This window comes from Bifidobacterium moraviense (genome assembly GCF_012932365.1).
Classification (GTDB): domain Bacteria; phylum Actinomycetota; class Actinomycetes; order Actinomycetales; family Bifidobacteriaceae; genus Bifidobacterium; species Bifidobacterium moraviense.
Genome location: NZ_JAAIIH010000001.1, coordinates 1 through 230,686, shown reverse-complemented (window position 1 = coordinate 230,686; position 230,686 = coordinate 1). Strand labels below are relative to the sequence as shown.

199 protein-coding genes, 7 tRNA genes, 2 pseudogenes and 1 riboswitch are annotated in these 230,686 nt (G+C 67.5%); of the genes and pseudogenes, 67 read left to right on the top strand and 141 right to left on the bottom strand.

Annotated elements, in window-relative coordinates; genetic code table 11:
• Positions 1-81: 81 nt before the first annotated feature.
• Positions 82-876, bottom strand: coding sequence for a 16S rRNA (uracil(1498)-N(3))-methyltransferase (locus tag G1C96_RS01035; RefSeq protein ID WP_169274789.1), 795 nt, complete (start codon positions 874-876; stop codon positions 82-84).
• Between the two features lie 113 nt (positions 877-989).
• Here G1C96_RS01035 and G1C96_RS01030 point away from each other — a divergent pair.
• From G1C96_RS01030 to glgC, 3 genes are all read left to right on the top strand, one after another.
• Positions 990-1,077: transfer RNA gene (locus G1C96_RS01030), tRNA-Leu, on the top strand.
• A 101-nt stretch (positions 1,078-1,178) separates the two neighbouring features.
• Positions 1,179-2,048 carry a TrmH family RNA methyltransferase gene (locus tag G1C96_RS01025; RefSeq protein WP_169274788.1) on the top strand — a complete coding sequence of 290 codons (870 nt, stop codon included), beginning with the start codon at positions 1,179-1,181 and terminating at the stop codon, positions 2,046-2,048.
• 213 nt (positions 2,049-2,261) lie between these two features.
• Positions 2,262-3,506 carry a glucose-1-phosphate adenylyltransferase gene (gene glgC / locus G1C96_RS01020; protein WP_169274787.1) on the top strand — a complete coding sequence of 415 codons (1,245 nt, stop codon included), beginning with the start codon at positions 2,262-2,264 and terminating at the stop codon, positions 3,504-3,506.
• Between the two features lie 137 nt (positions 3,507-3,643).
• On the opposite strand, the gene G1C96_RS01015 is transcribed toward glgC, so the two are convergent.
• The 7 genes from G1C96_RS01015 to G1C96_RS00985 form a co-directional block, all read right to left on the bottom strand.
• On the bottom strand, positions 3,644-4,249 hold the full coding sequence (locus tag G1C96_RS01015; RefSeq protein WP_169274786.1) for a metal-sulfur cluster assembly factor: 606 nt from the start codon (positions 4,247-4,249) through the stop codon (positions 3,644-3,646).
• Between the two features lie 84 nt (positions 4,250-4,333).
• Positions 4,334-4,888, bottom strand: coding sequence for a Fe-S cluster assembly sulfur transfer protein SufU (sufU, locus tag G1C96_RS01010; RefSeq protein ID WP_169274785.1), 555 nt, complete (start codon positions 4,886-4,888; stop codon positions 4,334-4,336).
• Between the two features lie 174 nt (positions 4,889-5,062).
• Positions 5,063-6,334 carry a SufS family cysteine desulfurase gene (locus tag G1C96_RS01005; RefSeq protein ID WP_169274784.1) on the bottom strand — a complete coding sequence of 424 codons (1,272 nt, stop codon included), beginning with the start codon at positions 6,332-6,334 and terminating at the stop codon, positions 5,063-5,065.
• Positions 6,335-6,509: 175 nt separating this feature from the next.
• Positions 6,510-7,289, bottom strand: coding sequence for a Fe-S cluster assembly ATPase SufC (gene sufC / locus G1C96_RS01000; protein WP_169274783.1), 780 nt, complete (start codon positions 7,287-7,289; stop codon positions 6,510-6,512).
• Positions 7,290-7,316: 27 nt separating this feature from the next.
• Complete coding sequence (sufD, locus tag G1C96_RS00995; protein WP_169274782.1) at positions 7,317-8,540, bottom strand: Fe-S cluster assembly protein SufD; 1,224 nt, start codon at positions 8,538-8,540, stop codon at positions 7,317-7,319.
• A 5-nt stretch (positions 8,541-8,545) separates the two neighbouring features.
• A complete protein-coding gene (gene sufB, locus G1C96_RS00990; protein ID WP_169275210.1) occupies positions 8,546-10,000 on the bottom strand; it encodes a Fe-S cluster assembly protein SufB in 1,455 nt (484 codons plus the stop codon).
• A 276-nt stretch (positions 10,001-10,276) separates the two neighbouring features.
• Positions 10,277-11,935, bottom strand: a complete 1,659-nt coding sequence (locus G1C96_RS00985; RefSeq protein ID WP_169274781.1) for a CTP synthase — start codon at positions 11,933-11,935, stop codon at positions 10,277-10,279.
• A gap of 164 nt (positions 11,936-12,099) precedes the next feature.
• Here G1C96_RS00985 and G1C96_RS00980 point away from each other — a divergent pair, with 164 nt between their 5' ends.
• Positions 12,100-13,104, top strand: coding sequence for a hypothetical protein (locus G1C96_RS00980; protein ID WP_169274780.1), 1,005 nt, complete (start codon positions 12,100-12,102; stop codon positions 13,102-13,104).
• A 181-nt stretch (positions 13,105-13,285) separates the two neighbouring features.
• Here G1C96_RS00980 and aroQ read toward each other — a convergent pair whose 3' ends face one another.
• Genes aroQ through aroC form a run of 3 tightly spaced genes read right to left on the bottom strand, consistent with a single transcriptional unit; the run spans position 13,286 to position 16,638 of the window.
• A complete protein-coding gene (gene aroQ, locus G1C96_RS00975; protein WP_169274779.1) occupies positions 13,286-13,732 on the bottom strand; it encodes a type II 3-dehydroquinate dehydratase in 447 nt (148 codons plus the stop codon).
• 57 nt (positions 13,733-13,789) lie between these two features.
• The gene (locus tag G1C96_RS00970) at positions 13,790-15,445 is read right to left on the bottom strand and encodes a bifunctional shikimate kinase/3-dehydroquinate synthase (protein ID WP_169274778.1); all 1,656 of its coding nucleotides are present in this window, start codon (positions 15,443-15,445) and stop codon (positions 13,790-13,792) included.
• 5 nt (positions 15,446-15,450) lie between these two features.
• Positions 15,451-16,638 carry a chorismate synthase gene (gene aroC / locus G1C96_RS00965; protein ID WP_169274777.1) on the bottom strand — a complete coding sequence of 396 codons (1,188 nt, stop codon included), beginning with the start codon at positions 16,636-16,638 and terminating at the stop codon, positions 15,451-15,453.
• A 48-nt stretch (positions 16,639-16,686) separates the two neighbouring features.
• Between aroC and G1C96_RS00960 the strand changes: the two genes are divergently transcribed.
• On the top strand, positions 16,687-17,136 hold the full coding sequence (locus tag G1C96_RS00960; RefSeq protein ID WP_169274776.1) for a peptidase A24: 450 nt from the start codon (positions 16,687-16,689) through the stop codon (positions 17,134-17,136).
• A 150-nt stretch (positions 17,137-17,286) separates the two neighbouring features.
• Here the strand turns inward: G1C96_RS00960 and mltG are convergent, their stop codons facing one another.
• The 6 genes from mltG to G1C96_RS00930 form a co-directional block, all read right to left on the bottom strand.
• A complete protein-coding gene (mltG, locus tag G1C96_RS00955; RefSeq protein WP_169274775.1) occupies positions 17,287-18,486 on the bottom strand; it encodes an endolytic transglycosylase MltG in 1,200 nt (399 codons plus the stop codon).
• Positions 18,479-18,979: a Holliday junction resolvase RuvX gene (gene ruvX / locus G1C96_RS00950; RefSeq protein ID WP_169274774.1), complete on the bottom strand. Its 501-nt coding sequence runs from the start codon at positions 18,977-18,979 to the stop codon at positions 18,479-18,481. The genes mltG and ruvX overlap by 8 nt, the downstream gene beginning before the upstream one ends.
• A gap of 7 nt (positions 18,980-18,986) precedes the next feature.
• Entirely contained in the window at positions 18,987-21,668 is a 2,682-nt protein-coding gene (gene alaS, locus G1C96_RS00945) for an alanine--tRNA ligase (protein ID WP_169274773.1), read from the bottom strand.
• A gap of 106 nt (positions 21,669-21,774) precedes the next feature.
• On the bottom strand, positions 21,775-22,011 hold the full coding sequence (locus G1C96_RS00940) for a hypothetical protein (protein WP_169274772.1): 237 nt from the start codon (positions 22,009-22,011) through the stop codon (positions 21,775-21,777).
• Positions 22,011-22,424: a DUF948 domain-containing protein gene (locus G1C96_RS00935; RefSeq protein ID WP_169274771.1), complete on the bottom strand. Its 414-nt coding sequence runs from the start codon at positions 22,422-22,424 to the stop codon at positions 22,011-22,013. Before G1C96_RS00935 ends, G1C96_RS00940 begins: the two co-directional genes overlap by 1 nt.
• 91 nt (positions 22,425-22,515) lie before the next feature.
• The gene (locus G1C96_RS00930) at positions 22,516-23,190 is read right to left on the bottom strand and encodes a histidine phosphatase family protein (RefSeq protein ID WP_169274770.1); all 675 of its coding nucleotides are present in this window, start codon (positions 23,188-23,190) and stop codon (positions 22,516-22,518) included.
• 80 nt (positions 23,191-23,270) lie between these two features.
• Here G1C96_RS00930 and G1C96_RS00925 point away from each other — a divergent pair, with 80 nt between their 5' ends.
• Entirely contained in the window at positions 23,271-23,636 is a 366-nt protein-coding gene (locus G1C96_RS00925) for a phage holin family protein (RefSeq protein ID WP_169274769.1), read from the top strand.
• 105 nt (positions 23,637-23,741) lie between these two features.
• On the opposite strand, the gene rpsD is transcribed toward G1C96_RS00925, so the two are convergent.
• From rpsD to G1C96_RS00905, 4 genes are all read right to left on the bottom strand, one after another.
• Complete coding sequence (gene rpsD, locus G1C96_RS00920; RefSeq protein ID WP_169274768.1) at positions 23,742-24,368, bottom strand: 30S ribosomal protein S4; 627 nt, start codon at positions 24,366-24,368, stop codon at positions 23,742-23,744.
• 269 nt (positions 24,369-24,637) lie between these two features.
• Positions 24,638-25,450: an ABC transporter ATP-binding protein gene (locus G1C96_RS00915; protein WP_169274767.1), complete on the bottom strand. Its 813-nt coding sequence runs from the start codon at positions 25,448-25,450 to the stop codon at positions 24,638-24,640.
• The gene (locus G1C96_RS00910; protein ID WP_169274766.1) at positions 25,450-26,664 is read right to left on the bottom strand and encodes an ABC transporter permease; all 1,215 of its coding nucleotides are present in this window, start codon (positions 26,662-26,664) and stop codon (positions 25,450-25,452) included. Before G1C96_RS00910 ends, G1C96_RS00915 begins: the two co-directional genes overlap by 1 nt.
• Position 26,665: 1 nt before the next feature.
• The gene (locus G1C96_RS00905; RefSeq protein ID WP_169274765.1) at positions 26,666-27,103 is read right to left on the bottom strand and encodes a DUF4418 family protein; all 438 of its coding nucleotides are present in this window, start codon (positions 27,101-27,103) and stop codon (positions 26,666-26,668) included.
• A gap of 210 nt (positions 27,104-27,313) precedes the next feature.
• Here G1C96_RS00905 and G1C96_RS00900 point away from each other — a divergent pair, with 210 nt between their 5' ends.
• A complete protein-coding gene (locus G1C96_RS00900; RefSeq protein ID WP_169274764.1) occupies positions 27,314-27,784 on the top strand; it encodes a (deoxy)nucleoside triphosphate pyrophosphohydrolase in 471 nt (156 codons plus the stop codon).
• Positions 27,781-31,053, top strand: coding sequence for a DUF3427 domain-containing protein (locus tag G1C96_RS00895; protein WP_169274763.1), 3,273 nt, complete (start codon positions 27,781-27,783; stop codon positions 31,051-31,053). Before G1C96_RS00900 ends, G1C96_RS00895 begins: the two co-directional genes overlap by 4 nt.
• A gap of 85 nt (positions 31,054-31,138) precedes the next feature.
• Here the strand turns inward: G1C96_RS00895 and G1C96_RS00890 are convergent, their stop codons facing one another.
• Positions 31,139-33,724, bottom strand: a complete 2,586-nt coding sequence (locus G1C96_RS00890) for a UvrD-helicase domain-containing protein (protein ID WP_169275209.1) — start codon at positions 33,722-33,724, stop codon at positions 31,139-31,141.
• 29 nt (positions 33,725-33,753) lie between these two features.
• Complete coding sequence (locus G1C96_RS00885) at positions 33,754-34,251, bottom strand: hypothetical protein (protein ID WP_169274762.1); 498 nt, start codon at positions 34,249-34,251, stop codon at positions 33,754-33,756.
• 152 nt (positions 34,252-34,403) lie between these two features.
• Here G1C96_RS00885 and G1C96_RS00880 point away from each other — a divergent pair, with 152 nt between their 5' ends.
• A complete protein-coding gene (locus G1C96_RS00880; RefSeq protein WP_169274761.1) occupies positions 34,404-34,985 on the top strand; it encodes a xanthine phosphoribosyltransferase in 582 nt (193 codons plus the stop codon).
• Between the two features lie 53 nt (positions 34,986-35,038).
• Complete coding sequence (locus G1C96_RS00875) at positions 35,039-36,427, top strand: nucleobase:cation symporter-2 family protein (protein WP_169274760.1); 1,389 nt, start codon at positions 35,039-35,041, stop codon at positions 36,425-36,427.
• Between the two features lie 102 nt (positions 36,428-36,529).
• On the opposite strand, the gene G1C96_RS00870 is transcribed toward G1C96_RS00875, so the two are convergent.
• From G1C96_RS00870 to guaA, 3 genes are all read right to left on the bottom strand, one after another.
• Complete coding sequence (locus G1C96_RS00870; protein ID WP_205831983.1) at positions 36,530-39,427, bottom strand: cation-translocating P-type ATPase; 2,898 nt, start codon at positions 39,425-39,427, stop codon at positions 36,530-36,532.
• Between the two features lie 175 nt (positions 39,428-39,602).
• A complete protein-coding gene (locus tag G1C96_RS00865) occupies positions 39,603-41,084 on the bottom strand; it encodes a DUF1846 domain-containing protein (protein WP_169274759.1) in 1,482 nt (493 codons plus the stop codon).
• 438 nt (positions 41,085-41,522) lie between these two features.
• Complete coding sequence (gene guaA, locus G1C96_RS00860; protein WP_169274758.1) at positions 41,523-43,085, bottom strand: glutamine-hydrolyzing GMP synthase; 1,563 nt, start codon at positions 43,083-43,085, stop codon at positions 41,523-41,525.
• A gap of 446 nt (positions 43,086-43,531) precedes the next feature.
• On the opposite strand from guaA, the gene G1C96_RS00855 reads away from it, so the two are divergent.
• The 3 genes from G1C96_RS00855 (at position 43,532) to G1C96_RS00845 (ending at position 49,433) form a co-directional block, all read left to right on the top strand.
• Positions 43,532-46,003: a phosphoketolase gene (locus tag G1C96_RS00855; RefSeq protein ID WP_169274757.1), complete on the top strand. Its 2,472-nt coding sequence runs from the start codon at positions 43,532-43,534 to the stop codon at positions 46,001-46,003.
• A 250-nt stretch (positions 46,004-46,253) separates the two neighbouring features.
• Complete coding sequence (gene pta / locus G1C96_RS00850) at positions 46,254-47,924, top strand: phosphate acetyltransferase (RefSeq protein WP_169274756.1); 1,671 nt, start codon at positions 46,254-46,256, stop codon at positions 47,922-47,924.
• Between the two features lie 267 nt (positions 47,925-48,191).
• Complete coding sequence (locus G1C96_RS00845) at positions 48,192-49,433, top strand: acetate/propionate family kinase (protein ID WP_169274755.1); 1,242 nt, start codon at positions 48,192-48,194, stop codon at positions 49,431-49,433.
• A gap of 120 nt (positions 49,434-49,553) precedes the next feature.
• On the opposite strand, the gene hisN is transcribed toward G1C96_RS00845, so the two are convergent.
• Both hisN and aroA read right to left on the bottom strand, forming a co-directional pair.
• Positions 49,554-50,381, bottom strand: coding sequence for a histidinol-phosphatase (gene hisN, locus G1C96_RS00840; RefSeq protein ID WP_169274754.1), 828 nt, complete (start codon positions 50,379-50,381; stop codon positions 49,554-49,556).
• 101 nt (positions 50,382-50,482) lie between these two features.
• Positions 50,483-51,832, bottom strand: coding sequence for a 3-phosphoshikimate 1-carboxyvinyltransferase (gene aroA / locus G1C96_RS00835; protein WP_169274753.1), 1,350 nt, complete (start codon positions 51,830-51,832; stop codon positions 50,483-50,485).
• A gap of 63 nt (positions 51,833-51,895) precedes the next feature.
• On the opposite strand from aroA, the gene G1C96_RS00830 reads away from it, so the two are divergent.
• Positions 51,896-52,705: a TSUP family transporter gene (locus tag G1C96_RS00830; protein ID WP_205831982.1), complete on the top strand. Its 810-nt coding sequence runs from the start codon at positions 51,896-51,898 to the stop codon at positions 52,703-52,705.
• Between the two features lie 58 nt (positions 52,706-52,763).
• On the opposite strand, the gene G1C96_RS10180 is transcribed toward G1C96_RS00830, so the two are convergent.
• From G1C96_RS10180 to G1C96_RS00815, 3 genes are all read right to left on the bottom strand, one after another.
• Positions 52,764-54,041, bottom strand: coding sequence for an ABC transporter permease (locus tag G1C96_RS10180; RefSeq protein ID WP_240945036.1), 1,278 nt, complete (start codon positions 54,039-54,041; stop codon positions 52,764-52,766).
• Positions 54,042-54,174: 133 nt separating this feature from the next.
• Positions 54,175-55,140 carry an L-lactate dehydrogenase gene (locus G1C96_RS00820; protein WP_169274752.1) on the bottom strand — a complete coding sequence of 322 codons (966 nt, stop codon included), beginning with the start codon at positions 55,138-55,140 and terminating at the stop codon, positions 54,175-54,177.
• 126 nt (positions 55,141-55,266) lie between these two features.
• Positions 55,267-55,581 carry a DMT family transporter gene (locus G1C96_RS00815; RefSeq protein ID WP_169274751.1) on the bottom strand — a complete coding sequence of 105 codons (315 nt, stop codon included), beginning with the start codon at positions 55,579-55,581 and terminating at the stop codon, positions 55,267-55,269.
• Between the two features lie 19 nt (positions 55,582-55,600).
• Positions 55,601-55,663: riboswitch (guanidine-III (ykkC-III) riboswitch) on the bottom strand.
• 154 nt (positions 55,664-55,817) lie between these two features.
• Here G1C96_RS00815 and G1C96_RS00810 point away from each other — a divergent pair.
• Positions 55,818-55,908: transfer RNA gene (locus G1C96_RS00810), tRNA-Leu, on the top strand.
• A 264-nt stretch (positions 55,909-56,172) separates the two neighbouring features.
• Here G1C96_RS00810 and G1C96_RS00805 read toward each other — a convergent pair.
• Complete coding sequence (locus G1C96_RS00805; RefSeq protein WP_169274750.1) at positions 56,173-56,394, bottom strand: hypothetical protein; 222 nt, start codon at positions 56,392-56,394, stop codon at positions 56,173-56,175.
• Positions 56,395-56,549: 155 nt separating this feature from the next.
• On the opposite strand from G1C96_RS00805, the gene G1C96_RS00800 reads away from it, so the two are divergent.
• From G1C96_RS00800 to G1C96_RS00790, 3 genes are all read left to right on the top strand, one after another.
• Entirely contained in the window at positions 56,550-56,939 is a 390-nt protein-coding gene (locus G1C96_RS00800) for a DUF1304 domain-containing protein (RefSeq protein WP_169274749.1), read from the top strand.
• Between the two features lie 98 nt (positions 56,940-57,037).
• A tRNA-Pro gene (locus G1C96_RS00795) sits at positions 57,038-57,111 on the top strand.
• A gap of 82 nt (positions 57,112-57,193) precedes the next feature.
• Positions 57,194-57,499, top strand: a complete 306-nt coding sequence (locus tag G1C96_RS00790) for a hypothetical protein (RefSeq protein ID WP_169274748.1) — start codon at positions 57,194-57,196, stop codon at positions 57,497-57,499.
• A gap of 185 nt (positions 57,500-57,684) precedes the next feature.
• On the opposite strand, the gene G1C96_RS00785 is transcribed toward G1C96_RS00790, so the two are convergent.
• Positions 57,685-58,704, bottom strand: a complete 1,020-nt coding sequence (locus tag G1C96_RS00785; protein ID WP_169274747.1) for a lipocalin family protein — start codon at positions 58,702-58,704, stop codon at positions 57,685-57,687.
• Between the two features lie 51 nt (positions 58,705-58,755).
• Positions 58,756-60,168 (bottom strand): DHA2 family efflux MFS transporter permease subunit, encoded by a 1,413-nt coding sequence (locus G1C96_RS00780; protein WP_169274746.1) that lies wholly within the window; start codon positions 60,166-60,168, stop codon positions 58,756-58,758.
• Between the two features lie 191 nt (positions 60,169-60,359).
• Here G1C96_RS00780 and G1C96_RS00775 point away from each other — a divergent pair, with 191 nt between their 5' ends.
• From G1C96_RS00775 to G1C96_RS00745, 8 genes and pseudogenes are all read left to right on the top strand, one after another.
• Positions 60,360-60,905: a TetR/AcrR family transcriptional regulator gene (locus G1C96_RS00775; protein ID WP_169274745.1), complete on the top strand. Its 546-nt coding sequence runs from the start codon at positions 60,360-60,362 to the stop codon at positions 60,903-60,905.
• Positions 60,906-61,025: 120 nt separating this feature from the next.
• Positions 61,026-61,298, top strand: a complete 273-nt coding sequence (locus tag G1C96_RS00770; protein WP_169274744.1) for an MFS transporter — start codon at positions 61,026-61,028, stop codon at positions 61,296-61,298.
• Between the two features lie 3 nt (positions 61,299-61,301).
• Positions 61,302-61,601 (top strand): annotated as a pseudogene (locus G1C96_RS10430) (hypothetical protein); the annotation flags it as partial.
• Between the two features lie 79 nt (positions 61,602-61,680).
• A complete protein-coding gene (locus tag G1C96_RS00765; RefSeq protein WP_169274743.1) occupies positions 61,681-62,007 on the top strand; it encodes an MFS transporter in 327 nt (108 codons plus the stop codon).
• Positions 62,004-62,891 carry an ABC transporter ATP-binding protein gene (locus G1C96_RS00760; RefSeq protein WP_169274742.1) on the top strand — a complete coding sequence of 296 codons (888 nt, stop codon included), beginning with the start codon at positions 62,004-62,006 and terminating at the stop codon, positions 62,889-62,891. The genes G1C96_RS00765 and G1C96_RS00760 overlap by 4 nt, the downstream gene beginning before the upstream one ends.
• An 884-nt stretch (positions 62,892-63,775) precedes the next feature.
• Positions 63,776-64,042, top strand: a complete 267-nt coding sequence (locus tag G1C96_RS00755) for a hypothetical protein (RefSeq protein ID WP_169274741.1) — start codon at positions 63,776-63,778, stop codon at positions 64,040-64,042.
• Positions 64,032-64,613: a hypothetical protein gene (locus G1C96_RS00750; protein ID WP_169274740.1), complete on the top strand. Its 582-nt coding sequence runs from the start codon at positions 64,032-64,034 to the stop codon at positions 64,611-64,613. Before G1C96_RS00755 ends, G1C96_RS00750 begins: the two co-directional genes overlap by 11 nt.
• Before the next feature lie 35 nt (positions 64,614-64,648).
• Complete coding sequence (locus G1C96_RS00745; RefSeq protein ID WP_169274739.1) at positions 64,649-64,939, top strand: hypothetical protein; 291 nt, start codon at positions 64,649-64,651, stop codon at positions 64,937-64,939.
• 152 nt (positions 64,940-65,091) lie between these two features.
• Here the strand turns inward: G1C96_RS00745 and G1C96_RS00740 are convergent, their stop codons facing one another.
• Together G1C96_RS00740 and G1C96_RS00735 are read right to left on the bottom strand one after the other, a co-directional pair.
• Positions 65,092-65,502, bottom strand: coding sequence for a hypothetical protein (locus tag G1C96_RS00740; protein WP_335341899.1), 411 nt, complete (start codon positions 65,500-65,502; stop codon positions 65,092-65,094).
• Positions 65,503-65,708: 206 nt separating this feature from the next.
• On the bottom strand, positions 65,709-65,936 hold the full coding sequence (locus G1C96_RS00735; protein ID WP_169274738.1) for a hypothetical protein: 228 nt from the start codon (positions 65,934-65,936) through the stop codon (positions 65,709-65,711).
• A gap of 156 nt (positions 65,937-66,092) precedes the next feature.
• Here G1C96_RS00735 and G1C96_RS00730 point away from each other — a divergent pair, with 156 nt between their 5' ends.
• A complete protein-coding gene (locus G1C96_RS00730; protein ID WP_240945035.1) occupies positions 66,093-66,566 on the top strand; it encodes an ASCH domain-containing protein in 474 nt (157 codons plus the stop codon).
• Positions 66,567-66,581: 15 nt separating this feature from the next.
• Here G1C96_RS00730 and G1C96_RS00725 read toward each other — a convergent pair whose 3' ends face one another.
• Positions 66,582-67,055, bottom strand: a complete 474-nt coding sequence (locus G1C96_RS00725; RefSeq protein WP_169274737.1) for a GNAT family N-acetyltransferase — start codon at positions 67,053-67,055, stop codon at positions 66,582-66,584.
• Between the two features lie 113 nt (positions 67,056-67,168).
• Between G1C96_RS00725 and G1C96_RS00720 the strand changes: the two genes are divergently transcribed.
• Together G1C96_RS00720 and G1C96_RS00715 are read left to right on the top strand one after the other, a co-directional pair.
• On the top strand, positions 67,169-67,984 hold the full coding sequence (locus tag G1C96_RS00720; RefSeq protein WP_169274736.1) for a hypothetical protein: 816 nt from the start codon (positions 67,169-67,171) through the stop codon (positions 67,982-67,984).
• 284 nt (positions 67,985-68,268) lie between these two features.
• Positions 68,269-68,817: a type 1 glutamine amidotransferase domain-containing protein gene (locus G1C96_RS00715; protein WP_169274735.1), complete on the top strand. Its 549-nt coding sequence runs from the start codon at positions 68,269-68,271 to the stop codon at positions 68,815-68,817.
• A gap of 117 nt (positions 68,818-68,934) precedes the next feature.
• Here the strand turns inward: G1C96_RS00715 and glgX are convergent, their stop codons facing one another.
• From glgX to G1C96_RS00685, 6 genes are all read right to left on the bottom strand, one after another.
• Positions 68,935-71,055, bottom strand: coding sequence for a glycogen debranching protein GlgX (gene glgX, locus G1C96_RS00710; protein ID WP_169275204.1), 2,121 nt, complete (start codon positions 71,053-71,055; stop codon positions 68,935-68,937).
• A gap of 91 nt (positions 71,056-71,146) precedes the next feature.
• Positions 71,147-71,803, bottom strand: a complete 657-nt coding sequence (locus tag G1C96_RS00705) for an NUDIX hydrolase (RefSeq protein WP_240945034.1) — start codon at positions 71,801-71,803, stop codon at positions 71,147-71,149.
• Positions 71,796-72,686, bottom strand: coding sequence for a Nif3-like dinuclear metal center hexameric protein (locus G1C96_RS00700; RefSeq protein ID WP_169274734.1), 891 nt, complete (start codon positions 72,684-72,686; stop codon positions 71,796-71,798). The genes G1C96_RS00705 and G1C96_RS00700 overlap by 8 nt, the downstream gene beginning before the upstream one ends.
• A 75-nt stretch (positions 72,687-72,761) precedes the next feature.
• Entirely contained in the window at positions 72,762-75,650 is a 2,889-nt protein-coding gene (gene polA, locus G1C96_RS00695; protein WP_169274733.1) for a DNA polymerase I, read from the bottom strand.
• Between the two features lie 3 nt (positions 75,651-75,653).
• Complete coding sequence (locus G1C96_RS00690) at positions 75,654-76,259, bottom strand: ANTAR domain-containing response regulator (protein WP_169274732.1); 606 nt, start codon at positions 76,257-76,259, stop codon at positions 75,654-75,656.
• Positions 76,260-76,324: 65 nt separating this feature from the next.
• Positions 76,325-76,398, bottom strand: a tRNA-Leu gene (locus tag G1C96_RS00685).
• Between the two features lie 114 nt (positions 76,399-76,512).
• Here G1C96_RS00685 and G1C96_RS00680 point away from each other — a divergent pair.
• Positions 76,513-77,109, top strand: coding sequence for an NUDIX domain-containing protein (locus tag G1C96_RS00680; protein ID WP_169274731.1), 597 nt, complete (start codon positions 76,513-76,515; stop codon positions 77,107-77,109).
• A 134-nt stretch (positions 77,110-77,243) separates the two neighbouring features.
• On the opposite strand, the gene pyk is transcribed toward G1C96_RS00680, so the two are convergent.
• The 6 genes from pyk to G1C96_RS00650 all read right to left on the bottom strand — a co-directional run bounded on the left by pyk (position 77,244) and on the right by G1C96_RS00650 (position 85,645).
• Entirely contained in the window at positions 77,244-78,686 is a 1,443-nt protein-coding gene (gene pyk, locus G1C96_RS00675; protein WP_169274730.1) for a pyruvate kinase, read from the bottom strand.
• Positions 78,687-78,930: 244 nt separating this feature from the next.
• Positions 78,931-79,935, bottom strand: a complete 1,005-nt coding sequence (locus G1C96_RS00670; RefSeq protein WP_169274729.1) for a TerC family protein — start codon at positions 79,933-79,935, stop codon at positions 78,931-78,933.
• 34 nt (positions 79,936-79,969) lie between these two features.
• On the bottom strand, positions 79,970-82,081 hold the full coding sequence (uvrB, locus tag G1C96_RS00665; RefSeq protein WP_169274728.1) for an excinuclease ABC subunit UvrB: 2,112 nt from the start codon (positions 82,079-82,081) through the stop codon (positions 79,970-79,972).
• Positions 82,082-82,099: 18 nt separating this feature from the next.
• A complete protein-coding gene (coaE, locus tag G1C96_RS00660; RefSeq protein WP_205832006.1) occupies positions 82,100-82,765 on the bottom strand; it encodes a dephospho-CoA kinase in 666 nt (221 codons plus the stop codon).
• A 368-nt stretch (positions 82,766-83,133) separates the two neighbouring features.
• Positions 83,134-84,612: a 30S ribosomal protein S1 gene (rpsA, locus tag G1C96_RS00655; protein WP_169274726.1), complete on the bottom strand. Its 1,479-nt coding sequence runs from the start codon at positions 84,610-84,612 to the stop codon at positions 83,134-83,136.
• 142 nt (positions 84,613-84,754) lie between these two features.
• Positions 84,755-85,645, bottom strand: a complete 891-nt coding sequence (locus G1C96_RS00650) for a bifunctional methylenetetrahydrofolate dehydrogenase/methenyltetrahydrofolate cyclohydrolase (protein WP_169274725.1) — start codon at positions 85,643-85,645, stop codon at positions 84,755-84,757.
• Positions 85,646-85,764: 119 nt separating this feature from the next.
• Between G1C96_RS00650 and G1C96_RS00645 the strand changes: the two genes are divergently transcribed.
• From G1C96_RS00645 to G1C96_RS00635, 3 genes are all read left to right on the top strand, one after another.
• Positions 85,765-86,793: a metal ABC transporter solute-binding protein, Zn/Mn family gene (locus tag G1C96_RS00645; RefSeq protein ID WP_169274724.1), complete on the top strand. Its 1,029-nt coding sequence runs from the start codon at positions 85,765-85,767 to the stop codon at positions 86,791-86,793.
• A gap of 143 nt (positions 86,794-86,936) precedes the next feature.
• Positions 86,937-87,812, top strand: a complete 876-nt coding sequence (locus G1C96_RS00640; RefSeq protein ID WP_169274723.1) for an ABC transporter ATP-binding protein — start codon at positions 86,937-86,939, stop codon at positions 87,810-87,812.
• Positions 87,809-88,636 (top strand): metal ABC transporter permease, encoded by an 828-nt coding sequence (locus G1C96_RS00635; protein WP_169274722.1) that lies wholly within the window; start codon positions 87,809-87,811, stop codon positions 88,634-88,636. Before G1C96_RS00640 ends, G1C96_RS00635 begins: the two co-directional genes overlap by 4 nt.
• A gap of 17 nt (positions 88,637-88,653) precedes the next feature.
• Here G1C96_RS00635 and ispF read toward each other — a convergent pair whose 3' ends face one another.
• Positions 88,654-89,169, bottom strand: coding sequence for a 2-C-methyl-D-erythritol 2,4-cyclodiphosphate synthase (gene ispF, locus G1C96_RS00630; RefSeq protein ID WP_169274721.1), 516 nt, complete (start codon positions 89,167-89,169; stop codon positions 88,654-88,656).
• Positions 89,170-89,180: 11 nt separating this feature from the next.
• The gene (locus tag G1C96_RS00625) at positions 89,181-89,768 is read right to left on the bottom strand and encodes a CarD family transcriptional regulator (protein ID WP_169274720.1); all 588 of its coding nucleotides are present in this window, start codon (positions 89,766-89,768) and stop codon (positions 89,181-89,183) included.
• Positions 89,769-89,938: 170 nt separating this feature from the next.
• Here G1C96_RS00625 and glgB point away from each other — a divergent pair, with 170 nt between their 5' ends.
• From glgB to G1C96_RS00610, 3 genes are read left to right on the top strand one after another with little or no spacing between them, the layout of a single operon-like run.
• Positions 89,939-92,158, top strand: coding sequence for a 1,4-alpha-glucan branching protein GlgB (glgB, locus tag G1C96_RS00620; protein ID WP_417852161.1), 2,220 nt, complete (start codon positions 89,939-89,941; stop codon positions 92,156-92,158).
• Positions 92,159-92,216: 58 nt separating this feature from the next.
• Positions 92,217-92,951: a response regulator transcription factor gene (locus G1C96_RS00615; RefSeq protein ID WP_169274718.1), complete on the top strand. Its 735-nt coding sequence runs from the start codon at positions 92,217-92,219 to the stop codon at positions 92,949-92,951.
• Entirely contained in the window at positions 92,948-94,003 is a 1,056-nt protein-coding gene (locus tag G1C96_RS00610) for a sensor histidine kinase (RefSeq protein ID WP_169274717.1), read from the top strand. Before G1C96_RS00615 ends, G1C96_RS00610 begins: the two co-directional genes overlap by 4 nt.
• Here G1C96_RS00610 and G1C96_RS00605 read toward each other — a convergent pair.
• From G1C96_RS00605 to G1C96_RS00580, 6 genes are all read right to left on the bottom strand, one after another.
• Positions 93,975-94,748 (bottom strand): ComF family protein, encoded by a 774-nt coding sequence (locus tag G1C96_RS00605; RefSeq protein ID WP_169274716.1) that lies wholly within the window; start codon positions 94,746-94,748, stop codon positions 93,975-93,977. The genes G1C96_RS00610 and G1C96_RS00605 overlap by 29 nt on opposite strands.
• A 14-nt stretch (positions 94,749-94,762) precedes the next feature.
• On the bottom strand, positions 94,763-95,578 hold the full coding sequence (locus G1C96_RS00600) for an HAD-IIB family hydrolase (protein WP_169274715.1): 816 nt from the start codon (positions 95,576-95,578) through the stop codon (positions 94,763-94,765).
• Between the two features lie 108 nt (positions 95,579-95,686).
• On the bottom strand, positions 95,687-96,124 hold the full coding sequence (locus G1C96_RS00595; protein WP_169274714.1) for a metallopeptidase family protein: 438 nt from the start codon (positions 96,122-96,124) through the stop codon (positions 95,687-95,689).
• 30 nt (positions 96,125-96,154) lie between these two features.
• Positions 96,155-97,696 carry a DUF5719 family protein gene (locus G1C96_RS00590; protein ID WP_169274713.1) on the bottom strand — a complete coding sequence of 514 codons (1,542 nt, stop codon included), beginning with the start codon at positions 97,694-97,696 and terminating at the stop codon, positions 96,155-96,157.
• Positions 97,693-100,803 carry a glycosyltransferase family 2 protein gene (locus G1C96_RS00585; protein WP_240945033.1) on the bottom strand — a complete coding sequence of 1,037 codons (3,111 nt, stop codon included), beginning with the start codon at positions 100,801-100,803 and terminating at the stop codon, positions 97,693-97,695. Before G1C96_RS00585 ends, G1C96_RS00590 begins: the two co-directional genes overlap by 4 nt.
• 52 nt (positions 100,804-100,855) lie before the next feature.
• Positions 100,856-101,185 (bottom strand): WhiB family transcriptional regulator, encoded by a 330-nt coding sequence (locus tag G1C96_RS00580; protein WP_169274712.1) that lies wholly within the window; start codon positions 101,183-101,185, stop codon positions 100,856-100,858.
• A gap of 230 nt (positions 101,186-101,415) precedes the next feature.
• Here G1C96_RS00580 and G1C96_RS00575 point away from each other — a divergent pair, with 230 nt between their 5' ends.
• From G1C96_RS00575 to G1C96_RS00565, 3 genes are all read left to right on the top strand, one after another.
• The gene (locus G1C96_RS00575) at positions 101,416-102,690 is read left to right on the top strand and encodes an LCP family protein (protein ID WP_169274711.1); all 1,275 of its coding nucleotides are present in this window, start codon (positions 101,416-101,418) and stop codon (positions 102,688-102,690) included.
• Between the two features lie 123 nt (positions 102,691-102,813).
• Complete coding sequence (locus G1C96_RS00570; protein ID WP_169274710.1) at positions 102,814-104,616, top strand: FtsK/SpoIIIE domain-containing protein; 1,803 nt, start codon at positions 102,814-102,816, stop codon at positions 104,614-104,616.
• A gap of 128 nt (positions 104,617-104,744) precedes the next feature.
• Entirely contained in the window at positions 104,745-105,023 is a 279-nt protein-coding gene (locus G1C96_RS00565) for a WhiB family transcriptional regulator (protein ID WP_169274709.1), read from the top strand.
• A 113-nt stretch (positions 105,024-105,136) separates the two neighbouring features.
• Here G1C96_RS00565 and G1C96_RS00560 read toward each other — a convergent pair whose 3' ends face one another.
• The gene (locus G1C96_RS00560) at positions 105,137-106,624 is read right to left on the bottom strand and encodes a sensor histidine kinase (RefSeq protein ID WP_169274708.1); all 1,488 of its coding nucleotides are present in this window, start codon (positions 106,622-106,624) and stop codon (positions 105,137-105,139) included.
• Positions 106,625-106,753: 129 nt separating this feature from the next.
• Between G1C96_RS00560 and trhA the strand changes: the two genes are divergently transcribed.
• Positions 106,754-107,638 (top strand): PAQR family membrane homeostasis protein TrhA, encoded by an 885-nt coding sequence (gene trhA / locus G1C96_RS00555; RefSeq protein WP_169274707.1) that lies wholly within the window; start codon positions 106,754-106,756, stop codon positions 107,636-107,638.
• 127 nt (positions 107,639-107,765) lie between these two features.
• On the opposite strand, the gene G1C96_RS00550 is transcribed toward trhA, so the two are convergent.
• From G1C96_RS00550 to G1C96_RS00475, 16 genes are all read right to left on the bottom strand, one after another.
• Positions 107,766-108,248, bottom strand: coding sequence for a GreA/GreB family elongation factor (locus G1C96_RS00550; protein ID WP_169274706.1), 483 nt, complete (start codon positions 108,246-108,248; stop codon positions 107,766-107,768).
• 131 nt (positions 108,249-108,379) lie between these two features.
• Positions 108,380-108,790 (bottom strand): FKBP-type peptidyl-prolyl cis-trans isomerase, encoded by a 411-nt coding sequence (locus G1C96_RS00545; protein ID WP_169274705.1) that lies wholly within the window; start codon positions 108,788-108,790, stop codon positions 108,380-108,382.
• Between the two features lie 82 nt (positions 108,791-108,872).
• A complete protein-coding gene (locus tag G1C96_RS00540; protein ID WP_169274704.1) occupies positions 108,873-109,469 on the bottom strand; it encodes a hypothetical protein in 597 nt (198 codons plus the stop codon).
• Positions 109,470-109,589: 120 nt separating this feature from the next.
• Positions 109,590-109,668: transfer RNA gene (locus tag G1C96_RS00535), tRNA-Leu, on the bottom strand.
• 93 nt (positions 109,669-109,761) lie between these two features.
• Entirely contained in the window at positions 109,762-110,781 is a 1,020-nt protein-coding gene (locus G1C96_RS00530; RefSeq protein ID WP_169274703.1) for a Ppx/GppA phosphatase family protein, read from the bottom strand.
• Positions 110,778-111,389 carry a DUF501 domain-containing protein gene (locus G1C96_RS00525; protein ID WP_169274702.1) on the bottom strand — a complete coding sequence of 204 codons (612 nt, stop codon included), beginning with the start codon at positions 111,387-111,389 and terminating at the stop codon, positions 110,778-110,780. The genes G1C96_RS00530 and G1C96_RS00525 overlap by 4 nt, the downstream gene beginning before the upstream one ends.
• Entirely contained in the window at positions 111,386-111,925 is a 540-nt protein-coding gene (locus tag G1C96_RS00520; RefSeq protein WP_240945032.1) for an FtsB family cell division protein, read from the bottom strand. Before G1C96_RS00520 ends, G1C96_RS00525 begins: the two co-directional genes overlap by 4 nt.
• An 84-nt stretch (positions 111,926-112,009) precedes the next feature.
• A complete protein-coding gene (gene eno, locus G1C96_RS00515; RefSeq protein ID WP_169274701.1) occupies positions 112,010-113,308 on the bottom strand; it encodes a phosphopyruvate hydratase in 1,299 nt (432 codons plus the stop codon).
• Between the two features lie 134 nt (positions 113,309-113,442).
• Positions 113,443-113,940, bottom strand: a complete 498-nt coding sequence (locus G1C96_RS00510; protein ID WP_240945031.1) for a GNAT family N-acetyltransferase — start codon at positions 113,938-113,940, stop codon at positions 113,443-113,445.
• 37 nt (positions 113,941-113,977) lie between these two features.
• Positions 113,978-114,955, bottom strand: a complete 978-nt coding sequence (locus tag G1C96_RS00505) for an AEC family transporter (protein ID WP_169274700.1) — start codon at positions 114,953-114,955, stop codon at positions 113,978-113,980.
• A 491-nt stretch (positions 114,956-115,446) separates the two neighbouring features.
• Positions 115,447-118,992 (bottom strand): transcription-repair coupling factor, encoded by a 3,546-nt coding sequence (gene mfd, locus G1C96_RS00500; protein WP_169274699.1) that lies wholly within the window; start codon positions 118,990-118,992, stop codon positions 115,447-115,449.
• Positions 118,982-119,581: an aminoacyl-tRNA hydrolase gene (gene pth / locus G1C96_RS00495; RefSeq protein ID WP_169274698.1), complete on the bottom strand. Its 600-nt coding sequence runs from the start codon at positions 119,579-119,581 to the stop codon at positions 118,982-118,984. Before pth ends, mfd begins: the two co-directional genes overlap by 11 nt.
• A 127-nt stretch (positions 119,582-119,708) precedes the next feature.
• A complete protein-coding gene (locus G1C96_RS00490; protein ID WP_169274697.1) occupies positions 119,709-120,680 on the bottom strand; it encodes a hypothetical protein in 972 nt (323 codons plus the stop codon).
• Positions 120,681-120,822: 142 nt separating this feature from the next.
• Positions 120,823-121,344 carry a GNAT family N-acetyltransferase gene (locus tag G1C96_RS00485; protein WP_169274696.1) on the bottom strand — a complete coding sequence of 174 codons (522 nt, stop codon included), beginning with the start codon at positions 121,342-121,344 and terminating at the stop codon, positions 120,823-120,825.
• Between the two features lie 229 nt (positions 121,345-121,573).
• The gene (locus tag G1C96_RS00480) at positions 121,574-124,870 is read right to left on the bottom strand and encodes a UPF0182 family membrane protein (protein ID WP_169274695.1); all 3,297 of its coding nucleotides are present in this window, start codon (positions 124,868-124,870) and stop codon (positions 121,574-121,576) included.
• 111 nt (positions 124,871-124,981) lie between these two features.
• Positions 124,982-125,824 (bottom strand): alpha/beta hydrolase, encoded by an 843-nt coding sequence (locus tag G1C96_RS00475; RefSeq protein WP_169274694.1) that lies wholly within the window; start codon positions 125,822-125,824, stop codon positions 124,982-124,984.
• Between the two features lie 208 nt (positions 125,825-126,032).
• On the opposite strand from G1C96_RS00475, the gene G1C96_RS00470 reads away from it, so the two are divergent.
• Positions 126,033-127,529 carry an L-serine ammonia-lyase gene (locus tag G1C96_RS00470; protein ID WP_169274693.1) on the top strand — a complete coding sequence of 499 codons (1,497 nt, stop codon included), beginning with the start codon at positions 126,033-126,035 and terminating at the stop codon, positions 127,527-127,529.
• Between the two features lie 47 nt (positions 127,530-127,576).
• Here G1C96_RS00470 and G1C96_RS00465 read toward each other — a convergent pair whose 3' ends face one another.
• On the bottom strand, positions 127,577-128,182 hold the full coding sequence (locus G1C96_RS00465) for a hypothetical protein (protein ID WP_169274692.1): 606 nt from the start codon (positions 128,180-128,182) through the stop codon (positions 127,577-127,579).
• A gap of 126 nt (positions 128,183-128,308) precedes the next feature.
• Here G1C96_RS00465 and G1C96_RS00460 point away from each other — a divergent pair, with 126 nt between their 5' ends.
• Positions 128,309-130,009, top strand: coding sequence for an acetolactate synthase large subunit (locus G1C96_RS00460; RefSeq protein ID WP_335341898.1), 1,701 nt, complete (start codon positions 128,309-128,311; stop codon positions 130,007-130,009).
• Between the two features lie 352 nt (positions 130,010-130,361).
• On the opposite strand, the gene G1C96_RS00455 is transcribed toward G1C96_RS00460, so the two are convergent.
• Both G1C96_RS00455 and G1C96_RS00450 read right to left on the bottom strand, forming a co-directional pair.
• Positions 130,362-130,559 carry a CstA-like transporter-associated (seleno)protein gene (locus G1C96_RS00455; protein WP_169275199.1) on the bottom strand — a complete coding sequence of 66 codons (198 nt, stop codon included), beginning with the start codon at positions 130,557-130,559 and terminating at the stop codon, positions 130,362-130,364.
• Between the two features lie 128 nt (positions 130,560-130,687).
• Positions 130,688-133,090 carry a carbon starvation CstA family protein gene (locus G1C96_RS00450; protein ID WP_169274690.1) on the bottom strand — a complete coding sequence of 801 codons (2,403 nt, stop codon included), beginning with the start codon at positions 133,088-133,090 and terminating at the stop codon, positions 130,688-130,690.
• A 381-nt stretch (positions 133,091-133,471) separates the two neighbouring features.
• Here G1C96_RS00450 and G1C96_RS00445 point away from each other — a divergent pair, with 381 nt between their 5' ends.
• The gene (locus G1C96_RS00445) at positions 133,472-134,722 is read left to right on the top strand and encodes an alpha-amylase family protein (RefSeq protein WP_169275198.1); all 1,251 of its coding nucleotides are present in this window, start codon (positions 133,472-133,474) and stop codon (positions 134,720-134,722) included.
• A 116-nt stretch (positions 134,723-134,838) separates the two neighbouring features.
• Positions 134,839-135,486, top strand: a complete 648-nt coding sequence (locus G1C96_RS00440; protein WP_169274689.1) for an SGNH/GDSL hydrolase family protein — start codon at positions 134,839-134,841, stop codon at positions 135,484-135,486.
• A gap of 3 nt (positions 135,487-135,489) precedes the next feature.
• Here the strand turns inward: G1C96_RS00440 and G1C96_RS00435 are convergent, their stop codons facing one another.
• Positions 135,490-135,915 carry a nucleoside 2-deoxyribosyltransferase gene (locus G1C96_RS00435; protein ID WP_169274688.1) on the bottom strand — a complete coding sequence of 142 codons (426 nt, stop codon included), beginning with the start codon at positions 135,913-135,915 and terminating at the stop codon, positions 135,490-135,492.
• A gap of 28 nt (positions 135,916-135,943) precedes the next feature.
• Positions 135,944-136,873, bottom strand: a complete 930-nt coding sequence (locus G1C96_RS00430; protein ID WP_169274687.1) for a DMT family transporter — start codon at positions 136,871-136,873, stop codon at positions 135,944-135,946.
• A 150-nt stretch (positions 136,874-137,023) separates the two neighbouring features.
• On the opposite strand from G1C96_RS00430, the gene G1C96_RS00425 reads away from it, so the two are divergent.
• Positions 137,024-137,839, top strand: coding sequence for an SDR family NAD(P)-dependent oxidoreductase (locus tag G1C96_RS00425; RefSeq protein WP_169275197.1), 816 nt, complete (start codon positions 137,024-137,026; stop codon positions 137,837-137,839).
• Positions 137,840-137,919: 80 nt separating this feature from the next.
• Here the strand turns inward: G1C96_RS00425 and G1C96_RS00420 are convergent, their stop codons facing one another.
• From G1C96_RS00420 to G1C96_RS00410, 3 genes are all read right to left on the bottom strand, one after another.
• Positions 137,920-139,803 carry a DEAD/DEAH box helicase gene (locus G1C96_RS00420; RefSeq protein WP_169275196.1) on the bottom strand — a complete coding sequence of 628 codons (1,884 nt, stop codon included), beginning with the start codon at positions 139,801-139,803 and terminating at the stop codon, positions 137,920-137,922.
• Positions 139,804-140,323: 520 nt separating this feature from the next.
• Entirely contained in the window at positions 140,324-141,037 is a 714-nt protein-coding gene (locus G1C96_RS00415) for an SDR family NAD(P)-dependent oxidoreductase (RefSeq protein WP_169274686.1), read from the bottom strand.
• 56 nt (positions 141,038-141,093) lie between these two features.
• Positions 141,094-141,246 (bottom strand): hypothetical protein, encoded by a 153-nt coding sequence (locus G1C96_RS00410; RefSeq protein WP_169274685.1) that lies wholly within the window; start codon positions 141,244-141,246, stop codon positions 141,094-141,096.
• 194 nt (positions 141,247-141,440) lie between these two features.
• Here G1C96_RS00410 and G1C96_RS00405 point away from each other — a divergent pair, with 194 nt between their 5' ends.
• Positions 141,441-142,445 carry an AraC family transcriptional regulator gene (locus G1C96_RS00405; protein WP_169274684.1) on the top strand — a complete coding sequence of 335 codons (1,005 nt, stop codon included), beginning with the start codon at positions 141,441-141,443 and terminating at the stop codon, positions 142,443-142,445.
• Between the two features lie 88 nt (positions 142,446-142,533).
• Here G1C96_RS00405 and G1C96_RS00400 read toward each other — a convergent pair whose 3' ends face one another.
• The 4 genes from G1C96_RS00400 to G1C96_RS00385 all read right to left on the bottom strand — a co-directional run bounded on the left by G1C96_RS00400 (position 142,534) and on the right by G1C96_RS00385 (position 146,506).
• Positions 142,534-143,823, bottom strand: coding sequence for a uracil-xanthine permease family protein (locus G1C96_RS00400; RefSeq protein WP_169274683.1), 1,290 nt, complete (start codon positions 143,821-143,823; stop codon positions 142,534-142,536).
• A gap of 148 nt (positions 143,824-143,971) precedes the next feature.
• Positions 143,972-144,799, bottom strand: coding sequence for a histidine phosphatase family protein (locus G1C96_RS00395; RefSeq protein ID WP_169274682.1), 828 nt, complete (start codon positions 144,797-144,799; stop codon positions 143,972-143,974).
• 200 nt (positions 144,800-144,999) lie between these two features.
• Entirely contained in the window at positions 145,000-145,755 is a 756-nt protein-coding gene (locus G1C96_RS00390) for a helix-turn-helix domain-containing protein (RefSeq protein WP_335341897.1), read from the bottom strand.
• A gap of 52 nt (positions 145,756-145,807) precedes the next feature.
• Positions 145,808-146,506 (bottom strand): L,D-transpeptidase, encoded by a 699-nt coding sequence (locus tag G1C96_RS00385; protein ID WP_240945030.1) that lies wholly within the window; start codon positions 146,504-146,506, stop codon positions 145,808-145,810.
• Positions 146,507-146,754: 248 nt separating this feature from the next.
• On the opposite strand from G1C96_RS00385, the gene G1C96_RS00380 reads away from it, so the two are divergent.
• Complete coding sequence (locus tag G1C96_RS00380; protein ID WP_169274681.1) at positions 146,755-147,600, top strand: sulfite exporter TauE/SafE family protein; 846 nt, start codon at positions 146,755-146,757, stop codon at positions 147,598-147,600.
• Positions 147,601-147,615: 15 nt separating this feature from the next.
• Here G1C96_RS00380 and G1C96_RS00375 read toward each other — a convergent pair whose 3' ends face one another.
• From G1C96_RS00375 to G1C96_RS00365, 3 genes are read right to left on the bottom strand one after another with little or no spacing between them, the layout of a single operon-like run.
• Positions 147,616-148,032, bottom strand: a complete 417-nt coding sequence (locus G1C96_RS00375; protein WP_169274680.1) for a peptide deformylase — start codon at positions 148,030-148,032, stop codon at positions 147,616-147,618.
• The gene (locus tag G1C96_RS00370; RefSeq protein WP_240945029.1) at positions 148,014-148,550 is read right to left on the bottom strand and encodes a GNAT family N-acetyltransferase; all 537 of its coding nucleotides are present in this window, start codon (positions 148,548-148,550) and stop codon (positions 148,014-148,016) included. The genes G1C96_RS00375 and G1C96_RS00370 overlap by 19 nt, the downstream gene beginning before the upstream one ends.
• Positions 148,551-148,555: 5 nt before the next feature.
• Positions 148,556-148,861, bottom strand: coding sequence for a hypothetical protein (locus G1C96_RS00365; RefSeq protein ID WP_169274679.1), 306 nt, complete (start codon positions 148,859-148,861; stop codon positions 148,556-148,558).
• 150 nt (positions 148,862-149,011) lie between these two features.
• Between G1C96_RS00365 and G1C96_RS00360 the strand changes: the two genes are divergently transcribed.
• Positions 149,012-149,758: a hypothetical protein gene (locus tag G1C96_RS00360; RefSeq protein ID WP_169274678.1), complete on the top strand. Its 747-nt coding sequence runs from the start codon at positions 149,012-149,014 to the stop codon at positions 149,756-149,758.
• Here G1C96_RS00360 and G1C96_RS00355 read toward each other — a convergent pair.
• The gene (locus G1C96_RS00355) at positions 149,745-150,410 is read right to left on the bottom strand and encodes a GNAT family N-acetyltransferase (RefSeq protein ID WP_169274677.1); all 666 of its coding nucleotides are present in this window, start codon (positions 150,408-150,410) and stop codon (positions 149,745-149,747) included. The two genes, G1C96_RS00360 and G1C96_RS00355, sit on opposite strands and share 14 nt — an antisense overlap.
• A 171-nt stretch (positions 150,411-150,581) precedes the next feature.
• Here G1C96_RS00355 and G1C96_RS00350 point away from each other — a divergent pair, with 171 nt between their 5' ends.
• Both G1C96_RS00350 and G1C96_RS00345 read left to right on the top strand, forming a co-directional pair.
• Positions 150,582-151,856, top strand: coding sequence for a Fic family protein (locus G1C96_RS00350; protein ID WP_205831981.1), 1,275 nt, complete (start codon positions 150,582-150,584; stop codon positions 151,854-151,856).
• A gap of 165 nt (positions 151,857-152,021) precedes the next feature.
• The gene (locus tag G1C96_RS00345; RefSeq protein WP_169274676.1) at positions 152,022-152,900 is read left to right on the top strand and encodes an Abi family protein; all 879 of its coding nucleotides are present in this window, start codon (positions 152,022-152,024) and stop codon (positions 152,898-152,900) included.
• 62 nt (positions 152,901-152,962) lie between these two features.
• Here the strand turns inward: G1C96_RS00345 and G1C96_RS00340 are convergent, their stop codons facing one another.
• The 8 genes from G1C96_RS00340 to G1C96_RS00305 form a co-directional block, all read right to left on the bottom strand.
• Positions 152,963-153,490 carry a Na+:H+ dicarboxylate symporter gene (locus G1C96_RS00340; protein ID WP_169274675.1) on the bottom strand — a complete coding sequence of 176 codons (528 nt, stop codon included), beginning with the start codon at positions 153,488-153,490 and terminating at the stop codon, positions 152,963-152,965.
• Positions 153,483-154,316, bottom strand: a complete 834-nt coding sequence (locus G1C96_RS00335) for an ImpB/MucB/SamB family protein (protein WP_335341896.1) — start codon at positions 154,314-154,316, stop codon at positions 153,483-153,485. Before G1C96_RS00335 ends, G1C96_RS00340 begins: the two co-directional genes overlap by 8 nt.
• A gap of 264 nt (positions 154,317-154,580) precedes the next feature.
• A complete protein-coding gene (locus G1C96_RS00330; RefSeq protein ID WP_169274673.1) occupies positions 154,581-155,840 on the bottom strand; it encodes a HipA family kinase in 1,260 nt (419 codons plus the stop codon).
• A 177-nt stretch (positions 155,841-156,017) separates the two neighbouring features.
• On the bottom strand, positions 156,018-156,329 hold the full coding sequence (locus G1C96_RS00325; RefSeq protein WP_169274672.1) for a DUF2442 domain-containing protein: 312 nt from the start codon (positions 156,327-156,329) through the stop codon (positions 156,018-156,020).
• 15 nt (positions 156,330-156,344) lie between these two features.
• Positions 156,345-156,611, bottom strand: coding sequence for a DUF4160 domain-containing protein (locus tag G1C96_RS00320; RefSeq protein ID WP_094668249.1), 267 nt, complete (start codon positions 156,609-156,611; stop codon positions 156,345-156,347).
• Between the two features lie 245 nt (positions 156,612-156,856).
• Positions 156,857-157,951 (bottom strand): redox-regulated ATPase YchF, encoded by a 1,095-nt coding sequence (gene ychF / locus G1C96_RS00315; RefSeq protein ID WP_169274671.1) that lies wholly within the window; start codon positions 157,949-157,951, stop codon positions 156,857-156,859.
• Positions 157,952-158,045: 94 nt separating this feature from the next.
• A complete protein-coding gene (gene proC / locus G1C96_RS00310) occupies positions 158,046-158,855 on the bottom strand; it encodes a pyrroline-5-carboxylate reductase (RefSeq protein ID WP_169274670.1) in 810 nt (269 codons plus the stop codon).
• A gap of 59 nt (positions 158,856-158,914) precedes the next feature.
• A complete protein-coding gene (locus G1C96_RS00305) occupies positions 158,915-160,255 on the bottom strand; it encodes an alpha/beta fold hydrolase (RefSeq protein ID WP_169274669.1) in 1,341 nt (446 codons plus the stop codon).
• Between the two features lie 251 nt (positions 160,256-160,506).
• On the opposite strand from G1C96_RS00305, the gene G1C96_RS00300 reads away from it, so the two are divergent.
• From G1C96_RS00300 to G1C96_RS00290, 3 genes are all read left to right on the top strand, one after another.
• Complete coding sequence (locus G1C96_RS00300) at positions 160,507-163,152, top strand: sensor histidine kinase (RefSeq protein WP_169274668.1); 2,646 nt, start codon at positions 160,507-160,509, stop codon at positions 163,150-163,152.
• 34 nt (positions 163,153-163,186) lie between these two features.
• Positions 163,187-163,939, top strand: a complete 753-nt coding sequence (locus G1C96_RS00295) for a response regulator (protein ID WP_169274667.1) — start codon at positions 163,187-163,189, stop codon at positions 163,937-163,939.
• Positions 163,940-164,282: 343 nt separating this feature from the next.
• On the top strand, positions 164,283-165,317 hold the full coding sequence (locus tag G1C96_RS00290) for a bile acid:sodium symporter family protein (protein WP_169274666.1): 1,035 nt from the start codon (positions 164,283-164,285) through the stop codon (positions 165,315-165,317).
• A gap of 244 nt (positions 165,318-165,561) precedes the next feature.
• Here G1C96_RS00290 and G1C96_RS00285 read toward each other — a convergent pair whose 3' ends face one another.
• From G1C96_RS00285 to pdxS, 9 genes are all read right to left on the bottom strand, one after another.
• Entirely contained in the window at positions 165,562-168,267 is a 2,706-nt protein-coding gene (locus G1C96_RS00285; RefSeq protein ID WP_169274665.1) for an ABC transporter permease, read from the bottom strand.
• Positions 168,268-168,303: 36 nt separating this feature from the next.
• Positions 168,304-169,182, bottom strand: a complete 879-nt coding sequence (locus tag G1C96_RS00280) for an ABC transporter ATP-binding protein (RefSeq protein WP_169274664.1) — start codon at positions 169,180-169,182, stop codon at positions 168,304-168,306.
• Positions 169,183-169,344: 162 nt separating this feature from the next.
• Positions 169,345-170,319 (bottom strand): Lrp/AsnC family transcriptional regulator, encoded by a 975-nt coding sequence (locus tag G1C96_RS00275; protein ID WP_169274663.1) that lies wholly within the window; start codon positions 170,317-170,319, stop codon positions 169,345-169,347.
• Positions 170,316-171,101, bottom strand: coding sequence for an energy-coupling factor transporter transmembrane component T family protein (locus G1C96_RS00270; protein ID WP_169274662.1), 786 nt, complete (start codon positions 171,099-171,101; stop codon positions 170,316-170,318). Before G1C96_RS00270 ends, G1C96_RS00275 begins: the two co-directional genes overlap by 4 nt.
• Positions 171,091-172,635 (bottom strand): ABC transporter ATP-binding protein, encoded by a 1,545-nt coding sequence (locus tag G1C96_RS00265; RefSeq protein WP_169274661.1) that lies wholly within the window; start codon positions 172,633-172,635, stop codon positions 171,091-171,093. The genes G1C96_RS00270 and G1C96_RS00265 overlap by 11 nt, the downstream gene beginning before the upstream one ends.
• A gap of 49 nt (positions 172,636-172,684) precedes the next feature.
• Positions 172,685-173,224, bottom strand: a complete 540-nt coding sequence (locus tag G1C96_RS00260) for an ECF transporter S component (RefSeq protein ID WP_169274660.1) — start codon at positions 173,222-173,224, stop codon at positions 172,685-172,687.
• Positions 173,225-173,413: 189 nt separating this feature from the next.
• Positions 173,414-174,730 carry an O-acetylhomoserine aminocarboxypropyltransferase/cysteine synthase family protein gene (locus tag G1C96_RS00255; RefSeq protein ID WP_169274659.1) on the bottom strand — a complete coding sequence of 439 codons (1,317 nt, stop codon included), beginning with the start codon at positions 174,728-174,730 and terminating at the stop codon, positions 173,414-173,416.
• A 410-nt stretch (positions 174,731-175,140) separates the two neighbouring features.
• Positions 175,141-175,761 (bottom strand): pyridoxal 5'-phosphate synthase glutaminase subunit PdxT, encoded by a 621-nt coding sequence (gene pdxT, locus G1C96_RS00250; protein WP_169274658.1) that lies wholly within the window; start codon positions 175,759-175,761, stop codon positions 175,141-175,143.
• 3 nt (positions 175,762-175,764) lie between these two features.
• A complete protein-coding gene (pdxS, locus tag G1C96_RS00245) occupies positions 175,765-176,640 on the bottom strand; it encodes a pyridoxal 5'-phosphate synthase lyase subunit PdxS (protein WP_169274657.1) in 876 nt (291 codons plus the stop codon).
• 312 nt (positions 176,641-176,952) lie between these two features.
• On the opposite strand from pdxS, the gene G1C96_RS00240 reads away from it, so the two are divergent.
• The 4 genes from G1C96_RS00240 to G1C96_RS00225 all read left to right on the top strand — a co-directional run bounded on the left by G1C96_RS00240 (position 176,953) and on the right by G1C96_RS00225 (position 181,421).
• The gene (locus G1C96_RS00240) at positions 176,953-177,837 is read left to right on the top strand and encodes a PfkB family carbohydrate kinase (protein WP_169274656.1); all 885 of its coding nucleotides are present in this window, start codon (positions 176,953-176,955) and stop codon (positions 177,835-177,837) included.
• Positions 177,838-177,973: 136 nt separating this feature from the next.
• Positions 177,974-178,417 carry a YraN family protein gene (locus tag G1C96_RS00235; RefSeq protein WP_169274655.1) on the top strand — a complete coding sequence of 148 codons (444 nt, stop codon included), beginning with the start codon at positions 177,974-177,976 and terminating at the stop codon, positions 178,415-178,417.
• Positions 178,417-179,961 (top strand): YifB family Mg chelatase-like AAA ATPase, encoded by a 1,545-nt coding sequence (locus G1C96_RS00230; protein ID WP_169274654.1) that lies wholly within the window; start codon positions 178,417-178,419, stop codon positions 179,959-179,961. The genes G1C96_RS00235 and G1C96_RS00230 overlap by 1 nt, the downstream gene beginning before the upstream one ends.
• Entirely contained in the window at positions 179,958-181,421 is a 1,464-nt protein-coding gene (locus G1C96_RS00225) for a DNA-processing protein DprA (protein WP_240945028.1), read from the top strand. Before G1C96_RS00230 ends, G1C96_RS00225 begins: the two co-directional genes overlap by 4 nt.
• On the opposite strand, the gene G1C96_RS00220 is transcribed toward G1C96_RS00225, so the two are convergent.
• A complete protein-coding gene (locus tag G1C96_RS00220; RefSeq protein ID WP_169274653.1) occupies positions 181,396-181,752 on the bottom strand; it encodes an MGMT family protein in 357 nt (118 codons plus the stop codon). The two genes, G1C96_RS00225 and G1C96_RS00220, sit on opposite strands and share 26 nt — an antisense overlap.
• A 54-nt stretch (positions 181,753-181,806) precedes the next feature.
• On the opposite strand from G1C96_RS00220, the gene G1C96_RS00215 reads away from it, so the two are divergent.
• From G1C96_RS00215 to G1C96_RS00205, 3 genes are all read left to right on the top strand, one after another.
• The gene (locus G1C96_RS00215) at positions 181,807-183,768 is read left to right on the top strand and encodes an FAD-binding protein (RefSeq protein WP_169274652.1); all 1,962 of its coding nucleotides are present in this window, start codon (positions 181,807-181,809) and stop codon (positions 183,766-183,768) included.
• A gap of 126 nt (positions 183,769-183,894) precedes the next feature.
• The gene (locus tag G1C96_RS00210) at positions 183,895-184,809 is read left to right on the top strand and encodes a succinate dehydrogenase/fumarate reductase iron-sulfur subunit (RefSeq protein ID WP_169274651.1); all 915 of its coding nucleotides are present in this window, start codon (positions 183,895-183,897) and stop codon (positions 184,807-184,809) included.
• A gap of 36 nt (positions 184,810-184,845) precedes the next feature.
• Positions 184,846-185,517, top strand: a complete 672-nt coding sequence (locus G1C96_RS00205; protein ID WP_169274650.1) for an O-methyltransferase — start codon at positions 184,846-184,848, stop codon at positions 185,515-185,517.
• Between the two features lie 31 nt (positions 185,518-185,548).
• Here the strand turns inward: G1C96_RS00205 and G1C96_RS00200 are convergent, their stop codons facing one another.
• The 18 genes and pseudogenes from G1C96_RS00200 to G1C96_RS00115 all read right to left on the bottom strand — a co-directional run bounded on the left by G1C96_RS00200 (position 185,549) and on the right by G1C96_RS00115 (position 205,150).
• Positions 185,549-186,466 carry an LOG family protein gene (locus tag G1C96_RS00200; RefSeq protein WP_169274649.1) on the bottom strand — a complete coding sequence of 306 codons (918 nt, stop codon included), beginning with the start codon at positions 186,464-186,466 and terminating at the stop codon, positions 185,549-185,551.
• 298 nt (positions 186,467-186,764) lie between these two features.
• A pseudogene (locus G1C96_RS00195) lies at positions 186,765-188,004 on the bottom strand (Na+/H+ antiporter NhaA); the annotation flags it as partial.
• 164 nt (positions 188,005-188,168) lie between these two features.
• Positions 188,169-188,242: transfer RNA gene (locus tag G1C96_RS00190), tRNA-Arg, on the bottom strand.
• Positions 188,243-188,313: 71 nt separating this feature from the next.
• Positions 188,314-188,387 (bottom strand) — tRNA-Arg (locus tag G1C96_RS00185).
• Positions 188,388-188,536: 149 nt separating this feature from the next.
• Complete coding sequence (gene clpX, locus G1C96_RS00180) at positions 188,537-189,877, bottom strand: ATP-dependent Clp protease ATP-binding subunit ClpX (RefSeq protein WP_169274647.1); 1,341 nt, start codon at positions 189,875-189,877, stop codon at positions 188,537-188,539.
• 129 nt (positions 189,878-190,006) lie between these two features.
• Positions 190,007-190,654, bottom strand: a complete 648-nt coding sequence (locus tag G1C96_RS00175) for an ATP-dependent Clp protease proteolytic subunit (RefSeq protein WP_169274646.1) — start codon at positions 190,652-190,654, stop codon at positions 190,007-190,009.
• A 20-nt stretch (positions 190,655-190,674) separates the two neighbouring features.
• Entirely contained in the window at positions 190,675-191,277 is a 603-nt protein-coding gene (locus tag G1C96_RS00170) for an ATP-dependent Clp protease proteolytic subunit (RefSeq protein WP_169275190.1), read from the bottom strand.
• Between the two features lie 282 nt (positions 191,278-191,559).
• Positions 191,560-192,942: a trigger factor gene (gene tig / locus G1C96_RS00165; RefSeq protein ID WP_169274645.1), complete on the bottom strand. Its 1,383-nt coding sequence runs from the start codon at positions 192,940-192,942 to the stop codon at positions 191,560-191,562.
• Positions 192,943-192,993: 51 nt separating this feature from the next.
• Positions 192,994-194,286, bottom strand: coding sequence for an HRDC domain-containing protein (locus G1C96_RS00160; RefSeq protein ID WP_335341895.1), 1,293 nt, complete (start codon positions 194,284-194,286; stop codon positions 192,994-192,996).
• A 101-nt stretch (positions 194,287-194,387) separates the two neighbouring features.
• Entirely contained in the window at positions 194,388-195,068 is a 681-nt protein-coding gene (locus tag G1C96_RS00155) for a DUF3000 family protein (protein WP_169274644.1), read from the bottom strand.
• A 152-nt stretch (positions 195,069-195,220) separates the two neighbouring features.
• Positions 195,221-196,102: a pyruvate formate-lyase-activating protein gene (gene pflA, locus G1C96_RS00150; protein WP_169274643.1), complete on the bottom strand. Its 882-nt coding sequence runs from the start codon at positions 196,100-196,102 to the stop codon at positions 195,221-195,223.
• A gap of 113 nt (positions 196,103-196,215) precedes the next feature.
• Positions 196,216-198,603: a formate C-acetyltransferase gene (gene pflB, locus G1C96_RS00145; protein ID WP_169274642.1), complete on the bottom strand. Its 2,388-nt coding sequence runs from the start codon at positions 198,601-198,603 to the stop codon at positions 196,216-196,218.
• Between the two features lie 203 nt (positions 198,604-198,806).
• The gene (locus G1C96_RS00140) at positions 198,807-199,058 is read right to left on the bottom strand and encodes a hypothetical protein (RefSeq protein WP_169274615.1); all 252 of its coding nucleotides are present in this window, start codon (positions 199,056-199,058) and stop codon (positions 198,807-198,809) included.
• Between the two features lie 88 nt (positions 199,059-199,146).
• Positions 199,147-200,784, bottom strand: coding sequence for an NAD+ synthase (locus G1C96_RS00135; protein ID WP_169274641.1), 1,638 nt, complete (start codon positions 200,782-200,784; stop codon positions 199,147-199,149).
• 132 nt (positions 200,785-200,916) lie between these two features.
• Positions 200,917-202,092 carry a M20 metallopeptidase family protein gene (locus G1C96_RS00130; protein ID WP_169274640.1) on the bottom strand — a complete coding sequence of 392 codons (1,176 nt, stop codon included), beginning with the start codon at positions 202,090-202,092 and terminating at the stop codon, positions 200,917-200,919.
• A 141-nt stretch (positions 202,093-202,233) separates the two neighbouring features.
• Entirely contained in the window at positions 202,234-202,920 is a 687-nt protein-coding gene (locus tag G1C96_RS00125; protein WP_169274639.1) for a methionine ABC transporter permease, read from the bottom strand.
• Entirely contained in the window at positions 202,917-204,053 is a 1,137-nt protein-coding gene (locus tag G1C96_RS00120; protein WP_169274638.1) for a methionine ABC transporter ATP-binding protein, read from the bottom strand. Before G1C96_RS00120 ends, G1C96_RS00125 begins: the two co-directional genes overlap by 4 nt.
• Positions 204,054-204,184: 131 nt before the next feature.
• Positions 204,185-205,150 (bottom strand): MetQ/NlpA family ABC transporter substrate-binding protein, encoded by a 966-nt coding sequence (locus G1C96_RS00115; RefSeq protein ID WP_169274637.1) that lies wholly within the window; start codon positions 205,148-205,150, stop codon positions 204,185-204,187.
• 279 nt (positions 205,151-205,429) lie between these two features.
• Between G1C96_RS00115 and G1C96_RS00110 the strand changes: the two genes are divergently transcribed.
• The 4 genes from G1C96_RS00110 to G1C96_RS00095 all read left to right on the top strand — a co-directional run bounded on the left by G1C96_RS00110 (position 205,430) and on the right by G1C96_RS00095 (position 209,592).
• Positions 205,430-206,980: an MFS transporter gene (locus G1C96_RS00110; RefSeq protein ID WP_169274636.1), complete on the top strand. Its 1,551-nt coding sequence runs from the start codon at positions 205,430-205,432 to the stop codon at positions 206,978-206,980.
• Between the two features lie 59 nt (positions 206,981-207,039).
• Positions 207,040-207,882, top strand: a complete 843-nt coding sequence (locus G1C96_RS00105) for a Cof-type HAD-IIB family hydrolase (RefSeq protein ID WP_417852154.1) — start codon at positions 207,040-207,042, stop codon at positions 207,880-207,882.
• 44 nt (positions 207,883-207,926) lie between these two features.
• Positions 207,927-208,469, top strand: a complete 543-nt coding sequence (locus G1C96_RS00100) for a peptidylprolyl isomerase (RefSeq protein WP_169274634.1) — start codon at positions 207,927-207,929, stop codon at positions 208,467-208,469.
• A 115-nt stretch (positions 208,470-208,584) separates the two neighbouring features.
• Positions 208,585-209,592 (top strand): Gfo/Idh/MocA family protein, encoded by a 1,008-nt coding sequence (locus tag G1C96_RS00095; RefSeq protein WP_169274633.1) that lies wholly within the window; start codon positions 208,585-208,587, stop codon positions 209,590-209,592.
• A 29-nt stretch (positions 209,593-209,621) separates the two neighbouring features.
• On the opposite strand, the gene G1C96_RS00090 is transcribed toward G1C96_RS00095, so the two are convergent.
• From G1C96_RS00090 to G1C96_RS00060, 7 genes are all read right to left on the bottom strand, one after another.
• Positions 209,622-210,596, bottom strand: a complete 975-nt coding sequence (locus G1C96_RS00090; RefSeq protein WP_169274632.1) for a D-2-hydroxyacid dehydrogenase — start codon at positions 210,594-210,596, stop codon at positions 209,622-209,624.
• 67 nt (positions 210,597-210,663) lie between these two features.
• Positions 210,664-211,833, bottom strand: coding sequence for an aminotransferase class I/II-fold pyridoxal phosphate-dependent enzyme (locus tag G1C96_RS00085; protein WP_417852160.1), 1,170 nt, complete (start codon positions 211,831-211,833; stop codon positions 210,664-210,666).
• Between the two features lie 85 nt (positions 211,834-211,918).
• On the bottom strand, positions 211,919-212,497 hold the full coding sequence (locus G1C96_RS00080; RefSeq protein WP_169274630.1) for a haloacid dehalogenase-like hydrolase: 579 nt from the start codon (positions 212,495-212,497) through the stop codon (positions 211,919-211,921).
• A 119-nt stretch (positions 212,498-212,616) separates the two neighbouring features.
• Entirely contained in the window at positions 212,617-213,735 is a 1,119-nt protein-coding gene (locus G1C96_RS00075; RefSeq protein ID WP_169274629.1) for a hypothetical protein, read from the bottom strand.
• A 166-nt stretch (positions 213,736-213,901) separates the two neighbouring features.
• Positions 213,902-214,429, bottom strand: a complete 528-nt coding sequence (locus tag G1C96_RS00070; protein ID WP_169274628.1) for a hypothetical protein — start codon at positions 214,427-214,429, stop codon at positions 213,902-213,904.
• A gap of 119 nt (positions 214,430-214,548) precedes the next feature.
• Positions 214,549-216,063, bottom strand: coding sequence for an MFS transporter (locus G1C96_RS00065; protein ID WP_169274627.1), 1,515 nt, complete (start codon positions 216,061-216,063; stop codon positions 214,549-214,551).
• Between the two features lie 120 nt (positions 216,064-216,183).
• Positions 216,184-217,713 carry a replication-associated recombination protein A gene (locus G1C96_RS00060; RefSeq protein ID WP_169274626.1) on the bottom strand — a complete coding sequence of 510 codons (1,530 nt, stop codon included), beginning with the start codon at positions 217,711-217,713 and terminating at the stop codon, positions 216,184-216,186.
• 85 nt (positions 217,714-217,798) lie between these two features.
• Between G1C96_RS00060 and G1C96_RS00055 the strand changes: the two genes are divergently transcribed.
• Both G1C96_RS00055 and G1C96_RS00050 read left to right on the top strand, forming a co-directional pair.
• Entirely contained in the window at positions 217,799-220,402 is a 2,604-nt protein-coding gene (locus G1C96_RS00055) for a DEAD/DEAH box helicase (RefSeq protein ID WP_169274625.1), read from the top strand.
• Between the two features lie 103 nt (positions 220,403-220,505).
• The gene (locus G1C96_RS00050) at positions 220,506-221,057 is read left to right on the top strand and encodes a YbaK/EbsC family protein (protein ID WP_205831979.1); all 552 of its coding nucleotides are present in this window, start codon (positions 220,506-220,508) and stop codon (positions 221,055-221,057) included.
• An 85-nt stretch (positions 221,058-221,142) separates the two neighbouring features.
• On the opposite strand, the gene G1C96_RS00045 is transcribed toward G1C96_RS00050, so the two are convergent.
• The 8 genes from G1C96_RS00045 to G1C96_RS00010 all read right to left on the bottom strand — a co-directional run bounded on the left by G1C96_RS00045 (position 221,143) and on the right by G1C96_RS00010 (position 228,732).
• Positions 221,143-222,090 (bottom strand): ROK family glucokinase, encoded by a 948-nt coding sequence (locus G1C96_RS00045; protein WP_169274624.1) that lies wholly within the window; start codon positions 222,088-222,090, stop codon positions 221,143-221,145.
• A gap of 53 nt (positions 222,091-222,143) precedes the next feature.
• Positions 222,144-223,766, bottom strand: coding sequence for a phosphoenolpyruvate--protein phosphotransferase (ptsP, locus tag G1C96_RS00040; RefSeq protein WP_169274623.1), 1,623 nt, complete (start codon positions 223,764-223,766; stop codon positions 222,144-222,146).
• A complete protein-coding gene (locus tag G1C96_RS00035; protein WP_169274622.1) occupies positions 223,766-224,026 on the bottom strand; it encodes an HPr family phosphocarrier protein in 261 nt (86 codons plus the stop codon). The genes ptsP and G1C96_RS00035 overlap by 1 nt, the downstream gene beginning before the upstream one ends.
• Positions 224,027-224,064: 38 nt before the next feature.
• Complete coding sequence (locus tag G1C96_RS00030) at positions 224,065-225,495, bottom strand: 6-phospho-beta-glucosidase (protein ID WP_169274621.1); 1,431 nt, start codon at positions 225,493-225,495, stop codon at positions 224,065-224,067.
• Positions 225,496-225,509: 14 nt separating this feature from the next.
• Positions 225,510-225,854 carry a PTS sugar transporter subunit IIA gene (locus G1C96_RS00025; protein ID WP_169274620.1) on the bottom strand — a complete coding sequence of 115 codons (345 nt, stop codon included), beginning with the start codon at positions 225,852-225,854 and terminating at the stop codon, positions 225,510-225,512.
• 17 nt (positions 225,855-225,871) lie between these two features.
• Positions 225,872-226,171 (bottom strand): PTS sugar transporter subunit IIB, encoded by a 300-nt coding sequence (locus G1C96_RS00020; protein WP_169274619.1) that lies wholly within the window; start codon positions 226,169-226,171, stop codon positions 225,872-225,874.
• Positions 226,172-226,377: 206 nt separating this feature from the next.
• Entirely contained in the window at positions 226,378-227,754 is a 1,377-nt protein-coding gene (locus G1C96_RS00015; protein ID WP_169274618.1) for a PTS sugar transporter subunit IIC, read from the bottom strand.
• A gap of 270 nt (positions 227,755-228,024) precedes the next feature.
• The gene (locus tag G1C96_RS00010) at positions 228,025-228,732 is read right to left on the bottom strand and encodes a GntR family transcriptional regulator (RefSeq protein ID WP_169274617.1); all 708 of its coding nucleotides are present in this window, start codon (positions 228,730-228,732) and stop codon (positions 228,025-228,027) included.
• Positions 228,733-229,017: 285 nt separating this feature from the next.
• Between G1C96_RS00010 and G1C96_RS00005 the strand changes: the two genes are divergently transcribed.
• Positions 229,018-230,517: an aldehyde dehydrogenase family protein gene (locus tag G1C96_RS00005; RefSeq protein ID WP_169274616.1), complete on the top strand. Its 1,500-nt coding sequence runs from the start codon at positions 229,018-229,020 to the stop codon at positions 230,515-230,517.
• The last annotated feature ends 169 nt before the right edge of the window (positions 230,518-230,686 follow it).

The following is a 230,686-nucleotide window of genomic DNA, read 5'->3' as shown; positions in this document are numbered from 1 at the left end:
GCATCGTCCGCTCCGCGTCGGGTTACGTTCAGGCGAATTTCCGGTGTCGGGCTCCCGTCCCTCCTCCGTGCGGGGCCGCGCTCACCACCGTCCGATCGCGCGGGAGAGCAGCGTGAGGGCCACCGGCCCCGCGGTGGCCGCGCGCAGGATGTTGCGTCCCAGCACGCACACGTGCGCGCCGGCGTCCTTGAACGCCTGCACCTCGCTCTCGGCGATGCCGCCCTCGGGGCCGACGACCACGTGGATGGTGCGTGCGCGTCCGTCCTGCAGGCACCGGTCGGCGAGCTCCGCCACCGCGCGCTCCACGCCGTCCCAGGTGTCGTTGGCGTCCTGATGCAGCACGACGACCATGTCTCCGTGCACGCAGGCGCGCCGGCAGATCGCCACGACGCCCTTGCTGGACACGTGCTCCGACAGCGCGGGCCGCCAGCTGCGCCGGGACTGCTCGGTGGCGGCGTCCAGCACCGCGCCCCACTTGCGGTCGGTCTTGCCATCCTTCCATTTGACGATGGAGCGGTCCGCCTGCCAGGGGATCACCTCGTCCACGCCGATCTGCGTGGCCGCGTCCACGGCCTCCTCGTCGCGCCCCTGCTTGGCGAGCGCCTGGACGAGGGCGAGGCGGATCACGGGTTCGGGTTCGCGCCCCACGGCCTGCACGTGCACCACGCCGGCGTCGGCGTCGTCCACCACGGCGCGGATGCGCAGCCCCCTGCCGTCGGACAGCTGCAGCGTCTCCCCCACGCCGATGCGCATGGACTGCAGCGCGTGGCGTCGCACCGCCGCGGGGAGGGTGAGCGTCCAGCCGGTGTTGAGCTCGTCAGCGCTCACCGGCACGCCGTCGGCCTCGGGATCGAAGAGAAACAGGGCATCAGTCATACCGGACACTCTAATGGAAGGGCGGAATTCCGCGGGATTCCCCAGCGACACGCCGAAAATTGCACGCCTGTGGTTTGTTGCTATAGTTACATCTCGTTGTCCACACGACACCTGCCCGGGTGGCGGAATGGTAGACGCGCTAGCTTGAGGTGCTAGTGGTTATTTTATACGACCGTACGGGTTCAAGTCCCGTCTCGGGCACAGCGAGACCCTTGGGAAACCAAGGGTCTTTTTGTATGTTCGTCTGCACGCGGCGGCACGGCCGCGACACGCCGGCGAAACGTCCCTGCGAAAGGCCGGCCATGCAGTTCATCACCATCGATTCCCTCGACGATCCGCGCGTCGGCGCCTACGTCAACCTCACCGAGATCCAGCTGCGCAACCGTCTGGAGCCCAGCAAGGGGCTGTTCATCGCCGAGTCCCCCAAGGTCATCGACCGCGCGCTGGCCGCCGGCCGCGAACCGCTGTCCCTGCTCGTGGAGGAGCCGTGGATCGAGGGCATGGCCGACGAGTTCGCGTTCATCGACGCGCACTGGGGTCACGACGTGCCGGTGTACGTGGCGAGCCCCGAGCTGCTCAGGTCGATCACCGGCTACCGGCTGCACCGCGGCGCGCTGAGCGCGATGCGCCGCTGGCCGCTGCCGAGCGTGGAGGAGGTGTGCCGGGGCGCAAGCCGCGTGGCCGTCATGGAGAACATCGTGGACCACACCAACGTGGGCGCGCTCATGCGTTCCGCCGCCGCGCTGGACGTGGACGCGGTGCTGGTCACGCCCTCGTGCGGCGACCCGCTGTACCGCCGCGCGGCGCGCGTGTCCATGGGAACGGTGTTCCAGGTGCCGTGGACCCGCATCGGCGGCGACGACCCGCACTACTGGCCGGCCGGCGGATTGGCCGAACTGAAGTCGCTCGGCTTCACGACCGTGGCCATGGCGCTCACCGACGACTCGATCTCCATGGACGAGCTGACGCGGCGACTGCGTTCGGACGCGGCGGATCCGGACCACATCGAACGGCTCGCGCTGATCTTCGGCACCGAGGGCGACGGCCTGACGCGACGGACCATCGCGGACGCGGACCTAACGGTCAAGATCCCCATGAGCCACGACGTCGACAGCCTCAACGTCGCCGCCTCCAGCGCGGTCGCCTTCTGGGCCACGCGCCGCGTCTCCTGACGTTCGCCGACGGGACGCCCTCCCCCGGGCGCGGGATCGCGACACGCCGACGCCGCGACACGTCGAACCGGTACGACACACAATGCTTCATTCGGTCAGCAATCCATGCAATGATGGGAACCGTCAGCATCGAGGTGCAAGGACGCGCGGAGATGATGATCGTGACCATACGTCGCACACGCGATGCACAACTGAAGTGAAGGAAGGTAACTGATGGCGAAGAATCCGAAAATTCTGTCCATCGTTCTGGCAGGTGGAGAAGGCACTCGCCTGATGCCGCTGACGCGCGACCGCGCCAAGCCGGCGGTGCCGTTCGGCGGCGTGTTCCGTCTGGTCGATTTTCCGCTGAGCAATCTCGTGAACTCCGGGTACCAGCACATCATCGTGCTCACCCAGTACAAGTCCCATTCCCTCGACCGTCACATCTCGCAGGTGTGGCGCTTCTCGCCGCTGCTGGGCAACTACGTGTCGCCTGTGCCGGCGCAGCAGCGTCTGGGCAAGCACTGGTACCTCGGTTCGGCCGACGCCATCTACCAGACCATCAACATCATCGAGGACGTGCAGCCGGACATCGTGGTCATCGTCGGCGCCGACCACGTCTACCGCATGGACTTCCAGCAGATGGTGCAGGCGCACATCGACTCCGGCGCCGAGTTCACCGTGGCGGGCATCCGCCAGCCGATCGCCGCCTCCAAGTCGTTCGGCGTGATCGAGGTGGATCCGCAGCATCCGAACATGATCAAGGACTTCCACGAGAAGCCCGAGCACACCACCGGTCTGCCGGACGATCCGAACTCGATCCTCGCCTCGATGGGCAACTACGTGGCCAACACGGACGCGCTGTTCGACGCGCTCGCCAAGGACGAGAAGGCGCAGGACACGAAGCACGACATGGGCGGCGACATCGCCCCGTACTTCGCGGCCCGCAACGCCGCCGGCGTCTACGACTTCACCACGAACGAGATCCCGGGCGCCACCGACAAGGACCACGCCTACTGGCGCGACGTCGGTACGATCAAGCAGTTCTACGACGCGCACATGGACCTCATCGCCTACGTGCCCGAGTTCAACCTGTACAACTCCGACTGGCCCATCTACACGATGTCCGGCAACCTGCCGCCCGCCAAGTTCGTGCACGCCGGCCGCGACCGTCTGGGCCACGCCACCGATTCGATCGTCTCCCCCGGCGTCATCGTGTCCGGCGGCGAGGTGCACCATTCGGTGCTCTCCCCGAACGTGCGCATCCACTCGTGGTCGCAGATCGTCGACTCGATCCTGTTCGATAACGTGACGATCAACCGTCGCGCCCGCGTCTACAAGGCGATTCTGGACAAGAACGTCGTGCTGACTGAGAATTCGACGGTCGGCATCGACACCGAGCACGACATCGAGCGCGGCTTCACGGTCACGCCTGACGGCATCACCGTGGTGCCGAAGGGCACGATCGTCGACGACTGACGTCCGAGGGCATGAAGAAAGCCGCTCCCCATTCGGAGGAGCGGCTTTCTTCATGCCCTGGATATCGTCGGCATCATCATGCGCCGTCCGGACGGGTGCCGGCGGCACACGTCCGCCGGACTAGCTCGCCCGTCGGCTCACTGCTGGTAGGGCATCGCGTCGAAGTTGAAGCCGAGCGCGGCGAGCTGCTCGCGGCCTTCGGGCGTGATCTTCGCCATGGTCCAGCGCGGCGTCCACGTCCAGTCGATGCGGAACTCCTCCACCAGACCGGCCAGCACGCTGGCGCACTCGTCCTCGATGAGGTCGGTGAGCGGGCAGGCGGGCGTGGTGAGCGTCATCGTGATGATGGCGCGGCCCAGATCGTCGATCTCGATGCCGTACACCAGACCCAGATCGATGACGTCGATGCCGAGCTCCGGGTCGATGACCTGATGCAGCGCCTCCTTGACGTCCTGCGCGGTGGCGCGGCCGATGTCATCGACGGCCTTGAGCGGGATGTCGGGATCCGATTCCTCGCCCTGGCAGCCGCAGGCGCCGGCCCCGTGTCCGCCGCAGCCGCAGTCGTCGGCGCCGTGCCCGGATTCGTTCTTGTGCTCGGTCTCGGGGGCGGGACGTCCTCCGGGGAATCCTGCCGCGAGGGCCGGGTTGGCCATCACGCGGCGCGAGGCCTCCTCATCCTTGAGTACGCCGTTGACGGCGTCGAACACGGACGGCGTCGGCTCTGGTACGAGATTGTCATTCATGGTCAGCTCCACTTGCTTGCGATTGCGCTTGGTTCGAGGATACAACGGGCGGGGCGTCTCGCCACGCGTGCTTCGCCGCGGGCGTCACGCTCCCTGCTTGGCGGCCAGCGCCTTGGCCACGGAGTCGCGCATGCCCTCCCAGCCGAGCAGCGCGCACTTGATGCGCATCGGGTACTTGGAGACGCCCTGGAACACCACGGCGTCGCCGAGACGTTCCTCCTTGGCCTCGTCGCCCAGTCCGTTGCCGCGGGACTCCATGAGCTCGTGGAAGTCGCGGAACAGCTCCATGGCCTCGTCCACGGTCCGACCGTCCACCAGGTCCACCATCACGGACAGGCTGGCCTGCGAGATGGAGCAGCCGTGGCCGTCCCACACGAGACGCCTGATGACGTGCGGCTCGTCGTCGGAGACCTCCACGTGCACGGTCGCCTCGTCGCCGCACGTGGGGTTGAACTGGTGCGATTCGCCGGGAGTGCAGTACTCATGCGTGGCGCGGACCGCCGTCTCCCCCGCCGCGGATCCCTCCACGGCGGCGTCGGGCGCGAAATGCTCCCTGCCGTGTGGGTCGCGGGCGGCCTCCAGGATGACCTCCTGGTACATCTGCTCGAGGTCGTCGCCGCTCATGCCGAAATCGCTCATCGTTCTCCTCAATGCTGTGCGAATGCCGCCTATGCGAATGCCGGTGCAGACCGGCGCGTGTGCGCAACCATCATGCCGCATCCCCGTGACGCGGGGACGAACGCCCTCGTGTCACGGGGATGCGATGCGCGGATGTGCGCGCTATTCATGCGCTGTGCTGCGTGTGCCGAGCGTCTACAGCCCGAAGAACGGACGCACGCCTCTGGCCGCCTCAAGCAGCGCCTGCGCGTCCTCGACGGTGTTATACACGCCGGTGGAGGCGCGGTTGGACGCGTACAGGCCGAAGTGGCGGTGCACCGGCTGCGCGCAGTGGTGTCCGACGCGGATGGCGATGCCCTGCGCGTCGATGTACTGGCCCACGTCGTGCGGGTGCACGCCGTCGACGTCGAACGCGACGGTGCCGATGCGGTCCACGTTCTCGCGGGGGCCCAGAATGCGGAATCCGTCGATGTCGCCGAGCTTGAGCAGTTCGGCGGCGATGGTGCGCTCATGCGCTTCGACGTTCTCCATGCCGATGCCGCGCAGCCAGTCCGCGGCGACGCCGGCGGCCACGACCTGCGCGACCGGCTGCGTGCCCGCTTCGAAGCGCTCGGGCGGAGCCATGTACTGGGCGGGCTGGTCCATCCACGCCAGCTCCACCATGGAGCCGCCGAAGCTTGCCGGAGGCAGCGCCTCCAGCAGCTCGCGCCTGCCGTACAGGAAGCCCACGCCGGTGGGGCCGTACATCTTGTGCGCGCTCCATGCGGCGAAGTCCACGTCGAGCGCGTGGAAGTCGATCTTGAGGTGCGGCACGGACTGGCAGGCGTCGAGCACGAACACGGCGCCGACCTCGTGGGTGCGGCGGATGATGGGCGCGATGTCGGTGATGGCGCCGGTGACGTTCGCCACGTGGCACACGGCCACGACCTTGGTGCGCTCGGTGATGACCTCGCCGGCGTCCTCGGCGCGCACGCGGCCGTCGGGCGTCAGGTCGAACCACTTGAGCGTGGCGCCCGTGCGGGCGGCAAGCTCCTGGAACGGCAGCAGCACGGAATGGTGCTCGGCCTTGGACACGACGATCTCGTCGCCCGGCTTGAGCGCGAAGCGCTGCGCCGCCGCTCCCCCGCGTCCGAGCGACGCGTTGCCGAACGCGGTGGCGAGGAGGTTGAGGCCTGCGGTGGCGCCGCCGGTGACGACAATCTCCTCCTGGCCTTCCTGCCAGTCGGCGCCCACGAGCCTGGCGACCTTGGCGCGCGCCTGCTCGAACGCCTCCGTGGCGCGCGCGGCGAGCTCGTGCGCGCCGCGGTGCACGCCGGCGTTGATGGTGCGGTAGTACTCGGATTCCGCATCGATCACGCACTGCGGCTTCTGCGACGTGGCCGCGGAGTCGAGGTACACCAGCGGATGCCCGTGCACCTGCTGGTCCAGAATCGGGAACTGCGCCCGAATCGCATCAAAATCCACCATTGCTATCCCCTTACCTAGTGTGGCCCTCCATTTGGCGCTTCACCCGACCCTCGGAGCGCGCCATCGACATGTCATGGAGCCGTGGATCGGCGCATTCGATGCGCGACCGTAGGCTTGGCCGAGCGGCCTTGAGCGTGTCGCGCATCGAATGCGCCGATCCACGGCGGAAATCACATCATGCCAGCGCAGACTCCGAGTCGGACCCTTCCGGCAGGTACTGGTCGTACCCGTTCTCCTCCAGCTCGTCCGCCAGCTCCGGGCCGCCGGTCTTGACGAAGTGGCCGTCGGCGAACACGTGCACGATGTCGGGCTTGATGTACTTGAGGATGCGCGTGTAGTGCGTGACCATGAGGATGCCGAAGTCGTTGGCTTCCTTGGCGCGGTTGACGCCTTCGGACACGATGCGCAGCGCGTCGACGTCAAGGCCGGAGTCGGTTTCGTCGAGGATCGCGAACTTGGGCTTGAGCAGCTCCAGCTGGAGCACTTCGGCGCGCTTCTTCTCGCCGCCGGAGAAGCCTTCGTTGACGGAACGGGTGGCGAACTTCGGGTCCATCTTGAGGCGCTTCATCGCCTCGGTGAGCTCCTTGGTCCAGGTGCGGATGGACGGCGCCTTGCCGTCGACCTCGGTCTTGGCGGTCCTGAGGAAGTTCGTCATGGACACGCCGGGCACTTCCACCGGGTACTGCATGGCGAGGAACAGGCCTTCCTTGGCGCGCTCGTCGGGCGTCTGGTTGAGGATGTTCACGCCGTCGAGCAGCACTTCGCCGCCGTCGACCACGTATTTGGGGTGTCCGGCCAGCGTGTAGGCCAGCGTGGACTTGCCGGAGCCGTTGGGCCCCATGATCGCGTGGGTTTCGCCGGAGTGGACCGTGAGGTTCACGCCCTTGAGGATCTCCTTGATGCCGTCCTTCGTTTCGACGTGGGCGCGCAGATCCTTGATTTCGAGAGTTGCCATTGTTGTTTGCTCCTACCGCTTTTCCGTTTACTTGTCTTCGAGGACCTGTGCCATGGCGTCGCTTTCTCCGCGGGCCAGACGACGGTCGATGACGGTCATGAGGTGCTCCGAGATGGCCGGGATGCCGATCTCCTCGACGAGCTCGCCGAAGAATCCGCGCACCACGAGCTTGCGGGCCTCGGTTTCGGGGATGCCGCGCGATTCGAGGTAGAACAGCTCCTCGTCGTCGAAGCGGCCGACCGACGACGCGTGGCCGGCGCCGATGATGTTGCCGTTCTCGATCTCGAGGTTCGGCTCGGAGTCGGCGATCGCACCGGGCGTGAGCACCAGATTGCGGTTGAGCTCGTAGGAATCGGTACCGGGGGCCGTCGGCTCGATGAGCGCGTTGCCCACCCACGTGGAGTGCGCGCCCTTGCCGTCGAGCGCGCCCTTGTAGACGACGCGGGACTTGCAGTCGGGGTGGTTGTGCACCACCATCGTACGATGCTCGATGTGCTCGCCGGGATCGACGAAGTAGATGCCGAGCATGTTGAGGTCGCCCTGCTCGCCGCCGAAGTCCTGATCCATGCGCAGGCGCACGACGTCGCCGCCGAGCGTCACCACGGAGTGGCGCAGGGACGCGCCCTCTCCCACGTGGATGCGCTGGCCGCCCACATGCTTGGCGTCCTTGTTCCATTCCTGGATGAACGTGGCGGACAGGTGCGCGTCCCTGCCGGTCGTGATCTCGACGCCTTCGGCGAGGCGCGCGGAGCCGTCATGCTCCACGACCACGTCGGCGTGCGTCTTGTCGGCGGCGGCGATGACCAGATGCAGCGAGTCGAGGTCGAGCCCGTTGCCATGCACCCTGACGAGCACCGGCTGGGCGATCTCGCCGTCCAGTTCGATGACGGTCGCCTCGTCGCCGGAGTTCCATTCGACGGCGGAGATGCGGTCGCTGGGCTTGGAGACGGTGCCGGACGGCGCCTCGCCCTTGCGCACGCGCCTGACCGTGACGCCTTCCGCGGGCGCGGAGCCGTCGATCATGGTGACGCTCACCTGCGTCTCGCCGCTCGGCGCGAACGGCTCGAGGAATTCCTCGATGCGCTCCAGCGGCGTGTAGCGCCAGTCGTCCTGCCGGCGCGTCGGCTGCGGGAACGCGTCCACGTCGAACGAGCGCGGCGCGCGGTCGGCCGACGACGGCATGGCCGCCGGGACGGCGTACGGGTCGTTCGGATCCGCGACGGGAATGTTGAGTTCTGCTGCTTGCACCATGGGAATCAGCCCACCGATCCTTCCATCTGCAGTTCGACCAAACGGTTCAGCTCGAGCGCGTATTCCATCGGTAGCTCGCGCGAAATCGGCTCCACGAAGCCGCGCACGATCATGCCCATGGCCTCCTCCTCGGTCAGCCCTCGGCTCATGAGGTAGAACAGCTGGTCCTCGCTCACCTTCGACACCGTGGCCTCGTGCGCCATCGAGACGTCGTCCTCGCGCACGTCCACATGGGGGTACGTGTCGGAACGGGAGTAGTCGTCCACGAGCAGCGCGTCGCACACCGTGGAGTTGGACGAGCCGTAGGCGCCCTTGACGATCTTGACCAGTCCGCGGTAGGCGGAGCGGCCGCCGCCGCGGGAGATCGACTTGGCGACGATCGTGGAGCTGGTGTGCGGGGCGAGATGGATCATCTTGGCGCCGGTGTCCTGGTACTGGCCCTTGCCGGCGAAGCCGAGCGACATGGTGCTGGCCTTCGCGTACGGCTCGGCGAGGATGCAGGCCGGGTACTTCATCGTGGCCTTGGAGCCGATGTTGCCGTCGACCCATTCCATCGTGCCGCCCTCGCGCACGTAGGCGCGCTGGGTGACGAGGTTGTACACGTTGTTCGACCAGTTCTGCACGGTCGTGTAGCGCACGCGGGCGTGCTTCTCGACGATGATCTCGACGATGGCCGCGTGCAGCGAGTCGGTCGAGTAGATCGGGGCGGTGCAGCCCTCCACGTAGTGCACGTAGGAGCCTTCGTCGGCGATGATGAGCGTGCGCTCGAACTGGCCCATGTTCGGCGTGTTGATGCGGAAGTAGGCCTGCAGCGGGATGTCCACGTGCACACCCTTCGGCACGTAGACGAACGAGCCGCCGGACCATGCGGCGGTGTTGAGCGCGCCGAACTTGTTGTCCTCGGGGCTCACCACGGTGCCGAAGTACTTGCGCACCAGATCGGGGTATTCGCGCACCGCGGTGTCGGTGTCCACGAAGATCACGCCCTGCTTGGCGAGGTCCTCCTGGATGGAGTTGTAGATGACCTCGGACTCGTACTGCGCGGCGACGCCGGAGACGAGGCGCTTCTTCTCCGCTTCGGGGATGCCCAGCTTGTCGTACGTCTTGCGGATGTCGTCGGGCAGCTCGTCCCAGCTCTTGGCCTGCTTGTCCACCGGCTTGACGTAGTACTTGAAGTCGTCGGCGTTGAATCCGGTGAGGTCCACGCCCCACTCCGGCATCGGCTTGTCCAGGAAGGCCCTGTAGCCGCGCAGACGCATGTCGAGCATCCACTGCGGCTCGCCCTTGTCGGCGCTGATGGCACGCACGACGTTCTCGTCGATGCCCTTCTTCGCGGCCTCGCCGGCGGCGTCGGAATCATGCCAGCCGTAGTTGTAGTCGCCGAACTGCTGGATGATCTCGTCATCCTTCTTGATCTTGTCCTCGTTGACGCGGGAACGGTCAGCCACATACTGACTCATCTCCACGTCGGACGCGGCGACGGCGTTCGTTTCGTCACTCACCTACGCTTGCCTCCTAAATCCTCTTGGGGAAGTCCTACGCAAACCTAACAGAACCCACGGCCCGACTCCAGCCGTCATACCACGAATCGCCGGGGGCGTAGCGCCGGGTGTGGGAAAGATTACAAAAGCCCCCTCCGCGCCGGTGGGGGCGGCGGAAGGGGCTTCGCTGCGTTCACGCTGCGTTCACACCGCGGTCATGCCGCGGGTCTCACGCTGCCGACCGACCGGACGGCCTCAGCGGGCGGCCTGATGGTCCAGCGCGGCCTTGACCAGTCCGGCGAACAGCGGATGCGGCTTGGTCGGGCGGGACTTGAACTCCGGGTGCGCCTGCGTGCCCACGTAGAACGGGTGCACGTCCTGCGGCAGCTCGACGAACTCGGTGAGCTCGCCGTCCGGGCTCTGGCCGGAGATGCGCAGTCCGGCCTCGCGCAGACGGTCCTTGTAGGCCACGTTGACCTCGTAGCGGTGGCGGTGGCGCTCGGTGACGTGCGTGGTGCCGTACAGCTCGGCGACCAGCGAGCCCTCCTCCAGCTCGGCCGGGTAGGAGCCGAGGCGCATGGTGTGGCCCATGTCGCCCTTGCCGGCGACGATGTCCTTCTGCTCCTCCATGGTGGCGATGACCGGGTTGGCGCAGTCCGGTTCGAACTCGGAGGAGTTCGCGTCCTCGAGGCCCAGCACGTGGCGCGAGTACTCGATGACCATGGACTGCAGGCCCAGGCACAGACCCAGCGCCGGCAGCTTGTTCTCGCGGGCGAACTTGAGCGCGCCGATCTTGCCGTCGATGCCGCGGATGCCGAAGCCGCCGGGGATCACGATGCCGTCGACGTTGTCGAGCGCCGCGGCCGCGCCTTCGGTGGTCTCGCACTTGTCGGCCGCGACCCACTTGACGTTGACCTTCGCCCAGTTGGCGAAGCCGCCGGCCTTGATGGCCTCGGTGACGGACAGGTACGCGTCCGGCAGGTCGATGTACTTGCCGACGATGGCGATGTTGACCTCATGCTTGGGGTGGTGGACGCGCTCGAGCAGGTCCGCCCACTCGTCCCAGTCGACGTCGTGGAACGGCAGGCCCAGCTCGCGCACCACGTAGGCGTCGAGACCCTCGTTGAACAGGATCTTCGGCACGTCGTAGATGCTCGGGGCGTCCACGCAGTTGACCACGCCTTCCTCGTCCACGTCGCACATCAGGGAGATCTTGTCCTTGATGGCCTTGTTGAGCGGACGGTCGGAGCGCAGCACCAGCGCGTCCGGCGTGATGCCCAGCTGGCGCAGCATCATCACGGAGTGCTGGGTGGGCTTGGTCTTGAGCTCGTGCGCGGCGGAGATGTACGGCACCAGCGAGACGTGCACGAACATGCAGTTCTCGCTGCCCAGGTCGCGGCGCACCTCGCGCGCGGCCTCCAGGAACGGCTGGGATTCGATGTCGCCCACCGTACCGCCGATCTCGGTGATGATCACGTCCACGTCGTCGGACGCCTGGGCGCGCATGCGGGACTTGATCTCGTTGGTGATGTGCGGGATGACCTGCACGCACTGGCCGAGGTACTCGCCGGCGCGCTCCTTGCGCAGCACGGACTGGTAGATCTGGCCGGTGGTGACGTTCGCCTTCTGGGACAGGAAGACGTCGAGGAATCGCTCGTAGTGGCCGATGTCCAGATCGGTCTCGGCGCCGTCCTCGGTCACGTAGACCTCGCCGTGCTGGAACGGGTTCATGGTGCCCGGGTCGACGTTGATGTAGGGATCCAGCTTCTGCTGGAGGACGTGGATGCCGCGGCTGCGCAGCAGGCGTCCGAGAGAGGAGGCCGTCAGTCCCTTGCCCAGGGAGGACACGACGCCGCCGGTGACGAAAATGTGCTTGGTGACGTGCTCTTGCGAATTGCCATGTTGTCTTGCCATGGAACTTCAGCCTATCATCCGCGCATGACGTGGCGTGTTCCGCCGGGCGCCGTCCTCCGCGGCGGGGACGGGGGCGCCATGGGTTCGTCCGGGACGGCCGGGGTTATTCACATTCCGCGGCGCGACTCGCCCGAAGACCGCTCCATGCGGCCACATTCGACCACATGACCGCCGCGGACTGGCGGCTCGCGGGGCGCGACGGCTATCGTGCGGCCATGAGACGGAATCGACGCATCGAGGAACTGCTGGACGCCGCGCAGCGCGAGCGACGCTGCGCGTTCGCACGGTCTTCGGCGGATCAGAGCGCATTGTCGCTGCGCGTGTCGAAGGATGTGCTGATCCGTCCGTTCCGCGGCCTGTACTCCCGCAGAGAATACTGGAGCGGGCTCACGCCGGCCGACAGAACGCTGCACATGGCGAGATCCCTGTCCCTGGTCCATCCCGATTGGACGTTCGCCGGCATAACCGCGGCAGCGATTCATGGCTTCGAGCATTCCTTCCGTCTGCACGACGGGACCGTCTGCATCGCAAGTCCCCGCGGCGGCCAACGGAGCGATCATGCACGTCTGCGGCGCATCTACATGTCGCGCGTGTCCCCGATGACGGTCGAGGGGGTGCGCGTCACCGATCCCCTGCGCACGCTCGTCGACTGCGCCAACGCATACCCGTTCGGAGACGTCCTCGCGATGTTCGATTCGGCGATGAGACGCGGCATCCCCGTTGGAGACGTACTGCCGTTGTGTCGGGAGCTGCGCATGGACACCGGCAACGTCGCCCCTCTATGCGCACATGCCGATGGACTCGCCGAGAACGGCGGGGAATCGGCGGTTCGCGCGCTGATGATCGTGAACGGCTTCGTCACGCCGCAATTGCAGCGCCGGTTCGGCAACCCGCTGAATCCGGAATGTCCGTATCGCGTCGACTTCGCCTGGACGAGGACGGACGGCACCATCGCCGTGGCCGAATTCGACGGCATGGACAAATACGTGACGCCTCAGGGAAGATCCCGGGGAAACATACGCGCCGCCGTATTCGCGGAACGGCGTCGGGAGGACCATCTGCGGGAACAGGGCGTGACGGTCATCGTACGTCTGGAATTCGAGGACATTCTGTATCCGGAGAGGCTGGTGCGCAAGCTCATGGATGCCGGGGTACCGAGGATCCGATGAGCGCGTACGGTTTCACCGGCCAAGAGACGTCTCGACGGTGAAACCGTATGAACTCATACGGTTTCACCGGTCAACCGGCGCCACGGCGGTGAAACCGTATGGGCACGTACGAAAACACCGGCTGGGAAGGCCCAAGCCGGTGAGATCGTACGAGGACGGGGCGGCCTGACCGTCCGCGCGGCTACTCGGCGACGATGTGCGCCACGGCCTCCAACGCGAGCTTGTAGCCGTAGAAGCCCATGCCCGTGATGGTACCGGTGGCGACGGGGCTGATGACCGACCGCTTGCGGAACTCGTCGCGCGCGGACGGATTGGAGATGTGCACCTCGATGAGCGGCAGCCCGGCGTCTCCCACCATGTGCGCGGCGTCGGCCAGCGCATACGAATAGTGGGTGAACGCGGCGGGGTTCATGACGACCGGCGTCTTCTCGTCAGCGGCCCGGTGCATCCAGCGCACCATCTCGGCCTCGTCGTCGGTCTGGCGCACCTCGACGTCCAGACCGAGCGCCGCGCCCCATTCGGCGCACAGCGTGCGCAGCGTCTCCAGGTCCTGACGCCCGTAGACGTCGGGCTGGCGCACGCCGAGCCGTCCCAGGTTCGGTCCGTTGACCACGATGACCTTGGTCATATGCGAAAACTCCTTGCTCCCTGCGCTCCCTGCGCTTGGCTGTTCTCCTGTTACTTGCTACTTGCCGTCCGGACGCTGAATGCGACGGAACGCCTCCTCGACGGCATCCGCCGGCGGGTCGTCCAGATGGACGGGGTGCCCGATGCCGTCGAGCACGACGAAGCGCAGCGTGTTGCCGCGCGCCTTCTTGTCGCGGTGCATGAGCGCGAGCACGTCCTCGAACGAACCGCCGTTCCACGAGATCGGCAGGCCGAGGGACGACAGCAGCGAACGGTGGTAGTCCACCAGTTCCCGGTCGATGTGTCCCGTCAGCTGCGCCAGCTCGGCGGCGTACACCATGCCGACCGCCACCGCGTTGCCGTGCCGCCAGCGGAAGTGCTCGAGCTTCTCGATCGCGTGGCCGAGCGTGTGTCCGTAGTTGAGGAACTCCCGCAGGCCCGACTCCTTGAGGTCGGCGGACACGTGGTACGCCTTGACGCTCACCGTGCGTTCGATGAGCTGCGCGACGATGTCCTCCAGATCCCCGCCGTCCCCGGAGGCGAAGGAGTCGCCGTCGAACGACTTGAGCTCGGCGGCGTGCGCCTCGAGGATGCTCAGGATGGCCTGGTCCCTGATGAAGCCGGACTTGGCCACCTCGCCCAGCCCTTCGACGAAGATGTCGTTGGGCAGCGTGCCGAGGGTCTTGAGGTCGGCGAGCACGCCCGCAGGCGTGTAGAACGAACCAACGAGGTTCTTGCCCTGCGGCGTGTTGATGCCGGTCTTGCCGCCGGTGGAGGCGTCCACCATGGCGAGCAGCGAGGTGGGGCAGTTGACGTAGCGGATGCCGCGCATCCACGTGGCCGCCACGAATCCCGCGAGATCGGTGGCCGCTCCCCCGCCCAGGCCGACCACGGCGTCGGAGCGCGTGAACCCCTCGTCGCCCAGCCGCTGCCAGATCCCGTTGGCGACCTCGATGGTCTTGCCGCGTTCGGCGTCCGGGATGACGATGTCGGACACGGCGTACCCGGCCTGGCGCAGCAGCGTGCGCGCGCGGTCGGAGTGGCGCTGCACCGTCGTGGTGTGGATGAGCGCCACGCGCACCGGCTTGCTTCCCAGCACCTCGCCGAGATGGTTCATGGCGCCCTCGCCGATGACGACGTCGTACGGGTCGGCGCCGCCCACGTGGACGCGGTGTTCGTTGATCATATCCACCAGCTTTCGTGCGGCCCCCGTAGGAGTGAAGCCATGCGTGGCGACGCGGTCGGTGGCCAGCGCGGCGAAGACCGGGTCGCGCTTGACGAACAGGGACCTCCAGCGCTCGTCGGAGTCCCCGGCGAGCATCGGACGTCCGCCGGCGCGGCGCGCGCGCTCCATGGCCTCGTCCGGGTCGGCCTCGAGGTAGATGACCTTGCCGCCCTGTTCGATGTAGCGTTCGAGCGCGGCGTGCGTGGCCTCGAACATGGGGGCTCCACCACCCAGCGCCAGCACGCCGGTGAAGGCGCCCAGCAGGTCGTCGATGACGCGGTGCTCGACGTCGCGGAACGCGGCCTCGCCGTGCTGCTCGAAGTACTGCGGGATGCGCATGCCGACCTGATGCTCGATCTCGATGTCGGAATCGGCGAACGGCAGGTCGAGCATCGTGGCCGCCTCCTTGCCCACGCGCGTCTTGCCGGCGCCGGGCATGCCGATGATGACGGCGACCGGACGGATGCCGAGGTTGCGGACGTCTCCCATCGCGCTCACCTCAGGTGCTCGGGCCACGACGCGACGTAGCTCTCGGCGTTGCGCTTCGTCTCGGTCACGGAGTCGCCGCCGAACTTCTCCAGCGCGAACTGCGCGAGCGTCAGACGCATCATCGCCTCGCCCACCACGGCGGCGGCGGGCACGGCGGTCGCGTCGGAGCGCTGGTTGATGGCCGTGGAGGCCTCGCCGGTGAGCACGTCGACGGTCCTCAGGGCGCGCGGCAGCGAGGAGATGGGCTTCATGGCGGCACGCACGCGGATCGGCTGGCCGTTGGACATGGAGCCTTCGAGGCCGCCCGCGCGGTTCGACAGGCGCGAGATGCGGCCGTCGGCGTTGACCACGATCTCGTCGTGGGCCTGGGAGCCGGGACGTGAGGCCTCCAGGAAGCCGTCGCCGATCTCCACGCCCTTGATGGCCTGGATGCTCATGAACGCCGCGGCCAGCGCCGCGTCGAGGCGACGGTCGGACTCGACGTAGGTGCCGAGGCCCGCCGGCACGCCGTATGCGATGACCTCGATGACGCCGCCGAGCGTGTCGCCCGCGGCCTTGGCCTCGTCGATGCGCTCCATCATGCGCGCCTCCGCGGTCTTGTCCAGCGTGCGCACCGGAGAGGCGTCCAGCGCCTCCAGATCGTCCGGGGTGGGCAGCGGCGCGTCCTCGTCCACGCCCACGCCGCCGATGGAGATGACGTGCGCGACCGTGCGCACGCCGAGCGTCTGCTCGAGGAAGTTCTTGGCGACGGCGCCGAGGGCCACGCGCGACGCGGTCTCTCGCGCGCTCGAACGTTCGAGGATCGGGCGCGCGTCGGTGAAGCCGTACTTGCGCATGCCGGTCAGGTCGGCGTGGCCCGGGCGCGGACGGCTCAGCGGCGCGTTGCGGCCTTCGGCGGGCAGCTCGTGGTCGAGCGGATCGGCGCTCATGACCTCGGTCCACTTGGGCCATTCGGTGTTGGCGATCTCGATGGCGATCGGCGAGCCGAGCGTCACGCCGTGGCGCACGCCGGTGAGCATGCGCACCTTGTCCTGCTCGAACTTCATGCGTGCGCCACGGCCGTATCCGAGTCGGCGGCGGGCCAGCGCGTCGACGATCTCCTGCGTGGTGATGTGCAGGCCGGCCGGCACTCCCTCGATCATGGCCACCAACGCTTCTCCGTGGGATTCCCCGGCGGTCTGCCAGCGCAACATCCGAACTCCTCTCATCGTTTCTGGACAACTTCGGTCTATCCTAGCGTCATGTTCTACGTTGCGCTGCTGCCCGGTCTGCTATGTGGAGCGGCCGTTTCGGTCGTCGACGTGCGCGAACGCCGCGTGCCGCGCGCATGGGTCGCGGCCGGGTACGTCGCCCAGCTCGTCGCGCTCCTCGTCTGGTGCGTGGCGGCGAACCAGCTGTTCACGGCGCTGACCGCCGTGGTGATCTCGCTGGGCGCCGCGGTGCTGCAGCTGCTGCTGGGGCTGATCCGCCCTGGCTCGCTCGGGTTCGGCGACGTGACGATCACGCTGGTGGTCGGGCTGGCCGTAGGCGCGGCCGGATGGTTCGCCGTGCTCTACTGGTGGCTGGCGATGGGGGCGCTGGGGCTGGCGGCGATCGGCGTCGGCGCAAGGACGGGGCACGACGACGTGCCGTTCGCCCCCGTGATCACCGCGGCGGGCGTGCTGGGCGTGGCGCTGGCCGCGCTGATGTGACACAAGCCGCGCTCCGGGACGACCGGGACGACCGGGACGGACACCGCAGACGCCAAGGACACAGACGGAGAATATGGATATGGCAGGGCCCGCGGTCACGAGGATCGCGGGCCCTGCGGGTCCGACTGACGGCGGCCGGATCCGCCTCCGTCAGTTGGCGGACGGGTTCGACGTCTTGTATTCCTGCACGTACTGCTGGAACTGCGCGGTCTGCTCGGCGAGGGTTCCCGTGGTGAACTTGGTCTCGCCGGTGGAGAGGTTCGTGGTCACGAAGAACAGCCAGTCGCCCGCCTCCGGATTCATGGCGGCCTGGATGGCGTTGTCGCCGGGGTTGCTGATGGGCGTGGGCGGCAGGCCCCTGTTGATGCGCGTGTTGTAGGCGTTGGAGGCGTCGGAGAGCTGCGCGTTGGTGAGCTGGTCGGCCTTGATGCCCAGTCCGTACGCCACCGTGGTGTCCATGCCGAGCGGCATGTTCTGCGCCAGACGGTTCTCGATGACGCGGGAGACCTTGCCGTAGTACTCGGCCTTGTTGACCTCCGCCTCGGCGATCGACGCGATGATCACGGTGCGCTGGCGGTCGGCTCCGGCTGGCACGCCGAGGCTGTCGAGCTTGGCGATGCGCTTGTCGACCATCGCCTTGACGATGTCCTGCGCGGACTTGTTCCTGACGGCGTAGCGGCCGGGCTCGAACCAGCCCTCGAAGTGGCCGCCGGCCTCGTCGGGAAGGATGCCCGCGCCTCCCGAATTGATGACGGCGTCGAAATCGGACTGCGCGAGTCCGGAGAGCTGCACGGCGCTGGCGATGACCTCGGACACGCGTTCGCCGGACCGCACCTCGAGGTATCCGCCCACCTTGGACGGGTCCGAGAGCACGGTGACCACGTCCGACGCCTTCATCCTGAGCTGCAGCTCGAAGGTGCCCGGGTACAGCACCGGATTGCCGGCGTTGGCCACGGCCTGGGTGAACGCGCCGGCGGTCTTGACGATGCCGGCGTCGGCCAGACCCTGGGCGATCTTGGCGCTGCCCTGCCCCTCCTCGACGGTGAACGTGACGCTGCCCTCGCCGGGGCCCGCGTAGTCCGAGGACACCGACGAACCGTTCTGCCCGAACAGGCCGGAGAGTCCCTTCGCCTTGTCGTAGACGAACCATCCGCACGTCGCCGCCATGGCCAGGACGACGAGGACGACGACGAGCCTGACGAGGCCGCGACGGCGGGCGATCGTGCGGCGGCGGCGCATCTCCTTGCGCGACTTCGGGGGCGCGGGAGGCATGGCGGTCGCATGGGTTTCCCCGCCCTGTCCCTCCCAATGGGAGTGTTCGGCGAAGAAATCCTGAAGATCGTCAGCCAAGCTCTGCTCCTTCGTTCGATGCGTATCGGGCGTCCGCCGCACGGCGATCCAGTGCCGCCTGGAGGATGTTGACGGCGGACTGCTGGTCCACCTTCGGACGATGACCCCGACTGGAGATGCGTGCATCGGACAACTGGCGATGCGCGCTGACCGTCGTCAGACGTTCGTCGATCAACGACACTTCGGGGATCGACGTATCAACGAATCTAGCCGCTGCGTCGTCCGATTGCAAACGTTTGACGAGATTCGCCGCCCAGCGGCGGGCCTTCTTGGCGCTTTTGCCTTCGGTCCCGTCCATGAGCAGCGGAAGCCCCACGAACACGCGGGCGACCCGCTCCTCCTCGATGACGTCGATGACGTCGTCGAGGGCATGGAACGAGTCGCCGTATACCTGCACGTTGCCGATGGGGTGGGCGAAGGTGAGCTCGGGGTCGGACAGCGCGAGTCCGACCCTGGCATCACCGAGATCGACGCCGAGCCATACAGCCGCCACGAGGCGATCAGCCCTTCTGCGCCTCGTTGGCGAGGGCCGCCAGCGCCTCGTCGATCTTCGAGGCGTCCTGGCCGCCGCCCTGGGCGAAGTCCGGCTTGCCGCCGCCACCGCCGCCGAGGATCTTGGAGGCGCCGCGCACGAGGTCGCCGGCCTTGATGCCGGCCTTGCGCGCGGCCTCGTTGGTGGCCACCACGACGAGCGGCTTGTTCTCCTCGGTCACGCCGGCCAGCGCCACCACCACGGGGGCGTCCTCGCCGAGCTGGGCGCGCGTGTCGGTCACGGCCTTCTTGAGCGCGTCGAAGGAACCGAAGTTGCCCACGTTGCGCGCGGCCACCTTGACGGCCGCGGCGGAGGCCTTGGCGCCCTCCACGATCTGCGGCACCACGGCGGCGAGCTGGCCGGCGTAGAGCGCGTTGAGCTTCTGGTCGGACTCCTTGAGCTTGGCGAGCAGCGTGGTGATGCGGTCGGCCAGCTCGTCGGGGCGGGCGTTGACCATGTCGGACAGCTGCGAGACGAGCGCGTGCTCGCGGGCGTTGAACTCGTAGGCGCCCTGGCCCACCACGGCGTCGACGCGGCGCACGCCGGAGCCGATGGAGGCCTCGGACATGATGTTGATCGCGCCGATCTTGCCGACGTGGTCGACGTGCGTGCCGCCGCACAGCTCGCGGCTCCAGCCGTCCTCGCCGATGGAGACGACGCGCACGACGTCGCCGTACTTCTCGCCGAACAGGTGCATGGCGCCGAGGGCGATGGCGTCGTCGAACTTCATCTCCTTGGTGGTGACGACGAGGTTGTCGCGCAGACGGTCGTTGACGCGCGCCTCGACGGCGTTCATCGCGGCCTGGCTGGGGGCGCTGGACCACTGGAAGTCGAAGCGCAGACGATTCGGGGCGTCCTCGGAGCCGCGCTGGGTGGCCTGCGGGCCCAGCTCCTCGCGCAGCGCCTTGTGCACCATGTGCGTGGCGGTGTGCGACCGGGCGATGGCGCCGCGACGGGCGAGATCGATGCTGGCGTTGACCTCCGCGCCCACGACGAGCGTGCCCTCGGTCAGACGGCACTGGTGGACGATGAGGCCCTTGATGGGCTTCTGCACGTCGTCGACCTCGAGCACCGCGCCGTCGTCGGACAGGATCTCGCCCTGATCGGCGAGCTGGCCGCCGGCCTCGGCGTAGAACGGGGTGCGGTCGAGGATGACCTCGATGCTGGCGGGGCCGGTCACGGCGGAGACGGAGCCCTTGCCCTCCTGCATGATGCCGATCACGCGGGCGCGGGCGGACATGTCGGTGTAGCCCAGGAAGTCGATCGGTGCGGCGAGCGTCTTCTTGAAGTCGTCGTAGACGGACAGGTCCACGTTGTGGCGCTTCTTGAGCGCATCCTGACGGGCGCGGCTCTTCTGCTCGTTCATGAGCTCGCGGAACTTGGCCTCGTCCACCTTGACGCCCTGCTCCTCGGCCATCTCGAGCGTCAGCTCGATCGGGAAGCCGTAGGTGTCGTGCAGCTTGAAGGCGTCGTCGCCGGAGACGACCGCGTCGGAGCCGGACTCCTTGGCCTTCCTCACGGCCACGTCGAGGATGTCGATGCCGGCGCTCAGGGTGCGGCGGAACGCGTCCTCCTCGCCGTAGGCGGACTCGGAGACCTCATGGAACGTGTCGTTGAGCTCCGGGTAGCTGGCGACCATGGCCTCCTTGGAGGTCGGGAAGAGGGTGGGCAGCACGGCGTCCTCGACGCCGAGCACGCGCATGGCCTCGATGGTGCGGCGCAGCAGGCGGCGCAGCACGTAGCCGCGGCCGTTGTTGGACGGGCGCACGCCGTCGGACATGATCATCAGGGCGGAGCGCACGTGGTCGGCGACCACGCGGAACTTGACGTCCATGGCCTCGTCCTCGCCGTACTTGCGGCCGGACAGGCGCTCGGCGGCCTCGATGACCGGGTAGACCTCGTCGGTCTCGTAGATGTTGCCCTTGCCCTGCATGAGGTAGGCGAGGCGCTCCAGGCCGGCGCCGGTGTCGATGTTCTTGTGCTCGAGCTCGCCGACGATGTGCAGGTCGGTCTTGGACTTGACGTTGTCGACCTCGTAGTTCTCGAACACGAGGTCCCAGATCTCGATGTAGCGGTTCTCGTCGGCGATCGGGCCGCCCTCGCGGCCGAACGCGGGGCCGCGGTCCACGTAGATCTCGGAGCAGGGGCCGCCGGGGCCAGGACCGCCGGTGGTCCAGAAGTTGTCCTCCATGCCCATGATCTGGATGTGCTCGGGGTCGACGCCCTCGTTCTTCCACATCGAACGGGCTTCCTCGTCGTCGGTGAACGTGGTCATCCACAGCTTCTCCGGATCGAAGCCGTAGCCGCCCTGGTCCTGCGGGGTGGTGAGCAGCTCGTAGGCGAAGTGGATGGCCTCCTCCTTGAAGTAGTCGCCGAAGGAGAAGTTGCCGAGCATCTGGAAGAAGGTGCCGTGGCGGGTGGTCTTGCCCACCTCGTCGATGTCCAGGGTGCGCACGCACTTCTGGTTGGACGCCATGCGGTGCTTCGGCGGGGTCTGCTCGCCCATGAGGTACGGGATGAACGGCACCATGCCGGCGATGGTGAACAGCGTGGTCGGGTTCGGCGAGATCAGCGACGCGGAGGGCACGACGAGATGGTCGTGCTTCGCGAAGTAGTCGAGGTATCGCCTGGCGATTTCGGACGTACGCAAGGTAGTTGGGCTCCTTGATTGGTTGTTGGTTTCTTCACTTGAAGTCTGCTGCGTGCACGGCTTGCCGCGGGGCGCACGCGGACCCCTGTCCCGTGCGGCGCGGGGCTCAGCGCGGCGTGGTGACGTAGCGTTCGGACAGTTCGCGCTCGCGCCGTTCGCGGGCGTCGTTGAAGTCCTCCCACAGCGCCGCGAGCGTACGCACGGTGACGTTGTCCTGATCGGCGCCGAGGACGAACTGGCGCGCGCCGTCGGGGGTGTGCGCCCTCACGTAGGACTGCGCCTTGGCCACGATGACGACGCCGGCGGCCATGCCCACGCCGAGCCAGAAAAGTCGCTTGAGCATCACGCCTCCCCGCCGTCGTCGGAACCGGCGTCCGCGGTCTCGCCGCGCGTCGCCTTGGCGCGTCCGTCGAGGAACGACTTCACCGTGGTCCTGGCCGCGTAGATGGCGGCCTGCGCCTTGATGACCGGCTTGCCGAGGAACGAGCCGTACAGGTCGGTCAGGGCGCCCACGTTGTTGGCGGTGGTCGAGGCCGCCGCCGAAATCTTGTTGACGTCGTCGAGCGACTTGTTGACCTGACGGACGGTGGTGACCGACTCGTCGAGCGCGGGCAGCGCATGGTCGCCGGTCTGCTTGACGGTCTCGGCGATCTGGTCGAACAGCTTGCCCAGCCGGATCAGCGGGTAGATCATGAACCCCGCCAGCACGACGAATGCGATGGCCGCGATGAGGCCGGCGATCTGCCCTACATCCATTCTTCCTCCCTGGTCGCACAATTACTGCACAAGGCTACCACCGCCCCGCCACTTTGCGCGCACGCGGCACGGGCGCCGGAACGCGGGAACGTCAGGAGTTGTACGAGACGATGGACACGGCCTGAGCGAACGGCTTGTCCGTGTCGAAGTCGAGCACCGTCACCGAGCCGTTGGCGGGGCGCTCGCTCAGGTCCAGATCGGGGCCGCCGAAGCGGTGCGCCAGGCTCAGCAGCGTGTTGCCGTGGGAGATCTGCAGCACGTCGTCGCCGTCCTGCAGGTCCGGGTTGGCGGCGATCAGCGCGAACGCTCCTTCGACGCGGGCCCAGTACTCGTCGTCGGATTCGGCGTCGTGGAACGGATCCGCCTCCTTGAGGAAGTCGCGCGACGCGGCGAGACCGAACTTCTCGACGATCTCGTTGTACGTCTTCGCGCCGTGGGGGGCGCCGGCCGCGTACCACGCCATCGACATGTCGAGCCCCTCGAAGTAGCCGTAGCACTGCTCGCGGAAGTGCATGTCCGCCACGAGGCGCGGACGCTCGTGTCCGGCGTTCTGGTTGATGTCCAGGATGCGTTCGGCGGTCTGCTGCGCGCGCGTGGTGTCGGAGCAGTAGGCGGCGGCGAACCGGAGCCCCTTGAGCTTCTCCCCCGCCTTGCCGGCGTCGGCGAGGCCGGATTCGGTCAGCGGCGAGTTGGACCAGCCCTGCAGGCGGTTGTAGCGGTTGAAGTACGTCTGTCCGTGGCGGACGAGGTGCAGATGAAGGATCATGCCTCGATTATGGCACCGCCGCGGGCCCGTGCCACGTTTTGCCCGTGGCCGACCCAAGCCGCCTGTGCGACAATGGCGGCATGAAGGATTTCCTCTCCCGCTGGATCGCGCTGGCCGTGGCTGCCGGCGTCATGGTGTGGCTGCTGCCCGGCATGCGTCCGGTCGGCAAGCCCGCGGCGCTCGGCGTCGTCGCGTTCGCCCTGTTCATGGCACTGCTGGACGCGTCGATCAAACCGACCGTGCAGCTGCTGTCTCTGCCGCTGACCTTCCTCACGTTCGGCGTGTTCGCGCTCGTGCTCAACTGGCTGTTCATGCGGCTGGCCTCGTGGCTGGCGGTGAGCGCGTTCGGCGTGGGCGTGTTCATCGACGGCTTCTGGTGGTCGGTGCTCGGGTCGATCATCATGGCGGTCGTCTCCGGCATCGTCTCGTCGATCATCAGCGACTGACGGCCAGTGAATCGTCTTTTTCCCCGCCACCCCGTCTACGACGAAGGAACCCCGCGGCCTTGCGACCGCGGGGTTCCTTCGGTATGTCCTAAATGATGATCCAGATCAGCGAGCGTAGAACTCGACGACGTACTGGATGTTGACCTGCACCGGAATCTGCTCGACCTCCGGCTTGCGGGTGAGGGTGGCCTTCAGGGAGGCCAGGTTCACGTCAAGGTAGCCGGGGACCGCGGGCAGCACGTCACGGTGGACGCCTTCGGCGGCGATCTGGAACGGCACCATGGTCTGGCTCTTGGCCTTCACCTGGATGGTCTGGCCGGGCTTGACGCGGTAGGACGGACGATCCACGATGTTGCCGTCCACCAGGATGTGACGGTGCACCACGAACTGACGGGCCTGGGCGGTGGTGCGGGCGAAGCCGGCGCGCAGCACCAGGTTGTCGAGACGGGTCTCGAGATCGACGAGCATCGCGTTGCCGGTCTGGCCGGCCTCGCGGGTGGCCTGCTCGTAGGCGCGGCGGAGCTGCTTCTCGGAGACGCCGTACTGGGCGCGCAGACGCTGCTTCTCGCGCAGACGCACCGCGTAGTCGGACTCGGTGCGGCGACGGTCGCGGCCGTGCTCGCCGGGGGCGTACGGGCGCTTCTCGAAGATGCGCTGGGCCTTCGGGGTCAGAGCGATGCCGAGGGCGCGGGAAAGACGCACCTGACGGCGGGAACGCTGAACATTGGTCATGTTCTTTGAACCTTTTCTTTTCTGTCGTTATCTGAACGGAACGCCGCGGATCCTGCGATCCCCGACGCTGAGTCGGCCTCTCCAACGCTTCATCGTGCACGCACGAGCGGCCGTATCCCGTGGCGATTCCCGCGGGGCGCGGCCTCCGACCCGTTGATGGGCTAAGACTCCAGATAGGGCTGCCGGTTGGCAGACACCAATCGTCAATAATACACACAACCCGTGGACCGACGCGCGAGCCAGCCGCATATCCCCGGGGCGCGCCGCGTTCACGGGCGGTCGGCCGTCCTCTCCGGCGCGCGCCCGCGCTCGCTCAGCACGCCGCGGTCCATGGCGTACACGACGTCCGCCCAGGCAAGCGCGTCGGGATCGTGCGTGACCATGAGCACCGCGGTGCCGTGGTCCGCCTCCTCGCGCAGCAGCCTCATGACCGTCTCGGTGCTCTGCGCGTCCAGATCGCCGGTCGGCTCGTCGGCGATGAGCAGCCTGGGGCGGTTCATGAGCGCTCGGGCGATGGACACGCGGCGCATCTCCCCGCCGGACAGCTCGCGGGGACGGCATCCGGCCAGATCGGCTACGCCGAGCCTTCCCAGCAGGCCGAGCGCGCGGGTCTCCAGCGCATCGGGGCCGGCCGGCGCGGCGATCGGGGCGATGGTGTCCGGCAGACCGGCGTCCGCGGGCGGCGGCGCCGTCTCGGGCCGCGCCACCGCTTCGGACCGCTCTGCGGAGGTCTCGTTCGCGGCGTGCATCGTCGCCGGCAGGATGACGTTGTCGAGCACGGTGAGGTTGCCCAGCAGCGTCTGCGACTGCGTGACGAAGCCGATGGTCCGGTTGCGCAGCGCGGAGATGCCACGGTCGTCGAGCCCGGCCACGTCGGTCCCGTCGATCGTGACCGTGCCGGACGTGGGGGCGAGCAGGCCGGTGACGAGGTTGAGCAGCGTGGACTTGCCGTTGCCGGAACGGCCCACGATGGCGACGAACTCGCCCGAGTCGATCGTCAGCGAGACGTGGTCCACGGCCGCGAACGGACGGCCGCGACGCACGAAGGTGCGCGTCAGGTCGCGGATCTCCAGCAGCGCCATCACTCCCCCTCCCTCAGCGTCAGATACGCCTCCGGCCGCGCCAGACGGACCGCGGCGAGCACCGAGGCGAGCGCGCCGGTCACGGTGGCGAAAACGAGCGCGACGGCGACGAGGAGCGCGACGGTGCCGAATCCGGTCTGCAGGTACGGCAGCTGCAGTTCGCGTCCGATGAGCGCGCTGAACGGCAGGATCGCCAGCGAGGACAGGCCCACGCCGATCACGCCGCCGATCACGCCCACGAGCGTGGACTCCCCCACGACGAGACGCGCCAGCTGGCCCCGCGTGGCGCCCATGATGCGCAGGCTCGCGAACTCGCGCTTGCGCTCGTTGGCGGTGGCGGAGAACACGGCGAGCAGCACGACGACGCCCATGGCCCAGAAGATCGCCACGAACACGGCCACGTAGCGCATGACCGCGCCGAGGCTGCTCTTCGTGGAGGCGGTCACGCCGCCGGGATACACGTAGCCCAGATCGTCGATGCCGGTGGCCCGCGCGATGTTCGAGGCGACGGTCCTTGCCTCGTAGCCGGGCGCCACCTTGATGAGCACCGCGGAGGTGACCTTGTCCTCGTAGCCTTCGGGGATGGCGGGATGTCCCGTCTCGGCGGAGTAGCGCACCACCTGGGGCACGGTGGCCCGGTTGACGAACACGGAGTTGTCGAGCGATGTGCCGGTGGCGCCCAGCTGGGCGACGACCGGGAACCGGTGCCCGTACAGCCTGATCGTGCCGTCGGCGGACACGTTGATGTTCGCCCCGGCCACGGCCTGTCCGTCGGCCAGCGTGCCGTCGTACTGCGAGGTGATCCACGGCTCGATCACGAAGTCGGTGGACGGGTCGAATCCGATGATCTGCACCTTCTCGTCGCAGCAGTCGGCCACGAGCGACGAGATGTAGGTCTGCGCGCTCTCCTGCGCCACGCCGTCCGCACCGGCGACCGCGGACTCGATGTCGTTGGTGAAGTAGAACGTGTTCGAGTCGCCGTTGGTGAGCAGCGCCTCGGCCTTGGCGCCGGTGTTCTGCGGCACCACCATGAGGTCGGCGCCCATGCGCTCCTCCATGCTGGTCAGGCCGGCGTCGAGGTTGAGCGAGAGCATCGACCCGGCGTAGAAGGCGACGGTGAGCATGGTGACCACCACGAGCAGCGCGGCGGTGCGGAACGGCTTGCGCCTGAGGTTCTCCAGCGGCAGCGCGCCCAGACTGATGTGCGCGGCCATGTCAGCGAGCGGTCCCGGTCTCGGCGGAGACGGATTCGGCCTTGGCGGTCTGTGTGGCCTTCGCGTCGAGGCGGATGGCGATGAGCGCGAAGACGATGGTCAGCACGGAGAGCACGACGAGGGTGGGCAGCATGACCATGCGGCAGTGCATCATGGCGCCCCTGCACACGCCGATGAGCACGGTCGGGACGGCGAGGACCAGCAGCGCGTCGGCGATGACCGCGACGTTGAGGCCGATGCGCACCCTCGCATCCGCGAACAGCGCCGCGACGCCGAGCACGAGGATCACCACGCCCACGCCGGTGGCCGCGAGCGCCGAGTAGTGGCATGCGCCCGGCGTGTCGTGCCTCAGGCAGGCGTGCGCGAAGGTCTGCGGCCCCACGGCGATGAGCGCGCCGAACACGATGGACGGGACCGAGGCGAACAGCTTGTTCTTCATGTGATTCTCTCCTGACTTCTCTCCGGCTCCGCCGGCAAGCAAACGTCCGCCATTATCCCGTGGCGCGGAGGCAAACACAACCCTTGACTTTGCGCGGCGGTGACCGTATACTGCCCCGCTCCCCGGGACGGTCCGGGCACGGTATCCTGGTCGCATGGTCGCATGACCGTGAACGGGAATCACGGGTGCGAACGGATCATGAGGGAGGCGATGGAGACGGATCGCAACGAGACCGGGGCGCATCCCGGACGCAGGATCATCGACGTGGTCGGAGCGGCGATCGTCCGCAACGGGACGGTGCTGTGCGCGCGACGGGGACCGGGAAAGTCGCTGGAAGGATTCTGGGAGTTCCCGGGCGGCAAGATCGAACCGCACGAGACGCCGCGGCAGGCGCTGCACCGCGAGATCGAGGAGGAGCTGCTGTGCGAGGTCGACGTCGCCGAGGAGGTGTGCACGAGCGCGTACGACTATGACTTCGGCACCGTGCGGCTGACCACGTTCGTCTGCCATCTGCTCAGGGGCATGCCGCGGCTGACCGAGCACGCGGACATCCGATGGCTGTCGCCGTCCGAAATGCCGCGATTGGACTGGGCGCCGGTGGACCGTCAGGCGGTCGGCATCATCGCCGGCCGCACGTTCGCCGCGAACGTCCCCGCACGGCCGGGAGACGATGAGGCATGACGACCGCAAAGCCCGGGTACGATCGACATGTTCCCCCGACCGCGCCGACGGCCGATGACGAGGCACGGCGGTCGGTGCTCGACGGAGCCTTCTCCGCCTTCGTGGAACGGCGAATCGAGGCCTCCGACACCTACATGCCGACGCTGATCTCCAACCGCGGCGAGCTCACCATGCACGATCAGCTCAGCGACGAGCTCGCGAACAGCGACGCCTTCGACATCTCGGTCGCGTTCGTCTCCGCCGGTGCGATCCAAAGCCTGTTGGAGGACTTCCGCGCCCATCACGCCAACGCCATGGCCGCTGGCACAGGGTTCGACGGACGGGAGAGAGCCGTCAGCCGTCTGATCACCTCCACGAAGGGCCACTTCAACGATCCCCGTGCCTTCTGGGAGCTGCTGCACCTGCAGCGCACCGCCGACGTCGACGTGCGCATCTGGGAGGGCTCGGAAGACGACCGGCGCACGGCACAGGGACAACCGTTCCACCCGAAAGGCTACGTCTTCGCCCGCCGCATGCGCAACGGCGCCCGCTACTATGATCTGCTCATCGGCAGCTCGAATCTGACGGACGCGGCGCTGAGCACCCAGCGCGAGTGGAATCTGAAGGTCTCCTCCCTCGGCACGGGCGAACTGGTGAGGCAGGTGCGCGAGGAGATCGCATCGCAGGTGGCTGATTCGGTGCCGCTCACCGAAGAGTGGATCAGGCGGTACGAGGAGGACTTCAGGAGGTACGCGCCGCCGCGCAAGGACATCCTGGCGTCCCTTGAGAGCCGCGACATCCGTCCCAACGCCATGCAGGAGGAAGCGCTGGCGAATCTCGGAAGACTCCGGGAACAGGGCGAGCACCGCGCGATCATCGTGTCGGCCACGGGCACGGGCAAGACCTATCTATCCGCGTTCGACGTGCGCGCATGCCGTCCAGGACGCATGCTGTACATCGCCCAGCAGCAGATGATCCTCAAGGCGGCGATGCAGTCGTACCGGAAGGTGCTCGGCTGCGACGAGTCCGATCTGGGACTCTATTCCGGCGGCAGCAAGCAGTCGGACCGCAGATACGTGTTCGCCACCGTGCAGACGATGAGCAGGACGCTGGACCGGTTCTCCTCCGACGAGTTCGACTACGTGCTGATCGACGAGGTTCACCACGCCGGCGCCGAAAGCTATCGGAAAGTCATCGACCATTTCGGGGACGCGGACTTCATGCTCGGCATGACCGCCACTCCGGAACGCACCGACGGCATCAACATCTTCGAACTGTTCGGCAACAACGTCGCCTATGAGATCCAGCTGCAGAAGGCGCTGGACGAGAACATGCTCTGCCCGTTCCACTACTACGGCGTCGCCGAATACCTCGGCACGCACGACGCCGAGTACCAGGACGATCGGGGGCGCACGCACACCGTTCGGCATCGGATCGGCGTCGGCACCGGCGAAGGCCTCACCGCCGACGAGTCGGGACAGCTCCGATACGAGATCGGTCAGCTCGCCACTCGGGAGCGCGTGCGCTACATCATCGGCAAGCTGCGGGAGTATGGCCAGTTCAACGTCCCCGTCACCGGGCTGGTGTTCTGCAGCAGGCAGGAGGAGGCACGCGAGCTGTCGCGGCTGTTCAACCAGGAGTGGAACCAGCAGGCGGAGCGTCCCTACCGCACGGCCGCCGTGACCAGCAAGGACGGCGAGGACCGCCAGGTTTCGCAGCAGCGGCGCGCCGAGTACGTGCGCAGGCTCACCGAGGGAGAACTCGACTACCTGTTCACCGTCGACCTGTTCAACGAGGGAGTCGACATCCCCGCGGTCAACCAGATCGTCATGCTGCGCAGCACCCAGTCGAGCATCGTCTTCACCCAGCAGCTGGGACGCGGCCTGCGCAAGTTCCCGCACAAGGACAGCGTGGTCGTCATCGACTTCATCGGCAACTACGCCAACAACTACCTGATCCCGGTCGCCCTGTACGGCAACACCGGCGACCGCGACCGCGCGCGCAGGAACCTGCAGCGCAAATCCATCGGATTGTCGTCGATCAGCTTCGACCCGATCGCCCGGGAACGCATCCTCAGATCGCTGGACACGGCCGACTGGTCGGACATGAGACGCCTGACCGAACAGTATCGGCAGACGCGCTACGAGCTGGGACGCATCCCCATGCTGACCGACATCTACGCCCATGATCCGTCGCTGCCGTACACGCTGGCATCGAAGCGGGGCAACTACCTCGACTTCGTGATCTCCCGCGAGCAGAGCCTCGGCAGGGGCTCGGAGACAACGGGGATCGTGCCGCCGGATCCGGTCGGAGATACCGAGAACGCGATCCTCAAGATGGCCACCGAACTGCTGCTGCCCGGATTGCGTCCGCACGAGCTGGTGATCCTCGAGCATCTGTGCGGATTCGCCGACGAGCGATCGGCAGCGGAGGACCGCGCCGGCTGGAACGAGCCGGGCCCGATGAGCCGGACCGCGCTGGAGGCGGCGATTCTGCGGGAGTTCCCCCGGGCCGACCGATCGGACGTCCAGTTCGACTCGGCGATCGGCGTGCTGGACTTCTCCTACTTCCGGGAGGGCAACAGGACTCGCTTCGGAGGCGTTCCGCTGATCGCCGCGGAGCAGCCGGACGCGGAGGACGACATCCGCTACCGGCTGAGCGCCCGGTTCGCCTCCATGCTGTCCGGGAGCCGGACGTTCCGCGTCTTTCTCGCCGATACGCTGCGGGTGGGTCTGGCCAACTGCCGAGACATGTTCCGCGACGCGAAGGCGGGGCCGCGCCCATTCGACGGCGCGTTCCTGTACGAACGCAAGTACTCGCTGGACGACGTGATGCGTCTGTGCGGGTGGAAGAACGAGAACACGCCGCAGAACGTCGGCGGCTACTATCTGGACCGGGAGAGCGGCACGATGCCGATTTTCGTCAAATACGCCACCAGCCAGTACGCCGACGAGTTCCTGAACCCGCAGGAGATGCGGTACTTCAGCAAGAACGGGCGAACCCCGGACTCCCCCGAGTTCCGCTGGCTGCGCGAAAACGCCGGAGCGGACTGGGGACGGACGCACTTCGTGCCGCTGTTCGTCATGCGCAAGGCCGAGTCGGAGACCCCGGACGGCAGGAAGATCAAGGGCGGCAGGTACTACTACGTCGGTCACGTCACGGCCTTCGAGCATCCCGAGCTGACCACGAAGCCGAACGCCGACGGTACCGGCGAGGTCAGGGTGACGCTGTCCACGCTGCGACTGGCCCGGCCGATCGAACCGGAGCTCTACCGGCATCTCATCGGCTAACCGACGCGCCGTCCGCGATCCGTCGCATGCGCGCTGCGCCATGCCGGACCGCGGACGGCTCCGATCGAGGAGACCGCGCGGCCTCCTACAGCTTCTCGATCGGGGCGACGCGCAGCATGAGGCGCTTGACGCCCTTGGAGCCGAAGTCGACGGTGATGACGGAGTTGCGGCCCTTGTCCTGCGTGTCCTGCACGGTGCCCAGGCCGTACTGGTCGTGGATCACCTTGTCTCCCACGGCGAAGTCCGCGATGTTGAGCTGGTTGTCCTTGGCGAGCGAGGACGCCGGCTGGGCCGCCGCCTTGGGCGCGGCGTGGCGCGTGGTCACCTTGCCGCCGCGCGTACGACCGTACGCATCGGAGCCGCCACGCGATGAGGAACCATGGGACGCGGACGATCCGTACGTACGTCCGTACGCGCCGCCGCGGGAGGACGATCCTCCGGAGCGCGAGCCGTACGAACCGTACGAGGAACGGGACGAGCCGGATCCGCGGGACGAGGAACCGCCGTACGACGACGAACTGCCGTACGACGACGAACCGTAGGACCGCGATCCTCCGAACGAGAACCCTCCGAAGTCGTCGTCCCCGGACTCGAACCCGCCGAACTCATCGTCGGCGTCGCTCCCCCAGCCGCCGCGCATGCGTTCCACGGATGCCTCGCGGCGCTTCCAGTCGATCAGTTCGTCCGGGATCTCGTCGAGGAACTGGCTGGGCGGCATCTCGGCGGCCTGCCCCCACTGGGCGCGCACGGCCGCGCGCGTCACGTACAGCCTGCGCTTGGCGCGCGTGATGCCCACGTAGGCGAGGCGCCGCTCCTCCGCCAGCTCGGAGGCGTCCTCCAGCGAGCGCGAGTGCGGGAACGTGCCCTGTTCCATGCCGGTGAGGAACACCACCGGGAACTCCAGTCCCTTGGCGGTGTGCAGCGTCATGAGCGTCACCTTGCCGGTGTCCTCGCCCTCGCCCGGCAGCTGGTCGGAGTCGGCCACCAGCGCCGTGGTCTCCAGGAACCCGGCCAGCGTGGCGTCCGGCGTGTTCTGCTCGAACTCCGCGGCCACGGACTGCAGCTGCGAGAGGTTCTCCACGCGCGAGGCGTCCTGCGGGTCCTCGCTGCGCTGCAGCTCCTCCAGCAGGCCGGACTTCGAGAGCACCTCCGCCACCACCTCGCTGGGCTTGCCCGCATGCTCCGCGGCGAACGCGGACAGCGACGTCATCAGCTCGCGGAACGCGCCCAGCTGGTTGGCGGTGCGCGTGGGCATGCCTTCGATGCGCTCCAGGTTCGCGACGCCGTCCCAGAAGCTCACGCCGTTGGCGTCCGCGTATCCGGAGACGAGCGCCTCGGCGCGCGCGCCCAGGCCGCGCTTGGGCACGTTGAGGATGCGCCTCACGTTCACGCTGTCCACGGGGTTGACGATCGCCTGCAGGTACGCCATCGCGTCCTTGACCTCGCGGCGCTCGTAGAACTTCGTGCCGCCCACCAGCTGGTACGGCAGTCCCGCGTTGATGAGCGCCTCCTCCAGCGAGCGCGACTGCGCGTTGGCGCGGTACATCACGGCCATGTCCGAGTAGGCGATGCCCTCCTCGGCGGCGAGGCGCGCAATCTCCGTGGCGATCCACTGCGCCTCCTGCTGCGCGTTGTCCGCCGCGTAGCCCACGATCGGCTCGCCCTTGCCCAGCGCGGTCCACAGCTTCTTGGGCTTGCGCCCCTCGTTGCGCGAGATCACCGCGTTGGCGGCGTCCAGGATGGTCTGCGTCGAACGGTAGTTCTGTTCGAGCATGATCGTGCGCGCGTGCGGGAAGTCCTTCTCGAAGTCCTGGATGTTGCGGATGTCCGCGCCGCGGAACGCGTAGATGGACTGGTCGGAGTCGCCCACCACGGTCACCCATGCGGGGCGCTCCACCGCGTCCACTCCGGCGAGCTCGCGCACGAGCACGTACTGCGCGTGGTTGGTGTCCTGGTACTCGTCCACGAGGATGTAGTGGAACTTGTGCCGGTAGTAGTCGGCCACGGCCGGCTGGGTGCGCAGCAGCTCCACGGTGCGCATGATCAGGTCGTCGAAGTCCACGGCGTTGGCGAGCGCGAGGCGGTGCTGGTATTCCGCGTACATCACGGCGTACAGCTCCTCCACGTTGCCGACGCGGCCCATCTGGTAGCCACGCTGGCCGGGACGGTAGTCGGGCGCGTAGGCGGCGAGCTGGGTGCGCCAGTCAGTGAGGTTGTTCTTGAAGTCGGAGATGCGCCCCAGGATGACGCGCGGCGTGTAGCGCTTGAGGTCCACGTTGAGGTCGGCGCCGATGAGCTTGATCAGGCGCTCGCAGTCGGCGGTGTCGTAGATGGAGAACCCGGACTTCAGTCCGATGGCCTTGCCGTCGCGTCTGAGGATGCGCACGCACGCCGAGTGGAACGTGGAGACCCACATGCGTTCGGCCACGGGGCCGATGAGCGTGGCGAGGCGTTCGCGCATCTCGGCGGCGGCCTTGTTGGTGAACGTGATGGCGATGATCTGGCTGGGCCATGCGCCGAACTGGCTGAGGATCCACGCGATGCGGCGGGTGAGCACGCGCGTCTTGCCGGAGCCGGCGCCGGCGCCGATGAGCAGCGCGGGGCCCTGGTAGCGCACGGCCTCGGCCTGCTGGGGGTTGAGGTCGCCGATCAGCTCGTCGGCGCCGCGCATGGTGACTTCGGGCTGCGCGTCGTATCCGCTCACTTGGACCTCCCCTGACGGCCGTTCCGGCCGCCGTTCGGCTGGTGGCCCTTGTAGCGCTTGCCCTCGGCGATGCGGATCTCGCGCTTGACGCGCTGCGCCAGGTCGGCGCCCACACCGAACAGCGCCGCGGTGGCGATGAGCAGCAGCAGGTTGTCGGTGCGCACCGCCAGCACGTTGAACAGCACCACCAGCAGCACGAGGACCATCGTCACCCACGTGATCGCCTGGAACACGGTGAGCAGCACCTTGTTCTCGCCCGTGGAGGCGAGCAGGCCGAGCACGCCGGAGACCGCGAGGATGAGCGCAGCGGCCACGAACGCGGCGCCGAACGGCACGATCGCGTCCTCGCCGGTGATCAGGGCGTTCGGGGTGTTGAACATCAGTTTGTCGACGTCGAACACCGAGGAGCGGGCGAACAGCAGGCCCGCCGCGACGGCGTAGGCGACGGCCGCCGCGATCATGACGACGGATGTGATTCTCAGGCCTCGGCGCATGGTGCCGCCTTTCTGATGGTGGGATTCGGATGCAGAGCGCCTTACAGCGTAGCGCAAGGCCTGCCTTTGCGCGGGCGCCCTGCACCGGCCCGGCGGTATCAGCCCGGTGGTATCCTCGCTGCATTCCGTATCCGACCGACCAAGGGAGCATCATGCAGGAACTGGAAGACCGCATCGCCAAGGATGGCACGGTCAAGCCCGGCAACGTCCTCAAGGTGGACGCCTTCCTCAACCACCAGTGCGACGTGGCGCTGTTCGACCACATGGGCGCCGCGTGGGCCGAGCACTTCGCCGGCAAGCCGATCGACAAGATCCTCACCATCGAGGCCTCGGGCATCGGCATCGCGTGCATGGCGGCCCGCCACTTCGGCGACGTGCCGGTGGTGTTCGCCAAGAAGGCGCAGTCCATCAATCTGGACGGCGACCAGTACTCCACCACCGTGTACTCCTTCACCAAGCAGAAGGAGTTCCCGGTGATCGTGTCCAGGAAGTACCTCAACGCCGGCGACCACGTGCTGCTCATCGACGACTTCCTGGCCAACGGCAAGGCCATGCAGGGCCTCATCGAACTGTGCCGCAAGGCCGGCGCGGTGATCGAGGGCATCGGCATCGCCGTGGAGAAGGGATTCCAGGACGGCGGCCGTCTGCTGCGCGAGCAGGGCTACGACGTGGATTCGCTGGCGATCGTGGACGCCATGGACCCCGAGACCGGCGAGATCGACTTCCGTCACTGACGTGGCGTACCGCAAAGAGAGACAAGAGAGAAGAGACACCAAGGAGCACCCGCATGAGCGCTGAAGAGAAGAAGAAACCGAAGACGGGCGACGCCGTGTCGTTCAAGGCGCTGAGCAGCCTCGACGCGCCGGTCTCGTTCTGGCGCGGCATCCCGTTCGGCCTGCAGCACGTCATGGCCATGTTCGTCGCCAATCTGGCGCCGATCTTTCTGGTGGCGGCCGCGGCGAACATGAGCCCGGCGGAGTCCGCCACCATCATCCAGTCCGGTCTGCTGGTGGCGGGCCTGGGCACCTGCCTGCAGCTGTACGGCATCTGGCGCATCGGCTCGCGCCTGCCCATGGTGACGGGCATCTCGTTCACCTACGTGGCGGCAGCGATCGCCATCGTATCCGACAAGGGCTACGGCGCCGTGGTGGGCGCGGTGCTCGTGGGCGGCCTGCTGGAGGTGGCGCTGGGCCTGACGGCGCAGTGGTGGCGTCGCTTCGTGCCGCCGATCGTCTCGGCGATCGTCGTCACGTCCATCGGATTCTCGCTGCTGAGCGTGGGCGCGAACAGCTTCGGCGGCGGCCAGGGAGCCGCGGACTTCGGCAGCTGGCAGAACCTCACGCTCGGCCTGATCTCGCTGGTGGCGTGCCTCGCGTTCCAGCTGCTCATGAAGGGCACCGCCAAGCAGCTGTCGGTGCTGTTCGGCCTCGTGGTCGGCTACGTCGTGGCGATCTGCATGGGCAAGGTCGACTTCTCCGGCTTCCAGGACCTGCAGATCGTCTCCCTGCCGCACGTCATGCCGTTCAGGCCCGTGTTCGACTGGGGCGCGATCATCTCGTTCGCGCTGCTGTACGTGGTCTCCTCGGTCGAGGTGCTCGGCGACACGGCCGCGCTGACCAAGGTGGGCCTCAACCGCCAGCCCACCGAGAGGGAGACCGCGGGCGCCATCGCCGGCGACGGCCTGATCTCGTCGGTGTCCGGCCTGTTCGGCTGCCTGCCGCTGACCAGCTTCGCCCAGAACATCGGACTCGTGGCCATGACGAAGGTCGTCAACCGCAAGGTCATCCTCTCCGGCGGCCTGATCCTCGTGCTGGCGAGCTTCGTGCCGGCCGTGGCCGAGGTGTTCAACTCGCTGCCGCAGGCGGTGCTGGGCGGCTGCACGATCATGATGTTCGGCAACATCATCCTCTCCGGCTTCCAGATGATCTCCGAGGCCGGCTACACGCAGCGCAACATCACGATCGCCGCGCTAAGCCTGACGATCGGCATCGGCTTCACCGAGGTGGGCACGATCTTCGCGAACTTCCCCGCCCTGTTCCAGTCGATCTTCGCATCCAACTGCATCGCCGTGGCGTTCGTGGTGGCCGTGATCCTCAACGCCGTGCTGCCGGGCGAAGAGCACTTCCTTGCCGCCGCTCCCGGCGACGGCACGAAGGACGACGCGCCGGCGAAGTAGCATCAGACGCTTTGCGACTCGTCGCCGCGCGGCCGATGCGCGAAGGCCCCGAATCCGTTCGAGATCGGATTCGGGGCCTTTCCATGACCGGCGGCGGCAGCGTCATCGCGCCGCGCGGCGGGCATGAACGCGGCAGACGAGCTTGCGCAGCTCCTCGATGCCGAGCACCGCGAACGGAATGCACGCCAGATAGCAGTAGTCGGCGAATTCGAGCGGCGCCGTGTGGAACACGCCCTGCAGCGCCGGCACCTCGGTGATGAGCACGAGCAGCGCGATCTCGGCGACGATGCCGACGGTGATGGTCCGGTTGGAGAACAGTCCCGCGCGGAGCGCGGACGAGCGGGACGTGCGGCAGTTCCACACCGCGCCGATCTGCGCGAACACGATGGACGCCAGCGTCATGGTGGTGGCGGCCACGTACACCGGGTCGGCGTCGTCCGTCATTCCCGCCAGCGGGACGTGCGGCCAGCCGTGCAGCACGTTCACCAGGAAGTATCCGGCGAGCGAGGCGACGGTGCCGAGCAGACCGTACCACAGGAACGCCTTGACGAGCGTGGGACGGTCGAGCAGGCGTTCGCGCGGATCGCGCGGCGGCTGGTCCATCACGCCGTCCTCCGGCGGCTCGGTGCCGAGTCCCAGCGCGGGCAGCATGTCGGTGCCCAGATCGATCGTCAGGATCTGCATGGTGGTCAGCGGCAGCGGCACCATGCCGCCGGAAAACAGATAGACGGCGCTGGGCACGGCCTCCGGCACGTTCGAGTTGAGGATGTACAGCAGGAACCGGCGGATGTTGGCGTAGACGGCGCGTCCCTCCTCGATGGCGGCGACGATGGACGCGAAGTTGTCGTCGGCGAGGATGATGTCCGCGGCCTCCTTGGCCACGTCGGTGCCCGCCATGCCCATGGCCACGCCCACGTCGGCCTTCTTGAGCGCGGGCGCGTCGTTGACCCCGTCGCCGGTGGTAGCGACGATCTGCCCCATGCGCTGCAGACAGGTCACGACGCGCAGCTTCTGCTCGGGCGCCATGCGCGCGAAGACCACGTCTCCGCGCAGCGCCTCGGTCAGCTCGGCGTCACCCATCGTCGACAGCTCCGGACCGGAGACGACGCGCACGTCGCCCGCGCCCACGATGCCGATGCGCCGCGCGATCGCCACGGCGGTGCGGCCGTAGTCGCCGGTGATCATGATGATGCGGATGCCCGCCGTATGGCACTGCTCCACGGCACGGGCCACTTCGGGCCGGGGCGGATCCACCATCGCCTCCAGCCCCAGCAGCGTGAGACCGCGCTCCATCCGTTCGGCGGAGAGCGGCGCGGACGCGTCCCCCGCGTCCGGGACGCCGGAGCTCACGGCACGGGCCTCGTCGGCGTCCAGCGTGCGCCGCGCGACGGCCAGCACGCGCAGCCCCCGATCGGCGTACGCGTCGTTGGCGGCCATGATCCGTTCCCGAAGCGCCGCGGTCATGGGCACGTCCCCGGCATCGGTGGCCACGTGCGTGGCAAGCGCGACGACCTCGTTGGGCGCGCCCTTGACGTTGAGGCGCAGCGTGCCGTCGGGCATGGCGTTGACGACGCTCATGCGCTTGCGCCGCGAATCGAACGGTAGCTCGAACATGCGGGGCATGACGTCGGCGAGCGCATCCGGGTCGAGACCGGCCTTGCCGCATGCCACGAGCAGACATGCCTCGGTGGGATCGCCGTACACCTGCCAGCGGCCGTCGGCGGAGGCGTCGTGGTGTTCGCGCACGGCCGCGGATCCGTCCCGCTCCTCGCCGGACGGGGCATGCAGGTGCGCGTTCGTGCACAGCGCCGCCGCGCCCACGAGATCGCGCAGCACGGCGTCGTCCCGTGCCGTCCAGACTCGTCCCTCGGCCTCCACGGCTCCCCGCGGCGCGTAGCCGAGCCCGGTGACGCGGTATTCGCGCCGCGCCGTCCACAGTGCTTCGACGGTCATCTCGTTGCGGGTGAGCGTGCCGGTCTTGTCGGTGCAGATCACGGACGTGCAGCCGAGCGACTCGACGCTGGACAGCCGCTTGACCAGCGCGTTGCGCTTCGCCATGCGCTGCACGGCCATGGCCAGGGACAGCGTGACCGTGGGCAGCAGGCCCTCGGGGATGAACGCGACCATCATGCCGAGCGCGAACAGGAACGCCTGGGCGAGCGGATTGTGCACGAAGAGGATGTCGAGCAGGAGGAACGCGGTGCCGATGCACGCCGCGAAGACGGTGATCTGCCGGGTGAGATGGTTGAGCTCGACCTGCAGCGGACTGGGCTTGTCCTCCACGCTCTGGGTGAGCCGGGCGATCCGGCCGAACCTGGTGGTCATGCCGGTGCATACCGCCACGGCGCGACCGTGGCCCTGCGCCACCGACGTTCCGGCGTAGACGAGGTCGGGGATCTCCGCCGCGGTGAGCCCGCCGACGTCCACGGCGTCGGCGCGCTTGCGCGCGGGCGTGGATTCGCCGTTGAGCGTGGACTGGTTGACCTGCAGATCGCTGGCGGCGACGAGCCTGGCGTCGGCGCAGATGCTGTCGCCCTCCTCCAGGATGAGCACGTCGCCGGGAACCACGTCCTGCGCGAGGATTCTGACGCGTTCGCCGTCGCGCATCACGTTCACGTGCTGCGGCAGCATGTCCTTGAGCGCCTCCGCAGCCTTGCCGGCGCGGTATTCCTGCCAGAAGCTGAACACGCCGTTGATGACGTTGACGAGCCAGACGGCGACGCCCAGTTCGGTGAGTCCGGCCACGAACGCGACGGCTCCGGCGGCCCACAGGAGCAGCGCCATGAGATGCGTGAATCCCTTGAGCAGGAGGAGCGCCGCGGGCGTGCGGCGCCGCTCTTCGATGACGTTGCGTCCGTATGCGCCGAGCCGTATGCGTGCCTCGGTCGCGGACAGTCCGCCCTCGGTGGTCTGCAGCGCCTCGTAGACCTGACCGGTCGTCATGACGCTGACCTCGTCCATGGAGTACGAGGATGCCCGTGTGCCGTTGGAGACGATCATCGCCGATCACCCGACCTCGCTGCCGTGGTTCCCGGGCGCCGTCACCAGCGCGCCCCGTAGCCCCGATTGTAGTGCCGCGGCGCAGCGATCGGAAGGCCCGGGAGCCGAGGACGAGGCCGCTCCGCCCGTTCGTGGTACGTGGCACGGGCGAGGAGGACACGGAGATTCGCTCCGGCTACCGGTGGTACAGCGATGCGCGCTCGTACTTCGGCTCGCAGCACACGTTGATGCCGAGCCTGCGGTAGAGGGCCTCGTCGGCGGCGGAGATGATGACCGAGAAGAACGCGTCGCAGCCCTTGAGCGCGTCGAGCCCGTCGATCACCCGGCGTGCGACGGGGTCGACGGCGCTGGTGATGGACAGGGCGATGAGCGTCTCGTCGGAGTGCAGACGCGGGTTGGCGCTCTTCAGATGCTCGGTCTTGAGCCGGCAGATCGGCTCGATCGCGTCGTCGTGGATGACCGTGAGCGCATCGTCCACGCCGGCGACGGCCTTGAGCGCGTTCATGAGCAGCGCGCTGGCCGCTCCGAGCAGGTCGCCGGTCTTGCCGGTGACGACGCGCCCGTCGGCGAGCACCATCGCGCCGGCCGGCGCTCCCGTGGCCTGTTCCTTGTCGAGCGTGGCCTTGCGCGCCGGCGAGAGGTTCTCGTCCACGCCGGCCTTCTGCATGATCGAACGCAGTCGGTCGAGCTGGTCGAGCCCGGCGCCGGTGCGCCTGAACGCCACGGCCGCGGTGAAGTAGCGGCGCACGATCTCCATGCGCGCGGCCTCGCGGCACGCCTCGTCGTCCGTGATCGCGTAGCCCGCCATGTTCACGCCCATGTCGGTGGGGCTGGCGTAGGGGCTCTCCCCCATGATCCGCTCCATCATGGCCCTGAGCACGGGGAACGCCTCCACGTCGCGGTTGTAGTTGACGGTGGTTTCGCCGTGCGCCTCCAGATGGAACGGGTCGATGATGTTCGCGTCGTCGAGGTCCGCGGTGGCGGCCTCGTAGGCGATGTTGACCGGATGGTTGAGCGGCAGGTTCCACACGGGGAACGTCTCGTACTTGGCGTACCCGGCCTTCACGCCGCGCTGGTGCTCGTGGTAGAGCTGCGACAGGCAGGTGGCGAGCTTGCCGGAGCCGGGGCCGGGCGCGGTGACCACCACGAGCGGACGCGTGGTTTCGACGTATTCGTTGCGCCCGTAGCCGTCGTCGGAGACGATGCGCGCGATGTCGTGCGGGTATCCGGGGATCGGATAGTGCAGGCGGCAGGTCACGCCGAGCTGCGCGAGACGCCGGCGGTACGCGTCGGCGGCGGGCTGGCCGGCGTACTGGGTGAGCACGACCGCGCCGACGAGGAACCCGTGGGAGCGGAACACGTCGATGAGGCGCAGCACGTCCTCGTCGTACGTGATGCCGAGGTCGCCGCGCACCTTGGCCTGCTCGATGTGGTTGGCGTTGACGGCGATGACGATCTCCACGTCGTCGGCGAGGCTGCTGAGCATGCGGAACTTGGCGTCCGGCTCGAATCCGGGCAGCACGCGCGAGGCGTGGTGGTCGTCGAACAGCTTGCCGCCGAACTCCAAATACAGCTTGCCGCCGAACTGCGCGATGCGCTCGCGGATCCTGGCGGCCTGCAGCTCGATGTACTTCTCGTTGTCGAATCCCTGTCGCATTGCGGCGTCTCCTTACTCTGGCACGGCGTCGTAAAACGACACGATTATACGCGAATGGGCCCGGAACCACGCGGTTCCGGGCCCGTTACCCACTGCCGTAAGTCAACGACGTCACGTCTCGCATAATGCAGAGGACATTCCATCAACACTTCCCGCGGAGGGATCGAATAACGTGTGTGTCCTCAAGGCGCACCGAGGGAAGACGTACAAAGGTACGTCGACCGAGGAGAGGACACTCCGTTATTCGATCACGGAGTGAAATTCGCCGATGCGTGCGACTTCAAGGCGCACCAAAGGAAGCGGTACGAGGGTACCGCGACTGAGGAGCTGCACTCCGTGCAGCCTTCGCGGCCTTGGCGGCCGCTCACCTCGCCTACGGGGAGCCCACCGGGCTCCCCGCTTCACGGCTCAGCGCAGAAGGCGCTCCATCGGCGGATTTCACTCCCATTCGATGGTTGCCGGAGGCTTGGAAGTGCAGTCCAGCACCACGCGGTTGATCTGGCGGCATTCGTTGGTGATGCGGGTGGAGATGGCGGCGAGAACGTCGTAGGGGACGCGGGACCAGTCGGCGGTCATGGCGTCTTCGGAGGAGACGGGGCGCAGAACGATGGGCGAGCCGTAGGTGCGCTCGTCGCCCTGGACGCCGACGGAGTGGACGTCGGCGAGGAGCACGACGGGGCACTGCCAGATGTCGCGGTCGAGGCCGGCCTTGGTGAGTTCTTCGCGGGCGATGGCGTCGGCTTCGCGGAGGACGTCGAGGCGTTCCTTGGTGATCTCGCCGACGATGCGGATGCCGAGGCCGGGGCCGGGGAACGGCTGGCGCCAGACGATCTCGTCGGGAAGGCCGAGCTCGATGCCGATGGCGCGGACCTCGTCCTTGAAGAGGGTGCGCAGGGGCTCGATGAGCTGGAACTTGATGTCCTTGGGCAGGCCGCCGACGTTGTGGTGGCTCTTGATGTTGGCCGCGCCGTCGCCGCCGCCGGATTCGACGACGTCCGGGTAGAGGGTGCCCTGCACGAGGAACTTGACTTCCTTGCCGCGGGCGCCGGCCTCCTCGAGAACCTGACGCTGGGCCTTTTCGAAGGTGCGGATGAACTTCTCGCCGATGATCTTGCGCTTGCGTTCGGGCTCGGAGACGCCCTTGAGGGCGTCGAGGAAGTCGTCGGCGGCGTCGACGGTGATGAGGCGGATGCCGGTGGCCTGAACGAAGTCGTGCTTGACCTGCTCGACCTCGCCCTTCCTGAGGAGACCGTGGTCGACGAAGACGCAGGTGAGCTGGTCGCCGATGGCCTTGTGGACGAGGGCGGCCGCGACGGCGGAGTCGACGCCGCCGGACAGGCCGCAGATGACCTCGGCGTCGCCGACCTGTTCGCGGATCTTGGCGACCTGGTCCTCGATGATGCCCGCGGAGTCCCAGTCGTTGGGCAGGCCTGCGCACTGGTGGAGGAAGTTCTCGATGAGGTTCTGGCCGAGCGGGGTGTGCTTGACCTCGGGGTGCCACTGGACGCCGTACAGCTTGCGCGATTCGTCCTGCATGGCGGCGACGGGGGCGCCTTCGGTGTGGGCGAGGATCTCGAAGCCGGCGGGGGCGGTCTTGACGGCGACGCCGTGGCTCATCCACGTGTTCTGTTCGGCCGGAGAGCCTTCGAGGATGCCTTCGGCGTGGTCGATGGCGGTCTCGGTCTTGCCGTATTCGCCGAGGGCGGCCTTGTCGACGTCGGCGCCGAGGGCGTAGGCCATGGCCTGGAAGCCGTAGCAGATGCCGAGCACGGGGACGCCGGCTTCGAAGAGCCTGGGGTCGACGCGCGGGGCGCCGGGTTCGAAGACGGAGGCGGGGCCGCCGGAGAGGATGATCGCCTTGGGGTCCTTGGCGAGGATCTGGTCGACCGGCATGGAGTGCGGCACGAGTTCGGAATAGACGTGGGCCTCGCGCACCCTGCGGGCGATGAGCTGCGCGTACTGCGCACCGAAATCGACGACGAGAACGGGTCCTGTTGCCATGATCTCCCTTACGTTGCTTTGGCTGGCGGCGGGCGGGCCGATCCGTCCGCCCGAATAGGTCGATTATGACCGTGCAATCAGACAAGTGCCGGCGTCCCGCGTGAAAACGCACAACACGCCGAAGATCAGATGTTTCACCATCGAACCGTTTCGACAACGTAGCTGGGAGCGCTAACAGTCCAAAACCGGCCATTTTCCAACGTTTTCAAGTTCCCCTACCACTCGGAGAAGGTAAATGCAAGGCAAACGGTGGCAAACTTTACCTCCGATGAAAACGAACAAAACGTAACATCCTGCAACAATACCGGCCAACAAGTCGCGCGTTTCCCCTACCATGAATCCTGACTGGACGTGGGAAGACCGCGGATTCAACAGAGCCTGCGGCGCTTCCATGGCCACATGGAAATAATCAATCGCACGTAACGTGCAGGAGTACAGGAGTACACATGACGAATCCTGTTATTGGCACCCCTTGGAAGAAGCTGAACGCTCCGGTTTCCGAGGAAGCTCTCGAAGGCGTCGACAAGTACTGGCGCGCCGCGAACTACCTGTCGATCGGCCAGATCTACCTCCGCAGCAACCCGCTGATGAAGGAGCCCTTCACCCGTGAGGACGTCAAGCACCGTCTCGTCGGTCACTGGGGCACCACCCCGGGCCTGAACTTCCTCATCGGCCACATCAACCGTCTCATCGCCGACCACGGCCAGAACACCGTGTTCATCATGGGCCCGGGCCACGGCGGCCCCGCCGGCACCTCCCAGTCCTACCTGGACGGCACCTACACCGAGTACTTCCCGAACATCACCAAGGACGAGGCTGGCCTGCAGAAGTTCTTCCGCCAGTTCTCCTACCCGGGCGGCATCCCGTCCCACTACGCCCCGGAGACCCCGGGCTCCATCCACGAGGGCGGCGAGCTGGGCTACGCCCTGTCCCACGCCTACGGCGCCGTGATGAACAACCCGAGCCTGTTCGTGCCCTGCATCGTCGGCGACGGCGAGGCCGAGACCGGCCCGCTGGCCACCGGCTGGCAGTCCAACAAGCTCGTGAACCCGCGCACCGACGGCATCGTGCTGCCGATCCTGCACCTCAACGGCTACAAGATCGCCAACCCGACCATCCTGTCCCGCATCTCCGACGAGGAGCTCCACGAGTTCTTCCACGGCATGGGCTACGAGCCGTACGAGTTCGTCGCCGGCTTCGACGATGAGGACCACATGTCCATCCACCGTCGCTTCGCCGACCTGTTCGAGACCGTCTTCGACGAGATCTGCGACATCAAGGCCACCGCGCAGACCGACGACGTGCACCGTCCGTTCTACCCGATGATCATCTTCCGCACCCCGAAGGGCTGGACCTGCCCGAAGTACATCGACGGCAAGAAGACCGAGGGCTCCTGGCGTTCCCACCAGGTGCCGCTGGCCTCCGCCCGCGACACCGAGGCCCACTTCGAGGTCCTCAAGGGCTGGCTGGAGTCCTACAAGCCGGAGGAGCTGTTCGACGAGAACGGCGCCGTGAAGCCGGAAGTCACCGCCTTCATGCCGAAGGGCGAGCTGCGCATCGGCGAGAACCCGAACGCCAACGGCGGTCGCCTGCTCAAGGAGCTCGACCTCCCGGACATCCGCGACTACGAGGTGGACATCAAGGGCCACGGCCACGGCTGGGGCGCCACCGAGGCCACCCGCGTGCTCGGTTACTACACCCGTGACATCATCCGCAAGAACCCGACCGACTTCCGCATCTTCGGACCGGACGAGACCGCTTCCAACCGTCTTGCCGCCGCCTACGAGGTGACCAACAAGCAGTGGGACGCCGGCTACCTGTCCGAGCTCACCGATGAGCACATGGCCGTCACCGGCCAGGTCGTCGAGCAGCTTTCCGAGCACCAGATGGAAGGCTTCCTCGAGGGCTACCTGCTCACCGGCCGCCACGGCATCTGGAGCACCTACGAGTCCTTCGCCCACGTGATCGACTCCATGATCAACCAGCACGCCAAGTGGCTCGAGGCCACCGTCCGCGAGATCCCGTGGCGCAAGCCGATCGCCGGCCTGAACGTCCTGATCTCCTCCCACGTGTGGCGCCAGGACCACAACGGCTTCTCGCACCAGGACCCGGGCTTCGTTGACATCCTGCTCAACAAGAACTTCAACAACGACCACGTCGTGAACATCTACTTCCCGGCCGACGCCAACTCCCTGCTGACCGTCGCCGAGCGTTGCTACAAGTCCAAGAACTGCATCAACGCCATCTTCTCCGGCAAGCAGCCGGCCGCCACGTACCAGACCCTGGACGAGGCCGCCGCCGAGCTCGAGAAGGGCGCCGCCCGCTGGGATTGGGCCTCCAACGCGAAGAACGCCGAGGACGCCGACATCGTCATCGCCTCCTGCGGTGACGTTCCGACCATGGAGGCTCTGGCCGCCAACGACAAGCTGCAGAAGATGGGCCTCAAGGTCCAGTTCGTCAACGTCGTTGACCTGCTGAAGATCCAGGACGCCGAGGAGAACGACCAGGCCCTGTCCGACGAGGAGTTCACCGAGCTCTTCTCCGCCGACAAGCCGGTCCTGTTCGCCTTCCACGCGTACCCGGGCTCCATCTACCGCCTGATCCACGGCCGTCCGAACCACGACAACTTCCGCGTCCACGGCTACAAGGAGCAGGGCTCCACGACCACGCCGTTCGACATGGTCCGCGTCAACGACATGGATCGCTACTGCCTGACCGCCTCCGCGCTTGAGATCATCGACGCCGCCAAGTACGCCGACGAGATCAAGAAGCTGAACGACTTCCGTCTGGAAGCCTTCCAGTTCGCGGTCGACAACGGCTACGATCACCCGGACTACACCGACTGGGTGTGGCCGGAGGTCAAGGGCGAGGACGTCGCCATCGACGCCACCGCCGCCACCGGCGGCGACAACGAGTGAGCTCGCTGATCGCCTGATCGTCTGACCGATCGACACGAGGCCCCGGATCCGTCCGGGGCCTCGTCGTATCTCCGTCGCGTTTCCGGGCGGCCCCCCCTCGGGCCCCGCGGCGAACTGTGCGCTACATCACAGTTACGGTTGCGGCAACATATTGCAAAACCGGACGCTCCCCCGCATTCCATCGTTACAATGTGCAATAGATGTGAACAAGGCAGTCACGTCATTGAACAGATAGGAACAGGAGAGACCCGTGAGTCTTACCAGTGTCACCATCATCAGCCCCGAAGCCGCCAACGGCCGCAACGTCGTCGCCCTTGGCGTCGTCAACGCGCTCGCCACCGCGAAGAAGACCGGCGTGTTCCGTCCGGCCGTGTGCAAGAAGGACACCTTCACCGACGTGCTCGTGGATGCGGCCAACGCCGGTCTGACCCGTGAGCAGTCCGTGGGCGTGTGTCCCAAGCGCGCCCGTGAGGACAAGGCCGGCGCCCGCGCCGACATCGTCGCCGCCTACCACGAGGCCGTCGCCGCCTCCGGCGCCGAGGCCATGGTCATCGTCGGCACCGACAAGTCCGCCGTGAACGACCCGGCCGCCTTCGCCTTCAACGCCGACGTGGCCGCCGATCTGGCCTCCCCCGTGTTCCTGGCCGTGTGCACCATCGACCGCACCCCCGAGCAGCTGGCCGCCACCGTCAAGGCCGCCACCGCCTCCGTGGAGGCCGCCGGCACCAAGGTCCTCGGCGTGTTCGTGACCGGCGCCGAGGACGAGCAGGTCGCCCCCGACAAGGAGGCCCTGTCCGAGGCCGGCGTCCCGGTGTGGGTGCTGCCGAAGGTCGACGTGACCGCCGAGGGCGGTGCCGAGGCCGCCGCCGAGGCATTCGTGGAGAACGTGCCGGCCGAGGAGGTGCTCAACGCCCTCGACGCCGACTTCGTCGCCCCCGTCACCCCCTACGCGTTCCAGTACAGCCTGCTGGGCAAGGCCAAGGCCGACAAGAAGACCATCGTCCTGCCCGAAGGCGAGGAGGACCGCATCATCAAGGCGGCCGACTACCTGCTGGCCCGCGACATCGTGAACCTGATCATCGTCGGCAAGAAGGACGAGATCCTGGCCCGCGGCAAGGAGCTCGGTCTCGAGAACCTCGACAAGGCCACCTTCCAGGCCAAGGACGACGAGGAGGTCCTCGCCCCGATGGTCGCCAAGCTGTGCGAGCTGCGCGCCAAGAAGGGCATGACCGAGGAGCAGGCCCGCAAGCAGCTGACCGACTCCTCCTACTTCGGCACCATGCTCGTGGTGCTCGGCAAGGCCGACGGTCTGGTCTCCGGCTCCATCAACTCCACCGCCAACACCGTGCGCCCGGCCCTGCAGGTCATCAAGACCAAGCCCGGCCAGAAGCTCGTGTCCGGCGCGTTCCTGATGTGCTTCAAGGACCACGTGGCCGTGTTCGCCGACTGCGCCATCAACCTCAACCCGAACGCCGAGCAGCTCGCCGAGATCGCCATCCAGTCCGCCGAGACCGCCAAGGCCTTCGGCATCGACCCGAAGGTCGGCATGCTCTCCTACTCCACCCTCGGCTCCGGCAAGGGCCCGGATGTGGATCTGGTCGAGGAGGCCACCTCCATCGTCAAGGAGAAGGACCCCGAGCTGGCCGTCGTCGGCTCCATCCAGTTCGACGCCGCCTGGTCCCCCACCGTCGCCGCCACCAAGGCCAAGGGCAACGACGTGGCCGGCCACGTCAACGTGTTCGTGTTCCCGGACCTGTGCGCCGGCAACATCGGCTACAAGGCCGTGCAGCGCTCCTCCGGCGCCGTGGCCGTGGGCCCGGTGCTCCAGGGCCTCAACAAGCCGGTGAACGATCTGTCCCGCGGCGCCCTCGTCCAGGACATCATCAACACCGTCGCGCTGACCGCCATCGAAGCCCAGTGATTCGGCTCCGATAACCACCTTCCGCGATGGGAGGACGGACGCTGCGCCAGACACGCTCAAGGCCGCTCGGCCAAGCCTACGGTCTGGCGCAGCGTCCGTCCTCCCATCGCTCCTTGACAGCGAGAAATCGCGAACCGTCGCGCCCGTCCGCGGACAGTCAGCGCGGCGGTGGACTCCTGAGCGCAAAATATCAAAGCGCAAGAGTACGTTAGAGATTGACATGATGCCGTGTCACGCGGCGCCACACAACACATGGAGGAAGCCCAAATGGCGAAAACCGTCCTTGTCATCAATTCCGGCTCCAGCTCGATCAAGTACCAGCTGGTGGACCTCGAGTCCGGCGAAGGCCTGGCCTCCGGCCTCGTCGAGAAGATCGGCGAGCCGATCGACGGTCACTACAAGCACGAGTACAACGGCGAGAAGCACGAGCTGACCGAGCCGATCCACGACCACGAGCAGGGCCTCAAGCGCGTCCTCGGCTTCTTCAAGGAGTTCGGCCCGAACCTGGACGAGGCCGGCATCGTGGCCGTCGGCCACCGCGTGGTGCAGGGCGGCTCCATCTTCCCGCAGCCGGCGCTGGTCAACGCCAAGACCATCGGCCAGGTCAAGGACCTCGCCGTGCTCGCCCCGCTGCACAACGGTCCGGAGGCCAAGGGCGCCGAGGTCATGACCGCCCTGCTGCCCGACGTGCCGCAGATCTTCGTCTTCGACTCCTCCTTCTTCTTCCAGCTGCCGAAGGAGGCCAGCACCTACGCGCTGAACAAGCAGATCGCCGACCAGTACCACATCCGCCGCTACGGCGCCCACGGCACCTCCCACGAGTTCGTCGGCTCCGTCGTCCCGGAGCTCATCGGCAAGCCGGCCGAGGGCCTCAAGCAGATCGTCCTGCACATCGGCAACGGCGCCTCCGCCTCCGCCCAGATCTCCGGCAAGCCCGTCGACACTTCCATGGGCCTCACCCCGCTCGAGGGTCTGGTCATGGGCGGCCGCACCGGCGACATCGACCCGGCCGTCGTGTTCCACCTGATCCGCAACGCCCACATGAACGTGGACGAGCTGGACACCCTGTTCAACAAGAAGTCCGGCCTCGCCGGCATGACCGGCTACGGCGACATGCGCGAGGTCCACCGTCTGGTGGCCGAGGGCAACGAGGACGCCAAGCTGGCTCTGCAGGTGTACGTCCACCGCATCGTCGGCTACATCGGCAACTACACCGCCCAGATGGGCGGCGTGGACGTGATCACGTTCACCGCCGGCGTCGGCGAGAACGACGACATCGTGCGCAAGATGGTGTGCGACAAGCTCGCCCCGTTCGGCGTCAAGATCGACGAGGAGAAGAATGCCACCCGCTCCAAGGAGCCGCGCATCATCTCCACCCCGGATTCCTCCGTGATCATCGCGATCTACCCGACCAACGAGGAGCTGGCCATCGCCCGCAAGTCCGCCGCCATCGCCGTGGCCGGCAAGGACTCCTACGGCAACGTGGTCGAGCCCGTCGACGAGGCCTGATCCCCGCGCATACCGCACGCGGATAGCCCGTAACGGATAGCGAAATCCCCGGTTCGTTCATCGCGGACCGGGGATTTTCGCATCGTGCGGCGGTGCAGTATCGTGCAGTGCCGTGCGGCTCTACAGCGCCTTGAGGATCGCCTCGTGCAGCAGGCCGTTGCTGGCCAGCGCGCAGCCGCCCCACGGACCGGGGTTGCCGTCCAGATCGGTGAAGCGGCCGCCCGCCTCGGTGACGATCGGCACCAGCGCCGCCATGTCGTACAGATCGAGCTCCGGCTCGGCCGCCGCGTCGACGGCTCCCTGCGCCACCAGCATGTAGCTCCAGAAGTCGCCGAACCCGCGCAGACGCCACATGGAGTCCGTCAGCGCGATCAGCTCGTCGCGGTCGCCGCGGTCTCGCCATCCGGTGAGCGACGACATGCTCATCGAGGCGTCCTCCACCTTGGCGACGTGCGAGACGTGGATGCGCGTCGCCTCCTCGGGACCGCGGCCCATGTAGGCGCCGCCGTCCTTCAGTGCGAACCAGCGCGTGTGCAGCCACGGCGCGGACACCACGCCCACCACCAGATCGTCGCCCTCCTGCAGACCGATCAGCGTGGCCCACACCGGCACGCCGCGCACGTAGTTCTTGGTGCCGTCGATCGGGTCGATGATCCAGCGGCGGCCGGTGGATTCGGCGCGGCCCAGCTCCTCGCCGTAGATCGCGTCGTCCGGGCGCTCCTCGGCGAGGATGTCGCGGATGGCGCGTTCGGTGGCGCGATCGGCGTCGCTCACCGGCGTGTTGTCCGGCTTGGTTTCGACGTGCAGGTCCAGCGCGCCGAATCGGGCGGTGGTGACGGCGTCGGCCGCGTCGGCGAGCCGCAGCGTCAGCAGCAGGTCGTCCAGATGGGGGTTTCCGGCCAGCTCCTGCGCATAGGAGCGGGTCTCGTACAGGGTGTGTGCGCTCATGGCAGATCCTTCTTCCGATGTTGTGTGTGATGTGGCGCCCGATGGCGCGTTCGATTGGCTTTCGCCCGTCCTGCGACGTGGGTTCGCGGCGTGACCGGCGTTCAGCGAGCCAGCAGCGTCGACCACATGCCGGTGAAATCGGGCAGCGTCTTGCGCGTGGTGGCGACGTTCCGCACGCGTACGCCGGAGATGCGCAGACCCAGCATGGCGGCGAACGTGGCCATGCGGTGATCGGCGTAGGTCTCCATGTCGGCGCCGTGCAGACGTTCCGCGGGCACCGGTTCGATGCGCAGACCGTCCGGCAGTTCGTCGGCCACGCCGCCCACGCGGCGGATCTCGGTGACGAGTGCCCGCAGACGGTCGGTCTCGTGTCCGCGCAGATGCCCGATGCCGGTCATGGAGGTCGGCGCGTCGGCGAACACCAGCACCGCGGCCAGGGACGGGGCGATCTCGCCGGCCGCGGTCAGATCGAAGTCTCCCAGCCCGCGCACGGAACCGTCGGACGTCACCGTGCAGTAGCGCACGCCGTCCTCCTCGTCGAACGTCACCGTCGCCCCCATGCGCTCGAGGTATCCGGGCAGCAGTCCGCCGGGCTGCGTGGTCTCCACCGGCCAATGCGGCACGCGCACCGTGCCCCCGGCGATCAGCGCCGCGCCCAGGAACGGCGCCGCGTTCGACAGGTCGGGCTCCACCACCACGCGCGACGGCAGCTGCACGTCGCCGTGCGGCACGTGCCAGCGGCGCGCGGCCTCGTCGGCCTCGGCGTGCACGCCGGACGCGACGAGATCGGCCACGGTCATGCGGATGTGCGGCAGACTCGGGGTCTTCTCCCCCGTATGGCGCAGGTCGAGGCCGTGCGGCAGACGCGCACCCGCCAACAGCAGCCCGGAGATGAACTGCGAGGACGCGGAGGAGTCGATGGACACCTGAGGTCCCGCGGCTTCGAGGTCCTCGGGCGGCGTGATCGTGAACGGCAGGTGACCCTCCTGCCCGTGGTACTCCACGCGGGCGCCGAGCTGCTCGAGACCGTCGAGCACCGGCTTCATCGGACGGGCGTAGGCCTGCTCGTCGCCGTTGAAGCGCACGGGACCGTCCGCGAACAGCGCGAGGCCCGGCACGAACCGCATCACCGTTCCGGCCAGGCCGCAGTAGACGTCCACGTCGCCGCGGAAGCGTCCGGAGGCCGGAGGCGTCACCGTCACCGTGGTGGGCGTGTCCGGGTCGGCGTCGCACCGCACGCCGAGCGCGGCAAGCGCGCCCATCATGAGGTCGGTGTCGCGCGAGCGCAGCAGACCCACCAGCGTGACGGGGGTCTTGCCGAGCGCGGCAAGCAGCAGATAGCGGTTCGACAGGGACTTGCTGCCGGGAATGGTCACCGTGGCGTTCAGTGGACCGCCGGCGAGCGGGGCGTCCCACAGGTCCTCGGCGGTGGCGTTGCTCGTAATGGTCATACCTGCATCGTAGCGTCGCGCCGTGTCCGGGCGGCGCGGCGTTCTCCATGCCGGACGCGTAACATGCCGGCCGTACCCTGGTTCGGCATGGATTGGAGCACACTTCCCTCGCTGTGGTCGACGCTGGCCGTCGTCTGTCCGCTCGTGTTGGTCGGCGGCATGGTGGATGCCGTGGCGGGAGGCGGCGGACTGATCACGCTGCCTTCGTATCTGATCGCGGGGGTGCCCGCGCATCTGGCGATCGCCACCAACCAGCTGTCCGCGGCGATCGGATCCACCGCCTCCACGGTGAGGCTGTGGCGCAACGGGTTCGCGAACGCGAGGCTGGCCGTGCCCGCCGCGCTGTTCGGCTTCCTGGGGAGCGTGGGCGGTGCGCGCATCGCGCTGCTGGTGCCGGACGCGATCTTCCGCGACGTGCTGATCGTGCTGCTGCCGATCGTCGCCGCGGTGGTGCTGCGCCGCAAGTCGCTCGCCGCGAAGGAGCGCCCAATGCCCAGGGGACGCCGGTGGGCGCTCGTGGCCGCGTGCTCGCTGGCGTGCGGCCTGTACAACGGCTTCTACGGTCCCGGCTCAGGCACATTCACGCTGCTGGCGTTCACCGCCGTGGCGGGCATGGCGCTGGGCGACGCGTCGGGCGACATGAAGATCTGGAACCTGAGCGCCAACGTCGCCTCGGTCGTCACGTTCGCGCTGCACGGGCAGATGTGGTGGCTCGTCGGCGCGGTCGCCGGCGCGTTCGGCATGGTGGGGCACTACATCGGCGCGGGCATGGTGATCCGGGACGGCACGAGGATCGTGCGACCGGTGATCGTGGGCGTGCTGGCGATGCTGTTCGTGCGTACGGGACTGGAGCTGGCGGGAGTGATCGCCTGATCGTCCACGTCGTGGCCGCGGACGCCCGCGCCTGCGACGACGACAATGGCCACGACGGCTACCGGTCGGACGCGAGACGGGACTCCAGGGACGTGACCTTGCCCGCCGTCGCGGCCTCGCGCACGGATCCGGCGTGCAGCTGCGCGTAGACGAGCTGCGCGGCGACTCGGTCCGCCTCGATGGCGGCGATCTGCCGTGCGAACACGATGAACCAGCCGAGGAATATCAGCCCGGACAGCGCCTCGACGTTGGTGAGCGTGCTGCCGCCCCGCATCCAGACCAGGCTGGCCACGGAGCACAGCGCCACCCCCAGATCGCCAATCAGGAAAGTGGCCCTGCTCAGCTGCGGCGCCAGCCACGGCAGGATGGCGAGCAGCACCGTCATGATGACCGGCAGTCCGCGCGCGAAGAAGTCGTGCAGCTGCGGATGCGGCGTGTAGCGGAACGAGCCGATGCCGATGAAGAACACGCCCGCGAGCGTGAGCAGCCCCATGAGCACACCCGTGCGCAGGGCGAAGTGACTCAGCTCCCCCGTCGCCCGGTCGCTTCTCGAAAGTCGCCCGGCGGCGGGCGCATCCGCGACGGCGCTCCCCCGCTTCGTTCCCCGCCCCGTTGCCGAGACGCCGTCTTCCCCGGCGTCGCCGAGCTCCGCCGCGTCCACGTGCTCGCGCTGCCAACGCACGCGCAGCCGCTGCGTGGTGATGAGCTCGGACACGGCGAAGTAGCTCACGATGATGACGCAGACGCCGGCGAGGATCAGCGTCGAGTTGAACATGCGGGCGGCGAACGTGGTGCGGTCGCCCAGCTGGGAGAAGTTGTTGTTGTACCAGTACGGGTCGTCGGTGGTGAGACCCGCGGTGGTGACGCCGGAGAGCACGAAGAACGGCAGCAGCGACGCGATGGTCTTGGCGTTCATGAGATCGGCCTGAACGAACGTGAAATAGCCCACCACGCCGGCGAATCCCGCGGTGATCCACGGCAGATAGAAGATGAACGATCCCATCATGGAGCTGATGACGCCCATGATCGCGAAGTCGCACAGGAAGATCGTCGACGCGTACACCACGGACAGCGCGAGGATCTCGATCGCGCGCCGCACCGGCACCAGCCAGCCGTGGTCCAAATTCCACGAACGCGAATGCCTCGCGTAGCCGATGGCGAACGACACCACGCCGCACGCCGTGACCATGCCGGCGGACACGGTGAACAGTCGCCGGGACACCTGCCAGATCGCGGGTGCGTACTCCACGTACAGCTTCATCGCGATGGCGCACACCACCGAGCAGATCAGGAAGGAGATGAGACCGGAGGTCTCCGCCCGTTGATGCCGTCCCATGATGCCTTCCCTTCCTCGCCGTCCGGACGCCGGTCCGCCGCATGCGACGCATGTCGAACCGGTTCGCACCCCGATTCTATATCCCCGACCCTGAACTCCTCCCCGCTTCCCGTCACCGGGGCCGGATCCGTCCCTACAGACGGTCCGCGATCATCGCGCAGTGCTCGCGCACCACGCGCGCCGACGCATGGAACCGGGCAAGCTCCTCGTCCGTCAGATGCAGGTCCACGAAGTCGCCCACGCCGCTCGCATCCAGCGCGACGGGCAGGCTGAGAAACACGTCATGCTCGTCGTACTCGTATTCGCCGTCGATGAGCGTGGAGACCGGCAGTACGCGGCGCTCGTTCCACAGGATCGTGCGCGTGATCCCCGCCACGGTGGCGGCGATGCCCTGGCTGGTGCCGCCGCGCAGCCGCTTGATCGTCATGCCGCGCTCCCGCGTGCGCTCCTCGATGCCTTCCAGCGTGACGCCCTCGTAGCGGTCGCGGTTGTCCTCAAGGTACTGCGTGAAGCTCTTGCCGATGAACGAGACCGTGGACCACGGCACGAACTGCGACTCGCCGTGCTCGCCGATCACGTAGCCGGACACCATGCGCGGGTCGAGCCGCGTGATCTCGCCGATGATCGCCTTCAGCCGGGCCGTGTCGAGCGCCGCGCCGGAGCCGATCACCTGAGCGCGCGGCAGGCCGGTGCGCTTCCACGCGAACCAGCTGAGCACATCGACAGGATTGGACACCATGATGAGGATGCCATCGAACCCGGAATCCCTGATCTCGGCGAGGATCGGATCGACGATGTCGATGGCGGCGCCGAGCTCCTGGAACCGCGTCTCGCCGGGCTTGGGCTTGGGCCCGGCGGTGACGATGACCACGTCCGCGTCGCGACAGTCGGACCAGTCGCCGCGGCGAACGGAGACGAAGCGGCCGATGAACTCGGTGCCGTCCATGAGATCCATCGCAAGGCCGGTCGCCTTGTCGGGATGATGGTTGATGAGCACCAGCTCGTCGCACAGCCCCTGCAGCACGATCGCATCGGCGACCGCAGCCCCCACGCTGCCCGTGCCGACGACGACCACGCGACTCCTGTTCGAAGTGACCATGGCGTTCCTTCCCTCCACTCCGCTGCGCGACGCGCGTCCCGCGTGCGCGACTCCGCCGCACACCATACACGCGTTTCCCCCGTCACTCCCGGAATAGTCCGAACCGAATCGATGAGGCGCAAGGATTCAGCGGACAAACCTGAGACCGATGACACAGGCCACCAATCCCGCAACGAGCAGCACGCGCGCGCATGAGATGGGCTCCTCGCCGCTCGCCATGCCGTATGCCGCGGTGATGGCCGCACCGATGCCCACCCAGACCGCATAGGACGTGCCGACGGGGAGATGCCGCATCGCATAGCCGAGCCCGCCCATGCTGGCCACCAGTCCAAGAACGAACACCACCGTGGGCACAAGACGGGAGAACCCTGCCGAACGGTCGAGCGCAATGGCCCAGACGGACTCGCAAATGCCGGAAACAATCAGAACGAACCATGCCATGACCCGCTGCTCCTCGTTGTACGGCAAGTCTTGTCGAGCCGGGTACTTGTCCATCGTCCGGGAGCCGACGACGTGGCTCTGCCATCAGGGTAGCACGGAGCGACACATGGGAACAGCATCGTCGGACCATCCTCAAACCGCGTCGCGGACCGCTTCGGAGCGCCACGGAGTGTCGCGATTTGACGGGCCTGCGCATGATCGATAAAGTACCTACCCGTTGCCCAGCAACGGCACCTGTCCGGGTGGCGGAATGGTAGACGCGCTAGCTTGAGGTGCTAGTGCCTATTTTATACAGGCGTGTGAGTTCAAGTCTCATCCCGGACACCACGAAGGCCCTGTGCGGATCGGATCGACGATCGGTGCAGGGCCTTTCACGTCTCGTTCGGCTCCTGAGCCAGCCTAGGGCGGCGAATTTCGGCGGCAGACGGCAGGTCACGCCGGAACCGGCGACCGCCGCGCGGATATTGTCGATTCGTGTGGTGGTTTCAGGCATCCTGCCGCGATAGCACTGGCGTCATTCCGGCCGTATTGCAAGGCTGCTATCAGGCTGGTCGCCGTCTGACCACCACACGAATCGACAATACCGACCGGTCAGTCGGTTTCGATTCCTTCTTCGGCCCCTTCCTCGGGACCGACCTCAAGCTCATCCTCGCCCTCCTCGGCGTCCTCCCGCTCCCAATGCAGGTAGATGGCCGCGACGACGGCCCAGCTGGCGGCCGTCAGCACGCTCGAAAGCACGACGACCTTGTTCTTGCGCTGTGCGACATTGACGGCGGCATTGATCGCGTTAATTGCCGCCGTGATCATGGCCATGGTGGAAATCTTCGGCATTGTCATGGCACCCAGTATAGATGCCGTCCGTTGTGCCTTCGGCGGACATGCGTCGTGTTCCGATCATCCATGCCCTATCGTGAGCGTGCCGGGCACGGAGTCCGTGCCCATGGCCTCGAACAGGAAAGGAAATCCCCATGCTCATTGCCGCCTGCACGTTCGCCATCCTCGCCGGCCTGCTGCACGTGCTGATCTTCGTGCTCGAATCGTTCCGTTGGACGGACCCCAAGACGATGCACATCTTCTCCATCCCGTCCGCGCAGGAAGCCGAGGCGACCAAGGAAATGGCCTACAACCAGGGGTTCTACAACCTGTTCCTCGGTCTCATGGCTCTAACGGGTGCCGTGCTGGCTCCGCTTGGGCATACGGTCGTCGGCGTGACGCTAATGACGGCCGGCACCGGTTCGATGACCGCCGCCGCCCTGGTGCTGTTCGCCGGCAGTCCCGACAAGCGCACCGCCGCCGCCAAGCAGTTCGTCTTCCCCGCACTGACGCTGTTGGCTCTGTTTGCGTCTGCACTGATCTGAACCATGAGCCAACCTGTCCGTTCTGCCTCGTCCGAGCCGGTCATGCGTTATACTGGCTGATTGTGCCTCCGACACGCGATTGCGCAGCACGAGGCGCACGGGCCATAGCGCAGCTTGGTAGCGCGCCTGCTTTGGGAGCAGGATGTCGCGGGTTCGAATCCCGCTGGCCCGACCCGAAATCCCTGCTCTGACTGGGATGCAAGCTTCATCTTTTTCGGTTGCGGCTCCAGTAACAAAACTCCAGTGTTACTGGGATGGCCGAATCCCCTAGCATTTGGATATTCCCCGCAGCGACCACCCTCGCCGCCGGCATCGTCGCCCTTGTCGCGCCCGCGCTTGTGCAGGCGTTCAAGAAGTACATCCCCGCCGACTACGTGGGCCTGACCAGTCTCGGCGTGAGCATCCTGCTCGACGTCATCGCCATCGCCGCAACCAACGGCTTCCACGGCTACGGATGGGGCATCGTCCTCACCGGCGTCATCGGCGTCGCACAAGCCGTCTACACCTTGGTAAACCAGGCGTTCGGCGGCAAGCTCAGCAAAGACAGTGAAACTAAATAAAAACAAGGAGTCAAGCCCGTCTCGTGTTGTGCGCGAGACGGGCTTAACTTGTGCGAGAGCCCCCGAAAGGCTATTCCGTGCCCATTCCGAATCCCTTGTTCACCGGCCCGTTGGGCTGTGGCTTTCTTCGGCGGGTTGGCGGAATCGGCCCGACGCCGGTGATTTCGGAGGATGGGCCGGTGTTGTCAGTTCCATCCTCCGACGAGTTCGAGACAGCAGTGGCCCGTCACCGAGTGTCCTCGGTAGGTGCCGACCACTTGGCTTGCGCCTTCGTATTTGCGCCCTGAGGGGTTCGGCGAAGCGATTTCCTGTTCGTCCATGATGGATGTGACGGTGAGTTTCGCTTCCCATTCGGGGATGGAGATGGTCCATCCGGTCGGGTATTTCATGCCGGTCACAGGACTTTCCCACACATTGAAGGAGTCGTCGACCATCGGATCCACGCCGGCGGAAGATTGGGTGCCGTCCTCGTGCAGGACGCTGGCCCAGCAATGTTCGCTGCCGGTGGCCAGTTCGGTTACACCCCATAGGCTGATCACGTCGGGATCGTTGTCGAAGCAGAGGTTCATCCACAGCCATTTGCAGTTGTAGCCGTCCTTGAGGCTTCTGCCTTTGGGCATGCCGGCGAACTGACGGTCCATCCATACCATTCCCTCCACCTCGTGGCGCTGGCCGTCGAGAGTGATGACGCCTTTGGCGGCCATGTGCGGGAACGAGTATTGGTAGTTGGCCACTCCGGCGATCTGGAAGTAGCCGGTACCGAGACTGTAGAGTGGGTATCCGGTGCCGTGCAGGTCGAGGTAGATGGATCCGTCCGGCATGGCCGATGCGATGCGCATGTTGTCGAGGTCGCCTTCGATGACGTCCTTGTCGGTGTGGATGTGCAGTCCCTGGCCTGCGACCTGTCCTCGTCTGACCTTGTAAAAGCGGTCTTCGTGACGGTAGATGCGTCCGGTCTCATCGGTGATGGACAGTACGCTGTTGATCATGCGCACCGGCAGGTATTTGGAGAGCTGCAGGACGCTGACGTGGTACATGAAGTCAAGGGTGTGGCCGCCCGTCTCGAAATGACCGACCCAGAACCATGAGTTGCCGGCTTTGTCGGTGCGTATGAATGTGTCTTGGATGGGATCCACCAGCGGTTCGGTGCCGTGGTGGAAGGTGCGGATGTTGTGGGTCAGCGAGTTGTTCGTGGTGTTCATCATGTCTCGTTTCGTTTTGGTTCCGTGTTGTCTGTTGATGCGTTGTCGTTTCGGTCACTGTCCGACGAGAGTCCGTTTCGTCGTGCCTCGGTGCGTTCGAGTCGCCAGAAGTGCCGTGATGAGGGCGGCCGCGAGGATGACCGCGATGGCGGCGAATGCCAGCGTCGAGCCGAGTATGGATTGCGCGTGTCCGGTGGCGGTGGGCGCGAGGGTGGTGGACAGCGCGGAGATGGATACGATGAGGGCTGTGCCCATCGAGGAGGCGATCTGTCCGACGGTGTTGGTCACGCTTTGCGCGTGTCCGATGTTTTCGTTGTCGAGCGCGTTGATGCCCCAGGTGTTCACCGGGGTCATGGCGAACATGAGTCCCGTGTAGAGCACGGTGTAGGCGCATGCCGTGAGGATGACCGAGGCGTCCGCGCCGAGCAGAGCCATGAGCACGCCGCCGATGGTCATGACCGTCAGACCGGGCAGGGCGACCTTGCGGATGCCGTATTTGTCGAACATGCGGCCCGAGACGATGCCGCAGCATGCGCCGATGAGGGCGCCGGGAAGCATGGCGAGCCCGCTGGCGGTGGCGGATGCGCCGAGCACGGTCTGGATGAACATCGGCACCATGACGTTGCATCCCATGAGGGCCGCCTGCATGCATGCCACGATGATCACCGAATGCGCGTAGGTGCGGTTGTCGAGGATGCCGACGCGCAGCATCGGTTCCTTCGCCTTGAGCTGTCGGCGTACGAACACGGCGACGAGCAACACGCCGACGACGATCAGCGAGACGGTGAGCATCATGTTGCCGGTGGACGTGAACGTGGACAGTCCGTACAGCAGGCATGCCAGGCCGACCGAGGAGAGCAGCACGGAGACGGGGTCGAACGCGCCCGGCTGGAATCCGTCGAAGTTGCGCAGGTAGACGGCGGCCAATGCGATGACGATCAGCGAGACTGCCGCCATGATGACGAACAGCGTGCGCCAGCCGAACGAGTCGATGATCACGCCGGAGATGGACGGGCCGAGCGCCGGGGCGAAGCCGACGACCAGTCCGGTGATGCCCATCGCCGTTCCTCGGCTTTCCTTGGGGAACACGAGCAGGATCACCGCGGTGACCATCGGCATGATGGCGCCGGTGCACAGGGCCTGCAACACACGGCCGACCATGAGCAGGGGGAAGGTCGGTGCGAACGCGGCGACGAGACTGCCGGCCGCGAACAATGAGATGCAGCCGATGAACAGCCTGCGGGTGGAGAAGCGTCCCATGAGGAACGCGGCGAGCGGGATGACCATCGCCTCGACCAGCGAATAGCCACTGGACAGCCACTGCACGGTGGTGGAGTCCACCCCGAGGTCCTTCATGATGGACGGCAACGCCGGCGTGACCACCGACATGTTGAGCACGGCCAGCAACGTGCCCATGAGCAGCACGATGACCATGATCCATTGTTTCCTGTTGATGCCAAGTTTCACAATAACACTCCGATAAACAATAGTTGTTGATTATTCAACGAGCATCAATTATCATCGAAACGCAACGGACGGCAACCACCGATATGCGACATTCCTCGCTTATGCGACGATTTGCCCGAATCGTCGCATAACACTCGGCTTATGGTCGGCGAGGGAATGACGCCACCGGCAAATGAACAGACGAAAGGGGCATGATGACCGATCTACGCATCGTCAAGACCCGCAAGGCGATCCGCGAGGCGTTCCTGCGCCTACGGGCATCGGGAGTTCCGGTATCGAAGGTCAAGGTCAAGGACATCTGCGACCTTGCGCTTGTCAACCCGAGCACGTTCTACAAGCATTACCTCGACGTCTACGACCTGAACGACAAACTCGAGGACGAAACCATCGACGCGATGCTGGAGCATTACCCCGCCAAGGACAAGATCCTGTCCGATCCGCTCGCGTTCCTCAACGGCTGGAGACCGGCCGTCGACAGCCAGATCGACGATTTGCGCATCCTGTTCGGCGACCGCCCCGAAGTCATGTTCCGCAAGATCGAGTCGATGCTCGTCGAACGGTATTCCGCCCATGCGGCGAACGAGCACGAGCGCATCGCCGCCGTCTTCTCCATCGCCGGGACGCTCCACTCGCTCGGACTGCTCAAGCTGGAGGGCGGACAAAGCGACGACGAGATCATCGCGGCGGTCGCCGAAAACCTCAACGCCATCGCCGCTCGGATCCCCGACGGACGATAACGAACACCCCCTATACGAATCAACGGCATCATCACACGGATACTCTTTAATCATCTAGTCGATCATCATGGAACAGATAACAGAACGTCATCCCATCCCCTCGTCGGCATCGAACGCACCGTGCTGGCCGCGATGGTGTTCCTGACGCTCGGCATTGTGATCCGTTCGGCATGCGGCACCATCGGACTGTGGGCCGGCACGTTCGTCATCGGTTGCTCGATCGCGGTGGGCAACGTTCTGGTGCCGGCCATAGTCAAACGCGATTACCCCGGTCACACATCACTTGCCACCGGCATGTACTCCGCATGCATGACCGGCATGGCCGCGTTCGCCTCGGCCGTGACATTGCCCCTGTCCGATGCAATCGGGTGGCGGGGCACGCTCGGCATCTGAGCCATTCCCGCCGGAATCGTCACGCTGCTGTGGCTGTGGCGTTCACGGGCGAATGCGCGAAGGACGACCCCGGCTGCGAAGACCACCACCGATGCGCAGCCCCGCAGCCGACGGAGTACGGCATCGGAGACCCGGCTCCGCGTCTCCATGTGGAAAAGGCCGGAGGCATGGGCCGTCACCCTGTTCATGGGGCTGCAATCCGTGAACTATTACGTGTGCGTCACCTGGCTGCCCACCATCGAGGTCTCCTTCGGCGTGCCCGCCGACCGGACCGGCTGGCATCTGGCGGTCTTCCAGCTCGTCGGCATCGTCATGGGACTGCTCATCCCCGTGCTGCTGAAGGGCGAGCCAGGTCGCCGCCGTTGTCGTCGCCAGCGTGCCATTGGCCATCGGTGCGCTCGGACTGGCATTCGCGCCGCGGCTCGATCTGCTGTGGATCATCGTCGCCAGCATCGGCTCGGAATGCTCTCTGGTCGTGGCGCTCTCATTGATCGGATTGAAGACCTCGACCACCGAGGAGACGACGCAACTGTCGGACATGGCTCAATGCGTCGGATACCTGCTCGCCGCGGTCGGTCCCACGTTGGCCGGAACGATCTACGACATCACCTCGGGATGGCGGACGGTGCTCATCATGCTGGCCGTACTGGCCGTCGCACAGACCGCCATCGGCATCATCATCGGACGGAATACGGAAGCGGGGCGATGACCATGCTCGGCGAAACAACCCACGACGCAATGGTACTAGCCCGGTCGGTGGGCTACTATCGCAATCGGCGGCCGATCCTTGCCGACGTGAACCTCACCATTGCCACCGGCGGACGATGGGTGCTGCTCGGACCGAACGGAGTGGGAAAATCCACACTGCTGGAAATGATCGCGATGCGCACCTACCCCAACGTCGGCGAACTGCGCGTCTTCGGGGACCGAACAGTCGCGGGCTCGGACCCAGAGCGTCGTCGCACCCGCGTGGCCATCGTCTCGGCGGCGTTCGGGCACAACATCGGGTCGGGAATGAACCCGCTCACGGTCGTCGTCTCGGGGATTCCACGAGGAACGAAGGATTCGGCCGACGAGGCATACGAGAAGGTGTACGCGATGATGCGCCGGCTCGGCATCGCATATCTGGCCAGCAAACAGTGGCGCAACCTGTCCGAAGGCGAACGCACGAGGGTGATGATCTCACGCGCGCTCGTCTCGCCGGCGGATCTCCTGATCTTCGATGAACCGACCACCGGCCTTGATCTGGGTGGCCGTGAAACGGTGTTGCGAGAACTGTCGGCGCTGGCCTCGCGAGGGGACGAGCGCACGATGCTGCTCGTCACGCATCAGGTGGAGGACATCCCCGCCGGATTCGACCATATCGCGATGATGGGCCGAATGATGGAACACGAGTGCATGACATACCTCGACACGCATCCGCGCATCTACGCCACACTTGACGGCAACACGACACCGGGAACCATCACATTCACCGGACCACTTGACGAAGGACTTACCGACGAACGTCTCGAATCGATGTTCGGCGTCCCGCTACACGTAGGGCGAACCGGGCAGCGATGGAGAGCCTCGCACCGGCTGCGTTTCGCATGAGCGGTCCGAATGAACGCCTCGTCGCCGGCTCCAGTGCTCCTCAGTCATTATGTCGCATTCGACTGGGGAGCACTGGAACCGATGCAGACACAACCGGGACACAGCGACCGCGGAAAACAACGAAATCAGCAGCGATCAGCGAAATCTCACGAAAGTCGTCCAAACGGCGTCATTGCAACGAAAACGCACCTAATGAAGTCCTCGAAAACCAGCGAATCAACCCTTCAAAATAACAAGGGGTTGCTCATTCGTCATCAGATGAATAGGGAGTACATGTCGCTCTCTTCGACATCGCAACCAGCGAAGCAAGCGAAAGCAGACCGCAAGAGTGCTAACACAGCTTCAGAACGGCATTCGCGACACGCCGCATGATTCCGCCATTTCCAAGCTCCAAGACGCTAACATTTTGCTAACAATGACCGTCACGATTTGCCAATCGCAGCGGCCTGAACAAAGAAACTCGAAACTCAAAAATGGCTTAATTCCAAGGTTTCTGAGGTCAACCAAGACGGCTGCCCCGAGCCAAGAACCCTCGAATCCTAACAGGATGTCGCGGGTTCGAATCCCGCTGGCCCGACCGCAAGAGCCCTACTCCCACTTGGGAGATAGAGTTCTTCTTTTTCTCCGATGCCAAAGGGCGGAGAACCCATGCTCCTGCGCATGGACGATATGCAGCCCACCGACTCGCTACTCGAAGGCGGTCGGCCGAGCTTCAAAGACGCGCCCGCCTACGCGAAGCCGTGGATCGCCGATCCCGGCACCGTGCGAAGCTGGAGCGAGTGGAAACTCCAACGGACCCACTGCGACGGCACCGCATGGCGGCAGCACTCCAGCGCGTACGACAACTGGGCCGAATCCACGCCACCGAGTCAAGGAGGACAAACATGGCTGATAAAGTCGCCAGCTACCATCAGGCGCGTCTCATCGTCGAAAAACTCGAACACGGCATGCCCACCAGTCCCGAAGGCGGCGAGGATGACGAATACTATGCCGTTCCCATGGCCTCTGGTTTCGTTCAGTACGACGATTGTGCATGGTTCGTGAACAAGAAGACAGGCAAGGCCGAACGCCTCTTCAGCGCACCGTTCGCACCCGCCGGACCCGGCAGCATGTACTATCGCGATATGAAGAGTGTCAGCGATGATGAATGAGGCTATTCGAGTGATTGATTTTCATACCGCGCGGCTATTGACATCGTGGTTCATCAATGTGCCTTTATCGGATATAGCGGAAACCGGTCTGGCAGGTGCCGACGGCTTCATAGCCACATGCACATCGACGAACCGGCCAAGCAGCCTTCGTGACTATTACGTTGATGGCAAGGAAGCGAAGGTCTATTACTTTTCCTCCGATGCGCCGGAACTGGTCGGATTGGACAGTCATTTCCTTTCCTCCATGATATCCGTCCGCGACGAGGGCGGCTCCGAAGAAGGTTTCCGCGTGTTCCGTGGCATCCTCTCGAAGAAGAGATTAAGAGACTTGATGGATCTTTATGCTGACACTCTGAGGAGAGGTGTGTTCAATATCGAGGGCGGGAATCCCGATCTCACCGACAGGGAACTGAGAAAATGCCTGATCTGGTGCATCTATCATGTGAAGACTCTTTGGGACTACGAACCCTCGCGCTTCTACCGGATCCGCAGGAAGATCTTCTGGACAAGGGTGGGAATCACGCATAGGATCCTTGACCTCCTGCTGAAACCGATATGTAGATTCCTTTAGATCCTTCATTCATCTTCAATACATAGCCATCACGGATGTTCCGTGGTGGCTTTTCTTATGCCCGGATTCGGGCGGAAGGAGGCCGCATAGCCGAAGACAGCAGCGCACCGAACGCCGAAGACGAGCAGTCGGGCTCGCCGCCGGAGAGCATCGACTGGAAGGCACGCTACGAGGCGGAGATCGAACGGTCGAAGTCGTGGCGCGGCAAGGCCGAGGCGAACAAGTCGGCCGCGGACGAGCTGGCCGCGCCGAGAGGGAGCTCAATGTCTGAAGATCACCCGGTGACGGCACGGCAAAACGACGAGATCCGAAACTGGCCGGCATGAGCAAACAGCAATTGCCTTGCTGTCTCAAACGGCCACGCGCGTCATCGTCGAGGCAGCTGGGCCATGCGCCGCACATCCGAGAGGAACGATCTCAGTCGCTTCTCCCGTTTGCGGTTGTCACAGAACCGACATTCCCAGTACGACAACACGGTCTATCCTTCATCTGCAAGCTCTTGGCGCTTCCGCAGCGTCTCCTCCCACTGAGCGGCATGCTCGTCCCGCCATACGCGCAGCGTCTCAGGAGGAAGCGCCTTCCTCTTGCACTCTGACCGATCGTGCCACAGGCACGGGTCCACGAATACCATGAGCCGGTATTTCGGCAGCACAATGTCCGGCGGTCCTGGATAGCGGCCATCGTACTTGCGGAATCGAAACCCATCGCGGAACAGGCGCGATCTCAGCTGGGACAGCAACGGCTCCATATATGAGGATTTCTCAGCCGTTGTCTCATTCTGGGAGCCGGCGACCTGTAACGCATAGAGCATGCCCAGATCCTGCTCATCCGAGCTGTATTTGAAGGATATCCTGACATCCGGGAACACGATCCTCACGATCGCGCGCACGGTTTCCTTCGCTTCCTCTTGCGATTGCGATGTGCCGCGGACGTCCATTTCGGGAATCGTATACGCCCATTCACCACGGATGTTCTCGATGAATGCAGTGACTCCCTTGAGTTCTTTGCGCTCGGCGGGCTCGGCTGGTTTGGACGCAGATGCCGTCGCATGCTGTCGCGCTTGGATCTTCCGACCGCTGAAACGACTTTGTGACGTCAGATGGTATCCATGGCATTGAGGACACAGGTAATAGCGACGTTCCTCCTTGGCAGCGGCAGCGCCACGGCGCCACGGCGTGTTGATGCCAGCGCGATTTTGGCGTCCAGCTCGGTGCCGTATCGGATCTTGCCGCACGATCTCGTCGTCTGCTGGCGATCACGCTTCCACTGCTGCTGGCGCATCTGAAATACGCGGGCTTTCTGCTTCGGCGTCTTCAGCCCCATGGCACCTCCCGGCAGCAGCGAATATGGTCAATATCTCATTGTCCCACAGTCGAGACCGGCCTTCAGACGAATCCCGCGGTGTCTCATGGCGTCTCGCACAAGCGGCATTGGGGACGTTCGCCACGCCGGGCGCTGCGCTCGCTAGCATGATGTCCCATGAGCGATGACATGCAATTCACGTCCGCAGATCCATGCGGCCGCACCGATCGTGAAAGCCTTGAGGACCTGCCGAAGGCCGAGTTCATGATGCCGGGGCCGGAGCGCGATCGGCTGGTCGGGCTGATCCTCAATGGCACGAAGACCGCCACCGCGGCGATGCTGCTTGACTACGAGGACTGCGGCGAGCCGCTGCCTCAGGTCGGGGACCGGTCCGTGCTGGTGGATTCCGACGACCATGGCGTCGCGGTGCTGACCACCACCGACGTGACCGTCGTACGGCTGGCCGACGTCACCGACCAACACGCGATCGACGAGGGCGAAGGCGACACGACCGCGGCGCAATGGCGTCGCACGCATGAGGCGTTCTGGGACTCCCCCGACTACCGCGCCGAGTTCAGCGATCCGCATTTTCCGCTCGACGACGACACCCTCGTAGTGTTGGAGCGCTTCGCGGTCACGGAACGACTGTGACGCCGCAGCCGGCGGTCACGGTCTGATCATCAGATAGTTGACGAACGACATGCCTTCGATCATGGGATGCCGGACCTGCACGACACGGAAGCCCCGGCGCTCGAAGAATGGCCGCGCGGTGATGCTCGTATGCACGCTCAGCTCCCCTGCGCCCTGTTCGGCCGCGCGACGGGCGACCCGGGCCAGCAGTGCCGACGCCGCGCCGCACCGCGCATAGTCGGGGTCGACGAACAGCATGTCGATGTATCCGTTGCCGTCAACGTCGATGAAGCCCGCGAGCGCGTTCGCATTCCCCTCTGGAACGGCCACCCATGTGTCCGCGGAGGACCGTCTCTCGTCCCATTGCCGCAGGTCGCCCGCCTGTCCGGCCCATGTGCGGATCTGCTCCGGATCGTAGTCGTGCGAGGCCAGGCCGACGACCGACCGGCGGAACGCGGCGAGCGTCGCCGCCGCGTCGTCGGAACGGTACTTGCGGATGAGGAATCGCATGCCGCCACTGTACGGCAATCCGAAGGAGAATGCCGGAATATCGCGGGGACACGGATAGCATGGCATCAGCCAGTCGGGGCAGGACGAATCAGGCGAACCGGGGAGGCGGGATCATGCGGATCATCGAGCGGCGTTGCCGGGGCAAGCGCGCGGATCGGTCGCTCAACGAGGACGGACTGCTCGTCACGGACGGGTTCGCCGTGGTGGCGGACGGCGTGACGAGCAAGAGCGAACGCCGACCGTGGAGACCGTCCGGCGGCGTGGTGGCGAAGGACCTGCTGCTGAGCACCATCGAGCGACTGCCGCCGGACTCGACCATGCGCGATGTGCAGCGTGCGGTGGACGCACGGTTCCGCGCCGAATACGAGGCCCATGCGCTCGGCGCCGACTTCTTCGCGCGCGAACCGGTGGAGCGGCTCCAGGTCAACGCCGTGGTGCTCAGCGCCGCGCATCGCGAGGCGTGGCTGTTCGGCGACTGCCAGATCATGGTGAACGGCGTGCGGACGCCCACGGAGAAGCGCGTGGACGAGCTGCTGGGACGGCTGCGGTCGTTCGCGGCGCATGCGCTGATGCTGCAGTGCGACGGGAACGCTGTGCGGGAGGACGCCGCACGCGAGATGATCATGCCGTTCCTGCGCCTGCAGTCGCGGTTCGCCAACCGCCGCGGCGAGTACGGCTACTTCGTGTTCGACGGGTTCACCGATCCCACGTATCCGATCCGCACGGTGCCGGTCTCCCCCGGCGACGAGGTGGTGCTCGCCTCGGACGGCTATCCCCTGCTGCGTCCCACGCTCGCCGAATCGGAGCGCGAGCTGGAGCGCCTCAGGCGCGAGGATCCGATGCTGATCGACGAGTACCGGACCACCAAGGGCTTCGAACCCGGACTGGACTCGTTCGACGACCGCACCTATCTGCGTCTCGTCGTCTGAGGTCACCTGAGGTCATAGAATTGGAACGACGGCAGGAGCGGCCGCGATCCCGTCTCCGCTCCGAGTCATGCCCCGGTCGGCGGCAATCAGGCCGATCGACGATACGGCGGAACGTCCGGCGTGGCCGCCAGCCCGTCGTTGCGGAGACGCGGATCGCGTCATCCATGCGCCGTGCGCCGGACGCCGCTCATACGCGGGCCCGCGCATAATGGAGACGGTCGGCGCGCGGGAGGAACGCCGCCGACCGCCGATTCGTCGATTCGCCGATCCAAGGAGGAGGAACCATGGCCGTCGAGAACGCCAGGGTGCTGATCATCGTGAACAACTGGGGCATCGAGGAGACGGAGCTGACGCGTCCGCTGCGCGATCTCAAGGCCGCGGGCGCGCAGGTGACGCTCGCCGCCACCACGCTCGACCCGTGCGAGACCGTGCGGCACGACCGCTACGAGGGCGAGACGCTCACGCCGGACGCGCTACTCAGGGACGTGGACGCGGCCGACTACGACCTGCTCGTGGTGCCCGGCGGCACCTGCAACGTGGACCGCATCCGCGTGAACGAGGATGCGATCGCTCTGGCGCAGGCGTTCGCGAAGGCTGGCAAGCCGATCGCCGCGATCTGCCACGGCGCGTGGCTGCTGGTCAACGCCGGCCTGATCGCCGGCAAGACCGCCTCGCCGTGCCGCTACATCGCCGCGGACATCGAGAACGCGGGCGGCACGTACGTCGACAGCCCGCTCACGGTGGACGACGCGAACGGCTGGACGCTCATCACGTCCCGCAAGCCCGACGATCTCGACTACTTCGTGGATGCGATCAAGAAGGCGCTGGCCTGATACCCGCCTCGCATCCGCCGATGCGGACATGCGACGATGCCGGATGACTCCTTCGCGGGACCATCCGGCATCGTTCGTTCGGCGCCGAAGCGACCGGCGCGTCCCGGCCGCCGGTCGTCAGAAGTCGGTGGGGCGCTCGGGCTTGGCCGCGCTCATGAGCAGCAGCAGGCTGCGCGGCTGCGCCGTGATGGCGAACCCGGCCTCGTAGCGCAGTTCGGGGCCGTGCGGGTTGTACGTGTCCACCACCAGCTGCCACTTCTTGCCGTAGCGCTCGTCCGGCAGGGTGAACACGATCGGCTCGTAGTAGGCGTTGAAGATGAGGATGAAGTCGTTGTCCACCATCGACGTGCCGAACCAGTCCTTTTCCGGGATGTCCTTGCCGTTGAGGTAGACCATCACCGTGAAGGCGTGCGTGTTGGCCCAGTCGGTGCGGTCCATGATCGAACCGGTGTGGTCGAACCACTCCACCTGCGGGATCATGTCGGACGTGTCGCCGGCCTCGCGCCCCGTGAAGAAGCGGCGGCGGTGCAGCACCGGGTGGTTGAGGCGCAGGTGGATGAGCTTGCGCGTAAATTGCCACATCTCCGACTGTTCGGGCCCCATGTCCCAGTTCATCCACGAGATCTCGTTGTCCTGGCAGTAGGCGTTGTTGTTGCCCTGCTGGGTGCGTCGGATCTCGTCGCCGGCGCAGATCATCGGGATGCCCTGGCTGAGCAGCAGCGTGGCCATGAAGTTGCGGCACTGACGCGAACGCAGCTGGTTGACGTCCGGGATGGTGGTGGGGCCCTCCACGCCGCAGTTCCACGAGCGGTTGTGGCTCTCGCCGTCGCGGTTGCCCTCGCCGTTGGCCTCGTTGTGCTTGTCGTTGTAGCTCACCAGATCGTTGAGCGTGAAGCCGTCGTGCGCGGTGATGAAGTTCACCGAGGCGACCGGGCGGCGTCCGTTGACCTGGTACAGGTCGGAGCTGCCGAGCAGACGGCTGGCGAACTCCGGCAGCGTGGACGGCTGCGAGCGCCAGAAGTCGCGCACGCAGTCGCGGTAGCGGCCGTTCCATTCGGACCAGCTGGACGGGAAGCCGCCCACCTGGTAGCCGCCGGAGCCGAGGTCCCACGGTTCGGCGATGAGCTTGACGCGGCTGATGACCGGGTCCTGCTCCACGATGTCGAAGAACGCGGAGAGCTTGTCCACCTCCTGGAACTGGCGGGCGAGCGTGGCGGCCAGATCGAAGCGGAAGCCGTCCACGTGCATCTCCGCGGCCCAGTAGCGCAGCGAGTCGGTGATGAGCTGCAGCGCGTGCGGCGAGCGCATGAGCAGCGAGTTGCCGGTGCCGGTGGTGTCGAAGTAGTGGCGGGGGCTGTTGTCCACCAGACGGTAGTACTGCTGGTTGTCGATGCCCTTGAAGCTGAGCGTGGGTCCGCGGTGGTTGCCTTCGGCGGTGTGGTTGTACACCACGTCGAGGATGACCTCCATGCCGGCGTTGTGGTACGCCTTGACCATGGACTTGAACTCGTTGACCTGCTCGCCGTGCTCGCCGGAGCTGGAGTAGCCGTTGTGCGGGGCGAAGAAGCCGATGGTGTTGTAGCCCCAGTAGTTGCTCAGGCCCTTCTCCTGCAGGAAGGAGTCGTTGACGAACTGGTGGATGGGCATGAGCTCGATGGCGGTGACGCCGAGCTTCTTGAGGTAGTCGATGACCGTGGGGTACGCGAGTCCGGCGTAGGTGCCGCGGATCTCCGGGGGAACGCGGTCGTTGAGGTTGGTCATGCCGCGCACGTGCGCCTCGTAGATCACGGAATCGTGGTACGGGATGTGCGGATGCTGGTCGTTGCCCCAGTCGAAGTAGGGGTTGACGACGACGGACTTCATGGTGTGCGGAGCGGAGTCGAGGTCGTTCATCGCATGCGTGTCGTCCGGGCTTCTGAACCAGTAGGAGAACAGGCTCTCGTCGCCGTCCGCCATGCCGGAGATGGCCTTGGCGTACGGGTCGAGCAGCAGCTTGTTCGGGTTGCACCTGAGTCCGCGGTCGGGGTCGTACGGCCCGTAGACGCGGTAGCCGTACAGCTGGCCCGGCTTGAGGCCCGGCACGTAGTTGTGCCATACGTAGGAGTTCTGCTCCGTCATCTGGATGCGCTTCTCGTTGCCTTCGTCGTCGAACAGGCAGAGCTCCACCTTTTCCGCGACCTGGGAGAACAGCGCGAAGTTCACGCCCGCGCCGTCGTAGCTGGCACCGAGCGGGTACATCGATCCTGGTCTGATCTGCATATCTTCAGTATCCCACGTCCCCGAGTCCGCTGCCGCCGCGCATGGTTAACACGGTGCGAAGGACGCGTGCTCACCTGCCCGTCGTGGCGCGCCGGAGCGCCTCGTGCAGCAGGGCGATCTGCGAGTTCGAGGAGGTCACGCCGATCCCGCGCAGCGTGTCGAACGTCACCCATGCGGATTCGACGTGCTCGTCCGGGTCGAAGTGACGCGGCTCGGCGTGCCATGATCCGAGGTGCAGGACCATGATGTTGGCCAGCTCGTCGCTCATGCCCTCGGACGAGTAGAACGCGCCCACGCGGTCGATGCGCAGATCCTCCGGACCGTCCGGAGCCACGCCGGTCTCCTCGCGCAGTTCGCGCAGCGCCGCCGTCTCCACGTCCTCCCCCGCGTCGATGAGGCCCGCGGGCAGACCGTAGGCGTAGCGGTCGGAGCCGGCGCGGTACTCGCGTTCCATGAGGTACAGGTCGCGCGGCTCGTCGTGCACGAGCAGCACCACGCACGGCCGGTGCCGGGTGATCTGCCGTCTGATGCGCGTGGTCCCGCCGTCGGTGCGGTGCAGGTCGATCGCCATGTCGTCCACGTCGTAGACCACGCCGCGCCAGACGACGTCGTGGCTGACGACGGTGGCGGGACGCGTCATGTCGATGCCGTCGGAGCTGCGGTCGAGCGTCGTCTCCACGGCGTCGTCGGGCGCGGGGCGGGTCGTCATGTCGGTTCCGTCAGTCATGGATGCTCGCCGTCCAGGGGTCGGTGACGAGCGTCGTGCGCTCCGCGGTCACCTCGTCGCCGGTCGCCGCCAGCACCGCGGCGGGCACGTCCTCCACGGCGTAGCGGAACCACAGGGATTCGATGGCGGAGTGCGGCGTGTTGACGAACGCCGGGCGCACGTGCGCGTCTCCGTGGCCGAGGGCCAGTCCCCGTCCCCGCATGCGGGCCTCGTAGCGCGCCTGTTCGATCGCGTCGGTCACGGGATGGTGGCGCAGGTCGCTGGTCACATACACGTCGGCGCCGGCCGCACGCACCTCGTCGAACATCGAGTCGCCGGATCCGGGCAGCAGCGCCACTCGGCGCACCGGGGCGTCGAGGTCGCCGCACACCTGCACGCCGAGTTCGGTGTGCGGCAGCGTGCGCGCCACGCGCCGCGCGAAGTCGCGCAGCGTCATCGGCTCCGGCAGCGTACCCACGCGTCCCAGTCCCGCCTCGTGCGCGGCGCCGGGGTCCGCGACGGGCGTCAGCGGATGGTGGTCGGTCAGTCCGAACAGCTCGGCCGCGGCCCATGCCACGCCGTGCCATGAGGCGTCGGCGTTGGTGTGTCCCACCCACAGCGCGCAGTGCGCCTCGTTGAGGCGGCGCACGATGTCGCCTCGGAAGCCGAGGCCGGACACCTCGTGCACGGCGCGGAAGAACAGCGGATGATGCGTCACCAGCAGGTCCGCATGGTCCGCGATGGCCTCCTCCACCACCGCGTAGGTGGGGTCCGCGGCGAAGCGGATGCGGCGCACCGGCGCGGCGAGATCGCCCACGATGAGTCCCGGCTCGTCCCACTGCTCGGCGTACCGCAGCGGGTACAGCGCCTCCAGCACGTCGACGACCTGTTTGAGATTGGGCATGGCCGATTCCTTCCTGTTGCGTCTTCCGCGTTCCGCCGCGAGGCTGCCGCGGAGCCGAGACATCCGATGCCGCACTCAGTGTGCGGCCAGCTGCCAGTCCGCGCCGATTCCCGTGGACACGTCGAGTGGCACGGCGAGCTCCACGGCGTGCTCCATGGCGTCGCGCACGAGCGCGGTGACACGCTCCTCCTCGCCGTGCGCCACCTGCACGACGAGTTCGTCGTGGATCTGCAGGATGATGCGGCTCCTCACGCCGGCGTCTTCGAGCGCCTCGTGGGCGCGGATCATCGCGATCTTCATGATGTCCGCGGCGGAGCCCTGGATCGGCGCGTTGAGGGCGCCGCGCTCGGCGGCGTCGCGCACGGTGCGGCTGGTGGATCTGAGACCAGGGAAGTAGCGGCGGCGGCCGAACATCGTCTCCGTGTATCCCCTGGCTCTGGCGTCGGCCACCAGGGACTCCAGATAGTCGTGCACCTTGCCGAACGTGGCGAAGTACTTCTCCTTGAGCACGTCCGCGGCGGCGGGACTGATCTTGAGCTGCTGCGCGAGCCCGTAGGTGCTCAGACCGTAGGCGAGGCCGTAGCTCATCGCCTTGACGTGGCTGCGCTGGTCCGTGCTGATCTCGTCGATCGGCAGCTGGTAGACGAGGCTCGCCACGTACCGGTGGAAGTCCATGCCGGAGCGGAACGCCTCGATGAGCGCCTCGTCGCCGGACAGGTGCGCCATGATGCGCAGCTCCACCTGCGAGTAGTCGCAGCTGAGCAGCGACTCGAATCCGTCTCCGGGCACGAACGCCGAGCGGATCTCGCGTCCGGCGGCGTTGCGGTTGGGGATGTTCTGCAGGTTCGGGTCCGCCGAGCTCAGACGTCCCGTGGCGGCGACGGTCTGCTCGAACGTGGTGTGGATGCGCCCGTCGCGCGGGTTGACCGCGTCGATGAGCGAGGAGACGATCTGCTTGAGCTTGTTGGTCTCGCGGTGGCGCAACAGGGCGCCGAGGAACGCGTTGGCGCGCTCGTTGTCCGCGGAACGCAGGTACAGGGTCTGCAGCGCGGCCGCGTTGGTGGTGTACGACCCGGACTTGGTGCGGCGCGAGGGCCTGAGGCCCATGTCCTCGAACAGGACCTGCTGCAGCTGCTTGGGGCTCTGCAGGTTGACGCGGGTGCCGGCCGCGTCCCATGCGATCTCCTGCGCCTGGCGGGCGTCCGCGGCGAAGGTGTCGCGCATGTCGGTGAGCCGCTGCAGGTCCACCGCGGCGCCGCGCGACTCCATGCCGTAGAGCACGTCCGACACGGGCGTCTCGATGCCGGCGAGCAGGCCGTACTGGTCCCGTTCGTCGATGGTGGGCGCCAGATGCAGGGCGAGTCCGCGGATGACGGCGAGCTCCCCGATCGCGCGCCGCGCGTCCTCCTCGCCGCGTTCCGCCGCGGCCTCGCCGTCCACGTCGTCCGGTTCGTCGCCGAGGTCGAACGCGCCCTGCGCGGGACCGGTCTCGCCGTCCTTCTCCTCGACGTGGACGTCGAGGAAATGCGCGGCGGCCTGGTCGAGCGTCTCCGCGTGGAAGTCGGGATGCGTCAGGTATCCGGCGAGCTTGACGTCGAACAGCGGCCGCGCGGCCGGGTCGACGCCGAGAGCCGCCAGCAGGTGGCGCAGCTCCTTGTAGCCATAGACCACCGCGTCCGGCATCCCGCGTGCGATGAAGTCGGTCAGCGCGGGCGGCACCGCGTCGGCCGGGAATGCGACGGCATGGCCGTCCGGGGCCATCACGGACACGGTCCGGGATTCCGCGTCGCCGGGCTTGGGCGTGCCGACGACGTGCAGCGTCCACGCCGCGGCGACCGCATCGGCGCATCTCACGCCATGGGGGATCGCGAAGGTTCCGTCGCCGCCGGCCTTCGCGTCCGCGGACTCGGCGTCCGCGCGAGCGGAAGCGGCGATCCCGGCGGCGGACCGCGGCATGTGGGCGCCCAGCCAGTCCCTCATCGCCGCGTCGTCGACTACGACGTCGCGTTCGGGGTCGGCGAGCGCGGGACGCTCCCGCTCCTCCTGCCGCGCGGAGGGCTCCTTGCCCCCGTTGAACGCGCTGAGCACCCGGTTGCGGGTGCGCGCGCCGAACTCGAGCTCGGCGAACAGGTCCTCCACGGCCTTGACGTCCGGGCTGCCGAAGGTCAGGTCGTCCACGTCCACGCCGAGGTCGAGGTCGCGCACGAGCGCGTTGACCCTGCGGTTGAGGCGGACCTGATCGAGGTTCTCCCGCAGCGCCTCGCCCTTCTTGCCCTTGATCTCGTCGGCGTGCTCGATGATGCCGTCGAGCGAGCCGTACTGGTTGATCCACTTCGCCGCGAACCCGTCGCCCACGCCGGGCACGCCGGGGATGTTGTCGGCCGTCTCGCCGCGCAGCGCGGCAAGATCCGGGTACTGCCGCGGCGTGACCTTGTACTTCTCCACCACCGCCTCGGGCGTCATGTGCTTGAGGTCCTTGAAGTGGTGTCCGGGGTACAGCACGGTGATCGCGTCGTCGACGAGCTGGAACGCGTCACGGTCGCCGGACAGCACGAGCGTGCGGAACCCGGCGTCCTCCCCCATCGTGGCCAGCGTGCCGATCACGTCGTCGCCCTCGTATCCGGGCTTCTCGATGTAGGTGACGCCCAGGGCCGTGAGCATGCGCTGGATCAGCGGCAGCTGGGTGAGCAGGTCCTCGGGGGCGGCGTCGCGCGTGCCCTTGTACTGCGGCAGCAGCTGGTTGCGGAACGTGCCGCCCTTGACGTCGAAGGCGACGGCCAAATGCGTGGGATGTTCGGCGGCGATGACCTGCATGAGCATCGTGGCGAATCCCCAGACCGCGTTGGTGGCCTGGCCGGAGGACGTGGAGAAGCTCTCCACCGGGAGGGCAAAAAAAGCGCGGAACGCCAGCGAATGGCCGTCAACGACCAGCAGCGTTCCGCGTTCGGAATCGACGGAAACCATGAATCAGCGGTCGCCCTCGACCTGCGCGATGACGGCGTCGGCGACCTCCTGCATGGTCAGGCGGCGGTCCATGGAGGTCTTCTGGATCCAGCGGAAGGCCTCGGACTCCGTGAGCCCCATGTTCTCCATGAGCAGGCCCTTGGCGCGGTCCACGCGCTTGCGCGCCTCGAAGCGCGCCTTCATGTCCGTGACCTCGTCCTTCAGGGCGTTGATCTGGTCGAAGCGGGAGATGGCCACCTCGAGCGCGGGCAGCAGCTTCTCGGGGACGAACGGCTTGACCACGTAGGCCATGGCGCCGGCGTCCGCGGCCTTCTCCACCAGGCTCTGCTGGGAGAACGCGGTGAGCATCACCACGGGCGCGATGTTCTCCTGGGCGATCTCGGTGGCTGCGGTGATGCCGTCCTTGCCGGGCATCTTGACGTCCATCACGACGACGTCGGGCTTGTATTCGCGGGCGAGGTCCACCGCCTCGTCGCCGTTGGCGGCCTGGCCGACGACGTCGTAGCCGGCGTCGGTGAGCGCCTCCACGATGTCCATGCGAATCAGGGCCTCGTCCTCGGCCACCACGACCTTGCGGCGTGCGGAGTCGTCCTCGTAAATCTCAACCATGCCGACACCTTTCCTTCCCGGTATGTCCGGTACCGGCGATCGATGCCGGCCCGTGAATACTCCTGTGCCCCCGGTGGGACTCGAACCCACACTGCGCAGATTTTGAGGCTGCTTCCTCTACCAATTGGGATACGGGGGCCCATGGCGCTCCATGAGAATGTACCATAACGATCAGACCGTCGCCACACGACACGGCAGCGCACGCCTACAATGAGGTAAGCGATGTATCCGCCAGACAACCAAAGGAGTCCTCATGGCTGACAAAACCTTCCGTCCCTTCGATCCGTGGCGTCCCTCGCCGGTCAAGGAGATCTCCCGCAACCAGATCGTCGAGACCCACTACTTCAACGTGGACCACGTGGCCTTCGAATCCTCGCAGGTGGGACCCTTCGAACGGTACTTCATCCACGAGAACAACGGCGAGACGGTGGCCGTGCTGGCCGTGACGGACGACGGCAGGATCCCGCTGGTGGAGCAGTACCGCATCGCGAACCACCGCTGGACGCTGGAGCTGCCGGCGGGCCACGCCAACTCCCCCAGCGAGCGTCCGCTCGACGTGGCCATCCGCAAGCTGCGCGAGGAGGCCGGCTTCGAGGCCAAGCACTACGCGCAGTTCTCCCGCTTCCTCAACACCCCCGGATACTCCACGCAGCACACCTGCCTGTTCTACGCGTCCGGCCTGACCCCGGTGGCCCGCGAGGACATCGGCCCGGAGAGCCCGCGCTCGAACGTGCGCATGTACCCGCTCGAGGACGCCTACCAGATGGTGCTCAACGGCACGATCCTCGACGCCAAGTCGATGATCGCCATCCTGCGCGCGCACATGGGTCTGCGCACGCTCGGCGACTGACGCTCCGCGGCGCGGGATCCGTTCCGCGCCGCGCGCCTACGGCAATGCCCCCGTTCGGGAGATCCTCGAACGGGGGCATTCGTCATGTTCCGCCGTGCGCTACGGCGTCATGCCGTGCGCGCGACGGTACGGGTTCACTCGGCGGAGCCGACGGTGTGCACGTAGATGGAGTCGGTGCGGCCGGGCTCGTGGTCGCCCTGAGCGGAGCTCAGGATCACGATCTTGTCGCCGTCCTCGACCTTGCCCGCGGCCTTGAGGGTCGCGTCGGTGAAGGCCATGAGGTCCTTGCGGGACAGGTCGTGGTAGTCCTTGTCCAGCAGGAAGGCCTCGGTGCCCCAGCTCAGAGCCAGCCAGTGGTAGGTGTGCTCGTTGGTGGTCAGGGCGTAGATCGGGGCGGCCGGACGCTCGCGGGACACGCGGTGCACGGTGGAGCCGGTCTGCGTGTAGGCGACGATGGCCTTGGCGTTGAGCTTCTCGGACAGGTCGACGGCAGCGGAGGAGACGGCGCCGGTGGAGGACATGTCGAGGTTCTTCAGCTCCGGGATGCGGTCGAAGCCGTGGTCCGTGGCGAAGCCGGAGATGCGGGACATGGTGGCGACGGTGACGTCCGGGTACTCGCCGACGGCGGTCTCGTTGGAGGTCATGGTGGCGTCGGCGCCGTCGAGCACGGCGTTGGCGCAGTCGGAGGCCTCGGCACGGGTGGGCACCGGGGAGTGGACCATGGAGCCGAGTACCTCGGTGGCCACGATCACGGGCTTGGCGTACTGGCGGGACAGCTCGATGATGCGCTTGGTGGCCAGCGGGACCTCCTCGAGCGGGCACTCGACGGCCATGTCGCCGCGGGCGGCCATGATGCCGTCGAACGTCTTGACGATGTCCTCGAGGTTCTCCAGCGCCTGCGGCTTCTCGATCTTGGCGACGATCGGGATGCGGCGGCCCTCCTCGTCCATGATCTCGTGGGCACGGTCGATGTCGGTGGCGAAGCGCACGAAGGACATGGCGATGATGTCGGCGCCGGTGCGGATGGCCCAGCGCAGGTCCTCCTCGTCCTTCTCCGTCAGGGCGGGCAGGCTCACGGCCACGCCGGGCAGGTTGATGCCCTTGTGGGAGGAGACGGGGCCGGCCACGACGACCTTGGTGTGCACGTTGTTGCCCTCGACCTTGGTGACCTCGAGACGGACCTTGCCGTCGTCGATGAGGATCGGGTCGCCGGGGTGGCAATCGCCGGGCAGGCCCTTGAACGTGGTGGAGGTGATGTGCTCGTCGCCCTCGATGTCGTCGGTGGTGATGACGAACTCCTGGTCCAGCTGCAGCTGGACCTTGTCCTCGCCCTCGGCGTTCTTCTTGAACCAGCCGCAGCGGATCTTCGGACCCTGCAGGTCCACGAGCACGGCGACGTTGCGGCCGGTCTTCTTGCCGGCCTCACGAACGTTGTTGTAGACCCTGAGGTGATCCTCCGGCGTGCCGTGGGAACGGTTCAGACGAGCCACGTCCATGCCCGCCTCGACGAGCTTGGTGATGTTCTCGAGCGATTCGGTGGCGGGACCGATGGTATCTACGATCTTGGCTTTGCGCATGAATGCCTGCCTATTTCTTCTTGTCGGTATCGGGGTTTTCGCAAACCCGCTCAATTGCCAAGGGACAGTCTACTAGTTCTTGGCGACGTGGTGAAGATTGAGGTCCCTCGCGTGTTGTGAGCGCTCACAGCCAGATCCCGTCCCTACGCGGGCGCCCCGGAACGCGGTTCGCCCCGCGTCGTCGCGGGGACGGCGCGGGGCGAACCGTGGCCATGCGGCCATGCGCATGGTCGCGCTCACTCGATCACTTGGCCTCCACCGCGGACTTGTCCGCCGCGGATTCCATCGACTTCATCTTCGCGACGCTGGCCGCGGCCGCGGTACCGATGGACACCACGATCACCGCGAGCGAGAGCCACGTGGGGATCTCGGGCACCCAGTGCACCGGCTGGCCGCCGTTGATGAACGGCAGCGTGTTGCCGTGCAGCGCCTCCATGACGAGTTTGACGCCGATGAAGCCGAGCACCACCGCCAGGCCCAGCGGCAGGTAGACGAGCTTGTCGAGCAGGGCGCCGAGCAGGAAGTAGAGCTGCTGCAGGCCGAGCAGAGCGAACACGTTGGAGGTGAACACGATGAACGGATCCTTGGTCAGACCGAAGATCGCCGGGATCGAATCGAAGGCGAACATCACGTCCGTGGTGCCGATGGCGAGGAACACGATGAGCATCGGCGTCCAGTAGCGCACGCCGTTCCTCGTGGTGCGCAGCTTCTCGCCGTCGTACTCGTCGGAGATCTTCACGAACTTGCGCATCGTGCGGATCACCGCGTTCTCCTTGTACTCCTCGTCCTCGTCGTCGCCCTTGACCAGGCCGATCGCAGTGTAGATGAGGAAGGCGCCGAAGAGGAAGAACACCCACGTGAAGCGCTCGATGATCGCGGCGCCCACGAGGATGAAGCAGCCGCGCAGCACCAGCGCCACGGTGATGCCCACCGACAGCACGTACTTCTGGTAGACCTTGGGCACAGCGAAGTTCGACATGATGATGACGAACACGAAGAGGTTGTCGATGCTCAGCGAGTATTCGGTGAGCCATCCGGAATAGAACTCGATCGCCGGCGCGGCCCCGGCGAAGGCCCAGATGCAGCCTCCGAAGATCAGGGCCATCACCACGAAGAACGCGATGTGCTGCACGCATTCCTTGGTGGAGGGGATGTGCGGGCGTCTGCCGATGACGAGCAGGTCGACCACGAAGAACACGCCGAGCACGACGAACGTGCCGATCATAAATGCAACGGGGGTTTCAGCCATGTGCCCCAGCATAGGAAAGGGCGCTGACCGTGGGCTACCGCTTCGCCTCCGTCATCTGGCGCAGCTCCTTCTTCAGGTCGCGCACCTCGTCGCGCAGACGCGCGGCGAGCTCGAACTGCAGCTGCTCGGCGGCCGTGTGCATCTGCTCGCTGAGCTGGCGGATCAGGTCGGCGAGGTCCTGCGCCGGAAGCCCGGCCCTGAGGATCTCCTCGTGGCGCTTCTCCGCCTCGGCGGCGTCGGCCATGGGCACCCCGAGGTGCGTGTTGCCGGCCTTGCCCGCGTTGCGGTAGCCGCCGGCGAGCAGGGTCTGGGTATCCACGTCCTCCTTGGCGAGCATGTCGTTGACGTCGCTGATCTTCTTGATGAGCGGCTTCGGGTCGATGCCGTGCTCCTTGTTGTAGGCGATCTGCCTGGCGCGGCGGCGTTCGGTCTCGTCGATCGCCTTGTGCATGGCGTCGGTGACCTCGTCGGCGTACATGATGACCGTGCCGGACACGTTGCGCGCCACGCGGCCGATGGTCTGGATGAGCGAGCGGTACGAGCGCAGGAATCCTTCCTTGTCGGCGTCGAGGATGGCGACGAGCGACACTTCGGGCAGATCGAGGCCCTCGCGCAGCAGGTTGATGCCCACGAGCACGTCGATCTTGCCTTCCCTGAGCTCGCGCAGCAGCTCCACGCGCCGCAGCGTGTCGACGTCGGAATGCAGGTATTCCACCTTGATGCCGCGTTCGAGCAGATAGGCGGTCAGATCCTCCGCCATCTTCTTGGTGAGCGTCGTCACCAGCGTGCGCTCGTTCCTGGCCACGCGGTCCTTGATCTCGGCGAGCAGGTCGTCGATCTGCCCCTCGACCGGGCGCACCTCGACCTTCGGATCGAGCAGGCCCGTCGGACGGATGATCTGCTCGACCACGCCGTCCGAGAGCCCCAGCTCGTAGTCGCCGGGCGTGGCGGACAGGTAGACGGTCTGTCCCACGCGATCCAGGAACTCCGGCCACTTGAGCGGGCGGTTGTCCATCGCGGACGGCAGACGGAATCCATGCTCGACGAGCGTGCGCTTGCGCGACGCGTCGCCTTCGTACATGGCGCCGATCTGCGGGACGGTGACGTGCGACTCGTCGATGACCAGCAGGAAGTCGTCGGGGAAGAAGTCCAGCAGCGTGTGCGGCGGCGTGCCCGGCGCACGGCCGTCGAAATGCCGCGAATAGTTCTCCACGCCGGAGCAGACGCCCACCTGCGTGAGCATCTCCAGATCGTAGGTGGTGCGCATGGTCAGACGCTGCGCCTCCAGCTCCTTGCCCTGCTTCTTGAGCTCGGCGACGCGCTGGTCGAGCTCCTCCTTGATGGACCTGAGCGCGCGCTCCATGCGCTCCGGTCCGGCGACGTAGTGGGATGCCGGGAAGATGTGGACTTGGCTTTCGTGCGCGATCTCGTCGCCGGTGAGCGGATGCAGCGTGGAGATGCGGTCGATCTCGTCGCCGAAGAACTCGATGCGCACGGCGAGCTCCTCGTACACGGGAATGATCTCCACCGTGTCGCCGCGCACGCGGAACGTGCCGCGCGTGAAGGCGATGTCGTTGCGCTTGTACTGCATGTCGACGAACTTGCGCAGCAGCTGGTCGCGGTCGATCTGCTGGCCTTCGCGCAGCAGCAGCATGCGCCCGGCGTACTCCTCGGGCGTGCCGAGGCCGTAGATGCACGAGACGGTCGCCACGACCACGCAGTCGCGGCGCGTCAGCAGGTTCGCCGTGGCCGCGTGGCGCAGACGCTCCACGTCGTCGTTGATGTTCGAGTCCTTCTCGATGTACGTGTCGGTCTGCGGGATGTAGGCTTCCGGCTGGTAGTAGTCGTAGTAGCTCACGAAGTAGCTGACGGCGTTGTCGGGCATGAGCTCGCGGAACTCGGCGCACAGCTGCGCCGCCAGCGTCTTGTTGGGCTCGATGATGAGCGTGGGGCGCTGCAGCCGCTCGATGAGCCATGCGGTCGTCGCGGTCTTGCCGGTGCCGGTGGCGCCCATGAGCACGACGTCGTTCTCGCCGTTCTCGATGCGCGTCGCCAGCTCCTCGATGGCCTGCGGCTGGTCGCCGGACGGCTTGTACGGCGACTTGACGACGAACGGCTTGTTCGTGCGCTCGATGTTGAAGCCCATCGCATCTCCTGCTCCGCGCTATGCCGCGCTGTTCCCATCCTGCTCGGCGCCGCATCCGGCGATCCAATCGGCATACAGCCTATCAACCTGTGCGAACATTTGTTCTAGAGGCTGCGTAGAATCGACGACGACGTTCGCGATCTCCTCGCGCTCCTCGCGCGTGGACTGATGCCTGATGCGATCCTCGGCCTGCTGCCGCGTCATGCCGCGCGACGTCTCCATGCGCACCACACGCACGTCTTCCGGGGCTTCCACCGTGACGATGCTGTCGAACTCGAACGGCATGGCATCGAGCACTTCGGCCAGCAGCGGCACGTCATGCACCACGACGATCGGCCGGTCCCCCGCAGCCATGACGGCGTTCGCCTCGCGCCAGCGCGCCTCGTCGTAGATGAGCGGATGCTCGATCGCATCCAGCCGTTCGCGCGCGTCCGGCGCGGCGTCCGCGCCGAAGACGTGCTCGGCCATCCATGCGCGGTCGAGCGAGCCGTCCTCGCCGAGCGCATCCGGGCCGAACGCCTCCGCGATCCGCGGCAGCGCCGCTCCCCCGGGCGCGGTGATCTCGTGCGCGATCGCATCGTAGTCGATGTGCGCCGCGCCCAGCTCCCGCAGCCGCGCCGCCACCGTGCTCTTGCCGGCTGCGATGCCGCCGGTCAGTCCCACTCGAATCATCATGACGCCCATTGTGCCACGCGATCCGGCAGCGTGCCGACTGCCGCCGGTCATTGCCGACTGCCCCGAACACGATCGTTCCAACCTGCGTGGCCCGCAGCGCAGCTTGGGACGATCATGCCGAAAACAGGCCTCCAGCATAGCCATTCCCAGACCATTCGTCACGGGGATCGGAGGATGCAGGCCACGGAGATGCCTGCGCGCGTGACACATCAACGGCAGACGGCGAACTGCGAGCATGTAGGCGAACTGCCATGCGGGCGGCAGACGCGGACAACGCAAAAGGACCCGCCCGCACGGAAAACCATGCGGAGCGGGTCCTTGAGTCAGCCGATTCGCTGGCGAATCATGCCATCAGCGAAACGAGTCGCCGGTCGGGCTCACTTGCCCTGGCCGAGCAGCTGGTCGCGCAGGGCGGCGAGCTGGTCGGAGTCGGCGAGGGTGCCGGTGGAAGTGCTCTCGGAGGAGTAGTTGGACACCTCTTCGACCTTCTCTTCCTTCGGGGCCTGGCCGTCCTCGGCGGCGGAGGCGGCGGCGTTCTCGCGCTCCTTGGCCACGAACGCCTTGTGCTGCTCCCACAGATCGTGGGCGGCCGCGTACTGGGACTCCCACTCCTCGCGCTGCTTCTCGAAGCCGGGGATCCACTCGTTGGTCTGCGGATCGAAGCCTTCGGGGTACTTGTAGTTGCCCTGCTCGTCGTACTCGGCCGGCATGCCGTACAGCGCCGGATCGAAGTCCTCGGAGGCCGGGTCGACGGAGTCGTTGGCCTGCTTGAGGGACAGAGAGATGCGGCGACGATCGAGATCGACGTCGATCACCTTGACGAACACCTCTTCGCCCGGCTTGACCACGGTCTCCGGGTTCTCGACGTGACGGTTGGCAAGCTCGGAGATGTGCACCAGGCCCTCGATGCCGTCCTCGACGGAGATGAACACGCCGAACTGCACGATCTTGGTGACCTTGCCCTTGACGATCTGGCCGGGGACGTGGGTGCGGGCGAAGCGCTGCCACGGATCCTCCTGGGTGGCCTTGAGCGACAGGGAGATGCGCTCGCGGTCCAGATCGACGTCCAGCACCTCGACGGTGACCTTGTCGCCGACCTTGACGACCTCGGACGGGTGATCGATGTGCTTCCAGGACAGCTCGGAGACGTGGATCAGGCCGTCCACGCCGCCAAGATCGACGAACGCGCCGAAGTTGACGATGGAGGACACCACGCCCTCGCGGATCTGGCCCTTCTTGAGCTGCGAGAGGAAGGTCTCGCGCACCTCGGACTGGGTCTCCTCGAGGTACTGGCGGCGGGACAGAACCACGTTGTTGCGGTTCTTGTCGAGCTCGAGGATCTTGGCCTTGATCTTCTGGCCGATGTACGGGGAGAGGTCGCGCACGCGACGCATCTCGACGAGGGAGGCCGGCAGGAAGCCGCGCAGACCGATGTCGACGATGAGGCCACCCTTGACAGCTTCGATGACAGTGCCTTCGACAACGCCATCGGCTTCCTTGATCTTCTCGATGTCGCCCCACGCGCGCTCGTACTGGGCACGCTTCTTGGAGAGGATCAGACGGCCTTCCTTGTCCTCCTTGGTGACGACAAGGGCCTCGATGGTGTCGCCGACCTCGACGACCTCATCGGGATCGACGTCCTTCTTGATGGAAAGCTCGCGGGAGGGGATCACACCCTCGGTCTTGTAGCCGATGTCCAGGAGGACCTCGTCGTGATCGATCTTGACGACGGTACCCTCGACCAGATCACCATCGTCGAAGTTCTTGATGGTGGAATCGACTGCCTTGATGAAGTCCTCTTCGGTGCCGATGTCGTTGATGGCGACCTTGGTGACTTCAGTGTTGTTTTCTGCCATGTAGATATATGGTTTCTCAATAGATGGGTGGATATTACTCGATCTTCAGTTATGGGCGCGCATGCCGCAGCACACGCGAAATCCAAGGATACCGGCAGGCGTGGCCAAAATCCAGCCGGAGGCCGTCCGCGACACGCCCGGATTACGCGCGCGGCGAGACCAGGGAGCGCTCGGCGATGCCCACGAGGTTCGACAGCAGCATCGCGCGGGTCATCGGCCCCACGCCACCGGGGTTGGGCGTATAGGCGGACGCGACCTCGTAGCAGGCCCTGTCCACGTCGCCCCTGATGCGGTAGCGGCCGGCCTGCTCGTCCCACACGCGGCTCACGCCGACGTCCACCAGCACCGCGCCGGGCTTGACGCATTCGGGCTTCACGAACCCCGCGGATCCCATCGCCGCGACGATCACGTCAGCCCGGCGCATGTGATCCTCCACGTCCACGGTCCGCGTGTGGCACAGCGTGACCGTGGCGTTGACCTCGCGGCGCGACAGCAGCAGGCCGATCGTGCGGCCGACCGTGATGCCGCGGCCCAGCACGCAGACCTCCTTGCCCTTCAGGTCGATGCCGTAGGCGTCCAGCAGCGCGAGGACGCCGCTGGGCGTGCACGGCAGGGGCGTCGTGATCTCGCCGCTGGGGTGCAGCACCAGCTCGCCGAGGTTGTACGGATGCATGCCGTCGGCGTCCTTGCGCGGGTCGATGAGGTCGATGATCGCGTTCCCGTCGATGCCTTCGGGCAGCGGCAGCTGCACGATGTACCCGGTGCAGGCGGGGTCCTCGTTGAGTTCGCGCACGGCGGCGGCGACGTCGGCGAAGCTCGCGTCGGCGGGCAGCTCGCGGCGGATGGAGGCGATGCCCACCTCCGCGCAGTCGGCGTGCTTGCCGGCCACGTACTTGAGCGAGCCGGGGTCGGAGCCCACCAGCAGCGTCCCCAGCCCCGGGACGACCCCCTGATCCTTCAGGCGCGCGACCCGTCGCGACAGGTCCTCCTTGATCCGCGCCGCGGTCAGCTTCCCGTCGAGTCTGAGTGACATGCCAAGTTTCTCCTGTTCGCTTTGCCGCACGTTGTAGGCTATCGTGAATACCAGTCAATATCGTGAATACCAGTCAATGAGGAGAGCCGGACAAGTCATACCGTGCGGAAGGAAACCCCATGAAATCAGTATCTCGTCGAATCGCGCGAGCCGTCGCGGCGGCGGCCGGCATCGTGGCCCTGGTCTGCACGTCCGCCTGCGGCGCGCCGTCCTCCGCGCAGACCTCCCCCACGACCACCGACGCCTCGTCGTCGGCGCAGTCGGAGCCGATCGAGGTGGTCGCCTCGATCAACCAATGGGGGTCGCTCGCCGAGCAGATCGGCGGCGACCGCGTGAGCGTCACCTCCATCCTCGCCTCCAGCAACGTCGAGGCGCACGACTTCGAGCCGCAGACCTCCGACGTCGCCAGGATCTCCAAGGCGAAGGTCGTGGTCGCCAACGGCGCGGGATACGACGCGTGGGCCACGAAGGCCGTCACGAAGGACATCGCGCTGGTCACGGCCGCGGAGAACGTGGGCGCGTCCGACGGCGACGACCCGCACCTGTGGTTCTCCAAGGACGCGCGCAACGCCATGGCCCAGGAGCTGGCCGACACCTACGCCAAGATCCAGCCCGAGAACCGCGACTACTTCCAGGAGCGTCTGAAGGACTGGCAGTCGGAGGAGCAGAAGCTCGAGCAGACGATGTCCGAGTTCTCCGGCACGCACAAGGGCGCCACGTACGCGGCCACGGAATCGGTGGCCAAGTACCTGCTCGCCGATCTGGGCCTCAAGGACGTGACCCCGAAGGGATACGCGCAGGCCGCCGCCAACGAGTCCGAGCCCGCCCCGGCGGATCTGAGCGAGATGACCACGCTCATCGAGGCGCGTCAGGCCGACATGGTGATCAACAACCCGCAGGAGACCTCCGACGCCACGAACATGGTCACGGGCGTGGCGCACAAGAGCGACGTGCCGGTGGTGGACGTGACCGAGCAGATGCCGGACGGCCAGAGCTCCCTGACCGACTGGATCACGGCGCTGGTGAAGACCTTCGACGAGACGCTCGCCGGGGCCGCCGAGGCCTCGGCATCCGCGTCCGCCGACGCGGCGCGGTCGGGATCGGCGACGGCGTCGCCCACGGACACGCCGCCCGACCCGGGCAAGTAGGGCGCGCGAACGGCGAACGAGCGGGGTTCCCGGCCGACAGGTCGGGGACCCCGCTCGTAAATGAGAACGATTGTCATAAGCTTCTGCCATAATCCGTGCCGGTACCCACGCATGAGCGAACACGACCCGAAGGGAGGACGCGGATGGACGACTGCATCGTCTTTGACGACGCCGCGGTGGCGCGGGGAGGCACGCGGATCTGGCAGCACGGCACCTTCTCGATCGAGACCGGGAGCGTCACCGCGATCGTCGGCACGAACGGCACCGGCAAGACCACGATGATGCAGGTCGAGCTCGGGCTGATCCCCCTCGCCGCCGGCCGCGTCACCGTGCTCGGGGAACCCGCGGGCAGGGCCAACGACCGCATCGGCTACGTGCCGCAGAGCTACACCGACGACATCGACTCCTCGCTCACCGCCGAACAGTCGGTCCTGCTCGGACTGACCGGCACCAGGTTCGGCATCCATCCGGTCACCCGCGCGCAGCGCGCCAAGGCGCGCGAGGCGATGCGCTTCGTGGGCGTGGAGGACAAGGCGAGGATGCGGCTCTCCCAGCTCTCCGGAGGTCTGCGCCAGCGCGTGGCCATCGCGCAGGCGCTGGTGTGCGACCCGCAGCTGCTCATGCTCGACGAGCCTCTGGCGAACCTCGACCTGGCGAGCCAGCGCTCGGTGGTGCACGTGCTCGCACGGCTCAACCGCGAGCTCGGCACGACCATCCAGGTGGTGGCGCACGACCTCAACATGCTGCTGCCCATCCTCACCGGCGCCGTCTACCTGCTCGACGGACACCCCCACTACGCCGCCATGGACGACGTGCTCGACTCGACGCTGCTCACGCACCTGTACGGCACCAGGGTGCAGGTCGTCACCACGCCGCAGGGCGACATGTTCGTCACGCCGAACGCCCTCGACGAGCGCGACGGCGCGGTCCCGGACACCCATGACGTGGAGGAGGTGGCCGAGTTCCACGACCACGACCACCACGGACGCCAGCACACCGATCCCAAGGAGGTCGCATGATCCGCTTCGCCTTCGATCCCGCATGGACGGAGACGATCTCCGCCCCGTTCATGGTCAACGCCTTCGCGGCCGGCGTGTGCATCGCGCTCGCCGCGGGCGTGATGGGCTACTTCACCATCGCCCGGCACTCCACGTTCGCGGCGCACGCCCTCGCCCACATCGGACTGCCCGGCGCGACCGGCGCGGTGCTGCTGGGACTGCCGGTCTCCGCGGGGCTCGGCGCGTTCGCGCTCGGGGGCGCGCTGGTGATCGGCGCGCTGGGCAAGCGCGCCTCGCAGCGCGAGATCGCCACCGGCACCGTGCTCGCGTTCGCCACCGGCATGGGCCTGTTCTTCGCACGGCTGTCCTCGCAGGCGTCGGCGCAGATGCAGTCCATCCTCTTCGGCTCGATCATCACGATCACGGACGGCCAGATCAGGGGCTTCATGGTCTTCGACGCGGTGCTGCTCGCCGTACTGGCGGTCGTCTACCGCCCGCTGCTGTTCAGTTCGCTCGACGAGCAGGTGGCACGCGCCAAGGGCGTGCCGGTGGGCGCCATGAACCTGGTGTTCATGGCGATGATGGCCGGCGTGATCACGATCGCGGTGCCGGCGGTGGGCACGCTGCTCATCTTCGCGCTGGTGATCACCCCCGCGGCCACCGCGAACATCGTCACGGCCTCACCCTTCGCCGCCATGGCCACGGCCACGCTGATCTGTCTGGCGTCGATCTGGGGCGGACTGGTACTGGCGGCCATGTTCCCGGTGCCGCCGAGCTTCGTGATCGTGACGATCTCCACGCTGTTCTGGGCGGTCGCCAAGGCGATCGAGGCACTGCGCCGCTGAACGACCGGAGCCTGCGGTCAGAGCGCCGCCCCGGGAATCCCGGAGGGATTCCCCACAAGCGCGCTGGCGATGGCGGCGACGCCCTCGCCGCGGCCGGTGAACCCCATGCGGTCCGTGGTGGTGGCGGTGAGCGACACTCGGCATCCCGCCGCCGCGGACAGCGCCTCCTCGGCCTGCCGGCGCCGCGCGCCGATGCGCGGCCTGTTGCCGATGACGCAGACCGATGCCGACGCGGGAACGAATCCGTGGGCGCGCAGATGGTCCGCGGTGCGCTCGAGCATCGGCAGCCCGTGCATGCCGGCGCCGAGGGAGTCCTCCCCCACGCCGAACAGCGTGCCGATGTCGCCGAGTCCCGCGGCGGACAGCAGGGCGTCGATCAGCGCGTGCACCGCGACGTCGCCGTCGGAGTCGCCTTCCACGCCCTCGCCCTGACCGTCCCAGCGCAGGCCGGCCATCCACAGCTCCCGCCCGGCGCCGTCCGGCGCGAAGCGGTGCGCGTCGAAGCCCTGGCCGATGGACGTGCCGCCGCCCATGAGACGCCCGCTCAGCGCTTCTTCTTGGAGCTCTCGAGGCGCGCCAGCGTCTCGGAGGCCGGCTCCTCGGGCGCGAGCGTGTGATGCTTGTCGTCGCCGGGCTGCGGGGCCTCGTAGCCGAGGTTGACGTCGAGCAGACGCTGCGCGGTAGGCTCGTCGAGCTTTTCGGACAGGGCGATCTCGCTCGTCAGGATGGAACGCGCCTTGGTGAGCATGCGCTTCTCGCCGGCGGACAGTCCGTGCTCGTCCACGTCGCGCTGGGCGAGGTCGCGCACCACCTCGGCGATCTTGTTGACGTCTCCGGTCGCGATCTTCTCCACGTTGAGCTTGTAGCGGCGCGACCAGTTCATCTCCTTCTCGACGATGGGGGTGCGCAGGATCTCGAACACCTTGGCCACCTCGTTGGCGTCGACGATGTCGCGCACGCCGACCTTCTTGGCGTTCTCCACGGGGACGTTGATGACCAGTCCGTCGGACGAGAGCACGGACAGCTGCAGGTATTCCCTGGTCACGCCCTTGACGGTCCGCTCGGTGATGGCCTCCACCTTCGCCGCACCGTGCCGAGGATAGACAACCATATCGCCGACTTTGTAATCCATGAGCCCTCCGCCGAAGCAAAATTTACACAAAAAACTGGAATGATTATGCCAGCGGGGGTGGACTTGGGACGTTCCGCGGCGATCGGGGACACGGCTTGCCGTCGGTTTGCCGTCTCTTGCCTCGGACGTTGTAGACTCACATTATGAGCACTGCAATTCATCCAGCAAACATGCATCCGCTCCCCGTGGACTACGCCGTCCTCGACAAGGTGAGCAACGCGAAGCACTTCAACCCGCACAGCGTGCTGGGAGGCCATCTCATGGACGGCAACGACGCCGGCCAGGTGACCGTCCGCGTGCTGCGCCCCCTGGCCAAGTCGGTCACCATCGTCACGCTCGACGGCGAGTACGCGACCTACCACGAGTTCAACGGCATCTTCACCACCGTGGTGCCGGCCGTGCGCAACGAATACGGCTGGGCGGTCCCCGACTACCGCGTCAGGACCGACTACGGCGAGGGACCCGTCGTCGAGGACGATCCGTACCGCTACATGCCCACCGTGGGCGACATGGACATGTACCTGTACGGCGAGGGACGCCACGAGCGCCTGTGGGAGATGCTCGGCGCGCACGTGCTGCGCTACGACGACCCGATGGGCAGCGAGTCCGGCGAGCCCGGCAGGCCGGTGACCGGCACGGCGTTCGCCGTGTGGGCCCCCAACGCGAAGGCCGTGCGCGTGGTGGGCGACTTCAACGGCTGGAACGGCATCCGCCACGGCATGCGCGAGCTCGGGTCCTCCGGCGTGTGGGAGCTGTTCGTCCCCGGCGTGGCCGCGGGCGCCCGCTACAAGTACGAGATCCTCAACGCCAACAACGAATGGAAGCAGAAGGCCGATCCGCTGGAGCGCTCGCACGAGATCCCGCCGGCCACGGCGTCCATCGTCGTCGACTCGACGCACGAATGGGGCGACGACGCCTGGATGGCCCGCCGCGCCCAGACCGATCCGCATGCGGGCCCCGTCTCCATCTACGAGGTGCACGCCGGCAGCTGGAAGCAGGGACTGAGCTACCGCGACATGATCGACGAGCTGGTCCCCTACGTGAAGAAGATGGGCTTCACCCACGTGGAGTTCCTGCCGCTCGAGGAGCATCCGTTTACCGGGTCGTGGGGATACCAGGTCACCGGCTACTACGGCGTGGACTCCCGCTTCGGCGATCCGGACGACTTCAAGGCGCTGGTGGACGCCTTCCACCGCGCGGGCATCGGCGTGATCATGGACTGGGTGCCGGCGCACTTCCCCAAGGACGACTTCGCGCTCGGCCGCTTCGACGGCACGCCGCTGTACGAGGACCCCGATCCGCTGCGCGGCGAGCACCCCGACTGGGGCACCTACGTGTTCAACTTCGGACGCAACGAGGTGCGCAACTTCCTGGTGGCCAACGCCAGCTTCTGGCTCGACGAGTACCACATGGACGCCCTGCGCGTGGACGCCGTCAGCTCGATGCTCTACCTCGACTACAGCCGCGAGGCCGGGCAGTGGAGGCCGAACATCTACGGCGGCCGCGAGAACCTGGAGGCCATCGACTTCCTCAAGGAGGCCACCGCCACCGCGTACAAGAACAACCCCGGCATCATGATGATCGCGGAGGAGTCCACCGCCTGGCCGGGCGTCACCGCGCCCACGGACGCCGGCGGCCTGGGCTTCGGGCTCAAGTGGAACATGGGCTGGATGCACGACACGCTCGCCTACCTGCACGAGACGCCGATCAACCGCCAGTACCACCACAACGAGATCACGTTCTCCATGGTGTACGCGTACTCGGAGCACTACGTGCTGCCGATCAGCCATGACGAGGTGGTGTACGGCAAGGGATCGCTGTACGGCAAGATGCCGGGAGACGACTGGCAGAAGTACGCCGGCGTGCGCGCGCTGTTCGCCTACCAGTGGGCCCACCCGGGCAAGAACCTCACCTTCATGGGCAACGAGGTGGCCCAGTGGGGCGAGTGGGACTACGAGAGCTCGGTGGACTGGGACGCCCTCGAATGGCCGGACCACCGCGGCGTGCAGAAGCTCGTGGCCGATCTCAACGCGTTCTACCGCGCCACGCCGGCGCTGTGGAGCCAGGACTTCGACCCGGCGGGCTTCCAGTGGCTCACCTCCGACGACGCCCAGCACGACACGCTGAGCTTCATGCGCGTGGGCAAGGGCGGCGAGGAGCTCGTGGTGGTCGTCAACTTCTCCGGCAGCGCGTGGCAGGACTACCGGGTCCCGCTGCCGCACGGCGGCAAATGGGTGGAGGTCTTCAACACCGACGCCAAGGAATACGGCGGATCCGGCATCAGCAACGACGACGTGGTGGCGGAGAAGGGCGAGTTCCATTCGCGCGGCTGGTCCACGAAACTCACCGTTCCCGCACTCGGGGCACTATTCTTGAAGCCGGAACAGTGAGTGACGGGCGTCCCGCTCCGGCGGGACGCCTCCCGAGACAGTAAGGCATCCAACAACGATGATCAGAACCGCAAACAGCCAGCGTGAGTCCCATGTCGTGCTCGTGGTGGAGGACGAGCCCACGCTGGCCACCGCGATCGCCCAGCGACTGACCTCCGAGGGCTGGACAGCGCGCGTGGCGTCGGACGGCGCCAGCGCCGTGCAGGCGGCCTCCCAGCTCCGGCCGGATCTGGTGATCATGGACATCATGCTGCCGGTCATGGACGGGCTCGAGGCCACCAAGCGCATCGTGGCCGAGCGCCCCGTGCCGGTGCTCATCCTCACCGCGCGCGACGACGAGGCCGACAAGGTCATCGGCCTGGGGGCCGGCGCCGACGACTACATGACCAAGCCGTTCTCCATGCGCGAGCTCATCGCCCGATGCAAGGCGCTGCTGCGCCGCGTGGAGCGCGCCAAGGTGATCGCCAAGAACGCCGAGAACGAGAAGCTGCTCGACTTCGGCTCCCTGGTGATCGACCCCGCACAGCGCGTGGTGACGCTCGACGGGTCGGAAGTGCATCTGACCCCCACCGAGTTCGACCTGCTGGCCACGCTCGCGCGCAAGCCGAAGTCGGTGCTGACCCGCGAGAAGCTGCTCGAGGAGGTCTGGGACTGGGTGGACGCCTCCGGCACGCGCACCGTGGACAGCCACGTCAAGGCGCTCCGCCACAAGCTCGGCTCCCAGCTCATCCGCACCGTGCACGGCGTGGGCTACGCCTTCGAGCCGCCGGCCGCGCAGGGGAAGCAGGCATGACGCACGGCAACGGGGGCGACCGACGCGAAAGCGACCGCCCCATCGGCCGGTTCTCGTCGCTGAAGATCGAGCTGGGGACCCTCATCGTCATCGCCACGGCCATCGCGTTCGTCATGGCGTGGTTCCTGCTCAAGGTCGGATGGAGCGGCTGGCTCGCCATGCCGCTCACCCTCGCCGTGGCGCTGGGCATCACCTACGCGTTCTCGCGCGGCATGACCGCCCCGCTGCGTCAGATCCGCGACGCGGCCGAGGCCATGGCCGCCGGCGACTACACGGTGCGCGTGGACGAGGACGCCACCCGGCGCAACGACGAGATCGGGCAGCTCGCCCGGTCGTTCAACGAGATGGCGGGAGAGCTGCAGCACGCCGACCAGATGCGCCGCGACATGGTGGCCAACGTGAGCCACGAGCTGCGCACGCCGGTATCCGCGCTGCAGGCCATGGTGGAGAACATGGCGGACGGCGTGACCGACCCCACGCCCGCCAATCTGGAGGGCATCCTCAACCAGACGCACCGGCTGAGCGACCTCATCGCGTTCCTGCTCGACCTGAGCCGCATGGAGGCGGGCGCCGCCAGCCTGAACGTCGAGCGCTTCGACTTCGCCGACTTCCTGGACGAGACCGTCGAGCCGCTGGAGATCGCGGACGGCGGGCACGCGCACGACATCCGCCTCGACGTGCCGGCGGGTCTGATCATGGAGGGCGACCAGGACCGCCTGCGCCAGCTGTTCACGAACATCATCGGCAACGCGCTCAAGCACTCCCCCGACGGCTCCGCGGTGCTCATCGAGGCACGCGAGGACGAGCAGCACGGCACCATCGTGACGAACGTGGTGAACTACGGCTCGCAGATCGATCCGGCGGCCCGCTCCGACATCTTCCGGCGCTTCGTCAAGGGCAAGACCGGTCCGGGCACCGAATCCGGAGGCACGGGACTCGGCCTGTCCATCTCGCGCTGGGCGGCGCAGCTGCACGGAGGCACCGTCGACGTGGTGGACGACGAGCGCGGCGCGGACTTCGAGGTCATCCTGCCGAAATACCACACCGCGTGACCGACACGGCCCCGGGTCGCGGCGTATGCGCCAGCGCGAACGCCGCGACCACGCGCCCGCCGGCGCGCTCCACCGCACGCGCGCACTGCACGACGGTCGCGCCGGTGGTGACGATGTCGTCCACCAGCACCACGGACCGCCCGCGCAGCGCACGCCCCGGCCGCTGCGCGATGCCGCCGTCCAGACGCCGACGCCTGGACCTGACGTCCGACGCCTCCACGGATTTCGCGTTCACGCCGCGCACCGCGAGCGCCTCGCTGACGACCGCTTCCCCGCCGCCCCTCACGATGGCCGCCCGCACCGCCTCGGCGAGCGGACGCACGTGCACGCGGCCGCGCCGGCGCACGGACCGCGGCGACGAGGGAACCGGGACCACCAGCACCGCATGACGTCCCAGATCCCCCGATGACATCCGATCGACCCGCGCCGTCCAAGGCGGAAGTCCCGCGCCGCAGGCGTCCGCGACGCAGCGTTCCATGGCCTGCGCGAAGACACGGTCCAGCTCCACGTCGTCGTGGTCCTTCCATGCCAGTATCGCCTGCCGCGCCGCGCCTCGGTATTCGGCGCACGCATGGCACGGGAACGCCGTGCCGGGCACGCGCCATGACCGGCGCTCCGCGAACGTCGCGCGGCAGGCGGGGCACAGCGTCTCGTCCGGACGATCGCATCCGGCGCAGCCGCGCGGCAGCAGCAGGTCGCGGCATTCCGCCAGCCACGCGCCCGCCGCCGCGATCAGCCCGCCCATGTCCGGCTCCTCGCTCAGCGTCCGGAGCCGGACATGACCGCGAGCAGGCGGCGCACCACCGCGATCGTGTCCTCCGGGCCGCGGACCCGCACCGGCATGGTGCCGGCCTGCGCGGCCGGATAGTCGTTGCCCGCGGGATCCATGCGGTCGCCGATGAAGATGATCTCGCCCACCTCGATGCCGAGCGTCGCCGCGAGCCCGCGCACCGCGGACCCCTTGTCCACGCCGCGCCCGGACACGTCGACGCTGGTGGAGCCGCCGGAACGGACCAGCAGATCGGGCAGGTCGGCGGCCACCGCGGCGCGCAGCGCGTTCTTCTTGGCGTTGTCCGGGTCCCACGCCTCCTTGGCGTCGACGGGGGCGTGCTGTCCCAGCGCGGAGAAGGTGATCTGGCTGCCGCGGTCCTCGATGCGTTCGCCCCAGACGTGCTCCTCCCACAGGCCCAGCTCGCGCGCGTGCGTCTCCAGCGACGCGATGGCCGCGCGCCGCAGCTCCTCGGGCAGGTCGTGGCGGTACAGGCATGTCCATCCGCCGGATTCGAAGCGGTAGTAGCGTGTGCCGGACGTCGGCATGAGATGCAGGCTGCCGCGATCGGCGCGGTCTCCGATGACGTCGAGGATCTGGCTGACGAACAGCTCGTAGCGGCCGCCGGAGATCACCGCGACCTGGGTCACGTGCGTCAGGGCGCAGAATGCGTCGGCCATGTCGTCGCGCATGGGCATCTTGGAACGCGCCAGCGTGTTGTCGAGGTCGAAGCACACGGCACGCGCCTTCGCGCCCATGGCGTCGAGATCGAGATCCGTCCACGAATCGGCAATGACGAAGGACATGGCACCTCCCGTGCGTCGCGTACGTCAGGACTGTGTGCACATCCTAGCATCAGCCCTCCGCATGCCGTGCCGGCCGACGTGCCGGGACGGCATGCGCGAGCGGCGGGATCACAGGCCCCAATCCGGGTCGATCTCCTCCGGCCTGCGCCCGTACTGCTCGGCGATGCGGGCCACGAGCTCGTCGCGGATGATGAACTGCAGCTCGGTGCGGTCGCGCGTCTCCATCTGGATCGGCAGACGGTAGAGCACGATGCGCGCGGGGATGCCGTGGCTGGCGGGAAACGCGCGCGACAGCATGTTCGGCTCGTCCTCCCACGGCGAGGGATCCGATGCGGGGACGTCCTCCACGGCGAACTGGATGGGCTGCACGAGCTCGGGCCACGCCTGTCCCAGACGCTTGAGCTGCGCCGCCACCATGTCGTCGAACATGCCCGATCGGGTGCGGTAGCGCGGCAGCCTCGTGCCGAACATCGGGCGGCGCGTGCCGCGTCCGTGGGTGTTGCGGTAGACCTTGCCCATCCAGGGCGGTGTGAACGACTGTCTCATGGCGACCACCCTAGTCGGACGGGATGATCGCTATCCGACCACCCCGGGTCGGGCGACGGCGCGCACGAGCGAACTCCGCGGCGTGAGCGCGGACGGCGCGAGGGACGCGACGGCGGCCACCTGCGCGGCGTCGAGCTGCGAACGGTGCGCGGACACGTTCCAGACCACCGCCGACGAGGCGTCGGTCAGACGCACCGCGGCCGTCTGCGCGCCGAGGTCGGACAGCGCCACGGCGACGCCGGCGCCGCCCGCCACCGTCAGCTCCCTGGACCCGATGGACCTGCCGGAGGCGTCGAACGCGTCGACGGTGACGACGGTCTGGTCGCCGGTCGCGTTGACCGCGTACAGCGTGCCGTCGGTCTGGTCCGGCACGGCGACCGCGGAGACGGTCGCGGCGGCACCGGCGCCGATCACGGCGAAGTCGGACTGCCCGCCCTGTCCTCCGCCGGCCGACGCCACGACGGCCGCCTGCACGTCCGCGTCCGCGTCGATCCGCACGCCGGTCGCGCCGGCGGGCGGCGTCCCGAGATCCACGACGGTCACCCGCTGCCCCTCGAAGTCGATCGCCGTGGCGTTCGTGGCGCCGTCCGCGCCGATCCATGAGACGGACGCATGTCCCCCCTGCTCGGCGTACATCAGGACCCTGGCGCCGATCGAGCCGGCGACGCCGGGGATCGCCAGCGTGCGGGACGCCGCCGCGGCGGCGGTCACGTAGTCGTTGCCCTGCGGCGTCAGCCCGTTCATCGCCGTCACCCGCACCAGCGCATCGACCGGCGTCTCGTTGCTGGACACGGTCACGTACAGCGCATCCTGCCCCGCCGCGGCGGCGGCCAGATCGACCGTCGACTCGCCGCGCGAGGCGACCGCGACGGTGCCGCTGACGGCGAGGCGGATCCGCCCCTGGGACGAGGTGCCCCATGCCTGCACGGTCACGGACGTGGCCTTGGACGAGGGGTTGGCCACCACGAGCTGCTGCGCCCAACCGGTCTGCGTGGCGGGCAGCAGGAAGGAGTGCGAGAACGCCGGGCTGACGCATCCCACGGCGGCCAGACCGCGCAGATCGCCCTGCGAGGCCCACGAGACGGTGGAGGAGGCCACACCGTTGCCGTCCTCGGACGCCAGCAGCTGCGTGGTCTGCAGCAGCGAGCCGTCGTTCGCGTCGCCGGACAGGACGCGCACCGCGGAGGCGTCCGTGGGATCGGCGTCCGCAAGCTCGCCGCGGTCGTCGCCGGAGAGCGTGGAGAGTGACGAGGCGTACACCGCGCCGAAGGCGGCGTAGCGGGACGACGAGGCGATGTCGCCCTCGCTGGCCCGGAACGCGCTGTCGCCGTACTGGGACGCGTCGGCGAGCGTCATGCGCGCCGGACAGTAGGATTCCACGAGCTTCTGGCTGACGGTCTGCTCCATGACGGACGAGGCGCGTCCGTCGGCGTCCACCGCGGACGGGGCCGGACGCGCCACGGCCATGGCCGCGACGAGCGACGCGAGCGCCACCGCCGAGACGGCGGCCGTGACGACCTTGCCGGGCGTCCATCCGGACCGGTTCGATCCGTCTCCGTGCCTCGATGTCATGCGCGCTCCCTTCCGCGGGTGCCGGGCACCGCCACCAGGCAGTACAGGCCGACCACCACTCCAAGACTCCATATCCACGTTCCGCGCCACGTGCTCGCCGACGCGGAGCGCTCGCCCGTCATGTCGATGCCCTGGGACGCGACGTCGCGCAGCGTGATGCGGAAGTACGTTCCGGTGCGTGCGCTGACCACGCTCTGCGTGCCCTCGCTGGCGGTGATGTTGGCCACGATCGCGTCGTACGGGGAATCGGCCTGCATCGCCTCGCCGTCGGCGACGACGTAGATGCCGCCCAGCCCCAGATCGCTCAGATCCTGGATGGCCGAGGAATCGCCGTTGGACAGCAGCCGCCCCAACGCGGCCCCGATGCGCTCGGTCTCCTCGTCCTGCGTCCCGGACGCGGCGACGACGCCGGACGCCGGGGAGACGTCGACGAGCTCGCCTCGGGCGGTGCGCATGACGGTGAACTCGACCACGGCCGACGACCGGGCGCTGACCGCGACGACGCGGTGCGAGGGATCCTGGTCGAGGTAGTCCACGGCGACCATGGGCAGGCCGGCGCGCGTCGTGCGCACGTCGGAGGAGGAGGCGTCGGCCATGCGCAGCAGACCGAAGCAGCCCCACGCCACGGCGCACACCGCCATGGCGACGGTCAGCACCGAACGGCCCATGCTGGCCCAGCGGCCCGCGGAGGCCGTTGCCGCGCCCGGGCCGGCGAGGGGACGGAACCTGCGCACGGCGGCGCCGCCGACCATGCAGACGCAGGCCAGCATCGCCATCATGGCCAGCGCGAAGCCGGGCAGCACCGATCCGGCCACGCGGCCGTCCACGTCCACGCCCACGGCCACGCGCGGCGAGAGCACGGCGAGCAGGAACCCGCATGCGCCGGCCGTCCACATCATCCTGGAGACGCGCAGCGTCATCGGCATGAGCAGCGCCACGACCGCCACCGCCACGACCAGTCCGACGCACACCGCCATGGCCAGCGCCGAGACCGCCTCGACGTGCAGCAGTCCGGACAGTCCGCCGGCGCCGGCGTCCCGGCCGAACGCCGCGAGCACGACGTCCGTCAGGCTCATGGCGCGCGGGGATCCGGTCGCCGCCGAGGACGGGACCAGGGCGTCGGCGAACAGCTGGCGCCACGAGCCGGAGCCGAAGCGCCGGACCGCTGCGGACAGCGTGGGGGCCAGCGTGAAGGCCGCGGGCAGCGGGATGAGCAGGAGCATGAGACGGTGCCTGCGCACCATGACGAAGAACGCGAGGAACGTGACCGCGAGCGGCAGGATCAGCTGGGGCTCGGCGTCCACGACGGGGATGAAGCACAGCGCGGCGAGCGCCGCCGACTGCACGGACGGCACCGGTCGGACGGGATCCTCGGTGAGGTACATGGCCACCGCGCGGTGGGTGAACGCGAAGGCCGCCGGCAGGAAGACCATCACGACGAGCATGGGAACGTCCGCGGAGCGGTACAGGCCCACGGCCATGGCGAGCGTGCCCCACATCAGTCCGCCGGCCACGCGGACCGGGTTGGAGCGGGTGAAGATGCCCGCCAGCGCCCAGAACGAGAGCGCGGCGGCGGGAGCGGCGGCCAGATAGATCATCGTTACCGCGGCCTGCACGTGGCCGAGGGTGACCACGGAGGCCACGCCCAGCACGAGGAGGAACGGCGAGGGAGGAGCCGCCGCGCCCAGTCCCGCTCCGTATCCGTACGACGTGGTCGCCGCGTGCCACAGCTGGCCGAGGGAGGCGCCGGTGGGCACGAGACGTCCGGAGGCGAGCTGTGCGCCGGAGAGCAGCGCGGGCAGCGTCCCTCCCATCGACGTCCACGCGCACGCGGTCATGACCACGGCCATAGCCGCCGCCCAGGCGAACCTGATGCGGCGCCGGGTGCGCAGATGCGCCTTGGCGAGCGGGCTGAGCAGCACGACGGAACGCTGCGAGGCGAAGGCGCGGCGACGTTCCTTCCACCGTGCGATCTGGGTATGGTTCGCCGTGAGCGCGCCCAGCCGGCCGAGCGTCGTGCTGCTCTGCCGCCCCACGCGGATCCTCGCCTTCGCGGCGCGGGGCAGGTTGACGAGCGCACGCCACGGCATGGCCAGCTCGCAGGCTCCCTCGTACGGACGCTTCCTGAACAGCAGGACGAAGAACATGACGAGTCCGTGCACGAGCAGCGCCAGCCATTGCGCCGGCCATGCGGCGAACGCCGTGTCGGTGATGCGGTAGCGCCACGCGGCGGTGATGCGGGCGAGATACGCATTGCCGGCGGCATCCTCCTGCACGGGGGCGCCGGCGCGCGTCCTCAGTCCCTCGAGCCGTGCCCTGCGGTGGGCCACCGCGGCGCGGGGCACCACCAGCACGCGGCCGCCGCCCAGGCATGCGCGGCGGCAGAAGTCGCGGGACTCCCCGAAAGTGGTCATCCACGGCGTGGTGCCGCCCATCGTGCGCCACACCTCCAACGGCACGAGCGCCCCCGCCAGGGACACGCAGAAGACGTCCTGACGGCCGTCGTACTGCTCCTGATCGGGCTCGCCGTCCACCACGAGCGAGACCACCCGGTGGCCGGATGCCGCGTACCCGCCCACGTCGTGCAGGACGGAACCGTCCCAGTCCAGCTGCTTGACGCCGATGACGGAGGCCGTCGGCACGTTGCGGTGCGCCTCGACCAGCGTCTCCAGACACCCGTCCGAAGCGGGGCGGGAGTCGTCGTGCAGAAGCCACAGGCTTTCCGCGGCCTCGGGCAGAGCGCTCTGCGCGATCGCTCTGGACACCGCGTCGCCGAAGGACGCCGCGCCCTTCACCGGCACGATCTGCACCTGCACCCGCGACGCCGCGTCGCCGGAACGGGACCGACGGATCCCCTCCGCCTCGACGAACGAGCGCAGCGGGCGTTCCGTCCCCCCGGTGCAGTCCGCCACCACGACCGTTCCCGGCAGCACGCGCTGGCGGAACACTGCGGCCATGGTCTCGCCGAAGAACCGCAGGTCCTCCTCCACGGTGACGACGGCGACGACCGACGCATCCACGTCCTGTCCCCGGCGCCCCAGCCCGCCGGACAGCACCGCCGTCAGCTCCCGCCGCACATCCGTGTCCGCTATGGTCTCCAAAGTCATGGCTCCAGTCTAAGCACAGCCCCGCGTACGTCGCGGCGGCCATCTTGCGCGCCTATGCGGCGCGGCCCTTGAGGCGTTCCTTCTTGTACCGGCGACGTTCGCGCTCGCTCATGCCGCCCCAGATGCCGAAGCGCTCGTCGTGCTCGATGGCCCACTGCAGGCACTGCTCCCGGACCTCGCACCGCTCGCACACGCGCTTGGCGTCACGGGTGGAGCCGCCCTTCTCGGGGAAGAACGCCTCGGGGTCGGTCTGGGCGCACAGCGCCCTGTGCTGCCACGAGAGATCGCCGTCGTCCCCGAACAGCCCCCATAGCCGAGCCAGCGCATCGTCGGAGGCGATATCGGCGGCGTCGTCGGAGGCGTCATCGAACACATTCCACATGCCGCCCTCCCATCGCCGGTCGATCGCCGGTTAGATTACACACGTGTGACTTGGGTTTTGTCAAATTTCGGACCACGTCAATACCGCGGTTCCGCGTCCCGATGTGCTACGCGGCGCGAACGCCCCGGACACCCGGTTGTGCCGTTACTGCGCAGGATTCCCCGCCCCCTTCATACGCGCGCGTCACGCTGTGTTATCAACACATGCAGAACGCAATCGCAGGAGGGAACATGACGCAACCATCGCAGCCGGGCGATCAGCAGGGCAATCCGCCGAGTTTCGTCCCCTCGGGAGCGCCGCGCCGCCAGTCCGCCGCACGCCCCCAGCCGGCACGCGCCAGCGTCCCGCCGAGCTTCTCCCCCGCTCCCGCCGCATCCCCGGCGCCGCGCGCCGTCCGTCAGGAGCGCCGCGTGGGCGGCTCGACCGGCAGGGTCCCCGCGCACGCCCTGCCGTCGGAGGGCACCGCGCACGCCGTCTCCGTCGGACCGTCCGCGTCCATGTCCCGGCAGCCCGCGGCGGGCGCCGCTGTCGCTTCCCCGTCCCGTCGCGGCGGCCCGCGCCGCCGCCGTCCGCTGCGCATCGCGCTGGCCGTACTGCTCGTCCTGGCGCTCGCGCTGGGACTGTCCGTCCTCTCCGCATGGCGCTGGGTGGACGGCCAGCTCAACCGCCAAGACATGCTCACCGGCAAGGCCAACACGCCGGCCCAGACGTGGCTCATCCTCGGGTCGGACGAGCGCGACGCCAACGACGGCACCGGCATCGTGGATCCCACCACCACCGGGTTCCGCACCGACACCATCCTCGTGCTCACCCGGCCGAAGTCCGGCCACGCCTCGCTGATCTCGATCCCCAGGGACTCCCTCGTCAAGGTCAACGGCAAGGACATGAAGATCAACGCGGCCGCGCAGGCCGGAGGATACCCCGCGCTCGTGGGGACCGTGGAATCGATCACCGGCATGAACGTGGACCACGTGGCGCTGATCCACTTCGGAGGGCTGCAGAAGGTGGTGGACGCCCTCGGCGGCGTGGACCTGTGCTACGACCGCACGGTGAACGACGAGAAGTCCGGCCTCAACTGGCAGGCGGGATGCCACACGGCGGACGGCGCCACGGCGCTCGCCTTCTCCCGCATGCGCTACTCCGACCCGAAGGGCGACTTCGGCCGCGCCGAACGCCAGCGCCAGGTCATCGGCGCCATCACGAAGAAGGCGGCGAGCGCGCAGACGCTCACCGACCTCGCGAAGGTCCGTTCGCTGGTGGAGACCGGTCTGGGCGCGCTGACGCTGGACGAGAACGCCGGCACGTGGTCGCTCGTCCAGATGGCCCTCGCCTTCCGCGACGCCTCCGGATCCGACGGCGTGAACGGCTCGGTGTACTGGACGAACGCCGACTACCGCGTCAGCGGCGTCGGGTCCTCGGTGCTGCTCGATTCGACGCGCAACACCGAGCTCTTTACGCAGTTGGCGAACGGCACGCACGCCCCGGGAACCGTCGGCGGCATGTGATCCGCGCGGAGGCGCGCCCCGCGTCCACGTTCGACCACCGTCCCGCCTCATTCGACCACGGCCCTTCGCGGTTTTGACCCGCGGGCGCATGCGACGCAGACTCGTCCCATGAAAGCCCGCCCCATGAATTCCCGGACCAGGCGCGAACGCCGCCATGACCCCGACCGCTCCGTCATGTTCTGGATGCTGATGAGCATGGCGGCACCCGCCTGCGCCCAGCTCGCGATGGCGGTGGCCATGGCGGCCGAGGGGCGCTGGACGTTCGCCGTGATGATGCTGCCCGGACTGATCGGATGCATCGCCTCGTTCATGCTCATGCGGGCGCGCAGGGTGCGGACGGACGAGCCGCGAACGACGTCCGTGACGGGCGACGACGCCGCTGGCCGCGCCGTGACGCCGATGCGGTCCCCCTCCTGGACCGACGTCATGGGATTCGGCGACGACGCGCTCTCGACGTGGAGGCGGACCGTCTCCCGCTGGCTGAGCGAACGTGAGCGCGCCGCCGTGCCGGGTCCGGTCTCGCAGCCCGCCGCCATCGGCATCGGCATCGGCGACGCGGATGCGGATGCGGACGGCATGGACGCGGGCGGGGCCTCCGCGCCCGTGGTGCGCTTCGACCTTGCCGCGCACGGCCCGCACGCGCTGGTGGCGGGCACCACCGGGTCCGGCAAGTCGGCGCTGCTGATCCAGTGGTGTCTCTCGCTCGCGGTCGCGCATCCCCCGTCCCGGTTGGTCATGGTGTTCCTCGACTTCAAGGGCGGCGCCACGTTCCGGGAGCTCGAACGACTGCCGCACGCCGTCGGATGCGTCTCCGACCTTGATCTCGACCACGCCGTACGCGCGCTGAACGCCATCGAACGCGAGCTCGAGCGCAGGGAGCGTCTGGTGGCCGAGGCGGGCGTGGGCCAGATGGACGACATGCCGGATCCGCCGGCGCGTCTGCTCGTGGTCGTGGACGAGTTCAACGCGCTGCGCGAACGTCTGCCCGACGCCGTGGGCAGGCTCACCCGGCTGGCGTCGCTCGGCCGGTCGCTGGGCATGAACCTCATCGCCTGCACGCAGCATCCCATGGGACAGGTGAACGCCGCGATGAAGGCCAACATCGCGCTGAACGTGTGTCTGCGCGTGCGCGACGCCCTCCAGTCCTCGGAGATGCTCGGCACCGGCGCGGCGGCGTCCATTCCCCCGTCCATGCCCGGCTACGGCTTCGGCTGCGACGGCGGCGAGGCCGTGCCGTTCCGCTGCGTGGGCGGCACCGACGTCGCGGCCGTGGTGGACGGGATCGTCGCCGCGGCCGCGACGTGCGAGCCGGAGCCCGTGCGGCGGCTGTTCAGCGCCCCGCTGCCTCGCACGCTGCCGCCGCCTCCGGCCGGACTCGAGCCGGAGGGCATGGCCATGCGCATCGGGATGTGGGACGACGGCGTGATGATCCGGCCGTGCGACCTGCCGTGGAGGGAGGGCGTCTCGATCATCGTCGCGGCGGGACGCTCACGGGGCAAGAGCACCGCGCTGGCCCGTCTTTCCCATGAGCTCGACCGTCTGGGGATCCCCTACGCCGAATCCCTCGACGACGTGCCGGCGTCGGCCGGCGCCGAGTCCGCCGGCCGACGCGTGCTGGTGCTCGACGACGCCGACGAGCTGCTGGACCCCTACGGCTCGGATCCACGGGCCGCGAGGCTCGCCGCGATGCTGACGTCGCGGTCGGTCACCGTCGTCGCCGCGGTGTCCTCCTGCAGGAGGCTGCCGGACGAGGACCGGTTCCCCGTGCGCATCGTCATGCCGACCGGCGACCGCGCCACGGACCTCATGGCGGGCATACCGGCGGCCGCGCTGGCGCAGCTGGGCGACGACGGTCACCGGATCGCGGGACGGGCGGTGCTGCTCGATCGGGGGTCGGCCCGCGTCGTGCAGCTGTGCCACGGGTGAGACCGCGACGGCGGACGGACCGTTGGGCCCTGGGCATGAGGGCCTTGAAAAGTCGGGCCATTCGTGCTTTGCTATCGTAAGAGCCCGGAGCGAGGGCCGGGCGTTGAACGTTGTAAGGAAGGCGACAGATGAGTAGTGCTTTTGACTGGCGAGCAAAGGCGGCTTGCCGCGACAAGGATCCCGAGCTGTTCTTCCCGGTCGGCAATACCGGCGCTGCCTATCAGCAGATCGAGGAGGCCAAGGCCGTGTGCCGCACGTGCAAGGTCATCGACGCGTGCCTGAAGTGCGCGCTCGACACCAATCAGGACTACGGCGTCTGGGGCGGTCTGAGCGAGGACGAGCGCCGCGCGCTCAAGCGCCGCGCCATGCGTGCCCGCCGTTCGCAGGCCATGCAGATGCAGGGCTGAGACGGACGATCGGACGGTGCCGGTGATGCCCGACATCGTCAGGACATACGGAGGAAGGCTCCGGGGACAATGCCCCCGGAGCCTTCCTCCGTATCGGGCCTCCGCGGAGAGCCCTACTGCTCCTGCGCCGCGCGAAGCTTCATGTCGAGGATGACGCGCGTGCCGCCTTCGCGCCGCGGCTCCCAGCGCACGGTACCGCCGAAGTCGTTGGTCACGAACGTGTTGATGATCTGCGTGCCCAGACCGGAGCCGGACGAGCGAGCCATGCCCTCGTGCGATTCGGCGTTGAGGCCGTTGCCGTCGTCCTCGACCACCACATTGAGCGTATTGCCGCCACGGCCCACCGAAATGGTCACATGGCCCTCCTTGCGGCCCTCGAAGCCATGCTCGATGGAGTTGGTCACCAGCTCGGTGAGCACGAGGCTCAGCGGCGTGGCGTCCTGCGCCGGCATCATGCCGAACTTGCCCATGAAGTTGATGTCGATGTGCTGGTCCTTGGCCACGGCAAGGTCGACGCTCAGACGCAGCAGGTTCGCGATGACCTTGTCGAAGTCGACGACCTCATCGGCGCTCTGGCTCAGACCCTCGTGCAGCACGGCGATAGTCTGGACGCGACGCTGGGCCTCCCCCAGCTCCTTCTTGACCTCCTCGTTCTTGGTGCGGCGCGCCTGCAGGCGAAGCAGCGCCGAAACGGCCTGCAGGTTGTTCTTCACGCGATGGTGGATCTCGGAGATCGTGGCATCCTTGGTCTGCAGCTCCTTCTCGCGGCGACGCAGCTCGGTGACATCGCGGCACAGCACGATGCCGCCCACGCGTCCCTTCGCGTCGTACAGCGGCAGCGAGCGCAGCGACACGGCGGAGCGGTTGGCGTTGAGCTCGGAGTCGACCGGCGCCTTGGCGGTGAGCACGAGCGGCAGCGTCTCGGGCACCGGATCGTTCTGGTGCAGCAGCGCCGTGCCGATCTCGGACAGGTACTGTCCCTGCATCACCTGGACCGAGCCGAGGCGGCGGAAGCAGCTGATGGCGTTCGGCGACGCGTAGCGCACGATGCCGTCGGCGTTGAGGATGATGAAGCCATCCGCCACGCGCGCGTTGTGGCGCTGGTTGAGCACCGAGTCCTTGTAGGGGAACTGGCCGCGGGGGATCATCTCGAACAGCTGCTTGCCTGCCTTGATGCTCTCGGACTCGTAGCGCCCGTTGGATTCGCGCGTCGCCATGTTGGTCTCGCGCACCACCAGTCCCAGCGTCTTGCCGTTGTGGCGCACGGGGGCGTACACGTCGCAGATGGTGTTGCGGCCCTGGGTGCGCAGGCGGGTGGAGCGGAACACGCCCTCCGAGCGCATGGCCTGGTCGAGCTCGGGGACCGATTCGTCCGGCGCGCCGCGTCCCACCACGTCGTCGAAGCGCAGCGACATCACGGTGGAGGGGCGGCACTGCTCGGCCACCACGTAGTTGCCGTCTCCGTCCTGCAGCAGCAGCATGAGGTCGGCGAAGCTCAGGTCCGCGATCACCTGCCAGTCCCCCACGAGATGGTGCAGCCATTCGCGGTCGTCGTCGGTCAGATCGGGTCGTGTCGCAAGGATGTGCGTGAAATCAGCCATGGTCCATAGTGTAGGTGACGGCCCGTATCGGCGGCGACGCCGCGGATTCCGGCGGGTCTCCGCTTCACTGCGGCGCGAAGTTACGCTATCGTAGGTTACGCAGGCGTAGGTTTGAGTGATGGGAGCGGCATGGCGACACGCAGCACGGCCGAGATCGAAGCGAAACGGCAGGCCGTCATCAGGGCCCGCGAGGAGCATCTGCAGGCCAAGGCGGACGCGGTGCGCGTGGGCGCGCAGGCGAAGGCCGAATCGATCCGGCTCAGGGCCGAGGAGAAGGCCAGCAGGGTCATCGCCAAGGCGGAGGCGCGCGCGGCGCGCATCGAGGGCATCGCCCCGGCCGAAGTGGAGCGCAAGGTGCGTCTCGACGTGCACGGACGCCCCAAGCCGCTGCTGCGCGGATGGATCCACGCCGTCGCCGCGCCGCTGTCCCTCGCCGCGGGCATCGTGCTCATCTGCCTCGCGCCCTTCGCCTCGCTCAAGTGGGCGTGCGCGGTGTTCATGACCTGCTCGCTGGTGCTGTTCGGCAACTCAGCCGCCTATCATCTGGGCGACTGGAGCCCCCGCGTCACGGACGTGCTGCGCCGCATCGACCACATGAACATCTTCCTGCTCATCGCGGGCACGTACACGCCGGTCTCGTTCGCGCTGCAGCCGTTCTGGCGCAACCTCATCGTCGGGGGCATGTGGGCGTGCACCGCCGTGGCGCTCGTCATCCACGTCATCTGGATCAACGCGCCGCGCTGGCTGTACACCCTCACGTACGTCGTGTTCGGCGTCTCCGGCGTGGCCTTCATGAGCCTGTTCTGGGTCTCCCCCGCGGCGGGGCCCGCCGTGGTGATCCTGCTGGCGTCCGGAGGCGCCTGCTACATCGCCGGCGCGATCGTCTACGCACTGCGCAGGCCGGACCCGTGGCCGCGCGTCTTCGGGTTCCACGAGATCTTCCATGTGGGCACCGTGGCCGGGTACGCGTGCCACATGGTGGCGATCTACATGGTGATCGTGCACCTGTGGTGACGCGGGGCCGTGGACGCACGGCGGCACGGCCCCGGATGCCCCCGTGCGTATGCGAATGGCGGACGACTCCGAAACGGGGTCGTCCGCCATTCGCATACGTACGGGGCCGTCACGGCCGCTGCGGCGCTCAGGCCTCCAGCGGCTTGGCCTCCTTGATCGTCACGGTGATCTCACGGCCGTTGGGCGCCTTGTAGGACACCTCGTCGCCCGCGTGCGCGCCGGTGATGGCGGCGCCGATCGGCGACTCCGGGCTGATGACCTCATGTTCGGTGGCCACGGCGATGTCGCGCGAGCCGAGCACGTAGGTCTTCTCGCGTCCGGCGAGCACGATGGTGACCACGGAGCCGTTGCCCACGGTGCCGGCCTTGGGGGCCTGCATGATCTTGGCGTTGCGCAGCTTGACGGTCAGCTCGTTGATGCGGCCCTCGTTCTTGCTCTGTGCCTCACGCGCGGCCTGATAGCCGCCGTTCTCGGACAAGTCGCCCTCGGCGCGCGCCGCCGCGATGCGCTCGGTGATCTCGTCGCGGTACTCGCCCTCGCGCCATGCGAGCTCCTGCTTGAGCTTGTCGTAGGCTTCCTGCGTGAGCAGGACGATCTTTTCCTCTGCCATATGCGTTCCCTTCGATGTACGGATGATGCACGGATGTACGCGGATGCCGGATGACGCGACGGCGCGACGCCCCGCGCCATCGCAAAAGGCGCCGGACGCGTACGTTCCGGCGCCTGACGACGTGATGGGTCTCAGCGGGTGGAGATGATGTCGATCACGAAGACCAGCGTGTCGTCGCCGCCGATGCCGGCCTGCGGCACGCCGCGCGAGCCGTAGCCGTACTCCGGCGGAATGGACACCACCAGACGCGAGCCGACGTTGTGGCCGGGCACCGTCTGGTCCCAGCCCCTGATGACCTGGCCCACGCCGATGCCGAAGCTGGCCGGCTGATGGCGCTCGAAGCTCGAATCGAACGGCTTGTCGCCGCCCCACACCACGCCGTGGTAGTTCACGGTCACGGTGTCGCCGCGGCGGACCATGGGGCCGTCGCCCTCCACCAGCTCGACGGCCTTGAGACCGGCCGGAGCGGCGTCGGACGGGAATTCGATGACGGGGGTGGCGCCGAACTCGGCGTTCACCTGAGGCATGTTCGTTTCAGCCATTGATGTCTCCTTGCTGATGTCAGTATCGCCCCAGCCTAGCCGCCGACGGCGATTTCTTCAAGCGATGTCCCGCCGCGCCGAATCAGTACAGCACGCCGTACATGCGCGTCAGATAGAAGACGCCCAACGCCGCGGCCGCGAGGGTCAGCGCGCCGATCGCGAACACCGCGCCGCGCCGGCGGGCGAGCCTCGGATGCGCGAGCTTCGCCAGGAAGAACGCCACGAATCCGATGACCGCGCAGTTGAAGCCCGCGGCCACCGTCTGCGCCGTCGTCATCGCGGCGAGTCCCTGCGGCTGCGCGAAGGAGTCGACCATCGCGGGCAGCACGAACACGCCCCACGCGCCGAATCCGAACAGTCCCACTCCCCCGTACACGAACGGCAGCGCCCTGGCGTCGCGCACCCCGTGCGACAGCGACTGCGCGGCCCACAGCAGCGCGAACCCCACGACGTACGTGTACGCCACGGCCAGCAGACAGGCGACCATCGCCCACGGCACCACCGCCAGATGCGCCATCGACGCGTACACGGGCGCGCAGACGAACTCGCCCACGCAGGCGACGGCGGCGGCCGTCACGCCCTGCACCAGCAGACTGGGCAGACCGCCCGGGATCTCGTCGTCCGTCACGCCGCCTGCACGCCGGTCTTGTTCGCTGTTTGCGGATGTTCTGGCGGACATGCCTGCCTCTCCTTGCCTCGCAATCGCCGGACCCTGCGCCCCGCGCTAGCCGCCCAGTATAGAAACGCCGTGTAAACCACAGACGTCGAAGTCCGGCGTTCGACGTCCGATGTGGAACGGTGCCCCCGGCGGGACTCGAACCCGCATGCCGAAGCGATGGATTTTAAGTCCACTGCGTCTACCATTCCGCCACGGGGGCCTGAGGCGCGTTCCCGGCGGATTCCGCGGAACCGCGGGGACGCGCATCATGCACTTGGCAAGTATGCCACGAACGCGGCGGAACCGCGCGCGGCTACGCCTGCGAGGCGAGCAGCCGACGGCCGTAGTCGAGCACGATGCCGTCGAGCAGCCCATGCTCGCTGGCCACGTACGAGTCGATGACCGTACGGCCCTGCGCGCGGTTGGCGGCGTCGGCCACCCTGGCGAGCACGCGGTTCCAGACCAGCGCGCCGCCGCCGACCACGTCGATGCGGCCGGGGTGGATGGTCCGGTAGGTGCGGCGCTCCTCGCGCGTCATGCGGGTGAAGCGGTCGTCGACGCGCGTGATCTCCTCGATGGACACGCGGCGGCCGTCCACGGCCGTGTGGTCGTACTCCGGCAGCCCCATGAGCAGGGCCGTCATGGTGGTGACGGTGCCGGAGACGCCGATGATCGTGCCGGTGCGCTCGGCGGGGACGGTGCGGAACGCCTCGTCGATGTGCTCGTCGATGTCCGCGACCGCCTCGGCGATCTGCTCCTCGGTGGGCGGATCGTCCGGCAGATGGCGTTCGGTCATGCGCACGGAGCCGATGTTCATGGAGAACGCGTGGGTCACCTCGTCGGCGGGCGTCTCCACGCCGTCGCCGCCCAGCACGAGCTCGGTGGAGCCGCCGCCCAGATCGACCACCAGATACGGCGGAGCCGGCATGACGCCGTCCTGTTCGGGACCGAGCACGCTGGTGGCGCCCAGGAAGCTCAGACGTGCCTCCTCGGTGCCGGGAATGACCTCGGGGCGCACGCCGAGGATGCGCTCGATGCCGTCCTCGAACTCCTCGCGGTTGGCGGCGTCGCGCGTGGCGGACGTGGCCACGAAGCGCAGCCCGTCCACGTGGTGCTCCTCCAGCAGCGCGGCGAATTCGCGCGCGGCGGCGTAGGCGCGTTCCAGCGCCTCGTTGGCGAAGCGATGGGTCTTGTCCACGTCCTGTCCGAGGCGGATGACGCGCAGCACGCGCGGCAGCACGTCCACGTAGCCGCGCTCGTCCACGCGGGAGATCTTCAGTCGAATGGAGTTGGTGCCGCAGTCGATGCCCGCGACGGTCACGGATCCGCTCATCGCGTCTTCCCTTCCCTGTTCTCGTCGGTCGCCGCGCCGTCGTCCGCCGTGCGCCCGCAGCGGCACACCGCGGGGTCGAACTCGTGGCGGATGCGCTCGAGCACCATGTCGCCCACCAGATTGACGCCGGGCCCCATCACCAGGGACTGCGCCACCAGGGCGTGCAGGCACTTGACGCGCACCGGCATGCCGCCCGCACTGATGCCCTCGATGTGGCTCTCATCGTCGCCGAGCGCCGTGGCGAGCGCATGGCGGAAGCCCAGATACATCTCGTGGGCCCGCTCGTAGGCGGCCTTCGCGTCGGCGTCATGCTCCACGAGATCGGTGTATTCGGGCATGTGTCCCTCCGCCTCAACGTGGGAGACGGCCTTGACCACCTCGGGACCGGTCAGGTAGCAGGACGTGGGGAACGGGATGCCGCCGGGCAGCATCGGGCGGGTGACCACCGCGAGCGGGTTGCCGCATACGCAGCGCGCGCCCACGGCCACCATGCCGCGCGGGTAGCGTCCGAGCTGCGACTGGACGGTGGCGATGTCGCCGTCGTCGGCGCCCTCGGCGATGAGCCTTGCGGCCAGATCGGTGACGAACGCGGTGTCGGTAGGTGTCATTGCTGGTTGTCCTTGGATGATTCGGTGGGCTGTGTGGTCTGTTCCGGCGATGCCGCGTCGCTCGGGGACGCCTCGGCCGAGGCGCTCTGGTCGGGCAGCTGCGCCGGGTCGTCCTGCTGGTCCGCCTGTTCGAAGGCGTAGGCGAGCTCCTTGTACCACGGCAGCGGGTCGCTGCCGTGCGTGGTCTCGGTGGTCTGCGCGGAGTCGTCGCTCTGCCCGGTCACGGCCTCGGGGTGCAGCACGCGGATGGCCTGCTCGCCGGGGAAGACGAATCCGAGGCGTTCGCGCGCCTGCGCGGCCACGTACTCGTTGTCGGACCATCGGGCGATGTCGTTCTGCAGGTCCTGGTTCTTCTCCTTCAGGGATGCCTCGGTCTTGCGCAGCGAGTTGAGTTCGGCCAGATTCACCGCGTAGGTGTGGAAGGTCGACACCAGTTGGATCGTGCCGACGACCACGAGGATGATCGAGACGAAGAACGCGATCGGTCCCGAAGGGATGCGCGAGGGAAGCGATTTCCGGGAAGTTGCCATGGTCATGAAAATACCCGCCGCATGCGACGAAGGCGATGCGGCGGGTATGCGCTATGCGCCGGACCGGTCACGGTCTGACGCTATGCGGGCTCACTTGGCCAGGTACTTCTTGCAGGCCTTGAAGGCGCTGTAGCCGGCGTACTGAGCGGTGGAGCCGAGCTCCTCCTCGATCTCCAGCAGGCGGTTGTACTTGGCGACGCGCTCGCCACGGGCCGGGGCACCGGTCTTGATCTGACGGGTGTTCTTGGCGACGGCCAGATCGGAGATGGTGGTGTCCGGGGTCTCGCCGGAGCGGTGGGAGACCATGGAGGTGTAGCCGGCGGAGGTGGCCAGCTCGATGGCGTCGAGGGTCTCGGTGACGGAACCGATCTGGTTCAGCTTGACCAGCAGGGAGTTGGCGGCGCCCAGATCGATGGCCTTCTGCAGACGGGCCGGGTTGGTGACCAGCAGATCGTCGCCGACGAACTGCAGACGATCGCCGAGGCGGGCGGTGATGGCGGCCCAGTCCTCCCAGCCTTCCTCGTTGAACGGGTCCTCGATGGAGACGATCGGGTACTCGTTGATGAGGTTCTCGTAGTAGTCGAGCATGTAGGCGGAGTCGCGCTCCTCGCCGTCGAAGCGGTACTTGCCGGTCTCCTTGTTGTAGAACTCGGAGGAGGCGACGTCGAGGCAGATGCCGATCTGCTTGCCGGGCTCGTAGCCGGCGGCGGAGATGGCGTCCATGATGTACTTCAGGGAGTCCTCGTTGGACTTCATCTTCGGAGCGAAGCCGCCCTCGTCGCCGAGGCCGGTGTTCAGGCCTTCCTTCTTGAGGACGTTCTTCAGGGTGTGGTAGACCTCGACGCCGGCGCGCAGGGCCTCGGAGTAGGTGTCGAAGCCGTACGGGGAGATCATGTACTCCTGGATGTCGGTGGCGAAGTCGGCGTGGGCGCCGCCGTTCATGATGTTCATGTTCGGGACCGGCAGGATGTGGCCGTTGGTGCCGCCGATGTAGCGGTACAGCGGCAGGCCGGCGGACTCGGCGGAGGCGTACAGGGCGGCGAGGGAGACGCCGAGGATGGCGTTGGCGCCCAGCTTGCCCTTGTTCGGGGTGCCGTCGAGCTCGATCATCAGGTCGTCGAGGGCGCGCTGGTCGGCGGCGTCCATGCCGATGATCTTCGGAGCGATGACCTCGTTCACGGCCTTGACGGCGTTCAGCACGCCCTTGCCGCCGTAGACGGACTTGTCGCCGTCACGACGCTCCCAGGCCTCGGCTTCGCCGGTGGAGGCGCCGGACGGGACCAGGCCCTTGCCCTGAGCGCCGTCTTCGGTCTCGAGGTAGACCTCAACGGTCGGGTTGCCGCGGGAATCGAGAATCTGACGCGCGTACACGCTTTCAATAGCTGCCACAACTGCTCCTTACAAACTGTATGTTGTGCTAACGGAACCTAGGATAATGCGTTTGTTGGACGAGGGAAGGGGGTTTCCTGACGTTTCGACCGTGAGCGTTCACCTCGTGGACGCTCCGGACGTCCTTCCGGCCCTCAGAGCACCTGCTCCATGCCGATGCGGTAGGGCTTCAGCCCCATCGCCTCGTAGAACGCCTGCGCGCCCGGATTGCACGACCACACGTTGAGCGTCACGTTGTGGCACCCGGTTCCGCGGGCGAAACCGAGCACGTGGCGGTACACGGCGGAACCGACGCCGAGCCCGCGCGCCGCCTCGTCCACGCAGATGTCGTCGACGTACAGCGTGACGACGTCGGTGAGCACGTGGCTGTCCGCGTGGCGCTGGAACACGCAGAACGCGTAGCCGTAGAGCGTGGCGTCGTCCTCGGCGAAGGCGCCGAACACCGGAGTCTCGTCGTCGGCGACGATGGAGGCGAGCTCAGCGTCCGTGTACTTCACGGCGTTCGCCCGGAACAGGTCGGGACGACCGGCGTGGTGCACGTCGGCCACCTGCCGCAGCAGGCGGTGCAGTTCGGGGATGTCGCGCCCCTCGGCGCGGCGGATGTGCATGGCGGGCGTCGTGTCTTGTGTCATGGACCACAAGTGTAGGCGCCGCGCGGCGGTCGTCGGCTCACATGATCACGGACGACACCACGGCCAGCGAGACGAGCGAGAACAGCGTGCTCACCAGCACGAAGCCGGTGGCGTATTCGGGCATGTTGCCGCGCCGGCCGCAGAACATCGCGATCGTGGTCATCGTGGGCAGTCCCGCGATCATCGCGATCATGACCGTCATGTCGTGCGTGACGGGCAGCACGCCCGCCAGCGGCGTCATGGTCAGCAGCGCGTACAGGCCGATCGGGAACAGGATCATCTTGGCCGTCAGCCCCACGTAGAGCTCGTAGCGCCTCAGAACGCTCCACCAGCGCGTGGTGGCGAACAGGCCGCCCAGGTAGATGAGCGACATCGGCGTGGCCATCGCGCCGATCGTGTGCAGCGGCGACAGCACGAGCTCCGGGACGCGCACGCCCATGAGGATCAGCGCCAGCGCGAGCATGATGCCGATGAACGCGGGGTTGACGAACCGGCGCAGCAGTCCGGCGGCGCGCATGCCGACCGACGGGCGGACGGACGATGCGGCTGCGCCGCGGATCGGCTCGCACAGGTACACGCCGTACGTCCACAGGATCGACTGGTCGACGATCGACATGAGCGCCACGTAGATCGCGCCATGGCCGGGGAACAGCGCCATGATGAGCGGAATGCCGAGGAACCCGGCGTTGCCGAAGATCAACGCCGCCTGGAAGATGCGCCCGCGCTCCCCCTTCAGCCGCAGCGCCCACGCCAGCGCGAAGAACACGAGCGCAAGCAGCGCGTACATGAGCGCGGTCAGCAGCATCACGCCCCAGTTGGCGGCGAGGTCGGCACGCGTGGCGCCGTCCATGGCGTTGGCGAAGACCAGCACGGGGATGAGCACGTTGAGCAGCAGCGCGCACATGCCGTTGAGCGCCACGGTGCCGTACAGCTTGAGGCGCACGCAGCCGTAGCCGACCATGAGCATGATGAGGAATCCGACGAGCTGGCCCACCACGATGCCGAACTGTCCCATGCGTTCCTTCCTTTCCGGGGCGTGGTCCGGCGGTCACCGGATGCCGGCCACGCGTTCGACGTAATCTCTAGAAGCCACGGCGGACTTTTCGTCGCTTGCACAAGGATCCTTCGACTCGCTTCGCTCGCTCAGGATGACCGAGTGGAACGGGCATGCCCAGTCAGCCCGTCAAGCGCAGCTCAAAAACCCTGTTCCTCGTCATCCTGAGCGAAGCGACGGACACCTCCCCGTCATCCTGAGCGAAGCCCGAAGGGCGGAGTCGAAGGATCTCCGCCACTGACCGACGAACTGGTCCAAGGATCCTTCGACTCGCTTCGCTCGCTCAGGATGACCGGAGGAAAACCAGCTCGCTCAGGATGACCGGAGGAAACCGGAACACTCAGGATGACCGGAGGAAAGCCGACGCGCTCAGGACAGCCGGGGAACGGCCCGTCTCAGGACACCCAGACCGCGGAGAGGAAAGCATGCGCCGGGACGACATGCGGGTTCCCCTACCTGTGCGTCTGCGGTTTCCACGCGAGGTCGTTGAGCAGATCGCTGGTCCAGTCCATCACCTGTTCGCCGCTCATCGGACCGGAGCCGAGCGAGCCGGCGAACGGCGTGGGAATGAGATACGTGTGCGTGACGGGACGGTACTGCGCGCCCTTGTAGATGCGGTTGATGCGCATCTGCATGGATTCGGGCGGATCGATCTTCGCAATGCGCACGTTCCTGCCCTGCGCGATGATCTCGCTGATGCCGAGCGCACGCGCCTTGGCGCGCAGCCGCGCCACGCCGAACAGCGTCTCGAACTCCTCGGGCAGCTTGCCGTAGCGGTCCGTGAGCTCCTCGGCAAGATCCCTGAGATCGTCCTCAGTACGCGCGGCGGCGAGCTTGCGGTACGCCTCCAGACGCAGCTTGTCGGAGTCGATGTAGTCCACGGGAATCGACGCCTCGACGGGCAGGTCGATGCTCACGGCCACCGGCTCGGTGCGCTCCGGCTCCTTGTACTGCTCCACGGCCTCGGACACCATGCGGATGTACAGGTCGAAGCCCACGCCCTCGATGTGCCCGGACTGCTCGTCGCCCAGCAGGTTGCCGGTGCCGCGCAGCTCCAGGTCCTTCATGGCCACGTCGAAGCCGGAGCCGAGCGCCGTGTTCTGCGCGATCGTCGCCAGACGGTCATGCGACTGCTGGGTCATCGGCTTGCTCGGATCGTACAGGAAGTACGCGTACGCGCGCTCGCGGCCGCGGCCCACGCGTCCGCGCAGCTGGTGCAGCTGCGAGAGGCCGAACCGGTCCGCGTGGTCCACGATCAGCGTGTTCGCGTTCGAGATATCCAGTCCCGTTTCGATGATCGTCGTGCACACGAGCACGTCGATGTCGCGATGCCAGAAGTCGCGGATGATCTGGTCAAGCTGCTTCTCGCCCATCTTGCCGTGCGCGATGCCGACCTTCGCTTCGGGCACGAGCTCGTGGATCTTCGCGGCGATGCGCGCAATGTCCTGCACGCGGTTGTGCACGTAGAACACCTGCCCGCCGCGCAGCAGCTCGCGCCGCACGGCCGCCGTGACCTGCGCATCCTCGTAGGCGCCCACGTAGGTGAGCACGGGCAGGCGGTCCTCGGGCGGCGTGGCGAGCGTGGACATCTCGCGGATGCCGGTGACGGCCATCTCCAGCGTGCGCGGGATGGGCGTGGCGGACAGGCTCAGCACGTCCACGTTGGTCCTCAGGGCCTTGAGCGTCTCCTTGTGCTCGACGCCGAAGCGCTGCTCCTCGTCGATGATGACGAGGCCGAGGTCCTTGAACTTGATCTTCGGGTTGAGCAGCTTGTGCGTGCCGATGACCACGTCCACGGTGCCGGCCTCGAGCCCCTCGATCGTCTCGTTGATCTCCTTGGCGGTCTGAAAGCGGCTCATGGCGGCCACGTTGACGGGGAAGCCCTCGTAGCGTTCGGTGAACGTCTCGTAGTGCTGCTGCACGAGCAGCGTGGTGGGCACGAGCACGGCCACCTGCTTGCCGTCCTGCACGGCCTTGAACGCGGCGCGCACGGCGATCTCGGTCTTGCCGAAGCCCACGTCGCCGCAGATCAGGCGGTCCATGGGCACCGGCTTCTCCATGTCGGCCTTGACCTCGTCGATGGTGGTGAGCTGGTCGGCGGTCTCCTGATACGGGAACGCGTCCTCCAATTCCTTCTGCCACGGGGTGTCGGGGCTGAACGCGAAGCCGGCGGTGCGCTGGCGCGCCGAGTACAGCCTGACCAGATCCTCGGCGATCTCGTGCACGTGCTTGCGCGCCTTGGCCTTGGTGGCCGCCCAGTCGGAGCCGCCCAGCTTGTTGAGCTTGGGCACTTCGGCGCCGATGTACTTGCTCACCTGGTCGAGCTGGTCGGTGGGGATGAACAGCTTGTCGGCGGGGGCGCCGCGCTTGCTGGGCGCGTATTCGATGATGAGGTACTCGCGCGTGGTCTGGTTGGCGCCGGTGCCGATGGTGCGCTGGCGCATGCCGACGAAGCGGCCGATGCCGTGCTGCTCGTGCACGACGAAGTCGCCGGGCTTGAGCTCCATGAGGTCGATGGCCTTGCGGCGGCGCTTGGGCGTCTTGGCCACGCCCGCGGCGGACGTGCGGCCCGTCAGGTCGCGTTCGGTGAGCAGGGCCACCTTCGCGGCGCTGTCGACGAAGCCGTCGATCGCGCGCGAGCGGATCGGCTCGACCGAGGCGATGCCGGTCTCGTGGATGGCGCGCACGAGCCTGGTCAGCGTGCCCTGCGCGGCGGCGGTGACGGCCACCTCGTAGCCCTGGTCGATAAGCCCTTCGATGCCGGCGTGGGCCTTGTCCTCGCTGCCGCGGAACGATTCAGGTGCCGTGGCGGCGACCTGCACGTGCCCTTCGCGCGACTCGTCGACGCCGAAGCTGGTGAGCTTCCACACGTCATGCTCGCTGAACGCGAGCGACGACATGGTCTCGCCGTAGTCGAGGAAGCTGGCCTCGTCGAAGCTGATCGGCGCGCCGGCGCCATGCCCGGATGCGGCCACGTGCCAGCTGGCGGCGAGGAACTCGTTGGCGGTCTTGGCCAGATCCTCGGCGGACCGGCGCAGCTTCTCCGGGTCGGACAGCATCACCACGGCATGCTTCGGCAGCATGGACGCGACCGGCTCCAGATGGTCCACGAGCGCGGGCAGCAGCGACTCCATGCCTTCCACGGGGATCGCGTTGGCGATGGATTCGAGCATGTCCTCGGCGTTGGGGATGGATCCGATGAGCGCCTTGGCGCGATTGCGGATCGCCTCGGTGAGCTGCAGCTCGCGGCAGGGCGTGGCCCAGATGGTCTTGAGTCCCTCGCCGTACGTGCGCTGGTCGGAGGCGTGGAACTCGCGGATGGAGTCGATCTCGTCGCCGAAGAACTCGATGCGCACCGGGTGCGGCGCAGTGGGCGGGAACACGTCGAGGATGCCGCCGCGCACGGCGAACTCGCCGCGGTCCATGACGAGGTCGGCGCGCGTGTACGCGTTCTCCACGAGACGCCGGCCCGCTTCGTCGAGCGGCAGCTCCTCCCCCACGGTGAACACGAGCGGATCGACGTCGCCGAGGCCTTCGACGACCGGCTGGATGAGCGAGCGGATCGGCATGACGAGCACGCGGATCGGCCCGAACATCGGGTTGCCGGCATCCGGGTGCTTCAGGCGGCGGAATACGGCCATGCGGCTGGCGACCGTGTCGGACCGGGGGCTCAGACGCTCGTGCGGCAGCGTTTCCCACGCCTCCAGCTGGGCGATGTCGTTCGGAGCGCCGTCGTACCAGGAGCGCAGCGCGTCCACGGTCTCCTCGGCTTCGCGGCCGGATGCGACCACGAGCACCACGGGCGCACGTCTGGCCGTGGCGGCGGCGAGCGCCGGACGCAGGCCGTCGGGAATGCCGATGGTCAGCGTGGGGTCCACGTCGGATTCGGGCACGTCGATGCGGCCTTTGGCGAGCGCCTCGAAGTTCGCGTCGCGTCTGAGCGCGTCGAGCACGCCGACGAGCGAGCCGTGGGATGCGATCGTCGCGTCAGCGGCCATTGAAGTGCTCCTGCGTCTTGGCGAGGCCGTCGAAGATGATCATCTCGGCCGCGTCGGCGCCGTCCATCAGGAAGTCCGGCAGCTGCCTGCGCTGGTCGGGGCCGAAGCCGCCGAGCACCCAGTTGACGGTGTTGTCGTGCGCGTGCGGGCCGCGGGCCGCGTGGCCGACGCCCATGCGCACGCGGGCGTACTTGGGCGTGCCGAGCGAACGGTCGATGGACTTGATGCCGTTGTGGCCGCCTGCGGAGCCGCCCGCCTTGACCTTGATGCGGCCGAAGTCGAGGTCCATGTCGTCGTGGATCACCACGATGTGGTCCGGCTGGATCTGGTAGTACGCGCTGATGGAGGCGACGGCGTTGCCGGAGTCGTTCATGTAGGTGAGCGGCTTGGCGAGGAAGAACTTCACGTTGCGGCCCTGCAGGTTCATGACGCCCTTGCCGAGCTTGGCGAGACCCTTGTGGTCGGCGAAGGCGACGGACCAGCGCTCCGCAAGCACGTCCGCCGTCATGAATCCCATGTTGTGGCGCGTGTTCTCATACTTCGCGCCCGGGTTGCCCAGTCCCACGATCAGCCAGAAATCCGATGCCATGTGCGTCCTCTCCCTCATCCGTGCCCTCGTCGATCGGGGCGTCAAACCGAGGAGATTCTACCCGGACGGCCTGATCTTCCCCTGTCTGCGGCAGCGCGGCCAAACGCTGCCCTGCCAGTGACGCCCGCTAGACGTGGAAGCGGTACCGTGCGAGCGACTCTGCGGCGACGATGAGCAGGAACGCGGCGACGCCCAGCGCCGCACGCACAAGGTTGCGGCGCTCGCGGCGGCGGTTCACGCGCGACATCGCCGCATCGTCCAGAGCGCTCTGCGGATCCTCGGCGGCCATGCGCCGCAGGTCGGCGTCGATGCGAGCGCGCTGCGGCGTGAAGGCTCCCTGACGTTCGAGCGACGCGGCGGCGACGGACCGCAGTCCGATGGCGCCGGACGAGACGAGCGTGCCCATGACGGCGAACACGGCGATGATCTGCGCCACGTTCCGCTCGTCGCGGCCGAGGAACAGCAGCACACCCGCAGCGACGACCAGATAGCCCCAGCATCCCCACCGCGCCCGAACGAACCATTGCACGGCTCGGGCCGACGGGTGCGCCAGGAACGCGAAGCAGACCACGCACAGCGCCAGCGGCGGCACGACAAGCAGCGCGGACGCAACAGCGAACAACGGCTCCATATGCAGAACGAGCCACGTGACCACGGCAAGCGCGGCGAACGCTGCCGCGACGAACGCCATGAGCACGCCCATGATGGCAAGCCTGCCGCGGTCGTGGCGCCTGATCACCGGCGAGGCGCTCCACCACCATTCGACCGAGCCGAACACCGGCCCCTCAAGCGTGTACCGGCAGGCGATCTCGTCGCCGTCGTCCGCCGCGGCGAGCTGCCGGGCTCCGCGCGACCAGCCGACCAGATAGGTGCCGGCCACGACGAGCGCCGCCAATGCGCTCCAGCCGAACCACGGATACGCGGCGGTGCGGTATGCGGCCACGGCGCCGGCCGCCAGCGCCGCGAACAGCAGCGTCCACGCGATCGCCTTGATGCGGATGCGCCGCAGCGCGGCGCGGTCGCGGGCGCTCACCACGCCGTTCGGCCGCGTCTCGGCGGCGAAGGGGTCGATGACGTCATGTCTCGTGTCGTCCTTCATGCGGCCCACGGTACGCGCGTTCGCTTCGGACCGCGCCCGCACGCGGAAACAACGATGTCACGGCGCGATCTACGTTGCCGATACGGTGACGTCATTGGACGGACGACGTCGCAGGACCACAGGCATCACAGGACCGAAATCATCACAGATCGAGATACCAGTACGACATATCGTGCATCATGCCGGTCGCGTCGGTGGCGGCGGACGGCAACAGACCGAACCGGGCGAAGCCGAAGCGGTGCATGAGCGCGACGGAGCCGGCATTGTCCGCGAAGATGACGCCGATGGCCTTGCGCATGCCGCGGCGACGCGCCTCGGCGAGCAGCCACTCGAGCATCGCGGTGCCCGCTCCCCTGCCCTGCGCCTCGGGAGCGATGTAGTAGGCGAGGTCGGTCACGCCGTCGTAGCCGGGACGGTCGTAGTACACGGACAGCGCGCCGAAGCCGACGATGCGTCCGGATTCGCCGTCCTCGATCACGGCGACCACGTACGGATCGTGGTGCGAGGCCACCCATGCGCGGCGCTGGTCGAGCATCTGCGGTTCCAGATCCGCGGTGGAGCCTCCGGCGACGACGGCGGCGTTGTAGATGTCCGCGATGGCCTGCACGGCGGACTCGTCGGCGGCGGAGACGATGCGGATGCGGTAGGGAGAGGAAGACGTCATGGAAACTCGATTGCCGTTGGGGATATGGGACTCGTGGGGATGAACAAGTCGAAGGATCCTTGGCCGAGGTGGTCAGGGATCCTTCGACTCCGGCGTTCCGCCTCCGCTCAGGATGACGGGGAACGGAGCGGCCCGCTCAGGATGACGGGGAGCGGGGCGGCCCTGTTCATGATGAACGGGGACGGAGCGGCTCCGTTGAGGATGACGGGAACGGAGCTGACTCCGAGGGCTACTGCTGCGCGGCGAGCGCCTTGTTCAGCGCGTCCTGCAGCTTCTTCTGCGCCTCGCCGTAGGCGGTCCAGTCGCCGTTCTTCATGGCGGCGTCGGAGTCCTTCATGGCCTGCGAGGCGTCCTGCAGGGCCTGCTTCAGGTCCGCGGAACCGGACGCCGTGCCGGGCGACGCGGAACCCGACGGGGACGGCGAGGGCGACGGCGTGGCGGTGGAACCGGACGACGCGCCGCCGTTCGCGTTCGTGCCGCCCGATGCGCCGCCGGACGCGTCACCGATCTGCGGCCTGGTGGTCTCCTTGCCGTCGGAGTTGGCCGCGTCACCGGCGGAGGCTCCGGAATCGCCGCCGAACACCTGGTCGAGCGCCTCGTCGAGCGTGTCCGCGAAGCCCACCTGATCGCCGAACGCCACGAGCACCTTCTTCATGAGCGGGAAGCTCGTGGTGCCGCTGGACTGCACGTATACGGGTTGCACGTACACCAGTCCGCCGCCGATGGGCAGCGTGAGCAGGTTGCCTCGCACCACGTTCGTGGAGCCGGACTGCAGGAGGTTCAGCTCCTTGGACACGTCCGCGTTGGCGTTGAAGTTGTTCTGCGCCTGCCCGGGGCCGGGCACGTTGGTGTTCTTGGGCAGCTCCATGAGCCTGAGCGTGCCGTAGTTCGCGCCGATCACGCCCGCCGTGCCGCCCGCGTCGGAGTCCACGGACAGGAATCCGGTGAGGATCTCGCGCGTGGCGGTGCCCGCGGGGATGTACGTGGAGGTGAGCGAGAAGATCGGCTCGTTGCTGCCGCCGGTCTGCAGGGTAAGGTAGTAGGGCGGCTGCTTGATGCCCTGCGAACGCTGCGCGTCGGACTCGGTGGGGTCGGTGGGCGTCTGCCAGAAGTCCTCGCCGGAGAAGAACTGGCTGGCGGAGCGCACGTGGTACTTGGCGAGCAGCTCGCGCTGCACCTTGAACAGGCTCTCCGGGTAGCGCATGTGGCTCATGAGGTCGCCGGAGATCTCGGAGACGGAGTGGTACTGGCCGGGGAAGATCTGCTGCCATGCCCGGATGACGGGGTCGTTCTCGTCCCACACGTACAGGTCCACCGAGCCGTCGTAGGCGTCAACGGTGGCCTTGACGGAGTTGCGGATGTAGTTGGCCTTCTGCGAGTTCAGCCCCTTGATGGTGGACGACGTCTCCGTGGTGGAGTCCTCGGTGGCCTCGCCCAGGTCCACGGTCTGCGAGTACGGGTAGTTCGCGGACGTGGTGTAGCCGTCCACGATCCACTTGACGCGTCCGTCCACCACGGCCGGGTAGACGCGTCCGTCGAGCGTGAGGTACGGAGCCACCTTGGCGACGCGCTCGCGCGGGCTGCGGTCGTACAGGATCTGCGATTCGGAGGTGACGCGGTCAGAGAACAGGATCTGGTCGGAGCCGAAGCGCACCGCATAGAGCAGACGGGAGAAGATGTTGCCCACCGAGGGGCCGCCGTCGCCCTCGAACGTGGTGGTGGCGCCCTGGGAGCCGGTCGGGTAATCGAACTCCCACGACGCGGTGCCGGCCGGCGCGCCCACGATCGAGTACTCGGGCGCGTTGGGCGAGAAGTAGATGCGCGGCTCGTACTTCTGCGAGTCGGTCAGGGCGCCGGAGGTGGGGATGTCCTTCTCGAAGAACTCGGGCTGGCCGTCGGCGGTCACCTTGTTGCCATAGGCCGCCACCACGCCGTAGCCGTGCGTGTACACGGTGTGGTCGTTGACCCAGTTGCGGTTGTCGTTGCCGTCGAGGTTGATCTCGCGCGCGGCGATCACCGTGTCTTGGCTTTCGCCGTTCACGTCGTACTTGTCCACGGCGAGCGTGTCCGCGAAGGTGTAGTACTGCTTGGACTGCTGGAGCTGCTTGAACGTGGCGGAGACGACCTGCGGGTCCAGCAGACGGATCTGCGCGGTGGTCTCGGCGTTCTGCGAGAGCGCCCCGCTCTTACCCTGCGTGGAGGCGTCGTACTCCTCGGTCTGGATGTCGCCCAGACCGTAGGCGGCGACGGTGGCGTCGATGTTGCGCTGGATGTACGTGGATTCGAGCTCCTGCGCGTTCGGGTTGACCTTGAAGCGCTGCAGCAGCACCGGCCAGACCACGTTGAGCACCAGCGCGGCCACCATGACGATCGCCACGGACACCACCGGCGTGCGCCACAGGCGCAGCGCGGCCATCGGCGACGCGGCCGGGGTCCCTCCCCCGAGCGCCTTCGCGTTCATGATCCACACGCCGAGCACCACGCCGAGCAGCGCGACCAGCACTGCGGTGACGACGGTCATGGGGATGGTGGCGTGCACGGACACGTAGGTGGCGCCGGTGACGCGGTCGCCTGCCGCGGTGAGCTGGTCGAACATGCCGAGGACCATGCGCGCGGCGGCGAGCAGCGCGTTGACGATGAGCCAGATGCCGAGCTGACGGCGGGCGCGCGTGGTGACGCTGAGGATGGACCTGCCGTGCACGGGCATCCGCAGACGGATGCCGCCCATGAGGAAGTGCGTGACGAGCGAGAACACGGCGCCCACCACCAGCAGCAGCTGCGCGGCGCCGGCCACGAGCTGCAGGCCGGGCAGCACGAACACGTAGAAGCCGTTGTCGATGCCGAACTGCGGGTCCGTCACGCCGAACGACTGGTTGTGGAACATGAGCAGGATCTCGGACCAGTTGGCGTTGAACTGCGAACCGAACGCCGCGCCCACGACCAGGGACACCACGACGGCGATGCGCAGGGCGCGCTTCGAGCTCACGCCCTTGCCCACCTCGATCACGTCGCCGTTGACGCGGATCGTGGAGCCGTCCGCCGAATCGGGGCGCGCGCGGATGGCGAGCCACGCGGAGACGAACGTCACCAGCGCCATGAGCAGCGCGTAGGCGATCCACAGACCCACCTTGACGCCGAGCTGCGTCCAGACCACCGAGACGAAGCCGAGCTGGCCGTACCACATGAGGTCGGTGATGAAGTGCGACAGGCCGAAGAACAGGCCGGCCGCCACGACGAGCACGATGACGACGGCCCACAGCAGGCGGACGCCGCGCGAGGAGCGGGGACGTCCGGCGTCGCGCGTGAGACGCGGCGCCGAGGGGCGTCGCGGCGGCGCGCCCGCGGCGGAGTCGGGCCGGTCTCCCGTGCCGTGCGACTCGTCGCCGTCGGTCTCGACGTCGAGGATGATCGGATCGTCGTCGGATCGTCCCGAGGCGTGTCCGTTGCGGGGCCTGCGGGGGTCACGGGGATTGCGCGGGTCGAAATCGGGGTCGAAGATGCCGCCGAACACATCGAAGAAAGACATGGTCCCAGCCTAGCGAACCATTGGGAAAACCGATGGAAACGCTCATGCGCAGGGCGTAATCGGCGCCCCGCGGCGGGTCACGCGGCCGGTCCGGCGTCCTCGGCTCCCCGCTCACTTCCACGCGGTGGCGGCGGGGAAGCGGCCGCGAATCCACGCGTCCGCGAGGTCCGGCCACGGCTGCACGCACGTGAGGTCGCCGATCCAGCGGTCGGCGTTGTCGGTCTCGTTGGTGCCGAGCGCGGAGCCGTGGCGCCCCTCGGGGAAGACGTGCACCTCCACGTTCACGCCGGCGGCGACCAGCGCGTTGACGAACAGCAGTGTGTTCTGCACCGGCACCGTCTCGTCGGTCACGGTGGTCCATACGAATGTGGGCGGCACGTCGCGCGTCACGTGCTTCTCCAACGAGAACAGGTCGAGCAGGGCGGGGTCGTCCTTGCCGCGCGGCCCCAGCAGATGCTCCACCGAACCACGGTGCGCGTACGGGCCGGACGTGATGACCGGGTAGCCAAGCAGCAGGCCGTTCGGTCGGATCGACTCGGGATCGTAGCCGTGCGCGCGGGTCTCCTCGCCGTTCCAGCGCTCGGCAAACAATGCCGCCGCATGCCCGCCCGCAGAGAAGCCGCACACCACGATCGCATTCGGGTCGATGTGCCATTCGGCGGCGTGCTCGCGAATGCGGCGCATCGCCTCGGCGGTCTCCAGCAGCGCCACCGGATACGTGGACGGCGCGCACGAGTAGTCGAGGATGAACGCCTGATAGCCGTAGCCGAGCATCCTGCGCGCGATCGGCTCGGCCTCGCGCGCGGACGTCCGGCGGTATCCCCCGCCGGGCAGGATGAGCACGGCCGGACGGGTCCGCTCGGCGTCCATGTCCGCGTAGTTCTCGATCACGTAGCCGCGGAATCGCGCCTCAGTGTCGTCGATGCCGCTGATTGTCTCGTCGAATACCAGCATGGTGCTCCTTGCCGTCCTTGTCGCCGTTGCCCTGCGCCGCGCCTCGCGCGCCGTGCCTTCAGTCAATCATGGCGTACCACGCCGTGCGAACGACATGCCAGATGTTGCCGGACATGGCGTGGCTGCCGACATGCCAAAGGCGCGCGCGGCATGCGCATGCGCCACAATGGATGGCACTGACGAGGGAATTCGCGTAGAGGGAGAGCGCATGCTGAGCGTGCTGGACATGTTTTCGATCGGCGTCGGCCCGTCGTCGTCGCATACCGTGGGGCCGATGCGCGCCGCGGCGGCGTTCGCCTCGTCGCTGCGCGGCGCGGGACTGCTGGATGCGACGGCGCGCGTCCGGGTGACGCTGTACGGCTCGCTCGCTTCCACCGGTCTGGGCCACGGCACCGACCGCGCCGCCATGGCGGGGCTCGAAGGCGCCGAGCCAGACACGGCGGACACGCACGATCTGCTGCACATCCGCGAGCGCGCCGAGCGCGAGGGCGTGCTGCATCTGGCGGGCAGCCACGACGTGCCGTTCGACTACGACCGCGACATCGTCTTCGAGCGGTGGATCACGCCGCGCCGGCATCCCAATGGCATGCGCTTCGAGGCGAGCGCCGCCGATGGGCGTCCGCTGGCCGACGACGTGTGGTTCTCGATTGGCGGCGGGTTCATCCAGCAGGGCGTGCCGTCCGATCTTGAGCCGGCCGATCCGTCCGACCCGTCCGGCGAGGGCGATCCGTCCGGTGCCGAAGCCGACGAGGGGCGCGACGCCGTGCCGTTCCCGTTCGATTCGGCCGAGGAGATGCTGGCGATCTGCGCGCGCGAGGGGATGTCCGTCGCCGAGCTGGTGTGGCGCAACGAGATCGCCATGCGCACCGGCGGCGCATGCGATCCCGACTCCCCCGAGGCCCGTCGCGCCGCGGAAGGGCTGCGCGCGGATCTGCTGCGCGTGTGGCAGGTGATGCGCGAATGCGTGCACAACGGATGCACGAGCCGCGAGGCCACGCTGCCGGGCGGGCTCGACGTGCCGCGCCGCGCGCCGAAGCTGTATGCGCGGTTCACCGCGGACCCGCTGGATCCGCGCAATCCCGCCGGCGCCGGGCACACCCTCTCCGGCCGCGCGTCCGCGGTGGAATGGGTGGACCTGTTCGCGCTGGCGGTGAGCGAGGAGAACGCGGGCGGCGGGCGCATCGTCACGGCGCCCACGAACGGCTCTGCGGGCATCATCCCCGCGGTGCTGCACTACTACTGGCTGTTCACCGACGAACCGGGCGAGGACGGCGTGATCACGTTCCTGCTGGCGGCGGGCGCCGTGGGCATGCTGTTCAAGCGCAACGCGTCGATCTCCGGCGCCGAGGTGGGCTGCCAGGGCGAGGTCGGCTCGGCCTGTTCGATGGCGGCGGCGGGACTGTGCGCGGTGCTCGGCGGCACGCCCGCGCAGATCGAGAACGCGGCGGAGATCGGCATCGAGCACAATCTGGGTCTCACCTGCGATCCGATCGGCGGTCTGGTGCAGATTCCGTGCATCGAACGCAACGCGATGGCGGCGAATACGGCGATCAACGCGGCGCGCATGGCGATGCTGGGCGACGGGTCGCACGTCGTGTCGCTCGATCAGGCGATCCGCACGATGAAGCAGACCGGCGCCGACATGATGAGCAAGTACAAGGAGACGTCGCAGGGCGGACTCGCCGTCAACGTCGTGGAGTGCTGACGCGGCGGACGCATGTTCGTCGGCGTTACGCTTCAGGACGCAACGGTTCAGGACACGAGGATGTCGCTGCTCTTGACCACCGTGACACCGTCGTCCAATTGGTAGTCGTTCCCACGCGATTCCGCCGGCTCGTCGCCCTCGTAGCGGATCTGCCCCTGCGAGATGCTGAACCGTGCGCGCACGATGCGGTCGCCGTCGTATCGGGGCAGCGTGATCCTGCGGTCCACGCCCGGAGTGAAGAGGATCGCGCCCACGGTGCACTTGATCGTGTCGCCTTCGCTGTCCTTGTGGTCGGGACCGTAACGCAGATCGATGCCGAAGCGCCACGGCCTCACGCCCACCAGATCGGGCGGCATGTGGCGCCCGCTCTGCCACGAATGGTAGGTCATCCACGCGGCCAGCGCGAGCGCGCCAACGACGATCAGGACTACCCTCCCCTCGATGCCCATGGGCAATCCCGCCGAAGCGGCAATGCGGTCGATCTCCGCTGCAAAGCCAATCTGGACTATGACGAACAGTATGGCCGCCCCAAGCGCGAACGTGAACAGGAACCCCGCCCACAGCGGCGACCCCTTCCACTCGTACCGCGCCAGCTCCGGGTCCCCGGTGACCCATACGTGCGGGCCTACGACATCCTCATCTTCACGCCTCATGCCCCCAGTGTGGCAGCGCCGCATGAACACGGCATGCATCCGCGATGAATGGAAGGGAAACTGCCTCCGCGCCTCGGCATCCGGCGGAAACACCGGCGTCACACGAGGGTGCCATGCTGTGGCCCCGTGAATGAGACGACTGCAACCACCAGCACCAAGCCCGCGCACGTGAGGACCACCGCCGACCTGTTCGTCGAATGCCTCGTTAACGAGGGCGTGAAGGTCATGTTCGGCATCCCCGGCGAGGAGAACATCCCGCTCATGGAGGCCATCGAGCGCGACGGACGCATCCGGTTCGTCCTGACCCGCCACGAGCAGGGCGCCGGATTCATGGCCGCCACGCACGGACATTTGACCGGCGAGCCCGGCGTGTGCCTGGCCACGCTCGGACCGGGCGCGCTGAACCTCACGCTGCCGGTGGCGCAGGCCAACGCGAGCACCACGCCGCTGGTCGCGATCTGCGCGCAGGGCAACGTGGGCCGTCTGTACAAGGAATCGCATCAGATCATCGACCTGGAGTCGGTGTTCCGCCCGCTCACGCAGTGGACGAGCATGGTGATGACCCCGGAGGCCGTGCCCGAGATGATCCGCAAGGCGTTCTCCATCGCCACGCGCAAGCGTCCGGGCGCCACCTGCCTGATCCTGCCCGAGGACGTGGCCGAAATGCCCGCCCCCGAAGGCGCGCACCCGCTACCGCTGCCCAAGCCGGTGCAGATCGTGCCCACGGACGAGACAATCGAACAGGCCGTGGACCTGATCGCCCGCGCCAAGCATCCGATCATCCTCGCCGGCAACGGCGTCGCCCGCGGTCACGCGGAGAACCGTCTGCTCGCCCTCGCCGAACAGCTCGACGTGCCCGTCGCCACCACATTCGAAGGCAAGGGCGTCATCTCCGACCGCATCCCCAACGCGCTGGGCGTGGTGGGCTTCATGCGCCACGACTACGAGAACTTCGCGTTCGACGAAGCCGATCTCATCGTGTCCGTCGGCTTCTCGATCCAGCAGTTCGATCCGAAGAAGATCAACCCGAACGACGACAAGACGATCATCCACATCAACACGTTCGCCGAGGACACGGACGCGCATTACTCCACGGCGCTGAACATCATGGGCGACATCGACGCCACGCTCGCCAAGCTCATCGCGGGGCTCAAGGCGCACGGCATCCGCTTCGACGAATCGCATCCGAAGATCCACGAGCTGCTCACCGACGAATACACGTCGCACGCCGACGACGACGGCTTCCCGATGAAGCCGCAGCGCGTCGTATACGACACGCGCCGCGCCATGGAGACCGACACCGACATCACGCTCGTCGACACCGGCGCGCTCAAGATGTGGATGGCACGCCTCTACCCCACGTACTATTCGAACACCTGCGTGATCGACAACTCGCTGTCCACCATGGCGTGGACGCTGCCCGGCGCAGTCGCCGCCTCGCTCGCGCACCCCGGGCGCCCGGTGCTGGCCGTGATGGGCGACGGCAGCTTCATGATGAACGTGCAGGAGCTGGAGACGGCGGTGCGCGTAGGTGCGCGCATGGTGGTGCTCGTGTGGGTGGACGAGGCGTACGGCCTGATCAAGTGGAAGATGGACATCCACGACGGCAGCCACGAATACGTGGACTTCGGCAACCCGGATGTGGTGGAGCTCGCCTCCAGCTTCGGCGCCAAGGGCCATGAGATCACGTCGGCCGATGAGCTCTACCCCACGCTGCGTTCGGCGCTGCGATCCGGTTCGGGCGTCGACATCATCGCCTGCCCGGTCGACTACCGCGAGAACATGAAGCTCATCGACAAGCTCGGCGACATCGACTTCGGCAACTGAGTTCCGTCTTCCGTCGTCCCTATCAGGCGCGACGATCTCCCCTTCTCCCCGTCACCCTGAGCGGGCGCGACGGTTCCTCTGTCGTCCCCAAGCGGGCGCAACGGTCCCTCTGTCGTCTCAGGCGGGCGCAACGGTCCCCCTGTCGTCTCAGGCGGGCGCAACGGTCCCCCTGTCGTCCCAGGCGGGCGCAACGGTCTCTCTTTCCCCGTCATCCTGAGCGGAGGACGCAGTCCGGAGTCGAAGGATCCTTCGACTCGCTTCGCTCGCTCAGGATGACGGAAAAGGAATGCGCACCCCGGACAACCGAAAAGGAATGCGCACGCTCAGAATGACGGAAAACCGGCGCACCGTCTCAGCAACAGCAGCTGGTGTTGGGGTGCGTACGGTCGTATTCCTCGCGCCTGCGCAGGTACTGCACCTCCGTGAGCGGCGTCTCGCCGGGATGCTCCTCGGCGAAATGCTCCAGATAGTGGTCGTAGCGTGCCTCCCCGCTGATCTCCCGGGCGTACCAGACGACGCCCCGCCATGCGGCGAGCAGCTTGGACGATATCGCGGCGAACACGGCGTTCCCCCTCTCTTGTCTCTCACGGATCCGCGCTGCGGACCCCTATGCGAAGGTGTCCCGTCTCGACGCGCGAAGTCGCCGGAACGGGACACCTGCCGATCATGCGGAACGGGTCAGGCCGTGGCCTGCTGCTCCGCCTTGAGCTCGTGAAGCTTGGCGCTGTATTCGCGCTGGACCTTCTTCTCCAGCGCGGTGGCCACAAGTCCGGACGGCGCGAACCACTGGGATTCGGCGAACGGCTCCTCGGACGTGGTCGCGGCGCCGAAGCGTCCGGCCGCGAGCGTGCGGGCCACCACGACGATGCCGACCACCACGAACGTGGCCATCATCACGAGGAAGAACACCGACAGCACGCCGTCGAGATACGCGTTGCTCAGACCGGCCTGCGCGTTGGCGAGCGCCTTGCCCTCGAGCGTGCCGGATGCGATCTGCGTCTGGTACTTCTGTGCGACGGCGAAGTAGCTGAGCGGTCCGAAGATCTTCTGCAGGTCGGCGGTGAACGTCACGGCCACGTCCCACACGAGCGGCACGATGGTCACCCACGCGTACTTGACGTAGCCCATCTTGACGATGCACACGGTCACGAGCACGAAGCAGGCGGCGGCAAGCAGCTGGTTCGAGATGCCGAAGATCGGCACCATGGCGTTGATGCCGCCGTTGGCGTCGGCGACGCCCATCCACAGCAGACCGCCCCACAGCGCGGTGGCGATGAGCGTGGTGATGACGTTGCCGGGCTTCCACGTGGGGTCGGCGAACTTCCTGAGCTTGCGCACGTTGCCGAGCATTTCGCCGATCTGGTAGCGGGCCACGCGGGTGCCGTTGTCGACGGTGGTGAGGATGAACAATGCTTCGAACATGATGGCGAAGTGGTACCAGAACGCCATGGCGTTCTGTCCGCCAAGGTAGGACTTGAGGAAGTCGGCCATGCCCATGGCGAACGTGGTGGCGCCGCCGGTGCGCGAGACGATGGTCTTCTCGCCCAGGTCGGATGCCGCCTTGGTGAGCGCCTCCTCGCCCTCGTAGGTCTTGGCGTTGCCTGATTCGTCGACGGAGTCCCACGTGGTCGTCAGATGGTTGCCTTCGATGTCGGATACCTTGAGGCTGTCCACGGCGGCGACGGCGTTCGCTTCGGCCGTGGCGGACGCGGAGTAGGACTGTCCGGCGGCGGACTGGATCTGTGCGGCGGACATGTTGGTGGAGAAGTACACGCCCTGGCTGAGCGTGACGGCGGCGATGAGCGCGATGATGGCGGTGAACGATTCCACGAGCATGGAGCCGTAGCCGATCATGCGGATCTGGTTCTCCTTCTCCACGGCCTTCGGGGTGAGGCCGGAGGCGACGGCGCCGTGGAAGCCGGACAGCGCGCCGCAGGCGATGGTGATGAACAGGAACGGGAAGAGGCTGCCGGAGAACGTCGGTCCGTTGGACACGCCCGCGAGCTCGGAGATCGCCGGGAACTTCACGGACGGGTTGGCGATGACGATGCCGATGACGAGCAGCGCAAGCGTGCCGATCTTCATGAGCGTGGACAGGTAGTCGCGCGGGGTGACGAGCAGCCAGTGCGGCAGCGCGGCCGCGGCGAATGAGTAGATCACCAGGGCGATGACCAGCGCGGGCTTGGAGAGCGTGAACACCGAGGCGAACGCGGATTCGGCGATCCAGCCGCCGGCGACGATGTCGAGCACGAGCAGCACGAAGCCGAGGATCGTGGTCTCGATCACGCGGCCCGGGCGCAGGAAGCGCTCGTAGAGGCCCATGAGGATGGCGATCGGGATGGTCATGGCGATGGAGAACACGGCCCACGGCGAGGACGCCATCGCGTTGATGGCCACGAGCGCGAGGAACGCCATGGCGATGGCGGTCATCACCACGAGGAAGACCGAGAGGATCATGCCGCCGAACTTGCCCATCTCGTCCGCGGCCATCTGGCCGAAGGAGCGGCCGCGGCGGCGCGCGGAGATCCACAGCATGAGCATGTCCTGCACGGCGCCGGCGAAGATCACGCCGAGGATGATCCACAGCGTGGAGGGCAGGTAGCCCATCTGGGCGGCGAGGATCGGGCCGACGAGCGGGCCGGCGCCGGAGATGCCGGCGAAGTGCTGGCCGAAGAGCACGCGGCGGTCGGTGCGTTCGAAGTTGGCGCCATCGTGCACGCGTTCGGCGGGCGTGGCGTTCGCGTCGTCGGTGCGCATGATCCTGATCTGGATGTAGTACGCGTAGAAGCGGTAGGCGATGGCGTAGGAGCTCAGCGCCACGACGATGAACCAGATCGCGGAGATCTGCTCGCCGCGGGACACGGCCAGCACGCTCCACGCGATGGCGCACACCACGGCGATGACGGCCCACAGGGCGATCCTGGCGGGGGTCCATACCAGCTTCGGCCTGACGCCGACGGGCAGGCCCTTCGCGTTGCGGATGACGCGCTCGGCCTCGGCCGGCGTGTAGTCGTTGTTGAATTCCAGCGTTCCGGGAGCCGGCACGCCCGGCTTCGCGGACGCCGATGCGACGTTCGACATGATTCTGCTGTTCTCTCTATCTCTTCTCTCGCCTCCTTCGCGCCGCTGCGCGTGGAGGGGCGACGTCCACGATGACATGCTTTTGGCAGTGATCTCCACTGTATGGTCGAACGATTGCCGCGGTGTGACGCATATCACGATATGAACGCGTGTCGAACGTTGATGTTCACATCGTGTTCACTCCGCGTCCGATCGCGCCGACGAACGGACAGCCGCCCCGCGTGGTGTCGGGTGCGGACGGGAGACGCCGTCTGGGACAATGGCCTTGCCCGCGGCAACCGCGCCGGGACGGAATCCGGATCCGGAAGCGCGACGGGCATCGACACGGCGAAAGGAGACGCCATCATGACCGCTCAGTCATGCACCCACGCGACGCATCCGATGCCCGACTGGGTGCGCCACGGCATCTGGTGGCACGTCTACCCGCTGGGATTCGTCGGCGCGGACATCCGTCCGAGCGGACCGCGCACGTTCACGGGCCGGGGACTAGACTCCATCGCCGGCTGGCTCGGCTACGCGCGCGACCTCGGCGTCTCCGGACTGCTGCTCGGACCGATCTTCGAGTCCTCCTCCCACGGCTACGACACGCTCGACCACATGCACGTGGACGTGCGGCTCGGCGGAGACGCGGCCTTCGACCGGCTCGCCGAGGCGTGCCGCGACCACGGCATGCATCTGGTGCTCGACGGCGTCTTCAACCACGTGGGCCGGCAGCATCCGGCGGTGCGGGACGCGCTCGCCGGAAGGACGGACGGTCCGTGGGCCGGCATGGTCGCCACGCGTCCGGGCCCCGACGGGCGACCGGATCTCGACGTGTTCGAGGGGCATGGCGATCTGGTGGAGCTCGACCACCGCGATCCGCGCACCGCGGACTACGTGGCGCGCGTCATGAACCACTGGCTCGACCGCGGCGCCTCGGGATGGCGGCTCGACGCGGCGTACGCCGTCGATCCCGCGTTCTGGACGCGCGTGCTGCCGCGGGTACGCGAATCCCACCCCGGCGTCTGGGTGTTCGGCGAGGTGATCCACGGCGACTATCCGGCGATCGTCGCCGCCTCGGGCATGGATTCGCTCACCCAGTACGAGCTGTGCCAGTCGATCCGTCACGCCATCGCGTCGGAGAACTTCTTCGAGCTGGACTGGAACCTGACCCGCCACAACGCGTTCCTCGACGCGTTCGTGCCGCAGACGTTCGTCGGCAACCACGACATGACCCGCCTCGCCTCGGCGATCGGCCCGGAGCGCGCCGTGCTGGCGCTGGCCGTGCTCATGACGGTGGGCGGCGTGCCGAGCGTGTACTACGGCGACGAGCAGGCGTACGTGGGCGTCAAGGAGGCGCGCCTCGGCGGGGACGACGACGTGCGCCCGAAGTTCCCGCGCTCCCCCGCCGAGCTCTCGCATCTGGGCGCATGGATGTACCGGGCGCATCAGGCGCTCGTCGCGCTGCGCCGCCAGCACCCGTGGCTGGTGGAGGCGCGCACCGAGCGGCTGCTGCTCGAAAACCGCCGATACCGATACCGCGCGTTCGGATCGGAAACCGGAGAGACGATCATCGTGGAGCTTGCGCTCGACCCCGCGCCGACCGTGCGCATCGAGGACGCCGCGGGACGCACGCTGTACCACTTCGGCTGACCGGCCGCGCCCGGCCGCTTCCGGGCCGGGGCAACAGCGTGCAGCAGCGGCCGAACGCGGCGCGGCGCGGTTATAGTAACCGATGTATCCATTCGTCGGCTTCAAGGAAGATCCATATGAAGAACGTGCTGTGCTTCGGCGATTCGAACACCTTCGGCACCAACCCCAACCGCATCGGCACCCGCCACCCGTTCGACGTGCGCTGGACCGGCAGGCTCGCCGGCCTGCTCGGCCCGGACTGGCGCGTCATCGAGGAGGGCATGGGCGGACGCACCACCGTGTTCGACAACCCGCTCGAACCGCAGCGCGACGGCATCGGCGCCCTGACCGTGGTGCTGCAGTCCGCGCGCCCCATCGACTATGCGATCGTGGCGCTCGGCACCAACGACCTCAAGGAGATCTTCAACGCGTCGCCGCGCACCGTCGCAGCGGCCGCCGAATTCGTCTGCCAGACCATCGAACGCTACCCGTACGGCGGCTGCGGGCCGGCGCCGAAGATCCTGCTCGTCTCCCCCATCCACATCAAGCCCGGCATCGAGAACAGCCCGTACGTCGGATTCGCCGCGGACGCCGCGCCGCGCTCGCGCGAACTGGCGCGCTACTACCGCGAGGTGGCCGAGCGCAACGGATACCTGTTCTTCGACGCCTCCGAGGTGGCCGAGGCGTCCGACGTCGACAAGCTGCACATGGAGGCGGCAAGCCACGCGCGCTACGCCGAGGCGGTGGCGAGGATCCTGCTCGACGACGCCGCGCGGGCGAACTGAGCGTCAGAACTGGATGTAGTCCACGTCCCGATGTTCGCCGGTCTCGAGCCAACGTGCCAGATCGTCGGGGCCGGCGAACACGGCGCGCACCGCCTGCCCGATCATCAGGTTGACGCGGTCGGTGGGGGCGAGCCCCTCCCGGTACGCGTACACGGGCAGACCCAGCGCATGGGCGAAGCCGATCTCGAACATCGTGCCGGGATCGTCGTCCATGAGATTGGCGATGACGGCCTTCGATCGGCGGATGGCGGCGACGTCGTCGTCGAAGCAGCCCTTCGGCCCCACCTCCTCGATCTCGCTGGCGAACCGCGGCTTGAACGTCGTCAGCCCGTGCGCGTCGAGCACCGCCTCGAGCCGTTCCATGCTCGCGGTCTCGTCGCGGTCGAAGAACGGCCCGGCCACGTAGAAGTCATACAGCGCATCGTCCATGGCTCACGATTGTAGGCCATGCGCCGGGTCAGCGGACCAGGAACACCATGGCGATGATCAGCGCGAAGCCGGTCAGGTCCACCGGCGTGAACACGGTGCCGGTGAACAGGACCGCCGAAACGGTGGCCATCACCGGTTCGATGGTGCCGAGCATCGTGGCGCGCATCGGTCCGGCCTTGAGCGAGCCGACGAGGAACAGCCAGAACGCGCCGAACGTGCCGCCGAGCACCGTGAACGCCATCAGTCCCCATCCCGCGGCATCCAGCGGCGGCACCTCGTTCCACGGGCGCACGAACGGCGTCATCGCCAGTCCGGACAGCACGAACATGATGCCGTTGGTCGCGAAGCTGCCCCACCGGTCGATGAGCCGCAGCGGCGTGACGGCCAACGCGGCGGTGGACGCGGCGTTGAGCATGCCCCACATGAGTCCCGCCGCCGGCAGGCTCAGGGAGCGCGGGTCCCCGCCGGTGGCGATGAGCGCCACGCCGACGAAGGCGAGCGCCACGCCCACGCCTTCGCGCATGACCGGTCCCCTGCGCGCGTGGATGCAGGTGTAGGCCAGCACGAACAGCAGGTTGAGCGCCTGCAGCACCGTGGCGGTGCCGGAATTGGTGGCGTCGATGGAGTTGAGGTAGGCGACCTGCACGAACAGCACGCACACCACGGCGTTGCCGACGAACGACGGCCACGAGGGGCGGTCGCGCACGGCACCGGCGAGCTGGCGGGGCGTGGCGACGGCCGCGCAGACGAGGAAGAGCACGCCGGCCGCGAGCTGGCGCACGCAGGCGATCCATTCGGGGCTGGCCTGATAGGACTCCATGAGGATCTTCGACACGGTGCCGTTGACGCCCCACAGCGCGCCGCCGAGCAACGTGAGGACGGAGCCGACGAGGATGTCGCGCGGCGACCGTTCGAGGGTGGCGCGGCGCGCGGTCCCGGCCTCGTTGACCACAGTCATCTTCGACACTCCTTCGCGTTTCCCTGCATGGCGACGGCCGCCCATTATAGCGTCCGCCCGCGGCGTCCATCCGGGCGCGGCGCGGCCCGTACACTGGGTGTGACGAAGGCGCGACGACGAGCGGGCCGTGACGACGAGCGAGGAGGCATGATGGCGTACGCACTGGTGACCGGGGCGACCGGAGGCATCGGACGGGAACTGGCGCAGCTGCTGGCGCGGGACGGGCACGATCTGGTACTCACGGCACGGGACGCCGGACGTCTCGGGACGCTGTGCGCGCGGAGCGAAGCGCGGTACGGCGTGCATGCGGTCGCCATCGCGGCGGATCTGAGCGCCGAGGACGGGGCGCGCACGCTGTTCGACCGCGTGCAGGAGCTGGGGCTGGACGTGGACGTGCTCGTCAACAACGCCGGATTCGGCGACTGGACAGGGTTCCTCGACGGCGACTGGGAGCGCCAGCGCGCGATGATGCGCGTGAACATGGTCTCGCTGGCCGAACTGTCGTACCGGTTCGGCCGGCTCATGCGCATGCGCGGCCACGGGCGCATGCTCAACATCGCCTCGGTGGCGGCGACGATGGGCGGACCGTACATGGCAATGTACTTCGCGTCCAAGGCGTTCGTGCGCTCGCTGGGCGAGGCGCTGGCCGTGGAGCTGCGCGGCACGGGCGTCACGGTGACGACGATATGCCCGGGCCCCACCACGACCGGCTTCGAGCAGGCGGCGCGGATGCACGGCCTCAACTTCTTCACGATGACGCGACCGGCGACGGCGGCGAACGTGGCGCGATTCGCCTACGCCCGCATGATGCGCGGGCGCACGCTCGCCTGTCACGGCGCGACGGCGAAGCTCGGCGTCGCCGCGGAGCATCTGCTGCCGCGCGCGCTCACGCGACATGTGGCGGCGTTCATGAACGGCGGCGACCCGAAGCGGGCCGGCAGCACGGCTCGCGGCACCCGCCGATAGGCATCGACGCCAGACGATAGGGCCAGACGCCAGACCCGGACAACGCGAGCCTTGCCGACGGCCCGGCGCATGTCGGCCCGTCAGCGGAACGGCGTGCCGCGGCGCTTCGAATGGCGGCGGCGTGGACCGTCCGCGCTGCCGTACTTGGCGATCATGCGGCGCTCGTGGCGCTTGGCGTCCTCGGATCGCTCGTCGCGCACGATGCGGTTCTCCTTGCTGCGATGGATGCGCTTGCCGTGCGTCACGGCATCCGCATGGCGGCGCTTGCCGTCCGCACGGCGGTCGTTCTGCCTGTCGGAGCGGTCTTCGCGGAGGACCGGCAGATGCCGCAGCGCCTTGCGCGACGCGGCGTCGTCGGATGCGCCCCTGCGATCCGCATGGTTCGCGGTCCGGTCAGCGGCGTAGGCGTCCAGCGCCGCATGCATCGGCGAACGACGGGCGACGTGCTCGTGCGTACGGTCGTCCATACGCTCCTCCGAGTGCTCATGCGTACGCTCGTCCGCACGTTCGTCCGCATGCTCGGCCCCGCGCTTCCGGCGCGGCTTGTCGGGCTGCGCCTTCCTATCGTCCTTCGTCTTCTTGCCGGGCTTCGTCTTCCTGCCGCCTTTGCCGCTGTTGCCGCCAGCAGGCTGCGATGCGTCGAGCGTCCATCCGTCCACGCGCTCGGCGCGCTCCCCCACGAGGTCGAGCACTTCGGGAGAGTCGTCGCGCACGGCGATCGGCGTCGCATCGATGCCGGCGGCCCTGAGCATGCGTCTGGCCTCGCGCCGCTGGTCGGGCAGGACGAGCGTGACGACGTCGCCGGTGTGTCCGGCGCGTGCCGTGCGGCCGGAACGATGCACGAACGACTTGGGATCCTCGGGCGGATCGACCTGAACGACGAGCCGGACGCCGCTCACGTCGATGCCGCGCGCCGCCACGTCGGTGGCGACCATGACGTTCACGTCGCCGGATTCGAACGCGGCGAGATTGCGGTCGCGCTGGTTCTGCGACAGGTTGCCGTGCAGCTCGGCGGCGGGGATGCCCTGCTGCGTGAGCTTCCTGGCCAGATTCTTCGCCTGATACTTGGTGCGCGTGAACAGCATGCGCTTCTCGGCGCCGCCGGCGAGCGCGCGCACCACGTCAAGCTTGTTCGCCTTGTCGATCAGGAAGACATGCTGGGTCATCGCATCGGCTGCCATGGCGGCGTCGGGCACGCTGTGCGTCTTGGGATTGCGCAGGAACTCGCGCACCAAATCGTCGATGCCGTGGTCGAGCGTGGCAGAGAACAACATGTGCTGCGCGTCGGGGCGGATCTGCGCGAGCAGACGGCGCACCGGCGGCAGGAAGCCCATGTCGGCCATTTCGTCGGCCTCGTCGATCACCACGATCTCGACCGCGCTCAGCGTCAGCAGCCCCTGACGCAGCAGATCCTCAAGACGGCCCGGGCAGGCGACGACGATGTCGGCGCCGGCCCTGAGCTCGCGCACCTGACGGCTCTGCTTGACGCCGCCGTAGATGACGGACGTGGTCATGCCGCACATGCCGGCGAACGGGGTGAGCACGTCGTTGATCTGGTTGGCAAGCTCGCGCGTAGGCGCCAGCACGAGACCGCGGGGGCTGGGCGTCCACGCCTTGGCGTCCACGCGCTCCTCAAGACGGCGGTCGCGCATGCGGCGCAGTCCGCGACGGTAGTCGGCCATGGTCATGCCCGGCTCGAACGGCGCTTCGCACAGGCGCGCGGCGAGCGGCAGGCAGAACGCGAGCGTCTTGCCGGAGCCGGTGCGGCCGCGGCCCAGGATGTCGCGCCCCGCAAGCGAATCGGGCAGGGTGTCGGCCTGGATGGGGAACGCCTCGGTCTTGCCGTCGGCGGCGAGCACGCGCACCAGCGGCTCGGGCACGCCCAGCTCGGCGAAGGGAACGGGACAGCTTTCGAGAACGGCGGCGGCCGCTTCCGGCGCGTCGGCGGTCAGCGGCGCCGGCATCGACGCGAAGTCGCGCGACTGCTGGCGGCGCGCGCGGTCGTCGCGGCGGTCGCGGGAACCATGCGGGCGGCTGCCGGCGCGCGCGACGCGGCTGCGGCGCTCGCCGCGCGCGGAGCGGTCGGAATGGTCGGAACGATTGGAACGATCGGATGCGTGGCCCGCGGAATGCGAGCCGTGATGGAATTGCTTGGGCACAGCGGCCTTTCATGTCATGGGTTGCGCGCGGTGCGCAAACCGTGCCACTCTAGCCGAAGGTGCCTACCAGCGCTTCCATGCCCCGCTCAGACGACTCAGGCTCCCCTCCCCGAGGGGAGCTGGCGGCGCAAGCCGACTGAGGGGAGCAAACCAGCCAGCAGCACCACACGACTCCCCTCAGTCCGCATTCGCGGACAGCTCCCCTCACAGAGGGGAGCCAAGGTTCTAAAGGCTCGACTGTCCCTCAGAGAGGGAAGGCTTTTTCGGCTACTCTCCTTGAGGGGAGCTGTCGGCGCAAGCCGACTGAGGGGAGCCCCGCAGTTGCTCACACGTAGTTGCGTTCGATGAGGATGTCGGAGACGGTGAGGTTCGCGTCGTTGACGAGGTTGAAGAGGATCACGAGGGCCAGCTCGTCGGGACGCATGAACGTGTGCTGCTTATCGATCGACACGTAGTCGTGGCTCTCGCGGTAGAAGTCGGTGTCGATGCCGCCCGGGTAGACGCCCACGATCTTCACGCTGGTGCCCTTGTAGGCGGCTTTGAGGGACTGCGTATAGCCCTTCTCGCCCCACTTGGTGGCGCAGTACACGGATTCGTTGGCGTTGCCGCGCGTGGCGGCGGTGCTCATGACGTTGGCGATCTTGAGGTCGCGCTCCTCGCAGGCCCTGAGGGTCTCGACGCTCCACAGGATCATGCCCTTGAGTCCCTTGAGGCACTTGTCGACGTCGGCGGCCTCGTAGGCGGTGGGCGTCTTGAACGAAGGCTGCCCGGCGTTGTTGATGAGCAGGTCCACATGGCCGATCCGCGCGATCTCGCCCACGGACCGCTTGACGAAGATCTCATCGGACACGTCGCCGATGAACGCACGGTAGGCGTCGGCCGGGAACTCCTTGGCGAGCTCAAGCTGGCGTTCCTCGTTGAAGTCGATGCCGGCGACGAACCAGCCGGCCTCGATGAGCTGCCTCGTCAGCTCGTAGCCGAGTCCCAGCGCGCTTCCCGTGACGATCGCGATCCTTCTTCCGCCTTCCCGCTGCGCCATCGTTGCCTCCCTGCATGTGCGTCGATTGATGGATGGCGTTCAGCCTATCGAACCGGTCAGACCCGCGCGGCGTACCAGCGGGCGAACCAGTCGACGTCGCCGGCGCCGGCGTCGGAGACGGTCTGCGCGCGCTCGTGCATCCACTGCTGGCACAGGGCGTAGTAGTCGGCAAGACGGGCGTTCATGTAATCAAAGATTCGTGCCATCATGATGATCAGCTCCTTACTGCGGTCTTCGTGCGATGACACTGCAATCGTAAGGTTTGCAAGGGTTTGGCACACGTCTGGGATTTGCGATTCCGATCGTCGTACTATCATTATCGTACAGACGCCCATGCGGGCCGATGCAATGTCGGCCAGTGCAACGCAGCATCGGGCAGCACCGCACCGCGAAGGAGACGACCATGGTCAGACCGGCGTTCCGCAGCAGCAGCGAGCCCCGACTGGAGACGACCGTGTTCTCCGATCTCTCGGAGCGCATCCACTACAACCTGCCCTCGCTGCCGATATACGCGTACCACGAGCCGCTGTCCGGCTTCGCCGGGTACCGATGCCCATGCCACTGGCACCGCGATCTGGAGTTCGTGCACGTGGTCAGCGGACGCATGCACTACTTCGTCAACGGCACGGTGACCGTGATGGAGGCCGGCGAGGGCATCCTGGTCAATTCAAGCCGGCTGCATTACGGGTTCTCGCCGGAGCGGCGCGAGGCGTGGTTCTCGTGCGCGGTGATCAGCCCCGCGCTGTTCGAATCGGCGACGCCGTCCGTCGCGGCACGCTGCGCGCAGGCGTTCGCTCAGGACATGCCCGATCTGCTGACGCTCAGCCCGCATGTGGACTGGCAGCGCGACATGCTGGACGCCGTGGACCGGGTGGTCAGGCTCATGCCGGACGATCCGCAGGGCAATCCGCTGCCGACGCTGGCCGCGGCGATCGACGTGTGCGACATGGCGATCGGGCGGCTGCTCAGCGAAGGAGCGCGCGCGGATGCATGCAACGCGGACGCACGCGACGCGGCTGCCGGCTTGGACGCCGGTGCCGCAGCCGATGCCGGCGCTGACGCTAGTGCCCAAGCCAGCACGGAGCAGCGCGACCGCATGGACGTGCTGCTCATGACCGGCATGATCCAGCAGCGGTTCCGCGAGCCGCTGACGCTTGCCGGCATCGCCGCGTCCGCGCACGTGAGCCGCACGCAATGCTGTCTGCTGTTCCGGCGCTACGTAGGCCGCACGCCGGTCGAATACCTGACCGAACGCCGTCTGGAAGAGGCCAAGCGCCAGCTCGGCGGTACCGCGCGTGCCATCGCGGAGATCGCCGCCGACTGCGGATTCTCCTCCCCCAGCTACTTCGCCAGCGTGTTCCGCCGGCACGTGGGCGTCACGCCGCGCGAGTTCCGCGAACGGCGCTGATGCCCGTCTCCGTACCGTGCCGCGGACGGCGTTCCGACGGCGCGGTGACACGACACGACACGACGACACGGCACGGCGACACGGAACCCTACAGGATGTCCGGATCGTCCTTGTCGATGGTGCCGGTGGCCCTGCCGATCGCCTTGAGACCGTGGTAGGCGACGAGCACCACGACCGTGCCGATGGCGATGCCGTTGAACTGCACGCCCTGCACGGCGAACGTGAAGTCGGCGATGCCGATGATCATCACGATGGCCGCGACCATGATGTTGAGCGGCTTGTCGAAGTTCACCTTGTTCTCCACCCAGATGCGCACGCCGATCATGCCGATCATGCCGTAGAGCAGCGTGGTCACGCCGCCGAGCACGCCGGAGGGGATGGTGTTGATCACGGCGCCGAACTTCGGGCACAGGCTCAGCAGCAGCGCGAAGCCCGCGGCGCACCAGTAGGCCGCGGTGGAGTAGACCTTGGTGGCGGCCATCACGCCGATGTTCTCGCCGTACGTGGTGGTGCCGGAGCCGCCGTCGAAGCCGGCGATCGCGGTGCCGAGGCCGTCCGCCAGCAGCGCGGTGCCCATCCGGCCGTCGTAGTCACGGCCGGTCATCTGCGCCACCGACTTGACGTGGCCCACGTTCTCCGCCACGAGCACCAGCACCACGGGGACGAACATCGGCAGGATGGAGAAGTCGACCTGCGGCGTGTGGAACCTCGGGAAGCCGATCCACGCCGCCTCGCCGATCGCGGAGAAGTCCACCTGCCCGCGCGCGCAGGCGTACGCGTAGCCCACGAGCACGCCCAGCAGGATGTTGAGCCGGCCGACCAACCCCCTGAACAGCACGGCGATGAGCAGCACCGCCACGAGCGTGACCAGCGCGGTGTCCGGCGCCTGCTGGAAGTTGCTCCACACGCTGGGCGCCAGATTGAAGCCGATGATCGCCACGATCGCGCCGTTGATGACCGGCGGCATGATGACGTCGATCCACTTCGCGCCCGCATAGTGCACGGCGACGCCCACGAGGGCGAGCAGCAGGCCGGTGACCATGATGCCGAAGCTGGCCACCGCGATGCTCTTGCCCGCGGACGCCACCGCGGCGATCGGCGCGATGAAGCCGAACGACGAACCCAGGTAGCTGGGCAGCTTGTTCCCGTTGATGAGCAGGAACAGGGCTGTGGACAGCGCCGTGAAGAACAGCGTGGTGGACGGGTCGAAGTGGGTCAGGATCGGCACCAGGAACGTGGCGCCGAACATGGCGATCACATGCTGCGCGCCGATGCCGGCCGTGCGCCCCCACGTCAGGCGCTCGTCGGGTTCCACCACCTCGCCCGGCGCCAGCGTCTTGCCGTCGCCGTGCAGTCCCCATGAAAACAGATCGGACAACTGCGTCTCCTCGCTTCTCGTTCGCGCGGATCCGCGTACGCTCTGCCTTCCGCGCATTCGAGGACATTCTAGTCCACGGATGCGCGCGGGACGTTTCCGCGCGGCACGGCGGGCCGGCGGCGCAGCCGTCAGCGCATCGGCACGACCGTCAGCGCGAGTACTCCAGCAGATGCGGGTCCACCGCGTGCACCACGTCCACCAGATCGCCGTTGGACATGATGGGACGCTGGAATTCGCGCCACGGCTCCACCTTCACCTCCCAGCGGCCGGTCTCCTCCACGTACACCGGCCGCGCGGTCTGCTCCCAGCGCACGCGCTTGGTGGTGCGGCCCGTGTTGGGGTCGCGGCGCGAATAGTGCAGGCACGTGCAGTTGGTGATGCGCCATTCGTCGGAATCCGCGCGGTGCAGGAACTCCTCGTCCGAGAGGTCCTCCAGCGTGAGCATCAGCGCGAGCATGAAGTCGCCGTGCGTCACGGCCACCACGGACTCCGCGTCCGACTTGCGGTTGAGCGACGTGAGCAGGTTGTGGACGCGGTTCTCCGAGACGTCGGCGATGGATTCGCCCGCCGGCGGACGCCAGTACAGCGGGTCCGTGGCCTTGAACATCCAGTTGCGCTCGTAGTTCGTCTTGAACTCGTCCTTGGTGATCGTGTTGATCTCGCCCCACGAGCGTTCGCGCAGCGCGCGCGTCTCCTCCCAGCGCGCCTTGGGCAGCGCCATCGTGGCCGCGGTCTCGCGCGTGCGCACGTAGGGCGACACGAGATAGCGGTCGAACAGCTGCTGCTGCGAGACGAGCCAGCGTCCGATGCAGTCGGCCTGCTTGCGCCCGGTGGCGGTGAGCCTCCAGGAGCGGTCGGGGACGGTCACGTTGTCCTGCGTGTACAGGGAGTTGTCGCCCTGCTCGCCCGCCTCCACGATGACGTTCGCCTCCGATTCGCCGTGCCTGATCACATAGAAGTCAAGCGGCATTCCCATGGTTCGTTGCTTCCTTTGCCTCGTTCATCGTCGATGTCGCATGCCGCCGGTCCCGCCGGCGGCGCGGTAGCCACCACGGTAGCGCATCGCCGGGCGCGGCGGCGTCACTGACGCGCTCCACGGCTGCGGATCGCGGAAGAATTCACCCGGCGTACAGCGACCGGACACGCATGCGCCTCCGCCCGCGCGACGCCCGTCCGTCATTCCGGCCAGATGCCGCTGCGCGCGTACCGGTCGCGGTACGTCTTGGGCGTCATGCCGGTGGCCGCGTGGAACACCTTCGTGAAGTGGCTCTGCGAACGGTAGGCGAGGATCTGCGCGATCTCGGCGATCGAATAGCGCGAATAGATGAGCATGTTGCGCGCCGCCTCCATGCGCCGGTCGGTCACGTACTGCGAGATCGGCGTACCCACCTCGCGCGAGAACAGCTCGGACAAGTAGGTGGGGTTGAGCTGCACGTGCTCGGCGAGCATGGCCACGGTGATCTTCTCGTGCAGGTGGTAGTGGATGTAGTCCAGGCACTCCACGATGGGGCGCGACTGCACGCCCTGCTTGACCAGATCGGCCATCGCCCACGTGAAGAACGTCATCATGTCGGTGTGCAGGCGCCGCACCTCGGCCACGCTCGTGCAGCGGTCCATGTCCTGGATGTAGAGGTCGGACGCGTTGTAGGCGTCCTCCTCGTCCATGCCGCCCTCGATGGCGAACCGGGTGACCAGCGTGATCGACGTGACGAACAGGTACTTCGCGTTGCGCACCGGGTCGTCGGACACGTGCCCGTACAGGCCCGACTCCCACATGCGTACGCTCTCGCGGATCGCTTCCGGATCCCCGGCCTTCATCAGGTCGTACTGGCGCATCTCCTGCACGTACGTGTGGTGCCGGACGCGGTCCTCGCGCTGGATGAACTCCAGATAGCGCAGCGTGGGATCGTCCACCACCGAGTGGCGGGACACGCGTCCGGTGCCCGTGCCGGCAGAGGAGGCGGCAGACCGCCCGGGCGCAGGGTCAGGAGATGGTGACACGGGTGCCCTTCGGCAGCTGCTCGTACACCCACTTCGCGTCCGCCACGGTGAGGCGCACGCAGCCGTGCGACGCCGGCTCGCCCAGCAGGACGGCCTGGTCCTCGATGTAGTCGCCCGCGTCCTCGCGCGTGGGGACAGAATGGAAGAGGTACACTCCGGTGATGCGCGTCCAGTAGTCGCCGCCCATGTGGTCGCGGGCGGTGTAGAAGTGGTCGTCGCGGTCGCCGTTGGTGACGAACGTGCCGTGCGGCGTGGAGTCGTCGATGCCGGTGCTCGCCACCATGCGGTAGATTTCCGTGCCCGCCGAGCGCACGTACACCATCTGGTCCGCGAGACTCACGTCCACGGTGATGTCCGGATAGTCGGCCAGGTTCGGCTGCACGCCGGTGGGCTCGCGCCAGTTCGCCCTCACCCGCTGCACCAGAGCCCGACGCGCCTGACGTTCGACCATCCCCGCGTCCACGGCCGGCACGGCGGCACGTTCCAGCTCGCCGCCCAGCTCGCCGATCGCCGCGGTCTCGGCGGCCACCCCCTCCGCGGCGCGCACGGTGAACGACAGCGTCGTGACGGCGGTGAGCAGCACGGCGAGGACCACCGCCAGCGTGGAGCGGCACTCCTTCAGCAGCGTCCATGCCTCGTCGACGCTCCAGCGGTCCTCACCCATCGAACTCCATTCCCTCATGTCCTCGATCTCCTTGCAGAGTAGGCCATCATAGCGACCCGGACGACGCCGGACAACGCGACGTGCCGCATCATCGCCGTGGGCGAATGCGGAGCCGGCGAGGCGACGCGGCACCGCCGACCACCGTTCGGAACGTCTTCCTCCGCATCCCCGCGGAACCGGTATGCTCGCTTGCGGCTTCCGGGGTCCGCGGCGGTTCCGGTCATGCCGTCATCCGCGCCGCACGAGCGAAACGATCGAGGCGTCCCATGACCATCGCCGGAACATCCGTGATCACCCTGCTGCTGGTGCTGCTGGCCGGCGTCGGCGCCGGATTCGTGGGCTACGCGGTGGGCGCGTCGTCGCTCGTCTCCTACCCCGCCCTGCTGGCGCTGGGCATCCCGCCGGTGCTGTCGAACACCACCAACACGGTGGGCGTGGTGGGCACCGGGTTCGGCGGATGTCTTTCGGCGCGCAGGGAACTGTCCGGGCATCGCACGCGCGTGGTCATCTACGCCGTCATCGGCGTGCTGGGCGGCGTGATCGGCGGCCTGCTGCTGCTCGAGCTGCCGCCGGAGGTGTTCGAGTATCTGGTGCCGCCGCTCATCCTGTTCAGCGCGCTCATCATCGCCCTCAATCCGCGCGAGCGCGCGCACGCCCGGGACGCGGTGGGCTCGGCGCTCGGCCCCACGTCGGCGCAGGCGCGCGAGGCCGCGGTCAACGCCGCCGCGCATCCGAAGGACGACGTGCGCCGCGATCCGTGGTGGATGTGGCTGGGCATCAGCTTCGTGGGCATCTACAGCGGGTATTTCGGCGCCGGTGCCGGCACGCTGGCGCTGGCCATGCTCGATGTGGGCCGGATCGGCCCGTTCCATGAGATCAACGCGCTCAAGACCGTGGTGGGGTTCGGCGCGAACGTCACCGCATCGGTCATGTTCATCGTGCGCGGCTCGGTGAACTGGCCGTTCGCCGTCGCCCTGTGCGCCGGCTGCTTCATCGGCAGCTACATCGCCCCGCCGGTCACGCGCCGCATCCCCGCGAAGGTGATGCGCGCCGCCGCGGTGATCGCCGGCGTGATCCTGGCCGTCAAGCTCGGCTGGAGCACCTATCTGTGAGCGCGCGTCCGCGGATCAGATGAGCACGCCGTCGCAGTGGTCGATCTCGTGCTGGATGATCTGCGCGGTGAAGCCCTCGAAGCGCGCGGTGCGCTCGCGCAGCCGGCGGTCCTGATACGTGACGGTGATGCGCTCGTAGCGTTCGGCGGCGCGCATGCCGTCCAGCGACAGGCACCCCTCCTCGGTGCGGTACGGGCCCGACTTCGCGACGATCCTGGGGTTGAGCATCGTCATCCGACGCCTGGTCTCCTGATCGGCGAACACGATGATGCGCCTGGACACGCCGATCATGTTGGCGGCCATGCCGACGCAGGCGTCGGCATGCGCGGCGAGCGTGTCGTCCAGATCCGCGGCGACGCCGAGATCGTCCGCCGTGGCGGGCGCGGACGGGATGCGCAGGAACGCGGGAGAGGTCATGACCGGTCGCTGCATGGGGTGTCCTTTCCGGGAGCCTGGGTGAGGTCCCTGGCGAGATTCCTGACGAGCCAGCCGTGATGCCCGCCGTCGTACATGTCCGCGGTGGGTTCGTAGCCGAGCCGCTCGTAGTATCCGAACCGTTTGCGCGCCGCATGCACGGCCGCGATCCGTCCGCCGAGCGCGCGGATGCGGGATTCCGCCTCGGCGAGCATCCGTGTGCCGAGTCCGCGACCCTGCAGTCCGGGAACGACCGCAAGCCGGGCGATCACGTACCGTCCCGGCTGGTCGGGATGGTCCGGGTCGGCGTAGTACCGGCAGGTCGCGACCGCCGCGCCGTCGAGGAACCCGAGCAGATGCACGGTCCCGGAGCCGGATTCGTCCCGGTCGTCGAATTCGGGACGGGCGTGGGCGAGCTCCGTGAACGCGGCGAGGCGGATCCTCCGTGCCTCGTCCGTCGCATGGTCGTACGCGCGGATCTCGAGCGGCTCGCCGACCCGGACGTCCGTCATCGATGCGTGGGATGCGCGGTCCATGGGATTCAGTGGTTCGCGTTCTGCACGATCTGACTGATCGACGTGCCGAACCGCTCCTGAAGCTGGCCGTACGCCTGATTGAGGATCAGGTTGCCGGGCACGGTGCCGATGAGGAACGCGAGCACCGCGGCGATCACCGCATGCAGCACGGTCCGGACGATGCGGATGACGACCTTGAACGCCACGACGGCGAGCGCGACGCCCACCACGAGCGTGATCGCGGTCTTCGCGGCGCCCGGCAGCGCGCCGTACCACAGCGCGATCTGGTCGAAGCCCGACAGTTGCTCCTTGAGCTGGCTCAGCTGGTCCATGCGTGCGCTCTCCTTGTACGTTTCGGGTTCCCCAACCTTGCCCCGAACGGGCGACATCGGCGTGAGACGCCTCCGTCCGACGCGGTCGTTCCGCCTTATCGTGGAGTCAGGCTGCGCCGCCTCCTTCGACGGCGATGGAGGGAGGATCCCATGGGAATCCGGCGATATGTGGCGGACGACTTCGCCGACATGACGACCGAGCGTTCCGGGGCATGGCTCGGATGGACGGCGGTCGGATCGCGCGCCGCGACGGAGAGCATGGCGCGATCGCGGCGCACCGCCGACCGCGCGGAACGGATCGCCGTCATGGTAGCGGCATTCGTGTTCGCCATGTTCCTCTTCGCCGGGATCATGAGCCTGATCTTCGCTCCGAGTCCGACGCGATGGCGCAACTGGCAAGGCCTGCTCTGCCTGCTGTGCTCCGCCATCGCCCTGGCCATGCTGATCCGACTCAGGGCGCAATACCGCGAGGAACGCATGCACATACGATCCGTGGCGCGCGATCCTGCCGTGATCGGCGTCGAGGCGAGTGCCCTGCCGCCGACGCTGCGCATGGCCGCCCGCCCCGACTACATCGATTCGGACGGCGTGCTCGTGAGCCGCACCGTGTCGCGCATCCTGTGGGACGGCATGCATGGATGCCGGCGCTGCAGCATCCCCGCCTACGTACCGCAGGAGGTCTGGGAGCGGCTTGCCGGGCCGGGAATGCCGGGCGTCGCCGCCGATCCGCTGCGTCGCTTCATGGTCTGGGTCGATCTTCAGGCCTATGGGAACCGTCTGACGATCGCAGGCATGCGGGTCATTCCGGGCAACGCGACCGCCGACGCGCTGCGTCCCCAAGGCACGCAGACCCTGTTCCAGTTCGCGCCCGGTGACGATCTCCTCATCGAGGGATGACGCTGCCGACGCCTGAAGCCGCCCCGCGCTCTCGCCACCATTCGTCGGCGGTGACGACGTGCAGCGTCTCATCGTGGTATTCGTCGATGAGACTGAAGTAGTTGTGGTGCGACTCGCCCGCCGCCGTCATGCCGCACCTGTCCATCACATGCCCGGACCGCGCGTTCTCCGTGTAGTGGGCGCCCCACACCGCGTCCACGCGCAGCGTCTCGAACGCGTAGGCGAGCACGGCGCGCAGCGCTTCGGTCGCATAGCCGCGTCCCCAGAACGGGCGGCCGATCCAGTAGCCGACCTCCAGCGCATTGCCGCCGAGGTAGCGGCCGTAGCGTTCCCCGAACGCGGCATCCGACGCGAGATCGCCGTCGATGTGCCGCAGCGGCTTGAGATCGATGCATCCGACCGGCGCGTCACCGCCGGTCTCCCCCGTCGCTGCCGCCGCGCCTCCCCGGACGGCGATGGCCCAGTTGGCGCTCGACGCGAACACGTCGCGGATGACGGCCATGCTCTCCTCGGGGGTTTCGTGCGGCGGCCATCCGCACAGCGGGCCGATCTCGGGATCGGAAGCGCAGCGGAACAGCGATTCCGCCTCGGCCATGTCGCCGGTCTTCCACGGGCGCAGCAGCAGCCGTTCGGTCTCGATCGTCACGCTCATCGCATCTCCCCTCGGTTCGGATCAGGTATATGACGCTAGCACGCTGCGGTGGCAGCGGGCACGCAGGAACCCGACTGGAGCGGCGCAAGCCCTGCAGCTGGTTGATTGTGACTCGATTTAATCTTATAGTTTCTATAATTACAGGCGCAATCAGGAAAGCAAATTGCAGCAATGAACATGAAATATAGAAGTTTGGCGCGAGTATTCCACGCTGACAGAACGAACGACGCCTTCGGCAACCATGCGATGCTCGTCCGGCAGCGGCTTGAAGCGGACTCCACATTCAGGACCGGAGTCATCACGCCATTGGGCGAACTGTTCGCAGCCACGCCGCGCGAAACATCCATGCTCACCGAGAAAATCCTTCTCGCAGAGCGCCGCGTGTCCCGGCTATGGAACCAGTTCCCCGGCGTCATGCGGTGGGACTACATACGGCACGCCATCAGCGAGGAACTGTTCGCCACCAACGAGATGGAGGGCGTGCGCAGCACCCGCAAGGAAACCCGTGACGCCGTGGATGCTGCCGACAAGGCCAGAACAAACGGCGACGAATCCAAGGCCCGGTTCAGCGAATTCGCCAAGCTGTACCTGAGTCTCACCGACAAGAGCTCCGCGCTGCCGTCGGGAATCGCGGACATACGCAACATCTACGACAAGGTCGTGCTCGATGAAATCAGCGAAAGCGACAGACCAGACGGCGAGCTGTTCCGGAAAGGCGACGTGGAGATACAAGGCCCGCACGGCCTCGCGATTCACAACGGCGTCACAGGCGAAGGCAACATCAGCGCGCTCCTCACCGACATGATCCATCTGGCGACCTCCGACGAGATTCCCCGACTGCAATCGGCCATCATGGCGCACTTCCTGTTCGAATATGTCCACCCGTTCTACGACGGCAACGGCAGGACCGGCAGGTACCTTCTGGCCCTCTACCTGAACCACGACCTGACCATGCCCACCGTGCTGTCCCTGTCCCGCATCATCGCAGAGAACAAAAACGCCTACTATAAGGCGTTCATGGAAGCCGAGGACAAACTGAACTGCGGAGAGCTCACATTCTTCGTAAACACCATCCTCGAGTTCATCAGCAAGGCCCAAGGCGAGCTGATCGACGAACTCGAGGTCAGGGTCGACCAGCTCGCCAAGGGTCTGGCGGTCTGCGACCAGCTTGAGCAGGAGCGCGGACTGTCCGCAAAAGCAGCCTCGATACTGTACGGCGTAATTCAGGAGGAGCTGTTCGACTCGTCCAAGTCCATGACGCTGGACGACGCCGCATACCATATCAAGCTATCCAAGCAAAGCGCACGAAAGTACGTAGAAGAGCTTCTGGACGCAGGCCTCGTCGTCCGATCCGGGAAACGCCCCCTGACAATACGGGCATCGGACTCGCTGAGGGGAATCCTCGAAGCCGGAATGGACGGGCATGCGGCCATGACGTCTCGATGATTGCAGCGTCCCCGAAATACCCGCTTGCTGTCTGCACCGTGGACGATGCCGCCCGAACCATCGCCGTCGGTTGGGGCCGGATGATAGGCTCAGCGGCAACAGCAGCCTTCCACGCCTCCTCGCAGTGCGCAACCCGGAGGGCTCTTTTCGTTTCTGGAGGCGTCGGTGGAACCCGCGAAGAGCCTGGATGAGACGATCACGCTCCTGGAGTCACGGGGACTGACCATGCCGGATCGCGATGCCATGCGGCGGATCCTGTTTGACGTCAGCTACTACCGGCTATCGAACTACTTCCGTGCGTTCCAGAACGATCCGACGAGCGGAGGACCATTCAAACCAAACGTCGACATCTCGGACATCCTTGAACCGTATCGGCTGGACGGCGAGCTGCGTTCCATGATCCTGCGCGGCACAGAGCTCATCGAACAGGTGACGAAGTCCCGCTTCGCCTATCTCGTCGCTCAGCATGGCGGCGCATACTCGTATGCATGCATCGACTCATACGAGCCGATCACCGATCCCGCAGGCATCGAGCTTCGCACTGCGCTGGTCCCCAGCATCCGCAAATGGATAGAAACGTCAAACAAGACGACCATCCGCCACTACCATAAAACCGACGCGCCGACGCCGATATGGGCAGCCGTGGAGGCACTGCCGTTCGGTGCCGTGTCTCAAATGCTCAGCCTGTATAACGACACTGCCGTATTCAAGGAGCTGTACCGGTCGCTTGGCGTGCGTACCAAGCTGCGCGCCGCATCCGAGATCATCCACGCGATAGTGCATCTGCGCAACCTCTGCTCGCATCACAGCAGACTGCGGCATCGCGAGATGGTCATCGTGCCGCAGGTCACCCGAGACATGCGCCGACGTTACCCGGACTTCGAGTACGAGCAGCGATCGGTCGCTCAGGCGCTGATCGCATTGCTCTATCTTGTGGATGAAATCAACCACGACGATTCGTACTCCAGCAAGATCATCGGCTTCCTCTCCGCGCACCATCGCTACAACGAGGGCATACATCATCCGCTGCAGTACTGGGCATAAATCATCCTTGAAAACCAGAGTCCAATAGTTCTGATCAAACATTCGCGAATCTCAAAAAGCACTTATAAGTTACCAGATTTACGTCTCTGAAAAGCATGTTTCATGTCTTCATTTGATAATGGTTCTTGTATCATCATCGACGCTTTTTCCATGAAAAGGGTATACTTTAGCCAATGAATACTTCTGATGAGTTTCACACCCATCAAGATAAGAGCCCAAAGCGAAATTGCAGTAGCAGTTCTCTCACACGTTTTCCAAAGGCAAAGAGATACGATTGGAGCGACAGCAGAAGCTGCGGTCCATGCGATAACACTAAGCCAGTTTCTAGATAATTCATCATGGTACCTTTTGTGGGTTACCTGCATATATCGTGATACCGACTGATATGTCATAGTACAAATGAATGTTGCAGCAGCCATGACAAGACCAGAGAGGGTAGAGATCGCTACGAAAACATTCTGAGAAACGTTGTCGTCAGGCGTAGGAGCATGCAAGAGGAACAACCAACCGCCGACCACAATCACAGGAGCGAGCATGTCAAAACCCGGGTGCGCCACGAGCGCAGCTCCGAATTTTGACATTCTACTCATACTCTTCTCCTCCTGATATCTGGTATAGATCGGTCTGCTTTTCAGCACAAACTTTTATTAGATGTTCAACGAGACTAGTGAATTGTTTCGGCTCATTTTCGCCAATTATGATGTCTTCCTGTTCCACGACCGGATGCTCTACAAGCTTAAGTTCGAGCAGCTTACCAGCGAGGTCTATCCCGTTGACTTGCATCTGCCTATTCTGCTTCGCCGCAAAGCTGACAAAATCACCCATCATCTCCTTAAACTTACGTGCGGGAGCAGCAAGGAGAGCATCACTCGGAATGGATACCTTTATTTCTACGTCTAAGTCAGCACCAATCGCATCAGATATTTCCCCATAAAACTCACCAGTTGTACCACCTTCGAACGACACCGAGTCCAAAGTACGTCTAGTGGTAAACTTTGCGTTAAACGAGTGTAATTCTTTGAGTTCCTTCTTAAAACGTTCGATACTATCAATTGTTATTACAGGTTGTACATCCCATTCATATTCTTTTCCTTGCGGCCAAAAGTGGTCAAGCGCCTTCTTCAATGGCTCGACACTTTTACTAGCGGTTCCACTGATCCGCCCTACAAGAGCATATTCAGGAAAGAATGCAAATGCCGATGATTTAGCTAAGTCTCCTCCACCTCCCGCAAGGTAATTGTCCATATAATCCGTAACACGCTCGTTTTCCCGATCTATGTATTGCATGAAGGTAGGGTCGAACTGTTCAGAAACACTCAAAACTGGGTAGTCCCTGCCTAGAATCGCATCATACCTGATGCCCCCAATAGCTTTCTCCCCCCATTTCAAGGACCTGAAGCCAGTGAGAGCTTCCACCCAATTCACGTCTCTGACCGACTTATACGATATGGTCTCACGAGACCTGAGACGAAGCCAATAGAACGCGACAGTGCGTTGTATTGTCTTAGACATTAGACCACTTCCTTATAATCATTTCAGACGCCATCTTCGGATCTACGTAGATTATACAGCAGCGCTTCGCATTCATCAAACGATACATATATATCCAAGCATTTCATTCAAAAATGAACACGGAATCCAAAGTGGTATCCATTGGATGTGAATGCGAAATCCTTGTTCTTACCAAAACCGTAGACTCTCGTTGCGGATCACGGGTGCGTTCTCGATAGAGGACCGCAACGCGTCAAGCTGGTCGGCGAGCTTCGCCTCGTCCGCCACGGGGATGTCGAGCAGCGTGCGGGCCGCGGCGTGCAAGTAGCTGTTCAGCGCCTCGATGCGGCCGTCCTCAAGCGGGTACGTCGGATCGTTCTCCAAGGTGACGTCCAACGCCCTGCGCAGCATCTCGTGCTGCGCGACCCCCATGATGGCTGCACACTGGTCGCGGAACGTCATGCGCGAGTTCGACGGTTGGCGCTCCCCCAGCACCTTCGGCGTCCACGCGCCACGCTCCCAGTCGGACTGCATGTCGTTCTTGAACAGCGCCATGTTGTGGTCGAACAAAGGCGCCGGGCCAAGGATGCGACCGGTGTGATTGTCGCGCAGAAACCCGTGGTTGTTGGCATGACGGTCCTGATTGACGATGAGCGCGTCGAACACGAGCATCGTGCGCATCGCCTCGAACGAATCCTCCGACACCGCACGGGCGGTGGCGAGGATCTCCGGGAACGAGGCGAGTTGCGTGGCCGCGTAGAACGGTACGAACGACACATCCTTCGAGTTCATCGACGGGCACACCGACGCCAGCTTGCCCTTCCAGCGGGCCATCCGGTATTCGACCGCGTTCACGCCGATTTTGTGCGCCAGCTGCGAGGCGAGGTACTCGGAATACGGTTCCAAGCCCGCGTTCGCATAGCCTTCGGAACCGGACTTCCACAGTTCCAGACCGTTGTCCGTATGCCGCCATGCCTTCGGGAACTGCCCGTCCGTCGTCCATTCGCTCGACAGGCCGATCGCATGCTTCTCACTCGATGTGTACCCCGTGTACGCCACGATGGCGAGCGTCTCGTCCAACGGATTGTCGTACAGATTGATGTCCGCGAACCTGAGATTCTCATCGTCCCGTTCGACCCAGAACGAGTCGTTGACCGACAGTCCTTTGCACAGGTCGATGATGCCGAGCGTATCCGCGATATTCAGTCCGGCCTGAGCGAGGATCTGGGCCGCGAACTCACGGTTCTTCGGGATGGTCCGCCGCTCCAGCCAAGCGGCGAGCTTCGCATCATCCGGTGCAGGGGCCAGCGGGAACGGCAGCAGCGTCCGCTTCGACTCGTCGAACCAGCGGATGCGGGCCTCGACCTTGCCGGCCAACAAGCCCTCGCCGTATGCGGCATCGAACCGGAGCAGCGGAACATCATACAGACGCAACACATAACCGGTCATATCCGCTCCCTCCAATCAAATACGCACCGAGCCCATTGCGGCGCAATCCCGTATGACAAAAACTGTCTACAGTATAGACAAGGGCCTTGGAATCACTGGAATTCCAAGACCATCGGCGCTATGCGGCAATCACTTAGACACGTTGAACTTGAACTCAAGCCATGTCGCTATACGACATCACGCCGAAACCAGTTCGCCATGAGCGGCGTATTCGTATGAGTGCTCGTACAGATATGTGGGAGAGATGTCGATGTCACCGTCGCACCAAGTCAGGATGCCGTGATCGATGCGAAAGTTCTCGAACGTCTTCTCATCACGCAGCGGGGCGAAGGCGGGGACATCGTCGTACATTTCGGTGAAATCGCACAGCCGTGTTTCACCGGTGGAGAACGTCACCAGCATGACATGGTCATCCGTGACGCGGGCTGAACGGACCTCCAGCTCCCGGGCGGGTTCATCCGCATACAGGATGCCGTTTATCTCAAACATGACGGGTTCCTTTCCTCACGAAAGCGGCTTGATACGGTCGAACGGACGTCCGGACACGGCCTCGTTCCACGCCTTGTACAGCTCATCCTCATGCAGCACCAACCATGCGGCCACCAGCTTGTACTGCTTGGCTGGAAGTGAGCCGGCCAACAGCTCGCCGTCGATGCCGATGGATGCCTTGAAATCGCCGTAGTACACATGGACGTGCGGCTTGTGGTGCTCGCTCTCGTCCTGATACATCATGCGAACGATGATTCCGAAGAACCGGCTCAGCTCCGGCATGCCGCGCCTCCCCTCCGATACCTCATATGAGATAAATCTCTGTCTTGAGTATATCCCGCAGCAGGAGCGCCGTCGCCGGCAATCGGATCACATTCCCTACTCCCACGTGGGAGAGATATCGTGACTAATGCATGTCAGCATTCACATCCCGCACCATTGGGCTGAGACGGGGCGAGGTAATGTGCGATGAAACAACAAGGGCCTTGGAATCGCTGGGATTCCAAGGCACTCGGTTTATGCGGCGATCACTTGGACACGTTGAACTTGAACTCGACGATGTCGCCGTCCTGCATCACGTAGTCGCGGCCTTCCTGACGCAGCTTGCCTTCCTCCTTGATCTTCGCCATGGAGCCTTCGGCGGCCACGAAGTCGTCGTAGGAGACGATGTCGGCCTTGATGAAGCCCTTCTCGAAGTCGGTGTGGATGACGCCGGCGGCCTGCGGGGCGGTCCAGCCCTTGTGGATCTGCCAGGCGCGCACTTCCTTGACGCCCGCGGTGAGGAACGTCTGCAGGCCCAAGATGTCGAAGCCGACGCGCGCGAGCTGGTCGAGGCCGGACTCCTCAAGGCCGGCGTCGGCGAGCATCTCGCGGGCATCCGCCTCGTCGAGCTCGGTGAGGTCCGCCTCGAACTGCGCGTTGAGGAACACGGCGGGAGCGGGCGCCACGGATGCGGCGAGCCTGGACTGCAGGTCCTTGTTCTGCAGCTCGTCGTCGTCCACGTTGAACACGTAGATGAACGGCTTGGCGGTCATGAGATGCAGGTCGTACACGGAGTCCTTGTCGAAGCGGCCTTCGCGCGCGGCCTTGTCGAGCGTCTCGCCGCCTTCGAGAATCTTCTGCGCCTCCTTGACGGCGTCCAGATACGCCGGCTCGATCTTCTTGCCCCTGAGATCCTTCTCCAGCTTGGGCAGCGCGTTCTCGATGGTCTGCAGATCGGCGAGGATGAGCTCGGTGTTGATGGTGTCGATGTCGTCGGCCGGATCGACCTTGCCGTTGACGTGCACGATGTCGTCGTCCTCGAACGCGCGCACGACCTCGCAGATCGCGTCGGCCTCGCGGATGTTGGCGAGGAACTTGTTGCCCAGGCCTTCGCCTTCGGACGCGCCCTTGACGATGCCGGCGATGTCGACGAACGTCACGGTGGCGGGCACGACCTTCTCGGTGTGCACGAGGTCGGCGAGCACGGGCAGACGCTTGTCGGGCAGCGGCACGATGCCGGTGTTCGGCTCGATGGTGGCGAACGGGTAGTTCTCCGCCAGCACGTTGTTGCGGGTCAGTGCGTTGAACATGGTGGACTTGCCCACGTTGGGCAGTCCGACGATTCCGATAGTAAGAGACATGACTGCCAGACTAGCGCGACGGCTGCACTTTGCGCCTCGCACTCCGGCGCGACGCCGAGGCCTGTGGACCGGACCTCGGCGTCGGAACGCCCGATCAGCCGGCGATCGCGTCCACGGCGTCGATCACCGCGCCGCGGAACCCGTCCTTCTCCAGCTGGGCGACGCCACGGATCGTGGTGCCGCCGGGCGAGCACACCGCGTCCTTCATGGCGCCCGGATGCGTCTCCGTGGCCATGTACAACGCGCCCACGCCCTCGACCATCTTGGCGGCCAGACGGTAGGCGGTCGCGCGCTGCAATCCGTACTTGACGCCCGCGTCGGCCAGCGCCTCGATGTACATGTCGGTGAACGCCGGGGCGCAGCCGGCCACCGTCATCGCGATGGTCATGTGCGCGGTGTCGACGCGCTCGATGAGCGAGATCGGTCCGAACAGCGCCTCGAACACGGCGTTCTGCTCCTCGGTGAGCGTGCTGACGGCCTCGGTGACGAGCACTCCCTTGCCCACGGCCATCGGCGTGTTGGGGATCGTGCACTGCACGTGCATGGCGTCGAAGGCGTCGCCGAACAGCGTGCGGTAGCGTTCCAGATCCCAGCCGGCGGCGATCGACACCACGATCCTGCCGGGCCTGGCGAGTTCGTCGGCGAGCGCCGGAAGGACCGCCTCGATCTGGTAGGGCTTGATGGCCACGATCACCACGTCCGCGGCGGCGGCCACCTCCCGGGCGCTGCGCAGCGGACGCGCACCCACCTGCGCCGTGGTGCGCTCCAGCTTGTCGAAGTGCGCGGCGCAGGCGACGATGCGCCCGCCCGCGACCACGCCCGCGTCGACCAGTCCGCGCGCGATGGCCTGTGCCATGTTGCCGTAGCCGATGAAGCCGATGGTGAGATTGCCGAGATCAGTCATGTGCCGCCCTTTCGTGGAACGTCCCGCCGGACCGTGGACCGGTGGCCGGGAAACGGGGATCAGAACAGGGATTCTAGATCGCCCCTGTTAAGCGCCTCGTCATAGAGGCGTCCGAACACCACGGAGCCGTGCAGGCCGTCGTGCTCGAACTCGTTGGTGGTCCAGTAGTGCGAGGCACCCACGCGCGAGAGCGTGTCGAGCTGCATGCCGGAGTCGACGTACATGTCGTCGAAGTAGACGGCGGCCTGCAGCGGAACCTCGTTGCGCGCCAGCTGGTCGACGTCGTAGATGCGGCCCCACGAGGTGTCGTCCATGAGCAGGTCCATGGCGGCGGCGAACGGACGCAGCGCGGCCTCCTGCTCGAACATCCACGGGAACATCGCCTCGCCGGTGAACAGCAGCGGGCGCGCGCCGGTCGCGAACTCCGGGCGGGAGTCGCGCACGCGCTGGGCGGCCCAGTGGATCGGGCGCTCCAGCTCGCCGTCGGCGTAGATGAACTCCTGCAGCGGCCAGTACAGCGGACGCGACGCGGTGGCGTTCATCACGGAGGCGAGGAATTCCTCGCTCAGCGGGGAGTCCTTGGACGCCGAGCCGTCGCCGTCGAGGAACGCCTGGTCGAGGATCCAGTGCACGCGCTCGAAGCTGGGCTTCATGCCGAAGTCGGAGCCGAGCATCTGGAAGCGCTCCACGGTGAGCGGGTCGCCGTTGGGCAGCGTCACGTCGCCGTTCGCGAGGATGTCCGCCACGGCGGCGGCGCGCTCGGCGTCCTGCGGGTAGCGCTCGTAGAACTGCGCGGTCTTGCGGGCCATGCGCGGGAAGGTGTGCTCGTACACCTCGGTCGCGTCGGCGGGAACGTGCGGGATGCCGCCGCAGGTGAAGCTGGCGGTGACGCCCTCGGGGAAGAACGAGAGGTAGGTGAGCGTGAGGAACCCGCCGTAGCTCTGGCCGAGCGTGACCCACTGGCGTCCGCAGAACACGGTGCGCCGCAGGTGTTCGAAGTCCTTGACGATCGAGTCGGCGAGGAAGTGCTTGAGGTACGCGGCCTGCGCGGCGGGGTCGCCGATGCGGCGCATCACGGTGCCGTCCACGCGGCTGGAGCGTCCGGTGCCGCGCTGGTCGGGCAGGATGACGCGGAAGTGCTTGATCGCCTCGGCGATCCAGCCGTCGCTCGCGGGGTCGAGCGGACGGGGGCCGGAGCCGCCGGGACCGCCCTGCAGGAACACCAGCAGCGGCAGGTCGTCGTTCACGTGCTCCGGCGCGGTGACCACGCGGTAGAACAGGCGGATGGTCTCGCCGTCGAAGGCGTCCCCCGGCTGCTTTCCCGTCCAGTCGAGCGGTACGTCGATCGCACGGTCCTCCACCCTGAGGCCGGGTACGTAGTACTGCGCCAGCAACGTCATCGGCGTGTTCCTTCCTTCCTTTGTCGCGCAACGCGGGGCGACGCGCGGATCCGTCCGATATCCGGTTCCATCTCACCCATACGGCACGACAAACCGCCGCGGCGCCGGCCGTCGCGTCCTCCGGATCGCACGGGCTCCTCCCCCATGCGGTCCGCTGCCCCCGTCGCATCGGCCCGCTTCCGCGGGTTCGCCGCATCTCATCCCCGTGCACGATGGAGACGCGTGTGCCGCGACGACTAGCCTTGATGCCCATGACGACGATGGAACATGACACGCGCGCCGCGGAGAACGGACCGGGCGCTTCATCGCCTGCGCCCGCTCCCGCGCACCCGCATTCCGGCCGCGGACGCGTGGGAGCCTGGCTCGCCGCGCACCCGGTGGTCGTGGACGCGCTGGCGCCGGCGCTCATGCTGCTGGTGTTCTCGACGACCGGCGCGAGCGTCGGCTCGGGCATGCCCGGCGTGCTGTTCACCGCCGACGTCTGGATGTCGGACGCCGTGTGGTCGCTGGCATTGGCGCTGCCCGCGGCGTTCCGGCGCGCGTTTCCCCGCCCGGCCGCATTGGCCTTCGCCGCGCTGGCGCTGGCGCAGCTCGTCGTGGGGCCCTCGCTGGCGCTCGGCGACGCGTTCTCGCTGCTCATGCTTTACTCCGCGCTGGTCTACGGGGACGCCGCGGACACGAAACGCTATCTGGCGATCGCGTTCGCGCTGGGCACGATGGCGGCCGCGGTGACGGCGCTCTCGACGAATGCCGGTTCGCTGGTCCCGACGCTGCTGGACGGCGCCGGCGCGGGCATGCCGCAGCATTCCGAGGCGTGCGCCACGCTGTATCTGACCGGTCCGACCGGCCGATGCGTCACCTCGGTGGCGAACGACGCGGCGGTCTCCTGCGCGATGATATGGGCCATGCTCGCCAGCGTGACCGTCATGGCGTTCTGGAACCGGGCGCGCCGCGCCACGGTGCTCGCCATGCAGGAGCGCAACGCGGCGATCGAGGCGAGCGAGGCCGAGGAGCGCCGCATCGCCGCGGCGGCCGAGCGGGCGCGCATCGCCCGCGACATGCACGACGTGGTGGCGCACACGCTGTCGATCATCGTCGTGCAGTCCGACGGCGGCCGCTACGCCGGCGCGCACGATCCGGCCGTGGCGCGTTCGACGATGGAGACGATCCGGCGCGAGTCCGAGCGCGCGCTGCACGACATGCGACGTCTGCTCGGCGTGTTCGGCGGTTCGGCGCACGCGGGGTACGCCGACATGGACGCGCTGACGTCGGCCGCGGATGCGGCGCTCTCCGCGGCCGACGGCGGTTCGGTGTGCAGACAGGTCGAGGGCGCGGCACGGCCGGACCTGTTGGGCGAGACGGCCGGCGAGGCCATGTACCGGGTGGTGCAGGAGGCGCTGACCAACGCGCGCAAGTACGCCGGCCCCCATGTGCACGTCATGGTCCGGGAGCGATGGGACGACGACGGCGTGCGCGTCACGGTGAGCGACGACGGCAGGGGCGCGGCCGCCTCGCTCGACGGGCATCAGCCCGGCTACGGTCTGCTGGGCATGCGCGAACGCGTCACGGCCGCCGGCGGCACGGTGGAGGCGGGGCCGCGCATCGGCGGCGGATATGAGGTGAGCGCATGGGTGCCGTTCGCCCGCGGCGCCGAGGACTCCGCAGAGACCTCCGCGGGGGTCTCCGCTGCAGCCGGCCGGAATCGGCGGAATGCAGCGGATGCGGCGGGCGCGCGGGATGCCGCGCGCGGTTCCGGCGCCTCGGCGGGTCGGGACATGGACGCGACGGGCGGCGCGGCGACGAGCCCGACGGCCGGCACGCGCATGCAGGAGGCGTTCTCCGCCCTGCGGTCCCGTCCGATCTCCGCGCACGAGGACGCGAACCGGAACGCCTCGTCGTCCCCGGCCCGCGCGGACGGCTCCTCAGTCCCCCGACGGTCGAATGCTGTCGAACGCCTGTCGCGCTGGGCCGAACGGCACTACCTCGCGATGGACGTCGCGGGCGCGCTGCTGCTGTGCGCGTTCCTCATGCGCACGTCGTTCATGGGGTACGACGTCACCGGCAACGCGCCCCTCTCCGTGCGCGACGCCTCGCTGATCACGATGAACGCCGTGCTGCCGCTCGCGTTCCGCAGGAGGTTCCCCGAGGCGAGCGCCGCCGCGAGCGCGCTGCTGGCCGCCCTGCAGCTCGTGTTCCTGCAGCCGATCATGTACGTCAACGCGCTCTCGCTCGTCTCGCTGTACTCGGCGGTGACCTACGGCCGCGACGCGGCATGGCGGTGGCTGGGCGCGGCGGCCGCGGCGGATTCGCTGCTTGCGGGAGCCAAGCTGCTCGCCTCCCTCACGGGACACGACACGCTGATCGGCCTGGCCGACGGGGCCGCGGTCTCGGCGCGCAGCGGACTGGGGGTGCTCGCGGGATCCGCATTCTACGGGATCATGGTGGCGGTGCTCTGCGCGGGCACGATCGCGATGGGCCGCTGGACGCGCTCGCGCGGATCGAACGCGCTGGTGCTGCAGATGCGCGAGGACGCGCTGCGCGCCGAGCGCGGCAAGCAGCTGACGATGGCGGCGAACGCGGAACGCGACCGCATCGGCGCGTCGATCCGCGGCGAAGTGACGGCCACGCTGACCTCCGTGGCCGATCAGGCCGCGGCCGGGCTGACGATGCTGGACGATGCCGCGGCCCGCGGCGAGACGCCGTCCCCGGAGGCGATCACGGACGCGTTCGGGTCGATCGGACGGCAGGGCCGCGAGGCGCTGGCGCACATGCGCCGACTGCTGGGCGTGCTGCGCGAGACCGGTTCGACCGACGAGGCGCACCGCGACGGCCTCGACGCCATGCGCCTGTCCCCCGCGGCTCCGATCGACGACCAGATCTCCCATGTCCGGCGATGACGCGCGGCGGACGCGTGCCGCTACAGTGGAAGGCATGAGTGAGACGCAGAGCATCAGGGTGGTCATCGCCGACGATCAGGAGCTGGTACGCGCCGGCTTCGCCATGGTCATCGATTCGCAGCCGGACATGCAGGTGGTCGGCCAGGCGCGTGACGGCGCGCAGGCCGTGGAGCTGGCGCGGCGGCTGCGCCCGGACGTGGTGCTCATGGACGTGCGCATGCCCGGCATGGACGGGCTCGAGGCCACGGGACGCATCACCGCGCCCGAGACGGACGACGCGCGGGGCGGGGACGCGGACGCCCGGCCGACGCGCGTGATCATCCTGACGACCTTCGATCTGGACGAATACGTGATGGCCGCGATCAACGCCGGCGCATCCGGATTCCTGCTCAAGGACACCGAGCCGGAGACGCTGCTCAACTCCATCCGCACGGTGTACAACGGCAACGCGATCATCGCGCCGTCCGCCACGAAGCGACTCATCAAGAAGATGATGGAAGGCGGATTCGCGAGCGCCGCGGCTCCCGGCGCCGCGGCCGCGCCCGGGCCGGCGCCCGCGCAGCAGACCCCGGCACCGTACGTCGACCCGGAGCTCGCGCTGCTCACCGACCGCGAGCGCGAGGTGCTCGTCGAGATCGCGCACGGGCTGTCGAACCAGGAGATCGCGGACCGTCTGTTCGTCTCCCTGCCCACGGTGAAGACGCACGTGGCGCACATCCTCGCCAAGATCAACGCCCGCGACCGCGTGCAGGCCGTGGTGTTCGCCTACGAGAACCATCTGGTCTGACGTCGGACATCTCTGAGAGCGTTCACATAGTGGCCATCCCGTCTCCGCCCGCCACGGCGCTTCCTATGGTGTACCGCGGTTCGGGTCGCAAGGCCCGCACGGAATGGAAAGCCGCGCCGAAAGGAGGTTCGTCACGATGACCGGAAACAACGTCGCCTGCGTCGTTCTGCCGCTGTCCGCGCGAATTATTATTCCGTCGTCGTTGGCGGACTGATCGGCACGCTTCAAGCTGTGCCCCGCCAACGAGGGCAGGGTCCAGCGGACACAATCTCGACGGGCTCTGCCAAGGAAAGGCAGGGCCCTTTGCCGTATGGGGCAAAACGAGAAAGAAGTAACGATTCTCATGGAAAAGGTCAAGAAATTCGCCGACTGGCTGACCAAGTGGTTCACGGCGATCGTCGTCGCATGGGCCGTGTTCAACTACTTCGTGCCCGCCACCAGCGTGTGGGCCAAGAGCTACACCGGCTACCTGCTGGGCATTGTGCTGTTCGGCATGGGCCTGACGCTGTCGCTGGACGACTTCGCCCGCATCATCAAGCAGCCGCTCATGGTGATCGTCGGCACGGTGGCGCATTTCGTGATCATGCCGCTCGTGGCCGTGCTGCTGTGCTGGATCTTCCGTCTGGACGGTCCGCTGGCCGTGGGCGTGATCCTCGTGGGCTGCTGCCCGTCCGGCACCTCGTCCAACGTGATGAGCTACCTGTCGCGCGGCGACGTGGCGCTTGACGTCTCGATCGGCATCCTCTCCACGCTGTGCGCGCCGTTCATGATCCCGCTGCTCATGCAGTGGCTCGCCTCCCAGTACGTGTCCGTGCCGGCCGAGTCCCTGTTCATCAACGCCCTCAAGGTGGTCCTCTTCCCGATCGCCCTCGGCGTGGTGTGCCACATGATCTTCGGCAAGAAGATCGAGAAGGTCACGGTCGCGCTGCCGATCGTCTCCCAGGTCGCCATCCTGCTCATCATCGGCGTGGTCGTGGCCGCCAACCAGCCCAAGCTGTTCTCCGCCGCCACCCTGCTCGCCATCCCGGTGGTCATGCTGCACAACCTGTCCGGCTACGCGCTCGGCTTCGGCTTCTCCAAGCTCATGTACAAGGTGTACCCGAAGGGCTTCCGCTACGCGCAGCAGAAGGCCATCACCTTCGAGGTGGGCATGCAGGACTCCGCCCTCGGCGCCACGCTGGCCCTGACCTCCTTCGCCACCACCCCGCTGGCAGCCGTGCCGTCCACGTTCTTCTCCGTGTGGCACAACATCTCCGGCTCGGTGCTCTCCAGCTGGTGGCGCAACCACGATGACAAGCACGCCATCGCGCACGACTCCGACAACGGCGAGAAGGGCTCGTTGAAGGCCGTGGCCGAAAACCACGAGGTCGCCGCCTGATCTCATCGCTTGAATAGCCGGCATCCCGCATGAACGGGTCCTTATGGACCCGTTCATGCGGGATGTTTCGTTTTCCGGGGTCACAAGATTTCCGGGTCCTCATCTTGTGCCTCGGCGCTATGTTCATATGCACGCGGTTTTCCGCGGAATTCCGCGGAAAACCGCTGACCGCTCTGTGCGGTTTTGTTCGCATGACGGGTCACAAGATGAAGGCCCGAAAATCTTGTGACCCGACCGGACGAGGCTATGCCTCGGCCAATGCTTCCACCGGCGGCGTCCTGACCGCCCGGCGGGCCGGGAACACGCTGGCAAGCAGCGCGGAGGCGGCCGCCACGGCCAGGATGATGCCGGTCATGCGCCAGTCCACGGTGAGCCGCACCTGCTCGAACTGGCTGAACATCACGTAGGAGCCGAGCCAGGCGATCAGGTCGCCCACCACCACGCCCGTCACGCCGGAGACAAGCGAGATGAGCAGTGCCTCCACCGCCAGCGAGCGCCTGAGCTGCCCGCGCGTCATGCCGATGGCGCGCAGCGTGGCGGATTCGCGCGTCCGCTCGATCACCGACAGGCTCAGCGTGTTGGCCACGCCGATCAGCGCGATGACCACGGCCACGGCGAGCAGCGCCACCATGATCATGAGCACCATGTCCACGTTCTGGTCCCATGTGGCGCGTTCGGCGAAGGCGCCGGACACCGAGACGTTCGGGTCGCCCGTCGCGTCCTGCACGGCGTTGAGCAGATCCATGGGCACGGCGTCGCGGCTCACCTTGGCCCAGATCTGGTAGCGCGCGCCTGCTTGCGAGCCGCTGGGCAGCGTGGCGGTGAGCGCGTCGAACGTGGCCGGCGAGACGAGACCGAACAGCTGGTAGTCGGCGCCGACGCGGCGGAAGTCGCTGATCGCTGCCGTGAGGGTCGTGGCGGAAGCGGCGGCGGAGGAGGATCCGTCGCTGGCGTAGGCGACCGGCAGCACGGCCAGTCCCTTGCCGTCGGCGATGCCCATGGACGCGTTGAGATGCTTCTCCGGCAGCACGATCGTGCCGTCGGAGATCGCGTCGGCCGCGTAGTCGGCGTTCATGACGGCCTTCGCGTCCGCGGCGGAGATGCCGAACAGGCTCATGGCCCTGTCGCCGTCGGCCTTGGGCTCGCCCGTGGCCGAGTATGCGGCGGTCAGCACCCTGACGAGCTTCGCGTCCTCGATGCCGTTCACGGCCTTGACCCGATCCAGCATGGCCTGATCGACCGCGGCGTCGGAGCCGTAGCCGGATGCGATCTGCATGTCCACGCTGTAGCGCATGTCGATCGCCTTGGCGAGCGACAGCTTGGCGCACGCGGCGCCGGTGGCGAGGCAGCTGACGAGCGAGACGCCGATGAGCAGCGCGGCGCCGGTGGCGGCCACGTGGCGGCGGTTGCGCTGGATGTTGGCGGATGCGATCGTGGCGGACGGCCCGCAGTGCGAGACCAGCGCGCCCACGCCGCGCAACAGGGCGGGCATCCAGCGCACGGCGGACAGCAGCAGCCCGATGAAGAACAGGATCGAGGCCGCGATCGCCGAAACCAGCACGGTGCTGAACTGCTTGTCAAGCATGGAGCTCTGCCCATGCAGGAAGCGCCACGTCTGCCAGACGATGAACGCCGCCGCGGCGACGCCTGCGATCATCATCGCGAGGCTGATCGCGAGACGGGCCCGGCCGGACCGCTTCTCCTGACTGATCTCCAGCGGCTGCAGCGCCTCCAGCGGGGTCACGGACGTGGCGGCATGCGCCGACGACAGCGACGCGAGGATCGTCATGGCCGCGCCGAACGCGACGGGCACGACGAACACCGGCCATGCGGGGATCATGAAGAACCTCACGCCGCCCATGTCCACGCGCATGGCGGCGAGCGCGCCGACGAGTCCCACGGCGAGCGCGACGCCCAGCAGGGCGGATACGAGGCCCAGCATGCCGGCTTCGATGAGCACCGAGGCGTACAGCTGCCTCTTCTTCGCGCCGATCGTGCGCAGCAGGGCGAGCGTGCGGCGGCGCTGGGCGACCATGACCTGGAACGTGTTGGCGATGACGAGCGCGGCCACGAACATGGCGAGGACGCCGAACGTGAGCAGGAACTGGGTGATGGCGCTGGTGCCGTCGGCGGCGCTCATCGATTCGAGCGCCTCGTTCTCATACTGCGTCTTGGTCAGGATCTTGTAGTTCCTGGGCAGCAGGGCGCCGACCTGGTCGGCCACGGCCTGCTCGCTTGAGCCTGCGGGCGGCGCGATGCCGAGGTAGACGGCGTTCACGTTCGCGTCGCCGAGCGCCGGGTAGCCGACCATGAGCTTCGCGAACGTGGATTCGGAGACGACGCCCGACCCGCCGTAGTACATGTTGTAGTCGTCGTCGGCGAAGCCGGAGATGACGAGGTGCAGCGTTTCCTTGTCACGTCCGGGCGCGGGGCTCACGTCGCGTGGCGTCACGTCGACGGTGTCGCCGATGCGCTTGCCGAGCCGGTCGGCGATGGTCTTGGACAGCGCGATCTGCCCGTCGTCGGCGGGCCATGCGCCTTCGGTGAGCCGCTGGATCATGAGGTTGGCGGGCTGCGTCATCGGGGTGACGACGGTGATGGACTTGCGCTCGCCATTGGCGAGGCTGACCGAGGCGCTGAGATCCGGTCGCACGCCGGCGACGCCGTCCACGGCGCGGATGGCGTCGAGGCCGAACCCGTCCAGCGTGGAACCGGTGTGCGCGGCCGGGTCGTCGTCGCCCGCGTTCGAGGAATCCGACGAGCTGGAGTACGCGGCCACGTAGTTTGCGCCGCCGAAGCTTGCGGATGCCATCTGCCGGAACGAGGCGTCGAGCGAGTTGCCGAACAGGAACGTGCTGGCGATGAACGCCGTGCCGATGACGATGGCGATGGCGGCGGGAATGAGCATTCTGACGCTGTTGCGCATGAGCTTGAGGGTGATCTGCCACATGATGGTTGTCTCCTTGGGACTGGTTCCGGCACGCTCTCAGGCGTGGCGTCCGACGAGACGGGACAGGCCGCGCGTGCGGGCGTCTCCCCCGCTTGCGGCTCGGGCGCGCTCGGCCATGAGCAGCTCGTTCATGCGCTCGGCGGTAGGATGGTGCTCGTCGGCCACGATGCGGCCGTCGGCGAACACGATCGCGCGGTCCGCGTAGGAGGCGGCCACGGCGTCGTGCGTGACCATGATGATCGTGCGGCCGAGCTCCTTCACCGACTGGCGCAGGAACGACAGCACTTCGGCGCTGGAGACGGAGTCGAGGTTGCCGGTCGGCTCGTCGGCGAACACCAGATCCGGCTTGGTGACAAGCGCGCGGGCGATAGCGACGCGCTGCTGCTGGCCGCCCGACAGCTCGTTGGGACGGTGTCCCAGACGGTCCTTCAGTCCCAGCGTGGTCACCAGCAGGTCGAACCATGCACGGTCCGGCTTGGCGCCTGCGAGCGTCAAGGGCATGAGGATGTTCTCCTCGGCGGTGAACATGGGCAGCAGGTTGAAGCTCTGGAAGATGAAGCCGATCCGGCTGCGGCGCAGCAGGGTCAGCTCGTTGTCGTTCATGGCGGTGATGTCCTTGCCGTCGAACAGGATGCGCCCGGCGGTGGCCGAGTCGAGGCCGGCGAGCGTGTGCATGAGCGTGGACTTGCCGGAGCCGGACGGGCCCATGATGGCGGTGAAGCGTCCCTGCTCGAAGCGCACGTTCACGCCGCGCAGCGCGTGCACGACGGCGTCGCCCGAACCGTAGTCCTTGACGAGGTCGACGGCCTCGATGGCCGTGGGCACGGGGTGCGGGGGTGCGGGCGGCACCGCCACCGTGATCTGCGCCGTCCCGTTCGGCGCCGTTCCGTTCGTCGTATCCGTCGTTGCGTTCATCGTCGTTCCTCTCCGTTCGCGCGGGGCATCTCCCCGCCGTCTGCCTCGAGGATACGGAAAGCGACGCGGCGGCGGCATCGTGCGCCGGAGTGAGCCGGCGACGCGTCCGGCGCGGGGCGATCATCCCCGAGGATGATGCGGAGAGGACCGGCGGCACGGACGCTACAGCCGGTACGACTCCTTCTCGACGCTGACCGTGGAGGCCCACCACACCTGCTCCACGCCGGGCAAGGTGCGGATCGACTCGTCGATGACGCGCCACAGCGAGGCGTCGTCGTCGGCGATCACCTCGACGAGATAGTCCGCGCCTCCCGGACCCACGCCGCTCATCACGTAGGTGACCTCGTCGATGCCGGCCAGATCCCGCGGATCCATGAGCTGCGGCGGACGCAGCGCGAGCCCCAGGAACGCCTGGCGGAATCCGCCGAGCCGCATGGGGCTGACGGTGGCCATGATGCGCATGAGCCCGGCGTCCTCGAGCTTGCGGATGCGTCCGCGCACGGCGGCGTGCGTCACCCCGAGCCGCTCCCCCACGTCGCGCAGACTGGCCCTTCCGTCCTCCTCGAGCACGTTGAACGTCTGCGCCAGATGCGGTTCGAGCACGCCCGCGTCCACGCCGCAGCCCACGTTGGCGTCGGTCTTGGTCATGAGTCCCCGCTCGCCGCGCGACGCGAGCAGACGGTTGACGACGCTGACGTTGTGGTCGTCCAGGATCAGCCGGTCGCACGAGAACACCTGGATGCGCTCGAGTCCGGGCAGCAGGCGCAGATCGTGCTTGAGGAACCGGTCCATGTCCCGCGCCGAACGCACCACCGCCTCGGCGATGACGTCCGCGTCGCCCAGCGCGCATACCACGTAGGTGACCTCGTCCATCGACTTGAGCATGGCGAGCGCCTCGTCGCGGCACCCGTTCACGCGCAGGCCCACGATGATCTGGCGGTATCCGACGAACGCCAGCGGGTTGACCACCGGCACCACGCTCATCAGCCCGGTCTCGACGAGCCGGCGGTAGCGTTCGGTGACCGCGTACACGGACATGCCGAGCAGGTCGGCGAGCGCGGCGAACGGCATGCGCCCGTCGCGCTGCAGCGCGGAGACGATGAGCAGGTCCTGCGCGGAGACGCCGTCGCCCGTCATCCCAGCACGATCCTCTCCGCGACGAGCGCGGCGGCGACGGCGACGATCGCGGCCAGCAGCGCCCAGTCCGCGGGGCGCATGGTCAGCGTGACGCGCGAGGTGCGCCGGCGCCCGTGCGGCAGGCGGATGCCCAGCCCGCGCGAGGCCATGGCCCAGCCCACGCTCTGGCTCATGCGGTAGGCGCGGATGAGCACGGCCACCAGCACCGGCAGGTACGCCCGGCCGCGGGCCATGAGCGAGCCGCCGCCCAGATCGAGCCCGCGTGCGCGCTGCGCGTCGCACACCGACTGGACGATGCGGAAGAACACGGGGATGTAGCGCAGCGCGATCGCCAGCGTGAGCCCGGCGCGGTACGGCACGCCGACTGCGGTCAGCCCGCGGACGAGCCGGGCCTGGCTGGTGGTGAACAGGGTGAGGAAGCAGGCGAAGCCGAGCGCGGGGATGCGCAGGCCCATCACCGCGGCCATGACAAGGTTCTCCCGCGTCAGGCGCAGCCACCCCCACGACCACAGCACGTGTTCGCCGGACGGGTCGAACACGGGCCACAGCACCACGATGAGCGCGATGATCACGGCGAGGACCTTCCACACCCACAGGATCCGTTCGGGCGGGACGTGGTCGGTGGCGAGCATCACGTGCTCGAGCGTCAGGGCGGCGAGGATGACCGTCGGATCGCGCCACACGAGGCACAGGACGAGCAGCACCGCGGTCAGCAGGAACTTGACGCGCGGGTCGGCGCGGTGCAGCCAGCCGTCGCCGGGCACGTAGAGGTCAGCGTCCATGGGTCTCCCTCCGGTCGGCGGGGCGCGGCGACGCGTCCCGCGATCCGCTCCGCAGTTCGCCCCACTGCGCGACGCGTCCGGCGTCGAGCCGCAGCAGATGCGTGCAGTGCGCGGCCACGGCGTGCATGTCGTGGCTGATCATGACGACCGTGGTCCCTTCGGCGTTGGCGGCGTCCACGGCGTCGAGCAGACGGGCGGCGAGCCGCTGGTCCAGGCCGGCGGTCGGCTCGTCGAGCACGAGGATCGGGGCGTCCATGGCGAGCACCGAGGCGAGCGCCACGAGCCGGCGGTCGCCGTAGCCCAGCGTGGCGGGCGAGACGTCGGCGAAGCGCGTCAGCCCGAACGTCTCCATGAGACGCTCCGTCGTGGCGTCGACCCATGCCTCCGATCTGCCGAGCGAGCGAGCGCCGAAGGCGATCTCGTCGCGCGTGGAGGCGCAGAAGATCTGATGGTCCGGGTTCTGGAACGCGTATCCCACGTGCGCGGCGAGCGCGTTCACCGGGCGGTCCGCGGTGTCGATGCCGTCCACCACGACGCGGCCGGCGGTGGGGCGCAGCAGTCCGTTGAGATGCCGGGCGAGCGTGGTCTTGCCGGAGCCGTTGCGGCCGACGAGCCCCACGAACGCGCCGCGAGGCACGGTCAGGCTGACGTCGTCGAGCGCCGCCGGCTCTCCGGGCGCGGCGCCCGCGTACCGATGGGTCAGCCCTTCGATGCGGATGGCGGGGTCCGCGGGTGTCTCGTCCGCGGTGTCGGAGACGCGCAGCACGGGATCGGGTTCCGGTGCGGCGACGCCCAGCCGCGCGAGCAGCGGCGCCTCGCGCACGAACACCGCGGGATCGGCGTCGCGCAGCACGCGTCCCCCGTCGAGCACCACGATGCGGTCGCAGGACGAGGCCAGATAGCGGGTGTGCTGCTCGGCCATCACGACGGTGAGGCGCCGGGCGGCGCGCAGCCGGTCGAGCACGGCGAACACCTCGCGCCTGCCGTCCGGGTCGAGCGCGGCAGTGGGTTCGTCGAGGACGAGGATGTCCGGTTCGGCCACGAGCGCCGCGGCGATGGCGACGCGCTGCATCTGGCCGCCGGACAGACTCGTCGGCACGCGGGAGCGCATGCCCTCCATGCCCACCAGCGCGAGCGTCTCGTCGATGCGCCGGTCGATGAGCCGGGGATCCACGCCGCGCTGCTCCAGCGGGAAGGCGAGTTCGTCCTCCACGCTGGCGCAGAACAGCTGCGATTCGGGATCCTGCTGGACGTAGCCGACGTGCGCGGACAGGTCGGCGACCGACACGTCGTGGGTGGAACGCCCGGCCACGAGCACCTCGCCGGCCATGTCGCCGTCGGCCAGTTCCGGGATGACGCCGGCGAGCGCCATGCACAGCGTGGATTTGCCGGCGCCGGTCGGGCCGACGACGCCGACGAACCGGCCGGGTTCGACGGCGAGGTCCACGTCGCTCAGGGCGACGACGGGACTGCCGCCGTCGGTCAACGGCGCGTATGCCCAGCCGAGGCCGCGCGTCTCGATGAGCGCGCTCATCGGCGTCCCGTCCGGCGGGGCGCCGACGCGCGCGGCATGGGACGAGGCGTCACGCGCCGGCCTTCACGCCGAGGTTGCCCAGACGGACCAGCGGCGGGTACGCCTTGCGCACGGCGGCGAACAGGGCGAAGCCGAGCACCAGTCCGACGCCCGCCTGCACGGCGTTGCCGACCGTCTCGCCCAGCGCCGGGCCCCAGCCGGAGAGGATGCCGCCCGCGATGAAGTAGCCGAACACCTTCCATGCGCCCGCGATCACGGACCACAGGACCACGTCGAGCGCCCTGAGCTTCCTGACGGCGGCGCCGACGATCAGCGCCTGCACGCCGTCGATGACGAAGGTGAAGATCGCCCACTGCGGGTATCCGGAGATGAGGTCGCCGAGCGCCGGGCCGAGGCCGCCCACGAGGCCGCCCACCCACGGTCCGAACGCGTAGGCGCAGAAGTAGATCATGGTGTCGGACAGGTTGAGGTATCCTCGCGTGGGCGTGGGGATCTTCACGAACATGGTGACGACCGTGGTCACGGCGGTCATGATGGCGATCAGCGGGATGGTGGAGGCGGTGAGCGCCTTCTGGGTTCTGGCAGTCATTGTTCCCTTCCTTCGGACTCTTCTTTCAGAATCGATGATTCCAACCGCCAATATAGCCCAGATTGAAAGCGAACGACGGTGTTCTCCTTCAGAAATTCAACATGTGAACGTCCGTACGGAACGCATGGCGGAGCCCCGCGGCGCACGATGCGCACGCGGGGCTCGCGACGACCGGTCAGAGGGACCGGATCACTTGGCCAGACCGGACTCGCGGACGGCGGCGAAGCCGGCCTTGAGGTCGTCGAGGATGTCCTCGATGTTCTCGGTGCCGATGGACAGGCGGATGGTGCCCTGGTGGATGCCCTGATCCTCCAGCTCCTCCACGGTCTCCTGGGAGTGCGTGGTGGAGGCCGGGTGGATGACGAGGGACTTCACGTCAGCCACGTTGGCCAGCAGGCTGAACAGGTGCAGGTTGTTGATGAACACGCGCGCCGCGTCCTTGCCGCCCTTGATGTCGAAGGTGAAGATGGAGCCGGCGCCGTTCGGGAAGTACTTCTCGTACAGCGCGTGGTCGCGGCGGCCCGGGATGCTCGGGTGGGAGACGGACTCGACCTCGGGCACGGTCTGCAGGTACTCGACGACCTTGAGGGCGTTCTGCACGTGGCGCTCCACGCGCAGGGACAGCGTCTCGGTGCCCTGCAGCAGCAGGAAGGCGGCGAACGGGGACAGGGTGGCGCCGGTGTCGCGCAGCAGGATGGCGCGGATGCGGGTCACGAAGGCGGTGCCGCCCAGCGCCTCGTAGAAGTTGAGGCCGTGGTAGGACGGATCCGGCTCCGTCAGGGTCGGGAACTTGCCCGGGACCTCGGCCCAGTTGAACTTGCCGCCCTCCACGACGACGCCGCCCAGCGTGGTGCCGTGGCCGCCGATGAACTTGGTGGCGGACTCCACGACCACGTCGGCGCCGTGCTCCAGCGGGCGGAACAGGTACGGGGTGGCGAAGGTGTTGTCCACGACGACCGGCAGATGGTGCTTGTGGGCGATCGCGGAGATGGCCTCGAAGTCCGGCAGGTCGGCGTTCGGGTTGCCGAAGGTCTCGAAGTAGACGAGCTTGGTGTTCTCCTGGATGGCATCCTCGAAGTTCTGCGGAACCTCCGGGTCGACGAAGGTGGTGGTGATGCCGTCGCGCGGCAGCGTGTGCTTGAGCAGGTTGAAGGTGCCGCCGTAGATGTTCTTGGAGGAGACGATGTGGTCGCCGGACTGGGTGATGTTGCGCACGGCGTACTCGACGGCCGCGGCGCCCGAGGCGACCGCGATGCCCGCGGTGCCGCCTTCGAGGGCGGCGATGCGGTCCTCGAACACGCCCTGGGTGGAGTTGGTCAGACGGCCGTAGATGTTGCCGGGATCGGCGAGGCCGAAGCGGGCCTCGGCGTGGTCGAAGTCGTGGAAGACGTAGGAGGTGGTGGCGTAGATCGGCACGGCGCGGGAGTCGGTGGCCGGGTCGGCGTGCTCCTGTCCGACGTGCAGCTGCAGGGTTTCGAAGCGGTAGTTCTTGGTGGCGTCTGCCATGATGGCTCCTTCGGGTCGAGGTTCGTTGTTGTCGCCACCCGCCGGCCGTGAAGGCGGTTGGCGAGGTGATGGTTCAGACCCTACGGCGACGGCCGATCGCAATGCAAGCCGAACGCTATCCGAGTTATCTATAGCCCCTTCAAATCCCTTGCGGCAGTAGGGCTCGCCGGCGTCGCGACCGTGCGAAAACATCCACGGGAACATGTGCGACACGCGGCTCGCCCGGCCGCGCCGCGCGCGCAGGCCGGCGCACGGACCGGTGCGCAGGTTGGAACGATCATGCCGGGATCAGGCCCCACGGCAACGCGAAAACGACGCGATCGCCCCAACCTGCGGATTCATGCCCGCAGGTTGGGGCGATCGCGTCATCATGATGGCCGGCGTAGGTCGGCCAAGGGACCGACGGAAGGCTACAGCCCGAGGAACAGCTCGTGGATGCGCGTGTCCCCGGTCAGCTCCGGGTGGAACGCCGTGGCGATGATGCGTCCCTGGCGCAGCGCGACCGGATGCCCGCCCACGCTGGTCTCCACGGTGGCCTTGGGGCCGACCGAGACCACGTACGGCCCGCGGATGAACACGAGCGGGAAGTCGGCGATGTCGCCGAAGCTGCCCGTCCCGTCGAACGAGCCGAGCTGGCGTCCGTAGGCGTTGCGCCGCACGGTGGCGTCCAGCGCGCCGAAGTAGACGTTCGGGTCGTTGTCGAGGCGCGCGGCGAGCAGGATCATGCCGGCGCACGTGCCGAAGACGGGCTTGCCGGCGGCGATGTGCCGGGCGATCGGTTCGAACAGCCCGGTGGAGCGCAGCAGCTTGCCCTGCGTGGTGGACTCGCCGCCGGGCAGGATCACCCGGTCGATCGAATCGTCGAAGTCGGACGCCTGGCGCAGCAGCTTCCACGGCGCGCCGAGCCGGTCGAGCATGGCGGCGTGTTCGGCGAAGGCGCCCTGCACGGCGAGGATGCCGGTCACGCCGTGGCGCGCGGACTCGGCGTCCTCGGACTCCTCCTTGGAGATGTATTCGACGGCGACGACCATGCGTCACTCCCCGCGCGCAGCCATGATGGTCTGGATCTCGTCCTCGTTGATGCCCACCATCGCCTCGCCGAGGTTGGCGGACAGCCTGGCGAGCAGGTCGGCGTCGCGCCAGTTGGCGGTGGCCTGTACGATGGCGGCGGCACGCTTGGCCGGGTCGCCGGACTTGAAGATGCCGGAGCCGACGAACACGCCTTCGGCGCCGAGCTCCATCATCAGGGCCGCGTCGGCCGGGGTGGCCACGCCGCCGGCGGCGAAGTTCACGACGGGCAGGCGGCCGTTGTCGTGCACGTACCTGGCGAGGTCGTACGGCACGGCGAGCTGCTTGGCCGCCTCGTAGACCTCGTCGTCGCGCAGGCCCTGCAGCTCGCGGATCTGCTTGTTCATCGTGCGCATGTGGCGCACCGCCTGGATGACGTCGCCGGTGCCCGGCTCGCCCTTGGTGCGGATCATGGCCGCGCCCTCCGCGATGCGGCGCAGCGCCTCGCCGAGGTTCTTGGCGCCGCACACGAACGGCACGTCGAACTGGTTCTTGTCGATGTGGTAGACGTCGTCGGCCGGGGAGAGCACCTCGGACTCGTCGATGTAGTCGATGTCGATGGCCTGCAGGATGCGCGCCTCGGCGATGTGGCCGATGCGCACCTTGGCCATGACCGGAATGGACACGGCCTCCTGGATGCCGCGGATCATCGCGGGGTCGCTCATGCGCGAGACGCCGCCGGCGGCGCGGATGTCGGCGGGGATGCGCTCCAGCGCCATCACCGCGCACGCGCCGGCGTCCTCGGCCACGCGCGCCTGCTCGGGCGTGGTGACGTCCATGATGACGCCGCCCTTGAGCATCTGCGCCAGGTTCCTGTTGAGTTCCGCCCTGTTTTCAGCCATGTGGGCCCCTTCCGAATCGAAAGCATGTGTCGGATTGTCAGTGCATATGCTACGGGCCGGAACCATCGTTCCCGCGCGTTCGGCCGCACGGCGGCGATAGGAAAAATCGATAGCGGGCGACGCCTTCCGGAGCGCCGCCGGAGGGCGTCGTCGATATGGAAAGCGCCCTTCGACGGAGCGCTTTCGATATCCGCGACGAACGGCCGCGTTCCGCGCGGAAGCGTAAAGCGCGCGCGGGGACGCCTCGGGGCCCGACGTTTCCCGTCCCCGTTTGTGAAGATTTGGCCCGGCGTGTCGCTAGAGTCGTGCGCCATGGGCGATGTTGAGCACGATGTGAGGCTGTACGACCGCGATCCGCGCTACATTCCGCGCGTGGCCGCGGTGCACGACATGTGCGGGTACGGCACCTGCTCGCTCACCTGCGCGATCCCGATCCTCTCCTCCTGCGGGTGCAACGTCTGCCCCGTGCCCACCGCGCTGTTCAGCGCGCACACGATGTTCCCCGTCTACACCTTCCACGACACCACCGCGATGCTCGGCGGATACCTCGACGCGTGGCTTCGGGAGGGCGTGGACCTGGACGGCGTCTACTCGGGGTTCCTCGGCAGCGCGGCGCAGGTGGACGTCATCGAGCGGCTCTACCGGGACTATCCGCGCGCGCTGCGGTTCGTCGACCCGGTGATGGGCGACGAGGGACGGCTCTACCCCACCTACACGCGCGACATGTGCGAGGCGATGGGCCGGCTCGCGAAGGGGGCCGACGTGCTGATGCCCAACCTGACCGAGGCGGCGATCCTCACGGGGCGCGACTATCCGGGACGGGATCTGGACGACGCCGCGGTGGCGGACTGGCTCGGCGCGCTGCTCTCGCTCGGCGCGCGCAACGTGGTGCTCAAGGGCGTGGACCGCGGCGACGGCGCGATCCGCAACTACGTCGCTTCCGCCGCGTACGGCGTCGGGGCGCGCATCGAGCTGACGCACGAGCGGCTGCCGTTCATGACGCACGGCACCGGCGACGCGTTCGCCTCGGCCCTGTGCGGCGCGGTCATGGCCGGGCGTCCCCTGGCCGAGGCGGCGCATCTCGCCGGCGAATTCGTCCACGACGCCATGGAGCATACGCCGTTCCAGCCCGGGCACGAGCAGCGCGGCGTCAGCTTCGAGCTCAGCCTGGGCATGCTGACCTCACTGGTGCGCTGAGCGGGGCCGTTCCGTCCACACGGTTGTCCACCGTCCGCGTGCGCGACACGCGCGAGACCGCGCCGCGAAGCCCCCATTCGTACACATGCGGCGCACGGCTTGCCGCCGCGCGTCCCGCCATGCTGAGGTGGATGGCATGGACACCATCACCTCAGCAGCATTCACGCCCGTCTCCCCTCCCGCGCTGGACCTCGCCGCGATCGCGCTGGCCCGGCGCGAACTGACTCCCCGGCAGCTCGGCCGCGCCGGCGAGGACTACGCCGCCGAATGGCTGATCCGCCGCGGATGGCGGATCATCGACCGCAACTGGCGGTCCCGCTACGGCGAACTCGATCTGGTCGCGCTCGACGCGAACCGGGAGATCGTCTTCGTGGAGGTCAAGACCCGCCGCTCCACGGACCAGGGATCGCCGCAGGCCGCGGTGGACGGGCGCAAACAGTCGAACCTGCGGCGGGCCGCCATGGAGTGGCTGCTCGCGGACGAGCACCACGTGCCCCATCGCGGCACGCGGTTCGACGTGGTCGCCATCCTCATGACGCCGTCCGGACCGCAGGTCACGCACATCCCGGGGGCGTTCTGATGGCCATCGGCACCGCGATATCGATCGGCCTGATCGGGCTGAAGGCCTTCGTCGTGCAGATGCAGGCCTACATCAGCCCCGGACTGCCGTACTTCAGCATCATCGGTCTGCCGGACGCCTCGCTGAGCGAGGCGCGCGAACGCGTCAAGTCCGCGTGCTCGGCATGCGGGTTCAGGTGGCCGGAGACGCGGGTGACGGTGAACCTCTCCCCCGCGTCGCTGCCCAAGCGGGGATCGTCGCACGATCTGGCCATCGCCGCCAGCGTGCTCGCCGCGGGACGGATGATCCCCGCCGACTGCCTGCAGCACACGCTGGTGCTCGGCGAACTCAACCTCGACGGCAGCGTGCTGCCGGTCAACGGCATCCTGCCGATGCTGCTCAGCGCCCGCGAGCACGGCGTCACCCGCGCCTTCGTCCCGCACGCCAACCTCGAGGAGGCGGCGCTGGTGGGCGACGTGGAGGTGACGGGGCTGCGGCATCTGGGCGAACTCATCGAACGCATGGGCGGCAGACCCAGATACCGACTCGACACGACGCGGCTGTGCGAGCCGATCGTGGACCCGCAGATCCGGCCGGACGCGGCGGTGGCGCCGGACGACCTGGACATCGCGCAGGTGGTGGGCCAGGACAAGGCGAAGTGGGCCCTCGAGGTGGCCGCGGCCGGCGGCCATCATCTCCTGATGACGGGGCCTCCGGGATCGGGCAAGACGATGCTGGCGATGCGCCTTCCGGGCATCATGCCGCCGCTGGACGACGGCGAGCAGCTCGAGGTGGCGTCCATCCGCTCGCTGTGCGGCACGCTGCCGATGTACGGTATCACGGACGTGCCTCCGTTCGAGGCGCCGCACCACACCGCCACCACGGCGTCGCTGGCGGGAGGCGGCACCGGGGTGGCGCAGCCGGGCGCGATCACGCGCGCGCACCGGGGCGTGCTGTTCATGGACGAGGCGCCGGAATTCCAGCCGAGAGCCCTGCAGACGTTGCGCGAGCCGCTGGAGACCGGGTACATCGCGATCGCGCGCACCAGGGGCACGGCCTACTATCCGGCCCGGTTCCTGCTGGCCATGGCCGCCAACCCGTGCCCGTGCGGATTCGCCTCCACGGGCAACGGCGAACGCTGCCGGTGCACCGAGCGGGAACGGCTGCGGTACCTCAATCGGCTGTCCGGACCGATCCTCGACCGCATCGACATCCAGATCGACGTGCCGCCCGTCTCCCTGCTCTCGGCCGACGACGCCGAACGCCGCGAGACCAGCGCGACGGTGCGCGCCCGGGTGCTCGAGGCGCGCGGCGCGGCCCGCGAGCGGTACGAGGCCCAGGGATGGTCGTCCAACGCGGAGGCGAGCGGGCAGTGGCTGCGGCGCAACACGTCGCGCGGCGCGACGGCCAGGGTCAACGACGCGCTCGACCGCCAGGCGCTGAGCCTGCGCGGCGCGGACCGCGCGCTGCGGCTGGCGTGGACCATCGCCGATCTGCGCGGCGCGACGAGCCCCACCGTGGAGGACGTGTCACGGGGCATCAACCTCAGGACGAGGCTGTCATGAGCGCGCGGTACGCGGCCGTCGACGACGAGACGCTCGCCCGCGCGGTGCTCGCCCACTGCGTCGACGGGCCGGACGCGCTGATGTACGCGGCGCTCAAGGGCGCGCCCGACGCGATGACGCTGGCGGACGCCATCGTGGACGTCCACGGGTCCCGCGCCGGGGCATCGAGCGGACGCGGCGCCGCAGGGGCGCTCGACGAGATGTTCCTCACGGGCACGGCGCGCTGGGGCCGCCGCGTGAACGCGACGGGGCTGGAACGCTTCCATGCGGCGCTGGACGGGTGGATGCGACGGCTGGACACCCTGCCCTCGCTCAGGACGGACGACCTGCGGTCGTTCCTCTGCGCGGACGGCGCCATGTGGATCATCGCGCCGCACCATCCCTGCTGGCCCGGACAGCTGGAGGATCTCTCGGAGCGCGCCGACTGGGCGGCCCCGCTCTGCCTGTGGGGACAGGGCGACCCGGCGGCGCTGACGAGCTGCGAGGGTCCGGTGGCCGTGGTCGGATCCCGCGGCGCCACCGAATACGGGTGCGCGGTGGCGCACGACGTGGGCGCGCACGCGGCGCTGCGCGGGCATCTGATCGTCTCGGGAGGCGCGTTCGGCGCGGACGCGGCGGCGCACTGGGGCGCGCTGGCCGCGGCGGAGCGCTACCCCGACCGGGCGGGCAGGACCGTCGCCGTGTTCGCCGGAGGGCTCGAGCACATCGGCCCGCAGCGCAACCGGCATCTGTTCGACCGCATCGTGGCATCCTCCGGCGCGCTGATCAGCGAGATGAGTCCGCAGACCGTTCCCGAGGCACGGCGATTCCTGCTGCGCAACCGGCTCATCGCCGCGTTGGCCCGCACGGTGGTGGTGGCACAGGCGCGACGCCGCTCCGGGGCGCTGAACACGGCGAACTGGGCCGCGGAGCTCAACCGCGAGGTCTACGCGGCGCCGGGCGACATCACGCAGCCCGGAAACACGGGATGCAACATGCTCATCCACGAGAACCGGGCGATCATCCTCGTGGACAGCGAGGACGTGACGGAGATCTGCCACGACGACCACATGCCCAGACCGCCCGGGGACGCCGCGGATTTCGCCGCGCCCATGCCACGGACCGAACCGGCCTCCTCCAGACTCGCGCTGGGCAGCGGCGGACGGGTGCCGTCCAGCGAAGCGCCGGACACCCGCCCGCGCCGCAGCCCGCCCGAACCGGACGCGGACCAGCTCCGGGTTCTGGACGCCGTGCGCGCGTGCCGGCGGCGCGGCCGCGCGGCGGACGAGGATGCGGTGCTTGAGACGCTGAGGAGCCGTGCGCGCGGCGCGGAGGACGGAACGGAGGACGGGGACGCGGAGAAGACGGAGCGGACGGTCACCCTCGCCTGGGTGACCCGGCAGCTGGGCGATCTGGAACTGGCCGGGGCGATCGTGCGCGCGCCGAACGGCGGCTTCACGCCGTCCACTGGCACGCCGTGAGATCCACGCGGGGCCCCGCCGCGCCGGCCGCCTCGCCGGACGCGGCCACGAACCGCACGCCCTCCCCCTCCAGCAGGGCGCGCTGCCTGTCCGGCCCGCCGAAGGCGAACCCCGGGGCGAGCGACCCGTCGCGGAACACCACGCGATGGCACGGGATGACGCCCGGTTCCGGGTTGGCGTGCAGCGCATATCCGACGAACCGCGCGCACCGCGGCGCGCCGGCGAGCGCCGCGACCTGGCCGTACGTGGCCACCTTGCCGCGGGGGATGCGCCGCACCACCGCGTAGACGCGCTCGCCGAACGAGCCCTGCGAACCGGAGGAACCTGCCATGCCCCCATTATGCCCCGCACGAGGCCCGTCCGGGCGTGTGCGAGAATCGGGGGTATGAGTCCGAAGCAGTTGGAAGATATGTACGACGCCGTGATCGTGGGCGCCGGCGCGGCCGGTCTGTCCGCGGCGCTCGGCCTGTTGCGCTCCGATCGCATCCGCGAGCTGAAGGAGCAGGGGCTGGACCCGAGGATCCTCGTGATCTCGAAGCTGCAGCCGCTGCGCTCGCACACCGGTTCGGCCGAGGGCGGCATCGCGGCGAGCCTCGGCAACATCGACCGCGACGACTGGCACTGGCACTACTACGACACCGTCAAGGGCGGCGACTGGCTGGTCGACCAGGACGCGGCGGCGCTGCTCGCGCGCGACGCGCCCGCCACGGTGATCCGCCTCGAGCACGACGGCGTGGCGTTCTCGCGCACCGGGGACGGGCACATCGCGCAGCGCCGCTTCGGCGGACACACGGCGGAATTCGGCGGCGAGCCGGTGCGACGGGCCGCGTACGCCGCGGACCGCATCGGCCACCAGATCCTGCACAGCCTGTGGCAGCAGTGCGTGGCGCAGGGCGTCGAATTCGCCGAGGAATGGTACGTGACCGATCTGGTGCTCGACGGGTCCAGGTCGCACGTGGCCGGCGTGGTCGCCTACGACACGCATTCCGGCGCCGTGCACGCGGTGCACGCGCGCAACGTGCTCGTCGCCACCGGAGGCGCGGGCCGGCTGTTCCGCACCACCTCCAATTCCTGGGACCTCACCGGCGACGGCATGGCGCTGGCGCTGGCCGCCGGACTGCAGCTCGAGGACGTGGAGTTCGTGCAGTTCCATCCCACGGGACTGGCGCACACCGGCATCCTGCTTTCGGAGGCGGCGCGCGCGGAGGGCGGCGTGCTGAGGAACGCGGACGGCGAGGCGTTCATGGCCCGCTACGCGCCGGGGCACGCGGATCTGGCGGCGCGCGACGTGGTGAGCCGCTCGATCATGGCCGAGGTGGACGCCGGCCGCGGCGTGGCCGACCCGAAGGACCCGGACGGCCCGAAGGACTGCGTGTGGCTGGACATGACCGGCATCGACGGGGACCACATGGAGGCCGTGCTGCCGCAGGTGGTCGAGACGATCCGCGACTACGCGAACATCGACCCCACGACGCAGTACGTGCCGGTCAAGCCGACTGCCCACTACACGATGGGCGGCATCCCCATCACCACCGACGGCGAGGTGTACCGCTGGATTCCATCCGACGGCGAGACGTCGGACGCCCGCCGCGACGTGGTGGAGGGCCTGTACGCGGCCGGCGAATGCTCGTGCGTGAGCGTGCACGGCGCCAACCGTCTGGGCGGCAACTCCCTGCTCGACGCCTGCCTGTTCGGCACGAGGGCCGGCGAGGCGATCGCCGCGCGCGTGGCCGAATCCCCGGTGGCGCAGATCGAGCTCGAGGGCGGCGACCCTGCGGACGACGAGTACGCGCCGCTCGTGGACGCGGCCGCCAGGACGCGCGAGGACGAGGCGAAGACCCTGCTCGCCGGAAACGCGGGCGATGACGCGGCCGATGCGGCGGACGCGGACGGCGGCGCGGACGCGACGTCCGACGACAACCCGTACCGTCTGCTCGCCGATCTGGGCGTCGCGATGGAACGGGCGGTGGCCGTGCGCTGCACCGCCGAGACGATCGAGACCGCGCTGGCGATGCTGCGCGACGATCTCGTGCCGCGTGCCGCCGCGCTGCGCGCGCACGACGGGACGCCCGCCTTCAACCAGGAGGTCACGGCCATCTGGGAGGCACGGCATCTCGTCGCCCTCGCCGAGGCCATGCTCAGGGCGTCCGAGTCGCGCGCCGAGTCGCGCGGCTCGCTGCGCCGGCTCGACTTCCCGCGGCGCGACGACGAGCGTTTCCTCGCGCATTCCATGATCGAGCTGCGCGATGACCGGGATCCGCAGGCTGCGAAGCCCCGCACGCGGCACGACGTCAGCTGGCAGCCGGTGCGCATCGTCGACTACCCGCCCAAGGCGAGGGCATACTGACCGCGACGCGGGCCGCGGCCGGCATGCGCGGCGGGACGCGGCCCGCCCCACGCTGACCGCGGCTCGTGGCACACTGGGTACCCGAGAAAACGAATGGAATCCGGTCGAACGGCAAGGAGCGGCGTGATGAGCACTGAGAACGACATGGTCACCGTGACCCTGCGCGTGCATCGCTTCACGCCGCGCGCGGAGCGCGAGCGTCCCGGTCGCGGCGCCAACCCGTTCGCCAGGAAGAGCTCCCCGTTCGGCTCCAGCGCGCGCCGTCGGCCGCGCGGCAAGCAATGGACGCAGGACTACACGCTCACCGTCCGTCCCGAGGACACGGTGCTCGACTGCCTGCTGCGCGTCAAGCGCACGCTCGACCCCACGCTCGCCTTCCGCTACTCGTGCGGGCACGGCATGTGCGGCTCCGACGCCGTGGCCGTCAACGGCACGCCCATGCTGATCTGCACGGCGACCGTGGCCGAATGGGCGAAGCCCGACGATCCGTCCGTCGCGGACGACGAAGGATTCCGCAGCACCGGCGCGTCCGATGCGGATGCCCGCCCCGCGCTCGGCCCCGGCGAACACGGCGTCATCGAGCTGGAGCCGCTTCCCGGCTTCCCCGTGCAGCGCGACCTCATCGCGGACATCGACCCGATGCTCGACCAGATCCGCAGGCTCAGGCCGTATCTCGAGGCCAAGGGCGAGCTCAGGACCACCGCGGACGGCAAGGTCAACGCGTTCGAATACCTGCAGAGCCCGGAGGAGCTCGCCCGGTACGAGCAGCTGACCAACTGCATCGCGTGCGGCGTGTGCGAGGGCTCCTGCCCGGTGTTCGCCGGCGGCGACGCCTTCATCGGCCCCGCCGCGCTCATCGCCGCGTCCCGCTTCGTCAACGATTCGCGCGACGGGAAGACCATGGAGCGTCTGGACGCCATCGACACCGCGGACGGCGTGGCCGCATGCCAGTCGGTGCGCGCCTGCGGACGTCAGTGCCCGCGCGGCATCGACGTGGGCGAGGAGATGTGGCAGATCGTCGCCAAGGTCCGCGAACGCTGACCGGCCGCGGTCTTCGCTGCCGCTATCCTAGGGGCTATGGACAAGACCTCATACACGAATCTGGCCAAGGCGTGGCAGTATGCCGAGGACGCCGCCGCGGCCACGGATCCCCGGACGCTGACCGCGCTCAGGGCGAGCGCCGAATCGCAGGGGTTCGCGCAGGATTCCGCGGCGCAGGACGATTTCCTGCGGCTGCTGGTGCGGATGACGGGCGCGCGTTCGATCATCGCGATCGGCACCGGCGCCGTGGCGCAGACGTACCAGCTCATCGACGGTCTCGGCGGATCCGGACTGCTGACGGCCGTGGACTCCTCCCCCGCCGGCGCCTCCGCGATCCGCGCCATGTTCAACGCGCTGGACGACGACACCGACGCCACGCTGCGCGTGGTGAACGTGGCGGTGGGCCAGTTCCTGCCCCGTCTGAACGCGGCGGACTACGATCTCATCGTCGTCTCCGGCGAAGCGTCCAACTACGCTCCCGCGTTCGCGCAGGCCGAGCGCCTGCTGCGCGACGGCGGCGCGATCATCTTCACCGACGCGTTGGCGTTCGCCGCGCCCGATGCCCGCGGCGGGCTGCTCAACCCGGCCGACCGCAGTCCCAAGGCCGTGACGCTGCGCGCGCTGATCGACGAGGTGCGCGGCGACGAGCGCTTCGACACCGCGCTCGTGCCCGTGGGCACCGGCCTGCTGGTCGGCGTCAAGCGCTGATCCTCTCCGGCGTGCGCCGCGGCGCACGCCGTCAGTGGCGCCTGGCGGCGTCGATGCCGCCGAGCGCCACGTCCACCGCCTCGTCGGGATCGTCGGTCATCACCACGAGCTGCGGGTCGAGCGCCGAGATCATGCCGTGCTCGCGCACCGTGGACGACAGCCACGCGAACAGCCCCTCCCAGTATCCGGAGTCGTAGAGCACCACCGGCATGTGCGCCACCTTGTGCGTCTGCACCATGGTGAGCACCTCGAACATCTCGTCCAATGTGCCGAATCCGCCCGGGCACACGATGACGCCGGACGAGTACTTGAGGAACATGGTCTTGCGCACGAAGAAGTAGCGGAACGTCATGCCGAGGTTCACCCAGGCGTTGAGCCCCTGCTCGTGCGGCAGCTCGATGCCGAGCCCGACGGACTTGCCGCCGGCGAGCGCCGCGCCCCTGTTCGCGGCCTCCATGATGCCCGGGCCGCCGCCGGTGATGACCGCCACGCCGGCCTTCGCGATGCGCTTGCCCATGTGGCGCGCCGCCTTGTAGGCCGGATCCGTGCGGGGCGTGCGCGCCGAGCCGAACACGGACACCGCGGGCCCCAGCTCGGCCAGCGCCCCGAAGCCGTCGACGAACTCGGACTGGATGCGCAGCACGCGCCACGGGTCCATGTGCAGCCAGTCGGTGGACTGCTCGTCGGCCAGCAGATTGCCGGTGGTGTTGTCCTTCGGCACCATCGGGCCGCGCAGCATCACCGGTCCGCGGAAGTACGTGTCCCCCAGCGGCGAGGCGTCGGGCCGCGCGTCGGCCGGACGATCGGCATCCGCGCCGGTCGCGGACGCGTCGCCGTCCGCGGCGAGCAGCGGCGCTGCAATTCGCTCCAGCTTGTTGTCCACGCGGACGGCGGCGCCCTTCTCGGCGGCCTTGGACGCGTTCTTCCGGCTCTTGCCCTTCTTGGCCATGTGGTTCCTCCTCCATGTGGTGGACCTTGCGGCGGGATCGCGGCGGGTTCCCCGTCTCCGGTCCGCGCAGTGTCGGATATACGCAGTGTCGAATATGCTCAGCTGCGCCCGTCGTCGCCGCGGCGGCGCGACGGATGGGCGGCGCGGAACCGTGCGACGAACTCGGGCGTGAACGCCGGCATGCTCATCGTCACCGTGCCGTCCTCGAGCCGTCGCTCCCGCTCCTGTCCGTTATACGCGCCTTCCCTCGTCTTCGCCGCATTCCCGTCCTCGTGCGCGCCGCGTGTCTCGCGGGCGATGCGCGCCGACTGACGCGACAGCAGGATGCCGGAGACCACGGCCGCGGTGAGCGAGGCCACGAGCACGCCGAAGCGGCTTTCGGCCGACAGTTCGGTGTCCGCATAGGCCAGCGAGGCGATGAGGAACGAGACGGTGAATCCGATGCCGCAGGCGCAGGATGCGGGGAACAGGTCGCGCACGCGCAGCCCCCTGGCAAGCCGAAGCCCCAGAACGTGCGTGCTCACGGCGGCGGTGAGCATGATGCCGGTGGGCTTGCCCACCACCAGCGCCACCGTGATGCCCACCACCACGGGCGAGCCCATCAGCGCCGGGGAGAGTTCGCTGAAGCGCACGCCGGTGGCGAACAGCGCGAAGACCGGCAGCGCCACGAGCGCGGAAAGCGGCTGGAGCTTGCGGTGGTAGCGTTCGGCGCGCGGCGTCCGTTCGCCGAACATCTCCCGGGACGGGGTCAGGAGTCCCACCAGCACGCCGGCCAGGGTGGGATGGACGCCGGCTTCGAACATCATCACCCATGCGAGGATGCCGACGACGCCCGCCAGCACCCACGGCACCCGGCGCATGCGCACCAGCGCGTGCCAGACGGCCGCGCAGGCCGCGATGCCGATGAACCAGTACCAGGCGCTCAGGGAGGAGAAGAACACGGCGATGAGCACGATGGCGAGCAGGTCGTCCACGGTGGCCAGCGTCATGAGGAAGGCGCGGATCGATCCGGGCAGCGCCTTGGCGAACAGGGCCAGCACCGCGAGCGAGAAGGCGATGTCCGTGGCCGTGGGCACGGCCCAGCCCTGCGCGATGGTGGGATAGTCGAACGCCTGCCCGGAGGCGATGGTCTGGTATCCCGGACCGGGCGGCGCGTATTCGGAGTACAGCCACGTGACGCCCAGGAACAGGACCGGAGGCACGAGCATGCCTCCCACGGCGCACAGCATCGGCACCGCGGCCGCTCTGGGATTCGACAGCGACCCGGTGGTGAGCTCCTGCTTGAGGTCCAGCCCCACGACGAGGAAGAACGCGGTGAGCAGGCCGTCCTGGGCCCAGTGCCCGATCGGCAGGTCGATGTTGGTGTACGGGATGCCCACGCGCGTCTCGGCGACGTGTCCGAAGACGTCGGCCGTGGCGGGCAGGTTCGCCAGCACCAGACCGGCCAGTGCGAACGAGAGCATGATGAGCCCCGAGATGCGGTCCGATGCCGCGATGTGCCTGATCGCGTCCCACAGGCGCGTGCGGCGTTTCCCCATAGTCCTCAGTCCTCGACCTCAAAATCCGTTGCCAGCGTTGTCATGCGACAGTGCGATTGTAGCGGCCCCGTGCGGACGATCCGGCCTCCCGCGCATCGGATGCCCGCGGACCGGTCCGAAAATTGGAAAAGCATCCGTAGCTGCTGCTTGACGGGGGCTTTGAGTGCGCCAGACAGGATTCGAACCTGCGACCTGCTGATCCGTAGTCAGCTGCTCTAATCCGCTGGGCTACTGGCGCATGCTACCTGACGATAGCGTTCTCTTTTCATGAAAGAATCCCTTGACGCCGGGGCGTCCGGGACTCTGACGTGCGCCAGACAGGATTCGAACCTGCGACCTGCTGATCCGTAGTCAGCTGCTCTAATCCGCTGGGCTACTGGCGCATGCTGTCTGATCTGAAGTGCTTCATTCAGGCAACTCGAATATGGTACCGCCCATACGCCAATCATGCAAACATCGGCATGTCGCGCGGAATTGCAACGTTTTCGGCATCCCGATCGGATCGCCCCCTGCATCCGAATATGCCCGGAATTCAGATCCCCTCCGACCGGATCCGAGGGCCGCGGTCGATCGGAACCACCCGAGGCTGCGCGCGCCCCGCGACCGCGTCCTCGTCCACGACCACCCGCACGGCGCCGTCCATGTCCGGCAGCGCGAACATCGTGTCCTCCAGCGTCCGCTCCAGAATCGTCCGCAGACCGCGGGCGCCGGTGCCCTGCCGATGCGCCATCGAGGCGACGGCGCGCACGGCGCCGTCCGTGAACGTCAGCTCCGCGCCGTCCGCGGCGAAGAGCTTGCGGTACTGCCTGACGAGCGCGTTGGCCGGTTCGGTGAGGATCGCGGCGAGGTCGCGCTCGTCCAGCTCGTCGAGCACGCTCACCACGGGCAGCCGTCCCACGAGCTCGGGCAGCAGGCCGAACTCGCCCAGATCGTCGGGCGTGACGTGCGCCAGCACCTCACGATCGTCCGTCTCCCGTTCGCTCCACCGCGCGGCGAACCCGCTCTCCCTGCGTCCCAGCCGGGCCGAGACGATGTCCCTCAGCCCCACGAAGGCTCCCCCGCAGATGAACAGGATGTCGCGCGTGTCGATGCTCACGCGTCCGGGACCGTCCTCCTCCGTCCCGCGTCCCTTCGCGGATCCGCCGTCCGGCACCTCCACGACGGTGCCCTCGAGGATCTTCAGCAGCGCCTGCTGGACGCCCTCCCCCGACACGTCGCGCGTGGGCGACGCGTTCTCCCCACTCTTGCGCGCCAGCTTGTCGATCTCGTCGATGTAGACGATGCCCTGCCCCGCACGCGCGGCGTCGCCGTCCGCGGCCCGCAGCAGACGCTGCAGCACGCTCTCCACGTCGTCGCCCACGTAGCCGGCCTCCGTGAGCGTGGTGGCGTCCACGATGACGAACGGCACGCGCATCACCCGCGCCAGCGTCTGCGCCAGATACGTCTTGCCCACGCCGGTGGACCCCACGAGCAGGATGTTCGACTTGGCGACCTCCACGTCGTCCAACGCGTCCATGCCGTCGGACAGCGCCAGCGACATGCGGCGGAACAGCCGTTCGGTCTCCCCTCCGGACTCCAGCCCCACGCGCTTGTAGTGGTTGTACACGGCCACCGAAAGCGTGCGCTTGGCGGTGCGCTGCCCCACCACGTACCGGTCGAGCGCGGCGAAGATTGCATGGGGACTCGGCAGCGAGCGTATGCCTCTCCGTGTCTCGGCCTCGCGCGCCTCGGACAGGACCCGGACGCACAGCTCGATGCACTCGTCGCAGATCGCGCATCCCGGACCGGTGACGAGCTTGCCCACCTCCGATTCGGACTTGCCGCAGAAGGCGCAGCGCGGCGCGTCGCCCCCGTAATCGATCACTTGCCCCATCGGATTCCTCCCTCGCCTCGGCGCGCGCACGCGGCCGATCCGCATACGAATGCGCCGCGCGCCCCATACCCAACTGTAGAACGGGCATGGGCCGCGCGGCGCGGCGGCACGGAGACGGATCCGCGCAGACTACTTGCGGTGTTCGAGCACCTCGTCGACGATGCCGTACTCCTTGGCCTGCGGAGCAGTGAGGATGGTGTCCACCTCGATGTCCTTGCGGATGCGCTCCGGGTCCTGCCCGGTGTGCTTGGCCAGCGTGTTCTCGAGCCATTCGCGCAGACGAATCATCTCCTTGGCCTGCAGCTCGATCTCCGTGGCCTTGCCGAAGTCCTGGCCCATGGCGGGCTGGTGGATGAGCACGCGGGCGTTCGGCAGCATGAGGCGCTTGCCGTGGGCGCCGGCGGCCAGCAGGATCGCGGCGGCGGAGGCGGCCTGGCCGAGGCACACGGTGGCCACGTCCGGCTTGATGTACTGCATGGTGTCGTAGATGGCGGTCATGGCCGTCATCGAGCCGCCGGGCGAGTTGATGTACACCGTCACGTCGCGGTTCGGATCCTGCGACTCGAGCACGAGCAGCTGGGCCATGATGTCGTCGGCGGAGGTGTCGTCCACCTGCACGCCCATGAAGACGATGCGGTCCTCGAACAGACGGGTGTACGGGTCCTGCCTCTTGTAGCCGTACGGGGTCTTCTCCTCGAACTGCGGCAGGACGTATCGGGCCTGCGGGCCGGCCAGACGCTGGGCGCGGGCCACGAAACGGGCTTCTTCACTTGCCATGTTGCTTAACTCCCCTCGTTTCAGGCGTTGGCGCCGTTCGCCGCGGCGGCGCTCATCGAACCGGCGTTGGTGACGAGCTTGTCCACGAAGCCGTACTCCAGCGCCTGCTGGGCGGTGTACCAGTGGTCGTATTCGTTGTCGCGGTAGATCTCCTCCACCGTGTGGCCGGTCTGCTCGGCGGTCAGCTCGGCCATGGTGCGCTTCATGTCCATGATCAGCTCGGCGTTGATGCGCACGTCGGTCGTGGTGCCGCCCACGCCGCCGGACGGCTGGTGCATGAGCACGCGCGCGTGCGACGTGAGGAAGCGCTTGCCCTTGGTGCCGGAGCTCAGCAGGAACTGGCCCATGGAGGCGCACATGCCCAGACCCACGGTGGCCACGTCCGGCTCGATGAGCTGCATGGTGTCGTAGATGGCCATGCCGGCGGTGATGGAGCCGCCCGGCGAGTTGATGTACAGCCAGATGTCCTTCTTCGGGTCCTCGGCCGCGAGCATGAGCATCTGGGCGCAGATGCGGTTGGCCATGGCGTCGGCCACCTCCTCGCCGAGCCAGATGATGCGGTCCTTCAAAAGACGGTTGAAAATCGGATCCATGGGACCCGCGGGGGCGTCCTCGCCGGCCATCATGGGCAGGGTTGCAAAATCGCTCACCTTGTCTCCTTCATATGATTCGCAAACATCGTCCATCCTACTGAGTCCAACCGACGCCCGGGACGATATCGCCCGCGTTTCGGCTCCCCGCGCAACGCCCGCGCGGCCGCGACCGGGAACGCGGCGACGGTGGCATGCGCCTCGTCATGCCGAAAGAATGCAGGAAGAGCCCGGAACCGTCTGGTTCCGGGCTCTTTGATCAGGACGTCACGACGCCGCGCCGGCGGTCCGCCGCGCGGCCGCGTCCGCCGGGGTTCACTCGGCGGTGTTCTCCTCGTCCTTGTTGGCGATCTCGTCGGCCACGGCGGCAGCGGCGGAGGCGGCCTCGACGGACTGCTCCTCCTCTTCCTCGGCGGCCTCGCCCAGGTACTTGGACAGGTCGAGCACGTTGCCCTCGGTGTCCTTGAAGGTCACGGCCTTCATGCCGGCGACCATGCCCTTGGAGCGACCGACCTCCTGCACGGCGGAGCCGATCTGGCCGTTCTGGATGATGGCCTGGATGAAGCGGTTCGGATCCATGCCGTACTGCTGGGCGATGGAGGCGAGGAACTGGAAGACCTCGTTCTGGGAGACCTTGACGTCCATCTGCTCGCTCAGGACGTCGAGCACGATCTGGTCGCGCAGCTCCTTCTCGACGGTGGCCTCGGCCTCGTCCTTCTGCTCCTTGGTGGCCTTCTCCGGATCCGGGGTCATGCCCTTGAGCTGCTGCTCGACCATGTCCTTCTTGACGCCCTTCGGCAGCGGGATCTCCAGACCCTCCTGCAGCTTGGCGATGAAGGCGTCGCGAGCGTCGGTGGCCTGACGGGCCTCGAGATCGGCCTCGCACTGCTTGCGGATGTCGGCCTTGAGCTCGTCCAGGGTGTCGAACTCGGAGGCCTCCTGGGCGAAGTCGTCGTTGAGCTCCGGGAGCTCCTCGGCCTTCACGGAGTTGACCTTCACCTTGACGGTGGCCTTCTCGCCCTCGTGCTCGCCGCCCTGCAGGGTGGACTCGAACGTGGTCTCCTCGCCGGCGGACAGGCCCTCGAGGGCCTCGTCGATGCCGTCGAGCATGGTGCCGGAGCCGAGCTCGTAGCTCACGCCCTCCTGGGAGTCGACGGACTCGCCGTCGATCTGGGCGTCGAGGTCGATGTTCGCGAAGTCGCCCTTGGCGGCCGGGCGGTCGACGCCCACGAGGGTGCCGAAGCGCTGACGCAGGTTCTCGAGGCGCTTGTCCACGTCCTCGTCGGACACGGACGGCTTGGCGACCTCGACGACCATGCCCTCGAGGGAGGGCAGCTCGACGTCGGGACGACGCTCGACGGTGGCGGTGAACTTGACCTTGGTATCGTCCGAGGCGGAGGCGGGCACCTCCTGCACGTCCAGCTCGGGCTGGGCCATCGGATGGATCTTCTTCTCCTCCAGGGCCTTGGAGTACAGCTCCGGGACGGCGGCGTTCACGGCCTCGCCGGCGACGGCGCCGAAGCCGATGCGCTGGTCGATGATCTTGCCGGGCACGTGACCCTTGCGGAAGCCGGGGACGTTGACCTGCTTGCCGATCTCCTTGCGGGCGGCGTCGAGGTACGGGTTGAACTCTTCGGGATCGACGGTGACGGTGAGCTTCACCTTGGTCGGCTCGAGGTTACGAACGCTGATTTTCACGCTTACGCTCCAATATTCTTGAAACCATACAGTTCTGCCAAAAGGCAACCTCTACATGATAGCGCGACTCACGGACGCTGCGATCAGGCGAACCTGCCAGTCGCGCGCGCCCTGCTCCGCGAGGAAGGCGGCGACGTCCACGGAGGCGGGGTCGTCGGTCCAGCACAGGTTGCGGATGATCTGCGGACGGACGATCACGTCGGCGGGCGTGCGCGTGTCCTCGGCGATCTGGTTGACCGCCGCGCGCACGGCCTGCAGCCGCGCGTAGCGGTCGGGATGGCGCTGCTGCCAGACGCGCATCGAGCGCGGCGCGTTGCCCTCGTCCCCCGGCGCCGACGCAGGCTGGCGGCTCGGCCACTGGTCCGGCCGGAGCGCCAGCGCACGGTCGATGGCCTCCTTCCACACCTTGGGCCTGACCGAACGCTGGATGGGCGCGTAGCGTTCGAACATCTTGTCCTGCTCGCCTCCGGTGTGCACGCGCACGCGCTCGTTGAGCGAGCGGATCGCGCGGAACTCGCGCGCGTTGTGCGGCTTCCTGACGGCGGCCTCGATGATCGCCGAGTCGGGCAGCAGCAGCGACGGGGCGATGTCGTGCCGCCGGGCGAGCTCGTCGCGCGCGGTCCACAGGGACCGCACCACGGCGAGCCCCCGTCCGTCGCCCTGCAGCGCGTTGATGCGCGAGACGTGGCGCCACGGCTGGTCGGGGCGCTCCCGGCGCTCGGCGCCCCGGGCAAGCAGATAGGCGAACTCCTCGCGCGCCCAGCCGTCCTTGCCGTGCGCCCTGAGGTCGGCGCTCATGCGCCGCTCCAGCTCGATGAGCAGCTCCACGTCGAGCGCCGCGTAGTTGCGCCAGTCGCGCGGCAACGGACGGTACGACCAGTCGGCGGCGGAATGCTCCTTGGCGAGCGTCAGCCCCAGATAGTGCTCGGTGACGGCCGCCAGCCCGAACCGGTGCAGTCCGAGCAGCCTCGCGGCCACCTCGGTGTCGAACAGCGCCGCGGGCTCCATGCCCAGATCGAAGAATCCGGGCAGATCCTGCAGCGAATCGTGGATGATCCAGGTGGCGCCGGACACCGCGGCGTTGAAGTCCCGCCACGTGATCCCGCACGCGTTCACGGCCACCGGGTCGACGAGCGCTATGCCGGCGCCCTCGCGCTTGAACTGCACCAGCCAGTCCTCGTGCCCGTAGCGGAACCCGGAGGCTCGCTCGGCGTCGGCGGCCACGGGGCCGTCCGCCGCGGCGAAGCACTGCACCATGCGACGGAAGGCGTCCGGGGAGTCGATGATGTCGGGAACCCCTCCACGGGGTTCGGCAAGCAGTCGCGGCTCGTCGACGGCACTCACGGTTGATTCGCTCCTTGGTCTCCTGATCGAACGCTGACGGGACCACAGGATACCCCTCGCCCGGCCGCCACACCACGCGGCCGGCCCGCGCGGCCGGCCCGTCAGTCCGAGTCGGGTCCCCCGGCGAGTCCCCCGACGAACGCGGTCCACGCGGCGACCTGCGCGCCGGCGCGGAACCGGCCCGTTCCCCCGTCATCAGGCGTCCATGATACCCGCATCTCGCATTCGTCCCTCTCGCCGCCGAGCCCGCCGAATCCCGTGGACCGCAGCATGCTCACGGTCCCCGATGCCCCGCGGACGCCGACGCCACCCAGGGCGTCGCGCATCGCCTCCCACATCGGACGGGGCTCAGGCGCGTCCGCGCGTCCCTCCCCGACCGGCACGCGGCAGTAGGCCACACAGCGCCAGCACGTTCCCCGCGTGGAGCGGACGGACCGGTCGAACAGCATCATGATCCATCCCTCGGCTCCGGAAACGCATTCGAACCCGACGCCGATGCCGTACTCGGCCAGATCGGCGGGCACGGGGATCTCGCGGTACCGCACGCCCGGCGCTCGCGCCATGCGACGCACGGATTCCACGGCGTTGAGCACGTCTCCGGGAACCGCGGCGCGATCGACGCATTCGATGCGTTCGATGCGCCCGGCGCCTTCGATGCGTTCGGCGTCGAAGGACGCGCCCGGCCGCGGCTCCGCCCCTCCGTTGGAGCGGTCCCTGACGTCGTCGCGCACCCTGGCGCCCCCATTCGGAGCGAGGGTGGGGAACCTGAGGATCTCGTCCATGATTCAAGGCTACGGTGTCACGGCTCCAATCGGGGTATTTGGCGCATTCCCGCACCGGCGTGTCCCGGCGGAGGCGGACATGACGACGCCCGGCGTCCCCGGAGCGGACCGGGACCGCCGGGCGACATGCCGCAGGCGGAGGACGGCGGACGTCAGTAGACGGTCAGGCCGTAGTCCTTGAACTGGTTGGCGACGCGTTCGCGCAGCTTGGCGGACGGGCCCTTCTGGTTCTCCAGCGGATACGGGATGCGCATGGCGTGCCACTTCGGACGGCCGAGCTGATGGAATCCGAGGATGTCCACGTGCTCGAGGGCGTCCCCGAAGGACTTGCAGATGCGGGCCACCTCGTCGACGTTCTCCTCGTCGTCGGTGAGCCCCGGCACGAGCACGAAGCGCACCCAGATCTTCTTGCCGCGGTCGCGCAGACGGTGGCCGAACTCGATGGTGGGCGCCAGCGTGCCGCCGGTGACCTTCTTGTAGGTCTCCTCGTTGCCGGACTTGACGTCGAGCAGGCACAGGTCGATGTCGTCGATCATCTCGTCGGTGTAGTTGGCGTTGAGGAAGCCGGAGGTGTCGAGGCAGGTGTGCACGCCCATCTCCTTGGCCGCGTGGAAGACGCGGGAGACGAACGCGGGCTGCATCATCGACTCGCCGCCGGAGAACGTGATGCCGCCGCCTGTGGCCTTGAACAGGTCCTTGTAGCGGTCGACCTTCTTGACCATGGCGTCGAGGTACACGGGCTTGCCGTCGCGCATCTTCCAGGTGTCGGGGTTCTGGCAGTACTGGCAGCGCAGCGGGCAGCCGCTGAGGAAGACGGTCATGCGCGTGCCCGGGCCGTCGACGGACGTGTTGATGTCCCACGAGTGGACGAACCCGATGTCGCCGGAGCGCAGCGCGGTGATGCGGTCGCGGCGGTCAAGGCCGATCGGGGACTCGAAACCGGAGAGACCACCCATCAGCGTCTGGCTGGCGTACTCCTTCGACTCCTTGAGCATGTGCCGGGTCGTGGTGCGGAACTGGGTGGTGCTAGACATCCTTGTCCTTTCTCCAAAAAGCTTAGAAGATCAAGAAAAGGGGCGGGACCATTATAGCCCCGCCCCTCTTGGTTCTACCGTCTACGCGGTTCTACCGAGTGTGCTTGCCGAGATCAGTCGGTGACGGCGCCCTGGTGGAACGTACGGGAGATCACGTCGAGCTGCTGCTCCTTGGTGAGCTTCACGAAGTTCACGGCGTAGCCGGAGACGCGCACGGTCAGGTGCGGGTACTTCTCCGGGTGCTCGACGGCGTCCTCCATGGTCTCCTTGCGCAGAACGTTGATGTTCGCGTGGTAGAGGCCGTGGCCGTTGCCGGCGTCCAGGATGCCGACCAGGTTGCCGATGCGCTCCTCCTCGTCGCGACCGAGGCCATCGGGGGTGATGGTGTTGGTCAGCGAGATGCCGTCAAGAGCGTCGTTGTAGTCGATCTTGCCGACGGAGAACATGGACGGCAGCATGCCGTGGGAGTCCATGCCGTTCTCCGGGTTGGCGCCCGGAGCGTACGGGGTGCCCTTCTTGTGGCCGGACGGGAAGGAACCGGTGTTCTTGCCGTACTCCACGTTGGAGGTGATGGTCAGGATGGACTGCGTTGGGACGGCGCCACGGTACACGGGCAGGCGCTTGACCTGACCCATGACGGTGGACACGACCCACTTGGCGATGTCGTCGGCGCGGTCGTCGTCGTTGCCGTAGATCGGGAACTCGCCCTCGGTGCGGTAGCCGACGACCAGATCGTCGTCAGCGCCCTCGACGTACTCGTACTCGTGGCCTTCGAGGTTCTTGGCGTCCTTGTTGTAGATCGGGTACACCTTGGCGTACTTCACTGCAGACAGGGAGTCGGCGGCGATGGACAGACCGGACATGCCGCAACCAAGGGTACGGTACACTTCCTTGTCGTGCAGAGCCATCTCGATGGACTCGTAGGCGTACTTATCGTGCATGTAGTGAATGATGTTCAGAGCAAGCACGTAGGTCTCGGACAGCCACTCGAGAGCCTTCTCGTAGTTGTTCTTGACCTTCTCGTAGTCCAGGGTGCCGTCGGCTTCGGGCTTGATCGGATCGATGACGCCCTTGTCGATGACCTGCATGCCGGTCATCTCGTCGCGGCCGCCGTTGATGGCGTACAGCAGGGCCTTGGCGGAGTTCACGCGAGCGGCGAAGAACTGCATCTGCTTGCCGACGCGCATCGGGGAGACGCAGCAAGCGATGGCGGCGTCGTCGCCCCAGTGAGAACGAATCTCCTTGTCGGACTCGTACTGGATGGCGGAGGTGTCGATGGAGATCTTGGCGCAGAAGCGCTTGTAGGCCTCAGGCAGCTTCGGATCCCAGAAGATGGTGATGTTCGGCTCGGGGCCAGGTCCGAGGTGCTCAAGGGTCAGGGTGTTGAGCAGACGGAACGAGGTCTTGGTGACCAGCGGACGACCATCGTCGGCGAAGCCAGCGTCGGACCAGGTGGCCCAGTACGGATCGCCGGAGAAGATGTTGTCGTAGTCCTTGGTGCGCAGGAAGCGGACGATGCGCAGCTTCATCACGATGTTGTCGATGAGCTCCTGAGCGCGGGTCTCGTCGATGACGCCGTTCTCCAGATCGCGCTGGATGTAGCAATCCAGGAACGCGGAGTTACGGCCGAAGGACATGGCGGCGCCGTCCTGGGACTTGATGGAGGCCAGGTAGCCCATGTAGGTCCACTGCACGGCCTCCTGAGCGTTCTGAGCCGGGCGGGACAGATCCAGACCGTACTCGGCACCCAGCTTGATGAGCTTCTTCAGGGCCTTGATCTGCTCGTCGTGCTCCTCGCGGAAGCGGATCCAGTGCTCGATCTCCGGCTCGGTGAAGTCGATGCGGTAGGGGATGGAGTCCTTGTCGCGCTGCTTGAACTTGATCAGCGCGTTGACGCCGTACAGGGCCACACGACGGTAGTCGCCGATGATGCGGCCGCGGCCGTAGGCATCCGGCAGACCGGTGAGGATCTTGTTGTGGCGGGCGATCTTGATCTGCTTGGTGTAGACGCCGAACACGCCGTCGTTGTGGGTCTTGCGGTAGCGGGTGAAGATCTTCTTGATCTCCGGATCCGGCTCCTTGCCGGCTTCCTTGATGGCCTGCTCGACCATGCGCCAGCCGCCGTTCGGCATCATGGCGCGCTTGCAGGGGACGTCCGTCTGCAGACCGACGATCACGTTGTCGCGGGTCTCCTCGCGGGACTTGCCGTCGATGTAGCCAGCCGGGAAGGCGTCGATGTCAGCCGGGGTGTGGGTGTCCACGTCGTAGACGCGCTGCTTGCGCTCGACGGCGAGGAAGTTGTCGTCCAGGTAGTTCCACAGGAACTTGGTGTTCTCGGTGGCCGGGGCGAGGAAGGACGCGTCGCCCTCGTACGGGGTGTAGTTCTTCTGGATGAAGTCGCGGACGTCGATATCCTTCTGCCAGTTACCCTCTTTGAATCCGGCCCAGGCCTTGGCCTCGAGCTCTTCCTGAGAGAGGGCGGTCTCTTCAACTGCTGCCATACTCACTCCTTGGTGGTAATCGGAGGCGCTTCCGTGCGCCTTCGTCAGTACTCAAGTGTAGCGGGCAAGCTGGGCGAAACCTTCGGATTTCGCGTGATGTATCTCACATTTGCCCGCAGTGTGACGACGGTCACAAAACCCAATGTTTTCAAGGGTTTGCGAGGGGCGTCACACTGCCCGGAGACCTGCGACGACCGTGGTGTTCAGCGCCCGCCCCTACCGTCCGCGGACCCGTCCGGAAGACCGTCCTCCCCCGTTGCATCGTCCGCATCGACGCCGTGCCATTCGGCGTCCTGGCGCTCCCATCGGCGGTTGCGTTCGCGCACGATGTCCCACGCCCTGAGCGCCTCCTCGCGGGACCGGTACGGTCCCATGCGCTGGGAGACCGGGGAGACCGGGCCGAGCTCCGGCTCGTTCCTGACCGTGTTGAAGTACCACAGCTTGCTGTTGTCCATTCGATGTTCCCCTTTCCCGCACGAAGGCGGATATGCGTGCGGCTCCCCGGTTCCGGGGAGCCGACGGATGCGGACGAACGGCGCGGCGCTATTCGCGGAACGCGCTGGTGACGGGCAGACGGCGGTCGCGGCCGAACGCCAGCGCCGTCACCTTCGGGCCCAGCGGGTACTGGCGGCGCTTCCATTCGGCGCGGTCCACCAGACGCATCACGGTGTCCACGGTGTCCGGGTCGAAGCCGTCCGCCAGCAGGTCGGCGCGGCCGTGCGCGTGCTCGATGTACGCGGCAAGCACCTTGTCGAGCAGCGCGTACTCCGGCAGCGAGTCGGAGTCCTTCTGTCCGGGGCGCAGCTCGGCGCTCGGCGGCTTGACGATCGAATTGACGGGGATCGGCGGCACCTGGCCGGTCTCCTCCTCGGCATGGCGGTTGCGCCAGCGCGCCAGCTCCCACACGCGCGTCTTGAGCAGGTCCTTGATCGGCGCGTAGCCTCCCACGGCGTCGCCGTAGATCGTGGAATAGCCGCACGCCAGCTCGGACTTGTTGCCCGTGGCGAGCGCGAGCACGCCCTTGGAGTTGGAGTACGCCATGACGATCACGCCGCGGATGCGCGCCTGCAGGTTCTCGGCGGCCACGTCGTGCAGGTCGAGCTGGCTCTGGAACGCCGCGAACAGCGGCTCGATGGGCTGCACGTCGTAGTGCGCGCCGATGTTGCGCGCCAGATCGGCGGCGTCGTCCTTGGAGCCGTCCGACGAGTACATGCTCGGCATGGAGATGCCCCACACGTTCTCGCCGCCGCAGGCGTCGGCGGCCATCGCCGCCACGAGCGCGGAGTCGATGCCGCCGGACAGGCCCAGGCACACGCCCGTGAACCGGTTCTTGGCCATGTAGTCCCTGAGCCCCAGCACGCAGGCGCGGTAGACCTCCTCGTCCGGGTCGAGGTCCGGCGCGATCGACGAGACGCGGGCCGTGCCGTCGTCGGCGAGGTCGAAGAGGCTCAGGTCCTCGACGAACTGCGGGGAGCGCTCCACGAGCGTGCCGTCGCGGTCGAGCACGAAGGAGCCGCCGTCGAACACGAGGTCGTCCTGGCCGCCCACCTGGTTGACGTAGAGGATCGGCGCGTTCACCTCCGCCGCGCGCTTCGCGGCGATGTCGCGGCGCACGTGCGTCTTGCCCTCCTCGTACGGGCTGCCGTTGATGGTGACGAGCGCGTCGATGCCGAGGCCGGCCAGCTCGCTGACGGGTCCGCCGTCCTGCCAGATGTCCTCGCAGATCGCCACGCCGAGGCGCCTGCCGTCCACGTCGAGCGTCATGGCGCTCTCGCCGGGCGTGAAGATGCGGAACTCGTCGAACACGCCGTAGTTAGGCAGGAAGTGCTTGTCGTAGCCGGCCCACACCACGCCGTCGTGCAGCACCACGAGGCGGTTGCGCGGCTTGGCGTTGGCCTGGTCGGTGCCCACGGTGCCCACCACCACGTACAGGTCGCCCAGACCGTCGGCCTCGAGCTCCACGGCCAGCCAGTTGGCCTTGTCCCACGCCGCCTTGCGGAACGTGCGACGCAGGGCGAGGTCCTCGATCGGATACCCGGTCAGCGTCATCTCGGGGAAGACCGCCACGCGGGCGCCCTCGCGCGCGGCGCGTCGGGCGTAGTCCAGTACCTTCTCGGCGTTGCCATCCAGATCGCCCACGCAGGTGTCGATCTGGGCCAGTGCAAAACGAATCTCACTCATGGCACCCAGTGTACTGCGACGCGGGACGCCCGGACCATGTCGTCCCGGCACGCAAAACCGCGGAACGGCGCGGTTTTGCGGCATCCTACGACCGGTGACGCCCGGACCGTGCCGCGGTGCGGGACGCGGGGCTCAGGCCAGTTCGCGCAGCAGGCGCAGCGCGGCGTTGGCGTAGAAGCTCGCGCCCGGCCCGATGGCCCCGTCCAGCCCCACGAACTCCGGGCTGTGCCAGTCGGCGCATCCCGGCTCGCCGTTGGATCCGACGAACGCGAACGCCACGGGGATGCGCTTGGCGAACTCTTCGAAGTCCTCCCCCGCCATCGAGGGTCGGATCGGGCGCAGCCTCGCGTACGCGGGCACGTCGTCGGCGAGGATCTGGCTGAGCCTCGGGTCGCCCACGAGCGGGCGCTGCAGCACGTCCCAGTCGATGTCCGCCGCGATGCCGTAGGCGCGGGCCGTGGACTCCACCTCGTCGCGGAAGCGGCGCTCCACGATCCGCTCGTCGTCGTTGTCGAAGAAGCGCACGGTGCCCTGGAAGCCGGCCTCGGCGGGCACGACGTTCCACACGTCGCCGCCGTGCACCTCGGTGACGGAGAGCACCACCGCATGGAACGGCGAGATGTTGCGGCTCACGATGGTCTGCAGCGCCAGGATCATGCTCGCCAGCGCCTCGATGGGGCCGGTGCCCTTGTGCGGGTAGCCGGCATGCGTGCCCTGCGCGTGCAGGTCGACGCGGAACTTGACGCAGCCGGCCATCATCGGCTCGACGCCGACGGCCACCTCGCCGGGCGCGTAGTTCGGATTGTTGTGCGTGCCCACGATCGCGGCCAGGTCGTCCGCCACGCCCGCCTCGATGCAGCGGCGCGCGCCGAGGCCCAGCTCCTCGGCGGGCTGGAACACGATCTTGACGGAACCGGCGAACCGGTCGCGGTGCGCGGCGAGCCAGAACGCGGCGCCCAGCAGGCCCGTCATGTGCAGGTCGTGGCCGCAGGCGTGCATGACGCCCTCGTTGACGGAGGCGTACGGCAGTCCGGTGCGCTCCGTGACGCGCAGGCCGTCGATGTCCGCGCGCAGGCCCACGCGCGGCCCCGGCCCGGCCGTGCCCTCGATGAGACCGATGACGCCGGTCTCGAGCGGCGCGGGCAGGTCGAGTACCTCGACGCCGTGCGCGCGCAGCTGGTCGGCGAGATAGGCGCTGGTGGCATGCTCGGCGAAGCTGCGCTCGGGGTGGGCGTGCAGGTGGCGGCGGATCTCGACGAGGTCCGGCGTCGTCTCGATGCGGATGGGGGCGAATGCTGAGGTGGTCATGACGCTCGATTCCCTCCGGCCGCGCGGCTCTGGGCCGCGGCCGGCGATTTGCGGTTCCGGGATGGGTTTCCAAAGGGATGATATGCGTACGGCTCCCCCGCATCCCGACGGAGGAGCCGTACGCGGCCGAGCGTGCCGGCGCTACTGGCCGCGGCGCAGCAGCCGCTTGGCGATGGCGTTGGCGATGCCCTGCACCACCTGCACCAGCACGATCATGATGATCACGGCCGTCCAGGTGACGCCCTGGTCGAACTTCTGGTAGCCGTAGGCGATGGCGAAGTTGCCCAGGCCGCCGCCGCCGATGTAGCCGGCCATGGCGGACATGTCGAGCACGCCGATGAACAGGAACGCGTAGGCGAGGATCAGCGGCGCCAGCGCCTCGGGGATGAGCACGGTGCGCACGATGGTGAGCTTGGAGGCGCCCATCGAGCGCGCGGCCTCGATGATGCCGGGGTCCACGGTGACGAGGTTCTGCTCGACGAGCCTCGACGTGGCCATCGTGCACATGACGCACATCGGGAAGATCGCGGCGAGCGTGCCGATGGACGTGCCCACCACCTTGATGGTGACCGGCTGCATGGCCGCCAGGAAGATGATGAACGGGATCGGGCGGATGATGTTGATGATGATGTCGAGGATGCGGTAGACCACCGCGTTCTCGAAGAGGTTGCCCGGGCGCGTGCCGTAGAGCACGACGCCGAGCACCAGGCCGAGGAAGCCTCCCACGACGAGCGTGGTGAGCACCATCTGCAGAGTCTGGACGACGGATTCGGCGAGGATCGGCTTGAGCACGTCCCAGTTCGTGGTGCCAGCGGCGAGTGCGATCATCGCGCACCTCCCTTCTCGATGGCCTGTTCGTAGGGCACGGGGCGTTCGGCGGTGCCGAAGTCCACGAGGTCGCTGCGCTCGCCCAGCTCGGCGAGGAACGCCTCGAGGTCGGCGTCGCCTCCGGTGAACTCGTAGGTGATAGCGCCGATGCCCTGTCCGGTGACGGTATCGATGCCGCCGTAGAGCATGGACGTGGCGACGGCCGGATGGCGCGCGATCGTCTCGGAGATGTTCTGTCCGGAGGCGGGGACGTCGCCGCCGTCGCGGGTCACGTCCCGCTGGCGGATGACGACGCTGACGATGCGCCCGGGGTTGTCGCGGTGCATGGCCTCGACGCGTTCGGCGTCGGGAAGCCCTCGCAGCGCGGTGGCGATGAAGCGCTTGGTGACCTCCTGACGGGGCGCGGCGAACACGTCGTATACGTCGCCGCCCTCCACCACGCGTCCGGCGCTCATGACGGCCACGCGGTTGGCGATCTGCTGGACGACGTTCATCTGGTGGGTGATGAGCACGATGGTGATGCCGAAGCGCTCGTTGACGCGCCTGAGCAGGTCGAGGACCTCGCTCGTGGTCTCCGGGTCGAGCGCGCTGGTGGCCTCGTCGGCCAGCAGGATCTGCGGGTTGGTGGCGAGGGCGCGCGCGATGCCCACGCGCTGCTTCTGGCCGCCGGAGAGTTGGGAGGGGTACTTGTTCGCATGCTCGGAAAGCCCCACGAACTCGAGCAGCTCCGCCACGCGGCGGTCCTGGTAGTCCTTGCGCCAGTGGTCGAGCTGCAGCGGGTAGGCGACGTTCTGCGCCACGGTCTTGGTGGAGAACAGGTTGAACTGCTGGAAGATCATGCCGATCTTCTGACGGATGGGCCTGAGCTTCGACTCGGGCAGCGTGGTGATGTCGGTGCCGAGCACCGTCACCGTGCCGCCGGTCGGACGCTCGAGCGCGTTGATGAGGCGCACGAGCGTCGACTTGCCGGCGCCCGAGTAGCCGATGATGCCGAAGATGTCGCCCTTGTTGATGGTGAGCGTCACGTCGTCGACGGCGCGGGTCGACTTGCCGCCCTTGCCGGACGCGCCGCGCTGCCTGAATTCCTTGACCACGTGGTCGAAGACGATGATCGGCTCTGCGTCGTTGGTCATCGCATGGGTCCTTTCTTGTACGGAGGATGGTGCGACAGCGGTGAAGGCGAGCACCCGAACCGGATGCCCGCCGTCATCGTCGCCGTTTCCGGCTCGCCGCGTCCGTCCCCTTCACCGGCCGCGGACGTCTCTCACTGCTTGATCTGCTTCTGGATGTCCGCGAGGAAGCCCTGCAGCTGCTCGGCGGTGTACGAGCTGGCGGAGACCGCGGTGCCGGCGGACTTCTCCTTCAGGCCGTCCTGCACCTCCTGGGAGTCATGGTAGATCTGGATGAGCTTGAGGTAGGTGGGGTTGTTCACGTCGGCCTTGCGGGAGACGAAGACGTTGATGTACGGACGGGACTCCTCGCCGGTGGCGGCGTCCTTGTACACGGCCTCGTCGAGCTTGAGGCCGGCGTCGGCCACGTAGTCGTTGTTCACGATGCCGGCGGCCACGGTCGGGTCGCCCAGCGAGTTGGCCACCTGCTCGGCCTTCAGCGGCGTGACCTTGACCTTGCTCTTGGCGGTGTCGATGTCGGCCGGGGAGGACAGCGGGGTCCAGTCGCCCTTGAGCTCGATGAGGCCGGCGGTCTTGAGCACGCCGATGGCGCGCGCCTGGTTGGTCTCGTCGTTCGGGATGGTGACGGTGTCGCCCTGCTTGATGTCGTCCACGGACTTGACCTTCTTGGAGTAGAGGGACAGCGGGTAGGTGACCGTGCCGCCGATCGGCTGCAGGTCCTTGTTGTTCTTCACGTTGTAGTTGGCGAGGTAGAGCAGGTGCTGGAACTCGTTGAGGTCGAGCTCGCCGGAGTCGAGCGCCGGGTTCTCGGAGGTGTAGTCCTGGAAGTCGACCAGATCGATGTAGATGCCCTGCTTCTCGGCCGCGGCCTTGAACGCCACGAAGTCCGGATCGGTGGCCCCCACCACGCCGATCTTGACCGGGTTGTCCTTGGAGCCCTTCTCCGCGGAGGCCTTGCCGCCGGCGAAGGCGCGGTAGCCGAAGAAGCCGGCGAGCACCAAGGCCATCACAACCACCACGGCGATGACGGCGTTGCGCACGGTGTGGTTGACGCGCACCGGCTCCTCGGGATTGGCGGGCTGCTGGGTTGCTGCTGTCATGAACGTTTCCTCTCTTCTCATTCGATGACGTTGACGTGTCCGTTCGTCGTTCGGGCGAATGTGGTTACCACCGTAACGCACGTGAGGGCTCACAATGGCGGAAATCCGCCGATTGCCGTATATGCGCTGCTTATGGCCGCTTCGAATGCGTTGCAACGCCGGGGCTTGATAGCCCGTTCAAACCCCGCCCCGCACGTCCGATATCCCACTATATGGAACACGGCAACCGATGGACACGCCCGCGGCGGCTGCCCGCGGTCGTTGCTAGCGTGGTGTGTCATGGCCAATGCAGTCCCGTCATCGCACACCCCGCGCCCGCACGGCGTCACCTTCGCCCAGAGCGTCGGCTTCGGCCTCGGCGACTTCTACGGCGGCGGGCAGACCACGCTCACCGCCACCTATCTCTCCCTGTTCTGGACGCGCTTCTGCGGGCTCGACATCCAGACCGCGCAGGGCATCATCGGCGGCTGCACGGCGCTGAGCGCCCTGTTCGCCCTGTTCTTCGGCGCCCTTTCGGACAACCTCTACCGCTTCTCCGTCGGGCGGCGCTTCGGCAGGCGCCGTCTGCTGCTGCTCGTCATGTCGCCTTCGCTGCTCATCGGCATCGTCCTGTGGATCCCCGGGCTGCATCCCGGCGTGTACTGCATGGCGTACGTCGTGTGGATGATGCTGTTCCAGATCTTCATGACCGCCTACAACGCCCTGCCCGGCGAGATGACGACCGACTTCAGGGGCCGCACGCTGCTGAGCACCACGCGCCTGTACATCTCCAACGCCGCGAGCACCGCGATCCCGCTCATCGGCTCCGCCGTGCTCACCGCGCTCGGCGAGCACACGGCCTCGAGCTACCAGATCTTCGCCATGAGCTTCACCGTGCTGTTCGCGCTCGCCATGTTCGTCTGCTGGCGCACCACGTGGGAGCTCACGCCGGAGGAGGCCGGCTTCGCGGAATTCGCGGACGGCACGCGGACCAACGGGCACGTGGGGTTCGCCGGCTGGATGCGCCGCGTGCGCGTGCTGCTGCGCGACTACGCCTCCACGCTGCGCATCCGCGCGTTCCGGCAGCATCTGGCCATCTACCTGCTGCTCATGTGCGGCATGGACGTGTTCGGCCAGACGTTCGCCTACTTCGTGATCTTCGACTGGGGCCAGTCCGCGGCGTTCGCCTCGCTGCTGCTCACCCTCACCGTGCTCGCCCTGCCGCTCATGCCGGCGTGCAACTGGCTGCTCGCGCGGTTCGGTCCGCGCACCGTGTACGCCGTGGGGTTCTGCGGCATGGGCGCGGGCGCGGTCATGATGATCGCCGCATGGCTGCTGCGCGGCGTGCTCACCGGAGCCGCATGGACCGCGTTCGCCACGGCGTCCGCCGTGCTGTTCTTCGCGTTCCGCACCTCCGCCGGCTTCACGCCGTGGCAGATCTTCCCGCTCATCGCGGACGTGGACCGCATCGTCACCGAGCGCAGCCGCTCCGCCACCTTCGCCGGTGTGCAGGCGTTCTTCCGCCAGCTGTGCTCGGGCGCCGCGGCGATGATCGCCGGCGCCGCGCTCGCCCTCACCGGATTCGACGCCACCCGGGCGACGCAGCCGTTCAGCGCGCAGATCGGTCTGGCCTGCTCCACCGCCGGCATCTATCTGACGGCGGTCTGCCTGGGATGGTTCGTCGCCCGCGGCTTCGGGCTGGACCGCCGCACGGACGGCGAGCTGCTCGCCGAGACCGAGCGCCTGAGCGCCGGCGGCGCCAAGAAGGACGTGGACCCGCACGTGCGCCGCACCGTCGAGGAGCTCACCGGGGTGCCGTACGACCGCGTCTGGCCCGACGCGCGCGAATAACCGGAACGCCGGCGCCCGGCGACGGGGTCCGATGCCCGCCGGCACCTATCATGGGGAGCATGAGCCAGATCACCTCCGCCTTCTTCGACATCGACGGCACGCTGACCAGCTTCGTCTCGCACGTGGTGCCGGACTCCACGCTCGTCGCCCTGCGCGCCCTGCGCGAGCGCGGCGTGCGCATCTTCATCTGCACGGGCCGCTCCCCCAGCCAGGCCACGACGGTGCTCGACACCATCCCGCTGGCGTTCGACGGCTACGTGACGTTCAACGGGCAGTACTGCGTGCTCGACGAGTCCCCGGACGAGGGCGGCAGCGCGGGCGACGGCCTGCGCCGCGGCACGGTGATCGCCGAGCACCCGCTGGACCGCGGGGATCTGGCGATCTACCTCGACTGGCTGCGCGCGCACCCGCAGGTGGTGAGCAACTTCGGCGAGCGCGACTACGTCTACTTCAACCACGTGGACGAGACCATGCGCGCCACGTGGCGATCCCTGGGCAAGACGGCGCCGCCCGTGTACGTCGACGACCCTGCGCGCGCGCTGACGCACCCGACCTATCAGGTCAGCCCCTACGTCACGCCAGACGAGGAGGCGGAGCTCACCGCGCTGATGCCGCACACCACGGGCGTGCGGTGGCACCCGGCGTTCACCGACCTCATCCCGGCCGACGGCGGTAAGCCGGCCGGCATGCGCACGTTCCTGGAGCGGTTCGGCCTCCACGTCGCGGACGCGGCGGCGTTCGGCGACGGCGGCAACGACGTGGCGATGATCGAGGCCGCCGGCGTGGGCGTGGCGATGGGCAACGCGCGCGACGAGGTCAAGCGCTCCGCCGACCTCGTCACCGACGACGTGGACGGCAACGGCATCGCGAACGCGCTGCGCCGCCTCGGCGCGATCGGCTGACCGGCCGCGTCCCGCGCGCCGCCCCTTACGCTAGACTTGCCGTCATGACCACAGTTATCATGCACACCTCCGAAGGTGACGTCACCATCAACCTGTTCGACGACAAGGCCCCGAAGACGGTGGCCAACTTCATCGGCCTCGCCACCGGTTCCAAGGCGTGGCGCGACCCGTTCACCGGCGAGGAGAGCCACGATCCGTTCTACAACGGCCTGACCTTCCACCGCATCATCAAGGACTTCATGATCCAGGGCGGCTGCCCGCTTGGCAACGGCACCGGCGGCCCCGGCTACGAGTTCGACGACGAGATCGACCCCTCGCTCACCTTCGACCACCCGTACCTGCTCGCCATGGCGAACGCCGGCCTGCGCCGCGACCCGTTCACCGGCGAAGTGCACGGCACCAACGGATCGCAGTTCTTCATCACCACCGTCCCCACCGAGTGGCTCAACGGACACCACACGATCTTCGGCGAGGTCGCCGACGACGCGTCCAAGGCCGTGGTGGACAGGCTCGAGGCGCTGCCCACCGACCGCTCGGACGCGCCGCTCGAGCCGGCGATGATCGAGACCATCGACGTGCTGCAGTAGCATCGCGTCCTTCCCCTGTCCGATCGACGGCTCCCCCGACGGGGAGCCGTCGTCGTATTCACATGGCCGGGCATCCTCCCGGACCCAACGGAAGCATCGAGCAAAGGAGCAAGACATGTCCACCGCACCGATCAACGTGGCGATCCTCGGCGCAGGCCGCATCGCCGTCCAGATGGCGAGGACGCTCGCCGGCATGGCCGCCGACCCGCGCTACCGCGATCTCGTGGCCCCCTACGCCGTGGCGGCGCGCGACGCGGACCGCGCACGCGCGTTCGCCGACGAATACGGCTTCCCCGTCTCCCATGGGTCCTACGAGGCGCTGTGCGCCGACCCGAACGTCGACCTGGTCTACGTCGCCACCCCGCACAGCCTGCACGGCGAGCAGGGCGCGATGTGCCTCGAGGCGGGCAAGGCGACGCTGGTGGAGAAGTCGTTCACCGCGAACGCCGCGCAGGCGCGCGAGCTGCTGGCCGTGGCGGAGCGCACCGGCGTGCTGTGCACCGAGGCGATCTGGACGCGCTACATGCCGTCGCGCGCCATGATCGACGAGATCGTGGACGCCGGCGTCATCGGCGAGGTGCGTTCGATCGGCGCCGACCTGAGCTACCCCACCACGCACAAGGCGCGCATGACCGATCCGGCGCTGGCCGGCGGCGCGCTGCTCGACGTGGGCGTCTACCCGCTGAACTTCATCGACATGGCGATGCGCGGGCGCGCGCCCGAGCGCGTGGCGAGCGCGTACCAGCCGTATCCGACCGGCGTGGACGCGCAGAGCTGCACCACGCTGTTCTACGGCGACGTGATGGCCACGGCCACCAGCTCGATGGTCACGACGGGCGACCGCATGGGCGTGATCCGCGGCACCGAGGGCTATCTGGTGGTGGAGAACATCAACAACCCGCAGCGGATCAACATCTACGACAAGGACCATGTCCGGGTGACGAGCCGCACCGTGCCGGAGCAGATCACCGGCTACGAGTACGAGGTGGCCTCGGCCGCCCGCGCGCTGCTCGACGGCGCGGCGGAATGCCCCGAGATGCCGCACGCGGACACGCTGCGCATCATGGAGCTCATGGATTCGATCCGCGGCATCTGGGGCCTGTCCTACCCCTTCGAGCGGTAGGACGGGCCCGCGCGTCGGCCGCTCGTCGCCTAGCGCCGCCGGTTGGACAGCGGACGGCCGGCGGCGTAGGCGCCCACGTTGCCGAGCGCGATGTCGATGATGCGGTCCTCCGTGGCCTCCAGATGCATGCCGCCGGCCACGTGCGGGGTGATGACGCAGCGCGGCTCGCGCCACAGCGGATGGTCGGCCGGCAGCGGCTCCGGCTCGGTCACGTCGAGGCCCGCGCCCGCGATCGCGCCGGCGCGCAGCGCCTCCAGCAGGGCGTCGGGGTCCACGGCGTCGCCGCGCCCGCCGTTGAGCACGATGGCGCCGGGCCGCATGAGCGCCAGACGTCCGGCGTCCAGCAGGTGATGCGTCGTCGGCGACGACGGCACGATGGAGACCACTACGTCCGCCGACGGCAGCAGCTCGTCCAGCTGGTCGAAGCCGAACATGCCGTCGAAGCCCTCGGCCGGCTTGCTCGGGTCCCTGCGCACGCCCAGCACGGTGGAGCCGACCGCGTGCGCGAGACGCGCGAAGTGCGAGCCGATGTCGCCGGTGCCGATCACCAGCACCGTGGCGCCCACCGGGCTGACCGCGCGCCCCAGATCCGCCCACCGGCCCTCGCGCTGCTGGTCGCGGTAGGCGGGCAGATGCCGCATGAGCGCCCACATGAGTGCGAACAGATGCTCGGACACGCTCTGCCCGTAGGCGCCCGAGGCGCTGGTCACCATGACGCCGTCGGCGAGCACGCCGGGCCGCAGATACTGGTCGACGCCCGCTGACCAGGTCTGGATCCATTCGAGACGGGGGTAGTCGCCGGCGTCCGCGGCCGGGACGTTGCCGATGACCGCGGTGGCCCCGGCGCGCAGCCCCTCGGGCACGACGGCCTTCCAGACCATCGCGCCGCGCTGTTCGGGCACGCCGACGAACTCCTGGCGCACGTCCGGCGCGGCGGCGAGGAACCGGTCACGCTCCTCGGCGGTGAGCGGCAGACAGTTGACGATCAGACGGGATGCCTCCATGGGGTTCCTTTCTTCCGACGAATGGGATGGCTCTGACGAATGCGGTGTCTCCGACGGATCGGCGGTCTCAGCGCAGCGAGGCGACGAACGCGCCGAGGCGGTCCAGTCCCTCCTCCAGCGCCTCGCGCGAGGCCGCGTAGCTCAGGCGCACGTGCGTGTCCGCGGTGGCCTCGCCGAAGTCGCGCCCGGGCGTCAGCGCCACGTGCGCCTCGTCGAGGGCGCGCTCGCAGAACGTCCACGCGTCCAGCCCGGTCGATTCGACGGAGAAGTACGCGTAGAACGCGCCGTTCGGCTCCACGTCCACCGGCAGGCCGATGCGCCTGAGACCGTCCACCACGAGGCGACGGCGTCCGAGGAGCTCCTGGCGGCGCTGCTCGCACACGCCCAGCGTCTCCGGGGTGAAGCAGGCGAGCGCCGCGTACTGGGTGGGCGTGTGCGCGCACAGGAAGTAGTTGGTGGCCAGGTCGTCCACGGCGTGGAGCATGTCCTCGGGCAGCACGGCCCATCCGAGCCGCCAGCCGGTCATGCCGAAGAACTTGGAGAAGCTGTTGAGCACGATGGCGTCCGGGTCGCAGGCGAGCACGGTCCTGACCTCGCTGCCGTCCGGCTCGCGGTCCGCCAGGTCCAGATACGTCTCGTCGACGATGCGCCACGCGCCGCGCGAACGGGCCAGATCGCAGATCCCGCGCAGCACGTCGAACGCGATGGTGGTGCCGGTGGGGTTGGACGGCGAGGTGATCATGACGGCCTTGGTGCGGTCCGACCAGTGCGCGTCCACGCTCTCCGGCGTCAGGTGGAAGCGCGTGGCGGCGCTGGTGGGCACGTCCACGACCCTGCCGCCGAAGGAGCGCACCAGCTCGCGGTTGCACGGGTAGGACGGGTCGGCCACGATGACCTCGTCGCCCGGGTCCACGGTGGCGGCCACGGACAGCAGCAGCGCCGTGGATCCGCCCGCGGTGATGATGACGCGACGCGGGTCGACGTCCACCTGATGGCGGTCGCGGTAAAATCCGGCGATCGCCTCGCGCAGCTGCGGCAGCCCGAACGCGGCGGTGTACGGCAGCGGACGGCCGTCGTACAGCTCGCGCATGGCGTCGCGCACCGCCGGCGGCGCGCCGAAGTCCGGCTCTCCGAGCGAGAGCTTGATCACGCTCACGCCGCTGCGGATCATCTCGTCCGCCTTCTCGCCGAACACCATGGCGCGGAAGGGCTGGGACTCGATCGCTCGCTTGGACATCTTCGGGACGGGCATCGCGGTATCGTTCATGGTTTGCAGTTCTATCCGGCGAACCAGACAAGCGGCGTCGGGCCCGGCGCCGACGTCACTTGACGGGGACGACCCGCTCCCCCCGGACCAGGAAGGCGTGCTCGGCCATGTCGATCATCGGCCGGTCGTACAGGGCGTCGGTGTAGAACTCGTCCACGCGCACGTCGTCGCCCAGCACCTGCAGCAGCCTCCTGCGCTTGTTGTCGCCGAAGTTGAGCCAGGTGAGCTCGTGGGTGCCCATGTCCACCACGGACGCGATGCAGGTGCCCACGCCGAGCCTGCGGCACGCCTCGGACACGATGACGTCGAACGACGCGGTGAGCACCACGTCGTCGGGGCGCGGCTCGTACCAGTCCTTGATGCGGTGGATGTTGCGGTCCCAGTAGTCGTTCACCAGCTCGGCCACGTCCGTGCCGGGGATGGAGGACAGCGCGTCCATGTACCGGCGTCCCACGGCGGCGATGGCGGGTTCGAGCTGCTCGAGCGACGCCCGGTTGAGCTTGTAGTCGATCGCGTGGCGCAGCACCGGGGCGAGGCATCCGAGCACCTTGGGGTAGCGTCTGGCGGTGTACAGATAGAAGTCGAACAGGCTTTCGCCGCGGTACACGGTGCCGTCGAAGTCCACCACGCGCATCGCCCTCTCCTTTCCGGCCCTTCCGTCCTCGTCCGATGCCGCGCCCGCCGCGCGGCCACTGCGTACCATAACACCACCGTCGCCCCGCCGTCGCGCCGGGACGCGCGGCTCCGGTGACGTCACGACTCCGTTCCGGCGTCGCCCGCACGGCCGTCGCCCATCCCGTCGCGGCGCCGGTAGAGCGCACGCAGCGCCTCGACGTCGCCCACGGCCTGATACGTCGCCTCGAGGAAGGTGCCCCAGCCGTGGGGGAACACGTCTCCGGGCAGCATGTCGCACTCGTGGTCGTCCGGATGGGCGTCGTCCATGCACACCGTGCGGATCACGTCGAGGAGCTCCTCGTAGCGTCCCTTCGCGAACAGCTGCGAGGCGTATGCCTCGGCGAACGGCCCCTGGGCCAGATGCTCGGCCAGAAACCCGTCGGCGGCCTCGTCATCGCCGGCCACGCGCAGCAGGTCGTGGCGCAGGAAGTCCATCAGCATGTGGATCAGCGCGAAATCGTCGCCGCAGTCCTCGGCGCGGATCGCGGCGAGCGCCCGGTCGAGCGTACCGTAGGCGAGCACGCGCGTGTCGTCCCATCGGGCGAACGACAGGCAGGAGGCCAGCACCTCGATGAGCGCGGGCGGTCTGCGCCGCAGCGGCCGCGTCGCCGTCAGGGCGGAGACGGCGTCGAGCGCCCGCTCGCCCACGACGGGATCGGCGTTGCGCGCCACGACGTCCATGTAGACGCGCATCTGCCACAGCAGCGTGTCGAGGAAGTCCTCGCCCTCGCCGTCGCGGTCCGGCACGTGGCCGAGGAACATGACGGTCTGCTCGATGAGCATCGTGAGATTGTCCAGCGCCGGCAGGTAGTCGGACGACATCAGCGCGTTGCCGGCCACGGCACGCACGCCGGAAAGCGCCTCGGAGTCCACGGAGAACGTCGGCATCGACGTCAGGTCCACCGTGGCGTCCTCGGATTCGTCGCGCGACATGTCGATGCCGGTGACGGTCTGGTAGTACCACTTCAGCGGCTCCACCGCGATGGCGAAGCCGACGTTGCGGGGCATCACGCCCCCGGGCAGGAGCAGGCGTTCGCGGTCGCGGGATTCGGTCTCCACGTCTCGCTGCCACAGGAAGGTCGGGCCGCCCAGTCCTCCCTCGACGAACCAGCGGTCGACGATGTACTCGCGCAGCTCGTCCGCCTCGGGACGGGGATACCCGCGCCACTCCGCTCCTCGTTCGGCTCCGTGCTCCATGTCGTTCCTCCTCGTCCTGCGCCCCATGGTCCCATGCGGGCCGGATCACGTCCCCGCCCGGAATGCGGGACCGGGCACGCCGCATGCGCGGATGCGGCGTGCCCGGTCGGATGCCAGTCGGTCTCGGCGTCGGGCCGGTCGACGATCAGCCGCCGGCCGGTTGGCGTCAGTTGCCGGCCTTGGCCTTCTGGGAGGCGGTGACGACCTTCATGGCCGCGTCCAGGCCGTTGGCGGACTGGCGGATCTTGTCGCTCTTGGCGCGGATCCCGTCCACGGCGGTCTTCAGCGCCTCGGCGTCGCCGTCCGCCGGGCAGGCGGGCTCGCTGACGTCCACGGCCTCGGCGGCCTTGAGGGTGTCTGCCAGATCGGTGAGGACGCTCGGGTCGGCCACCTCGTCGGCGGTGATGGAGCTCATTTCCTTGGCGGACTCGATGGTGGTCTGCAGCGTGGCGGCGTGGGCGCTCATGGCCTTGACGTTGGCCTCGCACTGCGCGGCGGTGACCGTCGACTTGGCTGCGGTCGACGCCGAGGTCCTGCGGCCGTTCACGTAGACGAGCACGCCGGCCACGACGAGCACGACGACGATGACGATCGCCACGGCGAGCGCGAAGACCTTGCCGCGGCCGCCGGATGCGCCGCCCTTGGTCTCGGCCGCCTTGACGTCCTTGGTGTTCTCGGTGTTCGGTTCGCTCATCGGTATCCCTGATCCTCCTTGGTGTGGTTGTTCCTTGACTCCGGGCCGGGCCTCCGCACCGTCCCGGACCGCGTCGCACGGGCATCCGTCGCCCGGCACGCAAGTGCAACAACCTAGCGTCACTGTCCGACTTCGGACGCCGCCGCGCGTCGCGCGACGATGCGGAACGCCGCGGCCATGCAGACCAGGCCGCACACGCAGATGGCCGTCATGACCGCGAAGGTCCACTGCCCTCCGCGGGCCGTGGCGAGGGCGAACCGTTCGCTGCCCTCGCCGAACCCCGCGGCGGCGGCCTGCGCCTGCGCCACGGCGAGGATCGTGGAGAACAGCGCGGTGCCCACGGCGCCGCCGAACTGGAGGCCCGTGTTGAAGATGGCGTTGCCGTCCGGCGTGAACTCGCGCGGGATCCGGCTCAGCGCGCTGGTCATGACGTTCGGGTTCCCCAGCGCGTAGAAGAAGCCGAAGACGAAGTAGAACCCGGCGAGCAGCGCCGGGGTCAGACGCATGGCGAACGCGCACAGCAGCACCGGCCCCAGCGTGGCCACGGACAGCGGGACCAGGATGGGCCGCACCGCGCCGAACCGGTCGTACAGCCAGCCGCCGAGCGGCGCGCACACCGCGCCGATCAGCGCGCCCGGCAGCACCAGCGCGCCGGCGAGGAAGGCGTCGACGCCCAGGGCGAGCTGGGCCACGTTGGTGACGACGTAGCCGAATCCGATGCCCACGATCGGCATGATGAGGTATTCGATCCAGTGCAGCAGCACGACGGGGTCCCGCAGTATCCCGAGCCGCAGCAGCGGGGAGAACGAGCGTCGCGTGAGCAGGCAGAACGCGGCCAGCGACCCGACGCCCACGACGAGTCCCGCCGCCGCGACGCAGGCGGGAACCGCGGCCGACGTCCCGGACAGCCACGCGGACGCGGCCACGCCGGCCTGGTTGAGCGCGAGGATCATGCCGGAGAGCGCCAGCACCACGGCGACCAGCTGCAGCGGATCGAGATAGGCGTCCTCGGTGGGCGACTTCTGCTCGATGCAGCACAGGCCGATGACCAGCGCCGCGAGGATGAGCGGCACGGCGGCCACGAAGATCGCGCGCCACGGCAGCACGCTGGTCACGGCGCCGCCGACCGTGGGGCCGATGGCCGGCGCCACGGTGATGACCAGGGATCCCACGCCCATGAGCCGGCCGATCTTGCTCCGCGGCGACTGCTCGAGGATGATGTTGACCATGAGCGGCGTGGCGATGCCGGAGCCGACGCCCTGGATGATGCGCGCGACGATGAGCAGCGCGAACGCGTGCGCGACGATCATGATGAGCGAGCCGAGGACGGCGAGCGCCACTGCGGCGACGAACAGCGGCCTGAGCCGGAAGCGCCGCTTGAGGAACGAGGAGACCGGCATGGTGGCGGCAACGGCGAGCAGGTAGATCGTCGTGATCCACTGCACGGTGGCGGTGTCGACGCCGAACTCGACCATGAGCTGCGGGAACAGGACGGTCATCACCGTCTCGGTGAGGATGCCGATGAAGGCCAGCGAGCCGACGGCGACGATCGCGCCGACGAGCCGGCCGGGAATGCGATCGGGATCGGACTGCACGGGATCTGCGGACTGCACGGGCGCTGCGGACTGAGCCAAGGTTCACCTCATGACGTTGGTTGGGATGGAAGGACATCGTGGAATATGAGGCTTGCCAGCCGGCCGGATGGCCGCATCACACTCTAGCACCGGCGCGGGCGGGCGCCGCGGCGTCAGGCGTCAGGCGTCCGCGTCGGGCGCGCCTGATGCATCGCCGATGACGGACGCATCGCCCGCGCCGCCGTCGGGACGGCCGGAGTCCCGCCGTGCCCGGTCGGACCGCGACTCCTCCGCATCGGGCTGCGGATTTCCCGAACCGGACCGTGACCTTTCCGCGCCGCGCGGCGTCTCCCGATGCAGGATCGAGCGGATGCGCTCCAGCCGCGGCCCGATCTCGTGCTCGTAGCCGCGGTCGTTGGGATGGTAGTACTCGCGTCCCACGAGCTCGTCCGGCATGTACTGCTGCGGCGCCACGGCCCCCGGCCAGTCGTGCGCGTACCGGTAGCCCTCGTGGTTGCCCCAGCTCTTCATCAGCGCGGTGGGCGCGTTGCGCAGATGCATGGGCACCTGCCCGATGTTGCCGGCGTCCACGTCCGCGAGCGCCTGATTGATGGCCATGTAGCTGGCGTTGGACTTCGGCGCGGTGGCCACGGCGAGCGTCGCCTCGGCGAGGATGAGCCGGCCTTCCGGCATGCCGACCATGGCCACGGCCTGCGCGGCGGCGACCGTGACCTGCAGCACCTGCGGGGCGGCCATGCCGACCTCCTCGGCGGCGGCGATCATGATGCGCCGGGCGATGAAGCGCGGGTCTTCCCCCGCGCGGATCATGCGCGCCAGCCAGTGCAGCGCGGCGTCCGGGTCCGATCCGCGCATCGACTTGATGAACGCGGAGATGACGTCGTAGTGGTCGTCGCCCGCCTTGTCGTAGCGCACCGTGGCCACGTCCATGACCTGCCCCACCACGTCGGGCGTGATGATGGGCCTGCGGGCGCCCTTGGCGCGCTCCTTGTCTCCGGTGACGGCGCCGGCCGCGGCCTCGAGGATCGTCAGCGTCTTGCGCGCGTCGCCGCCGGCCATGCGGACGATCTCGTCGATCGCCTCGTCCGACGCCTTCACCTCGCCCTTGAGCCCGCGCGGGCTCGCGAGCGCCCGTTCGACGAGCGTGCGCAGATCCTCGGGGCTCAGCGATTCGAGCTTGACGACGACCGAGCGCGACAACAGCGGCTTGATGACGGAGAAGCTGGGGTTCTCCGTGGTGGCGCCGATGAACGTGACGTCCCGGTTCTCCACGCTGGGCAGCAGCGCATCCTGCTGCGACTTGGAGAAACGATGCACCTCGTCGATGAACAGCACGGTCTCCCGGCCTTCGGCGACCAGCCGCTGCCGGGCGCGGGCGAGCACGTCGCGCACGTCCCTGACGCCGGAGGTGACGGCGGAAAGCTCTTCGAACACGCGCCCGGACTGCCTGGCCACGATGTACGCCAGCGTGGTCTTGCCCACGCCGGGAGGCCCGAACAGGATGATGGAGCTCGGAGCCGTGAGCGACCCGCGCGACGCCGGATTGGCCAGACGCCGCAGCGGCGAGCCCGGGCCCAGCACATGCGACTGGCCCACCACCTCGTCCACGGTGGAGGGCCGCATGCGCACGGCCAGGGGCCTCGTCACGTCCTCGGGCGCATCCGCGGCGCCGAACAGATCCTGCTCATCCATGCCAGCCATCGTAGCGCAAGGGCTCGAACAAGCGTTCGACTCGCCGGGACGGCCGGACAGGCGTCCCCGTCGCTAGACTGGCATCATGATCGAAAGCAACGGGAACACGACGCAGGCCGAAGGACGGGACAGGACGTACGGCTCGCTGGGCGCGCTGGCGCCGAGCTGGGACGACGGGCCGCGCAACATCGACGCCGACGAGATCTACGAGCGCTTCTTCGACTGGGTGACGCGCGTCAAGGGCGTGGAGCCGTGGCCTCACCAGGAGGAGGCCATCATGGACATCCTCGCCGGCGATCATGTGATCCTGAGCACGCCCACCGGCTCCGGCAAGTCGCTGGTGGCGCTGGGCATGCACTTCGCGGCGCTGTGCACGGGACGACGATCGTACTACACCGCGCCCATCAAGGCGCTCGTCTCGGAGAAGTTCTTCGATCTCGTGGAGGCGTTCGGCCGCGACAACGTGGGCATGATCACCGGAGACAGCCGCATCAACGCGGATGCGCCGATCATCTGCTGCACCGCGGAGATCCTCGCCAACCAGGCGCTGCGCGAGGGCGTGCACGCGGACGTGGGACTCGTGGCCATGGACGAGTTCCACTACTACGGCGACCCGGAGCGCGGCTGGGCGTGGCAGGTGCCGCTGCTCACGCTCCCCCAGACCCAGTTCCTGCTCATGAGCGCCACGCTGGGCAACGTGGATGCCATCGCGGACAAGCTCGCCGACCTGAACGACACCCCGGACGTGGACGTCATCGACAACGCGCCGCGCCCGGTGCCGCTGAGCTACGAGTACACGCTCGACCCGCTGGAGCGGACCGTGGAGCTGGCATTCAACCGCGGCGAGACGCCGATCTACGTGGTCCACTTCTCGCAGGACGCGGCGCTGGAGACCGCGCAGGCGCTCGCCTCCACGGGCGTGTCCAGCAAGGAGCAGCGCCAGGCCATCGCCGAGGCGATCAGAGGAGTGAAGTTCACCACCGCGTTCGGCAAGATCCTCCAGAGGCTCCTGAGGACCGGCGTGGGCATCCACCACGCGGGCATGCTGCCGCGCTACCGCAGGCTCGTGGAGCAGCTCGCCCAGCAGGGGCTGCTGCCCGTCATCTGCGGCACGGACACGCTGGGCGTGGGCATCAACGTGCCCATCCATTCGGTGGTGCTCACGGCCCTGACCAAGTTCGACGGCACGAAGATGCGCAGGCTGCGCGCCCGCGAGTTCCACCAGATCGCCGGCCGCGCCGGACGCATGGGCTTCGACACCGAGGGCCTGACGATCGCCGAGGCCCCGGAGTTCGAGATCGAGAACCAGAAGGCCGTGGCCAAGGCCGGAGGCGACCCGAAGAAGCTCAAGAAGATCAAGCGCAAGAAGGCGCCGGAGGGCTTCGTGACGTGGAACGAGAACACGTTCGACAAGCTCATCGACGCGGAGCCCGAGACGCTGGTCCCGCACCTCAAGATCACGCACTCGATGGTGCTCAACGAGGTGGCGCAGGGCGGCGACGCGCGGCGGCGCGTGGACGAGCTCATCGACGACTCGGCGCAGACCCCGGACCAGAAGGAGCACCTGCACCAGCGCGCCGACGAGATCTTCCAGACCCTGTTCGACACCGAGGTGATCGAGACCGAGGACCGCGCGGACGGCGGCAGGAACTACTACATGACGATGGACATGCCGGAGGACTTCGCGCTCGACCAGCCGCTCTCCCCCTTCCTGCTGGCCGCGCTGGAACTGCTCGACCCCGAGTCGGACACGTACGCGCTGGACGTGATCTCCATGGTGGAGGCCACGCTCGAGGACCCCAAGCAGGTGCTGCGCGCGCAGGAACGCGCCGCGAAGGACAAGGCCATGGCGGACATGAAGGCCGACGGCCTCGACTACGACGAGCGCATGGACCGTCTGCAGGAGATCACGTATCCCAAGCCGCTGGAAGACATGCTCGACGCGGCGTTCACGCAGTACCGCCACGACGTGCCGTGGGCCAACGACTACTGGCTGAGCCCCAAGTCCGTGGTGCGCGACATGGTGGAGACCGCCTCCGACTTCACCGGCTACATCGCCCGCTACAACATCGCCCGCTCCGAAGGCACGCTGCTGCGGTATCTGTCGGACGCCTACCGTTCGCTCGCACGCACGGTGCCGCCGGAGAAGCGCGACGAGCAGCTCGACGACATCATCGCATGGCTGCGCGTGCTGGTGCGCTCCATCGATTCCAGCCTCGTGGACGAATGGGAGAACGCCGGCAACCCGGACGCGCAGGCCGCCTCCGAGGCCGCCGCGAACCTCGCCGCCCCGGGACGCAAGGGCGCCGTGGTGGAGGATCGCCGAGGACTCATCGTGCTGGTCCGGAACGCCATGTTCCGTCGCGTGCAACTCATGGATCTGGACGACCCGACCACGCTGGGCGCGCTGGACAAGGACTGGGGCTACGGCGTGCACGAGTGGGAGGACATGCTGGACGACTTCTACGACGAGCACGAGTACGTCAGCACCGATGCCAAGGCGCGCGGCGGCGAATGGTTCGTGCTGGACGATTCGCTGGAGACCAGGGAGCACATCTGGAAGGTGCGCCAGATCATCTGCGACTCCGACGGCGACAACGACTGGGCCATCACCGGCTCGGTCGACCTGGACGCCACGCAGGACTCCGGCGAGGCGGTGTTCGCGGACTACCGGGTGGACCGACAATAGCGCCATAGCCTCCCATAACCAACGGGTATAGGATCCGCGGCGTTGCACGGGACGCACGCCGCTATGCTGGCGCCGAAGCCGTGGAATGGGGAGTGTGATCACTATGGCATTGGAGATTCTGGACTGGCATGATCCCGACCTGCTGGCGGCGCCCGTGCTCGCCGCCCTGGAGGGTCTGGTGGATGCGGGCGTGCCGGAGGAGAAGATCATCGGCGTGACGCTCAACACCGACGAGGAGTCGGACACGGACCTGTGGTGCCCGCGCTACGGGATCCCGTTCGAAAGCACCGGCAACGTGGTGATCGTGCACACGCACAAGACGCGCAAGGCGCCGCCCGAGTTCGCGGCCGCGCTGGTCACGGCGGACACGCGCGCCGATCTCAACGGCGTGGTCAAGCACACGCTCGAGGTGTCCAAGGTGAGCTTCGCGCCCATCGACGCGGCGGTGGAGGCCACCGGCATGGAGTCCGGCGGCATGTCCCCCATCGGCCTGCCCGCCGACTGGCCGCTGCTGGTGGACCAGCACATCCTCGCCGTGCCGCAGCTGTACGTCGGCTCCGGCATCCGCCCGTCCAAGCTGGTCGTCTCCGGCTCCATCTTCGCGGACATCCCCGGCGTGCGGTTCGTGTCCATGCTGGGCAAGCCGCGGAACTAAAAAATTGGCCGAAGGAACGCGAGGAGGACGTTCCTTCGGCCAATTGCCGGGTTCAGGCGATGTTCGGCCGGCGTGCGGTCGACGCTCAGTCGATCCTCGCCAGATCGGCGGCGCCGATGATGCCGGCCTCGCCGCCGGCCTTGGCCGGCAGGATGCTGGCGTGCTGGCGGTACATGCTGGCCTGCAGATACCGGTTGAACGCGGTGGCGGCGGGGCCGAGCAGCATGTCGCCGACCTCGGCCACGCCTCCGCCGATGACGAAGGTGTCGGGATCCAGCACGGCGGACAGGTCGGCCATGAGCCGGCCGAGCCAGTCGCCCAGTCGGTCGAACGCCTCGGTGGCGGTGGGGTCGCCCTCCTGGGCGGCATCGCGCACCATGGGGCCGATGAGCTTGCTGCGGTCGTAGTCGCACGCCTCGAGCAGGTGCTTCGACTGATTGGGCTGGCGCCTCGCGGCCGACCAGGCGAACCGTTCCAGCGCGGATCCGGATGCGTACTGCTCCGCGCAGCCGAACAGGCCGCATCCGCAAGCCTCGCCGTCGGGAACCATGATCACGTGGCCGATCTCGCCGGCCATGCCGAACGCGCCGCGAACCAGCTGGCCGTTGACGATGATGGCTCCGCCGACGCCGGTGCCCACGGTGATCATGATCATGTCGCGGGAATCGCGGCCGGCGCCGAAGCGGTATTCACCCCACCCGGCGGCGTTGGCGTCGTTTTCCACGACCACCTTGACGCCGTCCCCGATCAGGTCCTCGATGGCGTCGGCGAGCGGGTACTGGTTCCAGGCCGGCAGGTTCGCCGCGAAGCTGACGGTGCGCCGATCGGACGCGATGTTGCCGGCGGCCGAAATGCCGATGGACTTGATGTCGCCCTCGTCCTTGCACCGCCGGTAGATGTCGGCCACGATGGCATTGATGTCGGCGGCATCCTCCGGCGTGGGCACGCGTTGCAGACAGCGGATGTTGCCTTCCTCGTCGCAGATGCCTCCGGCGATTTTGGTGCCACCGATATCAATGCCAAGCGTTTCCATAGTTGATTGTTCCTTAGTTGTTGAAATGAACCGCCCGAACGGCCGTTGACCGTTCAGTGGTTGCGGATGGCGTCGCGCAGGGGCAGGACGCTGGTGGGCGAGACGGACAGTTCGTCGAGACCGATCTCGAGGAACGTGTCGGTCAGGCTCAGGTCCGCACCGAGCTCGCCGCAGATGCCGCACCAGATGTTGTGACGGTGGGCGGCCTCGGTGGCCATGCGGATCATGCGCAGCACGGCAGGCGAATGCGGGTCGGCGAAGCGCCCGAGGTTCGGGTTCTGCCGGTCGCAGGCCAGCGTGTACTGGGTCAGGTCGTTGGTGCCGATGGAGAAGAAGTCAACCTCGGCCGCCAGCTCGTCGGCCATGATCACCGAGGCGGGCGTCTCGATCATGATGCCGACCTGGATGTGCTCGTTGAAGTCGATGTGCTCGCCGCGCAGCTCGTCCTTGACCTCCTCGAGGATCTTCTTGGCGTCGCGCACCTCCTGCACGGAGGTGATCATGGGCAGCATGATGGCGATGTTGCCGTACACCGAGGCCCGCAGCAGGGCGCGCAGCTGGACCTTGAAGATCTCCGGACGCGTCAGGCAGATGCGGATCGCGCGGTAGCCGAGGGCGGGGTTGCTCTCGTGCTCCAGATTGAAGTAGCCGACCTGCTTGTCCGCGCCGATGTCGAGCGTGCGGATGACGACGAGACGGTCGCCCATCTTCTGCGCGACCTCCTTGTACGCCTCGAACTGGAACTCCTCGGTCGGGTAGTCCTCGCTCTCCAGGTACAGGAACTCGCTGCGGAACAGGCCGATGCCCTCGGCGTCGTTGGCCAGCACGGCGGTCACGTCGGAGGGGCGGCCGATGTTGGCGTACAGACGGACGCGCTGGCCATCCTTGGTCTCGGTGGGCTTGCCCTTGAGCTCCTGCAGCAGGCGCAGATGCTCTTCGTACTTGGCCTTCTTGCCCTGATACTCGGTCAGCGTGGCCTCGTCCGGGTCGACGAACACCATGCCGCTGGCGCCGTCGATCACGGCGACGTGGCCGTCGTCCTCGGGGTTGAAGGCGTCGCCGATGCCGATGATGGCGGGCAGGCCCATCGTGCGGGCCAGGATCGCGGTGTGCGAGTTCGCGGAGCCCTTGGCGGTCACGAAGCCCAGGACCTTGGAGCGGTCGAGCTGCACGGTCTCGCTGGGGGCCAGATCCTCGGCGAGGATGATGCGGCTGCCGCCGTCGTCCTGGTCCGCGCCGACGCCCCTGCCCTCGAGCACGTTGATCACGCGGCGGGAGACGTCCTTGACGTCGGCGGCGCGCGCCTGCATGTAGGAGTTGTCCATCGCGGCGAACATGGCGGCGAACTGTTCGGCGGTGCTGTTGACCGCGAACTCGGCGTTCACCTTGCTCTGCGTGATCAGGTCCTCGATGCTCTCCACGTAGTCCGGGTCCTGTAGCATGAGCTGGTGGGTGTCGAACAGCTCGGCCTTGCCCTCGCCGAACTCCGCGGCGGTCTTGTCGCGCAGTCGCTTGAGCTGGTCCACGGCCGTGTCGCGGGCGGCGCGGAAGCGCTCCACCTCGGCCTGCGGGTCGTCGACCACGCGACGCTCCACGGCGTGCTCGGCGGTGTCGAGCACGCGGATCTCACCGATGGCGATGCCGGCGGACACGCCGGTGCCCTGCATAGTCCTCATCACAGATTCTCCTTGAGGAACTGCTCGAGCTCGGCGGCGGCCTTGGCCTCGTCGTTGCCCTGCACCTTGACGGTGACCTCGTCGCCCTGCTTGACGCCGAGTCCCATGACGCCGAAGATGCGCTTGGCGTCCACGGACTTGCCGTCGCGGGTGAGGATGATGCTCGACTCGTACTCCTGCGCCTTGGCGACCAGCTGGCCGGCGGGGCGGGCGTGCATGCCCGCCGGGTCGGATACGGTGAAGGTGAATTCCTGAGACATGATGTTGCTCCTTATGCGCTTGATGCGTCCTATATGCGTTACAGTTGCTCGCCGTTGCTGGCAATGACCTTGCGGTACCAGTTGAACGACTTCTTGAAGGTACGGCGGTAGGAGCCGTGCCCGTAGTCGTCGGCATCCACGTAGATCATGCCGTACCGCTTCTTCATCTCGCCGGTGCCGAACGAGATCACGTCGATGCAGCCCCACACGGTGTAGCCCATGACGTCCACGCCGTCCAGATCGATGGCCTTGCCGACCTGCTCGATGTGCGAGCGGAGATACGCGATGCGCGCATCGTCGGCCACGTATCCGTCCGCGTCGGGCGTCTCGTACATGCCGATGCCGTTCTCCACGATGAAGATCGGCTTGCGATAGCGCTCGTAGAGCGTGCACAGCACGTAGCGCAGGCCCACCGGGTCGATCTGCCAGCCCCAGTCCGTGGCCTGGATGTACGGGTTGCGCACCTGGCCGGGCAGCCCGTGCCCGTCCCAGTCGCCGACCGCCTCCGCGGAGACCGCGGCGGACATGTAGTAGCTGATCGAGATGAAGTCGACCGTGCCGTTACGGATGATCTCCGCGTCGCCGGGCTCCATCTCGATGTCGAAGCCCTCGCGCTTCCAGCGGTTGAGCAGGTAGTGCGGGTATTCGCCGTACACGTAGGTGTCGCCGAACAGCAGGCGGTCGCGCATGAGCACCTCGGCGTGCATGACGTCGTCGGGCTTGCAGGTGGCCGGGTAGATCGGCACCATGGCGAGCATGCAGCCGATCCGGAAGTCGGGGTTGATCTCATGGCCCTTGCGGACCACGAGGGCGCTGGCCACGAACTCGTTGTGGATGGCCTGCCAGACCTTGCGCTCCACCTCGTGCGGCGTGTCCTTCGGATTGGGGATGATGCCGGAGTTGGTGTAGGGGAATATCTCGGTGTGCATCTCCATCTGGTTGTTGACCTCGTTGAAGGTCAGCCAGTACTTGACGAGATCCTTGTACCGCTCCATCACCGTGGTGGCGAAGCGCACAAAGCAGTCGATCGCCTTGCGGTTGGTGAAGCCCCCCTGACGCGCCAGGTTCAGCGGCATCTCGAAGTGGGAGAGCGTGATCACCGGCTCCATGCCCTTGGCGCGGTAGTCGCGGAACAGGGCGTCGTAGAACTTCAGGCCGGCCTCGTTCGGCTCCTCGTCGTCGCCGTTGGGGAAGATGCGCGACCAGGAGATGGAGGTGCGGAAGCACTTGAAGCCCATCTTCTGGAACAGGGCGTCGTCATCCCGGAACGTGCGGTAGTAGTTGATGCCTCGCTGGTTCGGGTAGTTCAGGCCGTCGATCACGCCGTCGGTGATCTCGCGCTTGACGCCGTGGGCGCCGCCGGTGAGCACGTCGCAGATGCTCGGGCCGCGCCCGTCGACGTTCCACGCGCCCTCCAGCTGGTGCGCGGCGACCGCGCCGCCCCAGAGGAATCCTTTAGGGAAACTCATTGTCGGGCTCCTCGTCAGGCCTTCGGCCCCTCGTCGCGGGCACCGAGCTTCTTGTAGAGGTCGATCATCTCCACGACCATCGCGCGGAAGACCTCGGCGGCCATCATCTGATCCTCGACGTGGGTGAGCAGCAGGCTCATCTGCACCGGCTTGCCGGATGCCTCCTGCTGCACGAGGGTGGCGTGCACGGCGTGGCCTTCGCGGTAGCTGGCGTCGCCTTCCTCGATCGTCTTGGCGGCGCCTTCGAAGTCGCCCTCCTTGGCCTTGCCGAGCGCCTCGAGGTAGCTCGACTTGGCGGTTCCGGCCGCGGTGATGAGCTGGAAGCAGGTGGTCTCCAGATCCATTTCCTCGTCTGCCATGTCAGTCACGCCGCCTTTCACTTGCCGGCCAGCTTGAGGGCGAAGTCCAGCACGTTGCCGCCGCGGGCCATGCCGTAGTCTTGCGGGGCGATGACCTCCACCGGCTTGGACGGGAACTCCTTCTGGACGTCCTTGAGCATGTAGCGCACCTGCGGGCCGAGCAGGATGACGTCGGCGTCCTGCGCGTTGGTCTCGAGGGTGGAGACCGGCATGGCGGAGATGTCGGCGTCCAGTCCGCGCTCGCCGGCCGCGGTCTGCATCTTCTTGACCAGGATGCTCGTGGACATGCCATCGCTGCAGCAAAGAACGATCTTCATGATGTGTTTCTCCTTGACTTGTGCCGCGGAACGCGACCGCGGCGATGAATGGATTGGATTGGAATGGAATTGGTGTGGTTGGTCCGGCCGGTGCGGCCGGAACGGATCTCCCGAGGCGTGGGAACCGGCCGTGCCGTCGATCGGATGATCGGCGGCCCGACCGGATTTTGGGGAACGTTACTCAGGGGAAAGTGTGTGGTTGCGCCTTACTTGGCGGCCTCGGCGGCGTTCGCCTGCTCCTGCTCGAGGCAGATCTTGTCCTGCATCTTCACGAACGGCATGTAGATGAAGACGGCGATCACGCCGATGATGACCTGCAGCAGGGCGCACTTCCAACCGCCCAGAATGAAGCCGGAGATGATCGGCGGGGTGGTCCACGGCACCTGGACGGCACCGAACGGGGCGATGAACCCGATGGAAACGGCGCCATACATGATGATCATGGCGACCATAGGAGTCAGAACGAACGGGATGAGCATGATCGGGTTGAACACGATCGGCAGACCGAAGATCACGGGCTCGTTGATGCCGAAGATGCCCGGCACGATGGAGAGCTTGGAGACCGTACGCAGCTGCTCGGATTTGGCGAAGATCAGCGCGGCGACCAGCAGGCCGACGGTCAGGCCGACGCCGGAGTACTTGCAGAAGCAGTCGATCATCTGCGGGGTCAGGTAGTGGAAGCCGTTAGCCTTGGTGTACGGGGTGACGCCGGCATCGAAGAGCTTCTGGTTGCTCAACGTGTTGGCGAGCAGCAGCGGGGTGACCACGCCGGAGACGACGTTGGCGCCATGGATGCCGCACCAGAACAGGAGGGACATGAGCACGATGATGATGATGGCACCGGCCCAGGTATCGGTCAGGGACTGCAGCGGGATCTGGAGGATCTTGAAGATGAGCTCGGTCAGGGACACGCCGCCGAAGACCTTGCACACGTGGTACAGGATGGCGGAGCCGGTGATCACGATCAGACCGGGAATCAGGGCGGAGAACGCGTTGGTGACGCCCTGCGGGACGGCGTCGGGCATCTTGATCTTCACGTCGTGCTTGATGCAGGCGGTGTAGACCCAACCGACGATCAGACCCATGATGATGGCCGAGATGATGCCGTTGGAGCCGGTCCAAGTCTGGTTGAAGATGCCATCGACGGTGACGTTCTTCAGGACGTTCACGCTGTCGTCGGTCGCCTTGGACAGGGTGTCGGTGTCGATGCTGATGTTCATCGAGGACGGGGACACGATGAAGAACGCGACCAGGGAGAGCAGGCCGGAGGAGATGCCGTCGCACTTCTCATTGCGGGCGTAGGCATAGCCGATGCCCACGGCCACGATGATGGCCAGGATGTTGAAGGTCGCGTTGCTGACCTGATTGAGCGCGACGTTCCAGTTCTCGCCCAAGTGCGCCGCCATGAAGTCGCTGTAGCCATTGAACGGCAGATTGGCGATCAGCAGGAACAGGGAGCCGATCAGCGTGGCCGGCATGGTGAGGATGAAGCCATCCTTCAGCGCGACCAGGGCCTTGAGGCTGGCGAACTTCATGAAGCCGTTGAGCATCGCATCGCCTATGCCCTTGAGTTTGTCCTTCATCTTGTCTTTCCTTCTTTGGAACGTGCGGACATCGTCGCCCGCTCATATTCTTCGAGTTATTCGTAGCATCCGAAGTTGTGCGAACAACTATGGCTTCAGTATAGAGCACTCAGCCACAGTGTCAAACTCGGGAGCAATCGCACTGCAGGGTGGCAAAAACGCTGATTTTTCAAGGATCCGCGAACCTCGACGCGTCCATTCGACACGCCGAGGTCCAAAATTTATTCGAATTAATTTTCCGTCACTGCGACTGCACCGGAAGCCGGGCGGTCAGCGCATCGAGGCCATCGAGTAGAACCGCGCGTTCCTGTAGTGGTACAGATTGTACGAGGCGTTGAACAACCTGCCGTTGGACAGGAAGGCATCGTCCTCGATGCAGATCGCCGGGTCGTTCTCCTCAAGCCCCAAGTGGCGTGCGGCCTCCGCGTTGAGCCATCCCATGTGGATCACCTTGTCGGTGAACCCGAAGCGCAGCCCCAGATCGTCGCGCATGTACCGGTACAGCGACCCGGACGCGATCTCCTCGCTGAGGAACGGCACGTACTCTTTGAGATACCAGGCCGTCTCATAGCTGATCGGCAGGTCGTCCACGCTCCGCAGACGCACTACGCGCCACACCGGGGCATCCACGTCGCAGCGCATGCGCTTCGCCAGCTTCTCGTCCGCGCGGACCAGAGCGAGCTCGCGCACCTTCGAGACGACCTTACGATCCGGGAAGTCGGCCGCGATGCCGTATGACGTGCTGATCGGCATGTACATGCCCTCGCGGTCCTCGCGAACGAACACGCCGGAGCCGCGCACCGGGAACACCTCCCCCGCCTCGGCGAGCACGGCGATGGCCCCGCGCACGCAGTACCGGGACACCCCGTACTGTTCGATGAGCTGGTCCTCGGTAGGCAGCTTGTTCGTCTCGGAAAACTCCCCCGCGGCGATGCGACGCTCGAGATTCGCCGCCAGTTCGCGCTGCTTCGCAGTCATGATCACTCCTCCGGTCGGAAAGCACGCGGCCGACCGACGCCCTCGGCATCAAGACGCCTCGCACCATCACAGCCGCATAACTTTCGAATATTCGAATAAATCCCAGTATACGGCGGCGACATCCCGCGCCGCGGCGCAATGTCGGCATTCGGCGCGCGAGTCGCCGGGCCGCGCCGTCCCGGCCCACGAAAACGACGGAAGCCCCCTAGAATGGCTTCCGGAGTCATGCAACCGGTTCCAACCATCGCCGATCACGGCGGGAACCGACATCGGCAAAGGAGACCAATGCACACGATCCGCATGTATATCGACGGGACATGGGTCGAATCCGCGTCCGGGAGGACCACCGTCATCATCAATCCCGCCAACGGCCGCAGGATGGCCGAGGCGACCCGCGGCACCGCCGACGACGCCCGGGCGGCCGTCGAAGCCGCACGACGCGCATTCGAACCGGGTTCGCCGTGGCGCGCGCTCACGCCCGACGAACGCGCGGAGCTGATGATCAAGGCCGCCGACCTGATCGAGGCGAAGGCCGACGAACTGGCGAAGGCCGAGACGAACAGCATGGGCCGCGTGTACCGCGAGACCCGCCACGACGACGTATATGCGGCCAGCGGCGCGTTCCGCTACTACGCCTCGCTCGTGAGCGAACTGCAGGGCACGACCTCGCCCATCGGCAACGATCTCATGACCATGACCGTCCGCGAGCCGCTGGGCGTATGCGCCATACTCGCGCCATGGAACTATTCGATGGGCACCACGGCGGCGGGCATAGCCCCCGCGCTGGCGGCCGGCAACACCGTGGTGGTCAAGCCGTCGTCCCTGACGCCCGTATCCACGGCGATGATGTTCGAGGCCCTGGCCGAAGCCGGATTCCCCGCCGGCAGCGTCAACCTGGTGCTTGGCGCTGGCAACGAGGTCGGCACCGCCCTTGCGGCGAGCGAGGACGTGGCCAAGATCACGTTCACGGGAGGCACCGAAACCGGCCGCGACATCATCGCGAAGTCGGCGTCCAGCATCAAACGGTACTCGATGGAGCTCGGCGGCAAGTCGGCGTTCATCATCTTCGACGATGCCGATCTTGACACCGCCGTGGACCGGCTCATGTTCGGCATCTTTCTCAGCCAGGGACAGGTGTGCGTCGCCGGGTCGCGGCTGCTGGTGCAGGACACCGTCTACGAACGCGTGACGGACATGCTCAAGGAGCGCATTCCGAGGATCCGCATCGGCATGCCGCTCGATCCGGACACCGAATTCGGACCGATGGTGTCCGAACGGCATATGAACCGGGTGCTCGACTACATCCGCATCGGCCGGGAGGAAGGTGCCCGCGTGCTGATCGGCGGGCATCGGCTCACGGAAGGCGATTTCGCGCACGGCTATTTCGTCGAGCCGACCGTGTTCGTCGACTGCACGCAGGACATGCGCATCGTGCAGGAGGAGATCTTCGGACCGGTGCTCACGGTGCAGACGTTCAAGGACGAGGCCGAAGCCGTGCGCCTCGCCAACGGCACCCGATACGGGCTGGCCGGGGGCGTGTTCACCTCGGACATGGGACGTGCGCTGCGCGTGTGCGGCAATGTGGACACGGGCATCATGTGGGCGAACACGTATATGGATGACGCGCCGGGCATATCGGTCAGCCCGCACCGGCAGAGCGGCATGAGCGTGGACGGCGGACTCGACGGGCTCAAGGAGTACACCGTGCTCAAGCAGATCACGCTCGCGACGCATCCGACCGGATCGGGCTGGTTCGCAGGGATGGGCGGCGAAGACGCCGCGTAGACGCGTCTACGGCAACGCGGGGGCATGGTCTTCGCGACCACGCCCATTACCATGTTTGGTAGGCCCCGATGGCCGGGGCCGGGTCGCCGGTTCCGGTATGACTTTCCTGCCCTGTCGTCGATGATCCGGGGGGTGTTGTCGCCGGGAACGGGGACGCCCGATGACCGCT

Bases quoted from the DNA above. Each gene is read 5' to 3' on its own strand.
- G1C96_RS00305 (WP_169274669.1), bottom strand. From the start codon at position 160,255: ATGACGTTGCTGGCGCAGTACTACGTACCCGGCCTCAGGGTGGAGGAC.
- G1C96_RS00940 (WP_169274772.1), bottom strand. From the start codon at position 22,011: ATGCTCAAGCGACTTTTCTGGCTCGGCGTGGGCATGGCCGCCGGCGTC.
- pdxS (WP_169274657.1), bottom strand. From the start codon at position 176,640: ATGGCTGAAAACAGGGCGGAACTCAACAGGAACCTGGCGCAGATGCTC.
- G1C96_RS00855 (WP_169274757.1), top strand. From the start codon at position 43,532: ATGACGAATCCTGTTATTGGCACCCCTTGGAAGAAGCTGAACGCTCCG.
- polA (WP_169274733.1), bottom strand. From the start codon at position 75,650: ATGGTTTCCGTCGATTCCGAACGCGGAACGCTGCTGGTCGTTGACGGC.
- G1C96_RS00525 (WP_169274702.1), bottom strand. From the start codon at position 111,389: ATGACACCTACCGACACCGCGTTCGTCACCGATCTGGCCGCAAGGCTC.
- mfd (WP_169274699.1), bottom strand. From the start codon at position 118,992: ATGGCCGCTGACGCGACGATCGCATCCCACGGCTCGCTCGTCGGCGTG.
- G1C96_RS00490 (WP_169274697.1), bottom strand. From the start codon at position 120,680: ATGAAGGACGACACGAGACATGACGTCATCGACCCCTTCGCCGCCGAG.
- sufD (WP_169274782.1), bottom strand. From the start codon at position 8,540: ATGGTGCAAGCAGCAGAACTCAACATTCCCGTCGCGGATCCGAACGAC.
- G1C96_RS00570 (WP_169274710.1), top strand. From the start codon at position 102,814: ATGAATTCCCGGACCAGGCGCGAACGCCGCCATGACCCCGACCGCTCC.
- G1C96_RS00465 (WP_169274692.1), bottom strand. From the start codon at position 128,182: ATGAGGCGTGAAGATGAGGATGTCGTAGGCCCGCACGTATGGGTCACC.
- G1C96_RS00735 (WP_169274738.1), bottom strand. From the start codon at position 65,936: ATGGGGCTGAAGACGCCGAAGCAGAAAGCCCGCGTATTTCAGATGCGC.
- G1C96_RS01035 (WP_169274789.1), bottom strand. From the start codon at position 876: ATGACTGATGCCCTGTTTCTCTTCGATCCCGAGGCCGACGGCGTGCCG.
- G1C96_RS00450 (WP_169274690.1), bottom strand. From the start codon at position 133,090: ATGTCGAACGTCGCATCGGCGTCCGCGAAGCCGGGCGTGCCGGCTCCC.
- G1C96_RS00985 (WP_169274781.1), bottom strand. From the start codon at position 11,935: ATGGCAAGACAACATGGCAATTCGCAAGAGCACGTCACCAAGCACATT.
- G1C96_RS00125 (WP_169274639.1), bottom strand. From the start codon at position 202,920: ATGATCGCACTCGCCGCTGGCACCACGAACTGGGACGTGCTCAAGCCG.
- G1C96_RS00030 (WP_169274621.1), bottom strand. From the start codon at position 225,495: ATGAGTTTCCCTAAAGGATTCCTCTGGGGCGGCGCGGTCGCCGCGCAC.
- G1C96_RS00815 (WP_169274751.1), bottom strand. From the start codon at position 55,581: ATGGCATGGTTCGTTCTGATTGTTTCCGGCATTTGCGAGTCCGTCTGG.
- G1C96_RS01025 (WP_169274788.1), top strand. From the start codon at position 1,179: ATGCAGTTCATCACCATCGATTCCCTCGACGATCCGCGCGTCGGCGCC.
- G1C96_RS00055 (WP_169274625.1), top strand. From the start codon at position 217,799: ATGATCGAAAGCAACGGGAACACGACGCAGGCCGAAGGACGGGACAGG.
- G1C96_RS00240 (WP_169274656.1), top strand. From the start codon at position 176,953: ATGGGCGATGTTGAGCACGATGTGAGGCTGTACGACCGCGATCCGCGC.
- G1C96_RS00820 (WP_169274752.1), bottom strand. From the start codon at position 55,140: ATGGTCACTTCGAACAGGAGTCGCGTGGTCGTCGTCGGCACGGGCAGC.
- G1C96_RS00845 (WP_169274755.1), top strand. From the start codon at position 48,192: ATGGCGAAAACCGTCCTTGTCATCAATTCCGGCTCCAGCTCGATCAAG.
- sufC (WP_169274783.1), bottom strand. From the start codon at position 7,289: ATGGCAACTCTCGAAATCAAGGATCTGCGCGCCCACGTCGAAACGAAG.
- G1C96_RS00340 (WP_169274675.1), bottom strand. From the start codon at position 153,490: ATGAGTAGAATGTCAAAATTCGGAGCTGCGCTCGTGGCGCACCCGGGT.
- G1C96_RS00135 (WP_169274641.1), bottom strand. From the start codon at position 200,784: ATGAGTGAGATTCGTTTTGCACTGGCCCAGATCGACACCTGCGTGGGC.
- G1C96_RS00505 (WP_169274700.1), bottom strand. From the start codon at position 114,955: ATGGGACAGTTCGGCATCGTGGTGGGCCAGCTCGTCGGATTCCTCATC.
- G1C96_RS00605 (WP_169274716.1), bottom strand. From the start codon at position 94,748: ATGGGCGGGCTGATCGCGGCGGCGGGCGCGTGGCTGGCGGAATGCCGC.
- clpX (WP_169274647.1), bottom strand. From the start codon at position 189,877: ATGGGGCAAGTGATCGATTACGGGGGCGACGCGCCGCGCTGCGCCTTC.
- G1C96_RS00760 (WP_169274742.1), top strand. From the start codon at position 62,004: ATGACCATGCTCGGCGAAACAACCCACGACGCAATGGTACTAGCCCGG.
- hisN (WP_169274754.1), bottom strand. From the start codon at position 50,381: ATGAGCGCACACACCCTGTACGAGACCCGCTCCTATGCGCAGGAGCTG.
- G1C96_RS00375 (WP_169274680.1), bottom strand. From the start codon at position 148,032: ATGCAGCGACCGGTCATGACCTCTCCCGCGTTCCTGCGCATCCCGTCC.
- G1C96_RS00865 (WP_169274759.1), bottom strand. From the start codon at position 41,084: ATGCGACAGGGATTCGACAACGAGAAGTACATCGAGCTGCAGGCCGCC.
- guaA (WP_169274758.1), bottom strand. From the start codon at position 43,085: ATGGCAACAGGACCCGTTCTCGTCGTCGATTTCGGTGCGCAGTACGCG.
- G1C96_RS00475 (WP_169274694.1), bottom strand. From the start codon at position 125,824: ATGCTGGTATTCGACGAGACAATCAGCGGCATCGACGACACTGAGGCG.
- G1C96_RS00215 (WP_169274652.1), top strand. From the start codon at position 181,807: ATGAGTCCGAAGCAGTTGGAAGATATGTACGACGCCGTGATCGTGGGC.
- G1C96_RS00220 (WP_169274653.1), bottom strand. From the start codon at position 181,752: ATGGCAGGTTCCTCCGGTTCGCAGGGCTCGTTCGGCGAGCGCGTCTAC.
- G1C96_RS00730 (WP_240945035.1), top strand. From the start codon at position 66,093: ATGAGCGATGACATGCAATTCACGTCCGCAGATCCATGCGGCCGCACC.
- G1C96_RS00785 (WP_169274747.1), bottom strand. From the start codon at position 58,704: ATGATGAACACCACGAACAACTCGCTGACCCACAACATCCGCACCTTC.
- G1C96_RS00360 (WP_169274678.1), top strand. From the start codon at position 149,012: ATGGGAATCCGGCGATATGTGGCGGACGACTTCGCCGACATGACGACC.
- G1C96_RS00380 (WP_169274681.1), top strand. From the start codon at position 146,755: ATGACCATCGCCGGAACATCCGTGATCACCCTGCTGCTGGTGCTGCTG.
- G1C96_RS00365 (WP_169274679.1), bottom strand. From the start codon at position 148,861: ATGGACCAGCTGAGCCAGCTCAAGGAGCAACTGTCGGGCTTCGACCAG.
- G1C96_RS00170 (WP_169275190.1), bottom strand. From the start codon at position 191,277: ATGGCCGGCGAGGACGCCCCCGCGGGTCCCATGGATCCGATTTTCAAC.
- pdxT (WP_169274658.1), bottom strand. From the start codon at position 175,761: ATGGTCGTCGCCGTCGAATACATCTCCAAGGAGGAGTCCGAGGACGCC.
- G1C96_RS00155 (WP_169274644.1), bottom strand. From the start codon at position 195,068: ATGGACGAGATCCTCAGGTTCCCCACCCTCGCTCCGAATGGGGGCGCC.
- G1C96_RS00115 (WP_169274637.1), bottom strand. From the start codon at position 205,150: ATGACAGCAGCAACCCAGCAGCCCGCCAATCCCGAGGAGCCGGTGCGC.
- G1C96_RS00610 (WP_169274717.1), top strand. From the start codon at position 92,948: ATGACGCACGGCAACGGGGGCGACCGACGCGAAAGCGACCGCCCCATC.
- G1C96_RS00100 (WP_169274634.1), top strand. From the start codon at position 207,927: ATGACCACAGTTATCATGCACACCTCCGAAGGTGACGTCACCATCAAC.
- G1C96_RS00470 (WP_169274693.1), top strand. From the start codon at position 126,033: ATGCTGAGCGTGCTGGACATGTTTTCGATCGGCGTCGGCCCGTCGTCG.
- G1C96_RS00010 (WP_169274617.1), bottom strand. From the start codon at position 228,732: ATGACTGCGAAGCAGCGCGAACTGGCGGCGAATCTCGAGCGTCGCATC.
- G1C96_RS00290 (WP_169274666.1), top strand. From the start codon at position 164,283: ATGGAAAAGGTCAAGAAATTCGCCGACTGGCTGACCAAGTGGTTCACG.
- G1C96_RS00830 (WP_205831982.1), top strand. From the start codon at position 51,896: ATGCCGGCCGTACCCTGGTTCGGCATGGATTGGAGCACACTTCCCTCG.
- G1C96_RS00300 (WP_169274668.1), top strand. From the start codon at position 160,507: ATGACGACGATGGAACATGACACGCGCGCCGCGGAGAACGGACCGGGC.
- aroA (WP_169274753.1), bottom strand. From the start codon at position 51,832: ATGACCATTACGAGCAACGCCACCGCCGAGGACCTGTGGGACGCCCCG.
- G1C96_RS00445 (WP_169275198.1), top strand. From the start codon at position 133,472: ATGCCCGACTGGGTGCGCCACGGCATCTGGTGGCACGTCTACCCGCTG.
- G1C96_RS00090 (WP_169274632.1), bottom strand. From the start codon at position 210,596: ATGGAGGCATCCCGTCTGATCGTCAACTGTCTGCCGCTCACCGCCGAG.
- G1C96_RS10180 (WP_240945036.1), bottom strand. From the start codon at position 54,041: ATGGGACGGCATCAACGGGCGGAGACCTCCGGTCTCATCTCCTTCCTG.
- G1C96_RS00410 (WP_169274685.1), bottom strand. From the start codon at position 141,246: ATGATGGCACGAATCTTTGATTACATGAACGCCCGTCTTGCCGACTAC.
- G1C96_RS00550 (WP_169274706.1), bottom strand. From the start codon at position 108,248: ATGGCAGAGGAAAAGATCGTCCTGCTCACGCAGGAAGCCTACGACAAG.
- G1C96_RS00545 (WP_169274705.1), bottom strand. From the start codon at position 108,790: ATGGCTGAAACGAACATGCCTCAGGTGAACGCCGAGTTCGGCGCCACC.
- G1C96_RS00530 (WP_169274703.1), bottom strand. From the start codon at position 110,781: ATGAGCGGATCCGTGACCGTCGCGGGCATCGACTGCGGCACCAACTCC.
- G1C96_RS00935 (WP_169274771.1), bottom strand. From the start codon at position 22,424: ATGGATGTAGGGCAGATCGCCGGCCTCATCGCGGCCATCGCATTCGTC.
- G1C96_RS00895 (WP_169274763.1), top strand. From the start codon at position 27,781: ATGACGACCGCAAAGCCCGGGTACGATCGACATGTTCCCCCGACCGCG.
- G1C96_RS00005 (WP_169274616.1), top strand. From the start codon at position 229,018: ATGCACACGATCCGCATGTATATCGACGGGACATGGGTCGAATCCGCG.
- G1C96_RS00870 (WP_205831983.1), bottom strand. From the start codon at position 39,427: ATGATCGTCTCCAACGGCACACGGGCATCCTCGTACTCCATGGACGAG.
- G1C96_RS00330 (WP_169274673.1), bottom strand. From the start codon at position 155,840: ATGACCGGTTATGTGTTGCGTCTGTATGATGTTCCGCTGCTCCGGTTC.
- G1C96_RS00925 (WP_169274769.1), top strand. From the start codon at position 23,271: ATGAAGGATTTCCTCTCCCGCTGGATCGCGCTGGCCGTGGCTGCCGGC.
- aroQ (WP_169274779.1), bottom strand. From the start codon at position 13,732: ATGACCAAGGTCATCGTGGTCAACGGACCGAACCTGGGACGGCTCGGC.
- G1C96_RS00670 (WP_169274729.1), bottom strand. From the start codon at position 79,935: ATGGCTGAAACCCCCGTTGCATTTATGATCGGCACGTTCGTCGTGCTC.
- pflB (WP_169274642.1), bottom strand. From the start codon at position 198,603: ATGGCAGCAGTTGAAGAGACCGCCCTCTCTCAGGAAGAGCTCGAGGCC.
- G1C96_RS00405 (WP_169274684.1), top strand. From the start codon at position 141,441: ATGGTCAGACCGGCGTTCCGCAGCAGCAGCGAGCCCCGACTGGAGACG.
- G1C96_RS00020 (WP_169274619.1), bottom strand. From the start codon at position 226,171: ATGAAGATCGTTCTTTGCTGCAGCGATGGCATGTCCACGAGCATCCTG.
- G1C96_RS00130 (WP_169274640.1), bottom strand. From the start codon at position 202,092: ATGACCACCTCAGCATTCGCCCCCATCCGCATCGAGACGACGCCGGAC.
- G1C96_RS00520 (WP_240945032.1), bottom strand. From the start codon at position 111,925: ATGACCATGGCAACTTCCCGGAAATCGCTTCCCTCGCGCATCCCTTCG.
- G1C96_RS00080 (WP_169274630.1), bottom strand. From the start codon at position 212,497: ATGCGCGTGGTGGACTTCGACGGCACCGTGTACCGCGGCGAAAGCCTG.
- G1C96_RS00970 (WP_169274778.1), bottom strand. From the start codon at position 15,445: ATGGGAGACGTCCGCAACCTCGGCATCCGTCCGGTCGCCGTCATCATC.
- G1C96_RS00320 (WP_094668249.1), bottom strand. From the start codon at position 156,611: ATGCCGGAGCTGAGCCGGTTCTTCGGAATCATCGTTCGCATGATGTAT.
- G1C96_RS00280 (WP_169274664.1), bottom strand. From the start codon at position 169,182: ATGAACGCAACGACGGATACGACGAACGGAACGGCGCCGAACGGGACG.
- G1C96_RS00980 (WP_169274780.1), top strand. From the start codon at position 12,100: ATGACCGCCGCGGACTGGCGGCTCGCGGGGCGCGACGGCTATCGTGCG.
- pflA (WP_169274643.1), bottom strand. From the start codon at position 196,102: ATGTCTAGCACCACCCAGTTCCGCACCACGACCCGGCACATGCTCAAG.
- G1C96_RS00715 (WP_169274735.1), top strand. From the start codon at position 68,269: ATGGCCGTCGAGAACGCCAGGGTGCTGATCATCGTGAACAACTGGGGC.
- G1C96_RS00440 (WP_169274689.1), top strand. From the start codon at position 134,839: ATGAAGAACGTGCTGTGCTTCGGCGATTCGAACACCTTCGGCACCAAC.
- G1C96_RS00960 (WP_169274776.1), top strand. From the start codon at position 16,687: ATGTTCTACGTTGCGCTGCTGCCCGGTCTGCTATGTGGAGCGGCCGTT.
- G1C96_RS00560 (WP_169274708.1), bottom strand. From the start codon at position 106,624: ATGGCTGATTTCACGCACATCCTTGCGACACGACCCGATCTGACCGAC.
- G1C96_RS00275 (WP_169274663.1), bottom strand. From the start codon at position 170,319: ATGACGGGCGACGGCGTCTCCGCGCAGGACCTGCTCATCGTCTCCGCG.
- G1C96_RS00085 (WP_417852160.1), bottom strand. From the start codon at position 211,833: ATGTCCAAGCGAGCGATCGAGTCCCAGCCCTTCCGCGCCATGGTGTTC.
- G1C96_RS00015 (WP_169274618.1), bottom strand. From the start codon at position 227,754: ATGAAGGACAAACTCAAGGGCATAGGCGATGCGATGCTCAACGGCTTC.
- aroC (WP_169274777.1), bottom strand. From the start codon at position 16,638: ATGTTGCGCTGGCAGACCGCCGGGGAATCCCACGGAGAAGCGTTGGTG.
- G1C96_RS00395 (WP_169274682.1), bottom strand. From the start codon at position 144,799: ATGGGAATGCCGCTTGACTTCTATGTGATCAGGCACGGCGAATCGGAG.
- proC (WP_169274670.1), bottom strand. From the start codon at position 158,855: ATGACTGATCTCGGCAATCTCACCATCGGCTTCATCGGCTACGGCAAC.
- coaE (WP_205832006.1), bottom strand. From the start codon at position 82,765: ATGGGCGTCATGATGATTCGAGTGGGACTGACCGGCGGCATCGCAGCC.
- G1C96_RS00635 (WP_169274722.1), top strand. From the start codon at position 87,809: ATGATCCGCTTCGCCTTCGATCCCGCATGGACGGAGACGATCTCCGCC.
- G1C96_RS01005 (WP_169274784.1), bottom strand. From the start codon at position 6,334: ATGGTGGATTTTGATGCGATTCGGGCGCAGTTCCCGATTCTGGACCAG.
- rpsD (WP_169274768.1), bottom strand. From the start codon at position 24,368: ATGACCAATGTTCAGCGTTCCCGCCGTCAGGTGCGTCTTTCCCGCGCC.
- G1C96_RS00595 (WP_169274714.1), bottom strand. From the start codon at position 96,124: ATGAGACAGTCGTTCACACCGCCCTGGATGGGCAAGGTCTACCGCAAC.
- G1C96_RS00900 (WP_169274764.1), top strand. From the start codon at position 27,314: ATGGAGACGGATCGCAACGAGACCGGGGCGCATCCCGGACGCAGGATC.
- G1C96_RS00745 (WP_169274739.1), top strand. From the start codon at position 64,649: ATGTTCCGTGGTGGCTTTTCTTATGCCCGGATTCGGGCGGAAGGAGGC.
- G1C96_RS00110 (WP_169274636.1), top strand. From the start codon at position 205,430: ATGGCCAATGCAGTCCCGTCATCGCACACCCCGCGCCCGCACGGCGTC.
- G1C96_RS00140 (WP_169274615.1), bottom strand. From the start codon at position 199,058: ATGGACAACAGCAAGCTGTGGTACTTCAACACGGTCAGGAACGAGCCG.
- G1C96_RS00510 (WP_240945031.1), bottom strand. From the start codon at position 113,940: ATGACACAAGACACGACGCCCGCCATGCACATCCGCCGCGCCGAGGGG.
- G1C96_RS00750 (WP_169274740.1), top strand. From the start codon at position 64,032: ATGATGAATGAGGCTATTCGAGTGATTGATTTTCATACCGCGCGGCTA.
- G1C96_RS00585 (WP_240945033.1), bottom strand. From the start codon at position 100,803: ATGACTTTGGAGACCATAGCGGACACGGATGTGCGGCGGGAGCTGACG.
- G1C96_RS00575 (WP_169274711.1), top strand. From the start codon at position 101,416: ATGACGCAACCATCGCAGCCGGGCGATCAGCAGGGCAATCCGCCGAGT.
- G1C96_RS00370 (WP_240945029.1), bottom strand. From the start codon at position 148,550: ATGGACCGCGCATCCCACGCATCGATGACGGACGTCCGGGTCGGCGAG.
- G1C96_RS00540 (WP_169274704.1), bottom strand. From the start codon at position 109,469: ATGTCCGCCAGAACATCCGCAAACAGCGAACAAGACCGGCGTGCAGGC.
- G1C96_RS00260 (WP_169274660.1), bottom strand. From the start codon at position 173,224: ATGACTGCCAGAACCCAGAAGGCGCTCACCGCCTCCACCATCCCGCTG.
- G1C96_RS00350 (WP_205831981.1), top strand. From the start codon at position 150,582: ATGAACATGAAATATAGAAGTTTGGCGCGAGTATTCCACGCTGACAGA.
- trhA (WP_169274707.1), top strand. From the start codon at position 106,754: ATGGCGACACGCAGCACGGCCGAGATCGAAGCGAAACGGCAGGCCGTC.
- G1C96_RS00095 (WP_169274633.1), top strand. From the start codon at position 208,585: ATGTCCACCGCACCGATCAACGTGGCGATCCTCGGCGCAGGCCGCATC.
- G1C96_RS00050 (WP_205831979.1), top strand. From the start codon at position 220,506: ATGGCATTGGAGATTCTGGACTGGCATGATCCCGACCTGCTGGCGGCG.
- uvrB (WP_169274728.1), bottom strand. From the start codon at position 82,081: ATGGGCTTCAACATCGAGCGCACGAACAAGCCGTTCGTCGTCAAGTCG.
- G1C96_RS00680 (WP_169274731.1), top strand. From the start codon at position 76,513: ATGGCTGACAAAACCTTCCGTCCCTTCGATCCGTGGCGTCCCTCGCCG.
- G1C96_RS00565 (WP_169274709.1), top strand. From the start codon at position 104,745: ATGAGTAGTGCTTTTGACTGGCGAGCAAAGGCGGCTTGCCGCGACAAG.
- ptsP (WP_169274623.1), bottom strand. From the start codon at position 223,766: ATGAGGACTATGCAGGGCACCGGCGTGTCCGCCGGCATCGCCATCGGT.
- glgC (WP_169274787.1), top strand. From the start codon at position 2,262: ATGGCGAAGAATCCGAAAATTCTGTCCATCGTTCTGGCAGGTGGAGAA.
- G1C96_RS00060 (WP_169274626.1), bottom strand. From the start codon at position 217,713: ATGGATGAGCAGGATCTGTTCGGCGCCGCGGATGCGCCCGAGGACGTG.
- G1C96_RS00720 (WP_169274736.1), top strand. From the start codon at position 67,169: ATGCGGATCATCGAGCGGCGTTGCCGGGGCAAGCGCGCGGATCGGTCG.
- G1C96_RS00875 (WP_169274760.1), top strand. From the start codon at position 35,039: ATGAGCGCTGAAGAGAAGAAGAAACCGAAGACGGGCGACGCCGTGTCG.
- G1C96_RS00105 (WP_417852154.1), top strand. From the start codon at position 207,040: ATGAGCCAGATCACCTCCGCCTTCTTCGACATCGACGGCACGCTGACC.
- G1C96_RS00600 (WP_169274715.1), bottom strand. From the start codon at position 95,578: ATGTCCTTCGTCATTGCCGATTCGTGGACGGATCTCGATCTCGACGCC.
- G1C96_RS00355 (WP_169274677.1), bottom strand. From the start codon at position 150,410: ATGAGCGTGACGATCGAGACCGAACGGCTGCTGCTGCGCCCGTGGAAG.
- G1C96_RS00705 (WP_240945034.1), bottom strand. From the start codon at position 71,803: ATGACTGACGGAACCGACATGACGACCCGCCCCGCGCCCGACGACGCC.
- G1C96_RS00210 (WP_169274651.1), top strand. From the start codon at position 183,895: ATGAGCACTGAGAACGACATGGTCACCGTGACCCTGCGCGTGCATCGC.
- glgB (WP_417852161.1), top strand. From the start codon at position 89,939: ATGCATCCGCTCCCCGTGGACTACGCCGTCCTCGACAAGGTGAGCAAC.
- G1C96_RS00930 (WP_169274770.1), bottom strand. From the start codon at position 23,190: ATGATCCTTCATCTGCACCTCGTCCGCCACGGACAGACGTACTTCAAC.
- G1C96_RS00800 (WP_169274749.1), top strand. From the start codon at position 56,550: ATGCTCATTGCCGCCTGCACGTTCGCCATCCTCGCCGGCCTGCTGCAC.
- G1C96_RS00625 (WP_169274720.1), bottom strand. From the start codon at position 89,768: ATGGATTACAAAGTCGGCGATATGGTTGTCTATCCTCGGCACGGTGCG.
- G1C96_RS00075 (WP_169274629.1), bottom strand. From the start codon at position 213,735: ATGGAGCACGGAGCCGAACGAGGAGCGGAGTGGCGCGGGTATCCCCGT.
- G1C96_RS00645 (WP_169274724.1), top strand. From the start codon at position 85,765: ATGAAATCAGTATCTCGTCGAATCGCGCGAGCCGTCGCGGCGGCGGCC.
- G1C96_RS00590 (WP_169274713.1), bottom strand. From the start codon at position 97,696: ATGACATCGAGGCACGGAGACGGATCGAACCGGTCCGGATGGACGCCC.
- G1C96_RS00790 (WP_169274748.1), top strand. From the start codon at position 57,194: ATGGCCGAATCCCCTAGCATTTGGATATTCCCCGCAGCGACCACCCTC.
- sufB (WP_169275210.1), bottom strand. From the start codon at position 10,000: ATGAGTCAGTATGTGGCTGACCGTTCCCGCGTCAACGAGGACAAGATC.
- G1C96_RS00420 (WP_169275196.1), bottom strand. From the start codon at position 139,803: ATGCCGGCGCCGCTGACCGCCGACGCGCCGGAAGCGGCCGCCGCCGTT.
- rpsA (WP_169274726.1), bottom strand. From the start codon at position 84,612: ATGGCAGAAAACAACACTGAAGTCACCAAGGTCGCCATCAACGACATC.
- G1C96_RS00880 (WP_169274761.1), top strand. From the start codon at position 34,404: ATGCAGGAACTGGAAGACCGCATCGCCAAGGATGGCACGGTCAAGCCC.
- G1C96_RS00485 (WP_169274696.1), bottom strand. From the start codon at position 121,344: ATGACGTCTTCCTCTCCCTACCGCATCCGCATCGTCTCCGCCGCCGAC.
- G1C96_RS00775 (WP_169274745.1), top strand. From the start codon at position 60,360: ATGATGACCGATCTACGCATCGTCAAGACCCGCAAGGCGATCCGCGAG.
- G1C96_RS00905 (WP_169274765.1), bottom strand. From the start codon at position 27,103: ATGAAGAACAAGCTGTTCGCCTCGGTCCCGTCCATCGTGTTCGGCGCG.
- G1C96_RS01015 (WP_169274786.1), bottom strand. From the start codon at position 4,249: ATGAATGACAATCTCGTACCAGAGCCGACGCCGTCCGTGTTCGACGCC.
- sufU (WP_169274785.1), bottom strand. From the start codon at position 4,888: ATGAGCGATTTCGGCATGAGCGGCGACGACCTCGAGCAGATGTACCAG.
- G1C96_RS00385 (WP_240945030.1), bottom strand. From the start codon at position 146,506: ATGAGGGAATGGAGTTCGATGGGTGAGGACCGCTGGAGCGTCGACGAG.
- G1C96_RS00425 (WP_169275197.1), top strand. From the start codon at position 137,024: ATGGCGTACGCACTGGTGACCGGGGCGACCGGAGGCATCGGACGGGAA.
- G1C96_RS00915 (WP_169274767.1), bottom strand. From the start codon at position 25,450: ATGGCGCTGCTGGAGATCCGCGACCTGACGCGCACCTTCGTGCGTCGC.
- G1C96_RS00690 (WP_169274732.1), bottom strand. From the start codon at position 76,259: ATGGTTGAGATTTACGAGGACGACTCCGCACGCCGCAAGGTCGTGGTG.
- pth (WP_169274698.1), bottom strand. From the start codon at position 119,581: ATGGCATCGGATTTCTGGCTGATCGTGGGACTGGGCAACCCGGGCGCG.
- G1C96_RS00070 (WP_169274628.1), bottom strand. From the start codon at position 214,429: ATGAGCGAACCGAACACCGAGAACACCAAGGACGTCAAGGCGGCCGAG.
- G1C96_RS00725 (WP_169274737.1), bottom strand. From the start codon at position 67,055: ATGCGATTCCTCATCCGCAAGTACCGTTCCGACGACGCGGCGGCGACG.
- G1C96_RS00650 (WP_169274725.1), bottom strand. From the start codon at position 85,645: ATGTCACTCAGACTCGACGGGAAGCTGACCGCGGCGCGGATCAAGGAG.
- G1C96_RS00480 (WP_169274695.1), bottom strand. From the start codon at position 124,870: ATGTCTTTCTTCGATGTGTTCGGCGGCATCTTCGACCCCGATTTCGAC.
- G1C96_RS00025 (WP_169274620.1), bottom strand. From the start codon at position 225,854: ATGGCAGACGAGGAAATGGATCTGGAGACCACCTGCTTCCAGCTCATC.
- G1C96_RS00615 (WP_169274718.1), top strand. From the start codon at position 92,217: ATGATCAGAACCGCAAACAGCCAGCGTGAGTCCCATGTCGTGCTCGTG.
- G1C96_RS00430 (WP_169274687.1), bottom strand. From the start codon at position 136,873: ATGACTGTGGTCAACGAGGCCGGGACCGCGCGCCGCGCCACCCTCGAA.
- G1C96_RS00045 (WP_169274624.1), bottom strand. From the start codon at position 222,090: ATGGAAACGCTTGGCATTGATATCGGTGGCACCAAAATCGCCGGAGGC.
- G1C96_RS00910 (WP_169274766.1), bottom strand. From the start codon at position 26,664: ATGGCCGCGCACATCAGTCTGGGCGCGCTGCCGCTGGAGAACCTCAGG.
- G1C96_RS00325 (WP_169274672.1), bottom strand. From the start codon at position 156,329: ATGTTTGAGATAAACGGCATCCTGTATGCGGATGAACCCGCCCGGGAG.
- pyk (WP_169274730.1), bottom strand. From the start codon at position 78,686: ATGCGCAAAGCCAAGATCGTAGATACCATCGGTCCCGCCACCGAATCG.
- G1C96_RS00285 (WP_169274665.1), bottom strand. From the start codon at position 168,267: ATGTGGCAGATCACCCTCAAGCTCATGCGCAACAGCGTCAGAATGCTC.
- G1C96_RS00230 (WP_169274654.1), top strand. From the start codon at position 178,417: ATGGCCATCGGCACCGCGATATCGATCGGCCTGATCGGGCTGAAGGCC.
- G1C96_RS00225 (WP_240945028.1), top strand. From the start codon at position 179,958: ATGAGCGCGCGGTACGCGGCCGTCGACGACGAGACGCTCGCCCGCGCG.
- G1C96_RS00205 (WP_169274650.1), top strand. From the start codon at position 184,846: ATGGACAAGACCTCATACACGAATCTGGCCAAGGCGTGGCAGTATGCC.
- G1C96_RS00235 (WP_169274655.1), top strand. From the start codon at position 177,974: ATGGACACCATCACCTCAGCAGCATTCACGCCCGTCTCCCCTCCCGCG.
- G1C96_RS00200 (WP_169274649.1), bottom strand. From the start codon at position 186,466: ATGGCCAAGAAGGGCAAGAGCCGGAAGAACGCGTCCAAGGCCGCCGAG.
- G1C96_RS00640 (WP_169274723.1), top strand. From the start codon at position 86,937: ATGGACGACTGCATCGTCTTTGACGACGCCGCGGTGGCGCGGGGAGGC.
- ispF (WP_169274721.1), bottom strand. From the start codon at position 89,169: ATGGGCGGCGGCACGTCCATCGGCCAGGGCTTCGACGCGCACCGCTTC.
- G1C96_RS00700 (WP_169274734.1), bottom strand. From the start codon at position 72,686: ATGCCCAATCTCAAACAGGTCGTCGACGTGCTGGAGGCGCTGTACCCG.
- G1C96_RS00580 (WP_169274712.1), bottom strand. From the start codon at position 101,185: ATGTGGAATGTGTTCGATGACGCCTCCGACGACGCCGCCGATATCGCC.
- G1C96_RS00755 (WP_169274741.1), top strand. From the start codon at position 63,776: ATGGCTGATAAAGTCGCCAGCTACCATCAGGCGCGTCTCATCGTCGAA.
- ychF (WP_169274671.1), bottom strand. From the start codon at position 157,951: ATGTCTCTTACTATCGGAATCGTCGGACTGCCCAACGTGGGCAAGTCC.
- G1C96_RS00265 (WP_169274661.1), bottom strand. From the start codon at position 172,635: ATGAGCGCGCTCATCGAGACGCGCGGCCTCGGCTGGGCATACGCGCCG.
- G1C96_RS00270 (WP_169274662.1), bottom strand. From the start codon at position 171,101: ATGGACGCTGACCTCTACGTGCCCGGCGACGGCTGGCTGCACCGCGCC.
- G1C96_RS00035 (WP_169274622.1), bottom strand. From the start codon at position 224,026: ATGTCTCAGGAATTCACCTTCACCGTATCCGACCCGGCGGGCATGCAC.
- glgX (WP_169275204.1), bottom strand. From the start codon at position 71,055: ATGTACCCGCTCGGTGCCAGCTACGACGGCGCGGGCGTGAACTTCGCG.
- G1C96_RS00885 (WP_169274762.1), bottom strand. From the start codon at position 34,251: ATGCGCCGAGGCCTGAGAATCACATCCGTCGTCATGATCGCGGCGGCC.
- G1C96_RS00175 (WP_169274646.1), bottom strand. From the start codon at position 190,654: ATGGCAAGTGAAGAAGCCCGTTTCGTGGCCCGCGCCCAGCGTCTGGCC.
- G1C96_RS00435 (WP_169274688.1), bottom strand. From the start codon at position 135,915: ATGGACGATGCGCTGTATGACTTCTACGTGGCCGGGCCGTTCTTCGAC.
- G1C96_RS00415 (WP_169274686.1), bottom strand. From the start codon at position 141,037: ATGGCGCAGCGGGAAGGCGGAAGAAGGATCGCGATCGTCACGGGAAGC.
- G1C96_RS00295 (WP_169274667.1), top strand. From the start codon at position 163,187: ATGAGTGAGACGCAGAGCATCAGGGTGGTCATCGCCGACGATCAGGAG.
- G1C96_RS00255 (WP_169274659.1), bottom strand. From the start codon at position 174,730: ATGGCAGACGCCACCAAGAACTACCGCTTCGAAACCCTGCAGCTGCAC.
- G1C96_RS00120 (WP_169274638.1), bottom strand. From the start codon at position 204,053: ATGACCAACGACGCAGAGCCGATCATCGTCTTCGACCACGTGGTCAAG.
- G1C96_RS00805 (WP_169274750.1), bottom strand. From the start codon at position 56,394: ATGGCCATGATCACGGCGGCAATTAACGCGATCAATGCCGCCGTCAAT.
- G1C96_RS00890 (WP_169275209.1), bottom strand. From the start codon at position 33,724: ATGCGCGGCGCCGACGAGCTGATCGGCGACCTCAACCCCCAGCAGGCC.